The 230,686-nt window shown below is 74.0% G+C and carries 180 protein-coding genes and 3 pseudogenes (1 of these 183 only partly in view); 97 read left to right on the plus strand and 86 right to left on the minus strand.

Going from position 1 to position 230,686, the window contains the following annotated elements; genetic code table 11:
• Positions 1-88: 88 nt before the first annotated feature.
• The 5 genes from AC07GB_RS11065 to AC07GB_RS11085 form a co-directional block, all read right to left on the minus strand.
• Positions 89-1,402 carry a cation:proton antiporter gene (locus AC07GB_RS11065; protein ID WP_478843838.1) on the minus strand — a complete coding sequence of 438 codons (1,314 nt, stop codon included), beginning with the start codon at positions 1,400-1,402 and terminating at the stop codon, positions 89-91.
• A gap of 74 nt (positions 1,403-1,476) precedes the next feature.
• Positions 1,477-2,211, minus strand: coding sequence for a thioesterase II family protein (locus tag AC07GB_RS11070; RefSeq protein WP_478843839.1), 735 nt, complete (start codon positions 2,209-2,211; stop codon positions 1,477-1,479).
• A gap of 247 nt (positions 2,212-2,458) precedes the next feature.
• Positions 2,459-3,415, minus strand: a complete 957-nt coding sequence (locus tag AC07GB_RS11075; protein WP_478843841.1) for a chlorinating enzyme — start codon at positions 3,413-3,415, stop codon at positions 2,459-2,461.
• A 15-nt stretch (positions 3,416-3,430) separates the two neighbouring features.
• Positions 3,431-3,676, minus strand: coding sequence for an acyl carrier protein (locus AC07GB_RS11080; RefSeq protein ID WP_478843843.1), 246 nt, complete (start codon positions 3,674-3,676; stop codon positions 3,431-3,433).
• A gap of 550 nt (positions 3,677-4,226) precedes the next feature.
• Positions 4,227-4,820, minus strand: coding sequence for an MBL fold metallo-hydrolase (locus AC07GB_RS11085; protein WP_478843845.1), 594 nt, complete (start codon positions 4,818-4,820; stop codon positions 4,227-4,229).
• A 137-nt stretch (positions 4,821-4,957) separates the two neighbouring features.
• Here AC07GB_RS11085 and AC07GB_RS11090 point away from each other — a divergent pair, with 137 nt between their 5' ends.
• The gene (locus tag AC07GB_RS11090; RefSeq protein ID WP_478844288.1) at positions 4,958-5,866 is read left to right on the plus strand and encodes a GlxA family transcriptional regulator; all 909 of its coding nucleotides are present in this window, start codon (positions 4,958-4,960) and stop codon (positions 5,864-5,866) included.
• A 7-nt stretch (positions 5,867-5,873) separates the two neighbouring features.
• On the opposite strand, the gene AC07GB_RS11095 is transcribed toward AC07GB_RS11090, so the two are convergent.
• Both AC07GB_RS11095 and AC07GB_RS11100 read right to left on the minus strand, forming a co-directional pair.
• Positions 5,874-7,061, minus strand: coding sequence for a serine hydrolase domain-containing protein (locus AC07GB_RS11095; protein WP_478843847.1), 1,188 nt, complete (start codon positions 7,059-7,061; stop codon positions 5,874-5,876).
• Positions 7,062-7,985: 924 nt separating this feature from the next.
• Positions 7,986-8,636, minus strand: coding sequence for a helix-turn-helix domain-containing protein (locus AC07GB_RS11100; protein ID WP_478843849.1), 651 nt, complete (start codon positions 8,634-8,636; stop codon positions 7,986-7,988).
• Between the two features lie 571 nt (positions 8,637-9,207).
• Between AC07GB_RS11100 and AC07GB_RS11105 the strand changes: the two genes are divergently transcribed.
• Positions 9,208-9,996, plus strand: a complete 789-nt coding sequence (locus tag AC07GB_RS11105) for a polysaccharide deacetylase family protein (protein WP_478844290.1) — start codon at positions 9,208-9,210, stop codon at positions 9,994-9,996.
• A 9-nt stretch (positions 9,997-10,005) separates the two neighbouring features.
• Here the strand turns inward: AC07GB_RS11105 and AC07GB_RS11110 are convergent, their stop codons facing one another.
• From AC07GB_RS11110 to AC07GB_RS11135, 6 genes are all read right to left on the minus strand, one after another.
• Entirely contained in the window at positions 10,006-11,262 is a 1,257-nt protein-coding gene (locus AC07GB_RS11110; RefSeq protein WP_478843851.1) for a cytochrome P450, read from the minus strand.
• Between the two features lie 82 nt (positions 11,263-11,344).
• Positions 11,345-12,493 (minus strand): XdhC family protein, encoded by a 1,149-nt coding sequence (locus tag AC07GB_RS11115; RefSeq protein ID WP_478843853.1) that lies wholly within the window; start codon positions 12,491-12,493, stop codon positions 11,345-11,347.
• Between the two features lie 39 nt (positions 12,494-12,532).
• Positions 12,533-13,990, minus strand: coding sequence for an NCS2 family permease (locus tag AC07GB_RS11120; RefSeq protein WP_478843855.1), 1,458 nt, complete (start codon positions 13,988-13,990; stop codon positions 12,533-12,535).
• Between the two features lie 218 nt (positions 13,991-14,208).
• Positions 14,209-16,599, minus strand: coding sequence for a xanthine dehydrogenase family protein molybdopterin-binding subunit (locus tag AC07GB_RS11125; protein ID WP_478843857.1), 2,391 nt, complete (start codon positions 16,597-16,599; stop codon positions 14,209-14,211).
• A 4-nt stretch (positions 16,600-16,603) separates the two neighbouring features.
• The gene (locus AC07GB_RS11130) at positions 16,604-17,188 is read right to left on the minus strand and encodes a (2Fe-2S)-binding protein (protein WP_478843859.1); all 585 of its coding nucleotides are present in this window, start codon (positions 17,186-17,188) and stop codon (positions 16,604-16,606) included.
• A complete protein-coding gene (locus tag AC07GB_RS11135; RefSeq protein ID WP_478843861.1) occupies positions 17,188-18,078 on the minus strand; it encodes an FAD binding domain-containing protein in 891 nt (296 codons plus the stop codon). The genes AC07GB_RS11130 and AC07GB_RS11135 overlap by 1 nt, the downstream gene beginning before the upstream one ends.
• A 506-nt stretch (positions 18,079-18,584) precedes the next feature.
• Here AC07GB_RS11135 and AC07GB_RS11140 point away from each other — a divergent pair.
• On the plus strand, positions 18,585-20,303 hold the full coding sequence (locus tag AC07GB_RS11140) for a PucR family transcriptional regulator (protein ID WP_478843863.1): 1,719 nt from the start codon (positions 18,585-18,587) through the stop codon (positions 20,301-20,303).
• A gap of 163 nt (positions 20,304-20,466) precedes the next feature.
• Positions 20,467-21,243: a hypothetical protein gene (locus AC07GB_RS11145; protein ID WP_478843865.1), complete on the plus strand. Its 777-nt coding sequence runs from the start codon at positions 20,467-20,469 to the stop codon at positions 21,241-21,243.
• 226 nt (positions 21,244-21,469) lie between these two features.
• On the opposite strand, the gene AC07GB_RS11150 is transcribed toward AC07GB_RS11145, so the two are convergent.
• A complete protein-coding gene (locus AC07GB_RS11150; protein ID WP_478843867.1) occupies positions 21,470-24,532 on the minus strand; it encodes an alpha-mannosidase in 3,063 nt (1,020 codons plus the stop codon).
• Positions 24,533-24,696: 164 nt separating this feature from the next.
• On the opposite strand from AC07GB_RS11150, the gene AC07GB_RS11155 reads away from it, so the two are divergent.
• Positions 24,697-25,176: an ATP-binding protein gene (locus AC07GB_RS11155; protein WP_478844292.1), complete on the plus strand. Its 480-nt coding sequence runs from the start codon at positions 24,697-24,699 to the stop codon at positions 25,174-25,176.
• Positions 25,177-25,202: 26 nt separating this feature from the next.
• Here the strand turns inward: AC07GB_RS11155 and AC07GB_RS11160 are convergent, their stop codons facing one another.
• Both AC07GB_RS11160 and AC07GB_RS11165 read right to left on the minus strand, forming a co-directional pair.
• Positions 25,203-26,255, minus strand: a complete 1,053-nt coding sequence (locus tag AC07GB_RS11160; RefSeq protein WP_478843869.1) for a DUF2637 domain-containing protein — start codon at positions 26,253-26,255, stop codon at positions 25,203-25,205.
• A 216-nt stretch (positions 26,256-26,471) separates the two neighbouring features.
• A complete protein-coding gene (locus AC07GB_RS11165) occupies positions 26,472-27,341 on the minus strand; it encodes a (2Fe-2S)-binding protein (RefSeq protein ID WP_478843870.1) in 870 nt (289 codons plus the stop codon).
• Positions 27,342-27,523: 182 nt separating this feature from the next.
• Between AC07GB_RS11165 and AC07GB_RS11170 the strand changes: the two genes are divergently transcribed.
• Positions 27,524-28,240 carry a GntR family transcriptional regulator gene (locus AC07GB_RS11170; RefSeq protein ID WP_478843872.1) on the plus strand — a complete coding sequence of 239 codons (717 nt, stop codon included), beginning with the start codon at positions 27,524-27,526 and terminating at the stop codon, positions 28,238-28,240.
• Positions 28,241-28,383: 143 nt separating this feature from the next.
• Here the strand turns inward: AC07GB_RS11170 and AC07GB_RS11175 are convergent, their stop codons facing one another.
• The gene (locus AC07GB_RS11175; protein WP_478843874.1) at positions 28,384-29,355 is read right to left on the minus strand and encodes a helix-turn-helix transcriptional regulator; all 972 of its coding nucleotides are present in this window, start codon (positions 29,353-29,355) and stop codon (positions 28,384-28,386) included.
• 154 nt (positions 29,356-29,509) lie between these two features.
• Between AC07GB_RS11175 and AC07GB_RS11180 the strand changes: the two genes are divergently transcribed.
• Entirely contained in the window at positions 29,510-29,905 is a 396-nt protein-coding gene (locus AC07GB_RS11180) for a RidA family protein (protein WP_478844294.1), read from the plus strand.
• A 39-nt stretch (positions 29,906-29,944) separates the two neighbouring features.
• Here the strand turns inward: AC07GB_RS11180 and AC07GB_RS11185 are convergent, their stop codons facing one another.
• A complete protein-coding gene (locus tag AC07GB_RS11185) occupies positions 29,945-31,687 on the minus strand; it encodes a pyruvate dehydrogenase (RefSeq protein ID WP_478843876.1) in 1,743 nt (580 codons plus the stop codon).
• Positions 31,688-31,741: 54 nt separating this feature from the next.
• Positions 31,742-32,698: pseudogene (locus tag AC07GB_RS11190) on the minus strand (protein phosphatase 2C domain-containing protein); the annotation flags it as partial.
• A 1,180-nt stretch (positions 32,699-33,878) separates the two neighbouring features.
• Here AC07GB_RS11190 and AC07GB_RS11195 point away from each other — a divergent pair.
• From AC07GB_RS11195 to AC07GB_RS11210, 4 genes are all read left to right on the plus strand, one after another.
• Positions 33,879-34,328 carry a hypothetical protein gene (locus AC07GB_RS11195; protein ID WP_478843878.1) on the plus strand — a complete coding sequence of 150 codons (450 nt, stop codon included), beginning with the start codon at positions 33,879-33,881 and terminating at the stop codon, positions 34,326-34,328.
• Positions 34,329-34,611: 283 nt separating this feature from the next.
• Positions 34,612-35,619, plus strand: a complete 1,008-nt coding sequence (locus tag AC07GB_RS11200; RefSeq protein WP_478843880.1) for a helix-turn-helix domain-containing protein — start codon at positions 34,612-34,614, stop codon at positions 35,617-35,619.
• A gap of 75 nt (positions 35,620-35,694) precedes the next feature.
• Positions 35,695-36,180, plus strand: coding sequence for a DUF456 domain-containing protein (locus tag AC07GB_RS11205; RefSeq protein ID WP_478843882.1), 486 nt, complete (start codon positions 35,695-35,697; stop codon positions 36,178-36,180).
• A 108-nt stretch (positions 36,181-36,288) separates the two neighbouring features.
• Complete coding sequence (locus AC07GB_RS11210; RefSeq protein ID WP_478843884.1) at positions 36,289-36,666, plus strand: PPOX class F420-dependent oxidoreductase; 378 nt, start codon at positions 36,289-36,291, stop codon at positions 36,664-36,666.
• A 358-nt stretch (positions 36,667-37,024) separates the two neighbouring features.
• Here AC07GB_RS11210 and AC07GB_RS11215 read toward each other — a convergent pair whose 3' ends face one another.
• Both AC07GB_RS11215 and rsgA read right to left on the minus strand, forming a co-directional pair.
• On the minus strand, positions 37,025-38,416 hold the full coding sequence (locus AC07GB_RS11215) for a bifunctional transcriptional activator/DNA repair enzyme AdaA (RefSeq protein WP_478843886.1): 1,392 nt from the start codon (positions 38,414-38,416) through the stop codon (positions 37,025-37,027).
• A 163-nt stretch (positions 38,417-38,579) separates the two neighbouring features.
• A complete protein-coding gene (gene rsgA / locus AC07GB_RS11220; RefSeq protein ID WP_478843888.1) occupies positions 38,580-39,701 on the minus strand; it encodes a ribosome small subunit-dependent GTPase A in 1,122 nt (373 codons plus the stop codon).
• A 371-nt stretch (positions 39,702-40,072) separates the two neighbouring features.
• Between rsgA and AC07GB_RS11225 the strand changes: the two genes are divergently transcribed.
• Positions 40,073-41,353 carry a toll/interleukin-1 receptor domain-containing protein gene (locus tag AC07GB_RS11225; RefSeq protein WP_478843890.1) on the plus strand — a complete coding sequence of 427 codons (1,281 nt, stop codon included), beginning with the start codon at positions 40,073-40,075 and terminating at the stop codon, positions 41,351-41,353.
• Positions 41,354-41,369: 16 nt separating this feature from the next.
• On the opposite strand, the gene AC07GB_RS11230 is transcribed toward AC07GB_RS11225, so the two are convergent.
• From AC07GB_RS11230 to AC07GB_RS11245, 4 genes are read right to left on the minus strand one after another with little or no spacing between them, the layout of a single operon-like run.
• Positions 41,370-43,865, minus strand: coding sequence for an RNaseH domain-containing protein (locus AC07GB_RS11230; RefSeq protein ID WP_478843892.1), 2,496 nt, complete (start codon positions 43,863-43,865; stop codon positions 41,370-41,372).
• Positions 43,859-47,125, minus strand: coding sequence for a hypothetical protein (locus AC07GB_RS11235; protein WP_478843894.1), 3,267 nt, complete (start codon positions 47,123-47,125; stop codon positions 43,859-43,861). The genes AC07GB_RS11230 and AC07GB_RS11235 overlap by 7 nt, the downstream gene beginning before the upstream one ends.
• Positions 47,122-48,279: a restriction endonuclease-related protein gene (locus tag AC07GB_RS11240; protein ID WP_478843896.1), complete on the minus strand. Its 1,158-nt coding sequence runs from the start codon at positions 48,277-48,279 to the stop codon at positions 47,122-47,124. Before AC07GB_RS11240 ends, AC07GB_RS11235 begins: the two co-directional genes overlap by 4 nt.
• Positions 48,276-49,793, minus strand: a complete 1,518-nt coding sequence (locus AC07GB_RS11245; RefSeq protein ID WP_478843898.1) for a PD-(D/E)XK nuclease family protein — start codon at positions 49,791-49,793, stop codon at positions 48,276-48,278. The genes AC07GB_RS11240 and AC07GB_RS11245 overlap by 4 nt, the downstream gene beginning before the upstream one ends.
• A gap of 323 nt (positions 49,794-50,116) precedes the next feature.
• On the opposite strand from AC07GB_RS11245, the gene AC07GB_RS11250 reads away from it, so the two are divergent.
• Positions 50,117-53,230 carry a DEAD/DEAH box helicase gene (locus AC07GB_RS11250; protein ID WP_478843899.1) on the plus strand — a complete coding sequence of 1,038 codons (3,114 nt, stop codon included), beginning with the start codon at positions 50,117-50,119 and terminating at the stop codon, positions 53,228-53,230.
• A 562-nt stretch (positions 53,231-53,792) separates the two neighbouring features.
• Here AC07GB_RS11250 and AC07GB_RS11255 read toward each other — a convergent pair.
• Positions 53,793-56,396, minus strand: a complete 2,604-nt coding sequence (locus AC07GB_RS11255) for an ATP-binding protein (protein ID WP_478843901.1) — start codon at positions 56,394-56,396, stop codon at positions 53,793-53,795.
• 128 nt (positions 56,397-56,524) lie between these two features.
• Between AC07GB_RS11255 and AC07GB_RS11260 the strand changes: the two genes are divergently transcribed.
• Positions 56,525-59,425 carry a glycoside hydrolase family 2 TIM barrel-domain containing protein gene (locus AC07GB_RS11260; protein ID WP_478843903.1) on the plus strand — a complete coding sequence of 967 codons (2,901 nt, stop codon included), beginning with the start codon at positions 56,525-56,527 and terminating at the stop codon, positions 59,423-59,425.
• Positions 59,426-59,492: 67 nt separating this feature from the next.
• The gene (locus AC07GB_RS11265; protein WP_478843905.1) at positions 59,493-59,903 is read left to right on the plus strand and encodes a VOC family protein; all 411 of its coding nucleotides are present in this window, start codon (positions 59,493-59,495) and stop codon (positions 59,901-59,903) included.
• 77 nt (positions 59,904-59,980) lie between these two features.
• Here AC07GB_RS11265 and AC07GB_RS11270 read toward each other — a convergent pair whose 3' ends face one another.
• Positions 59,981-60,712 (minus strand): helix-turn-helix domain-containing protein, encoded by a 732-nt coding sequence (locus AC07GB_RS11270; RefSeq protein WP_478843907.1) that lies wholly within the window; start codon positions 60,710-60,712, stop codon positions 59,981-59,983.
• Positions 60,713-60,722: 10 nt separating this feature from the next.
• Positions 60,723-61,706, minus strand: coding sequence for an AraC family transcriptional regulator (locus AC07GB_RS11275; RefSeq protein ID WP_478843909.1), 984 nt, complete (start codon positions 61,704-61,706; stop codon positions 60,723-60,725).
• A gap of 80 nt (positions 61,707-61,786) precedes the next feature.
• Between AC07GB_RS11275 and AC07GB_RS11280 the strand changes: the two genes are divergently transcribed.
• Positions 61,787-62,659, plus strand: coding sequence for an NmrA family NAD(P)-binding protein (locus AC07GB_RS11280; RefSeq protein ID WP_478843911.1), 873 nt, complete (start codon positions 61,787-61,789; stop codon positions 62,657-62,659).
• A gap of 27 nt (positions 62,660-62,686) precedes the next feature.
• Here the strand turns inward: AC07GB_RS11280 and AC07GB_RS11285 are convergent, their stop codons facing one another.
• Complete coding sequence (locus AC07GB_RS11285; protein ID WP_478843913.1) at positions 62,687-63,817, minus strand: YihY/virulence factor BrkB family protein; 1,131 nt, start codon at positions 63,815-63,817, stop codon at positions 62,687-62,689.
• 17 nt (positions 63,818-63,834) lie between these two features.
• On the opposite strand from AC07GB_RS11285, the gene AC07GB_RS11290 reads away from it, so the two are divergent.
• From AC07GB_RS11290 to AC07GB_RS11360, 15 genes are all read left to right on the plus strand, one after another.
• Complete coding sequence (locus AC07GB_RS11290; RefSeq protein ID WP_478843915.1) at positions 63,835-65,469, plus strand: acyl-CoA dehydrogenase family protein; 1,635 nt, start codon at positions 63,835-63,837, stop codon at positions 65,467-65,469.
• A gap of 309 nt (positions 65,470-65,778) precedes the next feature.
• Complete coding sequence (locus AC07GB_RS11295) at positions 65,779-67,080, plus strand: GAF domain-containing protein (protein WP_478843917.1); 1,302 nt, start codon at positions 65,779-65,781, stop codon at positions 67,078-67,080.
• Between the two features lie 214 nt (positions 67,081-67,294).
• Complete coding sequence (locus AC07GB_RS11300) at positions 67,295-67,867, plus strand: GNAT family N-acetyltransferase (RefSeq protein ID WP_478843919.1); 573 nt, start codon at positions 67,295-67,297, stop codon at positions 67,865-67,867.
• Between the two features lie 76 nt (positions 67,868-67,943).
• On the plus strand, positions 67,944-68,027 hold the full coding sequence (locus AC07GB_RS11305; protein WP_318783855.1) for a putative leader peptide: 84 nt from the start codon (positions 67,944-67,946) through the stop codon (positions 68,025-68,027).
• Positions 68,028-68,139: 112 nt separating this feature from the next.
• Entirely contained in the window at positions 68,140-69,837 is a 1,698-nt protein-coding gene (locus AC07GB_RS11310; protein ID WP_478843921.1) for a nitrite/sulfite reductase, read from the plus strand.
• 28 nt (positions 69,838-69,865) lie between these two features.
• The gene (locus AC07GB_RS11315) at positions 69,866-70,045 is read left to right on the plus strand and encodes a hypothetical protein (protein ID WP_478843923.1); all 180 of its coding nucleotides are present in this window, start codon (positions 69,866-69,868) and stop codon (positions 70,043-70,045) included.
• Positions 70,042-70,761 carry a phosphoadenylyl-sulfate reductase gene (locus tag AC07GB_RS11320; protein ID WP_478843924.1) on the plus strand — a complete coding sequence of 240 codons (720 nt, stop codon included), beginning with the start codon at positions 70,042-70,044 and terminating at the stop codon, positions 70,759-70,761. Before AC07GB_RS11315 ends, AC07GB_RS11320 begins: the two co-directional genes overlap by 4 nt.
• Positions 70,743-71,324 (plus strand): adenylyl-sulfate kinase, encoded by a 582-nt coding sequence (gene cysC, locus AC07GB_RS11325; protein WP_478843926.1) that lies wholly within the window; start codon positions 70,743-70,745, stop codon positions 71,322-71,324. Before AC07GB_RS11320 ends, cysC begins: the two co-directional genes overlap by 19 nt.
• Complete coding sequence (gene cysD / locus AC07GB_RS11330) at positions 71,321-72,289, plus strand: sulfate adenylyltransferase subunit CysD (RefSeq protein ID WP_478843928.1); 969 nt, start codon at positions 71,321-71,323, stop codon at positions 72,287-72,289. Before cysC ends, cysD begins: the two co-directional genes overlap by 4 nt.
• Positions 72,290-72,291: 2 nt before the next feature.
• Entirely contained in the window at positions 72,292-73,638 is a 1,347-nt protein-coding gene (locus tag AC07GB_RS11335; RefSeq protein ID WP_478843930.1) for a sulfate adenylyltransferase subunit 1, read from the plus strand.
• A 233-nt stretch (positions 73,639-73,871) separates the two neighbouring features.
• Complete coding sequence (locus tag AC07GB_RS11340; RefSeq protein WP_478843932.1) at positions 73,872-75,011, plus strand: aliphatic sulfonate ABC transporter substrate-binding protein; 1,140 nt, start codon at positions 73,872-73,874, stop codon at positions 75,009-75,011.
• Positions 75,012-75,053: 42 nt separating this feature from the next.
• Entirely contained in the window at positions 75,054-75,854 is an 801-nt protein-coding gene (locus AC07GB_RS11345; protein ID WP_478843934.1) for an ABC transporter ATP-binding protein, read from the plus strand.
• Entirely contained in the window at positions 75,841-76,749 is a 909-nt protein-coding gene (locus tag AC07GB_RS11350) for an ABC transporter permease (RefSeq protein ID WP_478843936.1), read from the plus strand. Before AC07GB_RS11345 ends, AC07GB_RS11350 begins: the two co-directional genes overlap by 14 nt.
• Positions 76,750-76,754: 5 nt before the next feature.
• Positions 76,755-77,552 carry a sirohydrochlorin chelatase gene (locus AC07GB_RS11355; RefSeq protein WP_478843938.1) on the plus strand — a complete coding sequence of 266 codons (798 nt, stop codon included), beginning with the start codon at positions 76,755-76,757 and terminating at the stop codon, positions 77,550-77,552.
• Between the two features lie 65 nt (positions 77,553-77,617).
• Complete coding sequence (locus tag AC07GB_RS11360) at positions 77,618-78,520, plus strand: transglutaminase-like domain-containing protein (RefSeq protein WP_478843940.1); 903 nt, start codon at positions 77,618-77,620, stop codon at positions 78,518-78,520.
• 6 nt (positions 78,521-78,526) lie between these two features.
• On the opposite strand, the gene AC07GB_RS11365 is transcribed toward AC07GB_RS11360, so the two are convergent.
• From AC07GB_RS11365 to AC07GB_RS11390, 6 genes are all read right to left on the minus strand, one after another.
• Positions 78,527-78,913: a nuclear transport factor 2 family protein gene (locus AC07GB_RS11365; protein ID WP_478843942.1), complete on the minus strand. Its 387-nt coding sequence runs from the start codon at positions 78,911-78,913 to the stop codon at positions 78,527-78,529.
• The gene (locus AC07GB_RS11370) at positions 78,910-79,476 is read right to left on the minus strand and encodes a DUF1697 domain-containing protein (RefSeq protein WP_478843944.1); all 567 of its coding nucleotides are present in this window, start codon (positions 79,474-79,476) and stop codon (positions 78,910-78,912) included. Before AC07GB_RS11370 ends, AC07GB_RS11365 begins: the two co-directional genes overlap by 4 nt.
• 110 nt (positions 79,477-79,586) lie before the next feature.
• Positions 79,587-80,795, minus strand: a complete 1,209-nt coding sequence (locus tag AC07GB_RS11375) for a S8 family peptidase (protein ID WP_478843946.1) — start codon at positions 80,793-80,795, stop codon at positions 79,587-79,589.
• Positions 80,796-81,097: 302 nt separating this feature from the next.
• Complete coding sequence (locus tag AC07GB_RS11380; protein WP_478843948.1) at positions 81,098-82,162, minus strand: CDP-alcohol phosphatidyltransferase family protein; 1,065 nt, start codon at positions 82,160-82,162, stop codon at positions 81,098-81,100.
• Positions 82,163-82,439: 277 nt separating this feature from the next.
• On the minus strand, positions 82,440-83,690 hold the full coding sequence (mgt, locus tag AC07GB_RS11385; protein WP_478843950.1) for a macrolide-inactivating glycosyltransferase: 1,251 nt from the start codon (positions 83,688-83,690) through the stop codon (positions 82,440-82,442).
• Between the two features lie 97 nt (positions 83,691-83,787).
• On the minus strand, positions 83,788-84,243 hold the full coding sequence (locus AC07GB_RS11390) for a MarR family winged helix-turn-helix transcriptional regulator (RefSeq protein ID WP_478843952.1): 456 nt from the start codon (positions 84,241-84,243) through the stop codon (positions 83,788-83,790).
• A gap of 163 nt (positions 84,244-84,406) precedes the next feature.
• On the opposite strand from AC07GB_RS11390, the gene AC07GB_RS11395 reads away from it, so the two are divergent.
• Positions 84,407-85,444, plus strand: a complete 1,038-nt coding sequence (locus AC07GB_RS11395; RefSeq protein ID WP_478843954.1) for a hypothetical protein — start codon at positions 84,407-84,409, stop codon at positions 85,442-85,444.
• 30 nt (positions 85,445-85,474) lie between these two features.
• Here AC07GB_RS11395 and AC07GB_RS11400 read toward each other — a convergent pair whose 3' ends face one another.
• The 3 genes from AC07GB_RS11400 to AC07GB_RS11410 are packed head-to-tail and all read right to left on the minus strand — an operon-like array spanning position 85,475 to position 88,574.
• Entirely contained in the window at positions 85,475-86,764 is a 1,290-nt protein-coding gene (locus AC07GB_RS11400; RefSeq protein WP_478843956.1) for an ABC transporter substrate-binding protein, read from the minus strand.
• A complete protein-coding gene (locus AC07GB_RS11405) occupies positions 86,764-87,639 on the minus strand; it encodes a carbohydrate ABC transporter permease (RefSeq protein WP_478843958.1) in 876 nt (291 codons plus the stop codon). The genes AC07GB_RS11400 and AC07GB_RS11405 overlap by 1 nt, the downstream gene beginning before the upstream one ends.
• Positions 87,636-88,574 carry a carbohydrate ABC transporter permease gene (locus AC07GB_RS11410; RefSeq protein ID WP_478843960.1) on the minus strand — a complete coding sequence of 313 codons (939 nt, stop codon included), beginning with the start codon at positions 88,572-88,574 and terminating at the stop codon, positions 87,636-87,638. The genes AC07GB_RS11405 and AC07GB_RS11410 overlap by 4 nt, the downstream gene beginning before the upstream one ends.
• A gap of 201 nt (positions 88,575-88,775) precedes the next feature.
• Between AC07GB_RS11410 and AC07GB_RS11415 the strand changes: the two genes are divergently transcribed.
• Positions 88,776-89,642: a phosphotransferase gene (locus AC07GB_RS11415; RefSeq protein ID WP_478843962.1), complete on the plus strand. Its 867-nt coding sequence runs from the start codon at positions 88,776-88,778 to the stop codon at positions 89,640-89,642.
• Between the two features lie 8 nt (positions 89,643-89,650).
• On the opposite strand, the gene AC07GB_RS11420 is transcribed toward AC07GB_RS11415, so the two are convergent.
• From AC07GB_RS11420 to AC07GB_RS11435, 4 genes are all read right to left on the minus strand, one after another.
• Positions 89,651-90,376, minus strand: a complete 726-nt coding sequence (locus AC07GB_RS11420; RefSeq protein WP_478843964.1) for an exonuclease domain-containing protein — start codon at positions 90,374-90,376, stop codon at positions 89,651-89,653.
• A gap of 103 nt (positions 90,377-90,479) precedes the next feature.
• Entirely contained in the window at positions 90,480-91,721 is a 1,242-nt protein-coding gene (locus tag AC07GB_RS11425) for an SAV2148 family HEPN domain-containing protein (protein ID WP_478843966.1), read from the minus strand.
• Between the two features lie 109 nt (positions 91,722-91,830).
• Positions 91,831-93,147: a copper amine oxidase gene (locus AC07GB_RS11430; RefSeq protein ID WP_478843968.1), complete on the minus strand. Its 1,317-nt coding sequence runs from the start codon at positions 93,145-93,147 to the stop codon at positions 91,831-91,833.
• A 58-nt stretch (positions 93,148-93,205) separates the two neighbouring features.
• Positions 93,206-94,000, minus strand: a complete 795-nt coding sequence (locus AC07GB_RS11435) for a Tat pathway signal sequence domain protein (protein WP_478843970.1) — start codon at positions 93,998-94,000, stop codon at positions 93,206-93,208.
• Between the two features lie 160 nt (positions 94,001-94,160).
• Here AC07GB_RS11435 and glgX point away from each other — a divergent pair, with 160 nt between their 5' ends.
• Positions 94,161-96,269 carry a glycogen debranching protein GlgX gene (gene glgX / locus AC07GB_RS11440; protein ID WP_478843972.1) on the plus strand — a complete coding sequence of 703 codons (2,109 nt, stop codon included), beginning with the start codon at positions 94,161-94,163 and terminating at the stop codon, positions 96,267-96,269.
• Here the strand turns inward: glgX and AC07GB_RS11445 are convergent.
• Positions 96,244-97,554: an MFS transporter gene (locus tag AC07GB_RS11445; protein WP_478843974.1), complete on the minus strand. Its 1,311-nt coding sequence runs from the start codon at positions 97,552-97,554 to the stop codon at positions 96,244-96,246. The two genes, glgX and AC07GB_RS11445, sit on opposite strands and share 26 nt — an antisense overlap.
• A gap of 81 nt (positions 97,555-97,635) precedes the next feature.
• Here AC07GB_RS11445 and treY point away from each other — a divergent pair, with 81 nt between their 5' ends.
• Positions 97,636-100,074 carry a malto-oligosyltrehalose synthase gene (gene treY, locus AC07GB_RS11450; protein ID WP_478843976.1) on the plus strand — a complete coding sequence of 813 codons (2,439 nt, stop codon included), beginning with the start codon at positions 97,636-97,638 and terminating at the stop codon, positions 100,072-100,074.
• Positions 100,075-100,228: 154 nt separating this feature from the next.
• Entirely contained in the window at positions 100,229-101,503 is a 1,275-nt protein-coding gene (locus tag AC07GB_RS11455) for a M14 family zinc carboxypeptidase (RefSeq protein ID WP_478843978.1), read from the plus strand.
• A gap of 29 nt (positions 101,504-101,532) precedes the next feature.
• Here the strand turns inward: AC07GB_RS11455 and AC07GB_RS11460 are convergent, their stop codons facing one another.
• Positions 101,533-102,093, minus strand: a complete 561-nt coding sequence (locus AC07GB_RS11460) for an FHA domain-containing protein (RefSeq protein WP_478843980.1) — start codon at positions 102,091-102,093, stop codon at positions 101,533-101,535.
• A gap of 120 nt (positions 102,094-102,213) precedes the next feature.
• Here AC07GB_RS11460 and treZ point away from each other — a divergent pair, with 120 nt between their 5' ends.
• Together treZ and AC07GB_RS11470 are read left to right on the plus strand one after the other, a co-directional pair.
• On the plus strand, positions 102,214-103,983 hold the full coding sequence (treZ, locus tag AC07GB_RS11465; RefSeq protein WP_478843982.1) for a malto-oligosyltrehalose trehalohydrolase: 1,770 nt from the start codon (positions 102,214-102,216) through the stop codon (positions 103,981-103,983).
• Positions 103,984-104,041: 58 nt separating this feature from the next.
• Entirely contained in the window at positions 104,042-105,019 is a 978-nt protein-coding gene (locus tag AC07GB_RS11470) for an aldo/keto reductase (protein WP_478843984.1), read from the plus strand.
• Positions 105,020-105,145: 126 nt separating this feature from the next.
• Here the strand turns inward: AC07GB_RS11470 and AC07GB_RS11475 are convergent, their stop codons facing one another.
• Complete coding sequence (locus tag AC07GB_RS11475; protein ID WP_478843986.1) at positions 105,146-106,273, minus strand: M24 family metallopeptidase; 1,128 nt, start codon at positions 106,271-106,273, stop codon at positions 105,146-105,148.
• 285 nt (positions 106,274-106,558) lie between these two features.
• On the opposite strand from AC07GB_RS11475, the gene AC07GB_RS11480 reads away from it, so the two are divergent.
• Positions 106,559-107,341 (plus strand): metallophosphoesterase, encoded by a 783-nt coding sequence (locus AC07GB_RS11480; protein ID WP_478843988.1) that lies wholly within the window; start codon positions 106,559-106,561, stop codon positions 107,339-107,341.
• A 45-nt stretch (positions 107,342-107,386) separates the two neighbouring features.
• On the opposite strand, the gene AC07GB_RS11485 is transcribed toward AC07GB_RS11480, so the two are convergent.
• On the minus strand, positions 107,387-108,031 hold the full coding sequence (locus AC07GB_RS11485) for a PDZ domain-containing protein (RefSeq protein WP_478843990.1): 645 nt from the start codon (positions 108,029-108,031) through the stop codon (positions 107,387-107,389).
• A 48-nt stretch (positions 108,032-108,079) separates the two neighbouring features.
• Entirely contained in the window at positions 108,080-109,033 is a 954-nt protein-coding gene (locus AC07GB_RS11490; RefSeq protein WP_478844296.1) for a LysR family transcriptional regulator, read from the minus strand.
• Between the two features lie 95 nt (positions 109,034-109,128).
• Here AC07GB_RS11490 and AC07GB_RS11495 point away from each other — a divergent pair, with 95 nt between their 5' ends.
• Complete coding sequence (locus AC07GB_RS11495) at positions 109,129-109,926, plus strand: CTP synthase C-terminal region-related (seleno)protein (protein WP_478843992.1); 798 nt, start codon at positions 109,129-109,131, stop codon at positions 109,924-109,926.
• 119 nt (positions 109,927-110,045) lie between these two features.
• On the opposite strand, the gene phsA is transcribed toward AC07GB_RS11495, so the two are convergent.
• Positions 110,046-111,950 carry an O-aminophenol oxidase PhsA gene (gene phsA / locus AC07GB_RS11500; RefSeq protein WP_478843994.1) on the minus strand — a complete coding sequence of 635 codons (1,905 nt, stop codon included), beginning with the start codon at positions 111,948-111,950 and terminating at the stop codon, positions 110,046-110,048.
• 246 nt (positions 111,951-112,196) lie between these two features.
• Here phsA and AC07GB_RS11505 point away from each other — a divergent pair, with 246 nt between their 5' ends.
• The 10 genes from AC07GB_RS11505 (at position 112,197) to AC07GB_RS11550 (ending at position 129,400) form a co-directional block, all read left to right on the plus strand.
• On the plus strand, positions 112,197-112,730 hold the full coding sequence (locus AC07GB_RS11505; protein WP_478843996.1) for a hypothetical protein: 534 nt from the start codon (positions 112,197-112,199) through the stop codon (positions 112,728-112,730).
• 35 nt (positions 112,731-112,765) lie between these two features.
• A complete protein-coding gene (locus AC07GB_RS11510; RefSeq protein WP_478843998.1) occupies positions 112,766-114,799 on the plus strand; it encodes a hypothetical protein in 2,034 nt (677 codons plus the stop codon).
• Positions 114,800-114,808: 9 nt separating this feature from the next.
• On the plus strand, positions 114,809-120,259 hold the full coding sequence (locus AC07GB_RS11515) for a CHAT domain-containing protein (protein WP_478844000.1): 5,451 nt from the start codon (positions 114,809-114,811) through the stop codon (positions 120,257-120,259).
• Entirely contained in the window at positions 120,256-120,603 is a 348-nt protein-coding gene (locus AC07GB_RS11520) for a hypothetical protein (RefSeq protein WP_478844002.1), read from the plus strand. The genes AC07GB_RS11515 and AC07GB_RS11520 overlap by 4 nt, the downstream gene beginning before the upstream one ends.
• Positions 120,600-121,112: a nucleotide exchange factor GrpE gene (locus AC07GB_RS11525; RefSeq protein ID WP_478844004.1), complete on the plus strand. Its 513-nt coding sequence runs from the start codon at positions 120,600-120,602 to the stop codon at positions 121,110-121,112. Before AC07GB_RS11520 ends, AC07GB_RS11525 begins: the two co-directional genes overlap by 4 nt.
• A complete protein-coding gene (locus AC07GB_RS11530) occupies positions 121,109-123,250 on the plus strand; it encodes an Hsp70 family protein (protein WP_478844006.1) in 2,142 nt (713 codons plus the stop codon). The genes AC07GB_RS11525 and AC07GB_RS11530 overlap by 4 nt, the downstream gene beginning before the upstream one ends.
• Positions 123,247-125,247 carry an Hsp70 family protein gene (locus tag AC07GB_RS11535; protein WP_478844008.1) on the plus strand — a complete coding sequence of 667 codons (2,001 nt, stop codon included), beginning with the start codon at positions 123,247-123,249 and terminating at the stop codon, positions 125,245-125,247. Before AC07GB_RS11530 ends, AC07GB_RS11535 begins: the two co-directional genes overlap by 4 nt.
• 62 nt (positions 125,248-125,309) lie before the next feature.
• Positions 125,310-126,836 carry a hypothetical protein gene (locus AC07GB_RS11540; protein WP_478844010.1) on the plus strand — a complete coding sequence of 509 codons (1,527 nt, stop codon included), beginning with the start codon at positions 125,310-125,312 and terminating at the stop codon, positions 126,834-126,836.
• Complete coding sequence (locus AC07GB_RS11545; protein ID WP_478844012.1) at positions 126,833-127,315, plus strand: hypothetical protein; 483 nt, start codon at positions 126,833-126,835, stop codon at positions 127,313-127,315. Before AC07GB_RS11540 ends, AC07GB_RS11545 begins: the two co-directional genes overlap by 4 nt.
• Positions 127,316-127,318: 3 nt before the next feature.
• Positions 127,319-129,400, plus strand: a complete 2,082-nt coding sequence (locus AC07GB_RS11550; protein WP_478844014.1) for a hypothetical protein — start codon at positions 127,319-127,321, stop codon at positions 129,398-129,400.
• Here the strand turns inward: AC07GB_RS11550 and AC07GB_RS11555 are convergent.
• From AC07GB_RS11555 to AC07GB_RS11570, 4 genes are all read right to left on the minus strand, one after another.
• The gene (locus AC07GB_RS11555; RefSeq protein ID WP_478844016.1) at positions 129,397-130,749 is read right to left on the minus strand and encodes a protein kinase domain-containing protein; all 1,353 of its coding nucleotides are present in this window, start codon (positions 130,747-130,749) and stop codon (positions 129,397-129,399) included. The genes AC07GB_RS11550 and AC07GB_RS11555 overlap by 4 nt on opposite strands.
• An 18-nt stretch (positions 130,750-130,767) precedes the next feature.
• On the minus strand, positions 130,768-131,673 hold the full coding sequence (locus AC07GB_RS11560) for a protein phosphatase 2C domain-containing protein (RefSeq protein ID WP_478844018.1): 906 nt from the start codon (positions 131,671-131,673) through the stop codon (positions 130,768-130,770).
• Positions 131,670-132,329: a vWA domain-containing protein gene (locus tag AC07GB_RS11565; protein WP_478844298.1), complete on the minus strand. Its 660-nt coding sequence runs from the start codon at positions 132,327-132,329 to the stop codon at positions 131,670-131,672. The genes AC07GB_RS11560 and AC07GB_RS11565 overlap by 4 nt, the downstream gene beginning before the upstream one ends.
• 150 nt (positions 132,330-132,479) lie before the next feature.
• Positions 132,480-134,891, minus strand: a complete 2,412-nt coding sequence (locus AC07GB_RS11570) for a GTPase-associated protein 1-related protein (protein ID WP_478844020.1) — start codon at positions 134,889-134,891, stop codon at positions 132,480-132,482.
• 169 nt (positions 134,892-135,060) lie between these two features.
• Between AC07GB_RS11570 and AC07GB_RS11575 the strand changes: the two genes are divergently transcribed.
• From AC07GB_RS11575 to AC07GB_RS11590, 4 genes are all read left to right on the plus strand, one after another.
• On the plus strand, positions 135,061-136,230 hold the full coding sequence (locus AC07GB_RS11575; RefSeq protein ID WP_478844022.1) for an alpha/beta fold hydrolase: 1,170 nt from the start codon (positions 135,061-135,063) through the stop codon (positions 136,228-136,230).
• Positions 136,231-136,367: 137 nt separating this feature from the next.
• On the plus strand, positions 136,368-137,615 hold the full coding sequence (locus tag AC07GB_RS11580; RefSeq protein ID WP_478844024.1) for a cytochrome P450: 1,248 nt from the start codon (positions 136,368-136,370) through the stop codon (positions 137,613-137,615).
• An 81-nt stretch (positions 137,616-137,696) separates the two neighbouring features.
• The gene (locus AC07GB_RS11585) at positions 137,697-138,947 is read left to right on the plus strand and encodes a DUF1266 domain-containing protein (protein WP_478844026.1); all 1,251 of its coding nucleotides are present in this window, start codon (positions 137,697-137,699) and stop codon (positions 138,945-138,947) included.
• A gap of 133 nt (positions 138,948-139,080) precedes the next feature.
• Positions 139,081-141,243, plus strand: a complete 2,163-nt coding sequence (locus AC07GB_RS11590) for an ATP-binding protein (RefSeq protein WP_478844028.1) — start codon at positions 139,081-139,083, stop codon at positions 141,241-141,243.
• On the opposite strand, the gene AC07GB_RS11595 is transcribed toward AC07GB_RS11590, so the two are convergent.
• On the minus strand, positions 141,181-141,594 hold the full coding sequence (locus tag AC07GB_RS11595) for a hypothetical protein (protein ID WP_478844030.1): 414 nt from the start codon (positions 141,592-141,594) through the stop codon (positions 141,181-141,183). The two genes, AC07GB_RS11590 and AC07GB_RS11595, sit on opposite strands and share 63 nt — an antisense overlap.
• Positions 141,591-142,847 (minus strand): hypothetical protein, encoded by a 1,257-nt coding sequence (locus tag AC07GB_RS11600; RefSeq protein ID WP_478844032.1) that lies wholly within the window; start codon positions 142,845-142,847, stop codon positions 141,591-141,593. The genes AC07GB_RS11595 and AC07GB_RS11600 overlap by 4 nt, the downstream gene beginning before the upstream one ends.
• Positions 142,848-143,186: 339 nt before the next feature.
• On the opposite strand from AC07GB_RS11600, the gene AC07GB_RS11605 reads away from it, so the two are divergent.
• Positions 143,187-146,447, plus strand: coding sequence for an AfsR/SARP family transcriptional regulator (locus AC07GB_RS11605; protein WP_478844034.1), 3,261 nt, complete (start codon positions 143,187-143,189; stop codon positions 146,445-146,447).
• Between the two features lie 494 nt (positions 146,448-146,941).
• Here the strand turns inward: AC07GB_RS11605 and msrB are convergent, their stop codons facing one another.
• The 4 genes from msrB to AC07GB_RS11625 form a co-directional block, all read right to left on the minus strand.
• The gene (msrB, locus tag AC07GB_RS11610; RefSeq protein ID WP_478844036.1) at positions 146,942-147,349 is read right to left on the minus strand and encodes a peptide-methionine (R)-S-oxide reductase MsrB; all 408 of its coding nucleotides are present in this window, start codon (positions 147,347-147,349) and stop codon (positions 146,942-146,944) included.
• A 34-nt stretch (positions 147,350-147,383) separates the two neighbouring features.
• Positions 147,384-148,781 (minus strand): UDP-N-acetylmuramate--L-alanine ligase, encoded by a 1,398-nt coding sequence (gene murC / locus AC07GB_RS11615; protein ID WP_478844300.1) that lies wholly within the window; start codon positions 148,779-148,781, stop codon positions 147,384-147,386.
• Positions 148,782-148,886: 105 nt separating this feature from the next.
• The gene (locus tag AC07GB_RS11620) at positions 148,887-149,360 is read right to left on the minus strand and encodes an indole-3-glycerol phosphate synthase (protein WP_478844038.1); all 474 of its coding nucleotides are present in this window, start codon (positions 149,358-149,360) and stop codon (positions 148,887-148,889) included.
• A 133-nt stretch (positions 149,361-149,493) separates the two neighbouring features.
• Positions 149,494-150,279 (minus strand): pyrimidine reductase family protein, encoded by a 786-nt coding sequence (locus tag AC07GB_RS11625; RefSeq protein WP_478844040.1) that lies wholly within the window; start codon positions 150,277-150,279, stop codon positions 149,494-149,496.
• 47 nt (positions 150,280-150,326) lie between these two features.
• On the opposite strand from AC07GB_RS11625, the gene zapE reads away from it, so the two are divergent.
• Positions 150,327-151,421, plus strand: a complete 1,095-nt coding sequence (gene zapE, locus AC07GB_RS11630) for a cell division protein ZapE (protein WP_478844042.1) — start codon at positions 150,327-150,329, stop codon at positions 151,419-151,421.
• 56 nt (positions 151,422-151,477) lie between these two features.
• Positions 151,478-152,881, plus strand: a complete 1,404-nt coding sequence (locus AC07GB_RS11635; protein WP_478844044.1) for an alkaline phosphatase PhoX — start codon at positions 151,478-151,480, stop codon at positions 152,879-152,881.
• Positions 152,882-152,957: 76 nt separating this feature from the next.
• Here the strand turns inward: AC07GB_RS11635 and AC07GB_RS11640 are convergent, their stop codons facing one another.
• A complete protein-coding gene (locus AC07GB_RS11640; protein WP_478844046.1) occupies positions 152,958-154,103 on the minus strand; it encodes a methyltransferase in 1,146 nt (381 codons plus the stop codon).
• Between the two features lie 193 nt (positions 154,104-154,296).
• Here AC07GB_RS11640 and AC07GB_RS11645 point away from each other — a divergent pair, with 193 nt between their 5' ends.
• Positions 154,297-155,157: a polysaccharide deacetylase family protein gene (locus tag AC07GB_RS11645; protein ID WP_478844048.1), complete on the plus strand. Its 861-nt coding sequence runs from the start codon at positions 154,297-154,299 to the stop codon at positions 155,155-155,157.
• A 13-nt stretch (positions 155,158-155,170) separates the two neighbouring features.
• On the opposite strand, the gene AC07GB_RS11650 is transcribed toward AC07GB_RS11645, so the two are convergent.
• Positions 155,171-155,842, minus strand: a complete 672-nt coding sequence (locus AC07GB_RS11650) for an ABC transporter (RefSeq protein WP_478844050.1) — start codon at positions 155,840-155,842, stop codon at positions 155,171-155,173.
• On the minus strand, positions 155,839-156,729 hold the full coding sequence (locus tag AC07GB_RS11655; RefSeq protein ID WP_478844052.1) for an ABC transporter ATP-binding protein: 891 nt from the start codon (positions 156,727-156,729) through the stop codon (positions 155,839-155,841). Before AC07GB_RS11655 ends, AC07GB_RS11650 begins: the two co-directional genes overlap by 4 nt.
• A gap of 61 nt (positions 156,730-156,790) precedes the next feature.
• Between AC07GB_RS11655 and AC07GB_RS11660 the strand changes: the two genes are divergently transcribed.
• The 7 genes from AC07GB_RS11660 (at position 156,791) to AC07GB_RS11690 (ending at position 164,666) form a co-directional block, all read left to right on the plus strand.
• A complete protein-coding gene (locus AC07GB_RS11660) occupies positions 156,791-157,510 on the plus strand; it encodes a peptidyl-tRNA hydrolase (protein ID WP_478844054.1) in 720 nt (239 codons plus the stop codon).
• Between the two features lie 198 nt (positions 157,511-157,708).
• Positions 157,709-158,473, plus strand: a complete 765-nt coding sequence (locus AC07GB_RS11665) for a DUF4142 domain-containing protein (protein ID WP_478844302.1) — start codon at positions 157,709-157,711, stop codon at positions 158,471-158,473.
• Positions 158,474-158,589: 116 nt separating this feature from the next.
• Positions 158,590-159,933, plus strand: coding sequence for an MbnB/TglH/ChrH family RiPP precursor modification enzyme (locus tag AC07GB_RS11670; protein ID WP_478844056.1), 1,344 nt, complete (start codon positions 158,590-158,592; stop codon positions 159,931-159,933).
• Positions 159,934-159,978: 45 nt separating this feature from the next.
• A complete protein-coding gene (locus tag AC07GB_RS11675) occupies positions 159,979-161,001 on the plus strand; it encodes a TIGR04222 domain-containing membrane protein (RefSeq protein ID WP_478844058.1) in 1,023 nt (340 codons plus the stop codon).
• A gap of 192 nt (positions 161,002-161,193) precedes the next feature.
• On the plus strand, positions 161,194-162,039 hold the full coding sequence (locus AC07GB_RS11680) for a DUF4142 domain-containing protein (protein ID WP_478844060.1): 846 nt from the start codon (positions 161,194-161,196) through the stop codon (positions 162,037-162,039).
• Positions 162,040-162,111: 72 nt separating this feature from the next.
• Positions 162,112-162,903 carry a TIGR04222 domain-containing membrane protein gene (locus tag AC07GB_RS11685; protein ID WP_478844062.1) on the plus strand — a complete coding sequence of 264 codons (792 nt, stop codon included), beginning with the start codon at positions 162,112-162,114 and terminating at the stop codon, positions 162,901-162,903.
• A gap of 101 nt (positions 162,904-163,004) precedes the next feature.
• Positions 163,005-164,666, plus strand: coding sequence for an alpha/beta hydrolase (locus AC07GB_RS11690; protein WP_478844064.1), 1,662 nt, complete (start codon positions 163,005-163,007; stop codon positions 164,664-164,666).
• Here AC07GB_RS11690 and hemQ read toward each other — a convergent pair.
• Together hemQ and hemG are read right to left on the minus strand one after the other, a co-directional pair.
• Positions 164,615-165,334, minus strand: a complete 720-nt coding sequence (gene hemQ, locus AC07GB_RS11695; RefSeq protein WP_478844066.1) for a hydrogen peroxide-dependent heme synthase — start codon at positions 165,332-165,334, stop codon at positions 164,615-164,617. The two genes, AC07GB_RS11690 and hemQ, sit on opposite strands and share 52 nt — an antisense overlap.
• A gap of 4 nt (positions 165,335-165,338) precedes the next feature.
• A complete protein-coding gene (gene hemG / locus AC07GB_RS11700) occupies positions 165,339-166,829 on the minus strand; it encodes a protoporphyrinogen oxidase (protein ID WP_478844068.1) in 1,491 nt (496 codons plus the stop codon).
• Between the two features lie 191 nt (positions 166,830-167,020).
• Between hemG and AC07GB_RS11705 the strand changes: the two genes are divergently transcribed.
• The 9 genes from AC07GB_RS11705 (at position 167,021) to AC07GB_RS11745 (ending at position 178,697) form a co-directional block, all read left to right on the plus strand.
• On the plus strand, positions 167,021-167,995 hold the full coding sequence (locus tag AC07GB_RS11705; RefSeq protein WP_478844070.1) for a DUF4349 domain-containing protein: 975 nt from the start codon (positions 167,021-167,023) through the stop codon (positions 167,993-167,995).
• A 97-nt stretch (positions 167,996-168,092) separates the two neighbouring features.
• Positions 168,093-169,478: an FAD-dependent oxidoreductase gene (locus AC07GB_RS11710; protein ID WP_478844072.1), complete on the plus strand. Its 1,386-nt coding sequence runs from the start codon at positions 168,093-168,095 to the stop codon at positions 169,476-169,478.
• Positions 169,479-170,070: 592 nt separating this feature from the next.
• On the plus strand, positions 170,071-172,119 hold the full coding sequence (locus AC07GB_RS11715; RefSeq protein ID WP_478844074.1) for a hypothetical protein: 2,049 nt from the start codon (positions 170,071-170,073) through the stop codon (positions 172,117-172,119).
• 118 nt (positions 172,120-172,237) lie between these two features.
• Complete coding sequence (gene pelF, locus AC07GB_RS11720) at positions 172,238-173,782, plus strand: GT4 family glycosyltransferase PelF (RefSeq protein WP_478844076.1); 1,545 nt, start codon at positions 172,238-172,240, stop codon at positions 173,780-173,782.
• Positions 173,779-175,287: a hypothetical protein gene (locus AC07GB_RS11725; protein ID WP_478844078.1), complete on the plus strand. Its 1,509-nt coding sequence runs from the start codon at positions 173,779-173,781 to the stop codon at positions 175,285-175,287. Before pelF ends, AC07GB_RS11725 begins: the two co-directional genes overlap by 4 nt.
• 64 nt (positions 175,288-175,351) lie before the next feature.
• Positions 175,352-176,353, plus strand: a complete 1,002-nt coding sequence (locus AC07GB_RS11730) for an SDR family NAD(P)-dependent oxidoreductase (RefSeq protein ID WP_478844080.1) — start codon at positions 175,352-175,354, stop codon at positions 176,351-176,353.
• 38 nt (positions 176,354-176,391) lie between these two features.
• Positions 176,392-177,105: a nucleotidyltransferase family protein gene (locus AC07GB_RS11735; RefSeq protein WP_478844081.1), complete on the plus strand. Its 714-nt coding sequence runs from the start codon at positions 176,392-176,394 to the stop codon at positions 177,103-177,105.
• Positions 177,106-177,108: 3 nt separating this feature from the next.
• Entirely contained in the window at positions 177,109-178,029 is a 921-nt protein-coding gene (locus AC07GB_RS11740; RefSeq protein WP_478844083.1) for an NAD-dependent epimerase/dehydratase family protein, read from the plus strand.
• Positions 178,026-178,697: a spherulation-specific family 4 protein gene (locus AC07GB_RS11745; RefSeq protein ID WP_478844086.1), complete on the plus strand. Its 672-nt coding sequence runs from the start codon at positions 178,026-178,028 to the stop codon at positions 178,695-178,697. The genes AC07GB_RS11740 and AC07GB_RS11745 overlap by 4 nt, the downstream gene beginning before the upstream one ends.
• A gap of 3 nt (positions 178,698-178,700) precedes the next feature.
• On the opposite strand, the gene hemE is transcribed toward AC07GB_RS11745, so the two are convergent.
• Positions 178,701-179,768 carry a uroporphyrinogen decarboxylase gene (hemE, locus tag AC07GB_RS11750; RefSeq protein ID WP_478844088.1) on the minus strand — a complete coding sequence of 356 codons (1,068 nt, stop codon included), beginning with the start codon at positions 179,766-179,768 and terminating at the stop codon, positions 178,701-178,703.
• A 155-nt stretch (positions 179,769-179,923) separates the two neighbouring features.
• Here hemE and AC07GB_RS11755 point away from each other — a divergent pair, with 155 nt between their 5' ends.
• From AC07GB_RS11755 to AC07GB_RS11775, 5 genes are all read left to right on the plus strand, one after another.
• Positions 179,924-180,583 (plus strand): DUF3000 domain-containing protein, encoded by a 660-nt coding sequence (locus tag AC07GB_RS11755; RefSeq protein WP_478844090.1) that lies wholly within the window; start codon positions 179,924-179,926, stop codon positions 180,581-180,583.
• A 286-nt stretch (positions 180,584-180,869) separates the two neighbouring features.
• Positions 180,870-181,532, plus strand: a complete 663-nt coding sequence (locus AC07GB_RS11760; protein WP_030687574.1) for a response regulator transcription factor — start codon at positions 180,870-180,872, stop codon at positions 181,530-181,532.
• Positions 181,533-181,610: 78 nt separating this feature from the next.
• Positions 181,611-182,894, plus strand: coding sequence for an HRDC domain-containing protein (locus AC07GB_RS11765; RefSeq protein ID WP_478844091.1), 1,284 nt, complete (start codon positions 181,611-181,613; stop codon positions 182,892-182,894).
• A gap of 237 nt (positions 182,895-183,131) precedes the next feature.
• Entirely contained in the window at positions 183,132-184,358 is a 1,227-nt protein-coding gene (locus tag AC07GB_RS11770; protein WP_478844093.1) for a thiolase family protein, read from the plus strand.
• A complete protein-coding gene (locus AC07GB_RS11775; protein WP_478844095.1) occupies positions 184,355-186,487 on the plus strand; it encodes a 3-hydroxyacyl-CoA dehydrogenase NAD-binding domain-containing protein in 2,133 nt (710 codons plus the stop codon). The genes AC07GB_RS11770 and AC07GB_RS11775 overlap by 4 nt, the downstream gene beginning before the upstream one ends.
• 62 nt (positions 186,488-186,549) lie before the next feature.
• Here the strand turns inward: AC07GB_RS11775 and AC07GB_RS11780 are convergent, their stop codons facing one another.
• Positions 186,550-187,584 carry a PLL family lectin gene (locus AC07GB_RS11780; protein ID WP_478844304.1) on the minus strand — a complete coding sequence of 345 codons (1,035 nt, stop codon included), beginning with the start codon at positions 187,582-187,584 and terminating at the stop codon, positions 186,550-186,552.
• A gap of 117 nt (positions 187,585-187,701) precedes the next feature.
• Between AC07GB_RS11780 and AC07GB_RS11785 the strand changes: the two genes are divergently transcribed.
• Positions 187,702-188,076 carry an NTP pyrophosphohydrolase gene (locus tag AC07GB_RS11785; protein ID WP_478844097.1) on the plus strand — a complete coding sequence of 125 codons (375 nt, stop codon included), beginning with the start codon at positions 187,702-187,704 and terminating at the stop codon, positions 188,074-188,076.
• Between the two features lie 316 nt (positions 188,077-188,392).
• Here the strand turns inward: AC07GB_RS11785 and AC07GB_RS11790 are convergent, their stop codons facing one another.
• The 5 genes from AC07GB_RS11790 to AC07GB_RS11810 form a co-directional block, all read right to left on the minus strand.
• A complete protein-coding gene (locus AC07GB_RS11790; protein ID WP_478844099.1) occupies positions 188,393-189,466 on the minus strand; it encodes a C40 family peptidase in 1,074 nt (357 codons plus the stop codon).
• A 26-nt stretch (positions 189,467-189,492) separates the two neighbouring features.
• Positions 189,493-189,975 (minus strand): poly-gamma-glutamate biosynthesis protein PgsC/CapC, encoded by a 483-nt coding sequence (locus AC07GB_RS11795; protein WP_030682587.1) that lies wholly within the window; start codon positions 189,973-189,975, stop codon positions 189,493-189,495.
• Positions 189,972-191,774 (minus strand): poly-gamma-glutamate synthase PgsB, encoded by a 1,803-nt coding sequence (pgsB, locus tag AC07GB_RS11800; RefSeq protein WP_478844101.1) that lies wholly within the window; start codon positions 191,772-191,774, stop codon positions 189,972-189,974. The genes AC07GB_RS11795 and pgsB overlap by 4 nt, the downstream gene beginning before the upstream one ends.
• Before the next feature lie 6 nt (positions 191,775-191,780).
• On the minus strand, positions 191,781-194,018 hold the full coding sequence (locus AC07GB_RS11805) for a HAMP domain-containing protein (RefSeq protein WP_478844306.1): 2,238 nt from the start codon (positions 194,016-194,018) through the stop codon (positions 191,781-191,783).
• Between the two features lie 288 nt (positions 194,019-194,306).
• Positions 194,307-195,506, minus strand: coding sequence for a CapA family protein (locus AC07GB_RS11810; protein ID WP_478844103.1), 1,200 nt, complete (start codon positions 195,504-195,506; stop codon positions 194,307-194,309).
• A gap of 110 nt (positions 195,507-195,616) precedes the next feature.
• On the opposite strand from AC07GB_RS11810, the gene AC07GB_RS11815 reads away from it, so the two are divergent.
• Positions 195,617-196,594 carry a hypothetical protein gene (locus AC07GB_RS11815; RefSeq protein ID WP_478844105.1) on the plus strand — a complete coding sequence of 326 codons (978 nt, stop codon included), beginning with the start codon at positions 195,617-195,619 and terminating at the stop codon, positions 196,592-196,594.
• A 94-nt stretch (positions 196,595-196,688) separates the two neighbouring features.
• Here the strand turns inward: AC07GB_RS11815 and AC07GB_RS11820 are convergent, their stop codons facing one another.
• The 7 genes from AC07GB_RS11820 to AC07GB_RS11850 all read right to left on the minus strand — a co-directional run bounded on the left by AC07GB_RS11820 (position 196,689) and on the right by AC07GB_RS11850 (position 206,728).
• Positions 196,689-198,140 (minus strand): ArnT family glycosyltransferase, encoded by a 1,452-nt coding sequence (locus AC07GB_RS11820; RefSeq protein WP_478844107.1) that lies wholly within the window; start codon positions 198,138-198,140, stop codon positions 196,689-196,691.
• A gap of 73 nt (positions 198,141-198,213) precedes the next feature.
• Positions 198,214-199,737 carry an amino acid permease gene (locus tag AC07GB_RS11825; RefSeq protein WP_478844109.1) on the minus strand — a complete coding sequence of 508 codons (1,524 nt, stop codon included), beginning with the start codon at positions 199,735-199,737 and terminating at the stop codon, positions 198,214-198,216.
• Between the two features lie 177 nt (positions 199,738-199,914).
• Complete coding sequence (gene dxs / locus AC07GB_RS11830; protein ID WP_478844308.1) at positions 199,915-201,843, minus strand: 1-deoxy-D-xylulose-5-phosphate synthase; 1,929 nt, start codon at positions 201,841-201,843, stop codon at positions 199,915-199,917.
• 236 nt (positions 201,844-202,079) lie between these two features.
• Positions 202,080-203,381 (minus strand): sugar ABC transporter permease, encoded by a 1,302-nt coding sequence (locus AC07GB_RS11835; RefSeq protein WP_478844111.1) that lies wholly within the window; start codon positions 203,379-203,381, stop codon positions 202,080-202,082.
• Positions 203,378-204,172, minus strand: a complete 795-nt coding sequence (locus tag AC07GB_RS11840) for an ATP-binding cassette domain-containing protein (protein ID WP_478844310.1) — start codon at positions 204,170-204,172, stop codon at positions 203,378-203,380. Before AC07GB_RS11840 ends, AC07GB_RS11835 begins: the two co-directional genes overlap by 4 nt.
• Before the next feature lie 133 nt (positions 204,173-204,305).
• The gene (locus AC07GB_RS11845) at positions 204,306-205,406 is read right to left on the minus strand and encodes a substrate-binding domain-containing protein (protein ID WP_478844113.1); all 1,101 of its coding nucleotides are present in this window, start codon (positions 205,404-205,406) and stop codon (positions 204,306-204,308) included.
• A 122-nt stretch (positions 205,407-205,528) separates the two neighbouring features.
• On the minus strand, positions 205,529-206,728 hold the full coding sequence (locus AC07GB_RS11850; RefSeq protein WP_478844115.1) for an ROK family transcriptional regulator: 1,200 nt from the start codon (positions 206,726-206,728) through the stop codon (positions 205,529-205,531).
• Between the two features lie 316 nt (positions 206,729-207,044).
• On the opposite strand from AC07GB_RS11850, the pseudogene AC07GB_RS11855 reads away from it, so the two are divergent.
• From AC07GB_RS11855 to AC07GB_RS11875, 5 genes and pseudogenes are all read left to right on the plus strand, one after another.
• Positions 207,045-208,574, plus strand: a pseudogene (locus AC07GB_RS11855) (ABC transporter substrate-binding protein); the annotation flags it as partial.
• 50 nt (positions 208,575-208,624) lie between these two features.
• Positions 208,625-209,590: an ABC transporter permease gene (locus tag AC07GB_RS11860; RefSeq protein WP_478844117.1), complete on the plus strand. Its 966-nt coding sequence runs from the start codon at positions 208,625-208,627 to the stop codon at positions 209,588-209,590.
• Positions 209,583-210,464, plus strand: coding sequence for an ABC transporter permease (locus tag AC07GB_RS11865; RefSeq protein ID WP_478844119.1), 882 nt, complete (start codon positions 209,583-209,585; stop codon positions 210,462-210,464). The genes AC07GB_RS11860 and AC07GB_RS11865 overlap by 8 nt, the downstream gene beginning before the upstream one ends.
• Before the next feature lie 56 nt (positions 210,465-210,520).
• The gene (locus tag AC07GB_RS11870; protein WP_478844311.1) at positions 210,521-211,441 is read left to right on the plus strand and encodes an ABC transporter ATP-binding protein; all 921 of its coding nucleotides are present in this window, start codon (positions 210,521-210,523) and stop codon (positions 211,439-211,441) included.
• Positions 211,434-212,105 (plus strand): ABC transporter ATP-binding protein, encoded by a 672-nt coding sequence (locus AC07GB_RS11875; protein WP_478844121.1) that lies wholly within the window; start codon positions 211,434-211,436, stop codon positions 212,103-212,105. The genes AC07GB_RS11870 and AC07GB_RS11875 overlap by 8 nt, the downstream gene beginning before the upstream one ends.
• A 13-nt stretch (positions 212,106-212,118) precedes the next feature.
• On the opposite strand, the gene AC07GB_RS11880 is transcribed toward AC07GB_RS11875, so the two are convergent.
• From AC07GB_RS11880 to AC07GB_RS11895, 4 genes are all read right to left on the minus strand, one after another.
• Complete coding sequence (locus tag AC07GB_RS11880) at positions 212,119-214,065, minus strand: ABC transporter permease (RefSeq protein ID WP_478844123.1); 1,947 nt, start codon at positions 214,063-214,065, stop codon at positions 212,119-212,121.
• A 28-nt stretch (positions 214,066-214,093) separates the two neighbouring features.
• A complete protein-coding gene (gene modA / locus AC07GB_RS11885; RefSeq protein ID WP_478844125.1) occupies positions 214,094-214,915 on the minus strand; it encodes a molybdate ABC transporter substrate-binding protein in 822 nt (273 codons plus the stop codon).
• A gap of 96 nt (positions 214,916-215,011) precedes the next feature.
• Positions 215,012-215,407: a TOBE domain-containing protein gene (locus AC07GB_RS11890; protein ID WP_478844127.1), complete on the minus strand. Its 396-nt coding sequence runs from the start codon at positions 215,405-215,407 to the stop codon at positions 215,012-215,014.
• Positions 215,408-215,610: 203 nt separating this feature from the next.
• Complete coding sequence (locus tag AC07GB_RS11895) at positions 215,611-216,384, minus strand: DeoR/GlpR family DNA-binding transcription regulator (RefSeq protein ID WP_478844129.1); 774 nt, start codon at positions 216,382-216,384, stop codon at positions 215,611-215,613.
• A 220-nt stretch (positions 216,385-216,604) separates the two neighbouring features.
• Between AC07GB_RS11895 and AC07GB_RS11900 the strand changes: the two genes are divergently transcribed.
• From AC07GB_RS11900 to AC07GB_RS11935, 8 genes are all read left to right on the plus strand, one after another.
• The gene (locus tag AC07GB_RS11900; protein ID WP_478844131.1) at positions 216,605-217,975 is read left to right on the plus strand and encodes an MFS transporter; all 1,371 of its coding nucleotides are present in this window, start codon (positions 216,605-216,607) and stop codon (positions 217,973-217,975) included.
• Between the two features lie 5 nt (positions 217,976-217,980).
• On the plus strand, positions 217,981-219,474 hold the full coding sequence (locus AC07GB_RS11905) for an FGGY family carbohydrate kinase (protein WP_478844133.1): 1,494 nt from the start codon (positions 217,981-217,983) through the stop codon (positions 219,472-219,474).
• Positions 219,467-220,999 carry an FGGY-family carbohydrate kinase gene (locus AC07GB_RS11910; RefSeq protein ID WP_478844135.1) on the plus strand — a complete coding sequence of 511 codons (1,533 nt, stop codon included), beginning with the start codon at positions 219,467-219,469 and terminating at the stop codon, positions 220,997-220,999. Before AC07GB_RS11905 ends, AC07GB_RS11910 begins: the two co-directional genes overlap by 8 nt.
• On the plus strand, positions 220,996-221,616 hold the full coding sequence (locus AC07GB_RS11915) for a histidine phosphatase family protein (protein ID WP_478844137.1): 621 nt from the start codon (positions 220,996-220,998) through the stop codon (positions 221,614-221,616). The genes AC07GB_RS11910 and AC07GB_RS11915 overlap by 4 nt, the downstream gene beginning before the upstream one ends.
• 171 nt (positions 221,617-221,787) lie before the next feature.
• Positions 221,788-222,828 carry a 2-hydroxyacid dehydrogenase gene (locus tag AC07GB_RS11920; protein WP_478844139.1) on the plus strand — a complete coding sequence of 347 codons (1,041 nt, stop codon included), beginning with the start codon at positions 221,788-221,790 and terminating at the stop codon, positions 222,826-222,828.
• A gap of 155 nt (positions 222,829-222,983) precedes the next feature.
• A complete protein-coding gene (locus tag AC07GB_RS11925; protein WP_478844141.1) occupies positions 222,984-223,874 on the plus strand; it encodes a phosphatidylinositol-specific phospholipase C/glycerophosphodiester phosphodiesterase family protein in 891 nt (296 codons plus the stop codon).
• A gap of 128 nt (positions 223,875-224,002) precedes the next feature.
• A complete protein-coding gene (locus AC07GB_RS11930; RefSeq protein ID WP_478844143.1) occupies positions 224,003-224,197 on the plus strand; it encodes a hypothetical protein in 195 nt (64 codons plus the stop codon).
• A 95-nt stretch (positions 224,198-224,292) separates the two neighbouring features.
• A complete protein-coding gene (locus tag AC07GB_RS11935) occupies positions 224,293-225,864 on the plus strand; it encodes a hypothetical protein (protein WP_478844145.1) in 1,572 nt (523 codons plus the stop codon).
• Positions 225,865-225,885: 21 nt separating this feature from the next.
• Here the strand turns inward: AC07GB_RS11935 and AC07GB_RS11940 are convergent, their stop codons facing one another.
• From AC07GB_RS11940 to AC07GB_RS11955, 4 genes are all read right to left on the minus strand, one after another.
• Positions 225,886-227,145, minus strand: a complete 1,260-nt coding sequence (locus AC07GB_RS11940) for a phosphodiester glycosidase family protein (protein ID WP_478844147.1) — start codon at positions 227,143-227,145, stop codon at positions 225,886-225,888.
• A gap of 84 nt (positions 227,146-227,229) precedes the next feature.
• A complete protein-coding gene (locus AC07GB_RS11945) occupies positions 227,230-227,586 on the minus strand; it encodes a DUF779 domain-containing protein (RefSeq protein ID WP_478844149.1) in 357 nt (118 codons plus the stop codon).
• 146 nt (positions 227,587-227,732) lie between these two features.
• On the minus strand, positions 227,733-228,128 hold the full coding sequence (locus AC07GB_RS11950; RefSeq protein ID WP_478844151.1) for a DUF6479 family protein: 396 nt from the start codon (positions 228,126-228,128) through the stop codon (positions 227,733-227,735).
• Between the two features lie 78 nt (positions 228,129-228,206).
• A complete protein-coding gene (locus AC07GB_RS11955) occupies positions 228,207-228,602 on the minus strand; it encodes a VOC family protein (RefSeq protein WP_478844153.1) in 396 nt (131 codons plus the stop codon).
• A gap of 393 nt (positions 228,603-228,995) precedes the next feature.
• Here AC07GB_RS11955 and AC07GB_RS11960 point away from each other — a divergent pair, with 393 nt between their 5' ends.
• The 3 genes from AC07GB_RS11960 (at position 228,996) to crcB (ending at position 230,355) form a co-directional block, all read left to right on the plus strand.
• Positions 228,996-229,259, plus strand: coding sequence for a GlsB/YeaQ/YmgE family stress response membrane protein (locus AC07GB_RS11960; protein WP_478844155.1), 264 nt, complete (start codon positions 228,996-228,998; stop codon positions 229,257-229,259).
• A 206-nt stretch (positions 229,260-229,465) separates the two neighbouring features.
• Positions 229,466-229,984 (plus strand): fluoride efflux transporter FluC, encoded by a 519-nt coding sequence (locus AC07GB_RS11965; RefSeq protein WP_478844157.1) that lies wholly within the window; start codon positions 229,466-229,468, stop codon positions 229,982-229,984.
• Positions 229,981-230,355 carry a fluoride efflux transporter CrcB gene (gene crcB, locus AC07GB_RS11970; protein WP_478844159.1) on the plus strand — a complete coding sequence of 125 codons (375 nt, stop codon included), beginning with the start codon at positions 229,981-229,983 and terminating at the stop codon, positions 230,353-230,355. Before AC07GB_RS11965 ends, crcB begins: the two co-directional genes overlap by 4 nt.
• Before the next feature lie 71 nt (positions 230,356-230,426).
• Here crcB and AC07GB_RS11975 read toward each other — a convergent pair.
• Positions 230,427-230,686: pseudogene (locus AC07GB_RS11975) on the minus strand (transposase) (its annotated part continues 589 nt past the right edge of the window); the annotation flags it as partial.

The raw sequence follows: 230,686 nt of genomic DNA on the forward strand, positions 1-230,686 counted from the left end.
CACCCCCCCCCCCCCACCCCCCCCCCCCCCCCCCCCCCTCCCCCCCCCCCCCCCCGCCCCTATGGGGCCTTGTGCCGGGGGGCGTCGGTCAGGAGGCCTGTCCTGCCAGCTCCCGCTGCCGCTCGTGCTCGGCGGTGGTGGTCGGCATGCTCCGGGTGGCGTGGCGCAGGAAGGGCGGGGCCATCATCGAGGTGACCACGGCGATCAGCACCACGATGGTGTACGTGGCGGTGGTCAGGACGCCGAGGTTGAGCCCGACCGTGGCGATGACGATCTCCACGACACCGCGGGCGTTGAGGCCGGCGCCGATGGCGAGGCCCTCGCCGTGGTCGAGCCGGCCCATGCGGGCGCCGACGTACCCGCCGACGAACTTGGCCACGGTGGCGACGAGCAGCGTGACCACGGCGGCCAGCAGCACCGTCGGCCGGGTCAGCGCGGACAGGTCGACCTGGAGCCCGGCGGTGGCGAAGAACAACGGCGCGAGCGTCGACATCACGAAGGTACGCATGGAGTCGAGCGAGCGGCGGGCGGAGACGCCGAGGGAGCTGATCACGATGCCGCACAGGAAGGCGCCGAGGATCGGCTCCATGTCCAGGGCGAGCGTGCCGGCGGAGGACAGCAGGATCATCACGGCGATCGCGGCGACGCTGACGTCCGACTGCGGCGAGCGGTCGGTGTACTGGAGGACCTTGCGGGCCACCGGCCGGGCCACCAGGACCGTGCAGGCGAGGACGGCGATCAGATAGCCGACGGACTCCAGGACCAGGCCCGCGTGCAGCCCGCGGGTGGCCATCGCGGCGACGACCGACAGGAGCATCCAGCCGACGATGTCGCTGACCGCGGCAGCGCCGATGATGAGCTGGCCGACGTTGCGGTGCAGCAGGTTCATGTCGAGCAGCGTCTTGGCGATCACCGGGAGCGCGCTGACCGCGATCGCGACGCCCACGAACAGGGCGAAGGTGCCCCGGTCGGCGTCGGGCGCCATCAGCGACTGCGGCATGAGGAAGCCCAGGCCCACCCCCAGGGCCAGCGGCAGCAGCACGCTGCCCACGCTGACGTAGCCGATGACCCGGCTCTTGCGGCGGAGCAGCCCGACGTCGATGTGCGCGCCCGTGATGCCGACGAGCAGCAGTACGCCCAGTTGCGCGACCGCGGCGAGCAGGTGCATCTGTGCCGCGTCGTGCGGGAGCAGCCAGTCGCGCAGGCCGGGCAGGAGGTTCCCGAACACCGAAGGGCCGAGGAGCACGCCCGCGGACAGCTCACCGACCACGCGGGGCAGCCGGAGCCAGGTGGCGAGCCTGCCGAGCAGCACGGCGATGCCGAGGAGCAGTCCGACCTGGAGCAGGAAGACCAGCATCTGATGGTGGCTGATCGCGGGAAGAGGCGCTTGGGACAGCACCATCGTGATTCCTTTCGGATAAGGGCGCCCGTGGGGAGGGCAGGTGACGGCTGCCCCGCGGGGACGGCGGGGTGTCCTCAGTCGCGGGAGGCGCGAGAGCCGGTGAAGTCGCCACAGGCGCGGGCGAGGGCCTCCAGGACGTGCTCGGCGACGCCCGCGGCGTTCGTGGCGGACAGCAGGTGCCCGCCGGGCAGCGTCTTCAGCTCGCAGCGCCCGCGGGTGTGCGCCGACCACGCCTCCAGGCGCGTCAGCGCGGTGTCGCCGGTGCCCGCGAGCACGGTCAGGTCCCCGGCCGCGGCGCTCCCGCGGACCAGGTCGATGCAGGACTGGGAGAGGAAGAGGTCGGCGCGGATCAACGGCAAGGCGCCCTCGGCGAGTTCGGGGTCGCTGATCACTTCCGGGGGTATCTCGCCGCCCATCGCGCGCAGCGCGGCGACGGCGGCCTCGATGGTGTCGAACTCCTCGGTCCTGAGCGGGCCGCGCACCGAGGGCGGGGAGTTGGAGGCCGCGAGCAGCAGCGGCGGGCGCTCCTGTCGCAGGACGTCCGCGACGCCCAGGGCGAGGTAGGCGCCCAGGCTCTCGCCGTACAGGGCGTCGAGCGGCGTGTCGATGCGCGCGGTGAGGTCCGCGACGGCCTCGGCGGCGTCGGTGAGCGGGGCCTCCTGGTAGCGGCGGCCGTGGCCGGGAAGTTCGAGGGCGTGGAAGACGACCCGGTCGCCCAGCTCCCGCCGCAGTCGGCGGAAGTAGCCCGCTCCGCAGCAGGACGGGGGTATGAAGGCGATCGCGGGTCGGGGCGTGCTCGGTGTGGTCACGGTGCTGCTGTCCCCCGGAGATGGTGGTGGAAGGTGCGGCGCTCCGAAGGCGCGCGAGGCTGTGGCGTCGTACGTCGGTGCCGTGGCGGTCCCGCCACGGGCGCGGAACGGCCGCGACGGGCGCGCGGCCGGCCCGCGCACCCGCGCGGCGGTGCCGGCGAGGCGCTCAGGGTGACGACCCGCAGCCGGGCGGGCCGCGGGTCGTCACCAAGGCGTGGCGCGCCGCGGACCCGCGGCGCGGCCGGGCTTACGCGGGCAGGTACTTCGTGCCGCGCAGCGTCTCCGTGGCGATCTTGTTGTGGCCGAACTCGTCGCGGCCGCGGGCCAGGACGGCGGACCACTTCTCCAGCGAGATGTTCCCGCCGTACTCCTCGATGTGGTCGGTGCCGGGGTAGATCTGCACCGAGGTGGGCACGTAACGGGTCGCGAAGCCCATGCGGTAGTTCTTGCCGGTGGCGATGTTCGGCAGCGAGGCGTGCATCAGCGTGGACCAGAAGATGATGCACTGGCCCTTCTCCATCTCGAAGGCGACCGCGTCGTCCTCGTTGGGCTTCCAGTTCGGGTCCTTCTGGAGCTGCCGGTAGTCGTAACCGAAGAAGCCGCGCGGGACGCCGTCCTTGACCTCGGAGTTGATGCGCTCCTCGTTGTAGTCCATCTGCTTGGTCTCGTCGTAGTTCATCTGGTGGTGCGTGCCGGGGATGACCTGGAGGCAGCCGTTCTCGCGGTTGGAATCGGTGAACGCGGTCCACACGGTGAGCGTGCCGGCGCCGAACTCCTCCTCGGACTCACCGGGCCACAGGAGCTGCGGCTTGCCGCTGGCGTTGGCGAAGGTGTCCGCCTGGTGCCAGTCGGTGCCCTCGTCACCGGGGTACTTCGGGAAGAACTCCGAACGCCAGCACAGCAGGTCGGGGCCGAGGATCGAGGCGACCCGGTCGGTGATCCGCTGGTTCATGACGTGCCGCGCCAGCAGGTCGACGTCGAGGTGCCGGTCGTAGTTGAAGATGTTCGGGGCGCCGACGCCCTTGTCCACCTCCGGGTACGCGGCGTGCGACCGGTCCAGCGTCTCGCGCTGGACGGTCTTCCACATCTGGTCCATCTCTTCGGGCGTGTAGATGGTGATCGGACCGATGTAGCCGTTCTTCCCGAAGAACGCGAGTTCCTCGTCCGACAGCGAGAACTCCGTACGCACGGGGCTGCTGGTCATGTCTGGTGACTCCCTTTACTTGCTGGTCGGCTCGGTGGTGAGGGGCTGCGCGGCGACGAGCGCCGCGGCCAGGGTCCCGTCGTACGTCGTCTTCATGTCGAGGGAGATGCCGAACGTGTCCCCGAGGAAGACGTTCAGCTTCGAGAAGGTCAGCGAGTGGCCGCCGATGTCGAGGAAGTTGTCGGAACCGCTGATCTCCTGGTCGTCCAGCTCGTCACGCAGCCACTTCAGAGCCGATTGCTCCACATCCGCTGCACTCACTGCGCGAGCTTCCTTTTCGTTTGTTGCCGAACCCTGCATGGGAGCGCCCTTCTTTTGGTCTCTCTGTGCGGTGTGAGCGGTGCTGAGCCGACGCGCCCCTGCGCGAGGCGGGTGCCGGAAATCCGAATGACGGTGGAACGGCGTGCGACTGGAACCGGAAAGTACTGCTACTGTTCCGGCTCCTTTTCCTGGCCGAGCGTAATGCCATTTCCCGGCGGGCCTCCAGGGGCCGTCACCGGCAGGCGCAGACCACACCCGATGGAAACGCATTACTGCCGCCGGCATGGAAGTCGCCTGCGCGGAAATGATGTTCACCGACCACGGTTGTGCGTCACGTTAGACCGCCGTGCGGAATCCGTTCAAGGCTTTCCTGGTGATATCGCGACGGTGCCGACCTGCCGTTTACCCGGGTGCGGAATGTCCCGTTGACGGGACGGACGGGATGCGCGGGACGGCCCCGTGCCGGCGCCCCGCGAAACCTCCGGCGCCCCCTCGGACCCCGCGCCCCTGGCGCGGCCCTCGAAGCGTTGACAATCCCCTGCCGCAGCCGCTAGAGGGGGGTGGCCGCGCCGGGTGTGAACGGGGCCCCGTGACCGGGCACGATCAGGTCCGCGGCGGCCAACACCCGGCGCCGGGAGGCGCGCAGGACGTCGCGGTCCGGGGCGACGGGGTCGTCGGCGGGGCCCGCCGCGTGCCACCACAGGTCCCCGGCGAAGGCCACCACGCCCTCGGCCGTGCCCGCGAGGAGCGTGATGTCCTCCGGGCTGTGCCCCGGGGTGCGGATCAGCCGCAGCGACGGGGTGAGTTCGTGGCCCTCGGCGTCCCGGTTCCGCCACTGGTCGCCCAGGTACTCCACCTTGTGGTCGTGGACCCGGGCCCGCCGGAACAGGCCCGCGTTCAGGGTGTTGTCCGGGTGGTGGTGGCTGAGCACCACGTCGGTGATGTCGTCCGGGCCGAGCCCGAGGGCGGCGAGCGGCCCGAGGATGTCGTCGGTGCTCGCCACCATGCCCGGGTCGAAGACGACGTGGCGGCCCGCGTCGGCGACGTAGGAGACGGTGGCGGCGACGCCGGGGCCTGTGGAGCCCACGTAGCCGGTGGTCAGGATCGTGTGCACGGCGCTGCGGCCGATCGGTGCGTCTGTCATGCCCTTCATGCTTCCGCGCAGGTCAGCGACGCACGAGTGGCATTGATGCCTATGATCGCAGGATTCGTGCCACATGACAGACTGCCGCCGTGCCGCCCTTCACCGATGTCGCCGCCTATGCTCCGCCCGGGGTCGGCATGCTCGCCGTCGGCGTGGTCGCCGAGGTGTTCGCCCCGCGCGGCGCGGACCTGCCCGCGTTCGACTTCGCGCTGTGCGCCGACCGGCCGGGCCCCGTCGCCACGGACGTCGGCGTGCCGGTGACCGTGGCGCACGGCCTGGACCGGCTCGCCTCCGCCGAGTTGGTCATCGCCCTGCCGTCGGCGGGTTTCCGCACGCCACCGGGCCCCGCCGTCCTCGACGCGCTGACGGCCGCGCACGAGCGCGGCGCCCTGGTCGCGGCCCACTGCGTCGGTGCGTTCGCGCTCGCGGCGGCCGGACTGCTCGACGGGCTGCGGGCGACCACGCACTGGCGGTTCGCAGGCCTCCTCGCCCGCCGCCACCCGGACGTCACCGTCGACGCCGACGCCCTGTACGTCGACGAGGGGCGCGTCGTGACGGGCGCGGGCGCCGCCGCGGGCTTCGACATGTGCCTGCACCTGCTGCGGCGCGAGTACGGCGCGGCGACGGCCAACGCCGTCGCCCGCGACATGGTGCTGCCCTCCCACCGCGACGGCGGCCAGGCCCAGTACCTGACCGCGCCCGTCCCCGAGGACGCCCAGGACGAGCGGCTCGCCGACGTGCTCGCCTGGGCCCGGGCCCATCTCCACGAGCCGCTGCCCGTCGCCGAGTTGGCCCGGCGCGCCATGATGAGCAAGCGCTCCTTCGCCCGGCGCTTCACCGCCGCGACCGGCACCACCCCGCACGCCTGGCTGCGGAACCTGCGCCTGAGCGGCGCCGAGGAGCTTCTGGAGACCACCGACCTGCCGGTCGAGGAGATCGCCCGCCGCGTCGGCTACGGCAGCGCCGCCGTCCTGCGCGAGCAGTTCGTACGCCGCCGGGGGGTGCCGCCCCGGTCGTACCGCCGCTCCTTCACCAACGCGCCGTAGCGGCCCCTCACTTGCGGCACAGCGCGGCGTCCACCACGGCGTCGGCCTTCGCGAAGGCACCCCGGGTGGGCTCCCTGTTGGCGGTGACGGCGATCGTGGCGGCCCGGCCGTCGTCGGTGACGCCGGGGTAGGTGTAGGAGCCGGGGATGCTCCCGCCGTGCCCCCACATCACACCGCCGCAGCTCAGCGGGGTGCGCATCAGGCCGAGTCCGTACCGCACCCCCTTCACCTCGCTGAAGTCGTCGGACACCTTGACGGTGGTGCGCATCTGGGCGAGCTGCGCGGGCTTGAGGAGCCTGCCGCCGAGCAGCGCGGAGAAGAACCGGTTCAGGTCGCCGGGGGTCGAGACGAGCTGCCCCGCGGCCCAGCCCCACGAAGGGTCGAGCTTCGTGACGTCCTTCAGCGGCGCCCCGGGCCCGGCGGTGTCGTAGCCACGGGCGTGCGGCCCCCGGATGCCCTCCTCGCCGACGCCGGGGAAGTAGGTGTGGCGCAGCCCGGCGCGGTCGATGACCCGCTCGGTGAGCTGCTCGGCCAGCGGGCGCCCGGTGACCTTCTCGATGAGCAGACCGGCGACGACGTAGTTGGTGTTGCTGTACGACCAGCCCTTGCCGGGGGCGAATCGCGCCTTGCGCTCGAGCGCGATGTCGAGCAGGTCGCGGGGCTGGTAGTAGGTGTGCCGGGCCTCGCCGAAGACGTCCTTCAGTATGCGGTCGGTGTACTCGGGCAGCCCGCTGGTGTGCTGGAGGAGCTGGCGGACCTTGATGTCCCGGCCGTCAATACCGTCGCCGCGCAACAGGCCGGGCAGGTACGTCTCGACGGGGGCGTCCAGCTCGACCTTGCCCTCGCCGACCAGTTGGAGGACCGCGGTCGCGGTGAACGTCTTGGTGTTGCTGCCCGCCCGCACCCGCGCGTCGGCCGGCACCTTCGCCTCGGTCCGCAGGTCGGCGACCCCCGCGGCGTAGTCGCGCGTACGCCCGTCGCGGCCGGTCGTGGCGACCAGGGCGGCGGGGAACCCGGCTTCGCGCACCAGGCGCTCCGCCTTCGCGCGTACGGCGTCGCGGGGGCCGTGGGAGGGCGCCGCGGACGCGGGCAGCGTGCCCGTGGCGCCCAGGGCGGCGGCCAGCACCGCCGTCACCGTCATGCGCGTACGGAAGCCGGAACGGTGGCGGCGGGCGGAGGACGAACGGTCGGTCATGGTGAACTCCCCTGTGGGACACGGCGGATGGTGCCGGAACCCCGGCCCGTCCATCCTCAGCGCCCAAGATCAGCGGAGCCATCCGGGCAGCCCCCACCCTGCCCGTGGGACGCCGCTCCCTGCCTCTGGGAGCCCCCTCCCCCACACCGGGACCCTGCTCCTGCGGGCGGCGTGCCGGTGGCGAGGTCCATGAGCAGGCGGGGCCGGAGTCGAGCGGCCGCGGCCAGGGCGTCACCGTCGGCCGCTCGACCCGTCCCAGGAGCGCCGTGAGGGTCTCCTCCTCAAGCTCCTGGAGTTCGCTTGTGTGGGTCCTGGGGTCCACCTCCTCTCGGCCGTCCGGTCGTGCGGGCCGGCCACGGCTGGAGGTGCGGCAGGGCTTGGACACCTTCCAAGGCCGCGGCCAGGTCCATGGAGAGGCGGGGCGCCCGCAGGCCCGGGAAGGCGAGCGCGCCCCGCCAGGTGCGGGCGTGCGGACAGAGCAGCGTCGTGGTGGCATGCCGGAGCTGAACGCCGCCGCCGGGCGCGGTCACGCACCGGGCGAGGTCGTGAGGCCGCGCCCGGTGGCGGCGCGCCGAGGGGGCCGAGCGCCGCCGGGGCGCGGACGCGCAGACCGCGCCGTGTCAGCGGGCACGCGTACGCGAGGTCCCCGACGGTCACCTCCGGGCCTTCGGCACCGTCCATGGATTCCCCCAGGTTCGTTCCGCGGACGTCTCCGGCATTCGGCGGACGGCACGCGGCACGCGGCACGCGAAGGCGTCTCCGGCATCTGGCATTCGGCGGCGGGCCGCGGCTGCTGTCACCGGAATCCGGCGGGTCTTCCACCGGAGACCGGGTGACCTCACCTTGACGAATGCGCGGGGGGCCGCGCTACGGGTGTTCCGCTCACCGGAACACCCGCGCGGCCCCCCGCACGGGAGCGGGAATTCAGTAGAGGAGCTGCGCCGAGCGGGCCGCCGCCTCGCGTGGCGGCATCCGGGTCAGGCGCCCCTCTATGGCCGCGGAGGCGGCGGCCGTCTCGGCGGCGACCTGCGCGAGCTGCTGCCGCGCGGGCACCACGGCGGCGAGGGCCGCGACCGTGCGCCCGTCCGGCGCCCGCACGGGCACGGCGACGCAGGACACGCCCTCCTGGATCTGCTCGCGGTCCAGGACGGGGCCGCGCGGGCCGTCGGTGAACACCCGCCCCGCGGCCGTGTCCAGCGGAAAGCTCATGCCGTTGCGCACCGGCACCACGCCCTCGGCCCGGCCGGGCACCGAGGCCACCGTCAGGGCCAGCTCGTCGCGCAGCACGGTGAGCACGACGCTGGCGCCGGTCGAGGCGCGCAGCCGGTGCAGCGGGATGCGGGCGGCGGCGCGGAGCCCCGGGTAGGGCTGCCAGGCCTGGCCGAGCCGGAAGAGCTGTGGCCCGACGGCGTAGCGGTTGCCTCTGCGCTCCACGGCGCCGAGCAGTCCGAGCTGGTCGAGGAGGCGGTGCGCGCTGCCCTTGGGCAGGGCGCAGGCGAGGGCGAGTTCGGTGAGGCCGGCCTCGCCGCCGCGGCGGCGCAACGCGTCGAGCAGGGCGAAGGCTCCGACGAGCACCCCCCTGCCCTGCTGGAGGGGTGCTCCCCGATCTTCCGGCGGCGCCCCCTCCCCGTCGGCCCGAAGCTCGTCGCCGGCGCCCGTTCCGAGGTCCTTTCCCCGTTCCTTCCCGAGGTCCTGGCGGAGTTCTTGCCGGTGCTCCCTGCGGAGTTCCTGGCGGGGTGCCCCCCGTTGCGACGTGCCCCGCCCGCGTGCGGGCATGGCTGATGACAGTCCTGTCCCTTGCATGGTCGTTCCCCCGTTTCGCACACCCGTGACCCCCTGGCGAGATCGGCGGGCAACTCGCCATGCTGCGGTGCGACGCGGCCGTCCCGCCAGATGAGATTGCGCCGACTACCGGCCATCCACACCCGGCCCCTTCACCTCTGTGATCCCTCGCGTCACGGGCGGAACGGCACCGGGACCGGACCCGGGTCCGCACGGCGCGCGGCCCGCCGGGGAGCGTTCGACCTGCGCGGACGGCGTGCGGTGCGGGCAAGCCGCGCCCCGGGCCGCCGGGGCGCTATGAACGGCAGGTATACACGGCATGTATAGTGCGCGCATGCGTCCGATAGGCAATCCGCACAGCAAGATGACGAAGACAGGAAAGAAGTTGCTTCCGCACACCAGGCTCGCCGGTACCGCCCTCGTCGCGAGCGTGACGGCCGCCCTCGCCCTCACCGGCTGCACCAAGCTGGACACCGTCTCCCCGAGCGCCGTCCGCAAGGACGCTGCGGACGCGAAGGGCAAGGACCGGGGCGCGTTCGGCACCGTCGACTGCCGCAAGGCCAAGTGCATCGCGCTGACCTTCGACGCGGGCCCCAGCGAGAACACCCCCCGGCTGCTGAAGATCCTCAAGAAGGAGAAGGTGCCCGCGACCTTCTTCACGCTCGGCAAGAACCACATCGAGAAGTACCCCGAGCTGGTCAAGCGGATGGACGCCGAGGGCCACGAGGTCGCGAGCCACACCTGGTCGCACAAGATCCTCACCAAGATCAAGCCCGCCGAGGCCCGCGCGGAGCTGGAGCGCCCGAACAAGGCGATCGAGAAGCTCATCGGCAAGAAGCCGACGCTGATGCGGCCCCCGCAGGGCCGCACGAACGACACCGTCAACAAGATCTCCCGCGACCTTGGCCTGTCCGAGATCCTGTGGACGGTGACGGCGAAGGACTACACCACCGAGGACTCCGCGCTGATCCAGAAGCGGGTGCTCGACCAGTCGAGCCGCGACGGCATCATCCTGCTGCACGACATCTACAAGGGCACGGTCCCCGCGGTGCCCGGCATCATCACCGAGCTGAAGAAGCGCGGCTACGTCTTCGTCACCGTGCCCCAGCTCCTCGCGCCGGGCAAGGCGGAGCCGGGCAAGGTCTACCGCTGACGGGCCGCCTCACCAGGTGAGGTGCAGCGCCTCCGGGGCGCGGTGGATGAGCGTGGGCCGCATCGTGACCGCAGGCCCGTCCTCGGCGATCCGCAGCCCGGGGAAGCGGCGCGCGAACAGCTCCAGGGTCAGCCGCACCTGCTCCCGGGCCAGTTGGGCCCCGGGGCAGGCGTGGGCGCCGAGGCCGAAGGCGACGTGCCGGGCGGCGGCGGGCCGGGTGATGTCGAAGACGTCCGGCCGCGGATAGCGCGCGTCGTCGCGGCCCGCCGCGCCGAAGGCGACCAACAGCTCGGCGCCCACGGGAAGTTCGGTGCCCGCCAGCGTCGCGGGCCGCGTGGTGACGCGCCGGAACGCCTGCAACGCGGTGTCGAAGCGGGCCGTCTCCTCGATGGCGGCCGGGATCATCCGCTCCGGGTCCGCGCACACCATCCGCCACTGCTCGCGGTTGCTCAGCAGGTGCAGGAACGCCGTGCCGATGAGGGCGGTCGTGGTCAGGTGCCCGGCGAGCAGGAAGTTGTTCAGATGGGCGACCAGCTCGGTGCGCTGGGCGAGCGTGAGCAGGCCCGCCTCGCCCTCCTCCGCGTCGTCCGGCTGCACGAGCGAGGTGACCATCTCGCTGCACAGGTCGTCGCGCGGCGCGGCGTACCGGGCGCGGACGTAGCCGTCCAGGAGCCGCTTCAGCGCGACCATGTCGCGCGCCGCCGCCACCTGCTCGGCCTCGCTCAGCGGCCGGGAGAGCAGCGCCTCGGTGCGGTGCCCGGCGCGCACGACGAGCGGCACGTCCGCCGGGTCGAAGCCGAGGACGTGCCCGATCACCCGGCCCGGCAGGCGCATGGCGTACGCCTCCATCAGCTCCACGCGGCCGTCGCCCGCGAACGCGTCGACGAGCGCCTCGGCGCACTCGGCCGCGAACGGCAGCGCGGCGGCCACCCGGGCGGGGCCGAGACCGCGCACGATGGGCGCGCGCAGGCGCTGGTGCGCGAGGCCGTCCGACGTGACCACCACACGGCCGCGCGGGCTGCCGCCGTCGCCCTCGGCGAGGACCGCGAGCGCCGCGGGGGACGGCCTGATGCCGCCGCGCACCGCGTTCGCCGACGAGAACACGTCGGGCCGCCGCAGCACTTCCCGTACGTCGGCGTCCCTGGCCACCAGCCAGGCGCCGAACTCGGGCACGTACGTGAGTCCCTTCGCACCCCGGGCGCGCGCGTACAGCGGATACGGATCGCGCGTCAACTCGTCCACTCTGGCGTGCTGTTGGGGATCCATGTCTCCATGGTGACCCCCCGCACCGGCTCCGGAAACCCGCCGGAGCGGCACGGGCGGCACGAAGGGCGCGCGGGGCCGCGGCTCACGCCACCGAGGTGATGCCGCGGGGCGGTGGAGCGTCGTGATGGATGGGGGTGTGGGCGCCCGTCAGGGAGCGGCCGCCGCCGCCCCTGCGGTTCGCCACGATCTCCGCGGCGATGGACAGCGCCGTCTCCTCGGGCGTACGCGCGCCGAGGTCGAGGCCGATCGGGGAGCGGAGCCGGGCGAGGTCCAGGTCCGTGACGCCGACCTCGCGCAGCCGTGCCTCGCGGGCCAGGTGGGTGCGGCGCGAGCCCATCGCGCCGACGTACGCGACCGGGAGCCGCAGCGCGAGGCGCAGCAGGGGCACGTCGAACTTGGCGTCGTGGGTGAGCACGCACAGCACGGTGCGCCGGTCGACCTCGGTGTCCGCGAGGTACTCGTGCGGCCAGCGCACCACGATCTCGTCGGCCTCGGGGAAGCGGACGCGGGTCGCGAAGACGGGCCGCGCGTCGCACACGGTCACGTGGTAGCCGAGGAACTTGCCGACCCGCACGAGCGCCGACGCGAAGTCGATCGCACCGAAGACGATCATCCGGGGCGGGGGCACGGAGGACTCGACCAGGACGGTGAGGGGCCGGCCGCAGCGGGAGCCGTCGGCGCCGACCTCCACGGTGCCCGTGCGGCCCGCGTCGAGCAGGGCGCGGGCCTGCGCCGCCACGGTCCGGTCGAGTTCGGGGTGGCCCCCGAGCCCGCCCTCGTGGGGCCCCGCGTCGCCGCGGACCAGCAGCGCACGGCCGAGCAGCTCCTCGGGGCCCGAGGTGACCCGGGCGACGGCCGCGGCCTCGCCCCGGGCGGCGGCGGCGAGCGCGGCGGCGAACACCGGCCGCGCGGGGGTGTCCGCGCGGACCGGTGTGATCAGGATGTCGATGACGCCGCCGCAGGTCAGGCCCACGGCGAAGGCGTCGTCGTCGCTGTAGCCGAAGCGTTCGACGAGGGGCTCGCCGTCCTCCATGGCCTGCCGGCACAGCTCGTAGACGGCGCCCTCGACGCAGCCGCCGGAGACCGAGCCGATCGCCGTGCCGTCACGGTCGACGGCGAGCGCGGCGCCGGGCTGCCGGGGCGCGCTGCCGCTGATGGCCACCACGGTGGCGACCGCGAAGTCACGCCCCTGCTCGACCCACCGGTGCAGCTCTTCGGCGATGTCCAGCATGTCGGCCTCCTTGGGGTTGCGGAACGTCGAGCGGGGTGCCTAGTGGACGCCCAGCCAGCTCTCTATCGGGTTGAGGGCGAAGTACACGAGGAAGACCACGGTCAGGCCCCACATGAAGGCTCCGATCTCCCTCGCCCTGCCCTGGGCGATCTTGATGGCGACCCAGCTGATGACACCCGCGGCCACACCGGTGGTGATGGTGTAGGTGAAGGGCATCAGGACGACGGTCAGGAAGACCGGGATCGCGGTGGCCCGGTCGGCCCAGTCGACGTGCCGGGCGTTCATCATCATCATCGCCCCGATGACGACCAGCGCGGCGGACGCGACCTCCTGCGGGACGATCGCGGTCAGCGGGGTGAAGAACAGGCACGCGGCGAAGAACAGTCCGGTGACGACCGAGGCCAGTCCGGTACGGGCGCCCTCTCCGACGCCCGTCGCGGACTCCACGAAGACGGTCTGGCCCGAGCCGCCGGCGACGCCGCCGATCGCCCCGCCCGCGCCGTCGATGAACAGGGCCTTGGACAGGCCGGGCATGCGGCCCTTGTCGTCGGCGAGGTCGGCCTCGGTGCCGACGCCGATGATCGTGGCCATGGCGTCGAAGAAGCCCGCGAGGACCAGGGTGAAGACGATCATGCCGACCGTCATCGCGCCGACCTCGCCCCAGCCGCCGAACTCGACGTCGCCGAAGAGCGAGAAGTCGGGCGTGGAGAGCGCGCTGCCGTGCAGCTCGGGGGCGCCGTTCGCCCACTGTTTGGGCTCGATGACGTCCATCGCGTTCAGGGCGACGGCGACGACCGTGCCGGTCACGATGCCGATGAGGATCGCGCCGGGCGTCTCGCGGGCCTGGAGCATGAAGATCAGCAGCAGGGTGCCCGCGAAGAGCAGGACGGGCCAGCCCGCCAGCTCGCCGGTGGGGCCGAGGGTGAGCGGGGTCGCCTTGCCCTGGTGGACGAAGCCGCTCTTGACCAGGCCGATGATGGCGATGAACAGGCCGATGCCCATGGTGATGCCGTGCTTGAGGGCGAGCGGGATCGCGTTCATGATCAGCTCGCGCAGCCCGGTGACCACAAGGAGCATGATCACGGCGCCGTACATCACGCACATGCCCATGGCCTGCGGCCAGGTCATCTCGGGTGCCACCTGCGAGGCGATCACCCCGGACACCGAGAGCCCGGCCGCGAGGGCGAGCGGCACCTTGCCGACGAAGCCCATGAGCAGAGTGGTGGCGGCCGCGGCGAAGGCCGTCGCGGTGATGAGGGCCTTCTGCCCCATCGTGTCGCCCGCGGCGTCCTTGCCGGACAGGATCACGGGGTTGAGCAGGACGATGTACGCCATCGCCATGAAGGTCGTGATGCCGCCGCGCACCTCACGCGCGACCGTCGATCCCCGCTGGGATATGTGGAAGTACCGGTCGAGCCAGGACCGTCCCGCGGGGACGCGCGAGCCGTGGCCCGCGTCCTCCGCGGTGGTCTTGGGCTCCAGGGACTGCTGGGTCATGGTGCCTACTCCCAAGGTTCACAGGGGCACCCGCGGGAAGCCGCGGGATTTGGGATGGTGACTGGCTGCACGACCCGGGGGACGGCCCGAGACGAACGGGGGCTCACGAGGAGCACGAGGACCGCGAGCGGCGCGGCACCTGGGGCTCCGGGCGGTGCGGGGCCGGGGGAAGTGTGACGTTCCTGGGAGGCACGCACCGCCCGGAGGGCTGGGGGCGGTCAGGTTCCGGTGAGGTGCTCCGGGCGGACCGGCGTCCTGTTCAGTTCGAGGCCCGTCGCGGCGCGGACGGCGGCGAGGACCGCGGGTGTCGAGGACAGGGTCGGGGCCTCGCCGATGCCGCGCAGGCCGTACGGGGCGTGCTCGTCGGCGAGTTCGAGGACGTCGACCGGGATGGTCGGCGTGTCGAGGATGGTCGGGAGCAGGTAGTCCGTGAAGGACGGGTTCCTGACCTTCGCGGTCTTGGGGTCGACGACGATCTCCTCCATCACGGCGACGCCCATGCCCTGGATGGTGCCGCCCTGGATCTGGCCGATGACGGAGAGCGGGTTGAGCGCCTTGCCGACGTCCTGCGCGCAGGCCAGCTCGATCACCTTGACCAGGCCGAGTTCGGTGTCGACCTCGACGACCGCGCGGTGCGCGGCGAAGGAGTACTGGACGTGGCCGTTGCCCTGCCCGCTGCGCAGGTCGAAGGGCTCGGTGGGCCGGTGGCGCCACTCCAGCTCGACGTCGACGGCCTCGCCCTCCAGGACGTCCACGAGGTCGGCCAGGACCTCGCCGCCGTCGGTGACGACCTTGCCGCCCTCCAGGAGCAGCTCGGCGGTGGCCCACGCCGGGTGGTAGGTGCCGAACTTCTCCCGGCCGATCTGAAGGACCTTCTCGCGGACGGCCTCGCAGGAGTTCTTGACCGCGCCGCCCGTGACGTACGTCTGGCGCGAGGCGGACGTCGAGCCGGCGCTGCCGACCCGGGTGTCGGCCGGGTGGATGGTCACCCGCGTGACGCCCAGCTCGGTGCGGGCGATCTGCGCGTGCACGGTGATGCCGCCCTGGCCGACCTCGGCCATCGCGGTGTGCACGGTGACGACCGGCTCGCCCGCGACGACCTCCATACGGACCCGGGCGGTGGAGTAGTCGTCGAAGCCCTCGGAGAAGCCGACGTTCTTGATGCCGACGGCGTAGCCGACGCCCCGGACGACGCCCTCGCCGTGCGTGGTGTTGGACAGGCCGCCGGGCAGCTGGCGCACGTCCGAGCCCTCGGTGGTCTCCCACTGGCGCTCGGGCGGCAGCGGCATGGCCTTGACCCGGCGCAGGAGTTCGGCGACCGGGGCCGGGGAGTCCACCGGCTGCCCGGTCGGCATGATCGTGCCCTGCTCCATGGCGTTGAGCTGCCGGAACTCCACGGGGTCCATCCCGAGCCTCGCGGCCAGCTTGTCCATCTGCGCCTCGTAGGCGAAGCACGCCTGGACCGCGCCGAAGCCGCGCATGGCGCCGCAGGGCGGGTTGTTGGTGTACAGCGCGATGGCCTCGATGTCCACGTCGTCGATCACGTACGGGCCGACGCTGAGCGAGGAGGCGTTGCCGACCACGGCCGGGGAGGCGGAGGCGTAGGCGCCGCCGTCCAGGACGATCCGGCACTTCATGTGCGTGAGCTTGCCGTCCTTGGTGGCCCCGTGCTCGTAGTGGAGCTTGGCGGGGTGGCGGTGGACGTGCCCGAAGAAGGACTCGAAGCGGTTGTAGACGATCTTGACGGGCTTGCCGGTGCGCAGCGCCAGGAGGCAGGCGTGGATCTGCATCGACAGGTCCTCGCGGCCGCCGAAGGCGCCGCCGACGCCCGCGAGCGTCATCCGGACCTTGTCCTCGGGCAGGCCGAGGACGGGAGCGATCTGCTTGAGGTCCGAGTGCAGCCACTGGGTGGCCACGTACAGGTCGACGCCGCCGTCCTCGCCCGGCACGGCGAGGCCGGACTCGGGGCCGAGGAAGGCCTGGTCCTGCATGCCGAAGGTGTAGTCACCCGTGACGATCACGTCGGCCCGCTTCGCGGCCTCGTCCGCGTCGCCGCGCACGATCGGCTGGCGGTGCACGATGTTCGGGTGCGGGACGTGGCCCGCGTGGTGGTCGTCGCGGCCCTCGTGGACGAGGACCGCGCCCGGCGCCGTCGCGCTGGCCTCGTCGGTGATGACGGGCAGCTCGCGGTACTCGACCTTGATCTTGGCGGCGGCGCGGCGCGCGGTCTCCGGGTGGTCGGCGGCGACCAGGGCGACGGGCTCGCCGTGGTGGCGGACCTTGCCGTGCGCGAGGACCGGGGTGTCCTGGATCTCCAGGCCGTAGTTCTTCACGTCGGTCGGCAGGTCGTCGTAGGTGAGGACCGCGTGGACGCCGGCGGTGGCGAGGGCCTCGCCGGTGTCGATGGAGACGATCTCGGCGTGGGCGACCGGGGAGCGCAGGATCTGGCCCCACAGCATGTCCTCATGCCACATGTCGGAGGAGTACGCGAACTCACCGGTGACCTTGAGGGTGCCGTCCGGGCGCAGGGTGGACTCGCCGATGCCGCCCTTGGTCTGCGACCCCTGGGTGACCTTGGCGGGAATGCCCGTGGTGCGGGTGTCGGCCATGTCCTCAGACCCCCTCGCTCTGGCGCGCGGCGGCGAGGCGTACCGCGTCCAGGATCTTCTCGTAGCCCGTGCAGCGGCACAGGTTGCCGGAGAGCGCCTCGCGGATGTCGGCGTCCGACGGGTCGGGGTTGCGCTCCAGCATCTCGTCGGCGGCGACGAGCAGGCCCGGCGTGCAGAAGCCGCACTGCACGGCGCCGGCGTCGATGAACGCCTGCTGGACGGGCGAGAGTTCCGTGCCCTCGCCGGTCTGGGAGTCGGCGGGCCCGGCCTGCCAGCGCTTGGCCTGGTCCAGGGAGACCCCGCAGGTGTCACCGGCGCAGCCGGCGTGGTCCGCGCGCTGCTTGGCGAAGTCGGCGAGGCCCTCGACGGTGACGACCTCGCGGCCCTCCACCTGTCCGGCCGCGACCAGGCAGGCGCACACCGGCACGCCGTCGAGGCGGACCGTGCAGGAGCCGCACTCGCCCTGCTCGCAGGCGTTCTTCGAGCCGGGCAGGCCGAGCCGCTCGCGCAGCACGTACAGCAGGGACTCGCCCTCCCAGACGTCGTCGGCTTCCTGTGGACGGCCGTTGACCGTGAAGTTGACACGCATTACGCGACTCCCTCCGTGCCGCGGCCCTTGCCGCGGTAGGACTCCCAGGTCCAGCCGAGCGTGCGGCGGGCCATGATGCCGACGGCGTGGCGGCGGTAGCTCGCCGTGCCGCGGACGTCGTCGATCGGGTTGGCGGCGCCGGAGACCAGGTCCGCGAACTGCTTGGCGACCGACGGGGTGATGATCTTCCTGCTGTCCCAGAAGCCGCCCTCGTCGAGCGCCGCGTTCAGGAACTCCTCGGCGGCCTTCGCGCGGATCGGGGTGGGGGCGGCCGAGCCGATGCCGGTGCGCACGGTGCGGGTGTCGGGGTGCAGCGCGATGCCGAAGGCGCACACGGCGATGACCATCGCGTTGCGGGTGCCGACCTTCGAGTACTGCTGCGGTCCGTCCGCCTTCTTGACGTGCACGGCCCGGATCAGCTCGTCGGCGGCGAGCGCGTTGCGCTTCACGCCGGTGTAGAAGTCGTCGATCGGGATCATCCGGGTGCCGCGCACGGACTCCGCCTCGACCTCGGCGCCCGCGGCGAGGAGCGGCGGGTGGGCGTCGCCGGCGGGCGAGGCGGTGCCCAGGTTGCCGCCGACGCCGCCGCGGTTGCGGATCTGCGGCGATGCCACGGTGTGCGAGGCGAGCGCGAGGCCGGGCAGCTCGGCGCGCAGGTGCTCCATCACGTGGGTGTACGGGACGGAGGCGCCGAGCCGGACGGAGTCCTCGCCGACCTCCCACTCCCGCAGCTCACCGATGCGGCCCAGGTCCAGGAGGTACTCCGGACGCCGGTGGTCGAAGTTGATCTCGACCATGACATCGGTGCCACCCGCGATCGGCACAGCCGTGGGGTGCTCGGCCTTCGCGGCGAGCGCCTCCTCCCAGCTGGCGGGGCGAAGGAAGTCCATGAGTGGCTCTCTCTTCGTAATCGTGCGTCGTCATCGTGCTCGGTGTGCGTACGCGGTGCTCGTACGGCGCCCGTACGCGGTGCTCGTTCGTACGCGGTACTCGTGACCGCTGCGACCGGCGGCGGTGTTGCTGATCGTGAACGCCGGCCGCGGCCTTCGGGGGGAGGCGGGCGTCCGCCTTCCGGGTGGGAGGCGGCGGCACTGCTTCCGAGTGGAGGCGATCGATCCGGCCACGTGGGCCGCCGGCCTCTCGACTGCTCGTTCATGTGCTGTTAACGCGGAGTGGGGCAAGTACACCGCCCGCTCCTCCGATGGGGTCAGTCACCGAAACCATGAAGGAGTTGGCTGGCCAAGCCGTGAGTCTTGTAGATTCGTATGAAGAACGGGCCCCAGTAACCTCGCGGATTCCCCCGGGAAACCGCGCGGACGCCTGGGCCCGCGGTCCCCGGAACTCCCGGCGCGGCCGGGCACACACGAAATCGAGACAGATCGGCGGCGACGACACGATGCGGCTGCGCGCACTCCTTGACACCGACGCCCTTGGCCTCAGGCTGCTCGGCGGCGAGGACGAGCTGGACCGCACCGTGCGGGGCGTGATGACCACGGACCTGCGCGACCCCAGCCGCTATCTGGGCGGCGGCGAGCTGGTGCTGACCGGCCTGGCCTGGCGCAGGGACGCCGCCGACACGGAGCCGTTCGTGCGGATCCTGGCGACCGCCGGGGTCGCGGCGCTCGCGGCCGGCGAGGCGGAGCTGGGCGACATCCCCGACGACCTGGTGGAGGCCTGCGCCCGGCACCGGCTCCCGCTCTTCGCCGTCAACGAGTCGGTGGCGTTCGCGACGATCACCGAGCACGTCGTGCGCCAGGTCTCGGGCGAGCGCGCCGGTGACCTCGCGGCGGTCGTGGACCGGCACCGCCGCCTGATGACGTCGGGTCCCGCGGGCGGCGGCCCGGACGTGGTGCTCGACCTGCTCGGCTCCGACCTGGACCTGCGCGCCTGGGTGCTCTCCCCCGCCGGGCGCGCCATCGCGGGAGCCGCCGCGGGCGCGCCGGGCCTCTCGGCCCGGATCCGCGCGCGGCTCGCCGGGGAGCACCTGGCCGCCGCCCGCACGGGGCGGCGCGGGCCGCACCGGGTGGCCGTGGACGGCGTCACGTACTCGCTCTTCCCCATCCGCTCCAGCGGCCGGGGCAGCGCGAGCGCCTCCCGTGACGTGCGCGAGACCGTCCTGTCCGACTGGCTCCTCGCCGTCGAGGCCGACGCGGGCGACTGGCCCGAGGAGCGCATCGACCTGCTCCAGGGCGTCACCCAGCTGATCGCCGTCGAACGGGACCGCAGGGACGCGGCGCGCACGGTGCGCCGCCGCCTGGCCCAGGAGGTCCTCGAACTGGTCCAGACGGGTGCCGCGCCCGCCGAGATCGCCGCGCGTCTGCGGGTCGCGGCCCCCGTGCTGCTCCCCGGGCTCGGCGCGGCCCCGCACTGGCAGGTCGTGGTGGCCCGGGTGGAGTGGGACGACGTCCAGGGCGGGCCGTCGGGCGACGCCGCCGGCGGGCGCCGCGCGGGGATCGAGAGCGGCCCGGTCGCCCAGGCGCTCCTGGAGGAGATCCTCGTCGACCCGGCGACCGCGGGCCCCGACCCGTCCGACCGCATCGCCGTCGCGCACACCGGCGACGAGGCCATCGCGCTCGTGCCGCTGCCCGCGATGTCACCGGAGGCCGAGGGCGGCGACGCGGGCCTGCTCGCCGACGCGCTCCTCGCCGCCGTGCGCGAGCCCCTGACGGCGGGCCTCGCCGACGACGGGCGCCTCACCCTCGGCGTCAGCGCGGCCGTGCACTCCGCGGAGGGGCTGCGCGGCGCCCTGGAGGAGGCCCGGCACGCCCGCCGGGTCGCGGCCGCGCGGCCCGGCCGGGTCTGCGCCGCGGGCCACCAGGAACTGGCGTCCCACGTGCTGCTGCTGCCCTTCGTGCCCGACGACGTGCGCCGCGCGTTCACGGCCCGGCTCCTCGACCCGCTGCGGGAGTACGACCGCCGCCACCGGGCGGAGCTGATCCCCACCCTGGAGGCGTTCCTCGACTGCGACGGCTCGTGGACGCGCTGCGCGGCCCGCCTGCACCTGCACGTCAACACGCTGCGCTACCGCGTGGGCCGAATCGAGCAGTTGACGGGCCGTGACCTCGCGCGCCTGGAGGACAAGCTGGATTTCTTCTTGGCATTGCGGATGAGCTGAGCCGTGCGCGCGGGCGTGAGCCGGTCGGCGTAGCCCAGAACGACACCATCCGCCTCCCCCAACTTTGTGAAATCCTTCACCCACCCCCTTGGCCCCGTGCGCCGATCCGTGCTGAGATTCGCCCACGACTCAACAGCTCAATGGTGCGCTAGGGGAGGGCAACGTGGCGCATACCGCCATGTCTGGTACGGGAAATGGCTCAGGGCACGATCCACTCCAGACCGCGGTATGGCGGCTGCGCTCGCGCGGCTGCTGGACCGACGCCGCAGCACTGCTCGCGACCCGGGAGGGCGCGGCCGCCGCGCTCCAGAGAACCTCCCTGCTCGTCGAGCGCTGCCTGTTCACCGGGGAGGGGTGGGGCGAGGCCGAGGACGGTCTGCGCACGGCGGAGGCCGTCGCCGACGATGACGACGCGCGCGGGGCCGCCGCCTGCGAGCGAGGCCAACTCGCTTACGCGGCGACCGTGTTGGGGGTACGCGACCGCGCCGACGAGGCCCGTACCGCGCTCGGCAGGGCCGCCGCGCTGCTCGCCCCCGGGGCGGCCGGGCGGGCCCTGCTGGACTTCCGGCGCGGCCTGGTCGCCGAGCACCTCGCCGACTCGCCGCAGGCCGCGCGGGCCGCGTACCGGCGCGCCCACGCCGGGGCCACCGCGCACGAGGACCCCCTCCTGCTCTCCTTCACCTGGCGGCACCTCGCCGGACTCGCCCTGCGCGAGGGGGAGTTGGCGGAGGCCCGGCACGGCTTCGCCGAATCCCTGCGGCTGCGGGAGGAGTTGGGCTTCCTCGTGGGCACGGCCCCGGCGCTCGCCGCCCTCGCCGACGCCGAGCCCGAGCCCGAGGCGTCCCGCCTCCGCGCCGAGGCCACCCGCCTCTTCCGCCTCCTCGGCGGCGTCCCTTCCTGGCTGGCCCCCCAACTCACCCCACCGGCCCCGGCGGCGTAGCCCTCGCGGGGCGCCCCTGGCCCGCCCCTTCCCGATTCCTGGGGGCTCCGCCCCCCCAGACCCCCGCTCCTCAAACGCCGGAGAGGCTGAAAACACAGCCGCAACCGGCGACAGTTCCAGCCCGTCCGGCGTTTGAGGACGAGGCGCGCAGCGCCGAAAGGCGGGGGCACGGGGGCGGCAGCCCCCGGAGCGGGAAGGGGCGGGCCAGGGGCGCTCCCCGCGAGGGTCACGCAGGGCGCAGCCTCAGCGTCAGGATCTGGAACGGCCGCAAGGAGAGGGAGAGCCCCGCGCCGGTGGTGGTGGCGGGACCAAGGGGCCGCTCAAGGAGATCCGTGACCTCCACGCGGGCGACGGGGAACGCCGAGGTCAGCACCGCCCGGGCCCGCCCGCCCCGGGACTCGTAGAGACGCACCACCACATCGCCGCTCCGGTCCTCCGCCAGCTTCACCGACTCCACCGTCACCCCGGGGTGGTCGACCCGCACGAGGGGCGCGACGTCCCCCGCCTCGGCCACCCGCACCGGCAGGTTCAGCGCGAGCCCCTCGGCCACGGCGTCCCCCACCTCCGCCCCCGGGAGCAGCGCGTAGGTGAAGCGGTGCGTCCCCACGTCCGTGTCCGGGTCGGGGCTGTGGGGCGCGCGCAGGAGCGTGAGGCGCACGGTCGTGCCGAGCCCGTCGGCGTGCTCGGCGCGCGTCACGTCGTGCCCGTACGTCGAGTCGTTGAGCACCGCGACCCCGTACCCCTCCTCCCCCACCCGCAGCCACCGGTGCGCGCAGATCTCGAACCGGGCCGCGTCCCAGCCGGTGTTGGCGTGCGTCGGCCGGTGGACGTGCCCGAACTGGATCTCCGCCGTGGACCTCTCGGCGTGCACGTCGAGCGGGAACGCGGCCTTGAGCACCTTCTCCGACTCGCGCCAGTCCACGTCCGTGACCACGTCGAGGCGGCGGCTGCCCGCGGCGAGGCGCAGCTCCTGCGTGATCCGCGAGCCGTCGCCGAAGGCGCGCACGACCCGCACGGCGGCGCGCAGCGGACCGTCCTCGACCAGCTCCACGGACTCGGCGTCCGTCAGGTCGGCGTGCCGGTGCCGGTAGTGCTGGTCCAGGTCCCAGGCGTCGTAGCGCGTGGGGTGGTCCGGGTGGAGCTGGAGGAGGTTGCCGCGGGCCCCGGGGGCGAGGACCTCGCGGTCGTGGGCCAGGTCGTGCACGGAGGCGAGCAGGCCGTCGGCGTCGACGGTCACGCGCAGGTGCTCGTTCGTCAGGATGATCTCCGTGCCGGTGCGCGTCGCCGACGTCACCGCCTCCGGGGCACGCTCGTGACCCGCGGCGACCGCGAGGCTGCGGGTGCCGAACGGGCCCACGTGCACATGCGTGAGGGCGCCGCCGTGCTCGACGACCTCGCTGCGCGCGTACGGTGACGCGTTCAGGACCGAGACGTCGCCCGCGCCGAGGTGTCGTACCGCGTCCGCCGTGATGGCGTCCAGTTCGGCGAGTACGCGCGCGTAGGTGTCCCGCGCCTCCCGGTGCACCCACGCGATGGACGAGCCGGGCAGGATGTCGTGGAACTGGTGCAGCAGGACCGTCTTCCACAGCCGGTCGAGGGCGTCGTACGGGTAGGCGTACGCGGGGTCCTTGAGCGCGGCCGTCGCGCACCACAACTCGGCTTCCCTGAGGGCGTGTTCGCTGCGCCGGTTGCCGCGCTTGGTGGCCGCCTGCGTCGTGTACGTGGCCCGGTGCAGCTCCAGGTACAGCTCGCCGGACCAGATCGGAGCGCGCGTGCCGTACTCCTCCTCGGCCGCCGCGAAGAACGCCGACGGCTTCTCGATCTCGACCCGTGGCGAGCCCTCCAGGGAGCGCAGCCTGCGGGCCCGCTCCAGCATCTCGCGGGTCGGGCCGCCCCCGCCGTCGCCCCAGCCGAACGGCACCAGGGAGCGGGTCGCGCGGCCCTTCTCCGCGAAGTTCCGCTCGGCGTGGGCCAGTTCGGAGCCGAGGAACTGGGAGTTGTACGTGTCCACGGGCGGGAAGTGCGTGAAGACGCGCGTGCCGTCGATGCCCTCCCACCAGAAGGTGTGGTGCGGCATCTTGTTGGACTGGTTCCAGCTCAGCTTCTGGGTGAGGAACCAGCGCACGCCCGCGAGCCGCGCGAGCTGCGGGAAGGCGGCCGTGTACCCGAAGGAGTCCGGCAGCCAGATCTCCTCGGTCTCGACCCCGAACTCCTCCTGGAAGAACCGCTTGCCGTGCACGATCTGCCGGGCGAGCGCCTCCCCGCCCGGCATGTTCGCGTCCGACTCCACCCACATCGAGCCGACGGGGGCCCAGGTGCCGTCCGCCACCGCCTTCTTGATCCGCTCCCAGATGTGCGGCTGGTGCTCCTTCACCCACGCGTACTGCTGCGCCTGTGAGCAGGCGAAGACCAGCTCCGGGTAGTCACGCGCGAGCGCCGTCACATTGGCGAACGTCCGGGACGCCTTGCGCACCGTCTCGCGCAGCGGCCACAGCCACGCCGAGTCGATGTGCGCGTGCCCGACGGCCGACGCGCGGTGGGAGCTGGCGTGCGCGGGCCGCGCGAGCACACCGGCCAGCTCCGCGCGGGCCGCGGCGGCCGTCCCCGCCACGTCGTGCGGGTCGAGTGCGTCGAGCATGTCCTCCAGGGCCCGCAGGATCTCGTGGCGCCGCGGACGCGCCGCGTCCAGCTCACCCATCAGCTCCGACAGGACCTCGGTGTCCAGGAGCAGATGCCAGACGTCCTCGTCGAGTACGGCCAGGTCGGCAGCGGCGAATCGGTACATCGGCTGATCGCCCGCGGTCAGTACGTCGCCGAGCCGGGTCGGCATGAAGTCGTGCAGGACCGCCGGGTTGGCCGCCGCCTCCAGGAACAGGCGCACCGGCTCGCCGCCCCGGGCGCGGGCCGCCACCGGTACGTGACGGTTGCGCGGGTGAATGCCCTTCAGCGGGACCCCTGAGGCGTCGTGGACCAGGCCCTCGACCTGGAACCCGGGCCCCTCGCCGGTGAACCCCGGGTCCAGCACCACTTCCACGCGCCGCCCGCGCCACGCCTGCGGCACCTCCCCCTCCAGCCGGAACCAACTCGTCGACCAGGGCTTTCCCCAGGCCGTACCGATCGCGAAGGGTTCGTAGGCGGCTCCGAGCGCCTCGGCGACGGGCACCTGCTCGTCGGGCGCGTGCCACACGGAGAGGGTGAGCGGCACGCGGTCCGCGTACTGGGCGGGCCGGATGAACTGCCGCACCGCGCGCTCCAGGCGCTCCTCCACCAGCAGTCGGTCGTCGTGCACGGCGGCTCCTCCACATGGTCGACACCGAGTGGTACTCGGCTTCACTTCCCCTCAACCCATCGGCGCATCCGCTTCGTTGTTTGACGAATGGACATGAGTGGGGCCAAGTGGGGCGGGCATGCATCCCGTGAGCATGTTCGATGACGGACTTGTGGGCGGGGGTCATGGTCAGGTATGCGCGAGGAGGTGCCGCCATCGACAGGGGGGCGGCCTCGGTGAGACGAGAGGACCATCAAGTCGACGGTGTGACGAGTCAGAGCGGGCTCCAGCTGCGGCGCAGGCTGGGGCGCTCCGATCTGCGGGCGGTGTCCGAGGCCCGGGCCGCGCTGCGGGACCTGCTGCGGCGCTGGGGGCGCGCCGGGCCTTCGGACGTGGCCGAGCTGCTCACCAGCGAGCTGGTGACGAACGCCCTGGTGCACACCGACCGGGACGCGGTGCTGACGGCGACGGTGGGGCCGCGGCGGCTGCGGGTCGAGGTCCGGGACTTCACGGGACGGCGGCCGCGGGTGCGGGCGCCGTCGCCGGGCGACGCCACGCACGGCCGCGGCCTGATGCTCGTCCAGTCCCTCGCCGACGCGTGGGGCGTACGGGCGCACGGCGTGGGCAAGGCGGTGTGGTTCGAGCTGGACGCGGACGGTCTCTAGCCCGCACGGGGCGCCCCGCGCGGGGTTCAGCCGAACTGCTGTTCCAGGTCCTTCAGTTTACGTTCGAGCGAGTCGAGGCGCGGGATCGTCTGCGTGTCGTCCTCCGCCGTGAGGTCGACCGTCACGGTCTCAGGGCCGCCCTTGACGGCCTGGAGGGAGGGGCGGGACCGCACGGGCAACTGCTCCTGCTGCGGTGGAGCCGCTATGGCAGGGTCCGCGCCGACCTGCGCGGACCCCACCGACTGCGGCACGGCCTGGACGTCGACCTGCCGGCTCCCGCGCCCGTGGTAGCCGCGGCCCCGGCTGATGGCCTTCAGCTGGGCCCGCGACAACTTCTCCTGGTCGCGGCGGCGGGTCCTGGCCTGCTCCTTCTCGCGCCGGTCCTCGCGGACCTCCTCGACCGCCTCGTCGAGCGTGCGCACGCCTTCGAGGAGCATCAGCGACCATGCGCCGAACGTCTCCCGGGGCGCCCGCAGCCACCGTACGATCCGGATCTGCGGCAGCGGCCGCGGCACCAGGCCCTGCTCGCGCAGCGCGGCGCGGCGGGTCTGCTTGAGCGCCCGGTCGAAGAGGACGGCCGCGGACAGGGACATCCCGGCGAAGAACTGGGGAGCGCCCGCGTGGCCGAGTCCGCGCGGCGCGTGCACCCAGTTGAACCAGGCGGCGGCCCCCGCGAAGGTCCACACCAGGAGCCGCGAGCCGAGCGCGGCGTCGCCGTGGCTGGCCTCGCGCACCGCGAGGACGGAGCAGAACATCGCGGCTCCGTCGAGCCCGAACGGCACCAGGTACTCCCAGCCGCCGGACAGGTTCAGGTTCTGCCGGCCGAAGCCGACCAGGCCGTGGAAGGAGAGGGCCGCGGCGACGGCCGCGCAGCAGAAGAGGAGGACGTAGGAGGCGGTGCCGTAGACGACCTCCTTGCGCCTGCGGCGCTCCTCGTTGCGCTCCCACGAGTCTTCGGCGGCGGCCGTCTTCGTCTGGGCTTTCTTGCCCCGTGCGAGCACCGCCACCGCCACTGCCATGCCCAAGAGCAGGACGCCGCCGGGCAGCAGCCAGTCCAGCGATATGTCGGTCAGTCTCATCTGGGGTCCCTTGCGTCGCGGTAGGGCGTTTCGGGCGCCATAGTGACCCACGCCCGACGGCGCTCAAGGGGTTTTCCGGCAAGAGGACGCCAAGTGGGTGGCAAGGACCGCGCCACGCCGGGAATCGTTCGAACTACTGCCAGGCGTATGAGAGTTGAGTTCGATTAAGCGCGTGCGGAGGGGTGACGGGGGCCCGTTCGGGCGGGCCCGCGGGCGTCAGGCGGCGGCCGTGGCGGCCAGCTTGGCGGCGCGGTCCGCGTCGCACATGCGCGGGCAGGTGACGCATGTCTCCTCGGGCCGCAGCGTGTAGAACATGCAGCAGCTCGCGCGGTCGCGGGTGGGCAGCTTCTCGCCGTCGGGCCCGGTCAGCTCGCGGAAGGCCGCCGTGCCGACGTACGGCTTGGTGGCGCCGGGGAGCAGCCGCTCAAGCTCGGTGGTGGCGCGCTCCTCCTCGCCGAGGAGGTGGGCGACGTACCAGATGCCCTCGACGATCTCGTCCGTCGCCATGGCCCACAGCGCACGGCCGCGGCGCCGCATGCGCGGCCCGAAGCCGTCGAGGAGCGGGCCCAGGTGCTCGGCCACGGCGGCCCGCACCTCGGCGCGCAGCGCCTCCTCGTCGGGGACGACGGTGGCGCCGGGCAACGCGGCCGCCGGGTCGCCGGGCAGGCAGGCGAAGGCGGTGGGGCGCACGGCGATCCTGCCCTGCTCGCGCTGGAAGGAGACGTGCTCCACGGGGTAGCGCGGCACGCGGCGGTGCAGGAACCACGGCACGGTGAACAGCAGGACGGCGGGCCAGGCGTAGCGGTGCAGCGCGAAGCTGGCCACGACGTCGGGGCGGGCGCGCACGCCGTAGTCCTTGAGGACCTGCGCCTCGTCCCAGGCGAGGAACTCCTCGAACTCAGGCCCGGCCTCGGCGAGCCGCGCGACCGGGACCCAGCCGTCTCCCCTGGGCACCTGTTCGCCCGCGGCCAGCTCCTGGATCCGCAGCCCGGGGTACACCTCGGTGAGGCGGGCGTAGGCGCCCGTGACGGGGCTGTGGCGGGGCGCCGAGTGCCGGGCGCCGGGCTCCAGGGTGGGGAGGGACATGCGGGACCGCCGAATCACGATCGATTGCAGGTAAGCCTAACCTTACCCAACATGATCGAGGTTTCAACTGGGGAGCGGTCCGCCTAAGGTGCTTCTCGGGTGATCCGGGGCGTACGTTGCGCGTACGCCGCGACCCCTTACGTGACGGGTGGGACGCGGGAGCGCGGGAGCGGGAGGCAACAGTGGAGCGGGCCGGAGCGCGTGCGGCGGAGGCCTCCGCCCCCCGCGCCACCGCGAGGGTCCCGGAGCAGGCCGGGGCGGAGCCGGGGGCGCGCGCCGGGGTGCGGCGCAGCTCCGTGCGCGGGCAGGTCCTCGACGCCCTGCGGGCCGCGCTCGTCGACGGCGACCTGACGCCCGGCGAGGTGTATTCGGCGCCCGCCCTCGGGGAGCGCCTCGGCGTCTCCGCGACGCCCGTGCGCGAGGCCATGCAGCAGCTCGCCGTCGAAGGCGCGGTCGAGGTCGTGCCGAACCGGGGGTTCCGGGTCACGCGGCGCGGGGCGCGGGAGCTGGGGGAGCTGGCCGAGGTGCGGGCCCTGATAGAGGTCCCGGTGATGCTGCGGCTCGCCCGCAGCGTGCCCGCCGGGCGGTGGGAGGCGCTGCGGCCGCTCGCGGAGGCGACCGTGGTGGCCGCGGCGGCCGGTGACCGGGCCCGCTACGCGGACGCGGACCGGGCCTTCCACCGGGCGCTGCTCGGGCTCTCCGGCAACGGACAGCTCGTCCAGGTCGCGGACGACCTGCACCGGCGGTCCCAGTGGCCCCTCGTCACCGGCCCCGTCCACGCCCGCCACGCGGACCTGGTCGCGGACGCGGCCGAACACACGGCCCTCCTCGACGCCCTGATCGCGTCCGACCTGCCCGTGGTGCAAACCTTGGTACGAGAACACTTCGCAGGAAGCTGAACCTGCGGGCCGCAGACGAAGATCCAGCCGTGCCACGGATCTTCCAGCCCGTCCGGCGTTCGAGGACGAGGCGCGGAGCGCCGATCTGCGGGGGTCCCAGGGGGCGGAGCCCCCTCGTCCGGGAAGGGGATACCCGGCCAGGGTCAAGGGCCGGCGTAGCGGGAGGCGAGCGCCGCCGCGCGGGCGTGCAGCGATGTGCGGAGCCAACCCGGCGTCAAGACCTCCGCGTCGGCGGCGAGCTGCCACAGTGCCCACTCGGCGTGCCGCGCGTCCTGGAAGGTCACTTCGAGGCGCGGCCACCCATCCGCGTCGGCCCCTTCGGCGCGGACGGCGAGCGCGGTGCCCACCAGCTCCTCCCGCCGTGCGGGGTCCACTCGTGCCAGGACGGTGACCTGGTCGCCGGCGGTCAGGAAGCGCGCGCAGCGCTCCCGCCAGATCCGGTCCAGGTCGACCTGGTCCGGCCGCTGCGCCGGTTCGGGGAGTTCCTCGGCGGCCAGCATCCGCGACAGCCGGTAGGTGCGGTCCGCGCCGGCCCGCGTGGCCAGCAGGTAGGCCCGGTCCTGGGCCATGACGAGGCCGATCGGGTCCACCGTGCGCCACTGCGGCGCCCGGTCCGGGGCCGCGTAGTGGATGCGCAGCTTATGACCGGAGAGCACCGCACGCCGGACCTGGACCATGGCGGCGCCGGGCAGCTCCTCGGGGACCAGGCGGTGGGACAGCAGATCGGTCTCCGGGTCGATGAGCAGCCGCTGGGCGGCGTCACTCGCGGCGGCCCGATGGCTCTCGGGCAGCGCGTCCACCACCTTGCGCATGGCCGATGCGAGCGCCGCGCCCAGGCCGAACACCTGCTCGCCGCGCCCCGCCCCGGCGACCAGCAGGGCGAGGGCCTCGTCGCGGTTGAGCCCGGTGAGGTCGGTCTGGAAGTCGGGCAGCAGCGCGAACCCACCGCGCCGGCCGCGCTCGGCGTAGACGGGGACGCCCGCGGCGGACAGCGCCTCGATGTCGCGCAGCACCGTACGAGTGGACACCTCCAGCTCACGGGCCAGCGTGGCCGCGGTCAGCCGGCCGCGCTGGCGCAGCAGCAACACCAACGAGATCAGCCGGTCGGCACGCATGCGAGAACGGTAGCGAATACATGACGAAGGGTGTCGTGATTCGTGGAGAGGCTTGCCCCTGTGACCCCGAGGCCCTGGCTACGGGGCCTTCGGACGTACGTGATTCCAGTGAGACGTACGTGATTCCAGTGAGTCGAATGGAGCTGAAGTGACGATGGAGCGATCGACGGTCAACCCGTGGACGTGGTCGGTGGAACTGGGGTACAGCCAGGGGGAGATCGTCTCCGGACAGACCCGGACCCTGTACTGCTCCGGGCAGGCCGCGATGAGCGGGGACGGCAAGCCCCTGCACGCCGGTGACATGGCGGCACAGCTGGCGCTTGCCCTGGACAACCTGGAGGCCGTGCTCGGGGAGGCCCGCATGTCCCTCGCGAACCTGGTGCGGCTCAACGTCCACACCACCGACGTCGACCGGCTCTTCGAGCACTACGGCGTGCTGGCGTCGCGGTTGGGCGCGGCCGGGGTGGCGCCGACCACCACGATGCTCGGGGTGACGCGGCTCGCGATCCCCGACCTGATGGTCGAGCTGGAGGGGACCGCGGTCGCCTGAGGCGTACCGCCCGCTTCCCGGCCCGGGCGCCCGGAGCCGTCAAGGCCTGGGGATGTTGCGCAGGTTGGAGCGGGCCATCTGGAGCATGCGGCCCACGCCGCCGTCGAGGACGATCTTGCTGGCGGAGAGGGCGAAGCCGGTGACCATCTCGGAGCTGATCTTCGGCGGGATGGACAGGGCGTTGGGGTCGGTGACGATGTCGACGAGGGCGGGCCCCTTGTGGGCGAAGGCGTCCTTGAGGGCGCCCGCGAGCTGCTTGGGCTTCTCCACGCGCACGCCGTAGGCCCCGGCCGCCCGGGCCACGGCAGCGAAGTCGGGGTTGTGGTTGGCGGTGCCGTACGAGGGAAGCCCCGCGACGAGCATCTCCAACTCCACCATGCCCAGGGACGAGTTGTTGAAGAGGACCACCTTCACCGGCAGGTCGTGCTGGACGAGCGTGAGGAAGTCGCCCATCAGCATGGTGAAGCCGCCGTCACCCGACATGGAGATGACCTGCCGCCCGCGGTCGACGAACTGGGCGCCGATCGCCTGGGGCAGCGCGTTCGCCATGGAGCCGTGGCTGAAGGAGCCGATGATGCGGCGCTTGCCGTTCGGGGTGAGGTAGCGGGCGGCCCAGACGTTGCACATCCCGGTGTCGACGGTGAAGACCGCCGAGTCGTCGGCCAGGTCGTCGAGGACCGACGCCACGTACTCGGGGTGGATCGGGACGTGCTTCTCGACCTTGCGGGTGTAGGCCTTGACCACGCCTTCGAGCGCGTCGGCGTGTTTCTTGAGCATCTTGTCGAGGAACTTGCGGCTGCTCTTCGGCGAGACGCGCGGGGTCAGACAGCGCAGCGTCTCACGCACGTCGCCCCAGACGGCGAGGTCGAGGCGGGAGCGCCGCCCCAGGTTCTCGGGCCGCACGTCGACCTGGGCGATCTTCACGTCGTCGGGCAGGAAGGCGTTGTACGGGAAGTCGGTGCCGAGCAGGATCAGCAGGTCGCACTCGTGGGTCGCCTCGTACGCGGCGCCGTAGCCGAGCAGCCCGCTCATGCCCACGTCGTACGGGTTGTCGTACTGGATCCACTCCTTGCCGCGCAGGGCGTGCCCGACCGGGGCCTTGAGCTTTTCGGCGAAGGCCATGACCTCGGCGTGCGCGCCCGCGGTGCCGCTGCCGCAGAACAGCGTGACCTTGTCGGCCTCGTCGATCATCGCGGCGAGCTTGTCGATCTCGGTGTCGCCGGGGCGCACGGTGGGGCGCGAGGTCACGAGGGCGGTCTCGGCGGCCTTGTCCGGTGCGGGCTCGGAGGCGATGTCGCCGGGCAGCGAGACGACGCTGACGCCGGACCGGCCGACGGCGTGCTGGATGGCGGTCTGGAGCAGCCGGGGCATCTGCTTCGGGTTGGAGATCATCTCGCTGTAGTGGCTGCACTCGCGGAACAGCTGGTCGGGGTGGGTCTCCTGGAAGTAGCCGAGGCCGATCTCCGACGACGGGATGTGGGAGGCCAGGGCGAGCACCGGCGCCATGGAGCGGTGGGCGTCGTAGAGGCCGTTGATGAGGTGCAGGTTGCCCGGGCCGCAGGAGCCGGCGCAGGCGGCGAGGCCGCCGGTGATCTGGGCCTCCGCGCCGGCCGCGAAGGCGGCGGTCTCCTCGTGCCGGACCTGGATCCAGTCGATCCCCGAGGTGCGCCGGATCGAGTCGACGACGGGATTGAGGCTGTCACCGACGACTCCGTAGAGCCGCTTGACCCCGGCGCGGACGAGGATGTCGACGAACTGCTCGGCGACGGTCTGCTTGGCCATGTCTTCATGCACCCCTTCGGTCGCTATGGGTCCATGAATTCACAGGGCGCGCGCTCACGCCTCCCAAACGGCCGCGGCCGTTCGATCATCGGCGTATCCCTTGACCCGTACTTGGATGTCGGCGAGGAACGCGGCGAGGCCGGGGGGCCCGCCCTCGGCCCACCGGCGGGTGAGGTGACCGGACAGCTCGGGCTCGCCGCGCAGCGGTTCGGCGAGGCCGCCGGTGCACAGCAGCAGCGTGTCACCCGGGCGGGCGACGGAGGCGCGGAAGCGGAAGGGGTCGCGGGGCGGGGCGGGCGCGGGTTCGTACGGGCTCGGGGGCGTGGTGATGCCCAGGTCCATGGTGAGCCGGTCGCCCTCGGGGGTTTCGGCTGACGGCGAGCCGAAGCTGACGACGGCGGCGCCCGTGGTGGTGGCGACGCGCGGTTCGATGTCCTGCCACTCGCCGCCGCGCAGCCGGAACAGACCGCCCGAGCCGACGCCGAAGAACACCCGGGTGCGGCAGCGCGGGTCGGCGGGCAGCAGCAGGCAGCGCAGGGACGCCGCGTACTCCTCCGGTTCGAGCCCGAGGTCGGCGGCGCGGGCGCGCAGCTTGCCGAGGCTGCGGTCGGTGAGCCGGTGCAGGCCCGACTTCAGGTCGCCGCGCCGCGCGGCCCTGATGTCCTGCGCGAGCCGGGCGTGGCTGCGGCCCACGGCCCGGCCGATCCACGCGCAGGCGTCGGCCGCCGCGCGGTGGGCGCCCGCGGTGGCGCGGGCGCCGGTGGCCATGGCGACCAGGACGAGGGCGTCGTCGCCGGAGCCGAAGCGGGCGGTGAGCAGCGCGTCCCTGCGCGGCTCGGCCCGGTACCGGGCGGAGTCCCCGCGTACGGAGACCGCGCGCAGCGTGCTGACGCCGTACCGGGCGCCGTCGAGCACGGTGTCGGCGACGAGGCTGCCGAGGTCGTCCGGGTCGGCCGCGGGCAGGCCGGTCGGCTCGGCGTCGTAGGTCGGCGGCCCGTCCCCCACGTACGCCCTGGCCGGGAGCGCGAGGGCCGCATCGGCCTCTTCCGGTCCACGCGAGGCCGGAACGGTGGCGGAACTGCTCTCCGAGGAGACACGGCTCGGCGGCACCACGGGCCGCTCGGGCGCGGAGGGAAAGGTCACGGGCCCGGAGGGGGTGGTGGGAGTCCAGGGGGCGGGGGCGCGGTAGGTGGGGGGATCCGTGCGTGGTTCCGCGCCGGGGGGCTTGGCGGGGGCGCCTGGGGCGTGGGCTGGGGTGCCTGGGGCCTGGGGCTTGGCGTCTGGGGTCGGCCCCTCGGTGCCTGGGGCCTGGGGCTTGGCGTCTGGGGTCGGCCCCTCGGTGCCTGGAGCCTGGGGAGCGCTGCCCGGGGTCTGCCTCTCGGGCGCCGGGGCCTGGGGGTCGATCGCCGGGGCCTGGGGGTCGCTGTCCTGGGCCCGCCTCTCGGTGCCCGGGCCCTGGGGGTCGGTGCCTTGTGCTCGGGGCTTGGTGAGCGGCCCCGGGGGCCTGGCGGGACGGGCCGGGAACTCGGAGGCCGGGGCCCGGCGCTCGGGGTCCGGCTCGGCGCTACGGGCGCGGGGCGTGGAGCCCGGCGCCGCGGGCGGGGTGTCTCGTGTCGGCGGCTCGGTGCCTGGCACCGGGCGCTCGGTGCGCGGCCCCGGGGGCCTGGCGGGAGGGGCCGGGACGTCGGTGTCTGCGGCCCGCCGCCTGGCGCCCGGGGCATCGGGCTCGGTGCCGAGCGCCGGGAGCGTGGGGTCTTGTGTCGGCGGCTCGGTGCCCGGCGCCGAGCGCTCGGTGCGCGGCCCCGGGGGCCTGGCGGGACGGGCCGGGAACTCGGAGGCCGGGGCCCGGCGCTCGGGGTCCGGCTCGGTGCCACGGGCACCGGGCGTGGGGCCCGGCGCCGCGGGCGGGGTGTCTCGTGACGGCGGCTCGGTGCCCGGCGCCGGGCGCTCGGTGCGCGGCGCCGGGGGCCTGGCGGGACGGGCCGGGAACTCGGAGGCCGGGGCCCGGCGCTCGGGGTCCGGCTCGGCGCCACGGGCACCGGGCGTGGAGCCCGGCGCCGCGGGCGGGGTGTCTCGTGACGGCGGCTCGGCGCCCGGCGCCGGAGGTGGAGCACCTCGTGCCGGAGGCTCGGTGCCCGGTGCCGGGGGCCTGGCCGGTGGGGCCGGGAACTCGGGGGCCCGGGGAGATTCGGTGACCGGGGTGCGGGGGCCGGTGCTCGCCGGCGGGGGCTGGTCGCTCGGTGGTGCGGTCTCGGTGCCGGGAGGCGTGGGTGCCGGGCGCGGCCGCTCCGGGGCGTCGGGCGGCCTGGCGGGGGCGTCGGCGGGGCCCACCCGCGCGCTGCCCGCGGCGTACGCGGTGGCGTCCCTCGGCTCCCCGGCCGCGGCCGGGGCGGAGGAGCCGCCCCGGGAGCCCTGCGTGGGCTTCGCCGCGAGGGCGGCGTCCTGCGGGGGCCGGGCCGCCGGGCCCGCGCGGTCGTCCGGGGAGCCGCTCGCGCACCCCTCCGCCGGGCCGGGCGGCCCGGCCTCGCCCACCGTCCCCGCAGCGGAGGCGAACCGGTCGTCCAGGGAATCGGCCGCGGCCGCGGGCCCCGTGTCGTCCTTCGCCTCGTCGTACAACTGCGCCCACCAGTCGGCCTCCTGACCGGTGGGCCTCTCCCCCTGCTGGCTCATGCCCCTATTGTCCACCGCACAGGCCGTACGAAAACGGTGCATCCGGAAATTCCAGCTGGGCCGAACGGGGGTGGCGGACGGCACCGGGCCGCCCCACACCCCACGGGAGGGCGGCCCGGCGAGGAGGCCACCCTGGCAGACCGGCAGGTGGTGCGGTGATGATGTCCGCGGCGGGTTCACGCCGTGGCCGGTTTCCGCCAGCCACGGGAGGAACAGCAGGAACGCGCCGGAACGATCGGGGAGGGAGCCGCCGCATGCTGGCCGCTATAGGTCTGGACGAGACGCACGAGGCGGCGTACCGCGCGCTGGTGTCGGTCGGGGCGGCCGACGTGCCGGACCTGGCGCGCCGCCTCACGCTCGCCGAGCCGGACACGGAGCGGGCGCTGCGCCGGCTCGAACGGCACGGGCTCGCCGCGCAGGCCTCGGGACGGGCCGGCCGCTGGGTCGCCGCGCCGCCCGGCGTGGCCCTGGGCGCGCTGCTCACCCAGCGGCGGCACGAGCTGGAGCGGGCGGAGCTGGCGGCGACGCTGCTCGCCGAGGAGTACCGGGGCAGAGAGGCCGAGCCCACCGTGCACGACCTGGTCGAGGTGGTGACGGGCGCGGCCGCCGTCTCGCAGCGCTTCCTCCAGCTCCAGCTCGGCGCGAGCCGCGAGGTGTGCGCCCTGGTGACGGGCAGGCCGGTCGCGGTGACCGGCCTGGAGAACGACGCGGAGGACCGGGCGGCGAGCCGGGGCGTCGCCCACCGCGTGGTGGTGGAGCGCGCGGTGCTCGCCGCGCCGACGGGCCTGACCGAGATCGCGGAGGCGATGGGCCGGGCCGAGCGGGTGCGGGTCGTGGACAGCGTGCCGACGAAGCTGGTGATCGCGGACGGCTCGCTCGCGATGGTGCCGCTGACGTCGCGGACGGCGGAACCCGCGGCCCTCGTGGTGCACGCCAGCGGGCTCCTGGAGTCCCTCACGGGCCTGTTCGAGGCGGTGTGGCGGGGCGCGCTGCCGTTGCGGCTCGGCGAGGGCGGCGCGGTGCGCGAGGCCGCGGACGGGCCCGACGGCACGGACCTGGAGGTCCTGTCGCTGCTGCTCGCCGGGATGACGGACGCGAGCGTGGCGAAACAGCTCGACCTCGGCCTGCGCACGGTCCAGCGCCGGGTCAAGCGTCTGATGGAGCTGACGGGTGTGACGACCCGCCTTCAGCTGGGCTGGCACGCGTACGAACGGGGCTGGGTGGCCCGCGAGGCGGGCGGCCCGCGACCGGGGCGCGCCTAGCCGCCGGGCCCCGGGCCACGGGCACCGGGACTAACGCGACCTGCGGTTTCACGGCCGCTCCTGCACCCTGGGCAGATGGGAGCGTGGGAGCTCACGCTGGTCGGCGTGGTGATGCTGCTCGGCCTGTGCGGCGTGCTCGTGCCCGGCGTGCCCGGCTCGTGGCTGGTGTGGGCCGGGGTGTCGTGGTGGGCGCTCCAGGACCCGCACGGCCTGGCCTGGGGTGTCCTGGTGGGCGCGACCCTGGTGCTCCTGCTGTCCCGGGCGGTGCGCTGGCAGCTGCCGCCCCGGCGCCTCCAGGAGTCCGGCGCGAGCCACCGCCTGGCCGCGTACGCGGGGGCCGGGGCGCTGCTCGGGTTCTGCCTCCTGCCGGTGCTCGGCGCCGCGCCCGGCTTCGTGGGCGGGATGTACCTGGCGGAGCGGCTGCGGCTCGGCGGGCGCGGCGAGGCCGTGACGTCGGTGCGGGCCGCCCTGCGCGCGGGCGGCTGGAACGTGTTCGTGGAACTGTACGCGTGTCTGCTGATCGTGGGGGCGTGGGCGGGCGCGGTCCTCGCCAGGGGCTGACGACACCACGGCCCCCGCCCACGACCCGAGAGCCGGGCCCCCGCACCCGCCCGCGGCTCGCGCCCCCGCACCGGTGCGCGCGCCGGACCCGCGTGCCAGCCTCGCCCCATGACCGAATTCAGCGCGGCCGAGCGCGCGTACCTGAAGTCCCAGCGCCTTGGCAGGCTCGCCACCGTGGACCCGAACGGGCAGCCGCAGGCCAACCCCGTCGGCTTCTTCCCGCAGGACGACGGCACGATCCTCATCGGCGGCTACGCGATGGGCACCACCAAGAAGTGGCGCAACCTCCAGGCCAATCCGAAAGTGGCGCTCGTCGTGGACGACATCGTGAGCGAGCGGCCGTGGCGGGTCAGGGGCGTGGACGTGCGCGGCGATGCGGAGCTGCTCACCGGCCCGCACGAGCTGGGGCCGCACCTGAGCGAGGAGCTGATCCGCATCCATCCGAAGCGCATCCACAGCTGGGGCCTGGAGGAGGAGGCGGGGTGACGGCGGGCCAGTGGGCGGGAGGCCGGGGGCAGTTGGGGCGTAGGGCGCGGCACCACGTCCTCGGCGTGGATCTCCGACGACCCGCCGCCGCACGGCGGTGACCTCGCCCGGACCTACGGCGAGAACGGCTCCTTCCAGGTCGAGTTGACCCTCGACGCGAAGGACGCGGCCACCGCCTGCCGCACGACGCGGTGCGTGCTCGCAGGACGTACGGGTACCGGTGACGTTCGCGCAGGACGGCGACGACGGGGGCGGCGGAGACGGCCCCACTGGCGGCAGCCTCGCCTCCACCGGTCTGACGGTGACATCGGCCGCGGCCCTCGTCGCGACGGGCTGGTACGCGGCGGGCGCGGCCGGCTCAGCCGGTGACCGGCGGCCCCCACCGCTCCGCACGCGCCCGCGCGCGCAAGTGCCGTACCGCGTACGACCGCCAGGGCCGCCACGCGTCGTCCACCCGCTCGCCGGGCGGGGCCACGTCCGGGTCGCCCAGGGCCCGCATGCGGACGGCGGCGGCCGCCGCCGCGTCCACGCCGTCCACGGCGAGCAGCCGCCGTTCGGCGTCGTCCCGGTCGGCGCCCGCGTCCAGGCGTACGACGCCCTCGGCGAGCGCGGCCGCGAGCGGCACCCGGCCGGCGAGGGCCGCGGGCTCGGGGAAGACATGGGTGAGGGCGCCGCACGGGGACGGCAGCGGCGTGCCGTACTCCGCCACGAGCCGCGCGGCGGCCTCCCGGCCCACGGCCGCGCGGATCGCGAACTCCTCGGGGTCCGCGGCGCCCGGCGAGCGCAGGCCCGGCCGGGCGCGCACCAGCGGCGCGAGCCCGGGGTGCGCGCCGAGCCGGTCGTCGACGGCGTACGGGTCGGCGTCCAGGTCGAAGAGGCCGCGGAGCCGCTGCACGGCGGTGGTCAGATCCCGCAGGTCCATGAGGTGCAGCCGGGCCTCAAGCCAGCCGCTCTGCCCGGCTTCGCCGCGCCCGCGCGGGTCGCGCTCCTCGACGGCGACGATGCCCGAGGCGTGCGGCAGGCGCAGCGTGCGCCGGTAGGTGCGGGTGCCGCGCTCGCCGCGTACGTCCTCCACGCCGGGCAGCGCCTCCTCGGCGAGCAGGTCGAAGACGGCGCCGGCCTGGTAGGGCCCGCGGTAGGCGAGCCGCAGCGGGATGCCCGCGGCGGGCGTGGCCCGCCCTCCGCCCCGCTTGGGCGCGGCGGCGCGCAGCGCGGTGGGCGTCAGCGCGTACACGGCGCGGATGGTGTCGTTGAACTGCCGCACGCTCGCGAAGCCCGCCGCGAACGCGATCTCCGTGACCGGCAGGTCGGTGGTCTGGAGCAGCACGCGCGCGGTGTGCGCGCGCTGCGCCCGGGCGAGCGCGACGGGGCCCGCGCCGACCTCGGCGGTGAGCTGGCGCTGCACCTGCCGGGCGCTGTACCCGAGCCGCACCGCGAGCCCGCCGACACCCTCGCGGTCCACGACCCCGTCGCCGATCATCCGCATGGCGCGGCCCACGACGTCCGCGCGTACGTTCCACTCCGCGGACCCCGGCACGGCGTCCGGACGGCACCGCCGGCAGGCCCGGAAACCCTGGCTCTGCGCGGCGGCGGCCGTCGGGTAGAACTTCACGTTCTGCCGCTTGGGCGTCACGGCGGGGCAGCTCGGCCGGCAGTAGATCCCCGTCGTGGACACGGCGAAGAAGAACTCCCCGTCGAACCGGGCATCACGACTGCGGACGGCTTCGTACCTGGTGTCGAGATCGCTCACACGTCCCAGTGTGCGCGGCACGCCGAGCCCCGGCTAGCGGAAATCGGACACGTAGCTTCGATCTCCGCTGCGGACCTGGCGCGGCACCACGGCGCCGGGCAACCGAGGCCTGCCCCAGGGCACCCGGGGTACGGGGGCGCACCCCGGGGCTTGAACGGAGGCGCTACCGGAGCCGCCCCCGCTTGGCCTCCATCGCCGCCTTGCCCTCGGCCCCCCGCCGCCGCCACTCCCGCCGCAGCTCCGCCCGCGCCCGCGCGTCCGTCTTCGCGACGATCCGCTGGTTCTCGCGCAGCAGCTTCCGGTAGCTGTCGAGCCGCCGCTGGTGCAGCGAGCCGTCCTCCAGGGCGGCGAGCACCGCGCAGCCGGGCTCCGCGACGTGCGCGCAGTCCTGGAAGCGGCAGTCCTCGGCCAGCTCCTCGATCTCGGAGAAGACCTGCCCGACGCCGCTGCCGGCGTCCCACAGGCCGACGCCGCGCAGCCCCGGCGTGTCGATGAGGACACCGCCGCCGGGCAGCGGGATGAGGTTGCGGGTGGTGGTGGTGTGCCGCCCCTTGCCGTCGACGTCGCGGACGGCCTGGACGTCCATGACGTCCGCCCCCACAAGGGCGTTGGCCAGGGTCGACTTGCCCGCGCCGGACTGCCCGAGCAGGACGGAGGTGCCGCCGGACACGACGGCGGAGAGCACGTCGACGCCGTCGCCGTGCGCCGCGCTGACGGGGAGGACCGGCACGCCGGGCGCGGCGGTCTCCACGTCCTGCACGAGGTGGGCGAGGGTGGCCGCGTCGGGCACGAGGTCGGCCTTGGTGAGCACGACGACGGGTTGCGCACCGGACTCCCAGCCGAGCGCGAGGAACCGCTCGACGCGCCCGAGGTCCAGCTCGGCGGCCAGGGACACGGCGATGACCGCGTGGTCGACGTTGGCGGCGAGGATCTGCCCCTCGGACCGCTTGGACGAGGTGGACCGCACGAAGGAGGTGCGCCGCGGCAGATAGTCGCGTACGTACCGCGGGTCGCCGCCGGGCGCGTCCACGGCAGCCCAGTCCCCGGTGCAGATGACCCGCAGCGGGTCGTGCGGCGTGACGTACGTGGTGTCGGCCCGGATGACACCTTCCTCGGTGACGACCAGGTCGCAGCTGCCCCGGTCGACCCGGATCACCCGGCCGGGCAGCAGCCCGCGCTCCGCGTACGGGGCGAAGGCGGTCTCCCAGTCGGCGTCCCAGCCGTACGCGGCGAGCGCGTCGGTGTCCGCCGAGAACGCCGAGGAGGAAAAGGAAGAAGAAGACAAGGGGGGAACCCTTCACAAGGGTGGCCCCGGCCCGCGCACGACGGCGCGGCGAAAGACGCTGAGAGAGAGGTCAGCCGGAGACCACGGAGGTGGATGTGATGACGAACGTCCGAACACGGGCAGCACCCATCGCAACGACAGCCATTGACCACACCTCCACTCTCGACTCGGCCTACGGCGGCAACCGGTGGCCGCCGTAAGAAGCACCCTCAACATAAAGGCGCGCATGCTCCCGCGCCACCGAATTTCTCGCCCTACACCTCGCCGCGTCTCCCTATGCCCGGGGCCGGGCCCGCGCGTGGTGTCAGAAAGGTGCCAGAACTCTGCCAGCCGATCGGCGGCGCCCCGTAGAGGGCAAGGGCTTGCCTACTGTGACGCCACTACACAGCAAGACACCGAGAGGCACACCCGTGGAAGCTCAGAGCGACGTCCGCATCGATCTCACCGTCGTCGATGAGGGTGGCAAGAGGATGGAACCCGCGCCGTACGGCGCCCGGATCGGTGCGGTGTCCTTGGGCAGGTGGCAGATCGACCCCATCGACGTTCCCGCAGGCACGTTCGACGGGCACGACGCGCACCTCGTCAAGATCAATTACACCCTGGAGCTCGAGCCGGGCGCCGCACCGATGCCCTGGTTCGAGATCTCCTTCTCCTTCCCCTCGGCTCAGGAGGAGAAAGAGAACCACGTCTCCGTGGTCGATGCCCTTCCGCGCTCCGGGACCTTCGCCGACACCCCCAAGCCTTATGTGCTCAACCGGTTTCTGAACTACGTGCCGTGTGCGGACAACGCGTCCGCGGACGTCCTGCTCCCGACGTCCACCGATCGGATCGACGCCTTCGGCATCGGCGGCCACTGCATGCGCTGGCGGCACGTATCGCTCGACGGGACCGGCGTCCGAGGTGGCTCGCACGCCGCCTGGCTGGTCCTGCTCGTCCCGGCCGGACAGACCGCGCAGGACGTCCGGTTCAGCGCCCGATACGACCTCGAGACCGGCCCTGAGACCACGTACCGCCCCACACAGTTGCCGACTGAGTTCCGCATCGGCCTCGCCGCAGCCTCAGACCCTCCGGGTGTCGTCACCCCCTCGCTCTCCGCCCCGGTCGAGGACCGCGGCGCGGAGTACCACCCCTCAGCCTTCATCTGCTACGCACACGACACACTCCGGCACAAGAACTACGCCCGGCAGTTCGGCAGCCTTCTCGCTCGCAACGGCGTAGACGTACACATGGACCAGTGGTACAACGACTGGCGCAAGAACTGGGGCTCCTGGTCGCACCGGCTTATCAAGCGGGTGGACTTCGTCATCGTCCTTGCCTCCCCCATCTGTCGCATGGCGTTCGACGACCAGCTGACCGGCCCCACCAACCCCGGCGTCCGAAGCGAGGCCGTGCTCATCAACGAGATGCTCCACAGGCAACGCGACGTATGGACTCCCAAGATCCTCCCGGTCGTCCTCCCTCACGAATCGGTGGACAACGTCGCCGATGTTCTCCTGCCGTGGACGGTGGACCACTATGAGATCCCCGAGCTGACCGACGAAGGCATCGAGGAACTCCTCCGAGCGATGACCGGCGTCTGCGAACACGCGCGGCCACCGCTCGGAAAGCTGCCCCCCTCTGTCCTCAAGCCGCTGAGCGGCACCGAGTCCTGACCCGCAGCGGAGGGCGTCAGGCCTCGTCCTCCCCGGCGGCCCGGTAGTCGGGGTGGTCCTCGTCGATGACGGTTGCGATGTGCAGCGGTACGGGCATCTGGGTGCGGTCGTCCCAGGAAATGGCCTGCTCGCACAGGCTCGCCGTCAGTGCGGCCAGTTGCTCCGGGGCCCATGAACCCGGGCTCACCACCACGATCTCCTTGCCTGTGTACGAGTGCCACGCCGCGGTGACCTGGGAGCTAAGAGCGGGCGGTAGGGTCCAGCGCGTATAGGACGCTCCCCGGTCGCCGCCCTTTGCCTTGATCGTCACGGAGCGGCCCGCGAAGAGCCAGCAGTGCCGGTCGCCGCCCACGAGCCGGTACACCTTCCGGTCGGGAGCGGCGGGCTTTGCCGGATCGCTCGGCATGTTCGCCCTCTCCCGCCGGGTGACGGGGCGGCCGATCTCGCTGATCTCGGTGTTCAGACGGACGACGGCGACGTCGGCGCCCCCGTCCCGCAGGGCGCCCCCGGGGATCGGGCCAGTGCCGAGGTGCGCGTTCTGCAGTCCGGACCAGATGGTCCGGGTCTCCTGCGTGTCGACGAAGACCACCACGGGCGTGCCTTCGGGCTGCAGTGCAAGCAGGGCACCGAGCCGTGCCTCCACCACGTCGCGCGTGACCTCCGCCTTCTCGCCGGTACGCCCGAAGCGGGTGGTGCCGATGGCCCCGGCGTGGAAGTCCGCCGTTCCTTCGGCACCACGGACCCACGCCTGCTGCCGGTCGCTGTACACCGACAACCGGCAGTTCGCGAGGTCGTCGGGGTCCACGTACAGGGCGACCATGGTGAGGACCAGGGGGGTGCCCGCCTGGCCGGTCTGCTGACGGCGGGCGTGGATGCCTACCAGCAAGGTACTCCGGCTGAGCCCGGTGGGCCGTCCGCCCGCCGCTACGGCCTCCAGCAAGCGCTCGTCCATGACCCCCGCAGCCCGCAACAGGTCCCGCAGAGCGGCCCGTGCGGCGTGCTTCTTGGCCTCTGCGCTGCGTGCGGCGGCCTTCGGTGGGAGAACGGTGGGCTCGGTGGCGAGGAATTGGGTGGGCACCCCCAAGTGGCCCAACAGTCGCCGCAGATGAGGCTTGGCATCGAGCTCACGGCGCGGGGATTCGGGGTGGTGCTCGGTCTCCAGCCAGGCGGCGACCAGCCGGTCGGCGCCGGACGGCACGTCCAGCGAATCGAGGTGGGCCGCGCGGTTCACGGTGTCGTGGCAGAGCAGCTCCGGGCAGTAACGGGTCACCACGTCCAAGCGCGCGTTGAGGGATGTCGGCGGCTCCCCCGGCTCCGAGCTCACCGCACGCCCTGTCAGCTCCCGGAGTTCGGCGAGCATACGGTCGCGGCCCTCGGCCGTGCTGTAGACGCAAGCGAGCGTGACCCGTTGGAATCCGCTCGGGCCGACCGCGGCAACCGGGAGGCCGTCGGCGGCGTAACTCGTGACGCGGCGCGCCAGCCTGATGCGCTTGTCGGCTCCGTAGGGCAGGGGAACGAGCGCGGGCAACGTGGCCACGATGTGTTCGTGTAGCCGCAGCATGAACCGGGGCCCGGGGCCGTTGCCCAAGGCGTGGAACCGAGCGCTGGCCAGCTGCGGCCTGATGTCTGCGGGTACGTCCGGGAGTTCGTCGGGGATGGCCAGCGCCGACAGCTGGCACGCCTCGAGGATCCGTGCGATGGCGGGGTCCAGGTGGTGACGCCACGCTGCGGTCTCCTGGTCGTAGCGGTGCCGCAGCGGCAGCCGGAGGATGGGCGCGCCGTCCTCGCGCCGGTCGATCCAGACGTTCTTCGCCCAGTCCCCCCGTGGCGAGATGCGGGACAGGTGGGCGTCGAAGCAGAGCACCGGGTCCTGGACGCCGACGCGGGTGGTCAGCCGGGCGGTCACCTTGTGCATGCTGAAGGCGGTTCCGGTGCGGTTGACGATGAGGTCGTCCGGGTCCCAGGCGAGCAGGGACCCGTCGGTGTCCATCGTCAGGGCGACGGGGGGTCGCCCGTCCACGCGGAACGGTGCCGCGGCCAGTTGCCGCATCACCTGCCACTCCGCTGTGCGGAACACCCAGCCGGGCATGACCGGCACCTGGCCCGGCCGGAACCGCACGAAGTCCGAGAAGGGCCGTGCCGGTTCGGGCTCCGGCAGCAGCCTGGAGAGTGTGAGGGTGCCCTTGCCGTCGCGCACGTGCCGTTCCCAGGCGCGGACGGCGACCCTCAGCCGTTCGTCGAAGGCCGCGTCACTGGTGAGGAGCAGCATCCGGCTGCCGGTGTCCTTTTCCTGCTCGGCGAGTTCGTAGGTGCCGAACAGCCTGACGGGACGGCCGGTGGCGGCGACGAGGCCCGACGCCAACGCCGTGTAGCGCAGCTGCCGTTGGCCCTCGCGCTGCGGCAGACTCTCCCAGGCCTCCGCGAACTCCTCGGTGAGGGGGTAGGCCGTGACAGTGCCCAGCAGTGCGTCCAGGTCCGCACGCCGGACGCGGTAGGCGAGTGTGGTCAGCACGGGTGGCCTCCCTGGGCGTTCTCGTCGGCGTACTTGAGGAATGCCTCGAGCGTCGTGCCGTAGTACCTGTGCATGGCGGGCAGGACTCCGTCGCGCCGCCATGCGTCACGCAGCTTGTGGATGAGGGTGGCCAGGTCGGTGCCGCCCGCGGAGTCGAGCAGAGCACCGTCCACCAAGTGCAGGGTCGCCTTGGTGCCGCCGCGCCGCGCCCGGCCGAGGAGCTGGACCGCCCCGTTCATGATCTCGGCGACCACGCCCAGCTTCACGTCGAGGGGCTGCGCCTGGAAGTACGGCGGCCGGCGCACGATGTCGTCGAGGTACTGACCGGCCACTCGGCGGCGCCTGGCCAGCAGGGCCTGCGGGTCACCGGACGGACCGCGGTGCTCGGCCAGTGCGTGGGACTGGATGTGGGCGATGAGTTCGGCCGGTTCGTCGATCAGCGGGATCGGCCGGACGATCAGCCATACGGACCCCAGCGCGGACTTGTCGTCCTCGCCGATGATGTTCACCCCCCGCTGTACTCTGGCCAGCGGGGCGATCAGTATGTCGGCCTCGTCGAGGCCGGGGAACTCCTCCAGGCGGTCCGCCGGCAGTTCCCGCCAGTGTCCGGCCTCTACGGCCACCTCCTGGTCGTCGGCGTAGGTGCCGGGTCGCACCGCCAGACAGATGCGGGCCGGGGCGACACCGGCCGCGGAAAGGCCTTCCGCCACGTGCCGGGCGGCCACGTACGAGGTGGTGGCGAGGAGCACGCGGGCCCGGCCTGGGTCGTCCTTCTTCAACCGCGCAAGCTCGGGCCGCAGCCGCTCCTTCCACAGGTCCGTGGCGATCCGACGCGTCGCCGCGGCGCGCTCGGTCCCGTCGAGGCCGGAGACCCGGCGCGCCCGGCCCTGCTCGTCGTGGACCGGGGCGGGCAGGATCGTGACGGAGTCGGGGTTCTCGTCCGACACCGACCACTTCGGCGTGGTGTGGAGGTGGTGGTGAGGGGCGCCCGGGAAGTACGACGTGGCCGACATCCCGAGCACGATCCGGCGGACTCCGGCACGTGCCAGTGCGGTGGTGTCGCCGAGCCCCACGGTGTAGGTGTGGGGGTCTCCGCCGAACGCAGCCGTCGACAGGCGCGCCGGTTCGCCGCCGGTGTCGTCGTAGTACTCGGTGAACGCGAAGACGAGCCGCCCCAGCGGGCCGGTCGGGGTGACGCGCCAACGGCCGTACGTCCCCAGCGCGTCCGCAATCTCCTGGGCTGACTCGACCTCGATGTCGACGAGTTGGGCGTTGCTGGCCATGAGGTGGTGCAGGAACAGCCGAATGCGTTCGAGGATGGCCCGGCGCAGAATCCGGTTGACGGCCGTGGTCCGGTGCTTTTCCGGCACGTCCTTGACGAGGCGTTCGAGGGCAGCGCGCGCGAGCGGCAGGGACCCGCCGTCCGACCCGCCGGTCACCACGTCGGCGAGATGCTTGCGTGCGAACGCGAAGGACGCGGGCTCGTCGGCGGACGGCGAGCCCTCGCCGAGGAAGAGCGAGTGGAACTGCGCCAACTGCCCGGCCTCGACCTTCTCGTCGTCGAGGCCGAAGAGCCGGGCGGTCAGCCAGACGTCCCAGCGCTGGGGGACCATCCAGTAGCGGCCCGGGCCGCGCGGGCGGAGCCCCTTGGCGGGGGTGGTGGCGCCCAGCCGCTCGTAGGTCAGATGGCTCACATAGGTCTCGGACAGGTAGCGCAGGGCGAAGTAGGCATCGCGGACGCCGGCGTCCACCTCGTCCCGTAGACGGCCGAAGGCCGCCGCGAAGTCCTGGTCGAACTTCCGCAAGGGCGTATTGGTCCGCCCGGCCTCGTCGAGCACGAGATGGCGTCCGGCATGGTCGATCGCGGTGCTCTGGAAGACGTCCACCTCGTCGATGACGACGATCTGGCAGCGCCGCAGGAGGAGTTCCTCGACGGCCAATCGGTCGTCCCCGCCGAATCCGTCCTCCACCGGCGTCTGGAGGACGCCGAGCAGCAGGTTCGCGTGCGAGGTCACGATGATGTCCGCCGTGCACGCCTCGCGTGCCGCCCGGTAGCGACCGCAGGTCGTCCGCCAGGAGCAGGAGACCGTGGTGCTGACGCGCCCCCAGGTCGGCTTGCGCAGTTTCGCGCACGGTTCGCTGCCGGGCTGCCACCGGTCGACGGCGTCATCGGAACCGGCCACCGCGGCAAGCGCGCAACCGTACCCGAAACGCCGCCAGATCCAGTCGGCGTCCGGGCCGTCATCGGTGACCCGGGCCGCAGCCGTCTCCGCCACCTTGATCAGGGCCCGGGGGGACACCAGTGGCACGACGCCGCCCTCGGACTCCGTACCGCAGAGTGTCAGGGCGCGTTCGATGCCGTGGACGGACCGGACCACGTCCGCGTTGGTCGGCAGGACGAAGGCCACGGGGATGCCGTGGCGGACGGCCCAGCAGGCGAAGGTCTCGATGAGCACGACGGACTTCCCGAAGCCCGTGTAGGCGAGGAGTTCGTTGATGCTGCCCGCGGTCAGGTCCAGGCCTTCGACCCGCTCACCGCTGCGGGAGCGGATCTGTTCCTCGAAGCGCCGCACCGCCTTCTCCCGGTAGGCGCTCCCGCCCCGCTCCTGAACGGCCCGGTCGATCCGCGCCGCGATCTCCCTCAACTCGCCGAAGGGCACGAAGTGGTCGAGGAGAGCGGGGGCGTCCATGACCGTGGGGATCGGGTGCCCGGGATCGACGTGGTGCGGGTGGATGTCGTAGTGGAAGTCGACGAAGCTCTGCTGGCGGGTGCCCTGACGGAAGACCCTGGTGGTGGTCGTGTGCGGTCCGGCCTGCGCGGACGGCAGGACCCGGCTCTTCGCCGCGTACAGGCTGTCGAGCTCGGCCAGGAGGCCATCGACAAAGTCGGGCAGCGGCATGCCGGGGTCGACCACCACGAGGGCGGGGCCGTCTTCCGTGCCGTCGACCACGCGGCAGCCGGGGATCCCGCCGCCGCGGAGCAACCCGTCGAGCACGGCACCGGCGGCCTCTGCGTTGGCCAGCTGGTTCGGGCGCCTCCGCAGCAGCCGGGCGAACCGGCGGGCGTCCTTGTGGGAGAGCCGGGCCCATCCGGTCCAGTCCGCGATGTGCCCGTCCAGTACGTAAAGGACGTCGTCGCGGGTGGTCGTCCGACTGAATCCGCCGCCGTCCTCGACGTGGAAGAAAGAGGCCGCAAGCCCGGCTGCCGCGCCCATGAGGCGGGGGAAGACACGCTCGGCCGTCCGTACAGAAGTGTTCATGCCGTCCTCAGTGCTCGTCGTACCTCGGTGCAGAACTTCGTCTCGGTGGTGACCCGGAGAGCCGGCATGGCCGTCTGCAAGGTCCCCAACTGGTGCTCGTGGGTCTTCGGCAGCAGGACCCGGACGCCTGGTGGCTTCGCCCGGAGGTCGGCGATCAGCCGATGCGGGGAGCGGTACTCCTTGAGGTCGACCTCGAACTCCTTGCCGCCGGCCCGTACGCGCAGGTCGCAGCGGTCCCGGTCGGGCCAGAGCGCGACGGTCGCGCCGAGCGCCTCAAGGGTCTGCTTGACCCTCAGTTCGCTCGCCCCGGGCACCACAACGAACCGCCAGACGCCGAACTCCACGCATCCGGCGCCGTCCGCGGATCTGGCCGACGGCACACCCAGGCGCGGCCGCCCCTCATCGACCCGCCGCAGCGTCGGCCGGAAGGCCGGCTTCCTGCCCCTGGCCAGCTGGTACACCGCGGCGTGCGGACGGTACCGACAGCGCACGGTCGGGCCCGTCACACTCATCGGCCACTTGCAGACGGCACAGGGCCACCACCACTGCTCCCCACCCGGTGCGTGGTACAGCTGGTCGGCGGGGATGCCGGTGTACCCGTGGCGCGGGGGCCGCGCCCCGGTCTCACTGATCCGGTCGCGCAGTTCGGCCAGGGAACCCGCCGGGTGCTCCACGAGGAACTGCCGCGAGGCCACGTAGCTCTCCTGGCCGTCGCCCTTGATGAGTTCGGCGAAGGTCCGGCGCCGGATGTCCTCGGCCCGCATCCAGGTCCAGGTCGGCAACCACTGCTCGGACTCGGGCAGACCACCGACCGGCAGCGCGTACTCGCACGCCAGGTCGTACGCGTCCGCCGTGAGCCTGTCCTCTCCGTCGAGGAGCACGGCCTGCGCGATGTCCTCGTCCGCGCCCGCAGCGACCGCCGGGAGCCCGCCGAGCCCCCCGCGCAAGCTGGCGACGAGGCCGAGCGGAGTCGTCGGCCCGGAACCGGGCCCGTGGGCCTCCATGACAACGCCGGTCATCCGCGCCACCTCGCGCAGGGCGTCGTGCCGCTGCTGCCGAACCGTCCACGCGTAGGCGGCGCGCAGGGCGGCGGCCACCACGCGGTGAGCGCGCTCGCCCGGATCGTCCCGCGGCCCGGCCAGCCACTCTGTCATGCGCCTGCCTCCTTCTTCACTTCCTTCGTCTCCTTGGCAGCCGGGCACCACCGAGTGAATGGACAGTCGTCGCAGGCCTTGCCCGGCTTCGGCGGATGGTGGGCATCGGCGTACCACGGCGAGACGTACTCCTCGAGGACCCGTTGGGCCCGGGCGGCCACGTCCGGTGCGGTGACATCGAGTTCGGTCACGACCGGACCGCTGCCGGTGAGCCGCTCCAGCTCGACCCGGCAGTGCTCCACACCCGGCAGCACACCCGCGCCGGCGAGCCGCACGGCGAGGGCCAACTGCGGGTACCGCTCCAGCAGATCCCCCTCGCTCAGCGTCCTGACCGTCTTCGTCTCGCGCAGCGTCCAGCGGTCGGCCACGCGGTAGAGCAGGTCCGCCTTGGCGATGACGACGATGTCGGCCTCGGGGTCGTACACCACGACGGAACGCTCCGGGTGGGCCTCGGCACCGTCCGGCCGGTCCCGCAACGGGCAGACGAGGGCGTGGTCGCCGATCATCTGGATGCCGAGCCGGGCTTGCAGGCCGGTCACCGCCCACCTGCCGCACTGCCACGCCTCGTGTGAGGTCGGGATGTCGTCGGGAGCGCAGGCCCGCTGCGGGGTGCGGCGGTGCAGACGCTCGATCCACGCGTGGACGGCCTGGCCGCGCACCACCGCTTCGGTGTTCTCGATCGAGCCGCCCCGCGGCAGGAACAGGTCCTCCAGGTGGGCTCGGGCCGGACACGTGCGGTGCGTGCGTCCGGTCGTCATCGACCAGGAGCGGCGCGGCAGCCCCGCGTGGGCGACACCGAGGAGTCCGGGCCGGGACGGGACCTCGGGGCAGTCGGCCACGGCGGCACACCTGCCGCAGTCCTGCCCGGGTCGGTACGTGCCGCCCGCGATCACTGCGTCGATGCGGTCCTCGACGCTCGTGTCGTACCGGGCGAACGCCTCCTCGGGGGTGCCTTCGAAGAGCACGCGGTACGAGGCGTCGGCGCAGCCGATCTCCACGAGGCGAACCAAACGGGCCGGCTCGAACTGCCCGAGCCGCAGCGGTTTCCGCTCCCACTTGGAGCTCAGCACAGGCCTCCCACCGGCCAGGACGCCCACGGCAACCGCGATCTCCGCCGCGTCCCGGGGCCGGTCCGGTTCTCTTCCCGGACGCTCCGCCACCGACCCCGTGCGTACGAAGCGGAGTTCACGGACGCCGTGGCCGGCGTACCTGCGGTCACCCACCACTTCCTCGTACACGTCGGGGTGACCGGGCTTCAGCGGTCCCCGCTGGCGGGCCCACATGCGGGACACGGGTTCGAGCGGTTCGTCGAGCGGCACTCCGGGCAGGGACGGAATCTTCGCAACGGCGGTGAAGTAGCTCCGGACGGCGTGCTCAGTCCACCGGGCGAGCGCGTCATGGACGGGACGCCGGGTGTCGGCCAGTCGCCCGGCCAGGGCTTCCACCAGAGGCAGTTGACCGAACTCGATGCGGTCGACGACGTCGTGCAGCGGACCCAGCGACCATCCGGTCAAGGTGCGGACGCCCGCGGCGGCACGAGGCGACCTGGAATCAACAGGGCGTATCTTCAGCGCCAGCCCCTGCGGGCACCGCTTCTCGTTCTGCCGAATGTCAGCAGGACGGACACGTACGTGGACGTGAACCCCTTCACCGGGCACGTCGTCAACTCCACGCGAACTACCCAATGTCATGCCCCTCTTTTGATTCTGATCCGCGCCCGAACCGAGTTCTGGAGAATCGCCGACTCACCGCAACGGACTGGCGTACCATGCTGTCCACTCTGCCCCTTACGGGCCGCAAAAGAATGCCCCGACATCGAGCGATCTTAGGAATCGGGATGACGTTTCACGGGCTTTTCGTCGGCATCGATCATTACGAGACCCCTTTCAATCGTTTGCGATACGCGCAGCGCGATGCCATCGTGTTGCACGCTCTGTTCAGCGACAACCTCGACGGGCGAGCGACGCTCCTCCTCAACGGCGAGGCCACCAAGGAGCGATTCGTCGCGGAAATGCGTCACCTGGCCGAAACCAGCACGGACGCGGACTTCGTCGTGATCTCCTTTTCCGGGCACGGCATTCCTGGCGGCGCCCTGGCCACCTGCGACACCGCAGCAGACCGCCTCTCCGAAACCTCTTTTTCACTTGACGACTTCACCGAACTGACCCGCGGAATCCGGGCGAGCTCCCTGCTTCTGGTACTCGACTGCTGCTTCTCCGGGCACGCTGCGGACAAGGTCCTGCACGTGCCCCAGGACACCTGTACGAGCCGCGACGGCTCGGTCTCGGCGATGCGGAGGATAGACGAGCTGCGCAAGGCCGGACACGTCGTCATCGCCGCCTCCGGCCGGGATCAGGAGGCCTTCGAGGAGCAGAAGTTCCGTCACGGCCTGCTCAGCCACTATCTGATCCAGGGCCTGCTCGGCGCTCCCGGCGTCGCCGACGGTGGCAGGATCTATATCCTCAAGTTGGCTCATTACGTTTCCATGAGTGTCAGTGCCCACCGGAATGGACGGACCCAGGTCACACAGGAGCCCGTCCTGGGCGGCAGCATCTCGAACATTTCGTTCAACGTCTTCACCAAGGGTGAGCGCTACCACGACACAGCGGACGCTCATCGGCCGGATCCTGTCACCGCGCAACTCTCCTCACTCACGGCCTACAACATTCCCGCTCCCGTGGTGGAGGCCTGGGGCAACGGCCGGATCAAAAAGCTTAACCAACTGCAGATTGACGCCATCAACCAAGGCGCTCTCCTGGAAGGCATGAACGTCCTTGTCAGCTCGCCGACGTCGACGGGGAAAACGATGGTGGGCGAATTGGGTGCCATGCGCGCCGTGGCCCAGGGGAAGAAGGCGGTTTTTCTGCTCCCCACACGTGCGCTGGTCAACGAGCAGTACGAAAAGTTCCGGGATCTCTACGGGCCGCTCGGTTTCAGAGTGATCCGAGCCACGGGTGAACTGCGGGACCAGATGCCCGATTTGATCAGCGGTGACTTCGAACTCGCCGTGCTGACCTACGAGAAATTCATCGGGCTCTTGCCCAAACGCCCGGACCTGCTGAGCGCGGGGGTCCTGGTGCTCGACGAGATCCAGTCCCTCATGCTGCCCGAGCGTGGTCCGCTGCTGGAGACCCTGCTCACCTGGCTGCGGGTGCGCGACGGCATCATTGACACGCCGCAGCTCGTCGGGCTGTCCGCCGTCCTCGGGAAGCCAGATGAGTTCGCCCGCTGGCTGCGGGCCAACCTCATCACAACCACGCGCCGCAACGCCCCACTCCTCGAAGGCGTCATGGGTCCGGACGGCCGCTACCGGTACCGGGACCAACAGGGCAACGAGGCGGTCGAGCAGCTCCTGGAGCCCGCCCGGAGCACAGACACCGCGGAGACCGCCACGGCCGACCGGCTGGTGATACGCCTGGTGAGCAAGCTGGTCGGCATGGGGCAACAGGTCATCGTCTTCCGGTCCACGCGCAGGGAGGCCCGAACCCTTGCCCGTGACCTGTCCCGCACCCTCGGCCTGCCCGCCGCCGATGCGGCGCTGGAGGCCCTGGCCGGCAGCGACGGTGGCCGGGCGACGGAGCTGCTGTACACCTCTCTGGCGGGCGGGGTGGCCTTCCACATCGCGGACCTGACAGCCGAGGAGCGCCGCCTGCTGGAGCAGTCCTTCGCCGACTCGGAGAGCCAGGTACGGGTGCTCGTCGCCACGTCGACGCTGGCTCAGGGCGTCAACCTGCCTGCGGGCTCCGTCGTCGTCGACGAGTTGGAGCACCCCCCGCCGGACAGTCGGCCGTACTCCGTCTCGGAGTACAAGAACATGGCGGGCCGCGCCGGGCGACTCGCCCCGGGGAAGGACCGGCAGCGCGGACGCGCCATCATCCTGACCCGGGGCGCCGCCGATGCCGATCAGAAGTGGCAGCGGTACGTTCAGGGGGAGCCCGAGGACGTGCGGTCTGCGATGCTCACTCCCTCCACCGATGTGCGGGCCGTGGTCCTCTCGGCGCTCGCCGAGCCCGCGGCGCTCGTCCGCCGCCGCTCGGGGCCGGACGTCGAACGGTTCCTGGCCGCCACGTTCGCCGCGCACCAGGCCAGGGTGAACAGCTGGCCGGAGCCTTTCCCTGAGGCAGACGTCCGGCGCATGGTGCGCGAACTTGTCGCCACCGGCTTCCTGCGGGAAACGTCGCACGGACAGGACGAGTTGCTGCGCTCCGTCGCACTGACGGACCTGGGCGAGCTCGCGGTCCGCAGTGGCCTGGGCGTCGATTCCGTCGCAGCAGTGGCCGCGGCGCTGGGTGCCGTGCCGGCCGACCTGATCAACCGCGCCACGCTGGTATGCGCCGCACAGCTGACCTCCGAGCTGGACGACATCCGGTTCAACTGGCCGCCCCGTGCTGTGTACCAGGAGCACGCTCGCCTTGCCGCAAAGCTCAGGGACCGCGGTGCCGCCGAACCCGTGCTCGCCCATCTCCTGAGCACACCGCGCAGGAGCGGCGTCGGCATCGGCCGCGCGCGGCGGAGCATCGCCTGCCTGATGTGGGCCGACGGCGTCGCACTCGCCGACGTCGAGCGCGCGATGAGCGACCCGCAGAAGAAGACGCGGCCGGGGTTCCCCGGCCCGGTCAGGCACGCCGTGCAGCGGGCCGCCGACGTGATGGCGACGGTCATCGAGATCACCTTCCACGTCCACCCGGCTGCGGACCTGGGCAGCCTGCCCGACACGTTCCCCGTCCAGCTCGAACTCGGCATCCCTGAGGGCCTGGCGCCGATCGCCTGGCACGCGAAGGCCCCGCTCCTCCGGCCCGTGTACCTGGCTCTTGCCCGGTCCGGGCTCGCCTCGCCCGCGGATATCGTCGCGGCCGACCCCGCCCTCGTCCTCGACTGCGCCGGCGGTGACGGCGAGGTCAACCGCGTGGTGCTCGCCGCCGCGGCGACCGCCCTGGAGGATGCCCACTAGGGCGGCCTCCGGGGGCCCTTCCCGCTCTCGGACTGCTGACGCGTGGTGGACAGTAGGCCGGGCGCAGGGAAGGCGTCCGGCGATGCGCAAGGGGGCCCGTGGACCTGCGCAGTGTGGCCGACTGCCTCCTGGTAGGCGCCCACGGGGCCGGGACGCGTACTGCGGAGCAGTCACCACAGCCGCCTCCGCCAGGCACCCGAGGGCCGCGTCCACATAGCGACGGGCGGTTCGCGGTTCGCGGTCGAGCCGGGCCGCGATGCGCCCGAGCCGCTGCCCGAACCGCTCGCTTCCGGGACCGTCCAGGCCCAGGGCCGCACCGGCGAGGGCACCCGTGTCCGGTGGCAACCTGGCGATCAACGCCAGGAGGCACGCCCGGAGCTTGGCCCGCTGCGCCACCGGACCATCGCCGTCCGCGGCTCCGGCGATGTGGCGCAGGGCATGGCCGGCGCGGGCCGGCGCACCGGCGTCGTCGATGCCGAAGCCCTTGCGGAGGCCCTTGAGCCCTGCCAGCACCGCTGCCGCCAGCTGCTCCGGGTGTGCCCCTGGGAACGCGGTTACCGCGTCAGGAGGCCAGCCGGACACGCGCTTCTCCGAGCATCACGGGTTCGAGTCCGCCGTACCAGGTATCGGCCTGGGTCCAGAGCTCCAGCGCCCCCTGACGGTTGCCCGACGCCTGGTGGATGTTGCCGAGGCCCGTCAGGGCACGCGCTCGTTCGTAGCGGCTGCCGCAGCTCCTGGCCAACGTCAGGGCCTTCTCGTACGTGGCACCGGCGGCTTGATGGTCACCCGATCGGAATTGGGCCCACGCCTCGCAGTTCACCGACATCACGACGTCCAGTTCGAGTCCGAGGTCGTGGAACTCCCGACGCGCCTCCTGAGCATGCTCGACCGCGGCGGTGAAGAGTTCGAACTCCGCTTCCAGCAAGGCGATGCCGCGGAGCGCGATCGCCGCGTTGCGCTTGTTCCCCAGCAGCTGGTAGTGCGCCAGGGCCGTACGCAGGCCATCGAGGGACTTGCCGTACTCCCCCAAATACATCTCGGCCCAAGCCAAGTTGGAGATGGTGTTGACCACACCGTGCTCGTCGCCCAGCTGCCGGTACAGGGCCAAGGCCTGCTGGTAGCAGTCGACGGCGACGGTCAGATCGCCCCGGTCCGCATGAGCGACACCGAGGTTGCCCAGGCTGATGGCGAGCCATGCCCGGGTGCCCGCCGCCCTGGCGGATTCGACCGCCGTCCGATGCGTCTCGATCCACGGGCCCCACAACTTCGCCAGGAAGAAGAACTCCCTTAGAGCGAAGGCCAATTGCCAGCACAGGGAATGCAGGCCGTGTGCAGCGGCCGTGCGGCACAGCGCCACGAGGGACCTCCACTCCGCCTCGAGCCACGAGACGGCTGCCTGCCGGTCGTCGAACGGAGCCACTTGCGCGGGGAAGTCGTCGAGAAGGACCGGCGGTCGATACCGCTGTGGGGTGAGCAGCTTGTCGGCAGCAACGGCGAAGCGGAGCCCGTGGACAAGCAGGCGCTGGACGGCATCGTGCCGCTCTTCCGTCGTCACCTCCGGTAGGAGGACGTGCCGGCCGAACTGCCGCACGAGATCGTGTGTCGCGATGCGGCCGGACGGCTCGTACGCCACCAGATGCATGTCCGCGAGGCCGTCCATCAGCACAGCGGCACGCGTCGGCGACAGGCCCGTCAGCGCGACGACACCGCGCACGTCTGCGCTCGCTCCTGGATGCAACGTCAGGAGCGCGAGCATGCGGCGTTGCTCTGCGGTCAGCCCGTTGCAGCACACTGTGAGGGTGGCGATGACACTGCGATCCCCGTCGTCGAGGAGTTCGAGGCGATGGGCTTCGTGGGACAGCATTTCGTCGAACTCCGGCAGCGTCCACATCGGAGTGCTGCGGAAGCGGGCGGCTGCAATGCGCAGAGCCAGCGGCAGCCGGCCACAGTGTTCGATGACAGCGCGGACCGTGTGGTCCTCAGCGCTCTCCGCTCGTTCACCGCCGAGCGCACGGAACAGCCGTCCGGCCTCGGTGCCGCTCAGGAGCCCGACGGGCAAGTGCACCGCGACGTCGAGGGACCCCAGGCGCTTCCGGCTGGTGACGACGAACTTGCAGCCGGGCTCGTCCGAGAGCAGCGGAGTGATGTCCGCCGCGCTGCGGACGTTGTCGAGGACCAGCAACAGGCGCTTGCCGCGGATGCGGCTGCGCCAGAGATTGGCCAGTGCGTCCGGCCGGGAGGGCAGCTGCTCTCCGGGGACTCCGAGCAGCCTGAGCAAAGAGTCGAGGACGTCCCGCATGCCGCCTGACGATTCTTCCTCGAAGTCCAGGTAGAAGCATCCGTCGGAAAAGGAGGACACCGCGCTCCGGGACGCTCGCAGCGCCAAGGCTGTCTTGCCCACTCCGGCCATGCCACTGAGCACGCATACACCGCCCGTGTTTTCATCGGTTAGGTAGTCGGCAAGGCGAGCGAGTTCCTCGGAGCGCCCGACGAAGCGAGCGGGCGAAGCAGGTATCCCGACAAGGCCCTGTGCGCTATTTCCCCTCATTCTCTTCTCTCTTTCTCTTTCCATGAGGGCCAGCAGTTCGCCATTCGCCCGCAACGCGTCGTCGCACGCCTCGGCGAAAGGTCGACTCGCCACCGCCTCTTCCCTCTCCACCTTGCTGAGATGACCCCTGCTGTAGGAGATCAGACGGGAGAACTCGTTCAGTCCCAACCCCTGCTCACCCCGCCTCTTGCGGAGTTCACTACCAAAGGCACGAGCTTCTTCCTTCACGGGCCATATACCTCCACATCGAGATGCGCCGGCAGCGACCGAATCGACTTGACCAGTGCGACTGAGCACATCGAAGATCGCCTCGGCAAGAACTCTATGATGCTGCATGGAAATTTCGACCCCGCGCACGAGGAAGGACTCGGTGACACGGAAGCCGGGGCCCATGTGCGAAAGCAGCATGCCGCAGAAGCGGCCGAGATGTAAGGTGTTTCCTGTTTCCAATGAGAAGAGGAAACAGGAAACCAGCCAACGGCCTTTCCGTGCATCGAGCAACCACCAGGCAGCCCGGACGGGACCTTCCTCGTGCCGCGCCGGGGCCGTGGTGATCGCGGCCAGCGCCGCCGGTCGGTCAGCAGCCGCGCCGCCCCCTGGCCGCCACGCGCCCGCCACCCCTCCGCCCCCACCACGCCACCCACCCGTCACCGCCCCTTGGCCCGTCCAAGCGGCCCGGCAGAAATCCAACAACGCCCGGGGCGAAATGATTGAGTAGGCCCGGCTCGGCGCGTTCTGATGGAGCCATGGAGCTCCCTTACCACGAGGACGTGTCCCCCGGTTCCGGCGGTCTGCCGCCCCGTGCGTGGTACGCGGGGTCGGACGCCGCCGTGCTCTCGCTGAACGGAAGCTGGCGGTTCCGCCTGTCGCCCGGGGCCGCTGTCGAGGACGAGTCGTTCGCCGCCGACGGGTTCGACGCGGCGGCCTGGGACGAGGTCGTGGTGCCCGGGCACTGGGTGTTGCAGGGCCACGGCACGCCGATCTACACCAATCAGCTGTATCCGTTCCCCGTGGACCCGCCACGGGTGCCGACCGAGAATCCGACGGGTGACCACCTGCGCTGCTTCGACCTGCCCGGCGACTGGCCCGCAGGCGGCGAGGTGACGCTGCGGTTCGACGGGGTCGAGTCCTGCGCCCGGGTGTGGCTCAACGGCTCGCTCCTGGGCGAGTTCAAGGGGTCCCGCCTTCCGCACGAGTTCGCGGTGGGCGCCCTGCTGCGGCCCCGCGACAACGTGCTCGCGGTGCGGGTGCACCAGTGGTCGTCGGGGTCGTACCTGGAGGACCAGGACCAGTGGTGGCTGCCGGGCGTCTTCCGGGACGTGACGCTGCTGCACCGGCCCGAGGGCGCCGTGCGCGACCACTTCACGCACGCGTCGTACGACCATCGCGACGGGACGGGCACGCTCCGCGTGGAGTCCGACGTGGCGGGGCGCGTGACCGTGCCGGAGCTGGGCATCGACATCGCCACGGGCGAGAGCGTGACGGTGGCCGTACAGCCGTGGTCGGCGGAGCGGCCACGCCTGTACGACGGGGTCCTCACCACGCCCGGGGAACGGGTGCCGCTGCGCATCGGGTTCCGTACGGTCGCCCTCACGGACGGGCTGATCACCGTCAACGGACGCCCGGTCCTGTTCCGCGGCGTGAACCGGCACGAGTTCCACCCGGAGACCGGCCGCGCGGTCGACCTCGACACCATGCGCGCCGACGTCCGGCTGATGAAGCAGCACAACATCAACGCGGTCCGCACCGCCCACTACCCGCCGCACCCGGCCTTTCTGGATCTGTGCGACGAGCTGGGCCTGTGGGTCATCGACGAGTGCGACCTGGAGACGCACGGCTTCACGACGCGGCAGTGGCGCGGCAACCCGGTCGACGACGACCGCTGGACCCCGGCGCTCCTCGACCGCGCGGCCCGCACCGTCGAGCGGGACAAGAACCACCCCTCGGTCGTCATCTGGTCGCTCGGCAACGAGTGCGGCACCGGCCGCGGCCTGACCGCCATGGCCGAGTGGATCCGCGCCCGCGACCCGGGGCGGCTCCTGCACTACGAGGGCGACCCGTCGTGCGCGGACACCGACATGTACTCGCGCATGTACGCCGACCACGCCGAGGTCGAGCGGATCGGCCGCCGCGAGGACGGCGGCCCCGAGGCGCGCCGCGCGCTGCCCTTCATCCTGTGCGAGTACGCGCACGCGATGGGCAACGGCCCCGGCGGCCTGAGCGACTACCAGCGCCTCTTCGAGACGTACGAGCGGCTTCAGGGCGGTTTCGTGTGGGAGTGGGCCGACCACGGCCTGAAGCACCCGGCGCTCGGCTACGCGTACGGCGGTGACTTCGGCGAGGAGCTGCACGACGGGAACTTCGTCTGCGACGGCCTGTGCTTCCCGGACCGCAGGCCGTCGCCGGGCCTGACCGAGTACAAGCGGGTGATCCAGCCGGTGCGGTTCGCCTACGACGCGGACGCCCGCACGGTCCGGGTGACCAACCTGTACGACTTCGCCGATCTCTCGGAGCTGTCGTTCGAGTGGACGTACCACTCCGACGGCTTCGACGGTACGCCCGCCCGCGACGCCCTGTCGGTCTCCGGGCCCCTGGACGTGCCGCCCGACCTCGGGCCCGGCGAGAGTGTCGAGCTGAAGCTGCCCGAACCGCCCGCCACGGCGCGGGACGCCGAGACCTGGCTGCACCTGTCGGCCCTGGTCTGCGAGGAGACCAACTGGACGGCCCTGGACCACGCGGTGGCGTTCGCCGACTTCCCCGTCACCGCGCGCCCGCCCGTGCCTGTCGCCACGGGTGAGCGGCCGCGCCGCCGCGGTTACGACCTGACGCTCGGGCCCGGCCGCTTCGACGTCCGCACCGGCGAGCTGCGCGGCATCGGCGACCTCACGCTGATGTCCGCGCCCCGCCTGGACGTGTGGCGGGCCCCCACCGACAACGACGACGGCGCGCCCTGGCAGCCCGACACCCGCTACGGCCCGCTGTGGCGCGCGCTCGGCCTGCACCGCATGCGGCACCGGCTCGACGGCCTGGAGGTGGACGGGGACGCGCTGACCGTGCGCACCCGGGTGGCGCCCGCCGCCCGTGACCTGGCGCTGCGCACCGTCTACCGCTGGACGTCCGACGGCGCGGCCCTGCGCCTGGCCGTGTCGGTGACGCCGGAGGGCGACTGGGAGGTGCCGCTGCCCCGGCTCGGCGTGCGGCTCGGGCTGCCCGCGGCGTACCGCCGCGCGGACTGGTTCGGCAGCGCGGACGAGGCGTACCCGGACACGCGCACGGCCGCCCGGATGGGGCGGTGGTCGTCGTGGGTGGAGCAGATGCAGACGCCGTACCTGCGGCCGCAGGAGAACGGGGCCCGCGCGGACGTGCGCTGGGCGGAGCTGCGCCCGGGCTTCGACGGGCCGGGGCTGCGGATCGTGGGCGATCCGGCGTTCTGGTTCACGGCGCGCCCGTGGAGCACCGAGGAACTGGACGCCGCCACGCACCGCACCGACCTCGTGCCGGGCGACACGCTGTGGGTGCACCTGGACCACGGGCAGCGCGGCATCGGCTCCCAGTCGTGCGGCCCCGGTGTGCTGCCGCAGTACGAACTGCGGGCGGCGTTCGCAGAGTTCGCCCTCACTTTCTCGGTGGCCGGACCGGGCCGCTGAGAGAGGACCGACCGTGGTGTCCGTTTCCTTCAAGACCGCGCGCGGGGGCGCCGCCTACGCTCCCGGCATGAACAGCGAAAGCAACACACCCCAGGTCACGCCCCGGCTCGATCTGATCGGCGTCGTCACCTCCGACATGGCGGCCTCGCTCGCCTTCTACCGCCGCCTCGGCCTCGTCTTCGAGGCCGGCTCCGAGGAGTCGCCGCACGTGGAGACCACCTTGCCGGGCGGTCTGCGGGTGGCCTTCGACACGGAGGACACCATCCGGTCCTTCCACCCCGGCTGGCGGCCTCCCGCCGATTCCGGACGGCTCGGACTGGCCTTCCACTGCGGTACGTCCGAGGGGGTGGACGCGGTGTACGAGGAGGTGGTGGGCGCCGGGTACCGCTCGGAGCTGAAGCCGTTCGACGCGCCGTGGGGCCAGAGGTACGCGGTGGTGCTCGACCCGGACGGGAACGGGGTTGATCTGTTCGCGTGACCCGCGCGTTCGTCGTGGCTGGGCGCGCCCGCGCGGCGGAGCCGCACAGCAGCAGAGCCCCGCGCCCCTTCGGGGCGCTACCCCTCGGCGCGCAGGAGCGGACCCAGCGGGCTCCCCGTCAACTCCTTGACGTCGCGGGCCAGATGGGCCTGGTCCGCGTAGCCCGCTGCGGCGGCCGTCCCGGCCTGGCCGAGGCCGGAGCGGGCCAGCGCGAGTGCCCGCTGGAGGCGCAGTACGCGGGCCAGCGTCTTGGGGCCGTAGCCGAAGGCGGGCAGCGCGCGGCGGTGCAGCTGCCGGGCGCCGAGCCCGACGGCGGCGGCCGTGTCGGCGACCCCGTGGCCCGCGTTCAGGTGCGCCACGACGCGGGCGAGCAGCGGGTCGGGCGCGGGGCCCCGGGCCGCGCGCTCGTACGCGACGCGCTCCAGGGCGAGCAGCGGGTCGGCGGCGGCGTCCACGCGCGCGGTCAGGCGGCGGACCTCGGCGCCGCTCCACAGCTCTGCGAGGTCCACGCGCAGGTCCCGCAGTTCGTGCGCGGGGACGCCGAGGAGTGCGGGGGCCGTGCCCGGGGCGAAGCGGATGCCCGCGTACCGCCTGGGGGCCGTGGCGCCGGGCGCGTGGGCGCGCGTGTCCGGTCCCGCGACGAACAGCCTGCCCTCGGTCCACAGCAGGTCCATGCACCCGTCGGGCAGGACGGCGGGGCCGCCGCCCTCGGGGCCCGGGGCCTTGGTCCACACGACGGCGCCGGGCAGCAGCGGTGAAGGCCGCTCGGCGTACCCGGCGGCGCCCTCGCCTCGCTCCCCCGCGGTCATGGCCTCCAGGCTACGCCGCGCCCGTGCGGTGCTCCTGCGGGCTGACGCCGTACACCCGCTTGAAGGCGCTGGACAGCGCGAACGCGCTGCCGTAGCCGACCTTGCGGGCGATCGCCGCGATCGTCTGCTCGCTGTCGCGCAGCAGGTCCGCGGCGAGCGCGAGCCGCCAGCCCGTCAGGTACGTCATCGGGGGCTCGCCCACCAGGCCGGTGAAGCGGCGGGCGAGCGCGGCCCGGGACACGCCCGCCTTCGCGGCGAGCGAGGCCACCGTCCAGGCGTGCGCGGGCTCGTCCTGGAGCAGGCGCAGGACGGGGCCGACCACCGGGTCGCCGAGGGCCCGGTACCAGGCGGGGGCCGCCGCCTCCGGGCGGGAGAACCAGGCGCGGAGGGCCGCGATGAGCAACAGGTCGAGCAGGCGGTCGAGGACCACTTCCTGGCCCGGCTCGTCCTTGCCGATCTCCTCGGCGAGGAACGGCGTGAGCGGGCAGTCCCACACCTCGGTCGGCAGGACGAGCAGCGGCGGCAGCGCGTCCAGGAGCCGCGCGGTGATCTCGCCCTGCATCTGGTACGTGCCGATCAGCATCTGGACCGGGCCGCCGGGCTGCCCCCACTCGCGCGTCCCGAAGCGCGTGTAGTGGCCGTCCGGCGCGCCGTTGAGGGGCGTGCAGGCCTGGCCGGGCCGGATCTCCGCGAACGGCCGGGTGTCCCGCTCGCCGGCGACGAGGTAGTGGTCGGGGCCGCGCGCGATGGCCACGTCGCCGGGGCGGATGAGTTGCGGGAGGGCCGGGCCTCCGCCCTGGCCCGCCGGTCCTGCCGGTCCCGCCGGCCCCGCCGGTCCTTCGGGGACGATCCAGGCGTCGCCGCGCACCATGATCATGACCGACACCGGCGCCTCGTCCGCGATGCGCACGGCCCACGGCGGCTCGAAGCACGCCCTGATCATGAAGGCCCCCCGTGCGCGCGGGCCCTCCAACAAGCCTGCGAGTACGTCCATGGGGGCAGCGTAGACGCACGCGTATGGGGGTGAGTTCCTTGCGGATGTCCGCTCGGCGCGGGCGGCAGTTGACTGGGGGCATGACGACGAACTCGCAGCACACGACGGACGACCCGGCCACCGGCTCCGCCCTGACGGTCCTCGTGACCGGGGCCACCGGGCGCACCGGGAGCCGGGTCGCGCGGGCCGCGCGGGAGGCGGGTCTCACCGTGCGGGCCGCCTCCCGCTCCGGAGAGGTCCCCTTCGACTGGAACGAACGCTCTACTTGGGACGACGCTCTGCGCGGCGCCGACGCGGCCTACCTCACCTACCTGCCGGACGTCGGCGCGCCTGGCGCCGCGGACGCCGTGGGCGCGCTCGCCCGGCGGGCCGCGGACCTCGGCGTACGGCACCTGGTCCTGCTCTCCGCGCGCGGCGAGGAGCAGGCGCACGCCACGGAGCGGTCGCTCGCGGAGTCCGGGGTGGCCCGATGGACGGTCGTACGCGCCAGCTGGTTCGCGCAGAACTTCAGCGAGGGCCCGCTCGTCGACGGGCTGCGGGCCGGGGAGCTGGTCTTCCCCGCGGGGGAGGTCCTCGAACCGTTCGTCGACGTACGGGACATCGCGGACGTGGTGGTCGCGGTGCTCACCGCCGGGGAGCGGTACGCCGGGCGGATCGTCGAGGTGAGCGGGGCACGGCTGCTCTCCTTCCGGGACGCGGTGGGGGAGATCTCGGCGGCGACCGGGCGGACGCTCGGGTACGTGCCGGTGGGGGCGCGGGAATATGGTGCCGCGCTCGCCGAGTTCGGAGTTCCGGAAAGCGAAGTGGAATTCCTGGTCGAGCTTTTCGAGACGAATCTGGACGGGCGCAACGCGCACGTTTCGGAGGGTGTGCGCGAGGTGCTCGGGCGGGCGCCCCGTGAATTCTCCGCGTACGTACGCGAGGCGGCGGACGACGGCGCCTGGAAAGCGTGACGCCCGCCTCTGAGGCCCCCGCCCCGGTCATTGGTCGGGCGTGTCGTCCCGCTTGGCGTGGTGGGCCCTCAGGCGGCCCGAGACGTCGTCCGGCGGCAGGAAGCGGGACCAGCGCTCGGGGAACTCCGAGGGCATGTCGAGATCGTCGGGGTCCTCCTCGGCCCGCGCGGCGGCGGCCCGCGCGATGAGTTCGGCCGCCTTGGCCTCCTTCACCCGGTCCTGCGCGGCCCGCGCCGCCGCGGTCTGGAGCGACGGCCAGACGCGGTCGATCGCCGCGTTGACGGCGGCGCCGACGAGGACGGCGAAGGCGGACACGCCGATCCACAGCAGGACGGCGACCGGCGCCGCGAGGGAGCCGTAGATGGTGGGGCCCTCCACCGTGCTCGTCAGGTAGATGCGCAGCAGGAAGCTGCCGAGCACCCACATGCCGAGGGCGATGAGCGCGCCCGGCATGTCCTCCGCCCACGGCGAGCGCACCGGGACCGACACGTGGTAGAGCGTGGTCAGGAAGACGACGGAGAGCAGGATCACCACGGGCCAGTACAGGATCTGCACGACCGTCGTCGAGCCCGGCACCAGCTTCACCACCGCGTCCGGGCCCGCCACCATCAGCGGCAGCGCCACCGAGCCGATGACCAGCGCGACGAGGAAGAGCCCGAAGGCCAGCAGCCGGGTCTTGACGATGCCGCGGGCGCCGTCGAGCCCGTACATGACGGTGATGGTGTCGATGAAGACGTTGACGGCGCGGGATCCCGACCACAGGGCGAAGAGGAACCCTATGGAGACGACGTCCGGGCGGCCGACCTTGATGACGTCCTCGAGGATCGGCTGGGCGATCTCACGCACGCCTTTCTCGGACAGGATCGTCCGGGACGCCTCCAGGATGTTGTTCTCGACGCTCTCGATGGTGTCGGCGCCGGTCCAGCGGTCCACGTAGGCGAGGAAGCCGATGAGGCTGAGGAGCAGCGGGGGCACGGACAGCAACGTGAAGAACGCCGCCTCCGCCGCGAGCCCCAGGACGCGGTACTCGATGCAGGAGTTGACGGTGTCCTTCAGCAGCAGCCAGGCGGTCCTGCGCTTGGAGACGTCGCGGTAAAGAGCGCGGGCCCGGTTCCAGCGGCCCGGTGGCCGCCCGGGTGTTTCTTTTGCCTGGTGCACCTCCTTACCGTAGCGGCATGGCAGCCACCACCCACACAGTGACCAACCAGGCTCCGCCCCTGGTGGGATACGACGTCTTCACGTGCGACCGGGCCCTGGCCGAAGGCGTCGAACGTCATCTCGATCCGTCGCTCCTCGACGACGCCCGCGCGGAGCTGTCGTTGCTCGGCCGCACCGCGGGCTCCGCGCAGGCACAGGAGTGGGGGACGCTCGCCAACGAGAATCCGCCCGTTCTGCACACGCACGACCGTTACGGGAACCGTGTCGACGAGGTCACCTTCCACCCGGCGTGGCACCGGCTGCTCGGCAAGGCCGTCTCGGCGGGCCTCACCTCGGCCTGGACCAGGCCCGGCGGGCACGTGCGGCGCGCGGCCGCGTTCCTGGTGTGGACGCAGGTGGAGGCCGGGCACGGGTGCCCGGTGTCGATGACGCACGCGGCGGTCCCCGCGCTGCGCACCGACCCGGCCCTCGCCGCCGAGTGGGAGCCGCTCCTGACGTCCACCGTGTACGACGACGGGCTGCGGCCCGCCGCGCAGAAGGCGGGCGCGCTCTTCGGCATGGGAATGACGGAGAAGCAGGGCGGAAGTGACGTACGCGCGAATACGACGCGCGCGACAGCGCTTTCCGAAGAAGGGACGTACACGGTCGTCGGACACAAGTGGTTCTGTTCCGCTCCCATGTCCGACGGATTCCTGGTGCTCGCGCAAGCGGAGGCCGGGCTCACGTGTTTTCTCGTGCCCCGGGTCCTGGCCGACGGCTCGCGGAACGCGTTCGCGATCCAGCGTTTGAAGAACAAACTCGGAAACCGCTCCAACGCCTCCAGCGAGGTCGAGTTCGACGGGACGTGGGCGCGGCGGGTCGGGGACGAGGGGCGCGGGGTGCGCACCATCATCGAAATGGTGGCGGCCACCCGGCTCGACTGCGTGATCGGCTCGGCGGCGCTGATGCGCCAGGCCGTGGCGCAGGCCGTGCACCACGCCACGTACCGGGAGGCGTTCGGCGGCAAGCTCGTCGACAAGCCGCTCATGCGCAACGTGCTCGCGGACCTGGCCCTGGAGTCGGAGGCGGCGACGACGCTCGCGCTGCGGCTCGCGGCCGCGTACGACGACGGGAGCGAGCGCGAGCAGGCGTTCCTGCGGATCGCGGTGCCCGCGGCCAAGTACTGGGTGACCAAGCGGTCCGCGCCCCTGGCCGCGGAGGCCCTGGAGTGCCTGGGCGGCAACGGCTACGTGGAGGACTCGGGCATGCCGAGGCTGCTGCGCGAGGCGCCGCTGAACTCGATCTGGGAGGGCTCGGGGAACGTCCAGGCCCTCGACGTGCTGCGCGCGCTCCAGCGGGAGCCGCTGGCCCTGAACGCGTTCCTGGAGGAGGTGGGCGCGGCCCGCGGCGCCGACCACCGCCTGGACGCGGCGATCAAGGACCTGCTGACCGAGCTTGCCGACCTGGCGGGCATCGAGGGGCGGGCGCGCCGGCTCGTCGAGCGGATGGCGCTCGTGCTCCAGGGCGCGCTGCTCGTGCGGCACGCGCCGCCCGCCGTGGCGGACGCCTTCTGCGCCTCGCGGCTCGGCGGGGACTGGGGCGCGGCCTTCGGCACGCTGCCGCACAGCCTGGATCTGGGGGCGGTCGTCGACCGGGCGGCCGTCCACCTCTGACGGGGGGCCACGGGCTCCTGACGGGGGCCCGGGACGCTCGGCACGGGCTGCTGAGCGGCCCTGTCACGGGGGTGGTGCTGCGCCGACACGGCACCACCCCCGGTCTTCAGGTCCCCGTCGGGACGGGCGCCGCGCGAGGCGGCGTACTGCCAAGTTTTGGACACCGCACGACTGTTCGCCAGAGTTGCAGGGGGTTGCAACTCCGGTCTTCAACGACACCGCCGAAGCATGTCCTTCGGCATGCCCCAACGGGCACGATGAGTACGTGTCCCCGCTGTGGGCCTGCTCGGAGTGCGGGAGGAAACCGGTATGAACACCCACGCCACGTTCGACCTGGAGCGGCTCGCCGCCGCCAACGCGGCCCAGGCCACCCGGGCGGTCCTGGAGATGCGGGACGCCCGGATCACGGGGCAGCGCGCCAGGTTCGGGCCGCGGCCCGTCATCGGCGCGTCGTGGGACCGGATGCTGGCGACCGGCGTCGACCCCGAGCGGGACTTCCGCACGGGCGTCCTGAGCACCGACGAGGTGGAGCGGCGGCGGCAGTCCTCGCCGCTCAGGAGCGTCCTGCCGGTGCTGCGCGAGGGGCTGCTCTCCGTCGCGGACGTGGCGCAGCACATCATGGTGGTCGCGGACGCCGACGGGCGGCTGCTGTGGCGCGAGGGCAACAAGTCCGTGCTCAAGATGGCCGACGGGCACGGCTTCGACGTCGGCGCCGACTGGCGCGAGACCGTGGTCGGCACCAACGGCGTGGGCACCTCCATCGTCACGCGGCGCCCCGTCCAGGTCTTCGCCGCCGAGCACTTCGTGCGCTCGCACCACCCGTGGACGTGCACGGGCGCGCCCATCACGGACCCGCGCGACGGGCGGCTGCTCGGCGTCGTCGACATCAGCGGACCGCTGGACACCATGCACCCGGCCACTCTCGCCCTGGTCGGCTCGGTCGCCAAGCTCGCCGAGGCCCGGCTGCGCGAGGCCCATCTGACGGCCCTCGACCGGCTGCGCTCGGTGGCGGCGCCGCTCCTCGCCCGCCTGGACGGGCGCGCCGTGGCGGTGGACGCGCACGGCTGGACGGCGGCCGTCACCGGCATGCCGCCGGTGGACCGGATCACGCTGCCCAAGTCCCTCGTGGACGGCCGGGCGTGGCTGCCGTCGCTCGGCCGGTGCGCGGTGGCGCCGCTGCCCGGCGGCTGGCTGCTCCGCGTGGAGGACGACGAGGCCGCCGTGGCCGCCACCTCGGCCACGACCCGGGTGGTGGTGGACGTCAGCGGGGAGCGCCGCTGGTCGGTCACCGTCACCGGGAGCGCGGGCTGCTGGACGCACGAACTCTCGCCGCGCCACGCCGAGTTGCTCTACCTGCTCGCCACGCAGCGCGCGGGGCGCAGCGCGGCGGGCCTGGCCGCCGACCTGTTCGGCGACCCCGGCCGCACGGTGACGGTCCGCGCCGAGCTGTCCCGCGTCCGGCGCTATCTGGGCGGCCTCGTCGCGCACCGCCCGTACCGCTTCCACGAGGAGGCCGACGTCGACCTGGTGCTGCCCGCCGACGTGACGCGGCTGCTCCCGCACTCCATGGCGCCCGCGGTGGTACGGGCCCGGGCGGGCGCGGTGCCCTGACGCGGGGAGCGTGCCCGCAGCCGCGCCCCCCGCCCCGGTGACACGAGTCATGCCCGCGCGCGGGGCGCGTGCCCCGTGGGCGGGCCCTCGTGGCGGCCCCGGTCCGGCGCGGGCCCTCGTGGCGGCTCCGGCCCGGCGTGGCCCCTCGTGGCGGCCCCGGCCCGGCGTGGCCCCTCGTGGCGGCCCCGGTCCTGCCCGTGATTTTCTGGCCGCCATGAGCATCACTGTCACCACCTGGTCCCTGGAGCAGACCGCTCCCACCGATCTGCGGCCCGCCGCCGCACCCGACGGCGACGTGCGGATCGTGCGGGCCGAGGTGCCCTCGCCCGAGTTCAGCCGGTTCCTGTACTCCGCCGTCGGCGGCGACATCAAGTGGATCGACCGCCTCTCGCTCAGCTACGAGCAGTGGCGGGAGCATCTGACGCGACCGGGCGTGGAGACGTGGGTCGCGTACGAGAAGGGCACGCCGGCCGGGTACGTGGAGCTGGACGCGCAGGACGACGGGGTGGTGGAGATCGTCTACTTCGGTCTGATCCCGGCTTTCCGGGGCCGCCGCATCGGCGGCCACCTCCTGTCGTACGGCACGGCCCGGGCCTGGGACCTGGCCGACCGCTGGCCGGACCGGACGCCCACGAAGCGCGTGTGGCTGCACACGTGCAGCCTCGACGGCGAACACGCCATGGACAACTACACGCGGCGCGGCTTCAAGCTCTTCAGGACGGAGACCTCCGAGGAGCCCGAGCAGCCGACCCCGGGTCCCTGGCCCGGCGCCCACCCCGCCGTCTGACCAGTATTCGAGACAACTTCATCCGAGATGTGGACAGTGGTGGACGGTGCCGAAAGGCGCATGCCAGGCTTTCGCCATGTCTCGAGCTGGAATCGCCTTGGTGAGTCGACGTCACGTCGACCTCGTCCGCGTGTCCAGCGCCATGTGTCCGGCGAGCTGAGAGACCCAGCACCGCCGCTTTCCCTGAACTGACCCCTCCCCGCGCACCGCCGCGCCTTCTGCGCGAGTGCGCAGGTCAGAGCCGCTCTCAGTCTGCTGTGAAGGACGTACCCATGGCCACCGCCCCGGACCGATCCACGCCCGCCGCACCCCGCCGCAAGGCGGGCCGCCACCGTGGCGAGGGCCAGTGGGCCGCCGGCCACTTCACGCCGCTGAACGGCAACGAGCAGTTCAAGAAGGACGACGACGGTCTCAATGTGCGGACACGCATTGAGACGATCTACTCCAAGCGCGGCTTCGACTCCATCGACCCGAACGACCTGCGCGGCCGGATGCGCTGGTGGGGCCTCTACACCCAGCGCAAGCCCGGGATCGACGGCGGCAAGACCGCGATCCTGGAGCCCGAGGAGCTGGACGACGAGCACTTCATGCTGCGGGTGCGGATCGACGGCGGACGCCTGACCACCGAGCAGCTGCGCGTCATCGGCGAGGTCTCGCAGGAGTTCGCGCGCGGCACCGCCGACATCACCGACCGGCAGAACATCCAGTACCACTGGATCCGCATCGAGGACATGCCGGAGATCTGGCGCCGCCTGGAGTCCGTGGGCCTGTCCACGACCGAGGCCTGCGGCGACACCCCGCGCGTCATCCTGGGCTCGCCCGTCGCCGGGATCGCCGAGGACGAGATCATCGACGGCACGCCCGCGATCGACGAGATCCACCGCCGTATCGTCGGCAACCCGGCCTTCTCCAACCTGCCGCGCAAGTTCAAGTCCGCGATCTCCGGCTCGCCGCTGCTCGACGTGGCGCACGAGATCAACGACATCGCGTTCGTGGGCGTGCGCCACCCCGAGCACGGCCCCGGCTTCGACCTGTGGGTCGGCGGGGGCCTCTCCACCAACCCCAAGATCGGCCAGCGGCTCGGCGCCTGGGTGCCCCTGGAGGAGGTCGCGGACGTCTTCGAGGGCGTCATCTCGATCTTCCGCGACTACGGCTACCGCCGTCTGCGCACCCGCGCCCGCCTGAAGTTCCTCCTCGCGGACTGGGGCGCGGAGAAGTTCCGCCGCGTCCTGGAGGACGAGTACCTGCTGCGCAAGCTCCTCGACGGGCCCGCGCCCGAGCAGCCCCTGAAGCGCTGGCGCGACCACGTGGGCGTGCACCGGCAGCAGGACGGCAACTACTACGTGGGCTTCGCCCCGCGCGTCGGCCGCGTCGACGGCACCACCCTGACGAAGATCGCCGACCTCGCGGCCGGGCACGGCTCGGGCCGCCTGCGCACCACCGCCGAGCAGAAGATGCTCGTCCTGGACGTGGCCGAGGACCAGGTCGCTTCCTTGGTGGCGGGCCTGGAGTCGCTCGACCTCACCGTGCGCCCCTCCTCCTTCCGGCGGGGCACCATGGCGTGCACCGGCATCGAGTTCTGCAAGCTCGCCATCGTCGAGACGAAGGCGCGCGGCGCCTCGCTCATCGACGAACTGGAGCGCCGCATCCCGGACTTCGACGAGCCGCTCACCATCAACATCAACGGCTGCCCGAACGCCTGCGCCCGCATCCAGGTCGCCGACATCGGCCTCAAGGGCCAGCTCGTCCTGGACGAGAACGGCGAGCAGGTCGAGGGCTACCAGGTGCACCTGGGCGGCGCGCTCGGCCTGGAGGCCGGGTTCGGCCGCAAGGTGCGGGGCCTGAAGGTGACCTCCGCCGAGCTGCCGGACTACGTGGAGCGGGTGCTGAGGCGCTTCCAGGCGGAGCGCGCGGACGGCGAGCGGTTCGCCGCCTGGGTCGCGCGGGCCGACGAGGAGGCCCTGTCGTGAGCGCCACGAGCGGGACGAGGACCCCGGTATGAGCGAGCGGGCCGCACCCTTCTACTGCCCCTACTGCGGCGACGAGGACCTGCGTCCGAGCGAGCAGGCCCATGGCGCGTGGGAATGCGCGGCGTGCAACCGCGCCTTCCAGTTGAAGTTCCTCGGGTTGCTCACCCGTGGACTTCGACGCAACGACGGCGGAGAGACAGTGATATGACGACCATTCAGCAGGTACCGGCCGACACCCCGGCCGACGAGCTGAAGGCGCTCGCCGAGCAGGCCGGGCGCGACCTGGAGGACGCCTCCGCCCTGGAGGTCCTCACCTGGGCCGCCGGCACCTTCGGCGCCCGCTTCTGCGTGACCTCCTCGATGGAGGACGCGGTGGTGGCCCACCTCGCCTCCCGCGCCCGGCCCGGCGTGGACGTGGTGTTCCTCGACACCGGCTACCACTTCCCGGAGACCATCGGCACCCGGGACGCCGTCGAGGCCGTGATGGACGTCAACGTCCTCACCCTGACGCCGGCGCAGACCGTGGCCGAGCAGGACGCCGAGTACGGCCCGCGCCTGCACGACCGCGACCCCGACCTGTGCTGCGCCCTGCGCAAGGTCAAGCCCCTGGAGGACGGCCTCGCGCCCTACCTCGCCTGGGCCACGGGCCTGCGCCGCGACGAGTCCCCGACGCGCGCGCACACCCCCGTCGTCGGCTGGGACGACCGGCGCCGCAAGGTGAAGGTCTCCCCCATCGCCCGCTGGACACAGGCCGACGTGGACGCTTACGTCGCCGAGCACGGCGTGCTCACCAACCCGCTGCTCATGGACGGCTACGGCTCCGTGGGCTGCGCCCCGTGCACCCGGCGCCTCCTCGACGGCGAGGACGCGCGCGCGGGCCGCTGGGCCGGGCGCGCCAAGACCGAATGCGGGCTGCACGGATGAGCGCCCCACGACCCGTCGAGGAGACCGACGTGACCGGAGCCACCGTCTGGCTCACCGGCCTGCCGAGCGCGGGCAAGACCACCATCGCGCAGGAGCTGGCGCGCACCCTGCGCGAGCGGGGCCGCGCGGTCGAGGTGCTCGACGGCGACGAGATCCGTGAGTTCCTCTCGGCGGGCCTCGGCTTCAGCCGCGCGGACCGGGACACCAACGTCCAGCGCGTCGGCTTCGTCGCCGAGCTGCTCGCCCGCAACGGCGTGCTCGCGCTCGTCCCCGTGATCGCCCCGTTCGCGGACAGCCGCGAGGCGGTGCGCAAGCGCCACCAGGCGGGCGGCACCCCGTACGTGGAGGTGCACGTCGCCACGCCCGTGGAGGTGTGCTCCGTACGCGACGTGAAGGGTCTGTACGCCAAGCAGGCCGCGGGCGAGCTGTCCGGGCTCACCGGCGTCGACGACCCGTACGAGGAGCCCGAGTCGCCGGACCTGCGCGTCGAGTCGCAGGACCAGACCGTGCAGGAGTCCGCCGCAGCCGTGCACGCGCTGCTCACCGAGAGGGGTCTGGCATGACGACCGCCGCGACCACCGGGAACGCCGGGGACGCCGCGAGCCCCGCGGGGGACCACGCGGACGACAGCCCGTACGCGCTCAGCCACCTGGACGCCCTGGAGTCCGAGGCCGTCCACATCTTCCGTGAGGTGGCGGGCGAGTTCGAGCGGCCGGTGATCCTGTTCTCCGGCGGCAAGGACTCCATCGTCATGCTGCACCTGGCGCTGAAGGCCTTCGCCCCGGCCCCGGTCCCCTTCTCGCTGCTCCACGTCGACACCGGGCACAACTTCCCCGAGGTCATCGAGTACCGCGACCGCGTGGTGGCCGAGCACCGGCTCCGCCTGCACGTGGCGTCCGTACAGGACTACATCGACCGCGGTGTGCTTAAGGAGCGCCCCGACGGCACCCGCAACCCGCTCCAGACGCTGCCGCTGACGGAGAAGATCGCCGCCGAGCGCTTCGACGCGGTCTTCGGCGGCGGGCGCCGCGACGAGGAGAAGGCGCGCGCCAAGGAGCGGGTGTTCTCGCTGCGGGACGAGTTCTCGCAGTGGGACCCGCGCCGCCAGCGGCCCGAGCTGTGGCAGCTGTACAACGGCCGGCACGCCCCGGGCGAGCACGTGCGCGTGTTCCCGCTGTCCAACTGGACCGAGCTGGACGTGTGGCAGTACATCGCCCGCGAGGGCATCGAGCTGCCCGGGATCTACTTCGCCCACGAGCGCGCGGTCTTCAAGCGCCACGGCATGTGGCTGACAGCGGGTGACTGGGGCGGTCCCAAGGACGGCGAGGACGTCGTCCGGCGTGTGGTTCGCTACCGCACCGTCGGCGACATGTCCTGCACCGGGGCCGTCGACTCGGACGCGACCACCCTCGACGCCGTCATCGCCGAGATCGCGGCGTCCCGGCTGACCGAGCGCGGCGCGACCCGGGCGGACGACAAGCTCTCCGAGGCCGCGATGGAAGACCGCAAGCGCGAAGGGTACTTCTAACCATGACCAGCACCACCGCGGGCCAACTTGCCGGGCCCTTCGCCACCACGCTGCTGCGCTTCGCCACCGCGGGCTCCGTCGACGACGGCAAGTCCACCCTGGTCGGCCGCCTCCTGCACGACTCCAAGTCGGTCCTCACCGACCAGCTGGAGGCCGTCGAGCACGCCTCGCGCAGCCGCGGCGCCGAGGGCCCCGACCTGGCGCTGCTCACCGACGGCCTGCGGGCCGAGCGCGAGCAGGGCATCACCATCGACGTGGCGTACCGCTACTTCGCGACCCCGCGCCGCCGGTTCATCCTGGCCGACACGCCGGGCCACGTGCAGTACACCCGCAACATGGTCACCGGCGCCTCCACCGCCGACCTCGCCGTGGTCCTGGTCGACGCGCGCAACGGCGTGATCGAGCAGACCCGCCGCCACGCCGCGGTGGCCGCGCTCCTGCGCGTGCCGCACGTGGTGCTCGCGGTGAACAAGATGGACCTCGTCGCGTACGCGGAGCCCGTCTTCGCGAAGATCGCCGAGGAGTTCACCGCGTACGCCACCGAGCTGGGCGTCCCGGAGGTCACCGCGATCCCGATCTCGGCGCTCGCCGGGGACAACGTGGTGGAGCCGTCGGCGAACATGGACTGGTACGGCGGCCCGACCGTCCTGGAGCACCTGGAGACCGTGCCGGTCAGCCACGACCTGACCAGCTGCCACGCGCGCCTTCCGGTGCAGTACGTGATCCGGCCGCAGACCGCCGAGCACCCCGACTACCGGGGGTACGCGGGGCAGATCGCCGCGGGGACGTTCCGCGTCGGCGACGAGGTGACGGTCCTGCCGTCGGGGCGCACCACGAAGGTGGCGGGCATCGACCTGCTGGGCAGGCCGGTGGACGTGGCGTGGACGCCGCAGTCCGTGACCGTGCTCCTGGAGGACGACCTCGACATCTCACGTGGTGACATGATCGTCCCGAGCAGTGATACGCCGACGTCCACCCAGGACATCGCCGCCACCGTCTGCCACGTGGCCGACACGCCGTTGCGCGTGGGCCAGCGGGTGCTGCTCAAGCACACCACCCGCACGGTCAAGGCGATCGTGAAGCAGATCCCGTCCCGGCTCACCCTGGACGACCTGTCCCAGCACCCCAACCCGGGGCTGCTCTCGGCCAACGACATCGGCCGGGTCCTGGTGCGCACCGCGGAGCCGCTCGCGCTCGACGCGTACGCGGACTCGCGCCGCACCGGCTCCTTCCTCCTCATCGACCCGGCGGACGGCACGACGCTCGCCGCCGGGATGGCGGGCGAGGCCTTCGCCAGGGCCGAGGCGCCCGCGCCGGCCGCGGCCGACGAGGAAGGGTGGGACTTCTGACCATGGGTTCCCCCGATGTCTTCTCGACCTTCGCCAAGGAGGGCGGCCGCGTGGGCAGCGGCGCCCTCGGCGCGGGGTCCGGCGGCGTGACGCGATGTGTGTCATGACGTACGCGCACCGCTCGCGCGCCCTCACCCCCCGCCGTCCCTTCGTACGCAGACGAAGATCCGCCGACATCCACCCGGCCGCACCCTGACCGTGCGCCCGCCGGGCCAACGAGAGGAACCCCTCCCGTGCCAGCCATCCGCACCTCCGGCCGCCGCTCTCCCCGCGCGCGCTCGGCCCGCCTGACCGCCGTCGCCGCCCTGCCCCTGCTCGCGCTCGCGCTCTCCGCCTGCGGATACGGCTCGGACGCCGACAAGGACGACAACGGCAAGGCGAAGATCGCCGCCGACGCGAAGAAGATCGACGGCCTGGACGAGGTGAAGATCGGCTACTTCCCGAACCTCACCCACGGCACGGCGCTCGTCGGCGACCACGAGGGCCTGTTCCAGAAGGAACTGGGCGCCACCAAGGCGTCGTACGCGCAGTTCAACGCGGGCCCCTCGGAGATCGAGGCGCTGAACTCCAAGTCGATCGACATCGGCTGGATCGGCCCGTCGCCCGCCATCAACGGCTACACCAAGTCCGACGGCGAGAACCTGCGCATCATCGGCGGTTCGGCGTCCGGCGGCGTGAAGCTCGTGGTGAACCCGGACAAGATCAAGTCCCTGGACGACGTCAGGGGCAAGAAGATCGCCACCCCGCAGCTCGGCAACACCCAGGACGTGGCCTTCCTCAACTGGATCAAGGAGAAGGGCTGGAAGGTCGACGCCCAGAGCGGCAAGGGCGACGTCTCCGTGGTCCGCACCGACAACAAGATCACGCCGGACGCCTACAAGTCCGGCTCGATCGACGGCGCCTGGGTGCCGGAGCCGACCGCCTCCAAGCTGGTGTCCGAGGGCGCGAAGGTGCTCCTGGACGAGTCCGACCTGTGGCCCGGCAAGAAGTTCGTGATCACGAACATCATCGTGCGGCAGCAGTTCCTGAAGGACCACCCGAAGGTGGTCGAGGCCGTCCTGCGGGGCGCGGTGAAGGCGAACCAGTTCATCAAGGACAACCCGGACAAGGCCAAGGCCGCCGCCAACGCCGTGCTGAAGCAGCACTCCGGCAAGGAGCTGCCCGCGAAGGTCATCGACCCGGCCTGGAAGTCGATCCAGTTCACCAACGACCCGCTGGCGGCGACGCTCGACACCGAGGCCGAGCACGCCGTGAAGGCGGGCCTCCTGGAGCGGCCCGACCTCAAGGGCATCTACGACCTGAGGCCGCTCAACAAGGTCCTGAAGGCGGCGGGCGAGCCCGCGGTGGACGACGCCGGCCTCGGCGTCAAGTAACCCGACCACGCCCACAGTTCAGGTTCTCAGGAGGTGACGACCATGGGCACGACGCTCGCCAAGGCCCCCGAAGGCGCCGCACACACCGTGGACGCGGCCGGGGTCGCCGCGCGCATCGAGCACGTCTCGAAGTCCTTCGCCACACCGGCGGGGCAGCAGCTCGTCCTGGACGACATCACCCTCGACGTCGGCCAGGGGGAGTTCGTCACCCTCCTGGGGGCCTCGGGCTGCGGAAAGTCGACGCTGCTCAACCTCGTGGCCGGGCTCGACCGGCCGAGCGCGGGCAGCATCGGCACCGACGGGCGCCCGGCCCTGATGTTCCAGGAGCACGCCCTGTTCCCGTGGCTGACCGCGGGCAAGAACATCGAGCTTGCCCTGAGGCTGCGGGGCCTGCCCAAGGCCGAACGGCGCCCCAGGGCCGAGGAGTTGCTGGCCCTCGTCCGTCTTGAGGGCGCGTACGGCAAGCGCGTGCACGAGCTGTCCGGCGGCATGCGCCAGCGGGTCGCCCTGGCCCGCGCGCTCGCCCAGGACAGCAAGCTGCTGCTCATGGACGAGCCGTTCGCGGCGCTCGACGCGATCACCCGGGACGTGCTGCACGACGAGCTGACCCGGATCTGGCGCGAGACCGGCGTCTCGGTCCTGTTCGTCACGCACAACGTCCGCGAGGCGGTACGGCTCGCCCAGCGCGTGGTCCTGCTGTCCTCGCGGCCCGGCCGGGTGGCGCGCGAGTGGACCGTCGACATCGAGCAGCCGCGCCGCATCGAGGACACGGCCGTGGCCGAGCTGTCCGTCGAGATCACCGAAGAACTGCGTGGGGAGATCCGCCGCCATGGGCAGCACTGAGACGAAGACCCCCGCGGCGCGCGAGGGTGAGCGGCGGGACAGCCACGACCTGGCGGGCCTCGAGGCGGGCCTGGACGCCCTGGACACCGTGCAGACGCGGCGCGTCCCGCTGCGCGAGACGCTGGTCCAGAAGGTCCTGCCGCCGGTGACGGCGGTCCTGCTCGTCCTGGTGGTCTGGCAGGTCCTCGTCTGGGCCGAGGTGACCGACAGCTACAAGCTGCCCGCCCCGGGCGCGGTGTGGGACGAGGTCGAGACCGCCTGGCGGCAGGGCACCCTGCTCGACTACATCTGGACGTCCGTCTCGCGCGGCATGTTCGGCTTCCTCATGGCCCTCGTCATCGGCACGCCGCTCGGCCTCGTCGTGGCGCGCGTCCGCTTCGTGCGGGCGGCCATCGGCCCGGTCCTGTCGGGGCTCCAGTCGCTGCCGTCGGTGGCGTGGGTGCCCCCCGCGGTGATCTGGCTCGGCCTCAACGACAAGATGATGTACGCGGTGATCCTGCTCGGCGCCGTGCCGTCGATCGCCAACGGCCTGGTCGCGGGCGTGGACCAGGTGCCGCCGCTGTTCCTGCGGGCGGGCCGCACGCTCGGCGCCACCGGGCTCCGCGGCACCTGGCACATCGTCATGCCCGCCGCCCTGCCCGGATATCTGGCGGGCCTGAAGCAGGGCTGGGCGTTCTCCTGGCGGTCGCTGATGGCCGCCGAGATCATCGCGCAGTCGCCGGACCTCGGCATGGGGCTCGGCCAGCTCCTGGAGGCGGGCCGCACCAACAGCAGCATGTCGCAGGTCTTCCTCGCCATCCTGCTGATCCTGGTCGTCGGCATCGCCATCGACCTGCTGATCTTCAGCCCCCTTGAGCGGTGGGTGTTGCGCAGCCGCGGCCTCCTTGTGAAGTGATCACGATGCACACCTCCCCCTCCCCCGCGCTCCTGGTCATCGCCCACGGCAGCCGCGATCCGCGGCACGCCGTGACGGTGCGCGCCCTCGTGCGCCGCGTGCGGACGCTGCGCCCGGGCCTTCGGGTGCAGGTCGGGTTCCTCGACTTCGACGCCCCGGCGGTCCCGGACGCCCTCGCGTCCCTGGCCGCCGACGGCGTGCGCGACGTCGTCGCCCAGCCGCTGCTGCTGACCCGCGCCTTCCACGCGAAGGCCGACATCCCCGCCGTGCTCCGAGCGGCCCCCGCCGGGATGCGGGTGCGCCAGGCGGGGGTGCTCGGCCCGTCGCCGCTGCTGCTCGCCGCGCTCGAACAGCGGCTGTACGAGGCGGGGCTCGACCCCGCCGACAAGGCCGCGACCGGGGTGGTCCTCGCCTCGGCCGGCTCCACGGACCCGGAGGCGATCGCAGTGATCGCTGACATCGCGCGGGAGTGGCGGCGTACCGGTTGGTGCGCCGTGCGGCCTGCGTTCGCCTCCGCGGCACTGCCCCCCACCGAGCGGGCCGTCCAGTCGCTGCGCCGGACACCCGGAGTGCGGCGGGTGGCGGTGGCCCCGTACGTCCTGGCTCCGGGGTTCCTGCCCGACCGGATCGCCCGGGGGGCCGCCGACGCCGACGTCCTCGGGGGCGTGCTCGGGGACTCGCCGCTGGTCGCGCGGGTGCTGCTCGATCGGTTCGACGCGTGCCGCCGCTTCGGGGCGGACGCCGCCCGCCCGCCCGCTGTCGCGCACGGTCCCGGCTGGGGCGCCCTGCCTGCCGCGGGGTAGCCGCCCAACATCTCCCCGGCGACGGTCTGGACCTTGCCCCTGGGGCAGACCCCAGCCTGGGGCGCATGGACAGCGACTACCTGACCCACAGCCCGTACAGCACGCCGGGACCCCGGCTCGACGCCCTGCTCGGCCCCGACCCGCTGCCCCGCGCGCCCGCCGCGCTCGCCGCCCTGGTGCGCGGCGTGCTGCTGCACCGCGAGGAGCGGGAGACCTTCGACTACGTGATCCCCGCCGCACGGCTGCACGAGGACGCCGAGTCCCGGTACACCAGCGAGATCCTGCGCATCCTCGGCGAGCGCGGGGACACCCCGCTCACCGAGGAGCGCGAGCCGGCGGCGCGGTTCGTCGCCACCTGCCGTGACTTCGCGCTGCTGCTGTGCTCGCTGCTGCGCGAGACCGGCACCCCCGCTCGGCTGAGGGGCGGCTACGGTACGTACTTCGAGCCGGACTTCCACGACAACCACTGGGTGACGGAGTACTGGTACGAGGGGCGCTGGCTCCTCGCGGACCCGCAGCTGTACGGCGACCTGCACGAGACGGCGTTCGACCCGATGGACGTGCCGCGCGACGCGTTCCTGGTCGCCGGTGACGCCTGGCAGGCGTGCCGGGAGGGGCGCGTGGACCCGGAGACCTTCGGCGTGTTCACCGTGCCCGACATCAAGGGCATGGGGCTCGTACGCGCCGACGTGGTGGCCGACCTCGCCGCGCTCGGCGGCGTGGAGCCGCTGCCGTGGGACGGCTGGGGCCTGATCGAGAAGGACGAGGCGGAGGTCACCGCGGAGGACCTCGCGCTGCTCGACGCGGTCGCCGTCGTCACCTCGGCCGCCGGGCACGCGCCGGATCCCGGCCGACCCGAGGCCGTGCGCCGGCTCCTGGCCGACCCGCGGCTCGCGGTGCCCGCCGAGATCGTCTCGCGTACGACCTACTGCGGCGTCCGCACCGTCACGCTGCCGCAGGCGGCGTGAGCGCCCTCACTGCCGGCCGCTCTCGTCGGGAGGGGTGAACGGCGTGCCCTGATGGAACCAGAGGCGCCAGCCGTCGGCCGTGCGCCGCCACAGCGAACTGCGGTGCACCAGACGGCCGTTGCTGTCGGTGTCGAACGTCAGGTGCACCACGTCGTCGGCCAGCTGCACGCCCCGCATGCCGGAGGTCGTGACGGGGCGGGCGCCGGGCTCGGGGCTCGCGGTGAGGACCCGTACGATCGACGCCCGGTCCCAGCGCGCGCCCGAGGCGCCGAACTCGGTGAACTCGGGGTGGAGCAGATCGCCGAACAGCTCGGGCGAGGCGCGCACCTCGGGGTCGAGCAGCCGCAGCTCGTTCTCGATGGCCGCCTCCACGGCGGGCGAGCGGTCGGTCATCGGCCGGCTCCCGGCGCCTCGGTCAGCTCCACGAGCTTGGTGACGGTGTTCCAGTTGCGGCTCGTGGCGACGAGGCCCTTGGAGAGGGCGGGGCGCCCCAAGGCCTCAGCGAGCTTGGACCGGCCGAGGCCGTCGGGCGCGTACAGATACAGGGCGCGGTCGCCGAGCCGGAACTCCTCCGGCAGGAAGCCCGCTTGGTCGAGCCCGGCGAAGCGGGCGGCGTCCACGGGCGCGGAGAAGTACGTGACGTGCAGTTGCCTGGCCTCAAGGCCGGCGGCGGGGAAGGGGCAGGCGTCGGCCACCGCCCGCAGATACGCGTGGTCGCGCACCAGAAGCTCCACGCCGAAGCCGAACTCCTGCTCCAGGGCGGCCGCGAGTTCGGCCGCGAGGGCGTCCTCGTCGCCGTGGTCCGCCCCGAACACCACGTTCCCGCTTTGCAGGTACGTCCGTACGCCGGTGAGGCCGAGCCCTTCGAGGAGCGCGCGCAGCCGGGCCATCGGCACTTTCCTGCTGCCGCCCACGTTCACGCCGCGCAGGAGCGCCGCGTAGATCTTCGTCGCCATGCGCCCACGATAAGGCGGCCGCCGTGCCCCGTGGGGGTGGGCACGACGGCCGCCGGTCCCAAGAGGGCCGCCGCCCCGCCCGAGCGGCGGCGCGGCGGCCTTTTCGGAAACTACTCGCCGATCTTCAGGAGCTTGTTGGGCGTGCCCTCGCTCGGGTTGGAGATCTTGTCCGGGGTCGCGCCGTCGGTCAGCGCCTTGGCGACGTCCGCGGGCTTGGCGTCCGGGTGCGCGGCCACGTACAGGGCGGCGGCGCCGACCACGTGCGGGGTCGCCATGGACGTACCGGAGATCGTCTTGGTGGCGTCGTCACCGGTGTTCCAGGCGGACGTGATGTCCGAGCCCGGGGCGTAGAGGTCCACGGCGGCACCGAAGTTGGAGAAGTCCGACTGCTGGTCGTCCTTGGTGGAGGAGGCGACCGTGATGGCCTCCTTGACGCGCGCGGGGGAGCCCTTGCTCGCGTCGGCCGACTCGTTGCCCGCGGCCACCGCGTAGGTGACGCCGGCGGCGATGGACTTGCGGACGGCCTCGTCCAGGGCCTCGTCGGCGCCGCCGCCGAGGCTCATGTTGGCGACGGACGGGCCCTTGTGGTTCTTGGTGACCCAGTCGATGCCCGCGACGACCTGCTCGGTGGTGCCGGAGCCCTGGTCGTCCAGGACGCGCACGGCGACGATCTTCGCCTTCTTGGCGATGCCGTGCGCCGAGCCCGCGATGGTGCCCGCGACGTGGGTGCCGTGGCCGTTGCCGTCGTCCGCGTTGTCGTCGTTGTCGACCGCGTCGAAGCCGGAGACGGCACGGCCGCCGAAGTCCTTGTGGCTGACGCGGACGCCGGTGTCGATGACGTAAGCGGTCGCGCCCTCACCGGCCTTGTCCGGGTAGGTGTACTTCTTGTCGCCCGCCGTGTCGGCCTGGTCGACCCGGTCCAGGCCCCACGACGGCGGGTTGTCCTGGGTGGCGTCGATGGAGAACTTCTTGTTCTGGACGACCTTGCCGACGGCCGGGTCGGCGGCCAGGCGCTTGGCTTCGGTCTCGCTCAGGCCCGTGGCGGAGAAGCCGTTGACGGCCGAGGAGTAGGTGCGGCCGAGGTCGCCGCCGTACTGCTCGGCGAGGTCCGCCTTGGCGTCCTTGGTGGCCTTGTCGTCGAGCAGCACGATGTAGCTGCCGGCCACGGCGCCCTTGGCGTCGGTTCCGTACACCTTGCCCTCGGCGGGGGTCGAGGCTCCGGCGAACGTACCGGCGAAGACGGTCACGCCCACCGCGGTGGCGGCGGTGGCTATCCCTGCGGTGAGCTTCATCGTGCGAGCGCGCTTGTGAGCTGCCATGAAGAGGGGGCTCCTCGTGGGGTGTTGTGGGGGGATGTGGAGCTATGTGGGGTTGTCAAGCTTTCACTGCGGCGCCCGGCTCGCTCCGAAAGAACTGAAGATCTCCGGGCGTTGGGACGAAACCCTGTCTGAATGACGCGCGCAGATCAATACCTTCATGCGGCTGTGACTTGTTCAACAAGGTTCTGTAATAACAAATCGACCCACCCATGACACTTCGGGCACCCCCGCCCCCCGGCCCCCCTCTGCGCCCTGCCCCTCCCCCGAGCGGGCAGGGCGCAGAAGACCTTCGGTGGCGCCGGCTAGGCCGCCGTGGTGACCGGCTGCTCGAAGGAGTCGATCGTCCGCGTGAAGTCGCGCGTCGACAGGAGCAGCTTGTAGATGATGGCGAGTTCGAAGACCAGCAGCAGCGCGCCGGAGATGATGGTCGCCAAAATCACCGCGTCGAAGAGCGGCCCGAGGATGAAGACGCCCATCTGGAACTCGACCCCGCTCACGAGGTGCGTGCGGATGCGGTGCCGCAGCAGGAAGGACCGGGCCCGCAGATAGGCGGGGAACCGGTGGCGGAACTCCTGGTGCAGGTCGATGACTTGCTTGGCGGGGCGGGCCGGGGCGGGCGCGCCGGGGTCCGCGGACAGCCCCGCCTCCGCCGGCCCGGCCGCCCGGCCCACGAGCGCGTCCGGCGCCGCGGGCTCGGGACCGGCCACCCCGGCGGCCTGGTCCCGCTCGACGTCCGCCTCGGGGTTCTCCCGCAGCAGGTCCTCCATGAAGGCCAGCTCGGCCTGGTTCTCCGCCCGCCGCGCGGCCCGCACCCGGGACTTGATCTGCTTGCGCATGGTGTAGCGGACCTTGAAGATCTCAAGGGAGTTGATGTATCGCAGCGTGTCGAGCCCGACCACCGCGAGGGCGAGCCACACGTACACCACGTCACCGGTGCGCTCGTACTGCCCGCCCATCAGGGCGACCCCGCACACCATCACCCGGATGCGGTCGAAGACGAAGTCGAGCCACGCGCCGAAGACCGACCCCTGGCCGGTCAGGCGCGCGACCTTGCCGTCCATGCAGTCCAGGACGAAGCTCAGGTGGTAGATCACGGCGCCGAGGCACAGCCACCGCCAGTCACCGAAGGCGAAGCACACTGCGGAGCCGAGCCCGAGCAGGAACGCGCCCCAGGTGATCTGGTTCGGCGTGATCCGGGTGCGCAGCGCGGTCTGGCGGACGAGCGGCGTGGCGACGGGGTCGACGAGCAGCACGGTCCACCAGGCGTCGCGCTTCTTCTCGGTGACGCGGCGCACCTCGGCGAGGGGCGGTATCTCCCGTGGCTCCCGTCGCCCGGCCGTGTCTCGTCGCAGGGACTGTTGTGACATGGGTCAACTTCCTGGCGTTCGAATGAAGTTCACCTCACGCTAGAAAGCCCTTCCCCCAAGGAACAAGAAGGGGCCCATGCAACCTTTGGCCGGGGGTATGGGTCGAACCAGTGGGTCGGGTCCATGGGCTCTCCAGCGCACGCGCGCGTTATCCGAGCGTTACCGAATCACCCGACCGTTACCAAATGGCCTCACAGAGCGTTATGTCACGCCGTGCCGGGCCATCCCGGACCAAGGCCCAATCCCGTCCAACCGACCCGGAAGCACCACCAAACGGTCACGCGTCCGCGTCTTCGGCGCCTTCGGCCTTCACGCCACCGTCACGCCGGCCACGCACGATCTCCGCCTCGATGAGGTCGGCCGCCTGCCGCGTGCCGCCCTCCGCCTGCATCCCCGCGCGCACCTCACTCAGCCTGCGCGCCACCTCCGGGTCGTCCACGAGCGCGAGCACCGCCTCGCGCAGCGTCCGCGCGTCGGCCTCCTCCTTCGGCAGATGACGGGCGACGCCGAGGCCCTGGAGCATGTCGGCGTTGCCGAACTGGTCGACGGCCTGCGGCACGGCGACCATCGGCGTCCCGGTCGCGAGACCCTCCTGGCTGCCGCCCGCGCCCGCGTGCGTGATGAACGCGTCCGCCTTCCGCAGGACCGCGAGCTGCGGCACCCACCGGCACACCTCGATGTTGGCCGGCACGTCACCCAGTTCGCCCACCTCGACGTGGCGGCCTATCTGGAGCACCACGTGCCACCCGGGCAGATCGCCGAAGGCCTTGACGCACTCGCGGTAGAAGTCCGGCTGCTTGGTGAAGGACGACCCGAGCGAGACGAGGAGCACCTTCTCCGCGTGCGCCGGACGCTCCCAGTCGCCCTGCGCCGCACGGTCCCCCTGGCAGGCGCCGACGAAAGTGTGCACGCTCTCGTCGACCCGGTCGGCGTGCGGCTGGAGCGCCTTGGGGATGAGGACGAGCGAACGGGGCGGGCGGCCGACGAAAGGATCGGGGTGCTCGGCGATCCCGTTCTCCGCCAGCCAGTTCTCGAAGCGCTCGAAGTAGGCCCGGCCGCGCTCGGTCCGCCGGGGCTCCGCCCACATGGGCTCGGAGACCTCCTCCTCGTACCCCTCCCAGGCCACCAGGTTCGGCGAGAGCGAGACCTCGGGCACGCCCCAGCGGCGGGCGAGGACCCGGGCCGGGTACGAGGTGATGTCGTACAGGACGAGGTCCGGCTCGTCGCCCTCGTACGCCGCCGCCAGCTGCGGCAGGGCCTGGACGGCGTCGGCCAGGAACGGCTCCACGTTGTCCAGCAGGGTCTCGCCCCAGGCCTCCGGGTCGTCGTCCGCGCCGGGCAGGGTGGTGCGGTAGAGCACGGGCTCGGCGCCGGTCTCGGCGACCTTCTCCTCGAAGGCGTGCGGGATCGCGTACGTGACGCGGTGGCCGCGGGCGACCAGCTCCCGGATCACTTCCAGGCTCGGGTTCACGTGCCCGTGGGCGGCGATGGAGAACATGGCGATGTGGGCACGCTTGCGTGGGGTCATGCGCCGACCATAAGCGAGACGATACGTCTCGTGCAATACATGCCCGGCACTTTCGCGATACTTCCGCGGCCGCCCGCCCCGCGCCCCGGGCCGGGAGCTACTCGGCGAGCCCCCCGGACCCCGGGCCGCCCTCCGCGCCCGCGTTGTACCGCAGCAGATACTCCGCGAAGCGCTCCAGGTCCGGCCCGCTCCAGTCGGCGAGCCGCTCACGGAAGGCGATCCGGCGGCTGTCCGTGACCTGCGCGAGCACCCCCACCCCCCGCTCGGTCAGGTGCAGCACGTGCACGCGGTGGTCGGCCGGGTCCTGGCGGCGCTCCACCAGGCCCGCCTTCTCCAGGGCCGCGACCTGTCGGCTGATCGTCGACTTGTCCAGCGTGTAGTGCGCGGCCAGGTCCGTGGCGCGACAGCCCTGCTGGTACTCCAGATGACTCAGGAGGGTGAAGGAGACGAGCGACAGCTCGGGGTGCATCCGGGCGGCGGTGGCGCGCGCACGCCGCGCGAACGCCGTCATCTCCCGCTGGATCGTCTCGATCGCGTCGTCCCGGTCGGCCACGACCCCTCCGCCTCCTCGCGTCCACCTCGCCGGGCCCCGGCCACACCCGCGTCACGTCCCGCGTTTCCGTCCCGGCGCCAATGGTTGTACAGTACAACATGACGTAAGAGTTGTATATGCCAACTATCTCGACCATCTCTGTCGACCCCCTGGAGAGATCCGCATGCAGGCGCCTGCTCGTGGCCCCCTGCGCCACGTCCTCGTCCATCTCCTGACCCCGCTCCTGATGTGCCTGGGCATGGGCCTGGCCTACATGAGCGCGTTCGTCACGCCCGAGCCGCACGACATGCCCGTCGCCGTCGTCGGCACGGACGCCCACGCCCAGGCCTTCGCCCGGTCCGTCGCGGACAAGGCGGGCGACGCCCTCGACGTCCGGACGCTGCCCTCGCGCGCCCGGGCCGTGGACGAGCTGAAGTCCCTCGACATATCCGGCGCCTACCTCCCGGACGCCAAGGCCCCCGAACTGCTCGTCGCCTCCGCCGGGTCCGACATGAGCGCGCTGGCCACCGAGAAGGTCTTCACGCCCATCGCCGCCGCCCAGGGCACCCCCCTGAAGGTCACCGACGTGGCGCCGCCCGTCTCCGACGACCCGACGGGCCAGGGCCTGTTCTTCCTGCTCGTCGCGGTGAGCATCGGCTCGTACGCCTCCGTCGCCGCGCTCGGCGCCGCCGGTGGCGGTCTGCGGATGCGGGTGCGCGCGGGCCTCGCCGTCGGCGTCGCCTTCGCCGTCAGCCTGATCGGCACGGCGCTCGCCGGACCGGTGTTCCACCTCGCGCACCACGGGCTGTGGGGGGTGTGGGCCATGTCCTGGCTGTACTCGGCGGGCATCCTGCTGATCGGCGTCGGCCTGCACACGTTCCTCAAGCGCTGGACGACGCTCGCGATGATGGTCCTCTTCGTGATGCTCAACTTCACCAGCTCCGGCGGGCTCTTCCGGCCCGAGCTGCAAAGCGGCTTCTACGGCTCCCTGCACGCCTTCTGGAACGGCGCGGGCTTCGTCGAGGGCGTCCGCGCCCACCTGTACTTCGGCGGCCACGGCCTCGGCGGGCACGTGGGCACGCTGGTGGCCTGGCTCGCCGTGGGCGCGCTGCTCACGGCGGTGGCGGGACTCGTCGAGCGGCGGCGGGCCGCGGTGGCGGCCGCCCCCACCCCCACGGCCGCCGCCCAGGAGGAGGAGATGGAGGAGTCGGTCGGCGTCTGAGGACCCGGGCGGGCTCCCCGGGCCCCGCGCTCAGCGCTGATAGCGGCGCAGGACCAGGTTCCCGTCCTCGACCAGGCGCTTCCTCAGCTCGTCCAGGCCGATCGCGCCGCTGTAGTACTCCTGGAGCGCGGGCGTGGCGACCTTGTCCGACCACTCGGGGTAGCCGCGCACCGACTGCGCGGGGGCGGGGCGCAGGTGCCGGGCGAGTGCCGTGCCCGTCGCCCAGTCGTCCTTCCGGGTGCGCAGCGCCGGGTCCTTGAGGGCCTCGCGCCCGGTGGGGAGCATCCAGTCGCCGCGCGCGAGCCGCACCATGTTGGCCGGGCGCAGGAAGAAGTCGATGAACGCGGCCGCCTCCTTCTTGTGCGGGCTGTCCTCGGCGACCGACAGGGTCTGCGGGCTCACGCCCTGCGCGAGCCCGTCCGCCCCCGCGGGCGCGGGCAGGACCCGCCAGTCGAAGCCCTTCGGCGCCTGCTGGGCGATCTGCTGGCGGTAGGAGAACCCGAGCGGCACCATCGCGTACTTGCCGCCGAAGAAGCCCGGCAGCGTGTCCGAGCCGCCCATGCCGAGGGTGGCCCCGGACGCGCTGCCGTCCACGTTGACCTGGTCGTGGACGGTGCGCGGCACCACCGCGTCGGCGTCCTCGAAGCGGATCTCGGCCTTTCCGTCCGGGCGCCGGTGGAACAGCCTTCCGCCCGCCGAGAGCGACAGGTTGAGCGTGGCCGACACCGGCTCCTTCAAGGGCCACGCCACCCCGTACTTGTCCTTGCCGTCGGCCAGTTCGCCGGTGACCGCGCGGAACTCGGCCCAGCTCCACGGCTTGTCGGGGGTCGGGATCCGGACGCCGGACTCCTTCAGCCAGGTGGCGTTGGCGATGAGCACGCGCGGCTCCTGGAGGAAGGGCACGCCGTACACCTTGCCGCCGAAGGTCGTCGTGTCCCAGCTCGCCCGGGGGATGTCGGAACGCAGGCGGCGCGGCAGCAGCTTCCTGAGGTCGGCGAGGTAGCCGCCGTACGCGAAGTCCGCGAGGTCGTCGGACGCGTCGTGGATGACGTCCGGGGCCTCGCCGCCCTCGAAGGAGGTCAGGAGCTGGTCGTGGACGCTCGTCCAACTGCCCTGGACGTACTCGACCTTGACGTCGGGGTGGCGCGCGTTCCACTCCGCCACGAGTTCCTTGTTCGCCGCGACGGACTCCTGCTGCCAGGCAAGCGACTGGAAGCGCAGCGTGATCCGGCCGCCGGAGTCCCCGCCGTCGCCGGAGCACCCGGCGAGCAGCAGGACGAGCGCGGCGGCCGCGGCGGCGAGAGCGCGTGCGCGCCGCATCAGCTCTTCACCGCCCCGGCGAGCATGCCGCTCGTGATCCGCTTCTGGATGAGCGCGAAGACGACGAGCGAGGGCAGCGTCGCGAGGAACGCGGCGGCGGCGAGCGGGCCGAGGTCGGCCACGCCCTCCGCGCCGATGAAGTGCGTGAGGACGACCGGCAGCGTCTGTTTCTCCGGGGTCTTGAGCAGGACGAGCGCGAAGAAGAACTCGTTCCACGCCGTGATGAAGGCGAACAGGGCCGTCGCCACGATGCCCGGCGCGAGCAGCGGCGCGGTGACGGAGACGAGCGTGCGCAGGCGCCCCGCCCCGTCGACCGCCGCGGCCTCCTCAAGCTCCACCGGCACGGCGCGGACGTACCCGACGAGCATCCACAGCGCGAACGGCAGCGCCCACACCACATAGACCATGATCAGGCCCGGCAGCGAGTTGATCAGGCGCAGGTTCTTCAGGACGAGGAACAGCGGGATGATCACGAGCACGAAGGGGAAGGCCTGGCTGACCACGACCCAGCCGGTCGCCGCCCGGGCGAGCAGCGTGCGGTGGCGCGCCATCACGTACGCCATCGGGGTGGCGATGACGACGGCGATCACGGCGGCGCCGAGGGCGGCGAGCAGCGAGTTGCCCGCGGCCCGCAGGAGCGGCTGCTCGTCGAAGGCCTGGCGGTAGTTGGCGAGGGTCGGGTCCTTCGGGATCCAGGTGGGGTGCAGACTGCCGAGTTCCCCGGCCGGCTTGAAGGACGTGGAGATCAGCCAGAGGAACGGGAACACGAGGAAGACGAGGTAGGCGAGGAGCGCGAGGTACTGCCCGGCCCGCGCGGCCCCCGTCCCGCGCGCGCCTCTCCTCGTGCGCGCCGCCCCCTTCGTACGAACGGTCATCGCTCGTCCGCCCCCCTCAGCCGGCCCGCGAGGTACACGGCGAGCAGCACCGAGATCACCGCGACCATCACACAGCCCATCGCCGCCGCGTAGCCGAACTGGCCGTAGCGGAAGGCCTCCTCGTACGCGAACAGCATCGGCAGCCGGGTGCGTCCGCCGGGGCCGCCGTTGGTGAGCACGTAGACCAGGGCGAAGGAGTTGAAGTTCCAGATGAAATTGAGCGCGGTGATGGCGAGCGCGATCGGCTTGAGGGCGGGCCAGGTGACGGTCGTGAAGCGGCGCCAGGCGCCGGCGCCGTCCATCGCGGCCGCCTCGTGCAGTTCGCGGGGCACGTTCTGGAGCCCGGCGAGGAGGGCCACCGTGGTCTGCGGCATGCCCGCCCAGACGCCGACGACGATGACGGCGGGCAGCGCGGTGCCGAGGCCGGTGAGCCAGTCCCTGCCGTCGCCGAGGCCGAGGTCGCGCAGCGACTCGTTGAGGATGCCCGCGTCCGGGTGGTAGACGAGCCGCCACATGATGCCGACGACGACCTCGGGCATCGCCCACGGGACGATCGCGAGCGCCCGGGCCAGCCAGCGGAACCGCAGGTTCTGGCTGAGCAGGAGGGCGAGGCCGAGCGCGAGCAGGAACTGCGGCACCGTCACCCCGACCGCCCAGAGCAGGCCGATCCGGAAGGAGTCCCAGAACAGGGTGTCCTGCCACAGGTCCCGGAAGTTGAGGAGCCCGATCCACTCGGTGGGCTCGGTGCGGCCCGACTGGGAGTCGGTGAAGGCGAGCGCGATGCCGTAGAGCAGCGGGCCGACGCTCAGCACCAGGATCGGGAGCAGCGCGGGCAGGACCAGGAACCAGGCGCCGTGGTCCACGGCTCTGCCGGAGCGGCGGCCGGGGCCTTTCGAGCCTCTGCCGGACCGCGCCCGCGCGGTCGCCAACGTCACGGAATCTGCTCCTTTGGGCGGATGATGACGGTTTGGCCGACCTGACGGCCTCCGTCATCGTGCTGACGCGACCGGGATACGTCAAGCGACCGCGCACGCGAGAAGTCCGGCTGGCCTGTACGAATGCGACACTTGCGCGGCGGCGGGTCCGGCTGTGACCACCGCGGAGCACGGTGAGGCACAGGCTGCGGGAGGCAAGGGATGGACGAGGCACGGGCACGGGAAGTGCTGAGCACCGCGGGGCTCGACGCGCGCCCCGGCGCGGGCGCCGAGCTGCTCGCCCTCGGGGAGAACGCGGTGTTCGCCGTGGGCGACCTGGTGGTCAAGGTCGGCCGTGACGCGCCGGAGCTGCTCGACCGGGCGCGGCGCGAGCTGGCCGTCGCCGCCTGGCTGCGGGACGCCGGGGTGCCCGCCGTGCGGCCCGCCGAGGACGAGCCCCGGCTGGTCCAGGGGCATCCCGTGACGGTCTGGCACCGGCTGCCCGCGGCCGTGCGCCCTGCGCGCCCCGGCGACCTGGCCGTACTCCTGCGGCTCGTGCACGCCCTGCCCGCGCCGCCGTTCGAGCTGCCGCGGCGTGAGCTGCTCGGGGGTGTGGAGCGGTGGCTGCGGCTCGCCGGGGACGCGATCGACCCCGCCGACGCGGACTACCTCCGGGAGCGCAGGGACGGCTTCGCGGCGGCGGCCGCCGCGCTCGTGCCCCGGCTCGCGCCGGGGCCGATCCACGGCGACGCCCTGCCGCGCAACGTCCTCGCGGGCCCGGACGGGCCCGTCCTGGTGGACCTGGAGACCTTCTCGTCGGACGTCCGTGAGCACGACCTGGTCGTGATGGCCCTGTCCCGTGACCGCTACGGGCTCGGGGACGACGCCTACGACGAGTTCACCCGGGTGTACGGGTGGGACGTGCGGGAGTGGGAGGGGTGCGGGGTGCTGCGCGGGGCGCGGGAGACCGCGAGCTGCGCGTGGGTGGCCCAGCACGCGCCCGCCAACGAGCGGGCGTTGGCCGAATTCCGCCGCCGCGTGGCCTCGCTCCGCGAGGGCGACACGACGGTCCGCTGGCACCCCTTCTGACACCTCGGCTAGGGCGCCACGGCCTCCGCCGGCTCCCGCAGGGGCCAGGTGCCGTCGACCACCGCCGTGGGGTCGCCCTTGCGGCGCAGGAAGGACTGGAAGTCCGCGGCCCAGTCCGCGTACCACTCCACCTGGCTCCGGTGCAGGTCCGCCGGGCCGAGGTCGGCGACCTTGGCGTGGCGGTCGGCTATCGCGCGGGCGAGCCGCGCCGCGGCGAGGGCGTCGGACGACGCGTCGTGGGCGGACTCCAGGACCACGCCGTACTCCCGGCAGACCGCTTCGAGATTGCGCTTGCCGCGGCGGTAGCGGTCCACCGAGCGGTCGATGGTGTACGGATCGATCACGGGCGCGGGGTCGGCCCCGCCGAGCCGGTCCCGCAGCGAGGCGAGCCCGTGCCGGCGCAGCTCGGCGGCCAGCAGGGTCAGGTCGAACGCCGCGTTGTACGCGACGACCGGGACGCCCGACTGCCAGGCGGAGACCAGGACGCCGGCGATCGCGTCGGCGACCTCGGCGCCGGGCCGTCCCTCGGCGGCGGCCCGCTCGTCGGTGATGCCGTGCACGGCCACCGCGTCCGGCGGGATCGGCACGCCCGGATCGGCGAGCCACTCGCGGCGGCCCAGCTCCTGTCCGCCCCTGACCTCGACCACCGCCCCCGTGACGATGCGCGCCTCGTGCGGATCGGTGCCCGTCGTCTCCAGGTCGAAGCCGATCAGCAGCTCTCGGTGCCAGCCCATGGCCGCCCCCTTCATCGTGGTGCGTTCCCCCAGTGGCCTCCACGATCCCATGCGCCACTGACAATCGACTGGCCGGATTCCGCTGCCGCGCGAGGGGGCCGTCCTACGAGACCGGGCGCGAGTCCGCCCAGGCCGTCTCGAACTCCTCCCGGTATGTCGCGAAAAGGCCGTACTCGCCGACGTCGTCCGACGTGACCACGCGGCCACCGCCCCGCAGCACCAGGACCGGCGCCTCCATGCCTCGCGTGCGCCGCAGATAGGACTGGACGACCGCGATGCCGTCCGAGCCGTCGCCGTCGACGAGGTAGGCCGTGAACCGCGGAGTCTCGTCGAAGACCTGGATCTCGAAGGCGCCGGGGTCCCGCAGGCGCGACCGCACCCGCCGCATGTGCAGGATGTTCGACTCGACGGCCCGGCTCAGCTCGCCCCGCTTCAGACCCAGTTCGCGCTCCCGGCGCTTGACCGCGCTGCTCGCCGGGTTCAGGAAGAGCAGCCGGACCCGGCAGCCGGACTCGGCGAGCCGCACCAGGCGGCGGCCCGAGAAGTTCTGCACCAGCAGGTTCAGGCCTATGCCGATCGCGTCGACGCGCCGGGCATCGCCGAAGAGGTCCTCCGCGGGGAACTGCCTCAGCAGCCGCACCCGGTCCGCGTGCACGCCCACGACGTCCGCGTACCGGTCGCCGACGAGCTGCTCCACGGCGTCCACCGGCAGACGCCGCGCGGACGGCGCGTCCGAGCCGGCGCCGAGGATCTCCAGGAGCCGCGCGGAGGCGCGCTCGGCCTGGGCGAGGACCGTGGGGGACAGGGCGCGGTTGCGTGAGACCACGTTGCGCGTGACCTCCAGCTCGTCCAGGGCCAGTTCGACCTCGCGCCGGTCGTCGAGGTAGGGCTCGAAGCACGGCCAGTGCTGGACGACCAGCTCGCGCAGCTGCGGCAGCGTGAGGAAGCTGAGGACGTTGTCGTCGGCCGGGTCGAGGAGGTAGCCCTTGCGGCGGCTCACTTCGCGCACGGCGACGGCCCGCTGCACCCACTCCTGCCCGGCGGGGCCCGCGGCGGCGACCACCCAGTCGTCGGCGTGGACGGGTTCGTAGACGGGACGCAGAACAGCGGCCACGACCGCGCGCAGCCGCTGTTCCACGAGGTTCAGCCAGATGTAGGCCCGCCCGGCCCGCTGGGCGCGCGTACGCACCTCGCGCCAGGCGTCGGCGTCCCAGTCCAGTTCGGGTCCGATCTGGGACACCGGTTCCATCGGCCGCGCCAACGACACCGCCGAGGACGGGACGTCCGCGGAGTTCCCCTCGTGACCCTCGTCACCAGGGGGCAGCTCGCGCCCCTCCGAGCTCACCCGTGCACCGCCTTCCGCTCCCCCGGACTCTCCCCCGGTCAACGATCAAGGAAGAGTACTCCGGGACCGGCGGGCGGTGCAGCCGGATGGGCAGGGTCGTGCGGCGACTTCAGGTCCGCGGCCGTCCGTTCACACCGGAGAGGTCCTGCGGAGTGAGCGGGTTCATGGCCGTCACGTCGCGCGGGGCGAGCGAGAAGCCCTGCCAGTGGACCGGCATGGGCTGCTGGTCCTCGTCCCGGGCGATGTGGTGGAAGCCGATGTTGACCCAGCTGATGGGGTGCTTCAGGGTCTCGCCGTTCGACCACTTGTCGACGCTGGTCGGGTAGCCGTTGGGGCACCCGATGTTGTTGCTCGCGTACTGCTCGCACTTCTTGTACTCGGTGAAGAACATGTCGTGCTTGGTGAACGGCCTGCCCGCGTGCTTCTGGCTGGCCCCGGGCACGAACTCGTAGCTGCGGGGGTGGCCGTCCTTGTTCTTGCCCGCCGTGCTCACCATGCGCCACCAGCGCATGTCCTGGCGGTCGCCGGTCAGCTCCTTGGTGATGGGCGTGCGGGTGGTCTTCGTGGTGGGGCTGCCCTGGCCGCCCGGCGGGGTGACCTTGGAGTCGTACTGCTCGACCTTGGACTTGGGCGAGCCGTCGAGGCCGAAGTTGAGCCGCCAGAAGACATTGTGCGAGTGGCTCTCGGCCTTGGCCTGGTCGCCCTTGCCGATGGGCCAGCCGCGGTCGTCGCCGCCGTCGAAGTCGTACGGCGAGAGGCTGCCGGTGGCGCCCACGTTGGAGTGGATGGTGCCGTCCGACGAGAAGCGCCACTCGGTGATGTACTCGTACCAGGAGGCCTTGTTGACGGTGTAGACGAGCAGGTCCTTGCCCTGGGACGCGTAGACCTTGCCGGTGCCGCCGGTGCTCGCGTCGTTGTTGAGGCGGTAGGCGTGCCCCCGCGCGCGGGTGGTGGTGCACAGGCCCGGGACGTTCCCCCCGTCCGGGACCTTCACCGTCTTGATGGTGCCGCCGGGGCATTCGCTCGTCTTGAGCTTCTGCAGCTTCCTGCCGAAGTCCGTGCCGGTGACGTCGTCGAACTCGGCCTCGCCGTCGTCGTAGGGCACGTGGATCTGGGCGAGGCGGGCGCTGGTGAGCACCGGGATGGGCTTGGGCTCGCCCTTGGGCTGGTAGCTGATCTTGTCGAGGATGAGCCCGGAGTACGTGTTGTAGTGCCAGCACATGCGCCAGGTCGTGCCGCCGTCGAGGGTCTGCTCGATGCGGTAGGAGGCGCTGCAGTCGGCCGCGGGCGCCTGCGGGGCGGCCTTGGGGGCCGCGGTGGCCGGGCCCGCGGTGGTTATCGCGGCACCCAGGAGCGCGGAGACCGCAAGGGCCGTGCCGGCCGCCTTGCGGGCGCGCGGAAGTCTGTTGCCGTGCGAGACGTGCATACGAAGGAGGCTCCTTCAGTGAGGAGGGCGGACGGGTGTGGATGCCCTGCGCGGGCGGTCAGCGGACCCGGCCCACGTGGCGGTCGCTGAGGTCGACGATGAAGGCCCGGGTGTCGATCCACGGCCCGTTCTTCACCTTGGCCACGACCTGGATGCAGCGGTGCTTGCCGCACTCCTGGAGGTCGGAGGGGACGCTGGCGAGGGTCTCCTTGCGGAAGACGAAGCCGCTCAGGTCCAGGTCCCGCGGGCCTTCGAGCTTCTTGCCCGTGGCCTTCTCGTAGTCCTCCCTCAGGCCCTTGCCGTGCTCGTCGGCGATCAGCAGCCGCGCGGCTTCGCCCAGCTCCTCCTCGCTGGGCGGCGGCTGGACGTTCTGAGCCGTGTTGGTCGTCTCGACCTTGCCGGTCTTCAGGTTCACCGTCTTGGCGACGACGGCGTCCTTCTTGTAGTCGTAGTAGACGATCTCGGCGCGTCGCGCGGCGTCGTCGCCGGAGTCACCCGGCTCGTTCTCCGCGAGGTTCGTGGACAGGCGCTGCGGTCCCCGGTCGCCTTCCACGTCCCGTGCGGCGGAGCGCAGGCCGTTGCTGTTCAGCGCTATCTTCTGGGCCCGCTCGGTCTCGGCGTCGGTCAGCGGATCGCTGCCGACCCCCTCGGAACCCTCGTCCGGCGCGGCTTCCACCCTGCCGTCGGGCGCTACGGCGTCGCGGCCCGCGGCGCCCGCCGCCGTGCTGCGGCCGGTCTCCCCCGCCCCCGCCTGGTCGGGCAGCGCTACGGCCACGAGCGCGGCGGTGGCCAGCGCGGCGAGCGCGCCCCCCGCCACGACCTTCCCGAGGTGGCGTCTGACTAGCTTGCGCACATCCTCCCCCAATCTCCCCTCATGGGCCCAATTCATGGGCATGTCGAGTATGTGGTCAGTCGGTTAGACGGACTCAACTCCTTTGTGGTTGCCCCACTTTCGAGCACACTCTGGCCAAGGCAGCCCCCGCGGGAGTGACGAGCGTGGAAGAGTCGACAACATGCAGGTCTGGCCTGGGCAGGCGTATCCCCTCGGTGCCGCGTACGACGGCGCCGGTACGAACTTCGCGGTCTTCTCCGAGGCCGCAGATCGCGTCGAACTGTGCTTGTTGCACGACGACGGGTCGGAGACGGCGGTGGAGCTGCGCGAGTCCGACGGCTTCGTGCGGCACGCGTACCTGCCCGGCGTCATGCCGGGCCAGCGGTACGGCTTCCGCGTGCACGGCCCGTACGAGCCCGCGCGCGGGCAGCGCTGCAATTCGGCGAAGCTCCTCCTTGACCCGTACGCCCACGCGGTGGGCGGCGCGGTCGACTGGGGCGAGGAGGTGTACGGCTACCGCTTCGGCGCCCCGGACAAGCGCAACGACCTGGACTCGGCGCCGCACATGATGACCTCGGTGGTGGTCAACCCGTACTTCGACTGGGGCGACGACCGCCCGCCGCGCACGCCGTACAACGAGACCGTGATCTACGAGGCCCATGTGAAGGGCCTGACGATGCTGCACCCGGAGCTGCCGGACGAGCTGCGCGGCACCTACGCGGCCCTCGCGCACCCGGCGGTCATCGAGCATCTGACCCGGCTCGGCGTGACCACCCTGGAGCTGATGCCGGTCCACCAGTTCGTGAACGACCACCGGCTCGTCGACATGGGCCTGAACAACTACTGGGGCTACAACACGATCGGCTTCTTCGCCCCGCACAACGCGTACGCCTCCTGGGGCGACCGCGGCGAGCAGGTCCTGGAGTTCAAGTCGGCGGTCCGCGCCCTGCACGAGGCGGGCATCGAGGTCATCCTGGACGTGGTCTACAACCACACGGCGGAGGGCAACCACCTCGGCCCGACGCTGTCCTTCCGCGGCCTGGACAACGCCTCGTACTACCGCCTGACGGACGACCCGCGCTACTACATGGACACCACGGGCACGGGCAACTCCCTGCTCATGCGCAATCCGCACGTGCTCCAGCTGATCATGGACTCGCTGCGGTACTGGGTCACCGAGATGCACGTGGACGGCTTCCGCTTCGACCTCGCGGCGACCCTCGCGCGGCAGTTCCACGAGGTGGACCGGCTCTCCTCGTTCTTCGACCTGGTGCAGCAGGACCCGGTGGTGAGCCAGGTGAAGCTGATCGCCGAGCCGTGGGACGTCGGCGAGGGCGGCTATCAGGTGGGCAACTTCCCGCCGCTGTGGACGGAGTGGAACGGCAAGTACCGCGACACCGTGCGGGACCTGTGGCGGGGCGAGCCGCGCACCCTCGCGGAGTTCGCCTCGCGGCTCACCGGCTCGTCGGACCTCTACCAGGGCGACGGCCGCCGCCCGCTCGCCTCGATCAACTTCGTGACCTGCCACGACGGCTTCACCCTGCACGACCTGGTGGCGTACAACGAGAAGCACAACGAGGCCAACGGCGAGGACAACCAGGACGGGGAGAGCCACAACCGCTCCTGGAACTGCGGCGTCGAGGGCCCCACGGACGACCCGGGCGTGCTCGCACTCCGGAACCGGCAGCTGCGGAATTTCATCGCCACGCTGATGCTGTCCCAGGGCGTGCCGATGCTCAGCCACGGCGACGAGTTCGCCCGCACCCAGGGCGGCAACAACAACGCCTACTGCCAGGACAACGAGGTCGCCTGGGTGCGCTGGCCCGATGGCGAGAGCACCCTCCTGGAGTTCACGCGCGCGATGGCGTGGCTGCGGCGCGACCACCCGGTCTTCCGCAGGCGCCGGTTCTTCCACGGCCGCCCGGTCGAGGGCACCCACGACGAGCTGTCGGACATCTCCTGGTTCACGCCGGAGGGCGAGGAGATGACCCAGGAGGACTGGGACGCGGCGCAGGCGCGGGCCCTGACGGTGTTCCTCAACGGCAACGCGATCTCGGAGCCGGGCCCGCGCGGCGAGCGGATCACCGACGACTCGTTCCTGCTGATGTTCAACGCGTCCCCTGACCCGCTGGAGTTCGTGGTGCCGGTGAATCAGGGCCAGCAGTGGCAGGTGGTGGTCGACACGGCGCGTGAGGACGGGGTGCCGCCGGGGACGGGGGCCAAGGTGCGGGCGGGCGAGCGCGTGACGCTGACCCACCGGAGCCTCACGGTGTTGCAGCGTCCGGCGTAGGCGCGTCGGCGGCGCCGCCCCCGCGCCCGGAGGCGCTCCCGCCCGGGGGCGCCTCCGGGCGCGCGGCCAGGGCGACGGCGAAGGCCACCGCCGCGGCCGCGCTGCCGAGCGCGAACGCGGCGCCCGCGCCGTGGGATTCCGCGAGCCGCCCGGCCACGGCGAGCGTGACCGCCTGGCCGCCGACGAAGGCGCTCGCCGCCCACGTCATGCCCTCGGCGAGGCGCTGTGGGGGCACGGCCCGCTCGGTCAGGGCGAAGCCGGTGACGAGGTTCGGGGCGTAGACGGCGCCGAAGACCGTCACGACGGCGTACAGGCCCGGCAGGCTGTCCGTCCACACCAGCGGCAGCGACAGGAGCGCGGCGGCCGCCGTGGCGGCGCGCCAGCGGCCGCGCAGCCCGAAGCGGTCCGGCAGCGCGGCCATGGACAGACCCGCGACGGCGCTCATGACGCCCATCGCCGCGTAGACGAGGCCCGCCTGTCCCGGCGCCCCCAGCTCCTCGGTGAGCGCGGCGATCCCGGCCCCGCAGGCGCCGAGCAGCACGCCAAGGAAGACGAGCCCGACGCGGACGACGTACGCCGCGCGCGGGAGCGCGGAGCGGGCCTCCCGCGCGCGTGGGGCGGCGGCCGGGGCCACCGCCCGTGCCGTGGGGTGCAGCGCGAAGCCCGTGCCGCAGACGGCCACCAGGAGGGCCGCGGCGGCGAAGGCGTACGCCGGGTGGCCCGCGACGGCGGCGAGGCCGACCAGGGCGGGCCCGAGCACGAAGGACAGCTCGTCCATCGTGGACTCCAGGGACAGCGCGGCGCCGACGAGGCCGGGCGGGGCGTCGCGGCCGCGCAGCAGCGCCACGACGCGGGCGCGGGCCAGCGGGCCGATCCCCGGCACGCTCGCGCCCGCCAGGACCGCGAGGGCAAGCAGGACGGGGGTGGGCGGCCGCAGCAGGGCGCCGAGCGCGCAGGCGGCGACGGCGAGCGCGTTGAGCGCGGCGAGGACCAGGACGACAGGGCGCTGCCCGCGCCGGTCGGCGAGCCGCCCGGCGAACGGCCCCGCGGTGACCTGCCCGAGGGCGAGGGCGCACGCGACGGCTCCCCCGGTCGCGAGCGAGCCGCTGGTCTCCGCCACCAGGAGCACGCTGCCGAACTGGATCACGGCCACGGGCAGCCGCCCCAGGAACGACATCATCGGCAGCGCCGCCCCGGTGACGGCGAGCACCTCCCGGTAGGTGCCGGCGGTGCGCCGGAGCAGGGCGCCCCGCGCCCCTCGCGGGCACCGTGCCTTCTCGGTCATCGTCGGACGCTATCGACGCTTCCCCGGGCCCGCGCATGCGCCGAAGGCACGAAAGCCGCCGAGGGGGGTACGTAGGTTCGCATGACGTCTCCGCGCCCCGCGCCCGATGTCCCGCGGCCGCCCACCGCCACGTACCGGTTGCAGCTGTGTCCGCGGTTCCCGTTCGCGGCGGCCGAGGCGGCGGTGCCCTACCTGGCCGCGCTCGGGGTCTCGCACCTGCATCTGTCGCCGGTCCTGGAGGCGGTGCCCGGCTCCGCGCACGGCTACGACGTCGTGGACCACGCGCGCGTGCGGGGCGAGCTGGGCGGCGAGGCGGGACTTCGGGCGCTCGCGCGCACGGCCCGGGCGGCCGGGCTCGGCCTGGTGGTGGACATCGTGCCGAACCACATGGCGGCCGACCCGCGGCACAACCGCGCGCTGTGGGAGGTCCTCCGCGACGGGCCCGCGTCGCCGTACGCGCGCTGGTTCGACGTCGACTGGGCGGCGGGCGGCGGCAAGCTGCTGCTGCCCGTCCTCGGCCGGCGGCTCGGCGCGGACCTTGCGCGGCTGCGTGTCGACGGGGAGGTGCTGCGCTACCACGACCGGGTGTTCCCGCTGCGCGCCGGCTCCGAGGGGCTGCCGCTGCCGAGGCTGCTCGACGCGCAGTGGTACCGGCTCGGCTGGTGGCGCCTGGCCCGCACCGAGCTGAACTACCGGCGCTTCTTCACCATCTCGGACCTGATCGGCGTACGGGTGGAGGACCCCGAGGTGTTCGACGCGACGCACGCCACGGTCCTCGGGCTGCTGGACGAGGGCGTGGTCGACGGCCTGCGCGTCGACCACCCGGACGGGCTCGCGGACCCGGGGGCGTACCTGGAGCGCCTTCACGAGGCGACCGGCGGGCGCTGGACGGTCGTCGAGAAGATCCTGGCCGACGGCGAGCGCCTGCCCGCGGCCTGGCCGGTGGCGGGCACCACGGGGTACGACGCGCTGCGGCACGTCGACGGGGTGCTCACGGACGCGGCGGGCGCGCGGGAACTGCGCAGCCGCTACCGCAGGTTCGCGGCGCCGGCCGCCGACCGGGGCGGCGACTGGCCCGCGACCGTGCGGCGCGCCGCGTACAAGGTCGTCACGCGGGAGCTGGCCGCCGAGGTGGAGCGGCTCACGCGCGAGGCGGACGCGCTGTGCGCGGCGGACCCCGGCCTGCGCGACCACGCCCCGTGGGCCCTTCGGACGGCCCTGCGGGAGCTGCTGGTGCGCCTGGAGGTCTACCGGCCCTACGCGCGCGGGGGCGCCGACCCCGCGACGGTCCTGACGGCGGGCGCGGCCGCCGAGGCCAGGCGGGTGTTCACGGTGCCCGAGGAGGCCGAAGCCGTCGACGCGGTACGGGACCTGGCGCTCGGCAGGCGCGGGGAGGGTGAGCGGGGCGCGGCGTTCCGGGCGCGGTTCGCGCAGACGGCGGCGGCGCTGCGGGCCAAGTCGGTGGAGGACACGGCGTTCTACCGGCACGTGCCGCTCCTGTCGGCGGCCGAGGTGGGCGGCGAGCCGGGGCGGCCCGCGCTCGACGTGGCGGAGTTCCACGCGTACTGCGCGCGCGTACGGCGCGACTGGCCGTACTCGGGCACGGCCCTGACGACGCACGACACCAAGCGCAGCGCCGAGGTGCGGGCGGGCATCAGCGTCCTCACGCAGGCCCCCGAGCGGTGGGAGGCGCTGCTCGCCGAGGTGACGCGGCAGACCACGCGCGCGGGCGGCACCCGGGCGCCCGACCCCCAACTGGCCTGGTCGGCCTGGCAGACGGCGGTGGGTTTCGCCCCGGCCGCCCGAGCCGGGCGGAACGAGCACGGGGGCTACGGCCCCAGGCTCCAGGAGGCCCTCCTGAAGCACGTGCGGGAGGCGGGCCTGCACACGAGCTGGACGGAGCGCGACGAGGGCTACGAGCGGGCCGTGACGGCGTTCCTCGCGGCGGGCCCGTGCGGCCCTCCGATGGACGCGGTCGCCGGCCTCGCGGCCGAACTCGCCCCGCACGCGCGCGTGAACGTCCTCAGCGGCGCGCTGCTGCACCTGACGATGCCGGGGGTGCCCGATCTGTACCAGGGCACGGAGCGCGCCTTTTACGCCCTGGTCGACCCCGACAACCGCCGCCCCGCCACCTTCGACCGGCACGTGCTGGAGGGGCTCGGCGCGCGCCGGGACTCCTGGGACCTGTCGGACGAGAAGCTCGCGGTCACCGCGGCGGCGCTGCGGCTGCGCGCGCGGCGGCCCGGCCTGTTCGGCGGCGAGAGCACGTACGAGCCGCTGGCGGCGACCGGGCCGCGCGCGGAGCACTGCGTGGCCTACTGCCGCTCCGGGGGCGTGGTGGTGGCGGTGACGCGGCTCTCGCTGCGCCTCGCGGAGGCGGGCGGCTGGCGCGACACGGCCCTCGCGCTGCCGCGGGGGGCGTGGAACGATCTGCTCACGCCGGGGCGCGAGTTCAACGGGGAGACGCGCGTGGACGAACTGCTCGCGCCGCTTCCGGTGGCTCTTCTGGAGCGCGTCTGACGGTGGGCGCCGGGAGCGCGCAGCGCGCGGAGCGCGGCATACCGGCCCGGGGTGGGACGGATGGCGCGAGCGGAGCCGTGTGCACCGGGGGCGGGCTCTGTGGAGCCCGCCTTCGGGGACCTTGACACCCGTACCGGCGCGTGGCGTACTGCGGATGGCGTCAGCGGACCAGTCGGGGGTGAGTCAACTGGCGGCGAACCGCTATCCCAGTGTTCCCGAACTCGTCGTGTCCGCGCGGGAGCTGGCGGATCACCGTCCCGATCTGTGTGCGCTGCGCCAGGTCGGCGCCTCGCGCGCGGGCCGCCCCCTGCACCTGCTGTCCGTCGGGCACCGCCCGCGCGCGGTGCTCGTGGTGGCGGGCGCGCACGCCAACGAGCCCACGGGCGGCTCGACCCTCCTGGCCCTCGCCGAGTGGGCGGTGCGCGACGCCGCGCTGCGGGCCGACTCGTCCTGGCACTTCCTGTTGTGCGCGGACCCGGACGGCGCGAGCCTGCACCGCACCCCGGCGCCGCGCACCCTCCTGGACTACCACCGGCACTTCTTCCGCCCCGCGGGCCCGGAGCAGCCCGAGTGGTCGCCCTCGGTGCTCCCGCCGGACCGCCTGCCGCCCGAGACCCGCGCCCTCAAGGGCGTCATCGACGAACTCCGGCCGTACTTGCAGGTGTCGCTGCACTGCACCGACCTCGGCGGCAGCTGGGTGCAGCTGACCCGGGACATCCCCGGGCTCGCCGCGCCGTTCGCCGCGTCGGCGGCGCGGCTCGACATCCCGGTGGAGACGGGCGCGTCGGACGCGGCGGGCTGGCCGGTCTCGGGGCCCGGGGTCCACGTGCTGCCGGGGCCGGGCTCGGCGGCGGCCTACCCGAGCCTGCCGGAGGACGCCCGGCACACCACCTGGCACCACGCGCACCGCTACGGCGGCGTGACGGCCATCGTGGAGGTGCCGATGTGGGCGAGCGACATGGTGGGCGACATGGCCGCGCACCCGGCGCCCCGGGCGGCCCTGCGCGGCTTCGCGCGGCGCCTGCGGCACGACGCGGGCCTGGTGGAGGACGTCCTCGGCGACGCGCTGCCCCGGCTCCCGGGCACGGACGGGCCGCTGTTGCGGGCGGCCCGGTGGGCGCTCGGCCTGGTGCCGGGGCTCGCCGACGACTGGGGCCGCCTGCCGCCCGCGGGGACGTCGATGGCGTACATCGGCAGCGTGGACGCCTTCGGGCGGCGGCTTCCGCTGCGGGCCGCCGCGATGCTCCTGCGGGTCCTCCGGGAGGCGGACGACCGGGCGGCGCCCCGCCTGGAGCATCTGGTGACGCGGTGGAGCGAGGCCTTCGCCGACCGGTTCGAGGCCCGCTGGGTGCCCCTTGAGCGCCAGGTCGAGCACCAGGCGCGGACGACGGTGGAGGCGGCCCGGCACGCGCGTGTGCGCGGCACGTGACGCGGCGGGCGCCGGGGGCGCGGCCGGGCTCAGGCCGCCGCGAGGCAGAACGACATATGGCCGAAGGAGACCTGGTCCCCCGCCTGCACGACGGCGGCGCCGATCACCCGGCGGCCGTTGACGGACGTGCCGTTCGTGGAGCCGAGGTCGCGCAGGACCCACAGGCCGCCCTGGTGGATCAGCTCGGCGTGGACGCGCGAGACCGTGTCGTGGCTCAGCCGCAGGCCGTTGGCCGGGTCCCTGCCGATGCGCAGCGGATACGCGCCCGGCGCCGGCAGCAGCAGCTTGGGCAGCTTCTCCGCCTGCCAGGCCCGGCGCAGCTTCACACCGAAGCCGGAGACCGCGCCGACGGTGGAGAGCACGAGCCGCGTCCAGCGGTTCTCCGTACTCAGATCGGCGGTGAGCACGGCCAGTTCCTGCCGCTTGCGGGCGGTCAGCGCCAGCTCCATGCGGCGGACGAACGTGTCGTGCGAGAGGCGGCCGAGCGCCGCGCCCTCCCTGAGCACCTCCAGGGCCCGCTCCCGCTCGGCGTCGGTCACCCGCCCCGCCTGCGTGTCGTACTCGGGGGAAGCCGCGGAAGAAAGGGTCACGCCGACGATTGTCGGCCAGGTCAGGCCGGGTGTCCAGAATCGGCCGAACTCCTCCGCCGCGATCACTTCTGGCGCACCATGGAGGAACGGCGACACAGGGGCCAACGAGGGGGGCTGCCGGTGAGGTTCGAGGTGTGGGCACCGCGCGCGGAGCGGGTCGACCTGGTCCTGGAGCACGCGGGTCCGGACGGGGCCGGGGGCACCGCGCGGGCGATGGCGCGCGACCCGGAGCGCCCCGGGTGGTGGGCCGCGGAGGCGGCGGCGGAGGACGGCACGCGGTACGGCTTCGCGCTCGACGGCGGCCCCGCGCTGCCCGACCCCCGTTCGGCCCGGCAGCCGGACGGGCCCGACGGCCTGAGCGCCGTCGTCGACCACGGGCGGTTCGCGTGGCGCGCGCCGTGGCCGGGACGCGGCCTGCGGGAGGCGGTCCTGTACGAGCTGCACGTGGGCACGTACACGCGCGAGGGCACCCTGGACGCGGCGGCCGGGCGCCTCGGCCACCTGGTGGACCTGGGCGTCACGCACGTCGAGTTGATGCCGGTGTGCCCCTTCCCGGGGCGGCACGGGTGGGGTTACGAGGGGGTGTCGCTGTGGGCCGTGCACGAGCCGTACGGCGGGCCCGACGCGCTGAAGCGGTTCGTCGACGCGGCCCACGCCGCGGGCCTCGGCGTGGTCCTGGACGTGGTCCACAACCACCTGGGCCCGTCGGGGAACCACCTGCCGGCCTTCGGGCCGTACTTCACGGACACCCACCACACCCCGTGGGGCGCCGCCGTGAACCTGGACGCGCCGGGCTCGGACGAGGTGCGGGCCTACCTCGTCGGCAGCGCCCTCGCCTGGCTGCGGGAGTACCGCCTGGACGCGCTGCGCCTGGACGCCGTGCACGCGCTGTGCGACACCCGGGCGCGGCCCTTCCTGGAGGAGCTGGCGGAGGCCGTCGACGCGCTCGCCGAGCGGCTCGGCAGGCCGCTCGGGCTCATCGCGGAGTCGGACCTGAACGACCCGCGGCTCATCACCCCGCGCGCGGGCGGCGGTCTGGGCCTCCACGCCCAGTGGAACGACGACTTCCATCACGCCCTGCACACCGCGCTCACCGGGGAGTCCCAGGGCTACTACGCCGACTTCGCCGAGGCCCCGTTCGGGGCCCTGGAGAAGACGCTGACGCACGGCTACTTCCACGACGGGACGTACTCCAGCTTCCGGGGGCGGACGCACGGGCGCCCGCTGGACCGCGTGCGCACCCCCGCGTACCGGCTGCTCGGCTACGCGCAGACGCACGACCAGGTCGGCAACCGAGCGCAGGGCGACCGGCTTTCCGCGGCGCTCTCCCCCGGCCGGCTCGCGTGCGCGGCCGCGCTGACGCTCACGAGCCCGTTCACGCCGATGCTGTTCATGGGCGAGGAATGGGCGGCCTCGACGCCGTGGCAGTTCTTCACCGACCACACCGACCCCGGCCTCGCGCAGGCCGTACGGCAGGGCAGACGGCGGGAGTTCGCCGCGCACGGCTGGGCGGAGGAAGATATTCCGGATCCGCAGGACCCGGCGACGCGTGAGCGCTCCTGCCTCGACTGGGCGGAGCGCGAGAAGGGCCACCACGCGCGCGTGCTGGCCTGGTACCGCGAGCTGATCGCGCTGCGCCGGGAGCGGGGCGACCTCACCGACTCCGATCTGGCCGCGGTGCGCGTCGCGCATGACGCGGGCGCGGGCTGGTTGGCCGTGCGGCGCGGGGACCTGCGAATCGTGGTGAACCTCGCGGAGCGGGCCGTCGAGGTCCCCTCCGGCGTGCCCCACGCGCGCGTGCTCGCGGCGTGGGAGCCCGTCGAGCGCCCGGGCGCGGACGGGGTCGTCCGGCTGCCCGCCGAGTCCTGCGCGGTGCTCGCCGCGGAGTAGCCGGGGGCGGTGTCGGTGCCACGGCTTAGCCTGGTGGCGACTTCGAGGAGGCCACACGATGGAACAGCGGCGGCTGGGGAGCACCGGACTCCAGGTCAGTGAACTGTGCTTCGGCGCCATGACGTTCGGTGGCGGGGCGGACGAGCGGGTCGCGCACGCGATGCTGGACGCGTTCACGGAGGCGGGCGGCACGTTCGTCGACACCGCCGATGTCTACGGGCAGGGCATGTCGGAGGAGGTGCTCGGCCGCTGGCTCAAGGGCCGCGTGCGGGACGACCTGGTGATCGCCACCAAGGTGTTCCTGCCCATGGGCGAGGGGCCGAACGCGCGCGGGCTGAGCCGCAAGCACGTCCTGGCGGCCGTGGACGCGAGCCTGCGCCGCCTGGGCACCGACTATGTGGATCTGTACCAGACGCACGTGTGGGACGCGCACACGCCGATCGAGGAGACCCTGTCCACGCTCGACGCCCTGGTGCGCGCGGGCAAGGTCCGCTACCTCGGCGCGAGCAACCACAGCCCGGGGCAGCTCCAGAAGGTCCGCGACGTGGCCCGCGCGCGCGGCTGGGAGCCGTACGTGTGCCTCCAGCCGATCTACAACCTGCTGGCGCGCGAGGCCGAGTGGGAGCTGCTGCCGCTGTGCCGCGCGGAGGGCGTGGGCGTCATCCCGTACAGCCCTCTGCACGCCGGCTGGCTCTCCGGTAAGTACCGGCGCGGCATGGAGGCGCCGCCCGAGGGCGCGCGCGGCAGCGGGGCGTGGGACGAGCGCGCCACGGAGGGGACCTGGCGGGTCGTGGACGCGCTGCTCGGCGTCGCGGAGGAGGCGGGGCGCACGCCCGCGCAGGTGGCGCTGCGGTGGCTGCTCCAGCGGCCGGGGGTGACCGCGCCGATCGTCGGCGCGCGGTCCGTGGAGCAGCTCACCGACAACCTGGGCGCGGTGGGGTGGGAGTTGACGGAGGATCAGGTGCGGCGACTGGACAAGGCGAGTGAGCGGCCGCTGCCGCCGCCGTACGATGTGCTGGCACACTTCAAGGGGTGATGTCGGTGCGTGGGATCTGCGGGCCGCCTGTGGCTGGTCGCGCCCACGCGGCGGAGCCGCATCCATGGGCCCAGCCCCGCGCCCCTTCGGGGCGCCTCCGTGCCGCAGCGCCCGAAGGTGCCCTCCTCAGTTCACCATCACCATGTCACGTGCCGTGTTGTTGAGGCGACGGCCACCCTCCTCCGTAACCGTCACGATGTCCTCGATGCGCACGCCGAAGCGGCCCGGCAGATAGACGCCGGGCTCCACGGAGAAGCACATGCCGGGCACGAGCAGCTGCTCCTCGCCCTCGATCATGTACGGCGGCTCGTGGGTGGTGACGCCGATGCCGTGCCCGGTGCGGTGGATGAAGTACTCGCCGTACCCGGCGTCGGTGATGACGGCGCGCGCCACGCGGTCGACCTCCTGGCAGGCGATGCCGGGGCGCACCGCGCGGCACGCGGCGTCCTGGGCCTCGCGCACCACGTCGTGCACGCGCCGCTCCTCGGCGGTCGGCTCCCCGACGTGCACGGTGCGCGAGGTGTCGGAGCCGTAGCCGTGCCTCAGGCCGCCGAAGTCGAGGACGACCATGTCGCCGTGCTCGATGACGCGGTCGCCCGCCTCGTGGTGCGGGCTCGCGCCGTTCGGCCCCGAGCCGACGACGGTGAAGTCCACCTGCTCGTGCCCGAACCGCCGCAGCAGGTCCGCGAGGTCACCGGCGACGTCGGTCTCCTTGCGGCCCGCGAACGGCACCTTCTGGATCTCCTCGTACGTGGCATCGGCGGCGGCCCCCGCCGCCGCGAGGCGCTCCAGCTCCGCCGCGTCCTTGACGGCCCGCAGCATCGGCAGGGCCTCGGTGAGCGCGACGTACGAACTGCCGGGCAACTGCCGCTGCATGCCGAGCAGATGCATCGCCCAGGCGTTGTCGCTCACGCCGAAGCGGCCCTCCTTCGCGAGCAGCGGCGCGGCCACCCCGTACGGGTCGACGCCGTCGGTCCAGTCGCGCAGGGTCAGCGCGGGCGCGCCGGCGGCGCGCGCGGCGTCCGGGGCCTCCAGGGTGGGCACCACCAGCACGGGGTCCTGGCCGGGGGCGAGGACGAGCAGGGTGAGCCGCTCGGTGTCGGCGGGCACGCGGTAGCCGGTCAGCCACACCAGGTCGGGTCCGGGCGCGACGAGGACGCCCGCGAGACCCGCTTCGGCCGCGGCGCGCGCGGCGCGGTCCATCCGGGCGCGGTAGTCGTCGGCGGTGAACGGCACGGGCGTGGCCGGGGTCATCGGGCCTCCTGAGGCGTCTGCGGCAACTGCCCGCGGCCGTCCGGCCGCGGGCTGGGATCTTCAGCAGCATCCTGCCCCCGTGCCCCGCACGGCGCGAGCGGGTATTCGGGCCCGGCGGCCCCGTCCGGGGCGCGCCGCGCCCCGGGCAGGCCACCGGTTCCCGGGTGGCTGTTCCCCGCGCGCCGGACTAATGCTTAGATTCCTTTCATCCATTAGTTCGAGGCCGGGGCCCGGGTGCGGACAGGGGCACGTGGACGGGGCCCGGGTGCGGGAAGGGCGTACGACATGCTGGTACTTGCGCAGATCAGTGACCTCCATCTGGACGGCGGCGCCCGGGCGACCGAGCGCGCCGAGCGCGTCATGGAGCGGTTGCGCGGGCTGCCCCGGCCCGTGGACGCGCTGCTCGTGACCGGCGACATCGCCGACCACGGCGAGGAGGCCGAGTACAAGGAGGCCGCGCGCGTCCTTTTCACCGGCGCGCCCTGGCCCGTCCTCACCTGCCCCGGCAACCACGACCGGCGCACGCCCTTCCGCACGGCCCTGCTCGGCGAGCCCGCGGCGAGCGCGTCACAGGCGCCGGTGAACAGCGCCCACCGCGTCGGCGACGTCGAGGTCCTCCTGCTCGACTCCAGCGTGCCGGGCCACGACCACGGGCTGATCGAGGAGGCCACGTACGCCTGGCTGGAGGACCGGCTCGACGGACTCGGCGGAGAGACGCCGGTGCTCCTCGCCCTCCACCACCACCCCGTGCCCGTGCACCACCCGCGTCTGGACACCGCGTGGCCGCTGCGCGCGCCGCACCGCCTGAAGGCGCTGGTGGAGGGGCATCCGGAGATCGTGGGCCTGATCATCGGGCACGCGCACACGCCCGCCGCGACCACGTTCGCGGGGCGGCCGCTGATCGTCGGGCCGGGGGTGGTCTCGACGCTGCGGCTTCCGTGGGAGGGCGAGGGCCTGGTCGACCTGGACGCCCCGGCGGGGTTCGCCCTGCATATTCTCGACGGCCCCGACGGCCCCGACGGCCCCGCCAGCGAGTGGCGGTTGACGTCGCACTTCCGGGTGGTGTGACGGCTTCCTCGCGGCCGGCGGGCCCTGGCGGGTCCGCCGCGCGCCTCAGAGGGTGAAGCCCGGCGTGATGGTCAGGATCCGGCGCTCGCCGGTGGGGTGACGCACCGTCAGAGTGACGTTCCTGCCGGGCCGGGCCGCCGCCACCGCGCGGGCGAGGTCCGCCGCCGTGCGCACCCGGGTGCCGCCGAAGGCCACGACGACGTCCCGCCGCAGGAGGCCGGCCGCGTGGCCGGGGCCCGGCACGTGCACGCCGACGAGCAGCGCGCCGCCCGCCGCCGGGGCGTCCGCCGCCTCGACGCCGAGGGCCGGGCGCGGGCCCGGGGGCCGGAGCGCCCGCGGCTTCGGGCCCGCGGGCGCGGAGGCCGTCCTGTTGACGGGCTTCCCGGGAGGCTTCTCGTCCGCGGGGCGCGCGCCGGGGGGCGCCTGTCCGGGTGCGCCGGGGGGTGCGCCCGCGCCCGCCTGCCGCTGCATCTTCGCGAGGCTGCTCATGCCGATGACGGTGGCCCCGACCGTGCCGAGCCCCACGCCCGTGAGCACCAGGACCGTCGCGCACAGCAGGCCGAGCAGCAGTGTGCCGAGGCGCTTGCCGCGGCGGCGCGCGGCGTGCGGGTGTGGGCCCTCGGCGGGTGGGGCGCCGCCGCCGGACTCCCGTCCTGGCATGGGCTTGGGACGCAACGCGGTCTGTTTCATGGCTCGCCTCCGGCCACAGCCCTACCCGGCGTGACACCGCGCGACGATTCACGAACGGGTGACGTCCAGGCGTGCGGCGAAAGCGGCCGCGGCGCCGCGCAGGGCCCCGGTGTGCAGCAGCTCGGTGCGGTGCACGACGCGGGGCGCGGTGAGGGGCACGGCGACGGTGCCGCCCCCGCCGCCGGCCTCGTCGGTGCCGCCCTCGCCACCCGTGCCGCCAGTGCCGCCCGCGCCGATCGTGCCACCCGCGCCGCCCGCGCCGTCGATCGCTGCCGAGCGGGGCAGCAGGGCGAGCCCGTGCCCGGCCGCCGCGAGCGCGATCAGTGTCCGTACGTCCGTGCCGTCGTAGCGCAGGGCCGGGCGGAAGCCGGTGCTGCCCGTGGCGGCGCGCAGTTGGCCGAGGGGCAGGCCCGCGCCGGGCGCGTCCAGCCAGCGGGCGTCCGCGAGGTCGCCCAGGCGCAGGCCGGTGCGGCGGGCCAGCGGGTGTCCGGCGGGCAGCAGGACGCACACCGGTTCCTCCCCGGCGCCCCGGGTGGTGAGCGGGGCCACGTCGGCGACGCGCAGCGGGTCGGTGGGTGCGGCGAGCCCGTCGACGAGCCCGAGCTGGGCGGCGCCGGTCGCGACGGCCTCCGCGACCGCGGTCCGCTCGACGACCCGCAGCGTGACGCCCGTCGGCGGCAGCGCGCGCAGCGTACGAGGCGTCAGGGCGGTGGGCGCGGCGGCAAGGGTCAGGCCCTCGTCCGGGGCGCCCGCGAGGGCGAGGACCTCCGCGCGGGCCGCGTCGAGCCGCAGCAGCAGCGGCCCCGCGTGTTCGATGAGCCGCTCGCCCGCGCGCGTGGGCGCGACGGGGCGGCGGGTCAGGAGCGGGGTGCCGAGGTCCTGCTCCAGAGCGGCGATGTGCTGCGAGACGGCGGACTGGGTGTAGCCGAGGTCCCGGGCGGCCGCGGAGAAGGAGGCGAGGCGGGCGACGGTGACGAAGGTGCGGAGCAGGTGCGGGTCCATGGCGTACAGGATCGCGCGGCCCATCAGCATCGCTTATCGGAGGTGCAGGCTTCGTCGTTGGACGTGAACGGGGCCCGGTGCTGAGGATGGCCGTCATGAACGAGAACCTCACCGGTCCCGCCGGGGGCCGCCCCGCGCACTCCGCCGTGCCCGGCCTCGCGGCGGCGGCCCCGCCGCCCGCCCGGCTCGCCCTCGTCGGGGACCGCTCCCCCAACGTCGCCTCGCACACCCGCCTCCCGCTGCTCCTCGACGCGCTCGCCGCCCGGGACGGGCTCGTCCTCGACGCGTACTGGATCCCGACCGAGGACGCCGCCGAGCCGGACGCGGTACGCGGGTTCGACGCGGTGTGGGTGTTGCCCGGCAGCCCTTACCGGAGTGAGGCGGGGGCCCTCGCCGCGATCCGTACCGCGCGCGAGGAGGGCATTCCCTTCCTCGGTACCTGCGGCGGCTTCCAGCACGCGCTCCTGGAGTACGCCCGGCATGTGTGCGGCCTCGCCGATGTCGCGCACGCCGAGAACGACCCCGGCGCCGAAACCCCGCTCATCGCGCCGCTCGCCTGCTCGCTCGTCGGGCACGAGGGGGCGGTGGCCCTCGCGCCCGGGTCGCTCGCCGAGGCCGTGCTCGGCACCGACCGGACGGTCGAGCGCTACCACTGCTCGTACGGTCCGAGCGACGAGCGGCTGCTCGCCGTGCTGCGGGCGCACGGGCTGCGGTTCTCCGGGCGGGACGAGGAGGGGCAGGTGCGGGTGGTCGAGCTGCCCGGGCATCCCTTCTTCCTCGCCACGCTGTTCCAGCCGGAGTTGAGCGGGGACGGGGCGCGGCCGCATCCGCTGGTGCGGGCCCTCGCCCGGGCGGCGGTGGCCCGGGCGAAGGGGCGGTCCGGGGTGCTCTGACGGGCCCCCGGACCGGCCCTCGCCGACACCGGAGCCGCAGCCGGAGCCGCAGCCGGAGCCGGAGCCGGAGCCGCGGCGAGCCTTCCCCCGCGGAGGCCGGGGCTCCGGCCGGGGCGGGGTCAGTGGTCGCCGTGACCGCCGCCATGGCCTCCGTGGCCGCCGTGGTCGAACTTCAGCGCCTCCTTCGGCATCACGACGAAGGGCCGCATCATGCCCATGTCCTCGTGCTCCAGGAGGTGGCAGTGGTACATGAAGCGGCCGTACGCCCCGTCGAATTTGCCGATGACGCGCAGCATCTGGCCGCCGGGGACGAGGAACACGTCCTTCCAGCCGCGTTCGTTGGGAGCGATCGGGATCGGCCGGGCCGGGTCGTGCGCGATCGGCGTGCGCGTGCCGCCGAGGGCCGGGTCGAAGCCCGAGGCGTCGTACGTGTCGCGGCCGAGGAGCTGGAAGTCGGCCAGGTGGATGTGCATGGGATGGGTCACGTTCGGCCGGACCGCGAGGTTCAGGAAGCTCCACTGCTCGTACGCACCCTCGGCGATGGTGAAGCCCAGGCCGTCGTTGAACGTACGGGCGGTCCTGCGGTAGGTCTTCAGGACGCCGTCGGGTCCGCGGAGCTGGATGACGCCGTCGGCGGGGAGCTGGATGCTCCCCGGGTCCTTCACCTCCGCCATCTCCCACATCTCCGGGTGCCCGCCCGCGCCCTTCGTGGCGGGCGGCGTGAGCACGATGAGGCGGTGGCCGTGCGGCACGCCGTGACCGATGGGGCGGAAGGAGCCGGAGAGGACCTCGGGGAGCCGGAAGGTCTCCGGCGCGCCGCCGCCCCTGCCCACGCGGAACTCCATGACGTGGGGATAGCGCACGTTCCCCGCGACGTCGGGGGCTCCTGGTGCCGCGTTCGGCCCCTTGTTGACCAGGCGGAGGCGCTTGCCCGCGAGGGCGCGGAAGTCGACGAGGAGGTCGAAGCGCTCGGCGGGCGCGACGGTCAGCGTGGGCGCCGACCCTTCGGTGCCGCCGAAGTCCAGGGGCACCGGGCGCGGCAGCAGGCCGCCGTCGCTGCCGATCTGGTGGACCGCGCCCGGCACGGGGCGGCCGCCCTCGTCGATGAGGACGAGGTCGTACACGCGCGCGTTCGACGCGTTGACCAGGCGGAAGCGGTACCAGCCCGGGGCCACTTCCGCGTAGGGCCAGATGCGGCCGTTGACCGTGGTGTACGGGCCCGTGAAGGGCAGTGTGACCGGCTTGCCCGTCTCCGGGTTTTTGGGGTCGATGATCGTGGTCTTGTGGAGGAGGCGGCCCGTGAGGCGGCCGTCTTCGTCCGTGTCCAGATTCCGGTCGGCGATGAGGAGGGGGATCTCCCGCTTTCCGGAGGGGAGTTGGAGCGCGTCCTCCTCCTCGTCGCGGACCAGGTAGGTGCCGTACAGGCCCGCGAAGACGTTCCACCTGGTGATGTTCATCGCGTGGTCGTGGTACCACCACTGGACCGCCTGGTGGTCGTTCGGGTACTCGGAGAGCTGGGCGTCGCCGTATCCCACGGCGTTGTCCGCCCAGCCGTCGTTGCCCCCGCCGGTCTGGGCGCCGTGCACGTGCGTGACGGTCCAGGCGGGGAGGGCGGCCACGTCCTTGTTCGGCTCGACGCGCTCGCGGCCCGGGAGGGTGCTGGGCGGCTCGCCCGTGCGCTGCACCTCCACCGCGGTGACGGGGAACTCGGTCTCCTTGGGCACGCGGTTGGTCCACGCGATGCGGACGCGCTCGCCGCGGCGCACTTCGATGGTGGGGCCGGGCACCGAGCCCTCGTACCCCCACATGAGGGTGGGCGGGAGCTGCGGGTGCAGGCGCACCCAGGACGGGCGGATCGCGATCTCCGTCTCTTCGCGGACGTCGCCTCCGGCGGGGCGCAGGACGGGTGGGACGGTCAGCGGCGCCACGTAAGGAACCAGCTCGCGGCCGTCCGCGTGCTGGTGGGCCTGGCCGGACTGGTCCGTCTCGAACCGGTCGCTTAAGTCGAGGTCGATGTCGGTCAAGGTCGAACACCCCCGTGTTCAGCTGTGTTTCAGCGTTCACCTGAGAGGACTCCCGGCACAGCACGAAAGTTCCATGAATTCCTCATTCCGGAAAAATCTCGCAAGAGTGCCTGTTCAGGGCCTTGACTGAGGAATCGGCCGGACGAGAGATCCGGTTTCGCCCGCGCGGGAGGGCGCGCGGGCTTTAGGCTGCGGGCCCGTGCACCGTCGCACGCCCCGCACCCCCGGCGGAAGGAAGACCGCCCCATGCCCGACGCCCCGCCCCTGCCCGACGCGCCCCGCCCGCCCGGTACACCCGGTACACCCGGTGCTTCCGGCGCCCCGCTGCACGCCGAGCTGCTCCTGGACCAGGACGTCGCCGACGGCCTCGGTGACGACTTGGTCGCCGCGTTCGACGGGCTCGGAGTCCGCACCGCGCGGGTGCGCCGCGCCGTCGGCCACCGCGGCGCGGGCGACGTGCCCTGGCTGGTCCTCGCCGCGCTGCCGTTGCAGGCGTTCCTCAGCGGTCTGGGCGCGGAGGCGGTGCGGGACGCGTACGGGGCGTTCAAGGCGGCGGTGGGCCGCCTGGCCCGGCGCGACGGAGCCGCCGCGGCGCCGCCGCGCCCCCTCGTGCTGCGGGACGACCGCAGCGGCCTGAGCGTCGTCCTGGAACCGGACCTTCCCCCCGAGGCGTATGAACGGTTGCTGGGGCTCGACTTGACGGCGTTCCGCGTGGGGCCCCTGCACTACGACCGACAGCAGTCCCGCTGGCGCTCCGAGCTGGACGAGGCCGCGGACTGACCCGGCACCGGCCGCTGAACGGGGGCTTGTGAGACGTGGGGGCGCGAACGGAGACGGCGTACGCCGAGGCGCGAACGGCATGCGCCGAGGGCGAGGCCCAGCGGGCGCGCGGCGACGCGCCGGGCGCGGAGGCGTCGTTCCACCGGGCCGTGGACCTCGTGCGCCCGGCGCACGCCGGTGAAAACCCCCCGCCCGGCGCGCCCCCGGCCGCCGACACCCCTGACGTCGCCGCTCTCCTAGCCCGCGCCCACGTCGGTCTCGGGCGCCTACGACTCGCCGCGGGAGACGTCGAACAGGCCCTCGGGGAGTTCCGGCGGGCGCGGGACGCGGATCCCGAAGGTGCCGCGGCCCCCTTCTGGGCGGGGTGCGCGCTCGCGCGGCGCGGGGACCTCGCGGCGGCCGAGGCGAGCTTCACCGAGGCCCTCGACCGGCCGGAGCCGCACCCCCGTGCCGCCGTCCAGCGTGCGTACGTACGCGCCAAGTCGGGGCGCGCGGCGGACGCCCTGGACGACCTGCGGACGGCGGCGCGGCACGGGGTGTTCGACGACGAGGCGCGGTGGGTCGCGGCCGCGCTCGGCGGGGGCGCCCGGGAGGTCGCGCTGCGGCTGCGGCGGGCCGCGCTCACCGCGCTCGGCGGGGACGTGCCCGACCGGGAGCGGGCCGCCGCGCTCACCGCCGCGTCCTGGGGCCTCTCGCGCGAGCACGGCGCGTTCGCCCCCCTGTACGCGACCACGCTCGTCGCGGGCGGCCGCCGCGAGGTGGCCGTCGACCTCCTCGACGACGCCGCGCGGCACGACCCGGCCGCTCACCGGGTCACCCACGCCCTCGCGGTGGCACTGGTCAACTCCCCTACCGGCGCGGATAGTTCCGTGCTCGACCGGTGCGTCGGCGCCTGGGGCGCGCTGCTGCACGACACCGCCTTCTGGGAGCGGGTCCGCCGCGGCGCCGCGCGCCGGTACGGCGTCGACGTGCCGGACGCCCTCGTGCCGGACCTGCGTACCGCGCTGTGCGAGCACCTCGCGCGGCGGCTCACCGGCAGGGGCGGCGCGGACACCGCCGCCAGGGTGCCGCCCGACCTGCTGCTCCAGCGCGAGGCCGAGGCCGCGCGGCTGCTCGCCGCGGCCGACGGGGCGCCGGGGGTGCGCGGCGGGCCGCTGCGGATCGCGGCGCTCGGCGCGGCGCGGGAGCTGGGCGCGTTCGCCGCCGCCCAGGCGGACGACACACTCGTGCACGCCTTCTCCGAACTCGGCTTCGCCCGGCTCCAGTTGCGGCAGGGAGCGCCCGGCGAGGCGCTCGCCGCGCTCGGCGAGCTGCGCTGCCGTGCCTGCCGCGCGCGGGCCCGAGCGGCGAGCCCCGGCGCCGCGCCCGTGTGCGAGCCGGACTGTACGCGCTTCGACGAGCTGAACCCGGGCTACGCGGGCCTCGCCGACCGCCGCGAGCGGCTCGCCCGCGACGCGAGGGACCTCGCCCTGCACGCCCGCGTCACCCTCGCCCACGCTCAACTCGGCGCGGAACCACCGGACTTCGAGGCCGCCACCGCGTCCTTGCGGCGCGCCCTCGTGCACGCGCGGGAACTCGGCCGCTACCGCCGGACCCAGACGGAGATCGTCGGCCTCGCCCTCGCCACCGCCAAGGACGCCCACCGCGCCGGCCTCCTCAGCCGCGCCGTCGCCGTCCTGGAGGCCGCCCGCACCGTCATCGGCGCCAACGAACGCCCGCGCATCGACGGCCAGTTGGCACGTGCACTCGCCGACCGGGGCATCGTCGAGGCCAACCGCGAGGGCTCCGTGCTCGACGCGCCCGCCGCGGACCTGCGGCGCTCGGTGGCCCTGAGCCCGCACGGGCGGCGGGCGCAGCTCAGCCTCGGTATCGTGCTGCGCGGCCTGGCCCTCCAGCGGTGGGGCTCGGGCAGCCTGTCCGGCGCGCGCACCGTCCTGGAGGAGGCGGTCGAGGCGCTCACGGCGGCCCTCGCCCACTTCCCCGACGACCCCGAGATCGCCGAGGAGCGGCGCCGGGCACAGGACGAACTCGACTTCGTCCGCGAGCAGTTCGACGAGAGCGGGAGGTGACCCGCGCCGGTGCATGAGTACGAGGAACTGCGCATCCGCGTCCGCCCGTTCGGCCCGTCCCACTTCCTCGTGGCCGTCAGCGGCCCTTCCTGCGCCGCGGACGTCATCACCGTGGGCGGCGAGCCCGCGGCGCTGCGCGCCCGCTGGGACCGCCTGGTCGAGGCCGACCTCGGCCACGCCCCGATGGGCGAGCGGCACACGGCCGAGCAGCTGCGCGAGCTGGGGCGCGCGGTGTACGGGCTGCTGTTCGGGGCCGCGGGCCCGGGCGGGGCACCGGCGGGGGCCTACGGCGGGTCACCGGCCGTAGGTCCCCACGGCAACGTGGCGGCCGGGCCACCGGCCGGTCCCCACGGCATCGCCGGGGCCGGGCCGCCGGCCGCGGGGCCCGGCGGCCCCCGCTCCTCCCCCACCGCCGCCTGCCTGGCCTCCGCGCTCGACCTCGCCCAGCGCACGGCCCCCGGCCGCCGCCTGCGGCTCCGCTTCGACCTGCCGCCGCGCCTGCGCGAGCTGCCCCTCGAAGCGCTGTGCGCCCCTGCCGACCTGCCGCACCAGTCCCTCGCCCTCAACCCCGGCTACTCGCTGGCGCGTTCCCTGCCCGGCGGCCCGCTCGGCCGGCGGCTGCCCACGCCCGCGGACGAGCCGAGCCTGATCCGGCTGCTCGTCGCCTGCGCGTCACCGCCCGGCGTGGGCCCGGCCCTGCGCCTGGACGCGGAGGTCGCCGCGCTGCGCCAGGAGCTGCCCGAGGTGGCCGTGCGCACCACCGTCGTCGAGGCGGCCACGCGCGAGCGCCTGGAGTCGGCCCTCGCCGCGCACGGCGACCTGCCCACGGCCGTGCTGCTCATCGCCCACGGCCGCTACGACGAGGACCTCGGCAAGGGCGTCGTCCACCTGGAGACCGAGTCGGGCGGCGCCGACAGCGTCCCCGCCGACCTGCTCAGCGGCATCCTGCTCAAGGCCCCGCGGCTGCGCCTGGCCGTGCTCAACCTCTGTTCGGGGGCGGACAGTTCGGGGCCCGACGGGGCGCACGCCGAGCCGTTCTCGGGGCTCGCGCAGGCGCTGATCGCCGGGGGCCTGCCGGCCGTGGTGGCGATGCGCGGGCGGGTCAGCGACGAGTCGGCGGGCCGCTTCAGCCCCGAGCTGTTCAAGGAGCTGGCGGCCAACCGCACCGTCGACGAGGCGGTGTCCACGGCGCGCCGCCGCATCTCGCACCTGCCGCGGCACACCGCCGTCGAGTGGGCGACGCCCGCGCTGTTCCTGCACGAGGACTGCCGGCACGGATGGCTGTTCAAGGCGCGTGAGGTACGCGACGACGGCGGCGCCGTGGCCGACCCGCTGCGTGAGGGCGCGGACGCGCTGCGCGTCTTCCAGAACCCGGTCGGGCACGTGGACGCCACCACGCTGATCAGCGCCGCCCGCTTCGAGCGCGACCAGGGCCGCTGGCCCCAGGTGCAGCGCATCCTGCGGACGCCGACGCGGCAGTACGAGGACGAGCAGCGCCGCCTGCGCACCGAGGCCGCGTGCGAACTGGCCTGGCCCGACCTGGAGAAGCTCTGCGAACTGCTCGCCCACGAGGGTGAGGGCGCCGCCGCGGCCGCGCGCCTCGCCGCGGTCCGCACGGCGCTGCCGGTCCCGCTGCCGGGGGCGCTGACCGCCCGCGCGGAGCGGCTGCGGCTCGCCGCCGAGCTGCTCGACCGCGCGCGGGCCGCGGAGGCCGCCGCCGACTGGGACGCGGCGATCTCCCTGTACGAGGAGGTGGCCGCCGCGCGCCTCGGCTTCCCCGAGGTCCCGGCGCGCCTGGCCGCCGCGCGCACGGCCCTGCGGGCCGCCACGGCCCGCGCGGCCGCCGACCGGGCCCGCCAGGAGGGCGACTGGGACACCGCGGCGCGGGCCTACGCCGAAGCCCTGGCCCTGTGCCCCGCCGACCCGGCCACGGCGGCCCGCGCCGCGTACGCCCAGGGCCGGGCGGCGGAGTCGGCGGGCCGGTGGCGCGAGGCCGCGACGGCGTACGCGCGCTGCGGAAGCGCCACCGGCCCACTCGACGCCACTAGTCCCCTCGATACCACCGGCCCGCTCGACGCCACCGGCCCCCTCGACGCCCCCAGGCCTCTCGACACCACCGGCCTCCCCGACGCCGCCGTCCGCCAGGCCTACGCGCGCGGGCGCGCCGCCGCCGACGAAGGGGACTGGGCCGCGGCCGTCGCGGCCTTCGAGGAGTGCCGCTCCCCCGAGGCCCCCGGCCCGCACGACCCCCCGGCCCCGGCCCACCTGGACGCCGACGGCCGCTGCGCCTACGCCCGGGCGCGGCTCTGTCGCGAGCGGGACGACTGGGACGGGGCCCTTGCCTGGCTCGGCGGGCTCTCGGACTCCTTCGACGACGTGGCGGACCAGGTCCTGTACGCGCGCGGCAGGGCCGCCGACGCCCGGGGCGCGTGGGCCGACGTCATCGACGGCTTCGGGCGCCTCCCGGACGCCTACGCGGACGGCGAGGTGGGGGTGCGCCGCCGCTACGCCCGCGCCCGCGTGGCCGCCGACGTCCACCACGACTGGGCGGCGGCGTGCGCGCTGCTCGCGGGCGTGCCCGACACGGCGCGCGAGGGCACCGTCGCCCCGCTGCGCCGCAAGGCTGAGGGCCGCCGCGCGGAAGCCCGGCGGGACTGGGCGGCGGCCCGCGCCGTCTACGCGCGCGCCTTCCAGAACGGCTCCGCCGCCCCGCACTCCCCTGCCGCTCCCGAGCCCCTGCACCTCTACCTCTACGCCCTCGCCCGCACCCACGAGGCCGACGCCCGCTGGCAGGACGCGCTGCGGGTCTACCGTGTGCTGCCGGACGCCTGGGCGGACGTGTCGGCGCGGCGCCGCTACGCCGGTGCGCGCGTCGGCGAGGAGCGGGCCTCGGGAGCGGCGGACTGGCTGGCCGTCGCGGCGGCGTACGACGGGATCGGCGGCGGGCTCGACGGCGCGGACTGCGCGGCGCGCTGCCGGCTCGCGCGCCTGCGGGCCGCCGAGGCCGAGGGCGAATGGGCGGCCGTCGTCGCGGCGGCCCAGGCGCTGCGGGGGTGGCACACCACCGACGGGGCCGACGCGGCGGCCGTGGCCGCCGTCGACGCCTACGCGCGCGGCCGCATCGCCGACGCCCACCAGGAGTGGGAGAAGGCCGCCGAGGCGTTCGCCACGTGCCCGGGGCACCGGGACGCCGACGCCCATCTCGCGTACGCGCGGGGCCGGTTGCTGGAGGGCGACGGCCGCTGGAGCGACGCCGTGGCCGCGTACGAGCGGGCCGCGGGGCGGCTCGACCGGGCCGAGGTGCGGCGACGGCGCCTGCGGCGGCTGCTCGACCTGCTGCCCTGGGCCGACGGCCTGACCCGGGCGCCGCTGACCGCCGACCCGTTCGCGCTGCGCGACGCCACGTATCCCTATCTCGCGCTGCGGGAGGCGGGCGTGCACCCCGGCGTGTCGATGGCCGCCGTCAGCGACGCGCCGTACACGCTCCTGGAGCGCGGCGGCATGTCCTGGTCGGAGCGGGTAGCCCTGGACCGGCTGCAACTGCCGTGCCGCAGACTCCAGTTGGATGCCCTGCTGTACCGCTGGCACGGGCCCGACGCCGTGCGGGACGCGCTGGCCACCCTCTCGCCCGACGACGAGCACGCCGGGCCCGGGCTCGTGGACATGCTGTGCGAGCGCTTCCCCGAGGACGCGCCGCTGCTGCTGCTCCTCGCGCGCGGCCGGGACGCGGCCACCGCCGAGTGGGAGCGGCGCCTGGCCGCGGCCCCCGGCGACATGGCCGTGGCGCACGGCCTCGCCGTGGCCCGCCTGTGGCAGGCGCAGGAGCTGGAGCAGAGCGGCGCCTGGGAGCACGCCACGCGCACCTGGAAGCAGGCGCTCGCGTACTGGGCGACGCTGCTGAGCGACGACGCGTACTGGGACGGCTGGCGGGCCGAGCGCGCCGCCTGCTACGCGCGCGAGCTGACGGCCGAGGACATGAACCGCCTCCGCTGGGAGCTGAGCCGTCACCTGTCCGCGCAGCTGGCGGCTTCCGAGCAGCGGCACACCGAGGAAGGCCGCCCCCAACAGGCCGAGGAGTACGGGGAGTTGGCGGCTTTCCTGGAGGCGGAGCTGGGCGGGGCGCGGGTCCTGAAGGAGGTGGGCGGGCTCCCGGGGGTGCCCGGGGCGCGCGGCGCCCTCGCCTGCGGGCCGCACTACGCGCGGCTGCTCGACCTGCAACTGCCGCTGGCCGCGCTCGCCGCGCAGCTGGACGCCGCCGCCAAGGACGGCAGGGACCCGGGCGAGTACGCGGCCCGCGAGCTGCGCTGGGCGTTCTCCGGCCTCGCCCGGTCGCTCGCGCTGTGCGCGGTCCACAAGTTCACGGCGGCCCTGAGCGCCCTGCCCGCCTTCCCCACCCTCACCACGCTGCCCGACGACTGCGCGGGCCCCGCCGCCGCGGCCGACCCGCGCCGCCACCTCGAGGACTGCCCGCACTGCCAGGACTTCCTGTGCCGGGACCCCGCGTACGTCCAGCTGGCGCACCGGCACGCGCGGCTGCTCCAGGACGGTGTCGAACTCGCCGTCCGCGCCCGCCTGGAGCTGTCCCGCTCGGCCCTCGCCGACGGCGAGGACGGTCTGAGCCGCGCCCTCGAACAGTGGGAGCGCCTGGTGGGGGTCGCGCGCCGCGCCGGGATGTCGGCCCGGGCGAAGAAGGCCGTCGTGCGCACCGCGCTCGGCCGCGTGGAGGCCCTCGTCCACGAGCCCGCCGGGCCGAAGGCGCGCCGCGGCGAGGGGCTCGACGAGGCCATCGCGCTCGTCGAGGCCGTGCCGCCGCTGCTGCACCCGCTGGACCGCGAGGAGCGCGACCAGCTCGACGGCAGGCTCTCCTCGCTGTACTCGATGCGCGGCGTGTGGCGCGGCTACACCCGCACCAAGCACGGCATGCGCTCGGACGTGTACGGCGCCGAGGCCGATCTGCGCCGCGCCCTCGACCTCAACCCGGCCTCCAACCACGCGCGGGACAACCTGGCCCGCGCCCTGGTCTTCACCCTCGACGAGCGCGGCGACGCCCTGCCCGGCCGGCTGCGGCTCCTGCACGAGGCCCTCGGCCTGCTCGACGTCGGCCTCGGCCAGGCCCTCACGCACAACTACCGCGAGACCCTCGGCGAGGCCCTGGAGGAGCTGGACCGGCTGCTCGCCACCGACCTGGGCGTCGCGGGCATGGGCGAGCTGATCCGCAGCGACGGCGCGGAGCCGCCGCCGGACGAGGACGACCTGGCCTCCTGGGCCGCCGAGCTGACCGACCGCGCGGAGACCGAACTGGCCAGGGGCGACGTGCGCAAGGCCCTGCACCACCTGATCCGCGCGACCCGCGCGGACGCGATGGACCCACGGGTGCGCCGCGCGCTCCTGGACGCGGTGCGCAGCTGGCGCACCGCCCTGACCGCCGACGCGCCCGCCGAGGGAGGCACCCCGCCGTGATGCAGGACCCCGACAGGCCCCCGAGCCCCTACGACGCGCTTGCGGGGGCCTCGGTCACGCCGTGGACCTCGCAGGCCGAGCTGCGGGACGCGCCGTTCGAGCTGCTCGCCCGGCGCCTGATGACCCCGGCCGCGCAGGCGGCGCTCGAGGAACTGCGCACGGTGCCGGGGCGGCTGCTCGTCGACCTCTTCCTGTACGACGTGGACGTGGCGGCCGAACTGCCGGGCGCCGTCGAGGAGACCGACCGGCTGCTCGCCGGGGCGACGGGGCCGGGCGCGGGGGAGCCGCTGTCCGGCGAGACGGTCGCCGGGCTGCTCGACAAGCTGATCCGGTTCGACGTATGAGCACGATTGAAGGGCGGCCGGAGGCCGATGAGGAGGGCACCGTGACCGAGCAGGAGTCCACCGCGGCGGCGGCGCGCGTGGCGTACGACGGGGCGCGGGCGCTCGCCGAGCGCGATGCCGTGCACCGCGCGCACACCGAGCGGCTGCTCCTGGCGTGCGCCGACGCGCTGGACGCGTGCGACCGGCTGCTCGCCGCCGGGCCGCAGCCGGACCCGGCCGCGGTGCAGCACAGCGTCCGGCTCATCGCGCGGCAGCTGGAGGCGGCCGCGGCCGGCGCGGGCCTGGAGGTGCTCGGCGCGGTCGGCGAGCGCGCGGACCCGGCCACGCACCACGTCGTGGCCGTGCGCCCGGCGCCCGCCGGGGCGGCCGACGACGAGGTCCTTGAGGTCGCGCGGCGCGGGTATCGATACCGGGGGCACGTGCTGCGCGCCGCCCGGGTCGTGGTCGCCGCGGGCGACGCCACCGGGGACAGGACCCGGGCAGCACAGGAAGGGACAGCACAGGGATGAAGGCCATCGGGATCGACCTCGGCACGACGAACAGCGCCGTCGCCGCCCACGATCCGCACCGCGACGACATCGCGGTCCTCACCAACAGCAAGGGCGACCGGCTGACCCCGTCGGTGGTCGGCCTCGCCCGGCGCGACGGCAAGGACCAGACCCTCGTCGGCGAGGACGCCCTCAGATGGGCGGTGCGGCAGCCGGAGGAGACCATCGTGTCCGTGAAGCGGCTGATGGGCCGCGACTTCGCGGACCGCTCGGTGGCACAGGCCCGCGAGCGCCTCTCGTACGAGATCGTGTCGGGCCCCGACGACGACCCGCGCGCCCATGTGCTGCTCGGCGGCCGCAGCCGTACCCCGTCCGAGATCTCCAGCGTGATCCTCGACAAGCTGGTGCGGGACGCGGCCCGCACCCTCGGCGAGCAGGTGACGCACGCGGTGATCACCGTGCCCGCGTACTTCCGGGACGCGCAGCGCGCCGCGACCCGGGAAGCGGCGGAGCGCGCGGGCCTGGTGGTCAAGAAGATCATCGACGAGCCGACCGCGGCGGCGGTCGCGTTCGGCCTGCACAAGCCGGGCGGGGCGCGCAGCCGGGTCCTTGTCTACGACCTGGGCGGCGGCACGTTCGACATCTCCGTCCTGAACACCGTCAAGGACCACGAGGGCAACAGCCAGTTCCAGGTGCTGCGCTCCGCCGGGGACATCTGGCTCGGGGGTGACGACTTCGACCTGGCGATCGTGGAACGGATCATCACCTGGATGCGGGACGAGCGGGGCGTCGACCCGTCCGGCGACAAGGAGTTCCTGTTCCAGGCGAAGAAGGCCGCCGAGGCCGCCAAGCGGGAGCTGAACGAGCTGTCGGAGACGTACATCGTGATCCCGGCGGCGTACCACGGCCCGGAGGGCATCGTCGATGTCGAGATGGCCCTCACCCGCGACGAGTTCCAGCAGATGATCGCGCCCCTGGTGACCCGCACCATGGACCTGGTCAAGGAGACCCTGACGGGCTACGAGCTGACGCCCGACGCCATCTCGGACGTCCTCCTGGTCGGCGGCGGCACTTTGACCCGGCCGGTGTACGAGGCGGTAGAGGCGTACTTCGGCGGCGACAAGGTGCGCCGGAACATCAACCCCATGGAGTGCGTGGCCTACGGCGCGGGCGTGCTCGCCGAGACCCTCAACGGCGTGGAGTGTCCGGCGCCGCAGTGCCTGAAGACCAACGAGTACGCCGCCGAGGTGTGCGCGGACTGCGGCCAGAGCCTGGTCAACGCCCGCCCGGTGGGCTCCACAGGGCTTTTCGAGTCGACGCCGATGGCGATGGGCATCGCCGCGGTCAAGGGCGCGCGGCGCGACGTGTTCGTGCCGATCATCCCGGCGGGCTCGCCCTTCCCGCTGCCGGAGCCGCGCACGCGCACGTTCCACGCGACGGACAGCCGGCTGATCCGGGTGCCGGTGTACGAGGGCGACAGCCACGTGGCGAGCGAGAACCACGAACAGGGCGTGGTCGAGTTCGAGCTGCCGCAGGAGATCGAGATCAACCGGCACGTCGACGTGTCGTTCAACTACTCGGCGGACCGCATCATCACCGTCCGCGTCAGCGTGCGCGGCACCGACATGGCCCTGGAGGCGACGCCGCGGCGCGACAAGCCGCGCACCCCGCCGCCCGAGACCGAGCGGGAGGTCGACAGCGCGGTGCTCCGCGAGGAGCTGGGCCTGGCCGAGCGGGAGGCCCGGCACTTCCTGAAGCGGTACGGGCCCTACATCGAGCACACCCAGGAGCTGAAGGTGCGCCGCGACATCACGCAGGCGCAGCGGGCCGTGGAGATGGGCGACAGCGGCGAGTACCAGCGCCTCACCGAGCTGCTGCTCGACGACATGTACCACCAGTGCGGGCTCGCCAGTCAGTTCCGCCAGGCCGAGCTGGCGTCGGACGGGGCGCCCCTGGAGACCGTCAAGGCGATCAGCGAGGCCGTGGAGCAGGTCAAGGCGGCCCACCGCAACGGCAACCGCATCCAGACCGCCGAGCAGGCCAAGAACCTGCGCAGCATGATCGCGGTGGCCTACTCGGAGCGCGCGGTGCCGTCGCTGCCGAGCAAGCGGGACCACGACGGCATCCTCCAAGTCCCTGACGACATGGCCGGCGGATGACGGCAGCGGGGGGCACGGGGGTGGCGGCACGGGGCGCCGACGGCCGGGTCAGCCTCGGCGTGGACTTCGGCGCGACGGGGGTGCGGGCGCTCTTCGCGGCGGCGGGGCAGCCGGTGCGCCGCCTCGACCTGCCGGAGGCCGACTGGCCGTGGCTGGTGTGCGCGCCGGCCGCGGCAGGGGTCCTGCCGGTGGTGTTCCCGAGCGTGAAGTCGCTGCTCGGCAGCGGGAGTCCGGTGCCGTGGCGGGACCGTGCGGAGGACGCGGACGCGGTCGTGGCGCGCATGCTGCGGACGCTGCGCGAGCGCGTCGAGGCGCGGGCCGGAGCGGTCGCGCAGACGGTGATCAGCGTGCCCGCCGCCTTCCAGTCGCGGCAGCGCCAGGCGCTGCGCGACGCGGCGGCCGCCGCGGGGCTCGCTCCGGTGCGCCTCATCAGCGACTCGCTGGCCGCCGTGATGGGGCACACGACGGACCGGGACAGCGGCACCTTCCTCGTCTACGGCATGGGCTACGACGGCTTCGAACTCGGCCTGGTGCGCGGTGTGCGCGGCCACTACCGCGCGCTCGGCTACGACGGCGCGGCCACCTCCGGCGGCCGGGCCTTCGACGAGGCCGCGCTCGCCTCCGCCGTGCGGCTCCTTCGGGCTCACCGGGGTCCCGCGTCCGTGTCCGGCGGCAGCGCGCGGCTGTGGCTCGGCCACCGGGCGCGGGCCCAGGAGGCGCGCGAGGAGCTGGGCACCGCCGACGGCTCGGCCACCGACTCCGCCGCGCTCACCCTCGACCTGGGCAACGGGCCGCCGCTGCGCATGCGGATCACCCGGCCGCACCTCGACGCCTTCCTGGAGCCGCACGTGCGCCGCACCGTGCGGCGCGCCCACGACCTGCTCGGCGAGTCGGCCCTGACCCGCCCCGACGTGGACACACTGCTGCTCGTCGGGGGCGCGACGCGACTCGCGCAGGTGCGCTCGGGCGTGGCGGAGCTGGGGCGGAGCACGGCCCACGGGCCCCGCGAGCTGCTCGCGCTCGGCGCCCTCAAGCACGCGGTGCGGCTCGCGGGCGGCGGCGCCTCCGCGTCCGGCGCGGCGTCCCTGGAGGAGGGCCCGCTCGACCCCCCGGACCCGGGCCGCGACACCCTCGCGGAGGCACCGGCCCTCACCGCGACGCTGCTCGCCTTGGACGACGCCCCGGCCCCGGCGCGCCGCGACGTGGCGCAGGCCCGCGAACTGGCCGGACAGGGACGCAGGAGCGAGGCAGTGGCGCTGCTCCGGGACATCGTGGCGGAGGCACGGGAACTCCTCGAAGGGCTGACGGGGGCGGCGTCGGAAGCGGAGGCGGCAGGACGGCAGGAGCGTACGGCGCAGACGCGGGCGGCGGCGGAAGCACGGACAGCGGCGGAAGCACGGACGGCGGCGGAAGCGGTCGACTCCGAACACCCGCCCGAGCACCCGTCCGGGCAGCTGTCCGGGCACCCGTCCGCTCAGCCTCACGAGCAGCAGCCGGACCCCCAGGACCCCCGCGCGGCGCCGGCGGACACCGGCACCGCTCCCCTCCCCCTCGGCCACGCCGCGCGGCGCCAGCTCGCCCGGGCCCGTGCGCTGCTCGACCTCGGCCGCCACGAGCACGCCGTGCAGGCCTCGCACCTGGCCTGGCAGGAGGCCACCGCGCACCCGGCCCGCGCCGACGTGCTCGACGCGATGATCGACGTGCACTGCGCGGCCGCCATGGCCGACGTGGCGCCCGACCACTTCCCGGACGCCGAACGCTGGCTGCGCTGCGCGTACGGCCACGACCCGACGAACGAGCGGGTACGGTCCCTGCTGGCCCACCGCACCTACCGGCACGCGCGCGAGCTGCACCGCCGCGGCGCGCGCGATGAGGCGATTGAGGCCCTCGGCAAGTGCCTCACGTGGGACCCTGAACACCCCGAAGCCGAGGCGCTGTTGGCCCGGCTGACCCGTGACGGCAGGAACCGGCGCGGCAGGGGCGACGTCCTCGACTGACGAGGCCTCATGGGCGAGGCATTCGCCGGTCACGCACCGGTCCCGAGACAGGGAGTACGCGCTTGACGCCCGCACAGCTGCTGGACAAGCAGGAGCTCATCAAGCAACTTCAGGACCTGGCGGGCGAAACGGCGCTCGGCCCGCGTGCCGCCGAACTCCGCGCCTTGGCCCACGACGTGCAGCACGACAAGCGCCTCGACCGCTGGTCAGAGCTGGACCTCGTGCACGCCTACGTCCGCCCGGAGAGCGTCATCGCGCGCGGCAGAAGACCGTCGGCGCGGCGCGACGGGCTCCTGGAGGCCGCGCTCGGCGCGCTGGTCTTCGTGCCGCTCCTGGTGACCTGGTTCGGCCTGCGCGAGGCGGTGCACGCGTACGGCGAACTGAGCAAGGTCGACCGCAAGGAGGCCACGCGGCCCTTCCTCCAGCTGTGGCAGTCGGGCTTCGGCGGCCATCTGTCGCCGCTCGGCCGGTTCGAGAACGTGGCCCTGATGGCGGTCGTCCTGATCGCCCTGCTCGTCCTGCTGTCCGTGGTGCACGCGCGCGTGCGGACGCGCGCCGAGCGGGAGGAGGAGGCCCAGGAGGCGGAGCGCGAGCGGCTCCTCGCGGAGCTGGCGTCCGTCCTGACCCGCCTCCAGATGCTGCTCGCCCCGCACCGCAGCGCCTCGCCGAAGCAGTTCACCTCCGAACTCACCAAGGCGGCCCAGGAGATGCGCGCGCTCGCCGCCGAGGCCGACAGGAACCACAAGGCGCTCGTCACCGCCACCGGCTCGGTGACCGGCGCGACGGTCTCCCTCCAGGAGGCGGCGGGCAAGCTCACCGCCGAGGTGCCGAAGCTGGGCGCCGCCGCCGACCGCATCGAGACGGCGGTGCGCGAGGGCCAGCAGGCCGCGGCCCAGGCGGGCAGCGCCAACGCCGCCGCGGCACGCCAGCTCGGCGACCAGGTCAAGACGGTGGGCGCGAACGTCGAGACCTCGCTGCGCTCGCTCGTCACCGCCCAGCAGGCCCTCGTCACCAAGACGGAGTCGGTGGCCCGGGCCACCGAGCAGGCCTGCGAGGCCCTGGTGACCAGCACGGGCCGCACGAACGACGCGGTCGACGGCATGCGCGAGGCCACCGAGCGCTGGGACGCGGCGGCGGCGCACTGGCAGGACGCGGCGGCCCGGGTGGAGTCGGGCGTGCGCTCCCTGGCCGCGCCGCCCTCGCGGAACGGCTCGGAGCGGTACACCGGCGGAACGGACCGGTACCGCGCCGGGACGGAGGCACACCGCGCCGGGGCAGAGGCGCACCCCGCCGGAGCGGAGTCCTCCAGGGCCGCGCCCGGTCCCTACGGGGCGACGGTGCCGTCGCCCTCCCCCTGGGCGGCCGCACCCTGGGCGACCGCGAACGGCACCCCCGCTCCGCACGCGCCGAGCGAGCCCGACATCCAGGACGACCCGGCCCTGAGCGGCGACCACTACCGCGACCCGGGCGGGGCCGCCGAGGCCGACGAAAACGCCGAGGACCCCGAGGACGCCGTGCGTTCTGACCGCACCACCGCCTTGCGCCCGCCGCCCCGGCGCCCGTCAGCACGCCCCGGAGGTGACACGTGACCCCGCGCAGGCGGCGGCGCGGGAACCGGATCGCCGGGGTCGTCCTCGCGGGCTGGCTCTTCGCCGACCTGCTGCTCGTGCTCGCCCTGGTGTCGATGGCCGACCGGCCCGACCCGCTGGCCGCGCGCGCCCGCCCGTCCCACGGCGCGGGTCCGTCGGCGAAGCCGGAGCCCACGGGACCGCCGTCGGTGGCGCGCGAGCCGGAGGAGTTCAAGGTCAAGGGCGCCGACAAAGCGTCCCTCGTACGGCAGATCGGGCGTGAGACCCGCAAGTGGGAGGGGCGCAGGGCCGCGCTCGTGCTGACCTTCGGCGGCGGCCGCGGCGGCACGGAGTACGCCCACCTCGTCAACTCCCAGCTCCGCAAGGGCCGTCCGGAGATGTTCAGCGGGCAGACCGCCACCGACGACTTCCACGACCTGAGCGCCTCCGTGTCGACGGCCGTGGTCCGCGTGTACTTCTTCACGGCGCCCGGAGGCTGACGCGTGGCGAAGAGCTGGCGGCCCGGTGTCCGGGCCACGGGCACCGACACGCTGCCACCGCTGCCCGCGCTCCCCGAGTTCCCCGGCATGCGCGGCTATGCCGCGCTGCGCGCCGCCGTCCGCGACCTGGGGTTCCAGCACGCCGCGGGACTGCTGCGCGAACCCGCCCGGCGGCGCGCGGCCGCCGGTGTCTTCGGCACCCTGCCGCAGGCGGAGACCGACGACGGCTTCCGCGTCCTGGACGGCCTGTGGTTCCCCGCCCGCGGCGGCCTGTGGCAGCGCGTGGACGTGCCGTACGTCCGGCAGGCCCGGCTCGCCTGGGAGACGTCCGCCGACTCGCGCGCCCTCACCGCGGCGGCCGTCGTGGACACCCTGGAGACCCTCGCCCGCGACGACCCGATGGGCCTGCGCCGGGTGGTGCTGTGGGAGCTGTGCTGCCTGCTCAAGGACCGCGAGCCGGAGCACGGACGCGCCCGGGGCGCGAGCCCCGCGACCACCGCCGACGACGTGGCCGCGCTCGGCGTGCACCGCAGCGAGGCCCGGCTGCTCGCCGCCGCCGTCGACGCCGGCTTCCCGGCCGACGGGCCGGTGCGCCGGGCCGCCGAGACCGTCAACGACGTCTGGCCGGGGCTCCGCCTCCGCGCCGCCGAGCGCGTGGCCGCCCCGCTCCCGGCGCAGCCGCGCGACCACGTCCTCGCGCGTCTGCTCGGCTCGCTGCGGGCCCGCTCCGCCGCCGTGGCCCGGCTCGCGGCGCGGGCGCGCGCCCTGGAGGAGCGCGGCGACTGGCGCGCCGCCGCCCTCGCGTGGCTCGACGCGCTGCGGCAGGCCGAGGACGCCCCGGAGACCCGCACGGGCCTGCTGCGCGCCGCCACCGCCCTGGCCGACGCCACCGCCGTGCCCGGCCGCGCCCCCACCACGGTGGCCGTCGACGACCTGCGCGTCCGTCTGACCTGGCGGCCACCCCGGGTCAGCACCACCGTGACGTACCAGGTGCTGCGCTTCCCGGACGGCGCGCCGGAGCGTGCCACCGAACTCCCCGGCCCTGCGACGGGGTTGACCGCCGAGGACGCCCGGGCGCCGCTGGGCCTCTCCCTGCGCTACGCGGTCGTCCCGCTGCGCGGCGGCCGGGTGATCGGGGTGCCGCTCGTCACCGCCCCGGTCCTCGTCGCCCCGGACGTCTCCGACCTGTCGGCCGTGCCCGTGCCCGACGGCGTACGCCTGCGCTGGCGCCCCCACCCGGCGGCGACCGCCGTCCGCGTGCGGCGCTCGGCGGACGGCGGCGCCCCGCACACCCTCGTGCCGGGCGAGCCCGATCGCCTCCTGGACGTGCCGCTACCGGTGGGGACGTACGTGTACGAGGTCAGCTGCGGCTATCCGGGCGGCGGCACCGTCTGGTCGCCGGGGGTGCGCGTCACCGCCCGGGTCGAGGAGTGGCCCGCGCCGGTCACGGAGCTGACCGCCCACCGCGCGGGCGACCGGGTGCGGCTCGCCTGGAGCGCCCCGGAGCGGGGCGACAGCGTGCTGGTGCCGTGGTCCGCGGGCCCGGTGGCGCCGGGCGCGGACGTGTCGGCCCGGTTCGCGGCGCTCGGCCCCGCACCGGCCCCCGCACGGGAACTGGACGTGGCGGCGGAGCCCGGGCGGCGCCTGCGTCTCACCGCGGTGAGCACCCTCGGCGAGCGCGCGGTGGCCGGGCCGAGCGTCGTCGTCGAACACCCGCGCCACATCAGCGATGTGACGGTACGACGGCTCGGCGCGGGCCGGGCCGAGGTGCGCTTCACCTGGCCGGAGCCCGCCGTGCTCGCGCGGGTGGCCTGGGACGACGGGGTGCGCCGCGAGGAGCGGAGCGTGGCCCGCAGCACGCACCTGGCCGGGGGCGGGCAGGTCACCGTCTCCGTGCCCGAGACCGCGTGCGCCGTGACGGTCACGCCGCTGCCGCGCCCGGACGCCGTGGCCGTCCCGGCACCGCCCGCCCGGGTCACCCTGCCCGCCGCGCCACCGCCACCACCGCCCCCGCCGCCCGCGCGCAGGCCGTGGTGGCACCGCTTCCTGCGGCGCCGTACGGCCGGTGCGGCGGGCGGGCCCTAGTCCTTGACCTCGGCCTCCGCGCCGCCCCCGAACTCCAGGAGCAGCCCCGGCTGGAGGCCGATGGTGCGGCCCGGCTCCACGTCCAGGACGGCGCCGTCCCGCTTGCGGGCCGTCCAGGTGCTCCGGGTGCGGTTGGTCAGGCCGAACCGGCCGCGCTGCTGCGGGTGTTCGGTGACCTCGCCGACGACCGCCCGGAAGTCGTGGCGCTCCGGGTCGCCGTCCAGGTGGTGGGCGTAGAGGCGGGCACTCGGGTCCAGGCGGATGCCGCGCCGGGTGCGCAGTGTGGTGCCGGTGGCGGTGACCAGCTCCAGGCGGGGCGGCAGCTGGAGCGGCTTGCCGCACTTCCAGCAGTCCGGCGGCGCCCCGTCGGGCTGGGTGAGGTTCTGCTTGCCGCAGCCGCGGCACTGCGTGATGGCGTCGAGGACCTGGCTGAGCGCGTCCCGCCACTGCGTCTCGCGCACGCGCCGCGCCGGGCTGCGCAGCCCGTCCGTGAAGGTCTGCACGAACAGGTCCCGCAGGATCCGCGGCAGGGCCGCCCAGGTGGCGATGACGGTCGGCTGTTCCCCCACCACCGGGCGGTTGCGGGTGTCCTCGGGGTCGTACACGAAGACCGGGTCGGTGCCGTACAGCTTGCGCTTGGCGGACTCGCCCATGCAGTGGATGCGCATGGCGAGGGCGCCGTTGAAGGGGTGGTCGTTCATCAGGAGCAGGAACAGGAGCACCGCGAGCGAGTGCAGGTCGGTCTGGGTGCCGGGCTGCGCGCCCTTGTCGCCGCGCACCAGCTCCGGCGCCATGAAGTCCATGGTCCCCGCGACTCCGGCGAGGGCGCCCTCCACGACGGCGTTGTCGTTGTCGCACACCAGGACGTCACCGGTGCGCGGGTCGAAGAAGATGTTGCCCCAGTTGATGTCGCGGTAGGCGATGCCCTTGGAGTGCAGCGCGCGGTAGGCCTCGACGGTGTGCAGGGCCACCGTCACCAGGGTGCGCATGGTGGCGTCCTTGACGGACGGGTCGCGGCGGAACAGCGCGGGCAGGTCCTGGAAGCGCGCCGGGCGCACGTCCATGAGGTAGCCGAAGCCGGGCTCCTTGCCGTCCGGGTCCATCACGATGGACCGCGGCCACAGGAAGCGGTCGTCGTCCCACCCCTTCTCGATGAGCCCTTCCAGGATGTGCCGCTGGCGGGCGTCGGCGAGCTGCGGGTAGTACCACTTCACGGCGCGGTCCCCGGAGGCCGTCGTGACGCGGTAGACCTCGCCCTGGCCGCCGGAGCCGAACAGCTCCGCGACCGTGACGCGCTCCCCCGACTCGGCCACCAGTTTCTTCCCGCGGGCGAGCATGCCGTTGCTCATGCTGGGGTCCCCGTTCCTTCACTCATGCGGTTCGTGTCCTCCTGTGGCGTCACTCGTGTCGTACCGGCCGCCGAACGCCCCGACGAGGGTCGTGTCGTCACCCGAGTACTTCGCCGCCCGTGCCAGCCAGTCCGCCAGCTGGCCCTGCACCGCCGCCACGCCGTGCTCGGCGGCCCGCTCGCGCACCCCGGTGGCGAAGTCCAGGAAGCCCTGGTGGTCGGCGAAGCTCTTCGACAGGCCGTCGGTGGAGAGCAGCACGGCGGGCGGCGGGCCGCCGGTGATGGGCTGCCAGTGCGTACGGGTCTTGCGCCACGGCTCCGGCTCGCACAGCGAGTCGGTCTCGTCGCCGAGGTCGGGGCCGCTGGACAGCGGGGTGTGCGGCACGCCGCCGTCGTCCACGAGGACTATGTCCCCGTCGCCCAACTGCCAGCACACCAGGGTGTGTTCGGTCAGGACGGCGCCGAGCAGCGTACTGCCGTACGCGGCCAGGTCCGGCGTTCCCCGGCCGCGCGCCCGCCGGCGGGCGGCGGCTCGCTGGGCGGGGGCGGCCCCCCGCGCGGGCGTGTTGCTGTCGTGGAACAGCGCGCGCCGGTGCCAGCGGTGCCCGACCGCCTGCGGCAGGAGCCGGGCCTCGGCCCGCAGCCCGGGCCAGGCGGCGGCGTCCGCGCCGACCCGCACGGCCTCGTGCGCGAAGGCCTCCGCGCACGCCGTGAACTCCTCGACGGCCCAGCGGGCCCCCAGGTCGCTGCGGAAGTGCGCGGCCGAGCCGTGGCCGTCGGCGACCGTGAGGACGACGGCGCGTCCGTCCGCGGTGGCCCGCGCGGCCCGGCGGTCCTGGCTGTACTTCTTGCCCACGCCCTTGACCCCGCCGCTGAGGAGCGCCCAGCGGACGTCCGTGGCAGGGCTCGTCCCCTCGGCGGTCACCAGATGTCGGCTTCGCCCTCGCCCTTGGTCAGCGGCGGGCCGAGGGGCGTCGCGGGCTTGGCGTCCTCGACCTTGGGCGTCGAGGCGTCCTTGACGACCGCCGTGGACATCCAGCGGATGGCGGCGGCGAGCTGGCGCGGGTTCTTGGCCTGGAGCGGCTCCAGCTCGGGGTTGGCGAGGAACTCCTTGAGCATGCTCTTGTCCGCGTCGTCGCCGATGGCCACGGCGACGCGCACGGCCCGCTTGCCCCAGGGCGTGCTGTCGATGGCGCGCAGGCCCGCCCGCCAGTCGTCGGTGGGCTGCCCGTCCGAGGCGAGCGCGAGCACGGGCGGCAGCGCGCGCTGCGGCATCGGCGGCGTCTGGAGCGCCCCCGCGGCGAGCTTGAAGGCGGCGCCCATGTCCGTACCGCCGTACGTGTGGACGTCCTCCCAGGAGAAGCTGTTCACCGGGGTCGGCTCGCTGACGTGCCAGCTGGCGCCGCTGGCGAAGGAGATGGCGCGGACGAGGAGCGAGGCGGCGGGGTTGGAGTCGGCGGCCTGCTGCATCTCCGGGATGGCCTCGCGGATGGCGAAGTTCAGCTGGCCGATCTTGCCGTTGACGCTCATGGAGCCCGAGCAGTCGAGCATCCAGATGAAGTGGACGGGGCGGCTGGCCATGGAGCCGCCCGGGAAGTTGTCGACGATCTCGGTGGTGCTGTCACTGCTGTGGTCGGCTTGTTTCACGCTGGCCCTCTCCAGGGGGATCGGTCGGTACGTAGGGACGCCGGGGCGCCGGTCGCCGGTTTCGCCCCGGGGTGCGCCCGGCGGTCAGCGGGCGCGGAAGCTGTTGCGCCAGGCGGTCCACTCGCGGACGCGGTCCATGCCCTGGCGGTCGAGCATGGCGTCGGCCACGTCGGAGAGCTGCCGGTCGTCCAGGCGGACCGTGACGGGCCCGAGGATCTCGTCGAGCAGCTCGGCGGCGACGCGCTGCCAGTCGTGGCTGATGCCGCGGCGCTCGCGGTGGCGCCACAGGTAGTAGTAGGCGGCGACCTCGGTGGGCCGCAGCGGGAGTTCGCGCTCCAGCTGGCTCCTTCTGTCCTCGTCGAGCATGTACGCCCGGTAGGGGCCGAGGAGTTCGGGCCCGGCGCCGGTCAGCCGTGCGAACACGGGCGAGCGGGCGAGCTGGTCGGCGTCCGCGCGGGCCAGGGCGCGGGCGAGGAGCCGGAACGCGCCGCGCCGCACGGTGACGCCGAGGTCGCCCGCGTCCGCGCACAGCGCGTCGAAGCGGCCGAGGCCCTGCCGCAGCGCCTTGGTGCCGTCGGCGAGGTCCTGGGCGAGCACGAGCAGCTCGGCGGTGGCCCGGTCCCGCCGGGGCAGATGCGTCTCGTGCAGCAGGTCGGCGGCGAAGGAGACAAGTTCCCTGTCCACCCCGTCCGGGGCGGCGAGCAGGCCCGTCATCCGCATGCCGTACCCGGCGGTGACGAGCAGCCGCATCGTGCAGGTGCGGGCCACCCACGACAGCTCGCCCGGGGCGGGGCAGGAGCTGCCCCAGACCAGCCACCACATCTGCCGCAGCGTCTCGGCGTCGGTGACCCGGCGGCGCGGCAGGACCTCGGTCAGCTTCGCGAACAGCTCCATGCCGCGAAGGCCGGCGCCGCCCGCCCGCCAGCGGGCGGCGGCCTCGGCGAGGCGCAGGGGCAGCGGCGCGTCCTCGTCGAGGGCCCGCCGCAGCCAGTCGCCGTACGGCGAGTCGGCGAGTTCCGCGATCAGGTCGAGGCGGCGCGGGTGCGGGTCGTCGGCGAGCCGGCGCAGGACGCGGCGGGTCAGCGGCTCGCTGCCGACGGCGTCGAGGACCCGCACGGCGGGCGCCCGGTCGACTCCCGAGGGGTCGCGCAGGGCGCGGGCGAGCTTGTCGGCGGCCTCGCCGACGCCGCGCCCGTCGTCGGCGCCGACGGCGAGGGCCAGGCGCAGTGGCTCGGCCCAGGTGTCGACGGGGTCGCGCAGGGCGCGCCGCAGCGCCTTGTCGGCGTCGCCTCCGTACTCGCCGCGCAGGGCCCGCTCGGCCGCGGCGTCGAGCGGCAACTCGGCGCAGACGGCGGCGAGTTCGCCCGGTAGATCTGCGGGGCGTGCGGTGCCGAGCCGGTGCCGGGCGAGGGCGAGCGCGAGGGGGGCCGCGGCGGCGGGGTCGTGGGCGTGCAGGTCGCGGCAGAGGGCGAGGAGTTCGGCGGGGCCGGCGCCGTCGTCGGCCGCGTCCGCGTCCGCGTCCGCGTCCGTGACGAGGGTGACGAGGCTCTTCACGGTCTCGCGCAGGCTCTCGCCGTCGAGCCCGGCAAGCTCACGGCCGGTGAGGAGTCCGGCGCGCAGCATGCGCGGCACGAGCGGGCCGGTCGCGAAGGGGTCGGCGGCGCCGGTCCGGGGCAGCGGTTCCCCGGCGAGCCAGAGGCGGGCCGTCCAGGTGGCCCAGGTGTCCGCGCGGGGCGGGCTGCCGGGCCCGCCGAGGCCGTCGTGGACGCGGTAGAGGTGGTCGAGCGTGGTGGGGTCGCAGCGGTCGAAGTCGGCGTCGGGTCCGATGCCGACGATGTGCTGCGGGGCGCGGCCCGGGTCGGCGGCGCCGGTGGTGAACGTCAGCGAGGGCACGTAGGCGGCGGGCAGCGAGGCGCAGGCCAGCGCGATCCAGCGGGCGACGGCCTCGGGTCTCTCCTCGGCCACGACCAGCTGCCGTCCCGCGGGGTCGTCGAAGAGGCGGCGTACGTCGGCGAGGAAGGGGGCGACGCGGGGTTCGTGGGCGCGGGCGAAGGCGACCAGCTCGTCGTGGCCGAGGGCGCCGGGCCCGTCCCGGCCGGGCCCGGCGGGCCCGTCGCGCGCGGGGTCGTGGTCCTTCTCCGCCTCCCACCAGGTGATCGGCCACGCCGCGGAGAACCGGGCCGTCGTGTCGGCCTCGGTCAGGTGGTAGGCCGCCACGCCGCCTTCCGGAGCCGTGGCGCACAGCAGGCTGCCGCCGTCCGGCAGCCTGCTGTAACTGAGGCCGTGTCCGTCGCCCGAGGGGCCGTGGCTCCGGGTGTGCCCGGTGCCGATGGCCAGTTCGGCCCACTCCTGGAGCTGCCGCTGTTCCTCGTGCGCGGCCTCGCCGGCGTGCGCCGACAGCGCTGACGGGGGCGCGGACACGGGGACGGGGATCAACCGGACGGCTCCGGTGACCGGCTCCTCGGCGAGCCGGTAGCTGAGGCGGCGGATGGCCATGCCACATTCTGACCACCCGGGGACGCCCCTCGCAGGCGGTCGGGCAACTTCGCGCCACCAGGGGTGAATCCGGCCGCCCCGGCACCGCCGCGCGGGCCCCGCGGGACGCCGTGCGGGGCGGGCGGCGGCACCCTTGCGCGGCCCGGGTTTCGCGGCCATGGTGACGGGCGTGACCTCCTTCACGCTGCCTCATGACCTGGTGGGCGAAGGCCCGCACAAAGTGATCGCCGTGCACGGGTGGTTCGCCGACCGGTCGGCGTACGCGCCGCTCCTCGCCGACCTGGACACGGGGGCCTTCGAGTTCGCCGTGGTGGACCTGCGCGGCTACGGCGAGGCGCGGGACACGCCCGGGGCGTTCACGACCGCCGAGGCCGCCGCCGACGTCGTGGCCCTCGCGGACCGCCTCGGCTGGGAGCGGTTCTCGCTGGTCGGGCACTCGATGGGCGGCGGCGTGGCGCAGCACGTCCTGGCCGACGCGCCGGACCGGGTGCGCAGGATCGTCGGGGTCTCGCCGGTGCCCGCCTCGGGCGTCCCGATGCCGCCTCAGGCACGGGAGCTGTTCGAGTCGGCCGGGCACGCGGCGGACAGCCGGCGGGCGATCGTCGACCTCACGACGGGTGGCCGGCGCCCGGCGGCGTGGGTACGCCGCGTGGTGGACCGGTCCTTCGCGCGCAGCGACGCCAAGGCGTTCCGGGTCTGGCTCGACTCCTGGTCGGGCCACGACTTCCAGGACCGCGTGACGGGTTCGCCGGTGCCCGCGCTCGCCGTGGTCGGGGCCCTCGACCCGGCCCTCTCGGCGGACGTCATGCGGCAGACCTGGCTGCCCGCCTTCCCGCACGGCACGCTCGTTGAGCTGACGGGCGTGGGGCACTACGCCATGGACGAGGCACCGCTCGACCTGATCCGCGTCATGGAGGACTTCCTGCGGGCGGACGACGACACGGCGGAGACGGGCGGCACGGGCGTGGACGCGGCGGGCCCGGGCGCGGCGAGCCCGGGCACGGCGGAGGCGGGCCGCACGAGCGCGGACGCGGCGGACGCGGGCACGGCGGAGGCGGGCCGCACGGGCGTGGACGCGGCGGACGCGGGCACGGCGGAGGCGGGCCGCACGAGCGCGGACGCGGCGGACGCGGGCACGGCGAGCCCGGGCACGGCGGAGACGGGCCGCACGAGCGCGGACGCGGCGGACGCGGGCACGGCGAGCCCGGGCACGGCGGAGACGGGCCGCACGGGCATGGACGCGGCGGACGCGGGCACGGCGGACGCGGGCCGTACGAGCGCGGGCACGGCGGAGACGGGCCGTACGAGCGCGGGCACGGCGGACGCCAGCGGCGCGTGACCCCTGATCCGCCTGCGGCCCCCGAGTGGCCCACGGCTCCCGATCCGCCCGCGGCTCCCGAGCGGGCCCGCGCGCCGGAAGGCCCCGCGCCTGCGGGCCACGGACCAGCAAGGCCCGCGCCGCGCGGCCGCGGAGCCGTGCAGGTCCCGGACGTCTTCGACCCGCGCCTGTACGCGCGCGCGGTGCCGTACGACCGCTACCGCGTCCTGCGCGACCACCACCCGGTGGCCTGGCAGGAGGAGCCGCCGGTGCTCGGCTGGCCCGCGGGCCCCGGCTTCTGGGCGGTCACGCGGCACGCGGACGTGACGACGGTGCTCAAGGACGCGGCGGCGTACTCCTCCCGCCTGGGCGCCACGCAGATCCGCGACCCGGACCCGGACGACCTGCCGTTCATCCGCCGCATGATGCTCAATCAGGACCCTCCGGACCACGGCGGGCCGCGCCGTCTGGTCAGCCGGGCGTTCACGCCGCGCCGGGTGGCCCGGTTCGAGGCGCTGGCCCGGCGGCGGGCGCGCTCGCTGCTCGCCGGGGCCGTCGCCGAAGCCCGCGCCGGGGACGGCGGGTGCGACGTCGTCGCGGCGGTCACCGACGACTACGCGGTCCTCAACCTCGCCGACCTGCTCGGCGTGCCCGCCTCCGACCGGCACCTGCTCCTGGACTGGACGCGGCGCGTCATCGGCTACCAGGACCCGGACGAGGCGGGCGAGCCGGTCGTCGGCGCGGACGGGCGGCCGGTGAACCCGCGCTCCCCCGCCATGCTCCGCGACATGTTCGCGTACGCCACCGAACTCGCGGCGTACAAGCGGCGCCACCCGGGCGACGACGTCCTCACCACCCTCGCCACGACCCCCGAAGTGAGCGCGCCCGAGCTGGAGATGTGCTTCTTCCTGCTCACGGTCGCGGGCAACGACACCGTGCGCGCCGCCGCGCCCGGCGGGCTGCTCGCCCTCGCCGAACACCCGGACGAACAGCGCCGTCTGCGCACGGGCGAGGCCCCGGTGGCCGGGGCGGTGGAGGAGCTGCTGCGCTGGCACCCGCCGGTGCTGAGCTTCCGCCGCACCGCCGCGCGCGACACCGAGCTGTCCGGCACACCGATCCGGCGCGGCGACAAGGTGGTCGTCCTCCACGCCGCGGCCCACCGCGACGAGCGCGCCTTCACCGACCCCGACCGGCTCGACCTGACCCGGTCCCCGAACCCGCACGTGGCGTTCGGCGACGGCCCGCACGTCTGCCTGGGCGCGCACTTCGCCCGGCTGCAACTTTCGGTCCTGTACGAGGAGTTGCTCACGGCCACCTCGGCCGTCGCACTCGCCGCGCCGCCCGCGCGCCTGGTCTCGCACTTCATCAACGGCCTCAAGTCGCTGCGCCTGACGCTCACCGGCTGACAAGGCCCCCATGGGCCGGCTCACCAGGGCCGGGATACCGTGCGACGAAGATCATCCCGAACACGGAAGCGAGAGCCGGGCATGCACGCGGCAGCCGAAGACGAGTACCACGACGAGGTGTTCCCCGCCGTCCCGGCCCCGGCGGACGGCTCGCCCTGGCAGGCGCCCGCCGACCTGGAGGAGCACCTGTACGAGCTGGCCCTCGCGGACGACGGCTACACCTACCTGCGGGCCCTCGCCGTCGAGGGCGTCTACCGGCCCGTGCCGCTCACCGACCTCGCCGCGCGGCCCGACGCGCCGCCCCTGTTCAGCGTCGAGGTGCCCGACGGCCGCCGGGTCGCGCAGGTCTACACGGCGGGCCTGCTGCCGCGCCCGCACCCCGACCTCGTCTACGAGTACGTGACGCTCGGCACCCTCGCCGCCGCCTGGCCCGACGACGCCGACGTCCTGGTGGTCAACGCCCGGACTCCGTGCGAGCAGTACTTCCTGACCACGGACGAGGAGCGGCAGGTGTGGGCCGACCTGCACGAGGCGCACCACCGCCCGGGCCGTACCGGCGACCGCGTCGAGACCCGGCGCACCGGCGCCCCCGGGCCCGGCCCGCTCCTGCACGGCCTGGCCTGCGGCGCCCACCTCTGCTACGCCAACGGCGACGCCTGGAACACCCTCGACTGGCACGGCGCGGGGTACAGCAACGAGGTGGCGCGCCTTGAGGAGTGGTGGGGCGTGCGCGACCGCGAGGAGTGGCAGGCCGTGCAGCGGCGCCTGCTCGACCGCGAAGTGAGCCCCTGGTACTGGGACTTCGTCCTGGACGCCCGCACCGCCCTCGGCACGCCGGTGGACCCGGACCTGTGGCGCCAGTGCGTGGAGGTGACCCTGCGGGACCGCGTGGTGGCGACGAGCGGGCCCGGCACGCCGCACCGCCCCGGCGACGACCCGGACCTCGACCAGTTCGTGGCCGCCCTGCGCGCGCTCGTCGGCAAGGTCCTGCGGTACGAGGCCCGCTTCCGCGCCGACGGTCTGCTGCCCGCCGACGGCCAGGTGCGCACCGTCGCCGCCTGGGACATCGGCCGCGCCTCCAAGATGGCCCGCTGGGGCCGCGGCGCCCGCTACGCCACCCAGGCCGAACTCGCATCGGCCCTGACGGAGGCCTCCCGCGCGGCGCGGTCGGCGTACGCCTCCTGGGAGGAGTTCTCCGCGGGCTATGTCCTCGGCCGCTGTCTGCACTTCGACGAGGAGGAGTTCGGCAGCTGGTACACCACGGTCCTGCGGGCCCACCGCGCCCTGACGACGGACCCGGACAGCCCGTGGCTGACGGTGGCGTTCTCCTGATCGTGCCGGGCGTCGTCTTTCGGCCGCGTCGAAGAGACGTGCGCCTCACTCACGGGTACCGGGCACGCGTACGGAAAGCATGTTCCCCAGAGGTCGGCTCAGGCAGAGCGCAAGCGCGGCCGGAGGGGGTTCGGTGCGGGGGCAGGAGCAGGGCGGCCACAACGAGTTGAGCGGGACGGTGCACGGACCCGTGCTCCAGGCGGGGACCGTATACGGCGGCATCCACGTCCAGGCCGCTCCCCAGGCGCCGCTGCCGCGCACGCCGTGGCAGCTGCCGCCGACGGGCCGGATCACCGACCGCGCGGCCGAACTCGACCTCCTGGAGGGCCGGCGGCTGCGGGCCGGGCGCGCGGGCCACCGCACGCTCGTCGCGGTCAGCGGCCTCGGCGGCGTCGGCAAGACGGCCCTCACCCTGGCGTGGCTGCACACCCTGCGCGCGTCCTGCCCCGACGGGCAGCTGTACGCCGACCTCGGAGCCCAGGCCCCGGGCGGGCCCGCGGACCCGGCCGAGGTCATCGGCCACTTCGTGCGCGCGCTCGGGGTGCCCGCCGCGCAGGTGCCCGCCGCGCTCGCCGAGCGGGCCGCGCTGTACCGCTCGCTGACCGCGGGCCTGCGCCTCGCGGTGCTCCTGGACGACGCCGTGTCGGCCGCGCAGGTGCGGCCGCTGCTGCCCGGTGGGCAGAGCGTGACGGCGGTGACCAGCCGCTGGCGCATGCCAGGCCTGACCGTCGACGGCTGCCACACCGTGCAGTTGGAGCCGCTCGGCCTGGACGCCGGGGTCGAGCTGCTCGCCGAGACGCTCGCCGACGACCGGGTGGACGCGCAGCCGGAGCAGGCCCGTGCGCTGGTCGAGCTGTGCGCGGGCCTGCCGCTCGCGGTGCGGGTGGCGGGGGCGCGGCTCGCGGCCCGGCCCCGGCGCGGGATCACCACGATGGTGCGGGCGCTGGCCGAGGAGCACGACCGTCTGGAGGAGCTGGCCATCGAGGGCGACCACAACGTACGCGCGACGCTCGACGTCACCTACCAGGAGCTGCCGCCGGGCGCCGCGCGGCTCTACCGCCTGCTCGGGCTGCACCCGGGCACCGAGTTCGGCGACGCGGTGGCGGTCGCCGCGCTCGCCCGGGACGGGGAGGCCGAGGCGGCGGGCCGGGCGCGGGCGCTCGCCCTGCTCGACCTGCTCCACGAGGCGAACCTCCTCATCGACGCCGACGAGGACCGCCACCGCTTCCACGACCTCGTACGCCTGCACGCGGCCCGGAAGGCCGCGCTCGACGAGCCGCCCGGCGAGCGCGCGGCGGCGCTGCGCCGGATCGCCGACCACTACCTGGCCACCGCGACCCGGGCCGAGGAGGCCGTCGACCCGCAGCACCGGACGATGGCCCGCGACCACGGTCCGGGCCCGGTGGTCACGGCGGACTTCGGCGAGGGCCCGGAGGCGGCCCTGGACTGGCAGGAGCGCGAACTGCCGAACCTGATGGCGGTGATCCGGCTGGGCCGCACGCACTTCCCGACGGTCAGCTGGCAGCTCGCGGACGCGCTCTGGCCGCTGTTCCTGCGCCGGAAGTTCTACGAGCAGTGGCACACCGCCCACGAGGAGGGCCTCGCCGCGGCCGAGGAGCTGGGCGACACGGCGGCGCAGTGCCGGATGCTGACCTCCGGCGGCGTGGGCGAGCTGGGCAGGGGCCGGCACGAGCGGGCCCTGGAGATGTTCGAGCGGGCGGCACGGCAGTTCCAGGCCGACGACGACGCCCTCGGCCACGCCCGCACGCTCAACTACCGCGGCCTGGCCCACCAGCGCATCGGCCGCCTGGACGAGGCGACCCGCTATTTCACGCGCGCGGCCCGCGAGCTGCCCCGGTGCGGCGACGTCCGGGCGGGCGGCCTGGCCCGGCTCAACCTCGCCGACGTGGCCCTCGCCCGGGGCCACCACCGCGAGGCCGCGGACCAGGCGGGGGCCGCGCACGCCACGCTGAGCGCGGCCGGCGACACGTACAACGCGGCCCGCGCGGCCATCCTCCTCGGCCGCGCCCACCTCGGCCTGGGGGAGACCGGACCCGCCGAGCGCCACTTGACGGCGGCCCTGGCGAGCCTGCGGGCCATGGCGGCCGCGTACGAGACCGCGCGGGCCCTGCACGCGCTCGGCGCGCTCGCCGAGCACCGCCACGACACCGCCCGGGCCCGCGAGCGCTACGGCGAGGCCCTCGCCCTGTACGGCACCGCGGGCCGCGCCGGCTCAGCCGACGCGCAGCTCGCACGCGCGCGCCTGGACCGGCTCTCCGCCCCGGCCGACGAGTGACCCCGCCACCGGGGCGGGCAGCCCGCCCGCGAGACACGCGTGGGCGAGGGACGCCCGCGCACGCCAGTCCGCCGCCTCCGCGCGCCGCTCCCCCAGGCTCAGGGCGTATCCGCCCCGCCCCAGCCGGAGGTGGCAGGCGCGAGCGTCGCGCACGGCCACGACGAGGGCTCCCGGGTAGCGCGCCGCGAGGTCGGCCGCGTACCGGGGGGAGGCCGCTCGCGCGCACAGGACGTCGGCGAGCCGCGCCCACCGGTCCGGGGCAGGCAGCGTCACCCGCAGGTGCTCGTCCACGAAACCCCCCTCGGCGGGCGACAGATGAGGGAGCGTCACCCGCACCCTTTCCACCGTCATGAGACGACGCTGCCCGGCTCGTCGTACGTCAGGACACGCGGCAGCCGTGCCGGTTCCGTCGCCGGGAGCACGCACGGTGGCCGCAGCCGCAGCTTCCGGTAGAGCAGCGCCCGCATCCTCCGGGCGAACCGGCCCGGCTCGGAGGTGATGCGGGCGGCCACGCGCGCGTACGGCTCCGCGCGGTAGGCCGCCGCGGCCTGGCCCAGCTGGCGGCGCACCGAGCGGCCCGGGCGCAGCCGCGGCGCGAACGAGCCGAGTTCGGCCATCGGCGAGCCCGGGGCCACGTCGGCGTCCGGCAGGCAGGCGAGCAGCACGGGCGCTCCGGTCATGGCGCCGTACAGCGACACGGACCCGTGGTCGCCCACGACGAAGTCGGCGGCGACGAGGGCGCCGACCCAGTCGGCGCGGTGGCTGACGACGGTGAGTCCGCGGCGGGCGAGGTCGGCGAGCCAGCAGCGGAGCTGCCACTCGCCGTGGGTGTGCCACACGTGCGGGTGCAGGAGCACCGCCACCCGGTACTCCGGGCCCGGCAGTTCGGACACCAGCGCCCCGAGCAGCTCCTGACCGCGGGCGCCGAGCAGCGAGGCCGGGCCCCAGGTGGAGCAGACCAGGACGAGCCGCTGGCAGGGCCGGGTGCGCAGGGCCTCCCGGTACAGGGCGCGGGCGGGGCCGCTCGCGACGATCCGGTCGAAGCAGGGGTCGCCGACGACCTCGGCGACGGGCAGCGCCTCGGGGCACTCGCGGCGCAGGCGGTCCAGTTCGTCGCGGTGGGCGAGCACGATCGCCTCGGGGACCACCGCGCCGTCGCGGACGAGCCGCTGTCTGCTCAGCCCGTACACGCCGCGCGCGGCGACGGCCCGGCCGCGCGGGCCGCTGGGCACGACCTTGTTGTGCCCGGCGCCGTGCGGCAGGACGACCACGGGCGCGTGCAGTTCGTGCAGGCCCCCGTGGCCCGCCGCCACCGCCAGGTCGAAGGCGGTCTGCACGGCCTGGCCCCACGGCAGGACGACGCCTCGGAGTTCGGCGAGGAAGTCCGCCACGCCCGCGCTGAAGACGTCGGGCGCGGCGGTGAAGAACACCTGCACCCGCCAGTCGCCCTCGAAGAGGCGGACCGTGTCGAGGAGCCGGCGCCCGGACGTCACCGTGTGCACCACGGCGAGTACGCGTCTGCGCACCCGGCGCGTGGCCCAGCGGTCGACGTCCAGGCGCACCGGCACCGGTAGTCCGTGTGCTTCCAGCATGGTCACACTCATCGCTGTGGATCCCCCGGCTTCTGTCTTTCCCGGCGGGCGGGCAGCGCCGCCCGCCGGAACGGGTCTTCTCGGACGCCGACAGCGTTCCCGGGGGCCTGGACGGTCGGCTTGCAGGAATCCTGCACTCCGTGGGCCGGGGCCGGTGCGCCCTGCCGGGGCCGGCTCCGGGGCCCCGGCACTGGGTTCCGGCCAGGCTCCGCGCCCCATGCGCCCGCCGCGCAACCGTGCGCCTCTAGCCGCTCCCCCTGACACCGCGACAACAGTGAGCGGAGTGCCGCACACATGTGCGGGACGGCTCGCGGCGGCGCCCGCGCCGCTCGCCCGCCCACGGGGGTGACGGTGGATCTACTGGCTCTGGGACCTCTCGAACTCTGGCACGAGGGGCGGCAGTACGGGCTCGGTTCGCCGAAGGAGCGCTGCGTCCTCGCCGTTCTGGTGCACGCCTGCGGCGACCCGGTCTCCGTCGAGGTGCTGATGGACCGCGTCTGGGACGACGAGCCGCCGCGTACGGCACAGGACACGCTCCAGAGCTATCTGTCCCGGCTGCGCTCCCGCCTCGCCAGGGCGGCGGGCGACCAGGCCCGCCTGGAGCGGTACGCCCCGCGCCACTACCGCCTGCGCGTCGCCCCCGACACCGTGGACCTGCAACGCCACCGGCGGCTGCGGGCCGAGGCCGCGGCGGCCGCCGGGCAGGGCCGCAGGGAGCTGGCGATCGGGCTGCTCAGGACCGCCGAGTCGCTGTGGCGGGGCGAGCCGTTGACGGAGTTCACCGGGGCGTGGGCGCGCTCGGCGCGGGCCCGGCTCCTGGAGGACCACCGCCGGGTGCGCGAGGAGCGCATCCGTTTGGAGCTGGAACTGGGGCGGCACGCCGACCTGATCGGCGAGCTGCACGAGCTGGCCACGCAGAACCCGCTGGCCCAGCAGGTGATCTCGGCGCTGATGCTGGCGCTGTACCGCTCGGGGCGGCACGACGAGGCGCTCGCCCTGTACCGCTCCACACGCGCCCGGCTCCACGAGGGCCAGGGCATCGAGCCGGGCGCGGAGCTGCGCGAGCTGCACCGGCGCATCCTCGAACAGGACCGCGCGCTGATGGAGACGGCGGCTCCCCCGCGGCCCCCGGCCACCGCCGCGCCGACCGCGGGGCCCGCGAAGGAGCACCCGCCGGGCGACGAGGCGCCACGCACCAACCTGCCCCGCGACCTCAGGGACTTCACCGGCCGCGCGAGCGAACTGCGCGTCCTGCTCGGCGACCCGGCCGCGGGCGACACGCCGCCCGCGGGGGCCGCGACCCCGCCGGTCACCGTCGTGCACGGCATGCCGGGCGTCGGCAAGACGTCCCTCGCCGTCCACGCCGCGCACCGCCTCGCGGACACGTACCCGGACGGCCGGCTCTACGTCGACCTGCGCGGATACGGCACCCTTCCGCCGTACGAGCCCGCCGAGGCCCTCGTCGTCCTGCTGCACGCGGCGGGCGCGACGGACGAGGCGGACGACTCCGGCGGCAAGCGGGAGACGTCGCTCGACGAGCGGGTGACGCGCTGGCGCGCGTGGACGGCGCGGCGCCGCGTCCTCGTGGTCCTCGACAACGCCCGCGACGCCGGCCAGGTCGCGCCCCTGCTGCCCGCCACCGCGTCCTGCCGGGCCATCGTCACCAGCCGCAACCGGCTCACCGGCCTGGAAGGCGCGACACCCCTGTACCTGGAGGTGCTGTCCACGGCGGAGGCCGCCACGCTGTTCCGGCGCGTCGCCGGTGCCGCCCGGGTGCCCGCCGACCCCGCGGCGCTCGCGCGCACGGTCGGCGCGTGCGGCTGCCACCCCCTCGCGCTCCAGCTCCTGGCGAGCCAGTTCCGCCACCGGGACTCCTGGAGCCTGGACCACCTCACCGACCGGCTGGTCCAGGCGGCCGACCCGCTGGACGCGTTCGACGGCGACACGGTGGCGTCCGCCTTCTCGCTGTCGTACGCCGATCTGGCCCCGGAGGCGGCACGGATGCTCCGCCGCCTCGCTCTGCACCCCGGCCCTGACCTCACCCCGCACTCGGCCGCGGCGCTCACCGCGTACGCGGGCACCCCCGGGGAGCCCCGGGCCCCGATGGCCCGCACGCGCAAGCTCCTCGACCACCTGCTCGACCGCAACCTCCTCGAGGAGCCGGTGTCCGACCGCTACCGCCTGCACGACCTGACCCGGGCCTTCGGCCTGCGGATGGCCACCCGCGACGAGCCCCTGTCCGATCGGCGCGCGGCCCTCGCCCGGCTGCTCGACTGCTATCTGACCGCCGCGCACCGGGCCGCCGTGCGCACCGAGCCGCACCGCCGCGTCCTGGCGCCGGAGCCGCGCCTGGCCTCTTTGTACGCACCGGAGTTCGCGGGCGCGGACGAGGCCGCCGCGTGGCTGAGCGTGGAGCGGGGCAATCTGCTCGCCGTCGCGCGCACCGCCGCCGCCGAGTCACCGGAGCACGCGGTGCCCTTCCCCCACGTGCTCGCCACGCCCCTGCGGCGCTGGGGCGCGTGGGACACGGCCGCTCAGCTCTTCGAGGCGGCGGTGTCCGCGGCGCGGGCCCGGGCGGACACCGCCGCCCTCGCCCGGAGCCTGACGGAGCAGGCCGACGTACTGACCCAGAAGGACCACGGCAAGGCGCTGCACCGCGCGACCGAGGCGCTGTTCCTCTTCCATGACCTGGGCGACACCCAGGGCCAGGCCGACGCCCTCCTCCAGTCGGCCCGCGCCCACTTCGCCGCGGGCCGCAGAGAGGCGTGCACCCGGCTCCTTGACGCGGCACTGCCGCTGTATGCGGGAGTCCAGGACCGGTTCGGGGAGGCCCAGGTGGCGAACATGCGGGGCGTGGCCCTGCACGCGGCGGGCCACCACGAGGAGGCCCTGGAGCAGTTCCGCACGGTGCTGCGCATCCACGAGTCCACGGGGCACCTCCACGGCCAGCTGCGCGCGCTCAACAACATCGGCGAGGTGCACCGCATCGACGGCCGCCACGAGGAGGCCCGCGCCCACTACGAGCGCTCCTTGCGGCTCGCCCGGCGCGTCGGCGGCCGTCAGGAGCACGCGAACCTGCTCACCAACCTCGGCAGCGTCTGCCAGGCCACGGGCCAGTCGGAGGAGGCGCTCGGCTACTTCCGTCGCGCGCTGACCAGTTACCGCGCCGCGGGTGACTCCCGGGGCGAGTCGGACACGCTCATCAGTCTGGGCTCGGCGTACGCGGCCGACCGGCGGCCGGGCGAGGCGCTGTGGCACTTCACGGAGGCCGAACGCGTCGCTCGCGGCATCGGCAGCCCCCTGGACCTCCAGTCCGCGCTCCTGGGCAGGGGCACGGCGCTGCGGCTCCTCGGCCGCCACGAGGCCGCGCTCGACGCCCACCACGAGGCCCTGCGCCTGGCCCGCGAGTTCAACAGCCCCCTGGGCGCGGCCCGCGCCCTGGACGGCCTGGCCCGTACGACGCTGCACACGCACGGCGCGCCCTCCGCACGGGGGTTCGCGGAGGACGCGCTGGAGTTGTACGAGCGGCTCGGCTGCACGGGGCGGGCGCGGGATCTCCGGCGGGCCCTGGGTGAGCCGGAGCCGGCTAGAACCCGGGCCACCTCCACATGAAGATCCCCGTCTCGTCGGGACGGAGTGCGGGGGTGTGGCGGTCGGCGGCTCGTGGTGCAGTTATCAAGAGTTACTCCGGTTTATGTACTCAACTGGCCTTTACGTTCCCGGGATTGGTGTCCACGTTAGCGGTCGACGATCGTCCGGATGAGCGATACTCGGCAGTATGGTCGAGGGACAGGAGCGCGCCCGTGTCACGCGCGCCCCTCCTCTCCCGGTGGCAACAGATGCGCGTACCGGCCCTTTCGTCCACACCAGCCTCCTGAACTGCTCGGGGGCCAGGAGGCCCGGCCAGGGCGCACCGGAGGGGCAGAACACCGCGTCGCAGCGGTGGCAGTAGCGGGCGGGCCGCCAGAGGCGCTCAGCGCGTGCCGCCGCGCGGCCCAGGAGCGGCGCCTTGCCCAGGCGGTGGCGCAGGTCCTTGCGGCCCGCGGCCTCGGGCACCGGCACGGCCCCGGGTCCGCCGCACCCGGGGCCGTGCACGCCGGCCCTGGTCAGTCCTCGTCGGGCGTCAGCCGCAGCGAGATGGAGTTGATGCAGTAGCGCTGGTCCGTCGGGGTCGGGTAGCCCTCGCCCTCGAAGACGTGGCCCAGGTGGGAGCCGCAGCGGGCGCAGCGGACCTCCGTGCGGACCATGCCGTGGGAGGTGTCCGACAGGAGCTGGACGGCGTCGCTGTCCTTGGGGTCGTAGAAGCTCGGCCAGCCGCAGTGGGACTCGAACTTCTCACCGGACGTGAACAGTTCGGCGCCGCAGGCGCGGCAGGAGTAGACGCCCTTGGTCTTCGTGTCGGTGTACTCGCCCCGGAAGGCGGGCTCCGTGCCCGCCTGGCGCAGGACGGTGTACTCCTCGGGGGTCAGCTCCGCACGCCACTGCTCGTCGGGCTTCTCGACGTCGTACGCCATGGAACACATCCCCTTACGTGAAGTGCGCGCCGGCCTACTTGGCCAGCTGGTCCAGGATCCGCGGGCCGAGGTCGGTGACGTCGCCCGCTCCCATGGTGAGAACGAGGTCGCCGGGGCGCGCCATTCCCGCGATCAGCTCCGGCGCGCTCTCCTTGTCCTGCGCGGCCCGCGCGTCGGCGCCCGCCGCACGGGCGGCGTCGAGGATGAGTGCGCTGGTCACGCCGGGGATCGGATCCTCGCGCGCGGGGTAGATGTCGAGCACCACGGAGGCGTCGGCGAGCGCCAGGGCCGCACCCATCTCGCGGCCCAGCTCCTGGGTGCGCGAGAACAGGTGCGGCTGGAAGAGGACGAGGAGGCGGGCGTCCGCCGCGGCGCCGCGCATCGCCTCCAGGTCGGCGGTCATCTCCGTCGGGTGGTGCGCGTAGCTGTCGACGACCTGGACGCCGCGTGCCTCGCCCTTGAGCTGGAGGCGGCGCTTGACGCCGGTGTACGCGGCCAGGGCGGGGGCCAGCTCCGCGGCCGGGATGCCGAGGGCGACGCCCGCGGCGAGCGCGGCGACCGCGTTGTGCGCGTAGTGGCGGCCGGGCACGGACACGGCGAAGCGCAGCTCGGTGCCGTCCAGGACGACGGTGACCTCGCTCTTGAGGCCCTGGGGGGTGACGTCCGTGATCCGCACGTCGGCGTCGGCGGACTCGCCGTAGGTGACGACCCGCAGGCCGGTGCCGCGCTTGGCGATCCGCCGGGTCAGCTCGCGGGCGCCCTCGTGGTCGGCGGCGATGACCAGCGTGCCCCCGGGGACGATCCGGTCGGCGAACGTCTCGAAGGACTCGTAGATCTCGTCCATGGAGGCGTAGTTGGCGTGGTGGTCCAGCTCCACGTTCAGGACGATGGCGACCTCGGGGGCGTACTTGTGGAAGCTGCGGTCGCTTTCATCCGCCTCGGCGACGAAGATCTCGCCGGTGCCGTGGTCGGCGTTGGAGCCCGGGGCGTCGAGGTCGCCGCCGATGGCGTACGAGGGGTGCAGGCCGAGCGCGGACAGGCTCACGGCGAGCATGGACGTGGTCGTGGTCTTGCCGTGCGTGCCCGCGACGGCGAGCGGGCGCAGGCCGTCCATCAGCGCGGCGAGCGCGTCCGAGCGGTGCACGACCGGGATGCCGAGGTCCGCGGCGCGGGCCAGCTCCGGGTTGTCGGCGCGGATCGCCGAGGACACGACGACACAGCTGGCGTCGTCGGCCAGGTGCTCCGCGGCGTGCCCGATGTGCACCGTCACGCCCAGGTCGCGCAGGGCCGCGGCGGTCGCGGAGTCCCGGGCGTCGCTGCCCGCGACCCGGGCGCCGCGCTGGGCGAGGATCTTGGCGATGCCCGACATTCCGGCGCCGCCGATGCCGATGAAGTGCGGTCGGGGCATGGCGGAGGGGAGGCCGGGTGCCATCTTCTCTCCCGAGAGGTGTGACGGTGACATGAGCGCCTCCACCCTATCCGCCCCACCAGGGCCGCGCCGGGCCCGGCCGCGGCGCGGCCCTGGTGGGGCGGGCGGCTACTTCTCGCTGTGGGAGAAGAGCTTGAGCACCGGCACCCCGACCTTGTGCCGCGCCCGGGACGCCCAGTCGCGGTGGAAGAACTCCTCCACGTAGTGCGGGTCGGTGAGCACGATGACCTCGTCCGCCCCGCAGTCGTCCACCAGCTCGCGCAGCGCGTCGAGGGGGTGGTTCTCGATGAGCTTGCCCTCGGCCGCGGCGCCCGCCGCCCGCAGGGCGGCCAGGGACACCTGGAGGGCCTGCTCGCCGGGCCCGACGGCTTCGTCTCCCTCGGGGACGCTCCCCTCGCGCACGGCGTCGTCCAGCTCGCCGAGTGCCACGTCGTCGATCGCCCGCAGCAGCCGGTCCGCCTGGTCCCCGCGCGGCTGGAGGAGCACGTGGAAGGTGACCGGCTCGTCGCCGTGCAAGGTCGTGACGAACTCCACGTCGGCGGACGTCAGGGCCTTCTCGATCATCAATACGCTTGTGAACACGACAGGCGCCCTTCTCCTCCGTGGGCCGTGGACAAGGCCCCTGCGGAAACCATCCTGCCCCGCTCCGAGGCGGGGGCTGCGCACTTTAGTGTGCCCCGCCGAAGCCAAACGGAACGGGGGATTCCGCTGATTCTCAGGACCGACGGTATCGGGTGAAGAGGAACCCGGCCTCTTCCAGCACGGACGCCAGTACGAACCGCTCGGGCGCAGGCGCCCCGGGCCCGACCGTGATCCGCTGCGCCCCGCCCCCGGTGAGCATCGGGGACACCGTCAGGCACAGCTCGTCGAGCACGCCCGCCGCCACGAACTGGTCGAGCAGGCGCGGCCCGCCCTCGGTCAGCAGCCGCGCGAGCCCGCGCTCGGCCAGCTCCGCGACCACCCGCGCGGGCTCGGCCCCCGCTCCCTCGCCCGCGAGCACGACCTCGGCGCCCGCCTTGCGCGCGGCCTCCACCCGGTCCGCGGGCGCCGCCGCGCCGGTCACCAGGAGGGTCGGCGTCAGCGGAGCGGTGAACAGCGGCAGGGTGAAGTCCAGGTCGAGGCTCGCGCTGAGCACGACGACGGCGGGCGCGGGCGTCTGCCCGGCGGCGGCGCGGCGGGCGGCGAAGGCCTCCCGCGCCTTGGCCGGCCGGTAGCCCTCCAGGCGTACCGTCTCGGCCCCCACCACGACCGCGTCCGCGAGGCCCCGCAGGGCGCCGAAGATCCGCATGTCGGTGGCGCCGGAGATGGGCTGGGAGCGGCCTTCGTGCTGGGCGGCCCCGTCGAGGGTGGAGACCATGTTGGCGCGCAGCCAGGGCCCCTCCCGGTCCGGGTAGGCGTAGGCCTCGGCCAGCTCGTCGAGCGTCCACTCACGATCGACGGCAGAACCCGGCATTCCGGCGTTTTCGGATGTCTGATCGGTCACAGGGAACAGGCGTCGCATGCCCGGCAGTCTTACACGGTCCCGGGCCGGGCCTAGAGTGGATAGACGTGTCAGCCTCCACCGCCGCCTCCGGGCAGAGCCCCATAGCCGAAGCGGGCCCCCTCGCCCTGTGCGCCCGCGAGCCGCACGTGCCCGCGGACCGCCTCGTCGCCGAGATGGTGCCGCCGCCGCGCTTCGACTCGGTCCGCTTCGATACGTACATCCCGGACCCGAAGCAGCCGAGCCAGACCGAGGCCGTCGGGGTCCTGAGCGCCTTCGCGGCCGGGCTCGGCGGGGCGCACGCGAGCGGCTCGGGCAAGCGCCGCTGGTTCGGCCGGGCCAAGCAGGCCGCGCCCGCCGGCCCGCGCGGGGTCTATCTGGACGGTGGCTACGGCGTCGGCAAGACCCATCTGCTCGCCTCCCTGTGGCACGCCACCCCGGCCGAGCCCTCGCTGAAGGCGTTCGGCACGTTCGTGGAGCTGACGAACCTGGTCGGCGCGCTCGGCTTCCAGCAGACGGTCGCGACCCTCAGCGGCCACCGGCTGCTGTGCATCGACGAGTTCGAGCTGGACGACCCGGGCGACACGGTCCTGGTGTCCTCGCTGCTCCGCAAGCTCGTCGAGGCGGGCGTCGCGCTCGCCGCGACCTCCAACACGCTGCCGGGCAAGCTCGGCGAGGGCCGGTTCGCCGCCGCCGACTTCCTGCGCGAGATCCAGGGCCTGTCCGCGCACTTCAAGACGCTGCGCATCGACGGCGACGACTACCGCCACCGCGGTCTGCCCGAGGCCCCGGCCCCGTACACGGACGAGCAGGTCACCAAGGCCGCGTACGCGACCGCGGGCGCGAGCCTCGACGACTTCCCGCAGCTCCTGGCGCACTTGGCGCGCGTCCACCCGAGCCGGTACGGCGCCCTCACCGACGGTCTCGCGGCGGTCTGCCTCACCGATGTCGCACCGGTGCCCGACCAGTCGACCGCGCTGCGCCTTGTGGTGCTCGCCGACCGGCTCTACGACCGCGAGGTGCCGGTGCTCGCCTCCGGCGTCCCCTTCGACCGGCTGTTCGGCGACGACATGCTCAACGGCGGCTACCGGAAGAAGTACTTCCGGGCGATTTCCCGGCTGACGGCGCTGGCCCGCGACGCCAAGGGGCTCGTGCGCGGCTGAGACGCGTGGTACACACAAGCGGGTCATGTCCTGTCCGCCAGCAGGAGGTTGCCCGCATGTCCGGAAATCGACCCAGCGCGACCAGACGACACGTACTCGCCCGCACCGGCGCGCTGGGGGCGTCCATCGCCTTCACCGGCGCCCTGTCCGAGCTGTTCGCGGGCACGGCCACCGCGGCCGCCCAGGGCAGGGCGGGCTACGGCCCGCTCGTGCCCGACCCGCGCGGGCTCCTCGACCTGCCGAAAGGGTTCTCCTACAAGGTCCTGTCCCGCGAGGGCGACCCGCTGCGCTCCGGCGAGGGCAGGGTGCCGAGCAACCACGACGGCATGGCCGCCTTCCGGGGCCGGCGCGGCGGCGTCCACCTGGTGCGCAACCACGAGAACCGCGTCACCGCGAAGATCGGCGTACCGACCGTCAAGGGCCTGACCTACGACCCGGCCGCCAAGGGCGGCTGCACGGCGCTCGCCCTCGACCGCGACGACGACGTGGTCGGCGAGCGCGTCGCCATCGCGGGCACCGCCGTCAACTGCGCGGGCGGCCCGACCCCCTGGGGCACCTGGCTGACCTGCGAGGAGACCGAGGACAAGGCCGGGACGAACGGCTACACCAAGGACCACGGCTTCGTCTTCGAGGTCGACCCCGTCGACCCGCGCCGCACCGGGGCCGTGCCGCTGACGGCCATGGGCCGCTTCCAGCACGAGGCGGTCGCGGTCGACCCGTGGCGCGGTGTGGTGTACGAGACCGAGGACGCCTTCCAGAAGCCGTTCGGCCTGTTCTACCGCTTCCTGCCGAAGCGGCCAGGGGGCGGCAGGGGCTCCCTGCGCGCGGGCGGCCGGCTCCAGGCGATGCGCGTACCGGGCCTGCCCGACCTGTCGGCGGTCCAGGAGACCGGCGCGTCCTTCGGCGGGGTCGAGTGGGTCGACGTACCGGATCCGCTGGCGGTGTCCACGCCCATCCGCCACCAGGACTTCGGCCCGGAGGGCATCACGCACGCGCAGAAGCTGGAGGGCTGCTACTGGGGCGGGCGCTGCGTCTACTTCGTGTCCAGCTACGCGCGCAGAACGGAGGGCTCGGCGGGCGACCACTACGGCCAGGTCTGGCGCTACGACCCCGCGCGGCGCTGTCTGACCCTCGTGATCGTCTTCGGCCCGGACACGGACGTCCAGCTGCCCGGCGAGTCCCCCGACAACATCTGCCTGGCCCCGAGCGGCGGCCTGATGGTGTGCGAGGACGGCGGCGGCACACAGCACGTGTACGGCGTGACGCGCGGCGGCCGCGTGTACGCGATGGCCCGCAACGCGCAGACCATCGGCACCCCGCAGGACCCCGAGTGGGGCGAGTTCGCGGGCGTCGCCTTCTCACCCGACCACCGCACGATGTACGTGAACTGCTACACCCCCGGGACGACGTTCGCGGTGAGGGGCCCCTGGCACGGTGGCGCTTCGCTGGGATCGCCGTGACGGGTCGTCGCTCGACTGCGGCTTCGTCGTGGCTGGTCGCGCAGTTCCCCGCGCCCCTTCGGGGCGCTGCCGAACTCTAGGCGGGGGCGAGCCGCCACAGGGATGTGATCTCGGCGGCCCGGGCCGTGTGGAGGGGGTCGCCCGGGTCCGACGCGCGCGGGTGCCGGGGCTTCGCGTCGTGCCGGTCGACGACGCGGAGTCCCGCCGCCGCGACGGCGTCCAGGAGGTCGTCCCGGGTGCGCAGGCCCAGGTGCTCGGCCAGGTCGGAGATGATCAGCCAGCCCTCTCCCGAGGGCTCCAGGTGCTCGGCGAGGCCCGCCAGGAACGCCTTGAGCATCGCGCTGTCCGGGTCGTACACGCCCTGCTCCACCGCGGAGGTCGGACGGGCCGGGAGCCAGGGCGGATTGCACACGACGAGCGCGGCGCGGCCGGGCGGGTACAGCGCGCCGCCGTCGACGACCTCGACGCGGTCGGCCAGGCCGAGCCGGTCCACGTTGTCCCGGGCGCAGGCGAGGGCGCGGGGGCTGCTGTCGGTGGCGACGACCCGGCCGACGCCGCGGCGGGCGAGGACGGCGGCGAGCACGCCGGTGCCGGTGCCGAGGTCGAAGGCGGTGCCGGCGGGAAGGCGGGCGAGCGCGGGCAGCGGGGCCGCGGCCACCAGGTCCACGTACTCCCCGCGGACCGGTGAGAAGACGCCGTAGTGCGGGTGGACGCGGCCGCCGGTGGCCGGGATCTCCACGCCCTTCTTGCGCCACTCGTGGGCGCCGATCACACCGAGCAGCTCGCGCAGCGAGACGGCCGTACGCGCCTGGGGCGGGCCGTAGGCCTCCGTGCAGGCCTGGCGCACGTCCGGGGCGCGGCGCAAGTCGAGCGTGTGGTCGTCCTCCAGGACCACGAGGAGCATGCCGAGCACGCGGGCGCGGTGGCCGCGGGACTGGCGGTGGCGGTGGAAGGTCTCCGCGGGGGTCGAGCCCGGCTTCGGGGCGAGGCGGTCCAGGCGCCGCCCCAGCGCCTTCAGGAGCTGGCGCGCGCCTTGGTAGTCGCCGCGCCACAGCAGCGCGGTGCCCTCGCAGGCCAGGCGGTAGGCCTGGTCGGCCTTCGTGCGGTCGTCCGCGACGGCCACCCTCTTGGGGGCGGCCATCCCGCTCTCGGAATGCCAGCGGGCGCCGCGGGTGGCCTCGGCCCCGGGCCCGGCGGGCTCGGTCCAGCTGATGTCGGGCATCTCGGGAGTCCCAGAGATCCCAGAACTCCCAGAACTCTCAGCCATCAACGACTCGTCAACTCCTCGGGGTCCCCTCGGCGCCGATGGGCGCCACCAGGACGATGCCACAGCGAGCCCACCTGGCCAAACGGGCCCCGCGAGGACACCCCGTCACTTAACCGATTTACCGCTTGTATGCGGATACTGTCCCTGTGTGATCACTCGTCTCCAGAAGTGGACCGCTGTCCTCACCCTCGCCGGGGCCGCCCTCACGGCCTGCGGCACCGCCCCCGGCACCCCCGCGGCCCCGCCCGGCCGGTCCGCCGCGCCCGCCCGCCCGCACACCGCGCCGCCCACCCTCGCGCCGGGCCCGCAGGGCCTGACCCCGGTGTTCAGCAGGGCGCCCGGCAGGGCGGAGCGGCCCGCAGTGGCCCTCACCTTCGACGCCGACATGACCGCCGACCAGGGCCCCCGGGCCGCCGCGGGCGAACGCTTCGACGATCCCGCCCTGGTGGCGACGCTGCGCCGCCTCAAGGTCCCCGCGACGTTCTTCATGACGGGCCGCTGGGCCGAGGAGTACCCGGCCCAGGCCCGGGACATCGGCCGCGACCCGCTCTTCGAGGTGGCCAACCACTCCTACAGCCACTACGCCTTCACCGCGGACTGCTACGGCCTGCCCACGCTGCCCCGTGAGCGCATGCGCGCCGACGTGGAGCGCGCCTTCGCCGCCTTCCGGCGGGCGGGCGTCACCCGGACCGTGCCGTACTTCCGCTTCCCCGGGGGCTGCTACGACCGCGCCGCGCTGCGCGCCCTGGCCCCGGGCGGGGTCACGGCGGTGCAGTGGGACGTGGTGAGCGGCGACGCGTTCGCGACGGACCCGGAAGCGGTGGCCCGGCAGGTCCTGCGGGACGTGCGCCCCGGCTCGGTCGTGGTGATGCACTGCACGCGCAGCGCGGCCCCCGCCACCGAGCGCGCGCTGCGCCGCATCGTGCCGGAGCTGCGCGAGCGGGGCTTCCGCCTGGTCCGCGTGTCGGAGCAGATCGGGGCCGCCCGTGCCCGGCACCAGGACGGCTGAGGGCCTCTCCGGCTCACTCCCGGCGCGCGCAGGCCCCGCAGGCGAGGGCCACCGCCGCCGCGGTCACCGCGAGGGCCGCCGCGACCGCTCCCACCGGCAGCGGCACCACACCGTCGCGTGAACCCCGCGTGAGGTCGGTGAGGACCGACTTCGCGGGCGAGCCGGTGGTGACGAGCGCCAGGAGCGCGACGAGCAGCAGCGCCGGGACGGCCCGCCCCGGCGAGCGCAGCAGCGGCCGGCTGGTGAGGGCGCCGACGGCCGTCCCGAGCAGGGCGCTGACCAGCATCGCGAGCAGCCCCGTCGCGGCGGCGGGGCCACGCGCCACGGCGGTCTGGTGGTCGGTGCTCGCCGCGTCGCTGATGGCGGCCACCGTCACGGCGGCGGCCGTCCCGAGGGCGCTCGCGGCCAGGAAGGCGGCGAGCAGCGCGGCGAGGTGCGCGCGGCCGGGTCCCGCGGCGGCGGCGGTGCAGCCGCGCGCGGCGGGCGGCTCGTTGGTGACGCAGATCCGTACGAGCCAGGCCGTCACGGGCAGCAGGGCCGCCGCCGCGTACGCGAGCGAGTCGAGCACGGGCTGCCCGCCCTGGACGCCGACGGCGAGGAAGACCGCGTAGAGGATGACCGGCGCGAGCCAGCGCTGGGAGCGAAGGAGCAGGGCCGTCTGGTACCGCAGCAGGGCCGTCGTCATCGCTCCTCCCGCGCCGCGTGTACGCCGATGACGTGCCAGGGCGGGCTCGCCGTCAGGAGTTCCCGCAAGGCCAGGTCCGAGTGCGGCCGCGCGACGATCAGGCGCCGGGTGTCCGGCTCCGGGCCCGGCTCGGCCGTCCCCGGCAGGCCGGGCGGCAGCCGGGCGCCGCGCGGGCCGCGCACCTCGATGACCACGGCGGGGCCCGCGGCGGCCAGGGCCCGGGCGGGCTGCTCCGCGCGGCGCTCCACCCCCGTACCGGAGATCTCGTACGTCTCGTCGGCGAGCCCGGCGAGCCGTCGCGGGTCGTGGTCGACGAAGACGGCGGCGCCGCCGGTGGCCGCGTGCTCGGCGACGGCGCGGTCCAGGACGTCGCGGGCGGCGGCGTCCAGGCCCGTCCACGCCTCGTCGAGCACGAGCAGGCCGGGTTCGGCGAGCAGGGCCTGGGCGACGGCGACCTTCTGGCTGCTGCCCTTGGACAGTTCGGACAGGGGGGTGTGCGCGTGGCCCGCGGCGCCGAAGCGTTCGAGCCACGCGTGGGCGCGCCGGGCCGCCGCCGCGCGGGTCAGGCCGTGCACGCGGCCCAGGTGCGTGAGGTAGCCGGCCGCGGTGAACGGCAGGGCGGCCGGGAAGCGTTCGGGGACGTAGGCGGTGCGGGGGCGGCCGTGGACGCGGCCCTCGGTCGGGGCGTCGATGCGGGCGAGGAGCCGCAGGAGCGTGGACTTGCCGGTGCCGTTCGCGCCCTGGACGCGGGTCAGGGTCCCGGCGCGCACGCCGAGGGTGACGCCGCGCAGCACCCAGGGGCCGCGCAGGCCGTAGCGGCGGCCCGCGCCGTCGAGCCGTATCGCGAGGTCCGTTGGTCCACTGCCGATGCCCCCCGTGCTTCCCATGCGTCCCATCCTCGCGCACCGGGCCCGGGGCGCTGTCGGGCGTCCCTGGCAGACTGTTGCGGTGAGTGCTTACGAACCCCAGGCCGACAGTCCCTTCCGTGCCGAGCCGAGCGAGCGTGACGAGGCGCCGCAGTTCGTGCTGCCGCTCGTGGCGCGCATCGAGCGGGCGGCTCCCCCGGCGCGTACGGACGCCCTGGAGACGGCGGCGCGCGCGGTCCTGACGATCCTCAGCGACGAGCGTTCCCTCGGCGACGGGCCGTGGGCGCGGGCGATGACGGACTGGCAGGACGCCCGGATCCGCAAGGTGGTGCGCAGGGCGAAGGGCGCGGAGTGGCGCCGCGCGGAGGCCCTCGACGGCCTCACGGTCGCGGGCAAGTCGGCGGAGGTCCGCGTCTATCCGCCGGTGCCGCTGGACGGCTGGCCCAAGGACCTGGCCCGCCTCCAGGTGTCGGGCACGGACCTGGACGACCCGGAGCCGCCGCTCGACCCGGAGCCGGGCACGCCGGTGCTCTGGCTGAGCCCCGAGGTGACGATGTCGGCGGGCAAGGCGATGGCCCAGGCGGGCCACGGCGCGCAGCTGGCCTGGTGGGACCTGACGGCCGCGGACCGGGCGGCGTGGCGGGACGCGGGCTTCCCCCTGGCGGTGCGCACGGCCCCGCCCGCCCGCTGGCGCGAACTGACCGCGAGCGGCCTCCCCGTGGTCCGCGACGCGGGCTACACGGAAATCGCCCCCGGCTCCTGCACGGTGGTCGCCGACCACCCCGCACTCCGGACCACCTGACCCCACCGACGACTCCCCTGCCCGCGGGGGCGGAGCGACGGGGCTCCCTCGGTCGCAGCGGGCGGCGCGTGACTCCCGTCACAGCGGGGCCCAGGGGTGAACACCTTCCCCACCCCTCCCGTACCTTCGCGTACCACCAAGTGGCGTGGTCAGCGGTTCTGTTGCGGCCCGGGAGGCACCTTGCGGCGCACTATGCCCATCAGGCACATCAACGGCACGGCCCTGATCATCGCGGCCCTCGTCGTCACCGTGGGGGCGCTCGCGTTCCCCGTGTGGTCGTACGCCGACCGCTCCGGCACCGGCGAGGCGAACCTCAGCGCCGGGAGCGTATCGACGCGTTGGGGCCCGCTGTCGGCCACGGACCGGGACTTCCTCGTGCGGGTGCGGCTCGCCGGCCTGTGGGAGCTGCCCGCCGGGCAGCAGGCCGTGGAGCGCGCGCCCACCAAGGCCATCAAGGAGGCGGGCGACCACCTGATCGTCGGGCACACCGACCTCGACGAGCGGGTGCGCGGGGTCGCCGCGCAGCTGAACGTGGAGCTGCCCAACCAGCCCAACGAGCAACAGCAGGGCTGGCTGAAGGAGTTGACGGAGGCGAGCGGCGAGACGTACCAGCGCAAGTTCGCCAACCTGCTGCGCGTCGCGCACGGCAAGGTGTTCAGCCTGATCGCGCAGGTGCGGGACAGCACCCGCAACTCGCTGGTGCGCCAGCTCGCCTCGGACGCCAACCAGACCGTCCTCGACCACATCACCATGCTGGAGGGCACCGGCTTCGTCGACTTCGACGCGATCGCCAACGGCAACGCCTCGACGGCCACGGCCAGCCCCACCGGCCCCCCGCCGCCCGGCGGCCCGCCCCCGGAGCCCGCCCCCGCGGGACCGAGCGGTGACGTCTCCGGCACCTCGCGGCCCTCGCCCGCGCCCCCGGGCACGGTCAACACCGACCGGCCCGAACCTCAAATATAGCTCTGAACCCGCTGATCAGAAGGTTCGGGCCGCCCTGTCGCGGTCATGACTCCGGCGTCGAAGGAGGATGCGAAGGCGCGTCACGGGACGAGGAAAGACGACACGGGGGGGCAACGATGGTGCGGTTGGGTACGGGGATCGGCTGGCGGCCGGAGATCGCGGACGCGGTGGAGCGCATGCCGGGCATCGACTGGGTCGAGGTCGTGGCGGAGAACGTCTGCCCGGGGCATCTGCCCGCGTCCCTGACGCGGTTGCGCGAGCGCGGCGTCACGGTCGTGCCGCACGGCGTCTCGCTGGGGCTCGGCGGCGCCGACCGGCCGGACGAGGGGCGCCTCGCCGCGCTCGCGGAGCGCGCCGGAGCCCTTGGCGCGCCGCTCGTCACCGAGCACATCGCCTTCGTACGGGCCGGGGGGCCGCTCACCGCCTCGCAGCCGCTCGAAGCGGGGCATCTGCTTCCGGTGCCGCGCACCCGGGACGCGCTCGCCGTGCTGTGCGAGCACGTCCGGATCGCGCAGGACGCCCTGCCCGTGCCGCTCGCCGTGGAGAACATCGCGGCCCTGATCTCCTGGCCCGGCGAGGAGATGACGGAGGGCCAGTTCCTCTACGAACTGGTGGAGCGGACCGGCGTACGGCTGCTCATCGACGTCGCGAACCTGCACACCAACCACGTGAACCGCGGCGAGGACCCCGCCAAGGCGCTCGCCGAACTGCCCGTGGAGGCCCTCGCGTACGTGCACGTGGCGGGCGGCTTCGAGCGGGACGGCGTCTGGCACGACAGCCACGCGCACCCGGTGCCGCGGCCGGTCCTCGACATCCTCGCGGATCTGGCCGCGCGCGCGGAGCCGCCGGGCGTGCTCCTGGAGCGGGACGAGAACTTCCCCGCGCCCGGCGAGCTGGAGCGCGAACTCGACGCGATCCGCGCCACGGTGGCCACGGCCAGGGCCGCCGCGGGCCCCGACGCCCCGGCGGCCCCCGCCCGGGCCGCCGCCGCCCGGGCCGCCGCCGCGCGGGCCACGGACGCCGAGGCCCTCGCCACCGCCCGCGAGCGCGTGGCCCTCGCGCAGGCGTCCCTCCTGTCCGCGCTCGTCGCCGGCACGCCCGCGCCGGAGGGCTTCGACCGGGCGCGGCTCGGGGTGCAGGGCCGGGCGCTCGCCGCCAAGCGGGCGGACGTGGTGGCGAAGGTCGCCCCGGAGCTGCCGGAGATCCTCGGGGACGCGTACCGCGGCGAGTTCCGCGCCTACGCCGCCGGGCGGCCGATGACGGCGGGCTACCGCCGCGACGCGCTGTCCTTCGCCGAGCACCTGCTGCTCGCGGGCCGCCCCGAGGACGCCGCGGCGCGCGGCCGCCTCACCCACTGGTGGCTCGACCGCTCGGGCCCGCGCCCGCTGACGGGCCGCCCGGTGACGCGCTGGCTGCGCACGGCGCGGCTCGCGCTGCGCCGCGGCCGGGCACTCCGCTGACCCGTCGCCCCGCGCCGACGCCGCACCGCTCTCGGGGGACCAGCCATGCACCGCACCCACCTGACGCAGACCGCCCTGTCCGACCCGGCCGCCGAGGCCCTGGCCGTCTGCTACTTCCTGCTCGTCGCCGCCTCGTGCGCCGCCGTCGTGGCCGGGGTCCTCGTGACCCGGCGGCGCCATCCGCGGCAGGCCCGCGCGGGCCTGCCGCGGGGCGCCCTCAAGGACGCGTACGAGGCCGCCTTCCTCGCGGGCGGGCCCGGCCGCGCCGCCGACGCCGCGCTCGCCGCCCTGCACGCGGACGGGCGGCTCACCGTCGCGCACCCCGGCGTCGTCGGCGCCGCGCCGGGAGCCGTGGCCCGCCATCCGGTGGAGGCCGCGGTGCTCGCCGCGTACGCCGCCGCGCCCACCGGCGCCCTGCACGGGCTGCGCGCCGCGGTGATGCGCGCCCCGGCCGTGCAGGCGCTCGGGGACGGGCTCGCCGCCCGCGGCCTGATGGTGCCGCCGGGCCCGCTGCGGCCCTGGCGGCGCCGGATCACCGCGTATCTGTATCTGTGCGTCGCGGGCGTGCCGTTCGGTCTCGTCCTGGCCTTGACGTCCTCGGTCGGGAGGTCCAACTCCGCGTACTCGGACCTCCAGGTGGCCCTCGCGGTGCTGCTCGGCGGCGCCGTCGGCGTGCTCTGCTTCCGGGTGGCGGGGGACCGGGCGACCTCCAGGGGCCGCTTCGCCCTCCACCTGCTGCGCAGCCGTACCCGCGACGACGAGCGGGGCGCCGCGCACGCGGTCGCCGTGCGCGGACTGCGCGGCGTCGAGGACGCCGAGCTGCGCGAGCAGCTCGCGCGGGCACGGCACCTGCGCGCCGGCCATGCCCCGGCCGTGCCCGCCGCCCCCGTCGCCTGGTGCGCGGGCGGCACCGGCTGCGGCGGGTCGAGCTGCGGCACCGCGCGCCGCGACGGCGACAGCGACTCCCGCGGCTCCGGCTCCGGCTGCGGCAGCGGCGGGAGCGGCTGCAACGGCGGAGGCGGCTGCGGGTCGAGCTGCGGGGGCGGCTGCGGCGGAGGCGGCGACTGACCCCCGTGCCCCCGGCACCGGCCGCCCGGGCCGCGACGGTGTGCCCCGTCGCGGCCCGCCCTGCCGCATCCCTCGGGCGTGCGCGACCGCCTCACGTGCACGCCCCCGTACGGACGTTGACGTACCTCGCCCGGTAACGCGGCCCCTGGCCTCCGGCACGCATTAGCGTGCACAGGCGTTACAGGAGGCTTCATGCGATCCCGATTCATCCGCGGCGGCGGGCTCACCCGCGGCGGACTCACCCCCGGCGGACCCGGCCGCGGCAGCGGGCTCATCCGTGGCGGCGGGCTCATCAGCGGCAGCGGACTCGTGCTCGTGGGGCTCGTCGTCACCCTGGCCGCGCTGGTCTATCCCGTGTGGTCCTACGAGGACCGGTCCGGCACCGGCCTCGACACGCTCAACGCGCAGACCGAGTCGACCGCGTTCGGGCCGCTGTCCGCGCTCGACCGGGACTTCGTCACCAAGGTGCGGCTCGCGGGCCTGTGGGAGCTGCCCGCCGGGCAGCAGGCCGGGGAGCGCGGCACCACCCAGGCCGTGCACACCGCGGGCGAGCACCTCGTGGAGGGGCACACCTTCCTCGACGCCCGCGTCCGCGAGGTCGCGTCCCAGCTGCGCCTCGAACTGCCCAGCCAGCCCACGGCCCAGCAGCGGCGCTGGCTGGCCGAGCTGAGCGCGGCGCGCGGCGCGGCGTACGACGAGAAGTTCGCGAACGTCCTTCGGCTCGCGCACGGCAAGGTCTTCGCCGTCGTCGCCCAGGTCCGCGCCACCACCCGCAACTCGCTGGTGCGGGCCCTGGCCGACGACGCGAACACCACGGTCCTCGACCACATCAAGGTTTTGGAGGCCACCGGGCTCGTCGACTTCGACGGGATCGCCCGGGACGCGGCGACCTCGGGCCCGCAGCCCGCGACCCGCTCCCCGGCGCCGCCGGGCCCCGTCGAAGGGCCGGGCGGCTCGCCGCCCGCCGCCGCGCCGGTGACGCCGACGCCGAGCTTCACGCTGCCGCCCGCCGTGTCCCGGCCCCGGCCCCGGCCCTGAGGCGTGTGATCCTCGTCCGCATCGTGGAATTCCGCTGGCGCCGTCACCGGAGGTTCACATAGAAACACCGGCATGTTCTGGGTTCCGCTGCTGCTCCTCGCCTGTGCCGTCGCCGCCCTGTCCTGCGGGCGCCTGTGCCTGGCCGCCGTGCACGCCGCGGCCGCCGAGGCCAGGAGCCCCCGGCCGGAGCGCAGCCTCACGCTCTACGAGGCGGCGTTCCTGTCCGGCGGGCCCGGGCGCGTGGCCGACGTGGCGCTGGTGTCGATGGCGCGCCGGCGGCGGCTGCTGCTCGCGCACACCGGCTGGGCCACGGTGGTGGAACCGGCCGGCGGCGAGGCCGGGGACGACCCGATGGAGCGGTCGGTGCTCGGCGCGATCGGCCCCGGCGGACAGTCGCGGATCCCGCCGGTGCGCCGGGCCACGGCCACCGCGGACGCGGTGCGGGCGCTCGCCGACCGGCTCGTCGCGGCGGGGCTCGCCGTGCCGGACGGCTCCCGGTCCGGCATCGCGGGCGCGCTGCGGCAGGTGCGGGCCGCCGCGGCCGCGATCGCCGTGCTCGGGGCGTGCGCGACGCTGCTCCCCGGCCAGGGGCAGGGCGACGAGCTGCCGGTCGCGGTGTGGTTCGCGCTGCCGCTGCTGCTCACCCTGAGCTGTCTGGCCATCGCCCGCTTCGAGGTGCCCGCCTCGCGCTGGGCCTCGCCCGCGGGGCAGCTGCTCCTCGGCGCGCTGCCGTCGCGTGACGACCTCACGGCGCTCGCCGTGCGCGGGGTGCGCGCCCTGAACGACCCGGGCCTGCGCGCCGCGCTCTCGCACCGGGACCCGAACCTCGACGGCTATCGCTCCACGCGCCAAGAGTGTCATTGAGCCGACACCGGCGGACCGGTCCTTTACTTCGTCGACCGCCGAGCGAAATATCCCTTTCGTCACATTTCACGCTTTGCTGTGCGAAAGGGTCAAGAACCGCGATGAGAGCAACCACAGCCGCCCTGTACGGGACCGCAGGATCCCTGGTCCTGTCCGCCCTCGTCGCCGCCCCCGCGCACTCCTTCCCCCAGCCGGCCGCGGAGGAGCGGGGCACCGCCGTCGCCGCCGAGCGCGCCCGCGCCACGGGCATCCGCTTCGGGGCCTGCCCCGCGGCGGAGGGCCTGCCCCCGTCCGTGCGCTGCGGCACCGTCACGGTCCCGCTCGACTACGCAGACCCCGGCGGCAAGCAGATCAAGCTGACCGTCAGCCGCGTGGAGGCCAGTGGCAGGGCGGGACGCCACCGGGTGGCGCGGCAGGGCGCGCTCGTGTTCAACCCGGGCGGGCCCGGCGCGTCCGGCATGTACTTCCCGCTGGTCCGCGCCCTGCCGGAGTTCCGCCGCCTGGCGGCCGCGTACGACCTCGTCGGCTACGCCCCGCGCGGCGTCGGCCGCTCCGCGCCGCTGTCCTGCCAGGACCCGAAGGAGTTCACGAAGGCGCCCACGCATTCGCCGGTCCACCCGGGCCCGGCGGACAAGGCGGAGCGGATCGAGCGGGCCCGGGCGTACGCGCGCGGCTGCGCCGAGCGGGCCGGCGACGCCCTTCCGCACTACACCACGCTCAACAACGCCCGGGACCTGGACGTGCTGCGCGCCGCGCTCGGCGAGGAGAAGCTGACCTTCATGGGCGCCTCGTACGGCACGTACTTCGGCGCCGTGTACGCGACGCTGTTCCCCACGCACGTGCGCCGCATGGTGTTCGACTCGGCGGTGAACCCGGACCCGGAGCAGATCTGGTACGCCAACAACCTCGACCAGTCCGCCGCGTTCGAGCGGCGCTGGGCCGACTTCCGGGCGTGGGTGGCCAAGCATCACAGGACGTACGGCCTCGGCACGACATCGGAGGCCGTGCGGCGCGCGTACGAGAAGGTGCGGGCGGCGGTGACCCGCGAGCCCGCGGGCGGCACGGTCGGCTCCGACCAGCTGCACTCGGCGTTCTTGCAGGCCGGGTACTACGACGACTACTGGCCGATGCGGGCGAGCGCCCTGTCGCAGTACCTCAAGGGCAACCCCCGGCCGCTGGTCGAGCAGGCGGGGCCGAGGCCGGGGGCCGCGGCCGAGGACGAGAACGGCAACGCCGTGTACACCGCGGTGCTGTGCAACGACGCCTCCTGGCCCACCGACTTCGCGGTGTGGGACCGCGACAACACGGACCTCGCGCGCACGGCCCCCTTCGAGACCTGGGACAACGCCTGGATGAACCTGCCGTGCGCCTCCTGGCCCGCGCCCCGGCAGCGGCCGGTGGACGTGTGGGCCCCGGCGGGCACGCTGCCGCCGACGCTGATCCTGGCCGCCGAGCGGGACGCGGCGACGCCGTACGGGGGCGCACGGGAGCTGCACGAGCGGCTCTTCGGCTCGGTCCTGGTGACCGAGCGCGGCGCGGGCACGCACGGCATCGCGGGCGGCGCGAACGCCTGCGTCAACGGCTACCTCGACGCGTACCTGCTGGAGGGCCGCCTCCCGGACCGGCACGCGGAGTGCGGCCCCCACCCGGAGCCGCGGCCCGCGGCCCGGGCGAAGACGCCAGGCCCGCGGGCCGTCTGGCAGCGCGGCGCTCAGGCGAGCCCCTCCACCAGGTCCGCCACGGACTTGCGGCGGCCGGTGTAGAACGGCACTTCCTCGCGGACGTGCATCCGGGCCTCGGAGGCCCGCAGGTGACGCATGAGGTCGACGATGCGGTACAGCTCGTCGGCCTCGAAGGCCAGCAGCCACTCGTAGTCGCCGAGGGAGAACGAGGCGACCGTGTTGGCGCGCACGTCGGGGTAGCCACGGGCCATCTTGCCGTGGTCGGCGAGCATGCGGCGGCGGTCCTCGTCGGGCAGCAGGTACCAGTCGTAGGAGCGCACGAAGGGGTAGACGCTCACGTAGTTCCGCGGCGTCTCGTCGGCGAGGAACGCCGGGATGTGCGACTTGTTGAACTCGGCCGGGCGGTGCAGCGCCATGTTCGACCAGACCGGCTCCAGGGCGCGGCCGAGCTTGGTACGGCGGAAGAGGTTGTACGCGGTCTGCAGCTCGTCGCTGGTCTCCGCGTGCCACCAGATCATGACGTCGGCGTCGGCGCGGAGCCCGGACACGTCGTAGACGCCTCGGACGGTGACGTCCTGGGCGGCCAGCTTGTCGAACAGGTCCTGGACCTCGTCCGCGTACCCGAGGCGGCTCTCGGGCAGGACGTCGCGCAGCTTGAAGACGGACCACAGGGTGTAGCGGATGACCTCGTTGAGGTCCTTGGCCTTCTTGCCGGCGTTGGGGATCTTGGCGGGGGCGTCGTCACTCATGAGGCTATTCTCCCGCGCCGCCGTGGAGGCTCTGCACCGGGTTGGCCGTCAGCTCCTCGGCCCCGGAGGAGTCGCCGCCGAGCTGGTCGACGGCGGCGTACGCACTGGCGATGCACGCCGGGATGCCGACCCCGTCGTACGCCGCCCCGCACAGGGCGAGGCCGGGGAGGCGGCCCACGTGCGCGCGGACGCGGGCCACGCGCGCGTGGTGGCCGACGGGGTACTGCGGCAGGCCGTCGTGCCAGCGCGTGACGCGGGTGGCGACGGGGCGCGCGGTCAGGCCGACCGCGGCGAGCAGATCGCCGCGGGAGACGTCGACCAGCTCGTCGTCGTCGCGCCGGAGGTCCTTCTCCTCGCCGTGGCGGCCCACCGAGGTGCGCAGGACGACCAGGTCCGGGTCCTCGTCGGCGATCCAGCCCCACTTCTGCGAGGCGAACGTGGACGCCTTGATGGTCCGGCCGTCCACGGGCGGCACGAGGAAGCCGCTGCCCTCGGGCAGGGACACGTCGGCGCGCCGGTAGGCGAGGGTCATCAGGGCCATGGAGGCGTACTCGACGGCCCGCAGCTCGGCGGCGGCGCCCGGGGACACCGGGTCGAGGAGCCGCGCGGCGTGCGGGGCGGGGACGGCGAGCACCACGGCGTCCGCCGCGAGCACCCGGCCCGCCGCGCGGACCTCCCACCCCTCGGGCGTCCTGCGCACCGCCTCCGCCGGGGCAGAGAGCAGGATCTCGCCGCCCCGCGCGCGCACCGCGTCGGCGACGGCGAGGGGCAGCCGGCCCACGCCGCCCGCGATGCCCATGAACACCGGCCCGTCCTGCTGCCGCGCGGCGGCCCGGCCCTGGATGTCCCGGACGCCGTCGAGCAGAGAGGTGTGGGTGCGCGCGGCCTCGTAGAGCTGCGGCACGGCCAGGCGCAGCGACAGGCGGTACGCGTCTCCCGCGTACACCCCGCCGAGCAGGGGCTCCACGAGGCGGTCCACGACCTCGCGGCCGACGCGGGCCGCCACGTACGCGCCGACGGCGACGTCCTCGCCGACCTCGGTGGGCGGCAGCTCCGCGTCCTGGGCGACGCGCCGCAGCCCGTCGCCCGACAGCACCCCGGCGAGCACCGACGGGTCGCCGGGCACGCCCATCACGTGCCCCTTGGGCATGGGCACGAGGGCGCCCCGCGTCCACAGCGAGGCGCTCGCGGTGGCGGGCGCCTGGAGCGCGTCCGCGAGCCCGGCCTCGCGGGCGAGCGCGACCGCCTCGGGGCGGCGGGCCAGCATCGACTCGGCGCCGAGGTCGACCCGTACCCCCTCGATCTCGCCGGGGAGCAGCTTGCCGCCGACCCGCTCGGAGGCCTCGACGACGGTCACCCGGGACCCGGTCGCGAGCGCCCGGTGCGCGGCGGCGAGCCCGGCGATGCCGCCGCCCACCACCACGACGTGGGCCGCGCGTCCCGCACGGTCCTGACCTGCGTGTCCCTGCTCTGTAGCTGTGTCCGCTGCGCGCATGCCCCCACTGTCTCAGACCGCCCGGCGGCGCCCGCCGGGCGTCTCCCGCCGGGGCGAGTCCCGTTCGTGACCGCGCCGGGACCTCTTCGGGACCGTACGGGCCGAACGCGCCGCGCGCCCGGCGCGTCGTAGGGGCACAGTCACGACTAGCTCGGGGGTACGACATGTCGAGGGCCAGGACATGCAGGGGCGTGCCGGCGCCGGCCGTCGCGCTGCTCGCGGGGGCGCTCGCGCTCACGGGGTGCGAGACGGGCGGCGACGAGGCGGGCGGCGACGGGAAGGCCGCGGGCGCCGGCGCGGCCCGGTCCGAGCAGCGGGGCGGGGACGGCGCCGCGGAGTTCCCCGACGAGGCGGCGAGTGCCGGCGGGAAGGGCAGGGCGGCGGAGCCAGGCGGCAAGGGCCCTGGGCGGGCGGGGAAGCCGGGCGAGCGCCCGCGGCTCGACGGGCCGCACATCATCCGCACCGCGTCGCTGACCGTGCGCGTACGGGACGTGCCGAAGGCCCTTGAGCGGGCCCGCGCGGCGGCCGAGGGGGCGGGCGGCCTGGTCGGCGACGAGACCACGGACCGCGACCGGCACGGCAGGGAGCGCTCGCGGGTCGTCCTGCGCGTGCCGCAGGAGGGGTACGCGCGGCTCCTGTCCGACCTGACGGGCACGGGAAGGCTCGTCTCGCGCACCGCCAAGGCCGAGGACGTCACCGAGGAGGTCGTCGACGTCGCAAGCCGCGTCAGGACGCAGCGCGCGAGCGTGGCGCGGGTGCGGGAGCTGATGGACAAGGCCACGAAGATCAGCGACATCGTGTCGCTCGAAGGCGAGCTGAGCACGCGTCAGGCGGACCTGGAGGCGCTGCTCGCGCGGCAGGCCTCGCTCAAGGACCGCACGGCGCTCGCCACCGTCACGCTGACGCTCACCGAGTCCCCCGCGGGGCGGCCCGACGGCGATGACGACGACGATCCGACCGTCGTGGACGCCCTCGCGGGCGGCTGGGGCGCGTTCGTGACGATGCTGCGCTGGGCGGCGGTCGCCCTGGGCGCGGCGCTGCCGTTCGTGGCGGGCGCGGCGCTCCTTGGCGCGGCGTGGCTGCGGTGGGGCCGGGGGCGCACGGTGCGGCCGACGGGCACGCCCCGGGCGCCGGAGGTCACGCCTCCGGCGCCGGACGGTTCCTGAGGCGGCCCGGTCCGGGCCGGGTACTGCCGCCCGGCCCGGACCCGGCGGCAACGCGGGCGTGCGACGCGTGCGTTGACCGGCGACGTAGCGTGGACACATGAGCGAAAGACTGGTGGTCATCGGTGGTGACGCGGCGGGCATGTCCGCGGCGTCCCAGGCACGCAGACTCAAGGCGCCCGAGGAGCTGGAGATCGTCGCGTTCGAGCGCGGCTCCTTCACCTCCTACTCCGCCTGCGGCATCCCGTACTGGGTCGGCGGCGCGGTCTCCGAGCGCGAAGACCTGATCGCGCGCACGCCCGAGGAGCACCGGGAGCGCGCGATCGATCTGCGGATGCGAACGGAGGTCACGGAGATCGACCCGGCCCGGCGGCGGGTGCGCTCGCGCGACCTCGGCTCGGGCGCCGAGGAGTGGACGGCGTACGACAAGCTCGTGATCGCCACCGGCGCGCGGCCCCAGCGGCCACGCCTGCCCGGCATCGACGCGCCGGGCGTGCACGGGGTGCAGACCCTGGGCGACGGCCAGGCGCTCCTCGACCGGCTCGGCGCGACGCGGGGGCGCAGGGCGGTGGTGGTCGGCGGGGGCTACATCGGCGTGGAGATGGCCGAGGCACTGCTCCACCGGGGCTACGAGGTGACGGTCGTCAACCGCGGCGAGCAGCCGATGTCGACCCTGGACGCGGACATGGGCCGTCTGGTGAACGACGCGATGTCCGGCATGGGCATCACGATGGTGAACGACGCGGCCGTCACGAAGATCCTCACCGGTGCGGACGGCGCGGTGCGGGCCGTCGCGACGGAGGACGCCGAGTACCCCGCGGACGTGGTGGTGCTCGGGATCGGCGTCCGGCCCGAGACGGACCTGGCGCGGGCGGCGGGGCTGCCGCTCGGCGAGCACGGCGGGCTGCTCACGGACCTCTCGATGCGCGTGCGGGGGCCCGTCGCGGACGGGGCCGTCTGGGCGGGCGGCGACTGCGTGGAGGTCCTCGACCTGGTCTCCGGGCAGCAGCGGCACATCGCGCTCGGCACGCACGCGAACAAGCACGGGCAGGTCATCGGCTCGAACGTGGGCGGCGGCTACGCCACCTTCCCCGGCGTCGTCGGCACGGCCGTGAGCAAGGTGTGCGACCTGGAGATCGCGCGCACGGGCCTGCGCGAGAAGGACGCGCGGGCGGTGGGCCTGCGCTACGAGGCGGTGACGATCGAGTCGACGAGCCGGGCCGGCTACTACCCCGGCGCGGCCCCGATGACGGTGAAGATGCTGGCGGAGCGCAGGACCGGGCGGCTGCTCGGGACGCAGATCGTGGGGCGCGAGGGGGCGGCCAAGCGAGTCGACGTCGCGGCGGTGGCGCTGACGGCCCGGATGACCGTCGAGGAGATGACGGCCCTGGACCTCGGCTACGCACCCCCCTTCTCCCCGGTCTGGGACCCCGTCCTGGTGGCCGCCCGCAAGGCGGTGACGGCGGTGCGCAAGACCAGCGCCTGACAGAGCGGGGCGGGGCGGCGGCACCAATGGTCCGCACCAATTTCCGCCGCCCGCCCGGCACGGGAACCACGGGACGCCGGCGCGCAATGGGGCGCCCCCGCAAGGCCGCGCCGTGAGGCCGGAGGCGCTCTTCCCGCATCCCGGAACCCCCGCAGGTCAGCAGGCACTTTCCGGGATTCCGCCCGGCCTGCCGCGACCGTCCGGACGTGGCCGGTTCCCGCGCGAGCCACGGGAGCGCGGCCAACGCTGAACGCGCCCCGCGCACGCCCCTTACCTGCGGACGCCAACCACTTCGGCGGCGAGGCAGACCCGACCCCCGTGAGCGGCCACGGGCCCCCGGCGACCGGGCAGAGGCCACCACTCCGTCGAACCCCATCCTCCCCACGCGCTCCTTCACACACCACACGGTGGTTGCCCGCTCTTTTCCGCCAGATCTCACAGAATCGGCACACCACCCACAGCGGAGTCGCACCATGTGACGCGTCAGAGTGGCACGGACACGTACCGCGATCGGTGTGTGCGTGCCGTTGGGGGGCGGATCGCGCGGTCACCACACCGGCGCGAGCCGACCGCGGAGGGGACCACAACCAGAATGAATCGCACCGCACGGGCGGCGGCACTCGGGGCCGGCGCTCTGCTCATCGCGCTCTCGCTGCCCGCCCGGCCCGTGGCGGCCGCGGAGCAGCCCCGCATCGACCTACGCGTCCTGGTGGTGACCGACGGCGGCCCCGCGACCGCCGCGCTCGCCGCCGAACTCGACGCCCAGGGAACGCCGTTCACCGCCGTCGACCTGCGCGAGAGCGGTCGGCCGACGATCGACGCGGCCTTCCTCGCGGACACCGTGGACGGCAGGCCGCGCGCCAGGTTCCAGGCCGTCGTGCTGCCCGACGACAACCCGTTCGGCGCCGGCTCGGCCGAGTCGGCCGCGCTCGCCGCGTACGAGCGGACGTACGACATCCCGCAGGTGGACGCCTACACCTACGCCCGCCCTCAAGTGGGCCTGCGGACACCGGAGTACAGCGGTTCGCTCGACGGCGTCCGCGCCGAGGTCACCGCGGCGGGCAGGACGGGCCCGTTCGGCTATCTGGCGGGGGCCGTGCCGTTCGAGGACAACTCGCCCTCTGTGAGCGAGAGTTACGGCTACCTGGCGCGTCCTGCGCCGGGGGCCGACTTCACCCCGTACGTGGACGCGGCGGTCCCGGGCGGCTCGGGGCGCGGCTCGCTCGTCGGGGAGTACCGGCGCGACGGGCGGCGCGAGCTGGTGGTGACGTTCATCTACAACCAGCACCAGCGGCAGTTCAAGCTGCTCGCCCGGGGCGTGGTCGACTGGATGACGCGGGGCGTGCGCGTCGGCGCGTCCCGGAACTACTTCGCGGTGCACGTCGACGACGTCTTCGGCTCCGACGACCGCTGGGACCCGGACCTGAACTGCACCCCGGGCGACGTCGACTGCGAGCCCGGCCAGGGCCGGCAGGACGGCATCCGGATGACCCCCGAGGACGCCGAGTACGCGGCCGAGTGGTCCGAGCGGCGGGGCCTGCCGCTGGACATGGCCTACAACGGCGGCGGCAGCGAGCTGTACCGCGAGGAGAACGACGGCGAGGACCCGCTCGCCGACCACCTCGTCGAGGACAGCGGCTCCTTCCGCTGGGTCAACCACACCTACGACCACCCGTTCCTCGGCTGCCAGCAGGACGTCTCCAAGGTGCCCTGGAGCTGCGCGAAGAACGGGGACGGCAGTACGAAGTACGTGTCGCGGACCGAGATCGACGACCAGATATCCCGCAACCGCGCCTGGGGCGGGCGCGCCCGGCTTCCGCTGGACGACGGCGAGCTGGTGACCGGCGAGCACTCGGGCCTGCGCGTCCTGCCGCAACAGCCCGACGACAACCCGAACCTGGCCCCCGCGCTGCGCGACAACGACGTGCGCTGGCTCGGCTCGGACAACTCCCGCGAGCCCGCCCAGCGCCAGGCAGGGCCCGCCCTGACGGTGCCGCGCCACCCCATGAACGTCTTCTACAACGCGGGCCGCGTCGAGGAGCAGGTGGACGAGTACAACTGGATCTACACCCGCACGTCCGACGGCGGCAGCGGCCTGTGCGAGAACTCACCGGTCATGACCTGTCTGGACGAGCCGCTCGACACCGAGACCGGGTACGAGGACCACATCGTGCCGGTGGAGTCCGCCACCGCGCTCGGCCACGCCCTGTCGGGTGATCCGCGGCCGCACTTCATCCACCAGTCCAACCTCGCCGAGGACCGCATCGCCTACCCCGTCCTCGACCAGGTGCTCGACACCTACGACGCGCTGTACGCGAAGTCCGCGCCGCTGGTGAACCCGCGCATGGCCGACATCGGGGCCGAGCTGCGCTCCCGCGCGGCCTGGGACGCGGCCCTGGACGCCGGGCACGTCACGGCGTACCGCATCGGTGACACGGTGACCGTCCAGGCGCCCGAGGGGGTCGCCGCGACCGCCACCATGCCCACCGGGACGCGGCGGCAACTCGGCGGCGGCAGCGACACGTTCGGCACGCCGTACGCGGGCAGATCCTCCGGCTGGGTCTCCCCCGGGCCGCTCCAGGACAAGGTGACCCTGACGCTGCCGACCACGCCTCCCGCGGGCCGGGCGGCCGGCCGCTGAGCACCACGGGGCTCAGCGGGGCCCCGCCCCTCACGCACCAAGGCGACACGGCGCGCCCCCCACCCGCCCCGGCGCGCCGCCGCCCGCCACCCGCGACATCACTCGGGGAGCCGCACCCATGCCCACACCGTCCGCGACGGTGCCGTTACCCGCACCCCCGCCCGGCACGCCCGGGCGCACCCGCGTCACGCTGCTGACCGAGGGCACCTACCCCCACAGCCACGGCGGCGTCAGCGTCTGGTGCGACCAGCTGGTGCGGGGGATGCCCGATGTCGACTTCGGCGTGCTCGCGGTGACCGGCACCGGGCGCGAGCCCCTCGCCTGGGAGCTGCCGCCGCACGTGGCCCAGCCGGTCTGTCTGCCCATGTGGGGCCCCGCCCCGGCCGGGCGCGCCCCGCGGGGCCGGGCGCGGCGTGACCTCCTCGCCCACTACGAGGCCCTCCTCACCGCCCTGCTCGACCCCACCGCCGGGAGCGCCTTCGCCCCGGCTCTGTACGCCCTGGCCGGGTACGCCCGGGACGGCGCCCTCTCCCCGGCGCTGCGCGGCGACGGCGCGGTCGGCGTGCTCGCCGCGGTGTGGCGCGCGCCGGGCCTCGCGGTGGCCGCGGCGCGGCCCACCCTGCACGACGCCGTCACCGCGACCCACCTGCTCGAACACGCCCTGCGGCCGCTCGCTGCGCGCCCGCCGGAGCACGGCGTGGCACACGCGGTGAGCGGCGGCATCGCGGTGCTGCCCGGCCTGATGGCCCGTCACCTGCACGGCGTGCCCCTGCTGTTGACCGAGCACGGCGTGTATCTGCGCGAGCGCTACCTGGGCTACCGCACGGGCCCCTACCGCTGGCCGGTGAAGGCGGTCCTGCTCGGCTTCTTCCGGCTGCTCGCCGAGGAGTCGTACCGCGGCGCGTCCCTGATCACGCCCGGCAACCGCTACAACCGGCTCTGGGAGGAGCGCGGCGGCGCCGACCCGGCGCTGATCCGCACCGTCTACAACGGCGTGGACCCCGAGGCGTTCCCGCCCGCCGGCCCCGAGCCGCCCACGCCCACCCTCAGCTGGGCCGGGCGGGTGGACCCGATCAAGGACCTGGAGACGCTGATCCGCTCCTTCGCCCTGGTCAAGGAGCGGGTACCGGACGCCCGGCTGCGCCTGTTCGGCGGCACCCCGCGCGGCGGCGAGGCCTACCGGGAGCGCTGCGCGGCCCTGGCGGCCGCGCTCGGCCACGCGGACTCGGTGGCCTTCGAGGGCCGTGTGGAGTACATCAGGGACGCCTACGCCGCGGGCAACGTGGTGATGCTGTCCAGCATCAGCGAGGGCTTCCCCTTCACCCTCATCGAGGCCATGTCGTGCGGCCGCGCCACGGTCTCCACCGACGTCGGCGGCGTCCGCGAGGCCGTGGGCCCGGCAGGGCTCGTGGTGCCGCCGCGCGCCCCGGAGGCCATGGCGGACGCGGCCGTGGAGCTGCTCTCGGACCCGGGGCGCCGTGCCGCGATGGGCGCGGCGGCCCGGCTCCGCGTCATCGAGCAGTTCACGCTGCGGCAGACCGTGGAGGCGTTCCGGGAGATCTACCACGAGCTGGCGGCGGGCCCCGCGCCCCGTGCCGGTGGACCGCCCGGCGCGGCGGGCCCCGCCGCCTACGGCCTCGCCGGAAGCGAGGCGGCCGGATGAGCGGACCCCTGGCCCTGCCACCCCACCAGGACGGCGTCGACGGGCTCGCCCTGCGCCGCCGCCCGTCCTGGGCGCTGCCCGACCACGCCCCCGGCGCCGCGCCCGGCCGCCCGCGCCCCTCCTGGGCCAGGGCCGACCCCGCGCCCGCGCCCGCGGCACGGCGGCGCCTGACGTCCTGCCCCGCCGCCACGGGCGGCCCCTCCGGGTCCCCGCCCCGCCCCGCGGGCCTGCGCCCCGCGCGCCCCGACGACCCCGTCGACGCGCTCGCGGCCGAGCTGGCCGACGACATCGGGGCCGCCGTGCACGCCGACGAGGTCGCCGCGGTCCTGGAGTCGCAGGGCATGACCGGCGAGCGGGTCCAGCAGGAGTACGGCCACCGCGACCTGTTCGCGCTCGCCGACGCCCTGTACCTGCGGGTGCCGCGCCGCCACCCCGACCCGCCGCCGCCACCCGACCCGTGGCGGCCCGACCACGCGAAGTGCGCCCTGCGCGCCCTGCTCTTCGCGCTGCCCGGCGCGGCCTACCTCCTCGCGTCCGGCGCCTGGGGCGACGCGGGCCCGCACGGCCTGATCGCCGCCGCCCTCGTGTCCTGGGCCTGGTCGCAGGCGCTCAGCCACCGGGCGTACGTACGCCTCGTGACGGGGCGTCATGAGGCGGCGCGCACCCTGCTGCGGGGCGCTCCGCCCGGGGTCGGGGGCGCGGCCCTCGCCGGGCTCGCCGTGGCCGGGCCCGGGCCCGCCGCCGTGTTCGCCGCCGGGCAGTCCTGCTATCTGGCGGCGGCGGGCGTGCTCCTCGTGCTCGGCCACGAACGCCGGCTCGCCGTCGCGCTGCTGCCCGTCGTGGCGGGCGCGGCCGTGCTGCCCTGGGGGCACCCGCCGCCGGCCGTCGGCCTGGGCCTGCCGGTGCTCACCGTGCTGCTCTCGACGGGCGCGGCCGGGCTCGCCCTGCGGACCGCCCTGGCCACCGCCCCGGCGCCCGGGGCCCCGCCGCCCCTGGTCCGCTCGCTGCCCTACGGCCTGTTCGGGCTCGCCGCCGGGACCCTCACGACGGCCGCGGGCCTTGAGGACCCGTACGCCGTCATCGTGCTCACCCTCAGCATGGGCCCCGCCGAGTGGCTGCTCTACCGCTTCCGGGGGCTCGCGGCAGGCGCGCTGCGGGCCTCCACCACCCCGCTCGGCTTCCGGCTGCGCGCCGCCCGCGCGCTCGGCCTGTGCGTCGCCGCCTATCTGGCGTCCCTCGGCGCGGGCCTCCCGCTGACCGACACCCCGCCGGGCCCGCTGCTCGCCCTGGGCGCGGCCCTGTGGACGGCGCTGCTGCTCCAGGCCTTCGGCGTGGCCTGGCCGTCCGCCGCGCTCTGCCTGGGCGCGGCAGCCGCGGCCACGGCGCTCCCCCGTCTGTCGGACCTGCCCGCGGACACGGCCCAGCTCGCGGGCTGTACGGCGGCGGCGCTCGCCCTGTTCGCCGCCGCCGTACGCCTCCTGGGCAGCCCCACCGCCCACGGCTGAACAGCGCATCGCGTACCGCACACCCCGCACGCCCCGTCACGTCCACGACCGCCAGGAGACCCGCATGACGTCCGCACCGCTCGCCGTCGTCACCGGAGCCGAGGGTTTCATCGGCTCCCACCTCACGGAGGCGCTCGTCGCCTCGGGCCACCGCGTGCGCGCGCTGGTCCAGTACAACTCCTTCTCGTCGTACGGCTGGCTGGAGACGCTGCCCGCCGACGTGCTCGCCGACGTCGAGACCGTCCTGGGCGACGTGCGCGACCCCGGCTCGGTCCACGCCCTGGTCACCGACGCCGAGATCGTCTACCACCTGGCCGCGCTGATCGCGATCCCGTACTCGTACCGGGCCCCGCACTCGTACGTCGACACGAACGTCACCGGCACCCTCAACGTCCTGGAGGCCGTCCGGCACGCCGAGGTCCCGCGCCTGGTGCACACCTCCACCAGCGAGACGTACGGCACCGCGCTGACCGTGCCGATCACCGAGGACCACCCCATCAACACCCAGTCGCCGTACGCCGCTTCGAAGGCGGGCGGCGACCGGCTCGCCGACAGCTACTACGCGAGCTTCGCCACGCCCGTGGTGACGCTCAGGCCGTTCAACACCTACGGCCCGCGCCAGTCCATGCGCGCCGTCATCCCCACGGTGATCGGCCAGGTCGCGGCCGGGGAGCGCGCCGTCACGCTCGGCGATCTGCGGCCCACCCGGGACTTCACGTTCGTCGAGGACACCGTCCGCGCCTTCCTCGCCGTCGGCACCGCGCCCGCCGACGCCGTGCTCGGCCGCACCTTCAACTCCGGCACCGGCGGCGAGATCTCCGTCGGCGACCTGGTGCGGCTCATCGGCAAGGTGATGGACACCGCCCTCGACGTGCGGGAGGACGAACAGCGCGTGCGCCCCGCCGCGTCGGAGGTGATGCGCCTGGTCGCGGACGCCACCCGGCTGCGTGAGGCCACCGGCTGGAGCCCGCGGTACGGCCTGGAGGAAGGCCTCGCCCGGACCGTCGCGTTCTTCCTCGACCCCGCCAACCTGGCCCGCTACAAGACGGACACGTACAACATCTGACGCTCCATCATCGCCGACTCACAGACAGGAGCACCCCCATGCACGCAGTCATCCTCGCCGGAGGCAAGGGCGTCAGGCTCCGGCCGTACACCACCGCGCTGCCCAAGCCGCTGGTCCCCATCGGCGACCAGCACGCGATCCTGGAGATCGTCCTGCGCCAGCTCGCCGCGGCCGGCTTCACCAGCTGCACCCTCGCCATCGGCCACCTCGGCCACATCATCCGCGCCTACGTCGGCGACGGCTCGCGCTGGAACCTGCGCGTCGGCTACTCCACCGAGGAGAGCCCGCTCGGCACCATGGGCCCGCTGCTCACCATGAAGGACCGCCTCCCCGAGCACTTCCTGGTCATGAACGGCGACATCCTCACCGACCTCGACTTCGCGGACGTCCTGCGCGGACACCAGGACGCGCGGGCCCCGCTGACCATCGCGACCTACCCGCGCGAGGTGCACATCGACTTCGGCGTCCTGACCACCGAGGAGCGGCGCGTGGTCGCGTTCACCGAGAAGCCGAGCGTGGACTACCGCGTCTCCATGGGCGTGTACGGCGTCTGCCGGGACACGCTCGCGCCGTACACGCCGGGCCTGCCGCTCGGCTTCGACGAGCTGGTCCTGGACCTGCTGAAGTCCGGGAACCCGCCGCACGCCTACGAGTTCGAAGGGTACTGGCTGGACATCGGCCGCCCCGACGACTACGACCGCGCCAACGCCGAGTTCACCACGCACCGCTCCCTGCTGCTCAAGGGGGCCTGAGCGATGCGGATCCTCGTCCTGGGCGCGACCGGCTACCTGGGCGCGCACCTCACCGCGCGGCTGCGCGCGCTGCCCGGCGCGCGGCTGCGCACCGCGGGCCGCGGCCGGGCCGCGGACCTGCGCTGCGACCTGGCCACGGCCGCCCCCGGCGACCTCGTGGAGCTGCTCGCGCGGGCCGCGCCCGACGCGGTCGTGAACTGCGCGGGCGCGGTCGGCGGCACCGCCCTGACCCTCGCGGAGGTCAACGCCCGCGGCCCGGCGGCGCTGTGCGAGGCGCTGCGCGCGGCGGCGCCCGGGGCCCGCCTGGTCCACCTGGGCTCCGCCGCCGAGTACGGGCCCCAGCCGCGCGGCGCGCGCACCGCCGAGGACGACCCGGCCCACCCGGTCGCGCCCTACGGCGCCACCAAGCTGGCGGGCACCCTCGCGGTGACGTCGTCGGGGCTCGACGCGGTGGTCCTGCGTGTGACGAACCCGGTCGGCCCCGGCGCGCCCGCGGCGGGCCTGCCGGGCCGGCTCACCGCCGAACTGCGGCGCGCCGTCGGCGAGTCGCCGCACGGCACCGTCCGCGTGGGGGACCTGTCCGCGTTCCGGGACTTCGTCGACGTCCGGGACGTCGCGCGGGCGGTGGACCTTGCGGTGACCGCGCCGGGCCCGGTGCCCCGCCTGCTCAACGTCGGCAGCGGCCGGGCCGCGCCGGTGCGCGACCTGGTGCACGGACTGGTGCGGGCGGCGGGCTTCCAGGGCCGCGTCGAGGAGTCGCTGCCCGCCGTGGGCCGCTCCGCGGCGGTGCCCTGGCAGTGCGCGGACGTCACAGCCGCCGGCCGGGAGCTGGGCTGGGGCCCTCGGTACTCCCTCGCCGCCGCGCTCGCCGCGCTGTGGGCGGCCGACGGCGCCGGGGCACGCGTCCCCGCGGACCGCCGATGAGCCCGCTGCTCGTCCCGCTGTACGTCCATCCGGCCGTGGCCCCCGCGGCCTGGCGGGCGCTCGTGGCGGCCGCGCCCCACCTGTACGGCGTCGTGCTCAACGCCGCCGACGGGCCGGGCGCGGCCCCCGACCCGGCGTTCGCCGTCGCCGCGCACGCGCTGCGGTCGGCGGGGGTGCCGGTGCTCGGGTACGTCGACGCGGCCTACGGCGAGCGCCCGGCCGCCGCGGTCGCCGCCGATCTGGACCGGCACCTCGACTTCTACCGGGTCGACGGCTGCTTCCTCGACCGGATCGCGGCGGGGCGCCGCGAGCTGCGCCCCTGCCGGCGCCTGGTCCGGCGTGCGCGCGAGCGCGGGCTCGGCCCCGTGGTCCTGAACCCGGGCACGCATCCGGAGACCCCGGGCTATGCGCGGGCCGCGGACCTGCTGGTCACCTTCGAGGGGCACTGGACGACGTACCTGCGCTCGTTCAGCGCCCCGCCGTGGACGGCGCGGCACTCCCCCGACCGGTTCTGCCACCTCGTGTACGGGGTGCCGCCCGCCCTGGCCCGCCTCGCGGCGCGCACGGCGGCGCGGCGCGGGGCGGGGGTGCACTGCGCGGTGCCGGGCGCGGGCTCCAACCCCTGGAGGGAACCGCCGCTGCCGCAGGTCCCCGGCCGCCGGATGTGAGGGTCAGACGGCCGTGCGCGTGTGCACGTACTCCACGAGGCGGGTCAGCGCGTCCGGGTCGGTGGTCGGCAGCACGCCGTGGCCCAGGTTGAAGACGTGGCCCTCGAGCCCGGCCGCCGCCGCGAGCACCTCGTCGGTCTTGGTCTCGACGGCCTCGCGGGGGGCGAAGAGCACGGCGGGGTCGAGGTTGCCCTGGAGCGCCTTGCCGGGGCCCACGCGGCGGGCGGCCTCGTCGAGCGGCACGCGCCAGTCGACGCCGACGACATCGGCCCCGGCCTCGCCGAGCAGGCCGAGGAGTTCGCCGGTGCCGACGCCGAAGTGGATGCGCGGCACGCCGTACGACGCCACGGCGTCGAAGACCTTCCGCGACGCGGGCATGACCGAGCGGCGGTAGTCGGCGGGCGCGAGGGCGCCCACCCAGGAGTCGAAGAGCTGCACGGCGGAGGCGCCCGCCTCGATCTGCACCTTGAGGAAGGCGCTGGTGATCTCCGCGAGCCGGTCGAGCAGGTCGGCCCACAGCTGCGGGTCGCCGTACATGAGCGCCTTGGTGTGCTCGTGGTTACGGCTCGGTCCGCCCTCCACGAGGTAGCTCGCGAGGGTGAACGGCGCACCGGCGAACCCGATGAGCGGGGTGCCACCCAGCTCGCCGGTGAGCAGGCCGATGGCCTCGGTCACGTACGAGACGTCGTCCGGGGTGAGGTCGCGCAGCTGTGCGAGATCGGCGCGCGAGCGGATCGGCCGCTCCACGACGGGCCCGACGCCCGGCTTGATGTCGAGGTCGACGCCGATGGCCTTCAGCGGGACGACGATGTCGCTGAAGTAGATGGCGGCGTCGACGCCGTGGCGGCGCACCGGCTGCAAGGTGATCTCGGTGACGAGGTCGGGCCGCATGCAGGACTCCAGCATGGCCGTGCCCTCACGGACCTTGCGGTACTCGGGCAGGGAGCGCCCGGCCTGCCGCATGAACCACACGGGCGTGTGCGGCACCGCCTCGCGCCGGCACGCCTTGAGGAAGGCGGAGTCGTACGTCGCTGCGGGCTGCTGGCCGGTGGCCTCGTCGTTGACAGTCACCGGGAAAGTCTCGCACGGCCCCGGCCGCGGCGAGAAAGCCCGTCGGTGTTCGACGGCGGGCGCGGGCCGCGGGGCGGCCCGGCGCGGGCGGGACACCTCGCCGCGCGTCGGCGGGGTGACTGCGCGAAGCCGCCGTTCCCCTTAATCTTCCCCGCATGGCTGCGGCTCAGGGACAACGGTCGGACGGCGCTGGCGAGATGGACGGAGCGCAGGGGGTGGTGGCGGACACGGCGCCGCCGCCGTTTCGCGCGGCGGTCGACGCCCTGCGGGAGGCACGGCTGCGGCCGCAGGTCGAGATCGACCCGACACGGCCACCGCGGCGGCTCGCGCCGTTCGCGTACGCCTTGGAGGCGGCGGTCGTCGAGGAGGACGAGGACCTGGCGGACGGGCGCCTGGTGCTGCTGCACGACCCGGCGGGGCACGAGGCCTGGAAGGGCACCTTCCGCCTGGTGACCCTGGTGCGGGCGGAGCTGGAGCCGGAGATGGCCGCCGATCCGCTGCTTCCCGAGGTGTGCTGGTCGTGGCTGACCGGGGCGCTCCAGGCGCGCGGGCTCTCCTGCGGGGAGCCGAGCGGGACGGTCACGCGTGCGGGGTCGCACTACTTCGGCGGGCTCGCGGAGCGGCCGCCCGCCTCGCAGATCGAGATCCGCGCCTCGTGGACGCCGCGGGAGGGCGCGGGGGGCGTGCCGGACGCGGGGGCGCATCTCGCGGCGTGGTGCGATCTGCTGTGCCAGATCGCGGGGCTGCCCCCTGCGGGGCCCGCGGACGGCTCGGTGGTCACGCTGCCGCAGCGCCGGGGCCCGCGCCCGAGCTGAGCCCGCGCGGGCGGCGGCGGGGCGTCACTCGCGACGACGGCCGGTCCGTCGCACGGGTTGGGGGCGCGTGCGCCCGCTTGACGCGCCGGGCGCGCCATACGCCCAGGTGAATCGTCGGATGATCGATCGCATGTCCGAATCGCCCCGAATTGTTACTCACCAAATCGTGATCATCCCCTAAAGGCCGGGACAGGAGGTGCCGAAGAGGTCTGTGACCTTGAAACATACGGTTCGCCCCGGCTTCTTCCCCGAGCAGGGCCGTCCCGCCGCCACCCCAGGAGGCCTGGTGTCCGTTCTCCTCGAGCAGCCCGCAAGCCTGGTCGCCTACCGCCCGAACAAGCCGACCGCCATGGTCGTCGTGGCCGACCCCCGTGTCCGCTCCACCGTGACCCGCCACCTGTGGGCCCTCGGGGTACGGGACGTCATCGAGGCCTCGTCGATCGCGGAGGCTCGTCCCCGCATCGGCAACCCCCGTGACATCTGTGTCGCGGACGTCCACCTTCCCGACGGCTCCGGCCTGACCCTCCTGTCCGAGACCCGCGCCGCGGGCTGGCCCAACGGGCTCGCCCTGTCCGCCGCCGACGACATCGGCGCCGTACGCAACGCCCTCGCGGGCGGCGTGAAGGGGTACGTCGTCACCGGCACCCGCACCAACGTCGGGCTCCCCACCCGTCCCGGTGCCGCCCCCATCGGCTCCGCCGCCGCCCGCATGCACCGCCGCCCCCCGGGCGCCCCGAGCCACCCGGGCGGCTACCGCGAGCTGTCGGGCCGTGAGGTCGAGGTCCTGCGGCTCGTCGCCGAGGGCCAGTCGAACAAGGCCATCGGCGTCTCCATGGGCCTGTCCGCCCTGACCGTGAAGAGCCATCTCGCCCGCATCGCCCGCAAGCTCGGCACCGGAGACCGGGCCGGAATGGTAGCGGTGGCCCTTCGCACCGGAATCATCCACTGACTGATTTACACCCCCTGCGCGCCCGTCGACGTAACGTTCCGTCGACGGGCGCCGTCCGTTCACAGATACCCTTGACAGGTGACCGACGCCCAAGAGACCGCAGCAGACAGCTCACTGCGAACCACCGGAGGCGCTCCTCCGGACGAAGGCGTCACAGGCGTCTTTGTCGACGGGACTCCCACACCCCTGCTCGAACCACGCGACGGCATCCCGCCCGTGGTGGCGGACCCGGACGCGCTCGCGCAGGTCATCGCGGCATTTGCCGCTGGTACGGGACCGGTGGCCGTGGACGCCGAGCGCGCCTCCGGCTACCGCTACGGCCAGCGCGCCTACCTCGTCCAGATGCGCCGCGAAGGCGCGGGCACCGCGCTGATCGACCCCGTCGCCTGCCCCGATCTGTCCGCACTCGGCGACGCCCTCGCCGACACCGAATGGGTGCTCCACGCAGCCACCCAGGACCTCCCGTGCCTGCGGGAAATAGGCATGATCCCGTCGCTCATCTTCGACACGGAGCTGGCGGGCCGTCTCGCCGGATTCCCGCGCGTCGGACTCGGCGCGATGGTGGAGAGCGTCCTCGGCTACGTCCTGGAGAAGGGCCACTCCGCCGTGGACTGGTCGACGCGCCCGCTGCCCGAGCCCTGGCTGCGGTACGCCGCCCTGGACGTGGAGCTGCTCGTCGACCTGCGCGACGCCCTGGAGAAGGAGCTGGACCGCCAGGGCAAGCTCGACTGGGCCCGCGAGGAGTTCGACGCCATCGCCGCCGCGCCGCCCGCGCCGCCCCGCAAGGACCCCTGGCGGCGCACCTCCGGCATGCACAAGGTGCGGCGCCGCCGTCAGATGGCCGTCGTACGGGAGCTGTGGACGGCCCGCGACCGGATCGCGCAGCGCCGTGACGTCTCGCCCGGCAAGGTGCTCAGCGACGGCGCCATCGTCGAGGCCGCCCTCGCCCTGCCGTCGGGCGTACACGCCCTGACCGCGCTGCCCGGCTTCGGGCACCGCATGGGGCGCCGCCAGCTCGAACAGTGGCAGGCCGCGGTGGAGCGGGCCAAGGCGCTGCCCGAGGCGGAGCTGCCGCAGCCCGGTCAGGCCGTGACCGGGCCGCCGCCGCCCCGCTCCTGGGCGGACCGGGACCCCGCCGCCGCGGCACGGCTGTCCGCCGCGCGGGCCGCCGTCTCGGAGCTGGCGGAGCGGCTGGCCATGCCGCAGGAGAATCTGATCACTCCGGACACGGTGCGGCGCGTGTGCTGGGAGCCGCCCGCGCAGGTGACCGTCGAGACCGTCTCCGCGGCCCTCGCCGCCCACGGCGCCCGCCCCTGGCAGATCGCCCAGGTGGCCCCGGCCCTGGCCGCCGCGCTGGCCTAGCCGCCTCTCCTCCCACCCGCCCGCCCGCCCGCCGTGGGCCGTCGTCCCGCGGGGCGGGCGGGCCCGGCCAGAGGCCCCGCCCGGACGGTGCGCGGGGCCCGGGCGCAAGGTTCAGGCCAGGGGGGCCACATGTGACATGGGCCTCCCCGGGACCACCCTTGGCCTACTAGTTACCGGTAAGTAGCATGACCCCAGGAAGCGCGCCGCAGGCGCACCGCACCCTGGAGGAGAGCCATCGTGCCTCGTACCGTCAGGGACGTCGTCTTCGTCGACGGCGTCCGCACCCCGTTCGGCAAGGCGGGCCCGAAGGGCATCTACCACGAGACCCGCGCCGATGACATGATCGTCAAGGCGATCCGGGAGCTGCTTCGCCGCAACCCGGCTCTCGACCCGGCCAAGATCGACGAGGTCGCCGTCGCCGCGACCACGCAGATCGGCGACCAGGGCCTCACCATCGGCCGCACCGCCGGAATCCTCGCCGGCCTGCCGCAGTCCGTGCCGGGCTACTCGGTCGACCGCATGTGCGCGGGCGCCCTGACGGCCGTCACCACGACCGCGGGCTCCATCGCCTTCGGCGCGTACGACGCGGTGATCGCCGGTGGTGTCGAGCACATGGGCCGCCACCCGATGGGCGAGGGCGTCGACCCGAACCCGCGGTTCGTGAGCGAGAAGCTGGTCGACGAGTCCGCCCTGTTCATGGGCATGACCGCCGAGAACCTGCACGACCGCTACCCCTCCATCACCAAGCTGCGCGCCGACGAATACGCCGTGCGCTCGCAGGAGAAGGCCGCCAAGGCCTACGCCAACGGCAAGATCCAGCAGGACCTGGTGCCGATCTCCGTCCGGAACACCAACGCCGAGGTGGGCGAGACCGGCTGGGGCCTGGCCACCCAGGACGAGCCGATGCGGCCCGGCACCACCCTGGAGAACCTCGCCGGGCTGAAGACGCCGTTCCGTACGCACGGCCGCGTCACCGCGGGCAACGCCGCGGGGCTCAACGACGGTGCCACCGCCGCGATCATCGCCTCCGAGGACTTCGCCCGCGAGAACGGCCTGCCGGTCAAGATGCGGCTCGTGTCCTACGCGTTCGCCGGCGTGGAGCCCGAGGTCATGGGCTACGGTCCGATCCCGGCCACCGAGAAGGCCCTCGCCCAGGCCGGGCTCGGCATCGGTGACATCGGCCTGTTCGAGATCAACGAGGCCTTCGCCGTCCAGGTGCTCGCCTTCCTTGAGCACTACGGCATCGCCGACGACGACGCGCGCGTCAACCAGTACGGCGGCGCCATCGCCTTCGGCCACCCGCTGGCCTCCTCCGGTGTCCGGCTGATGACACAGCTCGCGCGGCAGTTCGAGGAGCAGCCGGAGGTCCGCTACGGCCTCACCACCATGTGCGTCGGCTTCGGCATGGGCGCGACGGTCATCTGGGAGAACCCGCACCACAAGGACGCCGGAGGCGACAAGTGAGCACCACCACCGCTGAGCTGTTGAAGGGTGCCGCCGAGCTGTTCCCGGACGAGGTCGTCACGCAGGCGCACGTACGCCATCTCGACCTGCCGTCCGGCGCCGGGCGCTTCGCGCTGATCACCCTCGACAACGGCTTCGACCACACCAAGCCGACCACCTTCGGCCCGCAGTCGCTCGCGCACCTGAACGCCGCGATCGACCAGGTCGAGAAGGAGGCCGCCGAGGGCACGATCGTCGGCGTCGGTATCACCGGCAAGCCGTTCATCTTCGCCGTCGGCGCCGACCTCAAGGGCGTCGAGCTGCTCAAGCGGCACGAGGACGCGCTGGCCATCGGCAAGGGCGGCCACGACGTCTTCAAGCGCCTGTCCGCGCTCGCCGTACCGACGTTCGCGTACTACAACGGCGCCGCCATGGGCGGTGGCGTCGAGGTCGGCCTGCACTGCACCTACCGCACGGTGTCGAAGGCGCTGCCCGCCTTCTCGCTGCCCGAGGTCTTCCTCGGTCTCGTGCCGGGCTGGGGCGGCTGCACGCTCCTTCCGAACCTGATCGGTGCGGACCGGGCGGTTTCGGTCATCATCGAGAACTCGTTGAACCAGAACAAGCAGCTCAAGGGCCAGCAGGTCTTCGACCTCGGCATCGCCGACGCGCTGTTCGAGGGCGCCGACTTCCTGGAGCAGTCCCTGCTGTGGACGGCCTCCGTCCTCAAGGGCGACGTCGAGGTGGCCCGCGGCGAGGTCGAGCGCGGCGAGGCCTGGGACGCGGCGGTCGCGCGCGGCCGCGCCATCGCCGACTCCAAGGTGCACGGCGCGGCCCCGGCCGCCTACCGCGCCCTGGAGATCATCGCCGCCGCGAAGGGCGGCGACGCCCAGAAGGGCTTCGACGCCGAGGACACCGCGCTCGCCGACCTCATCATGGGCGGCGAACTGCGCTCCGGCATCTACGCCTTCAACCTGGTGCAGAAGCGCGCCAAGCGCCCCGCGGGCGCGCCGGACAAGAACCTGGCCCGCCCGGTCACCAAGGTGGGCGTCGTCGGCGCCGGCCTGATGGCCTCGCAGCTGGCCCTGCTCTTCCTGCGCCGCCTGGAGGTGCCGGTCGTCCTGACCGACATCGACCAGGAGCGCGTCGACAAGGGCGTCGGATACGTCCACGCCGAGATCGACAAGCTGCTCGGCAAGGGCCGCATCAACCAGGACAAGGCCAACCGCCTCAAGGCCCTGGTGACCGGTGTCCTGGACAAGGCCGAGGGCTTCTCGGACGCCGACTTCGTCATCGAGGCCGTCTTCGAGGAGATCGGCGTCAAGCAGCAGGTGTTCGCGGAGGTCGAGGCGGTCGCCCCGGCGCACGCGATCCTCGCCACCAACACCTCCTCGCTCTCGGTGACCGAGATGGCGTCGAAGTTGAAGCACCCCGAGCGGGTCGTCGGCTTCCACTTCTTCAACCCGGTCGCGATCCTGCCGCTCCTGGAGATCGTGCGCGGCGAGCGGACCGACGACGCATCGCTGGCCACGGCCTTCGGTGTCGCCAAGAAGCTGAAGAAGACCGCGGTCCTGGTGAAGGACGCCCCGGCGTTCGTCGTGAACCGCATCCTCACCCGCTTCATGGGCGAGATCCAGAACGTCATCGACGAGGGCACCCCGGTCGAGGTCGCCGAGAAGGCCGTGGAGCCCCTCGGTCTGCCGATGTCCCCGCTCGTGCTCCTGGAGCTGGTCGGCCCGGCCATCGGCCTGCACGTCTCCGAGACGCTGAACCGCGCCTTCCCGGACCGCTTCACGGTCTCCCCGAACCTGAAGGCGGTCGTGGAGGCGGGCAAGCGCGGCTTCTACGTCTACGACAGCGGGAAGCCGGAGCTGGACCCGGAGGTCGCGGCGCTGTTGAAGCAGGGCGACACGGTCCTCACCGAGGAGCAGGTCCGCGACCGCGTCCTGGCCGCGGTCGCCCAGGAGATCGGCCTCATGCTGGACGAGGGCGTCGTCGCCGAGGCGCAGGACATCGACCTGTGCCTGATCACCGGCGCGGGCTGGCCCTTCCACCTGGGCGGCGTCACGCCGTACCTGGACCGCGAGGGCGTCAGCGAGCGCGTGAACGGCAAGCGGTTCCTGGAGCAGGGGATCGCGAGCGTCCCCGCGTAACGAGGACACCGGAAAGGGGCCCGGTCCGCCAGTCGGCGGGCCGGGCCCCTTTCCGTACTCCTTCAGCGGCCGGAGAGCGGCTGCTCCCACGCCTTGAGGGCGAGGCCCGGCTCGTCCTTGCGGTAGGTCAGGCGCAGGTCGTCGGTGCCCGGGACGAAGGTCGCGGCGAGCACGCGGCCCGTGGCGTCCGCGCCGAGCGCGAGCCGCGCGTCCACCGGAAGGGCGGGGCCCGACTCGGCCCACCAGGCGCCCGCCGACTCCAGCTCGGTCGGGTACGCGGCGAAGGCGACGCGGCCGCTGTCCGCGCGCTGGGCGAGCAACGTGCAGTCGTAGCCGTCGAGTTCGCACCGCGCGGCGACGACCGGGCCGGGGCCCGCGGCGGGCAGCAGCCGCGCGGGCTCCTCGTCCCCGCGCCAGGCGCACACGTGGCCCTCCTGGTCCGTGAAGAAGAGGGTGGTGTGCTCGGCGGAGGTGGCGAGCGCGCGCAAGGTGCCCGGGCGGGCACGGACTGCGAGCGGCTCGTCCATGACGGGCACCTTGCCCGGGCCGCTCTGGCGCCAGCGCAGGATCGTGTCCGGCGTGCTCGCGTACGCCACGACGCGTCCCGACTCGGCGGTCACGACGGCGAGTTCGCCCTGGACGCCCTGGCCCTTGAGGTCGCGCCAGGGCCCCCAGCCGCCCGCCTGCTTCTGTCCGCGCATGCTCACTCCGCCGCCCCTGTTGGGTACGAAGACGTGGGCGCGGCCCTCGGCGTCGACGGTGACGGCGGGGGTGCCGGTGCGGTCGCCCTTCTTGTTCGGGTGGCCGAGGGGGTTCCAGTCCAGGGCGGCGAGGTGCGGCTGGAAGTGCGTGGAGTGCACCAGGCCGGACTCGCCCGGGACGGTGGGGCGCCACGCGACCAGGTGGGCGTAGGCGTCGGCGCCCTGGGAGACGGCGAGCACCGGGTGCACGCGCTGGTCGCCGCCGACGACGCGGGGGGCCGTCCAGGGGCCGCCGGGGACGCGCTCGGTGCGGCACACGACGGTGGTGCCGTCCGGGCCGAAGGCGTACACGCAGAGCCGGCCGTCGCGTCCGCGGACGAGCCAGTCGCCGTTCACGGCCGATGAGGTGGGGGCTGGGGGCATGCGGCTTCCGGGGCGAGGGGCGGGTGCGGTGAAACCCACTCTAATGGGCGGGGGCCCTGGTGCCGCACCCGGGCGTGCGACCCTTGCCGCATGGAGAGAGTGACCCTGGTGGTCGACGCCGCGAACGTGGTCGGGTCCGTGCCGGACGGCTGGTGGCGGGACCGCAAGGGGGCGGCGGAGCGGTTGCGGGACCGGCTCGTGCCCTGTGCCGAGGGCGGCGTGGACGGGGTGCCCGGGCCTCTCGACGTGGTGCTCGTGGTGGAGGGGCAGGCCCGTGGGGTCGCCTCCGTGCCCGGGGTGCGGGTCGACTCCGCGCCCGCGAGCGGGGACGACCGCATCGTGGAGCTGGTCGCCGAGGCGGCGGGCCCCTGCGTCGTCGTCACCGCCGACCGGGGCCTGCGCGCCCGCGTCCACGCCCACGGCGCCACCTGCGTCGGGCCCCGCACGGTCCGCCCGGCCTCTTAGGCCCGCCACGCGGCTGCCCCGGCACCTGGCGCTGTGCCCACCCGTCCCGCCCAGCGGGACGATTGCCCACAGCGGGGGGCGGCGGCTGCCGCCGTCGACGCGGGCCGCACTGCGCGCCGCCGGGGCAGTCCCGCCCACCCGCCCCCACCTGGGACCGGGGTGCAGGGGAAGGGCACCACCCGCAAGCGCTCCGCGTCGGGGCCCGGCCCGCGAAGCCGGGGAGTTCCGGGTGGGCGGGTGGGAAAGACCGCCGCGGTAGCGGCGGGGCGGGCACGGCGCGGTAGCGCCCCGGTCCATGCCCGGTCCAGCGCCGCCGCTACAGCCGCTTCGCGCTGCGCAGGGTCGAGGCGTAGTACCCGTTGCCGTCCAGGCGCGACGTGCCGCCCTTGTCGCCGATCGTCGGGCCGTTGACCTCTTCCCGGCTGGAGATGAAGATCTTGTGGCCGTCCGCGTCGTGGCCGAGGAAGATCCCGACGTGGTCGAGCCGCTGCTTCGTACGGGCGTCGAGCTTGAAGAAGACCAGGTCGCCGGGCTGGATGACGTCGATGGTCTTGGGGCGGTCGGCCGCGGAGACCCCCTTGAGCTTGATGACCTCCGTGCCGATCTTCCCGCGGGCCATGCCGTTGGCCGTGCGGGGCAGGCCGTCGCCCGCGGTGTCGGAGGACATCAGCGGGTAGCGCGCGCGGTAGCCGAAGACGGTGCGGATGAAGCCGGAGCAGTCCATGGCGCGGGCCCGCTTGGCCTCGGGCTGGATGGTGGTGCCGTCCCGGAAGGTGTAGGGGATGCCGAGGTAGTCGTAGAAGTCGGACTGCTCCTCGCGCAGGTCGTTGCCCTCGCTGCCGTTGGGGTTCAGCGGCCCGAAGTTGGCGTCACCGCGGTAGGCGATGCCCTCGTCGTCCTTCTTGACGGGGGCGCCCTCGACGTACTGGAAGGCCATGGCGAAGATGTCGTCCTCTTCGCTGCCCGCGTACTGTTTGTACCAGTCCTTGAACCACTTCTCCTTCTCCGCGCCCTTGCGCCACACCTCCGGCATCAGCCGGACCCAGTCGTCGGTGACGACCCGGGACTTGGTGTTGGCGGGCTCGGTGAAGGTGCGGCTCGGCCCGGTGAGCGTGGCGGAGCGGGCCCCGTCGGTGAAGGTGGCGAGCACCTTGCCGCCCTCGGTGCGCAGCACGGAGCGGTCGGGGTTGCGCAGCCGCTCCCAGGTCTGCTTGCCGCCCTGCGCCGAGGCGCCGTTGCTGAGACGGCCGGGCGTGTCGGTGACGGCCTGGACCTCGGGCGCCTTGTCCTGTTCGTCCTTGCGCAGTTCGACGGTCAGGAAGGCACTGCCCGCGAGCAGGGCGAGCACGGTCGCGGCGTGGAGGGCGGGACGCTTCTTCTTGGGCGGCATGTGTGGCTCCGGAAGTCAGGCCGAGGTCAGGCGGACGGCATGAAGCCGAGGAGAATCCCGGCGGTGAGGACGACGTAGGCCATGAGCGTCACCGAGCCCGTGGCGAGCAGGGTGGGGCCCTTGGGCTGGCGCACGAGCTGGTAGGCGATCAGGCCCGGCACGATGAAGCCGAGGGTCTGGTTGCTGTACATCAGCGGGAACTCGATCGAGAGCACGATCATCACGGTGGCCTGGAGCACCACACCGGTCAGGACGACCGCGGCGAACAGACGCTTGCCGTACAGGATGATGAAGCGCTGCATGAGCAGGGTGCAGACGTACGTGAGGACGGTGACGCCCACCACCATGGCGGCGCGCTGAAGGTCCTCGACGAGGGTCAGGGCGAGCCAGCCCGGGGTGATCATGCCGCCGGGCGAGAGGTTGGTCGTCAGATAGCAGACCAGGGAGAAGAGCAGCCCGAGCGCGATCCCGATCGCGGCGATCTCGGGGGTGAGGACGGAGGGGATCAACGGGGCTCTCCTGGGCTGTGCCACTGCTGCGTGTCGTCGGCGGCGGGGGAAACGGGCGGGACGCGCGGCTCGAACAGGCCGCGGGGCTCAGAGGGCTGAGGGGGCTCGGGCGCGTGCGGCACCTGCTGGTGCGGATACGCCTCGTACGGGGCGGGCTCGTAGGAAGCGGGCTCGTACGCGGCCTCCTGGCCGTAGCGCTCCTGCGGCGCGTAGGCGTCCTGCGGCGCATGGCCCTGGTGGCCCTGCGCCGCGTACGCGTCGTACTGCTGGTGCTGGTGCTGGTGCTGGTCGTAGCTCTGCTGCCCGTACTGCGCCTGCTGTCCGTGCTGGGCGTACTGCTGCTGGTCGTAGCCCTGGTGCTGCTCGTACTGCTGCTCGTACTGCTGCTCGTACTGCTGCTGGTACGCCCCGTACGGCTGCTGCTCCGCGGTGCGCTGGGCGGGCACGTGCACGGGCACGGCCGGCGTGAGCTGCTGGTGGGCGTAGCGGTTCTCGTACGCCTCCGGGTAGTGCTGGTACGGGTCGATGTGCGGCTCGTACATCGGGGTCGGCTGGGTCCGCTCCACGACGCCCTCGGCGGTCTTCGCCGCGGCCGGGGCGGGCGCGGGGTCCTCGCTCTCGTCGGCGGGGAGTTCGGCGAGGTGCTCCAGGAGCACCTCGCCCTGGCCGTGGATGTTGCCGATGGCGACGAGCGAGGAGTCCTGGCCGAGCTGGCCGAGCAGCTGGCCCATGAACTCCTCGGGGTCGCGCCGGTCGCCGCCGAGGTCGACGGCGCGCGAGCGCCACTCGGCGGGGATGGCGTCGATGGCGCTCTTGGCGGGGTGGCCGATGACGAAGACCTTCTCCGGCTGGAGGTCGGGGATGATCTCGCCCATCTGGCCGTTGCGCTCGACGCGGTCGGGGCGGCAGTTGATGACGACGTTCAGCGGGCGGTGGATCGCGCCGAGGTCGAGCAGCTGGTTGATGTTCATCAGCGTCGACTCGGGGTCGTTGGCCGCGAAGACGTTGGCGAAGCGGAGCTTCTTGGCGTCCTCGGTGACGTACCGCTCGACGGAGAGGACACCGGGGTCCGGCGGGGCGTCGTACATGCCCTGGAGGGCGACCTCGCGGCCGACGCCGAGGAGTTCGGCGACCTTGAGCGCGATCGCCACGTTCTCCTTGAAGGTGAACCAGCTGAAGCCGCGCAGCTCGTCGTCGGTGACCGTCTCGGGGTCGGCGTAGATCAGCTCGCAGTTCCGGGCGTCGGCCTCCTCCTTGAGGATGTCGAAGCGGTCCTTCTCCGCGGTGACGCAGATGCCGTTCTCCGGCATCGAGCGGGACAGGGAGCGCGCCACGTCGTCGAGGGTGGGGCCCATCTCGGCGAGGTGGTCCTCACGGACGTTGCAGAGCACGCCGATGGTGGAGCGGATCAGCTTGGACTGGTTGATCTCCTGGAGCGCGGGCATGACCGCCATGCACTCGATGACCAGGGCGTCCGGGTTGTACGCCGCCGCGCGGCGCACGATGCCGATCTGCTCCACGACGTTGGCGATGCCGAACTTGCGGTAGACCGGCTCCTCGGTGGCGTCCGGGTGGATGAACCGGGCGGCCGTACCGGTGGTCTTCGCGACGGTGGTCAGGTCGCCGCCGCGCAGCGCGCCCGCGCACAGGCGGGTGATGGAACTCTTGCCGCGGATGCCGTTGACCAGCACCCGCGTCGGTATGTGCTCCAGGTTCGTGAAGTGCCGCCGCTGCTCGATCACCCCGGCGACCAGCAGGACGGCGCAGCACACCACGAGGACGGTGAAGAGGAAGTACACGGCGGTTCAGTTCCTTCCGGCGAGCGGCGCCGACACGCCGTCCCGCTTGCGCTGCGCGCCCGTGGGCAGCTGCTGCCTGATGAGTTCCAGGCTGCGGGTGACGGCGCCGACCTCGTCGTGGTGGACCGGGTACAGGACGGTCTTGCGGTCGCCGTCGGCCAGTGCCTCCGCCTGGTCAGCGAGCTTGCGCAGCGGCCGTACGACGACGATGTGCAGCCAGCCGAGGCAGGCCGCGGCCGCGGTGACGCCGAGCATGCCCGCGAGGACCGTGCGGTTCTGCAACGTGTACGCGGGGATGGGCAGCTTGGACGCGGGCTGCCAGCTGACCACGGTCCAGCCGAGCGACTTGGCGGCGCCGCCGCCGACGAACGGGGCCGCGGCCGCGATCTGGATGTCGCCGCCGTCGCGGTAGAGCACACCGCTGGGCCGGGGGCTGAGGCCGACCTTCTGGCTGGTGCCCTCGACGAGCGCGTCGAGGCGCCCGCTGGGCAGGCCCTCGAACTCGAAGTAGCCGGTGTTGCCGCCGATGACCTTGCGGTCCTTGTCGACGACGCGGACCGCGCCGAGGCCGGGGCGCTTGAGCAGCGAGTTGAGGAAGTCGATGCGGAACTCGCCCACGACGGCGGCGCCGTCGCGGCCGGGCACCTCGGCGGTGCCGATGATCACCGGCTCCTTGCCGCCGTCGTCGAGCACCCGGATGGCCTCGTCGGACGGCTCCTTGCCGGAGGGGCTGCGCGGGTCCTGGCCGGCCTTCGACAGGACCTTGCCGTCCTTGTCGAGGACGTACAGGGAGCGGTAGCGGCTGTGCTGGTTCAGGGTGCTCTCGAGGACCCTGCCCATGTCGTCGGGCTCGGTGCGGGCGCCGATGAGGGAGGCCACCGAGGTGAGGTCGGCGTGGCCCTCGTTGAGGGCGCGGCGGACCCGGTCGGTGAGGGTGTCGGTGCGCTCGCGCTGGTCGTTGACGAGCTGCTGCGGCACCTGGACGTCGTCCCCGGCGCGGTTGAGCAGGAGCAGCAGGGGCGCCGACCAGACGAGCAGGAGCACGCCGCAGACCGCGATGAGGGTGCGGCTGCCGAACTTGCGGCGGCGCGTGGGGGTCTCGCTCGCCGCCGCGGGCTCGCCGAGCAGCTGGCGCCGCAGCCGTTCGAGGGCGGCGCCGATGCGGGCGGCCTCGCCGGACTTGGGCACGGTCACCGGGCGGTTCAGGTCGCCGCGGGTCAGGCGGCGGCTCTCCAGGAAGAGCCGGATCAGCGGGCGCTGCACGGTGCGCAGGAGCAGGAAGACCGTGACGCCGCCGATGAGCAGCAGGGCGCCCGCGGCGATCAGGCCGAAAGCGGAGCTGTCGGCCCGGTCCTCGTCCTCGGCGACGGGCTGCATGGCGACGACGCTGAGGCCGAGCCGGGTCGCCACGGTCTGCTCGCCCGGCTCGGGGGCGGCGAGGGTGGCGTAGCCGGCGACGGACCGCTCGCTGAGGAAGCTGTCGCCGATCAGATAGCCGCTGACTCCCTTGTAGCCGCCGGAGCCGGGCTCCTTGACCGACAGGGGGTGCAGGCGCGACTTCTTCGCGGCGGCCTTGGCGAAGGCCTTGAGCTGCTTGTTGGACTGCTTGACCTCCTTGCGCTGGAGGTCGGTGAGCACCTGCTCGGGCTCCGGGATGCCGTCGGTGCTCAGGACGTTGCCGTCCTGGCCGACGACGGCGATGGCGCGGAAGTTGCCGAGGCTGATGCCGGGGAAGCGCAGGCTGGTGGAGGCCACGAGCAGCTGCTGCGGCTGGCCCTTCCAGCTGAGCACCGCGAAGGCGAGGAGGCGGGTCTCGCCGTTCTCCAGGCGGACCATGCGCGGCTGGAGGCCGTCGTCGTCCTTGAGCTTGGAGCGGTCGATGGCGGCCAGCGGCACGTTCTCGCCGCGGGCGGCGAGCAGCTTGCCGGACCGGATCTCGACGACGGCGGTGCCCATCCACTTCTGGTAGACGCTGCCGATCTTGTCGAGGACGGCGTCGGCGGGCACCGGGTCGCCGGCGCTGAACAGGCCCGCGGTGCGGGTCAGGTCGGTGACGGACTCGTCGATGGAGGCGCGCAGGGCGATGGCGCCGTCCTCGGCGAAGTGCTGCTGGGACTGCTTGACGGCCTTCGGCACCGCGTCCTGACCCACGCGGCCGAGGGTCAGGGCGGTGACACCCGCCAGGGCGAGGAGCAGGACCGACAGCACGGCGATCGGCGGGCGTATGCCGCCGATGAGTGACATGTCGGTCCTTCGGCGGACCTTGTGCCGCCGCTTCGTGGGCGAAGCGGCCAAGGGGGTGCTCCTCTCCTGGAGTGACACGTTCGTGACACTGAGTACGGAATCAACGCGGTGGGCGCACGGCGGCGCTCGGGCGCACGCGAGTGCGATCGGAAGGTCTTGACCCGTCAGGGACGGGAATGGATGTACGGGGATGGCGAGATGTGACCTACGTCAAAGATCACTTCATCACCGCCCCGCGGGCAACCGTGCCGTTGTGACCTGGAGTTACTCCGGGCTTCACGGAATGTTTCAGTCCGGCAGGTCCTCCAGGGCCGACAGGCCGTCCTGGCCGGCTCCGCGGTTGAGAAGCGTGCCCTGGGTGCGCTCGAAGGCGAGTCGGTAGCGCGAGCGCCGCTCCTTGCTGAGGTCCTTACCGTCACGCAGCGTGGCGGCGACGTCGAGCAGGCGGTGGTCCTTCACGGCGCCCTTGGGCAGTTCCCCGGTCTCGTCCGGGTCCGGCGGGATCTCCGTGAAGGTGGGCACGTACTTCGCGTCGACGTTCCACTTGTCGCCGCGCTTGCTGAAGGTGAACCAGCCGATGGCGCCCTCCTCGGTCAGTCCGCTGGGCACGTCGTGCCGGGCGACCTGGTTGCCGAGTCCGTACGCGATCCAGGTGTCGCCGATCTTCTCCATCGGCTGGACCACGTGCGCGTGGTGGCCGATGACCAGGTTGATCCCGGTCTCCTCCGCGATGCGGCGGGCGAGCTTGATCTGCGGGGTGCTGGCGTTGGGCTGGTTCTCGCGGCCCCAGTGGATGCTGAGGATCACCACGTCGGCGCCGGCGGCGCGGGTGGCCTTCTCGGCCGCCGCGATCTTGTCGAAGTCGTTCTGGTTGACGATCCAGGGCTTGTCCTTGGGCACCTCGCGGCCGTTGAAGCCGAAGGCGAAGGCGATCTGGCCGACCTTGACGCCCTTGACCGTGGTGATCAGCGGCTTCTTCGCCTCGGCCGCGCTGCGCGCCGAGCCGGTGTGCTTCAGGCCCGCCTTGTCGAGCGCGTTCAGGGTGCGCGTGACGCCCTTGGGGCCGTGGTCGAGGGTGTGGTTGGACACACTGGAGCACTGGTCGTAGCCGACGCCCTTGACCGCCGTGGTGATCTGCGGCGGCACCAGGAAGTCCGGGTAGCTCTGGAAGGGCCCCTCCGGCTTGCTCACGACCGGCTCGAAATGGCAGATCCCGAGGTCGGCCTTGCTGATGACGGGCTTGATCCCGGCGAGCATCGGCCCGAAGTCGATGCCCTTCTCCCCCTTGCCGGTCACCTTGGCGTCCTTGCGGGCCTGCTCGGTGAGTTGAGGGTGGATGAGGATGTCGCCCGCGGCCGCGACGGTGAACGAGGGGCCGCCGTCGGAGGCCTTGTCGTCATCGCCGCCGAAGGGGCCGCACGCGGTGCCCGCCAGAAGGGCGAGCGAGGCTGCGCAGGTCGTTATTAGCCTGCGGGAGGGACGTGTCATCACGAGGATATCTTTATACAACCATGACTCACCCTCCAATTCGGTCGATAACAAACGCAAAGCGGCGTCGAGTTCGTCCCCTGGTCGGGGTCGCTGTCGCGCTCGCCGCGGTGGCGAGCCTCACGCAGTGCGGCTCGCCGTCCGGCTCCGACGGGGAGCGGCGCCCCGCCGCGTCGGACGGGGCGCGGTCGCCGGAGCGCGAGCCCTCGTCGTCCGCGCCCTCGACACCGGGGAGCCGCCCCACCGACGCCGACGGCAGCGACGAGGAGAACCTGGAGCGCCTGGTCACCGACTACACCTCGGACTTCGCCGCGGACACCGGCTACCGGCGTCCCACGGTCGTCGAGCGCCGCAAGGTCGCCCAGGGCGTCGCCCTGCTCGTCGACCGGAAGCGGGAGCGGGCCGAGCGCCGCCTCTCCGACGTGGACTTCACCGTGCGGACGATCACCGACGCGGCCACCGGGCGGCGCTACGCGGAGGTCACCGACCGCTCCGACCACGCGCCCGCGCCCCGCGGCTGGGGCCGGGTGTACGTGGACCTCGACTCCCCCGTGCGATGGTCCGCGCAGGTCCCGCACCCGGTGGCCGACAAGAACACCGAGCGGCTCGGCGTCCAGCTCATGCGGCGCTCACCAGGTGGCGTACTGATCATCGCTGGCGCACATCGCAAAGCGGGCCGCGGCAACGAGGCGGACGTGGCGCACCGGCGGAAGAGCGTATTCCACGCCATCTGCGACGAGCTGGCGCGGCGCGGACTGCCCGGCATCCAGATCCACGGCATGGCCGACGACTCGGCGCCGGACCACGACGTGGTCGCCTCCACCGGCAAGGGCCGCGTGGCCGTCGCCGCGGGCCGCGACCTCGCGGACGGGCTGCGCCGCCGGGGCTACGAGGTCTGCCGCGCCTGGGCCCGCTCCTGCCCCCTGGAGGGCCGCACCAATATGCAGGGCCGTGACGCCGCCGAGCAGGAGACCGAGTTCCTGCACGTCGAGTTCGCCCCGAAGCTGCGCAAGGAGGGCAAGCACCGGCGGGCCGCCGTCGCGGCGATGGCGGAGGTGACGCGGGGCTGGCGGCGGGCGGGCTCGTAGCCGCCCGGCCGCGGTGACCCGGGGCCGGACGGCAGGCCGGAGCGCCGCCGTCCCCCGGGTCACCCCCGCTCGTACAGCACCGCCCTCTCCCGGGTCACCCCCGCTCGTACAGCACCGCCCCGCCCACGTCCCCCACCGGCTCGTACCCCTCGCGCAGCACCCGGTCGAAGCCCGGCACCCGGTCCGGGCCGTACGGCTTGCCGCGGGAGTCGTCGACGATCACGGCGGGCGGCCGGGCGGCCAGCTCGGCGCGGAAGGTCTCCCAGGCCCCGGCCACCGCGTACGCCTCGCCCACCTGGGAGCCGTCGCGGCCGCCGCTGTAGTTCGTCAGGAGCCCGGCCGTCAGATAGCGGCTGACGGGGGCGCGCCCCGCGAACCAGTACGTCTCGGGGTGCATGCCCCAGACCAGGACCCGGTCGCCGGGCGCCGTGCGGGCCCGCACCTCCCGCGCGAGGCGCTCCGCGTGGGCCAGCTCCGGTCGGGGCGCGAGCAGCCCCCAGGCGAGGAACAGCGAGCACGCGCACGCGGCCGTCAGGATCGCCCGCGCCGTCCGCTCGCCGGGCAGGACCTGGAGCGCGGCCGTGCCCAGGAGGGCGAGCGGGGGCGTCAGTTGCAGGAAGTAGTGGCCGAAGAAGTGGAAGCCGAGCGCGACGGCCGCCGCCGAGGCGCAAAGCCACAGCCACAGGTCGGCCGCGCCGGTCCGCGCGATGCGCAGCGCCCGGAGGACCGGCGGCCAAAGGCCCGCGCAGGCGACGCCGAGGAGCAGCGCGTTGGCCGTCCCGCGCAGCAGGACGTGGAGTTCGGAGCCGGTCAGGGAGGCGTACGCGCCCGAGCCCGTGACCGTCCAGAAGACAAAGCCCGCGGGGGTCGTCAGGAGGGCCACCGCCAGCACCGGCGCGCCGAGCCCTCCGGCCAGGCGCAGCGCGTCCCGGCGCCGCCCGCCCCGCCGCCACAGCAGCCACAGCACGGGCACGAGGACCGCTCCCCCCGTCTGCTTGGCCAGGAACGCGCACGCCACCGCGGCCCCCGCAGGCCCCCAGCGGCACCGGTCCGCGCACCACATGGCGGCGGCCGTGCCCGGCAGCATGAAGACCTCGAAGGTAGCGGCCTGGGCGTCCTCGGGGTTGAGCCCCACGGAGGCGAGCAGATACAGCACCGGGGCGGTGCGGCCCGCGCCGTCGCCCCAGCGGCGGCGGGCGAGCGAGGCGAGCAGGACCGCAGTGAGCAGGTGGGCGCCGATCGCGAGGACGCGTACGGACGTCAGGGACGCGTCGCCGCCCACCGCGAAGGCGGCCCGGTACAGCCAGGGCACCAGCGGCGGCTTGCGGTCGACCACTGTCTCGTACAGTTCGCCGCCGTCGGCCAGGAGCCCGGCCTGGACGGCGAGGAAGCCCTCGTCGGGGTTCCACAGCGGCCGGGCGAAGGACGGGATCCGGGTGGCGCAGGCGAGCAGCGCGAGGGCGGGGACGAGGCGGGCCCAGTAGCCGGACGCGGGAGGGGCGGCGGCGGATACGGAGCGTGGTGGAGCGAGCGGCTCGGCGCGCATGGCCCGCACGCTATCCGGCCCCGCACTTCCCGTCGAAACGGGATGTACGGGGCCGGAGTGCGGCGCGCATCGGTCACTCCGTGTCGCGACCCGGCGGACGGAGCACCTCGCCCACGCTGGTCTCCTCGTGCTTCCCGAGGCGGCTGTGCGAGCGCCCGTAGAGGAAGTAGACGACGACGCCGAGGAGCATCCAGCCGGCGAAGCGGACCCAGGTCTCGGCGGGCAGGTTGAGCATCAGCCACAGCGAGGCGGCGACCGAGAGGATCGGCAGCACGGGCACCCACGGGGTGCGGAAGGAGCGGTGCAGGTCGGGGCGGGTGCGCCGGAGGATGATCACACTGATCGCGACGATGACGAAGGCGAAGAGGGTGCCGATGTTCACCAGCTCGGCGAGTTCGCTCAGGGGGGTGAACCCGGCCACGACCGCGATGATCACCCCGAGGAGGATGGTCGGCCGGTGCGGGGTCTTGAAGCGCGGGTGGACGCGCGAGAAGAACCGCGGGAGCAGCCCGTCGCGGCTCATCGCGAAGAACACCCGGGTCTGGCCCAGGAGCAGGATCATGCAGACCGTGGTCAGGCCGACGGCGGCGCCGAAGCTGATGAAGCCCGCGTACCAGGGGTGCCCGGTGGCCTTGAACGCGTCGGCGAGCGGGGCGTCCACGGACAGCTCGCTGTAGTGCTGCATGCCGGTGACGACGATCGACACGGCCACGTACAGGGTCGTGCAGATGAGCAGCGAGCCCAGGATGCCGCGGGGCATGTCCCGCTGCGGGTTCTTGGTCTCCTCCGCGGCGGTGGCGACGATGTCGAAGCCGATGAAGGCGAAGAAGACGACCGAGGCGGCGGTGAAGACACCCATGACACCGAAGTTGGCCGGCGCCCAGCCGAACATGAGCTGGATCAGCGGGGAGTGCAGGCCGTTGCCCGCCTCCACGGCCTGCGACTCGGGGATGAACGGGTCGTAGTTCTCGCCCTTGACGAAGAAGGCGCCCGCGACGATCACCACGAGGACGACCACCAGCTTGACGGCCACGACGAGCGAGGTGATCCGCGCGGAGAGCTTCATGCCGAGTACGAGGATGCCGGTGAGCGCCAGGACCAGGACCGCGGCGAGGATGTCGAAGCCGAAGCCGTCGGCGCCGTCCCTGCCGCTGAGGGCCTCGGGCAGCTGCCAGCCCGCGTTGTCGAGCAGCGAGGCGATGTACCCCGACCAGCCGACGGCGACCACCGCCGTGCCGAGCGCGAACTCGAGGACCAGGTCCCAGCCGATGATCCAGGCGGGCAGTTCGCCGAGTGAGGCGTACGAGAACGTGTACGCGGACCCGGCCACGGGGAGCGTCGACGCGAACTCGGCGTAGCAGAGCGCGGCGAGGGCACAGACCACGCCGGCCACGACGAAGGCCAGGGCGACGGAGGGACCCGCGTTGTTCTTGGCGACGGTGCCGGTGAGCACGAAGATGCCGGTGCCGATGATCACGCCGACGCCGAAGACGGTCAGGTCGAGCGCGGACAGGGATTTCTTGAGCGCGTGCTCTGGCTCCTCGGTGTCGAGGATGGACTGCTCGACCTTCTTCGTCCGGAAGAGGGTGCTGCTCACTGGCGTACCTCCCACGCGAGTCGTGTTCGACATGATCGAGAGGGGAGGTACTCCGAGTGCCCCGGCACGGGCCGATTCACGCGAAGGGACCCGAAACCTACGCCTGTCCGGGTGGTCCGCCCGCGCGCGGCGGTGACGACGGGCGGGCGGGGGCTCGGCCCCGCCCGCCCGGGCGGGTCAGTCGCGGACCGGCTCGACGGAGTCGACGGCCGCGCGGCCGCGCTCGACGCGGCCGTCCAGCTTGGCGACGAGCCCCGTGACCTGGCGGGCGATGTCCGGCGCTGTCAGGCCGATCTCGGCCATGACCTCCTTGCGCGAGGCGTGGTCGAGGAACCGCGGCGGAATGCCGAAGTCGCGCAGCGGCACGTCCACGCCCGCGTCCCGCAGCGCCTGCGCGATCGCCGAGCCGACACCTCCGGCGCGGGAGTTGTCCTCGACGGTGACGACGACCCGGTGCTGCTCCGCGAGCGGCGCCATCGCCTCGTCGACCGGCTTGACCCAGCGCGGGTCGACCACGGTCGTGGAGATGCCCTGCTTGTCGAGGAGGTCCGCGATCTCCAGGCACATCGGGGCGAGGGCCCCGACGGAGACGAGGAGCACGTCGGGCCTGGGCACGTCCGGGCGGCGCAGCACGTCCATGCCGCCGACGCGGGCGACGGCCTTGACGGCCGGGCCGACGGCGCCCTTGGAGTAGCGCACGACGGTCGGGGCGTCGTCGACCTCGACGGCCTCGCGCAGCTGGAGGCGGACCTGGTCGGCGTCGCGCGGCGCGGCGATGCGCAGCGTGGGCACGCACTGGAGGATCGACATGTCCCACATGCCGTTGTGGGACGCGCCGTCCGTGCCGGTGACGCCCGCGCGGTCCAGGACGAAGGTGACGCCGCACTTGTGCAGCGCCACGTCCATCAGGAGCTGGTCGAAGGCGCGGTTGAGGAACGTGGCGTAGACCGCGAAGACGGGGTGGAGCCCGCCGGTGGCGAGGCCCGCGGCGGACACGGCCGCATGCTGCTCGGCGATGCCGACGTCGTACACCCGGTCGGGGAATTCCTCGGCGAACTTCTTCAGGCCGACGGGCTGGAGCATGGCGGCGGTGATCGCCACGATGTCCTCGCGCTCGCGGCCGAGCTTGACCATCTCCTCGCCGAAGACGGACGTCCAGTCCATGCCGCCGGCGGCGATGGGCAGCCCGGTGTCGGGGTGGATGGGGCCGATGCCGTGGAAGTGGTCGGCCTCGTCCTGCTCGGCGGGCTTGTAGCCGCGGCCCTTCTCGGTGATGCAGTGCACGATCACCGGGCCGTTGAAGCGCTTGGCGCGGGCGAGCGCGGACTCCAGGGCCTCGATGTCGTGCCCGTCAATGGGGCCGACGTACTTCAGGCCGAGGTCCTCGAACATGCCCTGCGGGGCGATGAAGTCCTTCAGGCCCTTCTTCGCGCCGTGCAGCGTCTCGTACAGCGGCTTGCCGACGACGGGCGTGCGCTCCAGGAGGTCCTTGCCGCGGGCCAGGAAGCGCTCGTAGCCGTCGGTGGTGCGCAGGGTGGCCAGGTGGTTGGCGAGGCCGCCGATGGTGGGGGCGTAGGAGCGCTCGTTGTCGTTGACGACGATGACCAGGGGGCGGTCCTTGGCGGCGGCGATGTTGTTCAGCGCCTCCCAGGCCATGCCGCCGGTGAGCGCGCCGTCGCCGATGACGGCGACGACGTGGTCGTCCTTCTTCAGGACCTCGTTGGCCTTGGCGATGCCGTCGGCCCAGCCGAGGACGGTGGAGGCGTGACTGTTCTCGATCACGTCGTGGTCGGACTCGGCGCGCGAGGGGTAGCCGGACAGGCCGCCCTTGCCGCGCAGCCCGTCGAAGTCCTGGCGGCCGGTGAGCAGCTTGTGGACGTAGGCCTGGTGGCCGGTGTCCCACAGGACCTTGTCCCTGGGCGACTCGAAGACGCGGTGCAGGGCGATGGTCAGCTCGACGACACCGAGGTTGGGGCCGAGGTGGCCGCCGGTCTTGGAGACTGCGTCGACGAGGAAGCCGCGGATCTCGGTGGCCAGCTGGTTCAGCTGCTCCGGGCTGAGCCGGTCCAGATCGCGCGGTCCCGTGATGCGGGTCAGCAGCGGCACCCGTGCCTCCTTGCAGTAGAGCGTGTAGCGCTGTTCGAGCATTGCCGGGCCAGTCGAGTCTAATGTTCCGCCGTTGACGGCGGAGTCCGGGCCGGGAGTCGTCCGTCACGCGATCGGCCGTAAATCGCCGGGAACACCGACTCCCGACTGAAACGAACGTTCTATTCAGCAAGTAGTTCACCGACAGCCGTGTGCCCGGTACCGGAGGGGCCGGTACCGGGCACGGGAGCGCTTGATCAGGCGCGGCCTGCGGACTTCTGGGTGCGCCGGGAGACCGAGTCGATCACGACGGCGGCGAGCAGCACCGCACCGGTGATCATGTACTGGATCTCACTCGCCATGCCCTCCAGGTTCAGGCCCTGCTGGATCGACTGGATCACGAGCATGCCGAGCAGGGCGGACCAGATCTTGCCGCGGCCGCCGAAGAGGCTGGTGCCGCCGATGACGGCTGCCGCGATGACGATCATCAGGGTGTTGCCGCTGCCGAGGCTCTTGGTGGCGCCGCCGGACAGGCTCGCGATGAACAGGCCGCCGAAGGCGGCGAGCATGCCGGAGATCGCGAAGACGGTGATCCGTACGCGGTCGACGTTGATGCCCGCGCGGCGCGCGGCCTCCGCGTTGCCGCCGACCGCGAAGACCTGGCGGCCGAAGGTGGTGCGGCGGACCACGAAGTCCGCGAGGACGAGCACGCCCAGGAAGAGCACCAGGGCCAGCGGCAGGCCGCGGGCGCCGTCCGGCTCGTTCAGGAAGTACGCGACGACGAAGCACAGGACCGCGAGCACGCCGGTGCGCAGGAGGATCTCGCTGAGCGGGCGCGAGGGCAGGCCCGCTCCCTTGCGGCGCTTGGCGTCGAGCAGCTGCGAGCCCGCGTACAGCAGGACGGCGACGAGCGCGAGGCCGTACGCGGCGGCCTTGTCGGCGAAGTAGTGGGTGGTGAGGTCCTCGACGACGGAGCCGCTCGGGGTGTTGATGCTGCCCTCCTTGCCCATCAGCCAGATCTGGAGGCCGCTCCAGCCGAGGAAGCCCGCGAGGGTGACGACGAAGGCCGGGACGCCGACCTTGGCGAAGAAGATCCCGTGCACGACGCCGATGACCAGGCCGCAGACGACGGCGCTGATCACGGAGAGCCAGTCGCCCCAGCCGTGGTTGACGCTCAGCACCGCCCACACGGCGGCGCCCACACCGGCGACGGAGCCGACGGACAGGTCGATCTCGCCGAGGAGCAGCACGAAGACGATGCCGACGGACATGATGCCGACGCCGGAGGTGAACACGGCGATGTTGGCGAGGCTGGAGGCCGACAGGAACTTGTCGTTCTGCATCTGGAAGACCAGGGCGATGACGATGAGGCCCACGACGACCGGCAGCGAGCCCAGCTCACCGCCGCGCACCTTGCGCAGGAACTCCGTCCAGTACCCGGCGAAGCCCTGCTCGCGCACGAGCAGCCGGGGGTCGACGGCCGCGGCGGGGGTCGCCGAGGGCTCGGCGTCGACGGCCGCCCCGGACTTGTCCACAGGGGTCTTGGCGAGGTCGCTCACTTCGCGTCCTCCTTCGTGGCGGTACGCGCCCGGCGGCGGGTCACGGCGTTGTCCGTGGCGCCGGTGATGGCGGCGATGATCTCTTCGGGGGAGGTGTCGGCGACGGTGAAGACGCCGTTGTTGCGGCCGAGCCTGAGCACCGCGACGCGGTCGGCGACGGCCCGCACGTCGGCCATGTTGTGGCTGATGAGGATGACGCCGTGGCCGCGCTCGCGCAGGCGCTCCACGAGGTCGAGGACCTGCGCGGTCTGCTCGACGCCGAGGGCGGCGGTGGGCTCGTCGAGGATGACCACCTTGGGGTCGCCGACGAGGGCGCGGGCGATGGCGACGACCTGCCGCTGGCCGCCGGAGAGGGCGGCGATGGGGATGCGGACGCTGGGGATGCGGATGGACAGCGTCTCCAGGAGTTCCCGGGCGCGCTTCTCCATCCTGATCTCGTCGAGGACGGAGGCGGTCTTCAGCTCGCTGCCGAGGAACAGGTTGGCGACGACGTCGAGGTTGTCGCAGAGCGCGAGGTCCTGGTAGACGGTGGCGACGCCGAGGTTCTGGGCGTCGTGGGGGCGGCCGACGCGGACCTCGCGGCCCTCCCACTCGATGGCGCCCTCGTCGATGGGGTGGACGCCTGAGATGGTCTTGACGAGGGTGGACTTTCCGGCGCCGTTGTCGCCGACGAGGGCGACCACCTCACCGGTGTGGATCTCGAGGTCTACGTCCGTGAGCGCCTGGACGGCGCCGAACCGCTTGGAGACCCCGCGCAACGCCAGCACGGGCGTAGCGGACACGTGAATCAGCTCCTTCGCCGCCTGACCGGCGGGGATGGGGAATCGCTTGAAGGACGAGGGGGTACCGGTGCCCGCCCTCCGGCTGCGGGGCGGGAGGTGCCGGGAGACAACGTGCGGGCACCGGACGCTGAGGGGGCGGGCCCTACTTGATCCCGGCCTCTTCGCAGGCGGCCTTGAACTGCTTGGTGCAGATCTCGCTCGCCTTGTAGACCTTGTCCTTGACGATCGTGCCGGCCACGTCGTCCTTGGTGATCGCCTGGGCGTCGTAGAGCTTGGCGGGGATGCCCTTGTAGTCGCCGCTCAGGGAGTTGACCTTGCGGTCGATGAGGTCGTCGATCTTCTTGCCCTTGAGCAGGCGGACCGCGATCTCGGCGGTGGTCTCGGCCTCGGGCTTGATCTGCTTGTAGATCGTGAAGTCCTGCTCGCCGCTCAGCAGCCGCTGGATGCCCGCGAGTTCGGCGTCCTGGCCGCCGACGGGGACCTTGATGCCGCGCTGCTTGAGGGCGGTGATGATGCCGCCGGCCATGCCGTCGTTGGCGGAGTAGACGCCGTCGAAGCCGTCCTTGCCCAGCTTGTCGATGGCGGTGGCCATCTTCTTGTTGGCCTCGTCGGGCGACCAGTCGGGGATGTCCTGCTCGTAGACGACGTCCTTCACGTTCTTGTCGAGCACCGAGTGGGCGCCCTTCTTGAAGAACGGGGCGTTCGGGTCGGTCGGCGAGCCGTTGATCATGACGACGTTCGAGTTCTTGGCCTTGGACCCGAGGGCCTTGACCAGGGCACCGCCCTGGAGGCGGCCGATCTTCTCGTTGTCGTAGCTGACGTACGCGGCAAGCGGGCCCTCGGCCAGTCGGTCGTACGCGACGACCTTGACGCCCTCCTTGTCGGCGCGCTCGATCCAGCCCTTGGTGGACTTGTAGTCCACCGAGTCGAGAATGATCACCTTGACGCCCTGCGTGATGAGCGCGTCGAATTGCTTCTTCTGGGTCTCGATGTCCTGTGCGGCGTTGTTGTACTTGATCTCGCAGTCGCCGCACAGCGACTTGATCTTCGACTCCATGATCGGGCGGTCGAAGGTCTCATAACGCGTGGTCTTGTTCTCCGGAAGGAGCAGACCAATGGTCTTTCCGTCGCCGCCGCTTCCCTTGTCGTCGTCGCCGCCTCCGGCCTCGCCACAGGCGGCGAGGGTGACGGCCATGGAAAGGGTCGCGGTGCCTATGACGACGCGGCGCGTCCATGCATTCATTTGGGGGTGCCTCCCTGACGTGGCCGCGTCGTTGCGGCCGAGGTGGCTCGAAGTCAACTCGGCCGCCCGACACGCGTCAAGGAGTAAATCCTTAACGAGATGACAACGGTGCCATGCGTTATCTAAGTGAAGGCAGGTGCCGCCGTCGGGATTGACCCGTCCAAAAGCGTCGAATCCCCCATCTCGCTGAGGGCGAGGGCGAGGGCGCCGAGGACTTCCGCGCGCGAGCCAAGTGCCCCGGGGAGCACGGACAGTTGACGGGCCGCGCTCGGGATGGCGTACCGCCCGACCGATTCGCGGATCGGGCCGAGCACCAGCTCGCCCGCGTCGGCGAGGGCGCCGCCGAGGACCACCCTGCTGGGGTTCAGGAGGTTGCAGAGGTTCGCGACACCGCTGCCGATGTGCCGCCCGACGTCGGCGATCACCCGGCGGCAGCCCGGGTCGCCCTCGCGGGCGAGGGCGACGACGCCCTCCATGGTCAGATCGGTGCCGTGGCTGGACTGGAGCAGCGGGAGCACATAGCGCGCGGCGGCGAAGGTCTCCAGGCAGCCGCGGTTGCCGCAGCGGCAGACGGGCCCGGACTCGTCCAGGGTGATGTGCCCGATCTCTCCCGCCGTGCCGCCGGGGCCGCGGTAGATCCGCCCGCTGATCACGAGCCCGGCGCCGACACCGCTCGCGACCTTGATGTACGCGAGGTCCTTGACGCCCTTGCCGCTGCCCCAGACCAGCTCGCCCAGGGCGCCCAGGTTCGCGTCGTTGTCCACGTGCACGGGCACGCCGAGGCGCTCCTTCAGCTCCTCGGCGGGCCTGGTGCCCGCCCAGCCCGGCAGGATCGAGGTGGAGCCGAGGGTGCCGGACTCCACGTCGATGGGCCCGGGCACGCCGAGCCCGACGCCCGCGACCTTGCCCCGGTCCACGCCCGCCTGCTCGATCAGCCGCCCGACCAGGCGCTCGGCCCGGTCGAAGCCCTGCGCGGCGGAGGCGTCCACGTCGAGCGGCTCGGCCTGCTCGGCGAGCACCTTGTGCGCCAGGTTGCCGAGCGCCACGCGCAGGTGGGTGTGGCCGAAGTCCACGCCGATGACCATGCCCGCGTCGCCGCTGAGCGAGACGCTGCGGGCCCGGCGGCCGCCCGCGGAGGTGGGCGTGACCTCGACGGTGCCGGCGTCCTTCAGCTCCCGGACGATGTTCGACACGGTCGCGGCGGACAGGCCCGTCGTCCTGGCGATCTCCGCCTGCGTGAGTGATCCCGCGAGCCGTACCGCGCGCACGACCCGCTCGAGGTTTGCTCGGTGCAGTGACGACTGCGACCCCGGAGTCTCCATCGACTCATCCACTCCCGCCTATGGCGGACGGCGCCCTCGCCGCCCGTACAAGTTGTGAACTCCAAGCTCTGCTGAAGGTGTTACCTCAGTCAAGTCCTTGACGGAAATCCAGGGGCGCCCGGCGCGCCGGTCGCGGGTGTGCGCGCGGGGGGGGGGGGGGGGGGGGGGGGGGGGGGGGAGGGGGCGCCCCCCCCCCCCCCCCCCCCCCCGCCCCACCCTCCCCCCCTCCCCCCCCCCCCCCCCCCCCCCCCCCCCCCCCCCCCCCCCCTCCCCCCCCCCCCCGCCCCCCCCCCCCCCCCCCCCCCCCCCCCCCCCGGCGGCCTGTTCGTCGCCGGACGACGGCAAGGGCTCGGGCGGCGCCAAGGATTCCGCCGTCGTCGGCATCGCCTACGAGCCCGAGACCCTCAGCCCGCTCCTCGGCTACGGCAAGGACGGCAACTCCAAGATCTTCGACGGTCTGCTCACGCACGACGCCGGCATGAAGCTGAAGCCCGCGCTCGCCGCGAAGCTCCCGAAGGTCAGCGACGACGGCAAGACCTACACCTACGAGCTGCGCAAGGGCGTCAAGTTCAGCGACGGCAAGCCCTTCTCGGCCAAGGACGTCGTCTTCACGTACGAGACCATCCTCGACAAGAAGACGAACAACGCCTCCAAGACCGAGCTGGACGCCGTCAAGAGCGTCGAGGCCAAGGGGGACGACAGCGTCGTCTTCCACCTCAAGTACCCCTACGCGCCCTTCGCCGAGCGCACCGTCCTGCCCATCGCGCCCGAGCACATCGCGGGCAAGCAGGACGTGAACAAGGGCGACTTCTCCACCAAGCCCGTCGGCACCGGACCGTACGAGCTGGTGAAGTGGTCCAAGGGCGAGAAGATCGTCTTCAAGGCCAACCCCGGCTACTGGGGCGGCGCACCGAAGATCAAGAACTTCACCATGGCGATCATCAAGGACGACGACGTGCGCGCCACCCGGCTGCGCACCGGCGACCTCGACGGCGCCATCCTGCCGCCGAACCTCGCCGAGACCTTCGCGTCCGACGGCGCCAAGAAGACGTACGCCGCCAAGACCTTCGACTACCGCGTCGTGACCCTGCCGACCGGCAACAAGGTCGCGGGCAGCGCCGCCGTGCGACGCGCCCTCGACATCGGCGTCGACCGCAAGGCCATGGTCGACTCCATCCTCGAAGGCGCGGGCAAGGAGGCCTACGGCCCCGTCCCCACGGACAGCCCCTGGTTCACCAAGGGCACCGAGCGGAAGTTCGACGCCGCCAAGGCCAAGAAGATCCTCGACGACGCGGGCTGGAAGCCCGGCAAGGGCGGCATCCGCGAGAAGGACGGCGTCCAGGCCTCCTTCCCGCTCTGGTACCTCACCGGCGACAAGCTCCGCCAGGACCACGCCCTCGCCTACGCCTCCGACGCAAAGAAGCTCGGCATCAAGGTCGAGGTGCAGTCCGGCACCTGGGAGGTCATCGAGCCGCGCATGGCCAAGGACGCCGTCCTCGCGGGCGGCGGCTCCCCGGCCGACCCGGACTTCGACCAGTACACCCTCCTGAAGTCCTCCCTCGCCGGTGACGGCTTCAACAACATGGCGCACTACGACAACGCCACGGTCGACAAGGCCCTGGAGGACGCCCGCAAGAGCGGCGACCGCGCCAAGCGCGGAGCCGCGTACGACACCATCCAGCGCGAGCTGGTGAAGAACCCCGGCTACACCTTCCTCACCCACATCGACCACCTGTACGTCGTGAACAAGTCCTTCGGCGACCTCACCACCCAGGTCGAGCCGCACGACCACGGCCTGGCCTCCGGCCCGTGGTGGAACGTCGAGGACTGGCAGCCGAAGAAGTGACGTACGCGCCACCTGGCACGCCACAGCGGCGGGGGCTTCCCTGGGGGCCCATGGCACGGCTCGTCGCGCGACGGGCCGTGTTCGCCGTCCCGGTCCTGCTCGTCGTGACCTTCGGCGTCTTCGCCGTCGCCGAGGCCTCGCCGTTCGACCCCGTCAAGGCCTACGCGGGCACGGCCGGGCTCACCGCGTCCCAGGAGAACCTCGACCAGCTGCGCGCCAACCTCGGCGTCGACAAGCCCCTCGTCGGCCGCTGGTGGGACTGGCTCACCTCGGCCCTGACGGGCGACCTCGGCGACTCCAGCACGCTGCGCCAGCCCGTCGCCGACGCCATCGGCGAACGCGTCGGCTGGTCGGTCCTGCTCGCCGCCACCGCCTTCGTCCTCGCGATCCTCATCGGCTCGGCCCTCGGCGTGCTCGCCGCGCGCCGCCCCGGCGGCTGGCTCGACCGGGGCATCACCTCGCTCGCCTACACCCTGGAAGCCGCCCCGCCGTTCTGGCTGGGCCTCCTCGCGATGTGGCTCTTCGCCCTCAAGCTGGACGTGCTCCCCGCGGGCGGGCTCACCGACACCGCCAGTACGACGGTGACGTTCGACCAGGTCGCCGACCATCTGGTCCTGCCCGCCGCCGTCCTCGCGATCTCCCAGCTGCCGTGGTTCGTGCTGTACGTGCGCCAGGGCGTCGGCGACGCGCTCGGCGACGACCCCGTGCGCGGCGCCCGCGCCCGCGGCCTCGCCGAGCGCACCGTGCTGCTGAAGCACGCCTTCCGCTCCGGTCTGCTCCCGGTGCTCACCCTCGTCGGCTCCCGCGTGCCCGAACTCATCACCGGGGCGCTGCTCGTGGAGACCGTCTTCAGCTGGCCCGGCATCGCGGCCGCCACCGTGGGCGCCGCCACCTCCGTGGACTTCCCGCTGCTCGCCGCGCTCACCGCGCTCGCGACGGCCGCCGTCCTGCTCGGCAACCTCCTCGCGGACCTGCTGTACGGGCTCGCCGACCCCAGGGTGGGATTCGATGGCTGACACCACCTGGCGCCCGGCCGCCTCACGTGAGGGGAGGCAGCAGGGGTCCGCCACGCGCGCGTGGCGGGTGTGGGGCTCCGCCGCGATCGTCGCGGCCGTCGTGCTCGCCGTCCTGATCGTGCCGCCGCTCGTCGACCTCGACGAGCAGGCCGTACACCTCGCGGACAAGCTGCTTCCGCCCTCCCTCGCCCACCCCTTCGGCACCGACGACGTGGGCCGCGACCTGCTGGTGCGCTGCGTGTACGGGCTGCGCGTCTCGTTGCTCGTCGGCGTCGTCGCCGCCGTGGTGGCCACCGTCGTCGGCACCGCGGTGGGCGCGCTCGCCGCCGCCTGCGGCGGCTGGGTGGACCGGATCGTGATGCGCGTCGTCGACGTCTTCGCATCCGTCCCGCACCTGCTGCTCGGCATCTTCATCGTCGCGATGTTCCGGCCCGGCGTCTGGCCCGTGGTGATCTCCGTAGGGCTCACGCACTGGCTGTCCACCGCCCGGATCGTGCGCGCCGAGGTCCTCTCGCTCCGCTCCCGCCCTTACGTCGACGCGGCGATCTCAGGCGGCGCCTCGCGCTGGCGCGTGACCGTGCGCCACCTGCTGCCCGGCGTCCTGCCGCAGGCCGGCCTCGCCGCCGTCCTGATGGTGCCGCACGCCATCTGGCACGAGTCCGCGCTCTCCTTCCTCGGCCTCGGCCTGCCCACGCACCAGGCGAGCCTCGGCACGCTCGTGCAGGGCGCCCGCGGCTCCCTGCTCGCGGGCGACTGGTGGCCCACGCTCTTCCCCGGCCTGTTCATCATCGTGCCCACCCTGGCGATCGCGGGCCTCGCGGGCGCCTGGCGCGAGCGGATCAACCCGCGCCGCCGATCGGAGCTGATGCTGTGACCGCCACGCCCCAGGAACCGGTCCTCTCCGTACGAGGGCTCTCCGTGCGCTTCCGCATGCGCGGCGGCGCCCATGTGGCGGCCGTCACCGACGCCCGCTTCGACCTCGCGGCGGGCGAGTGCCTCGCCCTGGTCGGCGAGAGCGGCTGCGGCAAGTCCGTCCTCGCCTCCGCGCTGCTCGGCCTCCTGCCCGGGAACGCCGAGACCGCCGGGTCCGCGCTGCTCGGCGGGCCCGGCGGGCTCGACCTGCTCACCGCCGACGAGCGCACCCTGGCCCGCACCGTGCGCGGCCGGCGCGTCGGCCTCGTGCCGCAGAGCCCCGCCGCGCACCTGACGCCCGTCCGCACCGTGCGCTCCCAGCTGGAGGAGACCCTGCGGGAGCTGACGGGGGTGCGCCGCCCCGCGCTGCGCGAGGCCGCGGAGGCGGCGGCCGAGCGCGCCTCCTTCCCCGTCGGCCACCTCGACCGCTACCCGCACGAACTGTCCGGCGGCCTCGCCCAGCGCGCCGCCACCGCGCTCGCCCTGATCGGCGACGCGCCGCTGCTCCTGGCCGACGAACCCACCACGGGCCTGGACCGCGCACTGGTGGACCGCACCGTCGACGAGCTGCGCCGCCACGTCGGCGACGACCGCGCGCTCCTCCTGATCACCCACGACCTGGCCGCGGCCAGGCGCGTCGCCGACCGCGTCGCCGTCATGTACGCGAGCCGCGTCGTCGAGATCGCCGACGCCGAGGCCTTCTTCGGCGGGCCGGGGCCGCGCCACCCGTACGCGCGCGGCCTCTTGGACGCCCTGCCCGAGCGGGAGTTCACCCCGATCCCCGGGATGCCGCCCGAGCTGTCCGCGCTCCCGGACGGCTGTGCCTTCGCGCCGCGCTGCGCGAGGGCGGACGAGACCTGCGCGACGGGGCCCGCGCTGACGTCCGGCGTCGCCTGCCACCACCCGGTCACCGCAGCGCTGGAGGCGCCCCGTGCTTGAACTGCGCTCCCTGACCGCCGGATACGACCGCCGCGACCCCGTCGTACGGGACGTCAGCCTCACCCTCGCGCCCGGCGAGTCCGTGGGCCTGCTCGGCCCCAGCGGCTGCGGCAAGTCGACGCTGGCCCGGGTCGCCGCCCTGCTGCACGAGCCGGACGCGGGCCAGGTCGTCATCGACGGCGAGGCGGCGCGCGGCTGGCGCCACCGGGCACCGCGCGCCCAGCGCACCGCGTTCGGCGTGGTCTTCCAGCAGCCCCGGCTCTCCGCCGACCCGCGCCTGACCCTCTCCCAGCTGATCGCGGAGCCCCTGCGGGCCACCGGACGCGCCGCAGAGGCCGCCGACCGCGTCGCGGACCTGGCCCGCACCGTCGGCCTGGGCTCCGACCTGCTCGGCCGCCGCCCGCACGAGGTCAGCGACGGCCAGCTCCAGCGGGCCTGCCTGGCCCGCGCCCTGGCCCTGGGGCCGCGCTGGCTCATCTGCGACGAGATGACGGCGATGCTCGACGCGTCCACGACGGCCGCCCTGGTCGCCGCCGTGGAGGAGTACCGGGCCGCATCCGGTGCCGGACTGCTCGCTGTGGGGCACGACAAGGTGCTCCTGGAACGCTGGTGCGACCGGACGGTGCACTGGGACGAACTGACCGGCGGACCCGCCGCCCCTTAGGCCTGTCCGGGCGTCAGACCGTGACCAGCGTGACCTCGGTCGCCTTCACGCTCGTGTAGACGGCCGTGCCGTCGGTCAGGCCCAGTTCGGCCGCCGCCTGCGGGGTGATCTCGGCGACGAGGTCCGGTGCCTTCTCCCCGGTGACCAGGACCCGCAGCCGGCTGCCGACGGCGGTGATCTCCCGGACCGTGCCGTGCCAGACGTTGCGCGGGCTGCCCTCGGGGTGCTCCAGGTGCAGCGACACCGCCTCGGGCGCGATGATCGCGAGCGCCCGCGCGCCCTCGCCGAGCGGATCGGCGGCCACCAGGCGCCCGCCGTCGGCGAGCAGCAGCGTGCCGTCCCCGGTGCCCGTGCCCGCGAGGGCGTTGCGGCCCAGCATGCGGGCCACCCAGGGGGAGCGGGGGCGCCGGGTGACCTCGGCGGGCGGGGCGTCCTGCACGGCCCGGCCGTCCTCCAGGACAAGGACCCGGTCGGCCAGCGACACGGCCTCGACCGGATCGTGGGTGACGATCAGACAGACCCCGCCGAAGTCCGCCAGATGGGTGCGCAGAGTGTGGCGCACGTGCGCCCGGGTCGTCTGGTCCAGGGCGGCCAGCGGCTCGTCGAGCAGCAGCAGCCGGGGGTGCGGCGCCAGGGCCCGGGCGAGGGCGACGCGCTGGGCCTGGCCTCCGGAGAGCTGCGCGGGCCTGCGGTGCGCGAGGTGCCCGACGCCGAGCCGGTCGAGCCAGAGCCGGGCCCCGTGGCGGGCCTCGGCGCGCGGTACCCCTTGGGCGCGCAGCCCGTACGCGGTGTTGGACAGGGCGCTCAGGTGCGGGAAGAGCGCGCCGTCCTGGGGCACCCAGGCGACGCCGCGCCGGTGCGGCGGCAGCGCGGTGACGTCCTTCGCGCCGAGGCGCAGCCGGGCGTGGGCGCGCGGGGTGAGCCCGAGGAGGGCGCGCAGCAGGGTGGTCTTGCCCGCGCCGTTCGGCCCGACGACGGCGATGGTGGTGCCGGGGCCGGCCTCCAGCGCGAGCCGGGTGAAACCGGTGACGTCCGCGTGCAGCGGCCAGCGCTCCCGCGCGGCCTCGGCCGGGACGGCGGCCTCGGGCGCGTGCGGGGGTCCGTCGGCCGGCGGCTCGGCGCGGTCCTCGGCACCGCCGCGGGGGCGCGCCGCGCGGTCGGTCGTCCCGCCGGTCCAGCGTCCGCGCAGCGCGATGAGGACGGCCATCGCGATGACGAGCAGCAGCAGGGACACCGAGGTCGCGGCCTCGGGCTGGTCCTGGAGCAGCAGATACACCTGGAGCGGCAGCGTCTGCGTGGTGCCCGGCAGGTTCCCGGCGAAGGTGATGGTCGCGCCGAACTCGCCGAGGGCCCGCGCCCAGGTGAGGGCGGCTCCCGCGGCGAGCCCGGGCGCGACCATCGGCAGCGTGACGGTGAAGAACACCCGGACCGGTGAGGCGCCGAGCGAGGCCGCGGTCTCCTCGTACGACAGGCGCATGCCCGCGAGGGTGCCTTCGAGGCTGATGATCAGGAACGGCATGGCCACGAACGTGGCGGCCACGACGGCCCCGGACGTGTGGAACGGCAGGACGATCCCGAAGGTGTCCTCGAGCCACGGCCCGAGCAGCCCGCGCCGCCCGAAGCCGAGCAGCAGCGCGACCCCGCCGACGGTGGGCGGAAGCACCATGGGCAGCAGCACGAGCGAGCGCACCAGCGCCTTGCCGGGGAACGGCACCCGGGCGAGCAGCCAGGCCAGCGGCACCCCGAGGACCAGGGACAGGCCGAGCGCCCACAAGGACACGTACAGCGAGAGCTTGAGCGCCTCGGTCACTCCGGGGCTCGTCAGATGCGTCCCGAGGTCGCCCCAGGCCGTGCGGCTGAGGATGCCGACGAGCGGGAGCAGCAGGAACGCGACGGCGAGGAGGGCGGGCACGGCCAGGGTCAGCGGCGGCCGTGCGCCGGCTCCGCGGAGTGGTCTCATCGGGACTTCCCAGGTCGGGGCGGAGGAGCTACGGCTTCTGGAAGCCCGCGTCCCGCAGGATCTTCTGCGCCTCGGCCGAGTTCAGCCACCTCACGAACGCGGCCGCGGCGCCGGCGTGCTTCGACGTCTTGAGGGTGGCCGCCGGGTACTCGGCGATGGCGTTCTGGCCGTCGGGGATGTCGACGCCCTCGGCCTTGCCGTCCGCGGCCTGGACGTCGGTCTTGTAGACGAGACCGGCGTCGGCCTCGCCCAGCTCGACCTTGGACAGGACGGCACGGACGTTGGGCTCCTGGGAGACCGGCTTCACGTCGATGTCCTGCTGGTCGAGGATCTGCTCGCTGTAGCGGCCGACGGGCACCTCGGGCGCGGCGAGGACCACCTTCAGCTCGCCCTTGGCGAGGTCCTTCAGCTGCTTGACCTTCTTCGGGTTGCCCTTTCCGGTGGCGATGACCAGCCGGTTCTTGGCGATCACGGTCGGGGTGCCGGTGTCGGACCGCAGCCCGTCCATCGTCTTGGTGTCGGCGGTGACCAGCGCGTCGGCCGGGGCGCCCTGACGGACCTTGGCGGCCAGTTCCTGCGAGCCCTCGAAGGAGAACGTGACCTTCGTGCCCGGGTGCGCCTTCTCGTACGCGGCGCCCGCGGCCTTGAACACGTCGGTGAGGGAGGCGGCGGCGAGCACGGTGAGGTCGGCCTTCTGCCGCGAACCGCTGTCCTTGTCGCCCTTGCCGCCCTTGGCTGTGTTGTCTGTCTTGTCAGCTTTGTCGTTGTTGCCGCATGCCGTCAGCGGCAGGAGCAGGGCGGCGGTGACGAGCGCGGCGGCGGCACGCCGCTTGGTGATCACGGTGGACATGCGGGGGACTCCTCGGGCTGCGGGCGGCGCGGGGCCGTCCGGGAGGGCGGGACGACGCGGTGACCGGGGACGGGCGGTGCCGCCGGGGGCGGGCGCTCAGGCGCGGTCGATGTGCACGCTGGTCGACTTCACGCGGGCGGTGGCCTGCATGCCGACTTCGAGGCCCAGCTCCTCGACGGCTTCGCGGGTGAGCAGGGACACGAGCCGGTGCGGCCCCGCCTGGATCTCGACCTGGGCGGCGACGTCGCCGAGGGTGACGGCGGTGACGATGCCGGGGAAGGCGTTGCGGGCCGAGGTGTACGAGCCTTCCTCCTCGCCGATGCCGCCCTGGGCGACCTCGACGGAGAAGGCGGCCAGGTCCCGGCCGTCGATGAGGCGGCGCCCGCTCTGGTCGCGGTGGGTGGCGACCCGGCCGGCGTCCGCCCAGCGGCGCGCGGTGTCCGGGCTGACGCCGAGCAGGCGCGCCGCCTGGCCGATTGTGTAGGACTGCATGTGCGACAACATAGCCGCCTTCATCTCGCATTTACAGACCTTGAGGCGATTCCACATGGCAGATGCCAGGGTGATGGAGGAAGGGCCAAAGCCGTCGGGGGCGGCGGCTGCGGGCTGAATCCAGACGGGATGGGCCCGGCTGGTCACCGTGCCCCGGCGGTGATCCCCGGCTCCCCGACGGTCCCCCTCGGTCCGGGCGAGGCTCAGCCCTTCTCCACCACCAGCACCTCGACCCCCTTGGCCCGCATCGCCCGCACCTCCTCGCGCGCCACCCCCTCGTCGACCACCACCACGTCGAAGTCCGTGAGCGGCGCGAGCGCGTACAGGCCGTCGCGGGTGAACTTCGTGTGGTCCGCGAGCAGCACGCGTCGCGTGGCCGCCGTCATCATCGCCCGCTTGACCTGCACCGTCTCGGGCGAGGTGTGATAGCAGCGGCCGCGCGTCACGGCGGTCGTCGACATGAAGAGCAGGTCCGCGCGGAACGCCGCCACGCTGTCGGCGGTGTGCAGACCCATGAACGCGTCGTACGCGGGGAAGTAGCTGCCGCCGAGCGCGATCAGGGAGACGCCCGGCTCCTTGGCGAGCGCCGTGATCGCGGGCAGGGAGTTCGTGAGGACGGTCAGCGGCGTGCGCCCGGCGAACTCGCGCGTCAGATGCAGACACGTCGTGCTGTCGTCGAGCAGCACGGTCTGGCCCGGCACCAGGAGGCCCGCCGCCGCGCGGGCGAGGCGCTGCTTCGTCGCGGCCATCGTCGACATGCGCTCGGCGACGCTGCCGTGGAACTGCGCCGAGGGCAGCGCGGTCGCCCCGCCGCGCACCTTGCGCAGCCAGCCCTGTGCCTGGAGGAAGTCCAGGTCGCGGTGGATCGTCATCAGGCTCACGCCGAAGGCGTCGGCCAGGTCCGCGGCCCGCACGAAGCCGCCCGCGACCACCCGCTCCCTGAGCTGTCGCCGCCGCTCGTCGCGTGTGAAGTCCATGAGTGATGTTCTCACGCACTTCACATGACCTGGACCCCTCAGGCCCAGCTCGGGCCGGGCGGCGGGGCGTCCGCGTCACACGGCGCGGGGCCGGCCCCGCGTGAGGATGCCCCGGACGTTTGACGTGCCTTTTCAGCCAGTTGTTTGCTCACTCCAGCGCCCAGCCCACCCCCCCGCAGCCCCTTTCCTTTCCCTTCCGCCGTCCCCCCGGGGAGCTTCGATGACGAACACCCCCGTGCCGCCCGCCCCGGGCGGCACCGCCGAGCCGCGTTCGCTCTTCACACGCCTCGGCATCCCGCGGCCCCTCTCCTGGGGCTATCTCGGCCTGCTGGTCTTCATGACCGGAGTCGGCGTCGAGGCCGGGTTCCTGGCCCCGTACCTGGAGGACCTCGGCATCCCCGAGGCACAGGTCGCGATGGTCTTCACCGTGTACGGCGTCACCGGCGCCGTCGCGGCCTGGCTGTCCGGGGCGCTGTCCGACCTGTGGGGGCCGCGCCGCGTGATGTGGCTCGGCCTGCTCTCGTTCGTGGTCACGCACGTGTTCTTCCTCGCCGTCGCCGTGCCGAGCGAGTCCTTCGTGCTGCTGCTCGTCGGCTACGGCCTGCGCGGGCTCGCGTATCCGCTGTTCGCGTACGCCTTCCTGGTGTGGATCGCCGCCGTCGCGCCGCCGCGGCAGATGGGCAGCGCCATGGGCTGGTTCTGGTCGGCGTTCTCCGCGGGCCTGCCGACGCTCGGCTCGCTCACCGCCAGCCTGTTGATCCCGCGCGTCGGCGACCGGGGCACGCTGTGGGTGGCGCTCGGCGTCGTCGCGGCCGGCGGGCTGCTCGCGCTGCTCCTGGTCCGCGAGCGCACCGGCTCCGCCCGGCTCGCGCCCGCCGGGGAGAGCCCGCTCGCGGGGCTCGCCGGCAGCCTGACGATCCTGGTGCGCGAGCCCAGGGTGGGCGCGGGCGCCGTCGTGCGGATGCTCAACACGGCTTCGCAGTTCGGCTTTCTGGTGATGCTACCGGCGTGGTTCACGGACGAGGTCGGGCTTTCCGACGCCCAGTGGCTCAGACTGCTCGCCATCATGTTCGCCACGAACATCGTCACGAACCTGCTGTTCGGCGTCATCGGGGACAAGGCCGGCTGGCGCGCGACGGTCGCGTGGTGCGGCGGCGCGGGCTGCACCGCCTCGACCCTGCTCCTGTACTACGTCCCGGCGGGCGCGGGGGACAGCTACGGCCTGTGCGTCCTCGTCGCCGTCCTGTACGGCGCCACGCTCTCCGGGTACGTCCCGCTGTCCGCCCTGATGACCGCGATCGCACCCGCCCACAAGGGCCGGGCCATGGCCGCCCTGAACCTCGGCGCCGGGGCGTCCACGTTCGTCGGGCCGCTGATCGTCAGCCTGTTCCGTGGACCGCTCGGCGTGGTGGGCGTCGTCTGGATCTTCGCCGGACTGCACGCCGTGAGCGCGCTCCTCACACTCGCCCTGAGGACCGCCGCCGACAGCGATTCCACGGCGGAGGGCCCCGGGAACCACGGAGATCCCGGGGGCCCGGGTGCCTCCGGGACGCCCCGCACCGTCGCCGCACCCGCCACGAAGGGACTGTGAAGGCCATGTCCGTCCTCGCGATCGACGTCGGCACCACCATGATCAAGTCGGTGGTCTTCGACGACCAGGGCGGCGAACTCGCCGTGTCGCGGCTCGCGACCGAGGTCCTGCGCCGCCACCCGGGCTGGGCCGAGCAGGACATGGACACCGTGTGGAACGCGGTCGTCTACACCGTCCGCACCGCCCTCTCCGAAGTCGCCGACCCCGTCTGGCTGGTGACGTTCACCGCGCAGGGCGACGGCGCCTGGCTCATCGACGCCGCGGGGCGGCCCACCGGGCCCGCGATCCTGTGGTCCGACGGCCGCGCGGGCGACCTCCTCACCCGCTGGCAGCGCGAGGGCGTCCTGGAGGAGGCGTTCCGCCGCAACGGCTCCCTCACGTGCAGCGGCATGCCCAACGCCGTGTTCGGCTGGCTCGCCGCCCACGACCCCGAGCGCCTGGCGCGCTCCAGCGCGTCCCTGACCGCGGCGGGCTGGCTGTTCCACAAGCTCACCGGCGTCACGGCCGTCGACGAGTCCGACGCGTCCGCGCCGTTCCTCGACCACGCCACCGGCGACTACGACCCGGCCGTCGTGGAGCTGTTCGGCCTCACGCCGTACGCGCGACTGCTGCCCCGCGTCCTCGGCGAGCACGAGAGGATCGCCGAGATGACGGGCGGCGCCGCGGCCCAACTGGGCCTGCCGCCCGGCCTGCCCGTGGTGATGGCCCCGTACGACATCGCGTCCACCGCGCGCGGTGTCGGCGTCGTCGACCCCGGCCAGGCGTGCAGCATCCTCGGCACGACGCTGTGCACGGAGATCGTCCGCGAGGACGTCGACACCAGCGGCGAGCCGTCCGGCATCACCATCGCCTACCGGGGCCGCGAGCGGGTCCTGCGCGCCTTCCCGACCCTCAACGGCGCCGAGGTGCTCGGCTGGGCCGCCCGCACGCTGGGCCTCGACGGGCCGCCCGAGCTGGCCGACGCCGCGTTCGGCGCGCCGCCGGGCGCCAACGGCGTGCTGTTCCTGCCGTACTTGTCACCGGCGGGGGAGCGGGCGCCGTTCCTCGACCCGCGCGCCCGGGGCTCGTTCTGGGGCCTCTCCCTGGAGCACACCCCCGCCGACCTGGCCCGCTCCGTCTTCGACGGACTCTCGCTCGTCCTGCGCGACTCACTCGTGGCCGCGCGCACCACGGTCACCGAGCTGCGCCTGTGCGGCGGCGGCGCCAACAGCGACGCCTGGTGCCGGCTCATCGCGGACGCCACCGGCGTGCCCACCGCCCGCTCCGGCGACACGGAACTCGGCGCCAAGGGCGCCTTCCTCACCGGCCTCGTCCTGACCGGAGCCGAGTCGAGCATGCACAGCGCCGCCGCCAAGTACGTCCGGATGCGCACCAGATGGGAGCCGGACGCGGAGCGCGCGCGGTTCTACGCGGGCCTGTACGAGGAATTCCTGCGCTGGCGCGGGCTCGCGCGGGACGCCGGCTGGGCCGCGCGCACCGAAGGAGGCACCGGTGTCTGAGCCCGTCCCGCAGGCGGCCGCGCTGCCGCCCGACGCCGTCTGGCTGGGCCTCGACCTCGGCACACAGAGCGCCCGCTGCGTCGCCGTCGACTCCGCCGGCACCGTCCTCGCCGCCGCGTCCCGGCCGCTGACCGGCCACCGCGAGGGCGCGCGGCACGAACAGGACCCCGAGCAGTGGTGGTCGGCCCTCGCCGCGGCCTGCCGCGAGGCGACGGGCGCCCTCGACGACCCGGCGCGCGTCCGGGGCCTCGCCCTCGACGCCACCTCCGGCACCATTCTGCTCGCCGACGCGACGGGCACCCCGCTCACGCCGGGCCTGATGTACGACGACGGACGCGCCGCCGAACAGGCCGCGCGCGTGAACGCGGCGGGCGCCGGCCTCTGGCGCGAGCTGGGCTACCGGTCCATGCAGCCGTCGTGGGCGCTGCCCAAGCTGCTCTGGCTCCTGGAGCACGCCGCGTACCCGGCCGGCGCGCGGCTGCTGCACCAGGCCGACCTCGTCACCTGGCGCCTCGCCGGACACCAGGTCGCGAGCGACGCCAGCCACGCCCTGAAGAGCGGCTACCACCTCCTGGAGGAGCGCTGGCCCACGCCGGTGCTCGCCGCGCTCGACGTGCCCGAGCGGCTGTTGCCCGACGTCGTACGGCCCGGGACCGTCATCGGCGCCGTGTGCGCCGAAGCGGCCGCCGCCACGGGCATCCCGGAGGGCACCGCGATCGTCGCCGGGATGACCGACGGCTGCGCCGCGCAGCTCGGCGCGGGCGCCCTCACCCCCGGCGCCTGGAACTCCGTCCTCGGCACGACCCTCGTCCTCAAGGGCGTCAGCCCGCACCTGATCCGCGACCCGGGCGGCGTCGTGTACTGCCACCGGGGGCCCGACGACACCTGGCTGCCGGGCGGCGCCTCCAGCAGCGGCGCGGGCGTGCTCGCGCGGGAGTTCCCCGGCGCGGACCTGGACCGCCTCACCGAGGCGGCGGCGGCCCGCGCCGGCGACGCCGTCACCTACCCGCTGGTGGGGCGCGGCGAACGCTTCCCCTTCCGGGCGGCGGACGCCGAGCCCTTCACGCTGGGCGAGCCGCGCGGCGAGGCCGAGCGCTTCCACGCGTACCTCCTGGGCGTCGCCTGCGTCGAGCGGCTCTGCCTCGACTACCTCGACCTGCTCGGCGCGCCCGTCGACGGCCCTCTCACGCTCACCGGCGGCGGCGCGCGCAACCGCTACTGGAGCGCGCTGCGGGCCGACGTCCTCGGCCGCCCCGTCCGCGTGCCCGCACAGGCCGAGGGCGCCGTCGGCATGGCCGTGCTCGCCGCGACGGCCAGTGGCGTACCCGTACGCGCCGCGGCCGCGGCCATGGTCGGGCCCGGCGCGGAGATCCTCCCCGACCCCGCCCGCACCGCCCGCCTGCTCCCCGTCTACCTGAGGTTCGCCGACGAACTGCGCGCGCGTGGCTGGCTGCCGCCCGAGGCCGCCGCCCACGCGCGGGCCAGGACCGCCCCGCACGCACCACCGATGAGGAAAGACCAGTGACCGACGTCATTCTCGTACGCCACGGCGAAACCGTCTGGCACGAAGGCAACCGCTACGCGGGACGCACCGACGTGGCCCTCACGCCGCGCGGCCGGCTCCAGGCCGCCGAACTCGCCGCCTGGGCGGCACGTGAACACATCGACGCCGTCTACAGCTCGACCCTGTCCCGCGCCCGCCTCACCGCGGCACCGGCCGCCGAGGCGCTCGGCGTCACCGCGCGCGAGGACGCGCGCCTGCGCGAGGTGGACTTCGGCCGCGGCGAGGGCCTGACCCGCGCCGAGATGCGCGAGCGCTTCCCCGAGCAGCTCGACGCCTTCCTCGACGACCCCGTGGCCCATCACCTGCCGGACGGCGAGGACCCGGCCGCGGCGGTCGCCCGCGCCGGGGAGAGCCTCGCGGACATCACCGCCGAGTTCCCCGAGGGACGCGTCCTGATCGTGGCGCACTCCACGCTGCTGCGTCTGGTCCTGTGCGACCTGCTGGGCATCCCGCTGCGCGCGTACCGCAGTGTCTTCCCGCACGTCGCCAACGGTGCCCTGACCGAACTGCGGCTGCGCGAGGGCCGGGCGGCGCTGCTGCGGTTCAACGCGCCGACGGTGGGCGCCCCGGCCACCTGACCCGGCCCCCGGCCGCCCCTCCCGGCCCCCGGCCGCCCCTCCCGGGGCCCGGCCGCCCCTCCCGGGGCCCGGCCGCCCCTCCCGGGGCCCGGCCGCCCCTCCCGGGGCCCGGCCGCCCCTCCGGGGGCCCGAACTCCTCGCACACATCGAACCCTTCGAAAGAAGCCTCCCATGAGCACCACCGTCCTCGCCGCGGGCGACCACTTCGTGCTGCCCCGCCTGCTCACCGAAGAACTGCGCAAGGCCACCGGCGCCGCCGTCGACGTGCGCGAACTCACCCTGCCCTGGCCGCACACCCCCTTCGGCCCCGTCGGCGAGGTCGTCGAGGCCTCCGGCACCGAGGACGAGCTGATCGACGCCCTCCAGGGCGTCGAGGTGTGCGTGACGCAGATGGCACCGTTCACCGAGCGGGTCCTCGCCGCCTGCCCGGACCTGAAGCTGGTGTGCGTCAGCCGCGGCGGGCCCGTCAACGCCAACCTCGAAGCGGCCACCCGGCACGGCGTCGCCGTCTGCTACGCGCCCGGCCGCAACGCCGTCGCCACGGCCGAGCACACCCTGACCCTGCTCCTGGCCGCCGCGCGCGGCGTCGGCGACACGCACGCCGACCTGCGCCGGGGCGTGTGGCGCGGCGACTACTACGACTACGACACCTGCGGCATCGAGATCGAGGGCGCCACCGTCGGCCTCGTCGGCTACGGGGCGATCGGCAGCCGCGTCGCGCGCATCCTCGCCGCCATGGGCGCACACGTCCTGGTCCACGACCCGTACGTGGCCGCGGATGCGCTCACCGGCGTCGCCGAACCGGTCGGCCTGGACGAGCTGTTGACCCGCTCGCGCATCGTGTCGCTGCACGCCCGCGTCACCGAGGAGACCACCGGCATGATCGGCGCCGCGCAGCTCGCGCGGATGCCGTACGGCTCCGTCCTCGTCAACTGCGCCCGCGGCGCCCTCCTCGACTACGACGCGGTCTGCGACGCCCTGGACAGCGGCCGGCTCGCCGGGGCCGGGTTCGACGTCTACCCCGAGGAGCCGGTGCCCGCCGACTCGCGGCTCCTGCGCACCCCCGGCATCGTCATGACCCCGCACATCGCGGGCGGCAGCCAGGAAGTGGCCCACAAGGCCGCCCGGATCGTCGCCGCCGAGGTGGGCCGCTACCTGCGCGGCGAACCGCTGGCGCACCGCGCGAACCCGGAGGCCCCGGCCGACCGCTGAACGCCGCGGCCGAGCCGGAGGGCGAGGGCCTGCGCACGCGGTGAACCGCAGGCGTCGATCACGCCAACTCCCAGGCCGAGCGGGTTTTCCGAAGGGGCCGGAGGCCATACTCACTGAGGCTCCGGCCCCTTCCCGCCCTCCTGAGAGGTACCCCCATGGCCCTTGTCACCCGTCGCAGAGCCCTGACCACCCTCGGCGCGGCCGTCGCGGCCACCGTCGCCGCGCCCGGACTCGCCCACGCCACCGACGCCGCGCCGGGCACCCGCCCGCCCGCGCACGGGCGGCACCCCCGTCCGCGCCCCCTCGCCCAGGCCCACGCGCACAACGACTACGAGCACGCCCGGCCCCTCCTCGACGCCCTCGACCACCGCTTCACGAGCGTCGAGGCCGACATCTTCCTCGTCGGCGGGCAGCTCCTCGTCGCCCACGACCCGGCGGACCTCGATCCGCGCCGCACCCTGGAGTCGCTGTACCTGGAGCCGCTCGCGGCCCGCGTCCGCGCCCACCACGGCTCGGTGTACCGCCGCTGGCACGGTCAGTTCCAGCTCCTGATCGACCTCAAGACCGAGGGCGCGTCGACGTACCGCGAGCTGGACCGCCATCTGCGGCCCTACCGGCACCTGTTCACCACGTACGCGCACGGCAAGGTCCGCCGCTCCGCGATCACCGCCGTGATATCCGGCGACCGCGCGGCCCGCCCGGTGATGGAGGCACAGCCGGTGCGCCGCGCCTTCTACGACGGCCGCCTCGCCGACCTCGGTGGCCCGGCGCCCGCCTCCTTCGCCCCGCTCATCAGCGACAACTGGTCCCTGAACTTCACCTGGAACGGCGTCGGCCCGGTCCCGCCCGCCGAGCGCGCCAAGCTGCGCGGCATCGTCGCCACCGCCCACAAGCGCGGGCAGCGCGTCCGCTTCTGGGCCACCCCCGACCTGCCGGGCCCGGCCCGCGACGCCGTCTGGGCCGAACTCCTCGACGCCGGCGTCGACCACCTCAACACCGACGACCTCGCGGGCCTCCAGGCCTTCCTGGACGCGCGCCGGAGGTAACGGCCCCGTACGGCTCTTCCCCCGCACACCACTCGTCCGGCGGACACGCCGCTCACCCGGACAAACCCTCCGCTACGCCACACTTGCCGCCGAAAGCCACGGTGCGGTCGTGGCGGAGGAGGCCCGTGATGTCCCTTTCGATCTCTGTGGGGCTGCTGCTCTTGATCATTGCGGTGGTCCTGCTGCGCAGCGGGGGCATGAAGGTCTCGCACGCCGTGGTGTGCGGCCTGCTCGGCTTCTACCTCGCGGGCACGAGCGTGGCGCCGACCATCCACGACGGCCTGACGGCCACGGCGGACATCGTCAGCGGCATCCGCCCGTGACCGCGCGGGGCCCCGCGCCGGATGGTTGCTCCGGTCCCGTGAACAACTCCCGCATTCGCATGGACACTTCAAGGGGCTGGCCCTAGCTTCGGCGCATGCCCCGTCCGACCCGCGTCCTCGCCCTGGCCCTGGCCCTCGGGGCCACGGTCCTCACCCCGCCCGCCGCGCACGCGGACGAGATCCCCCGGGCGCCGGGGCACCGGCTCGTCGCCCCGTACACGGGGGAGCCCGCCACCGCCAAGCCCGTCCCGGGGGACCCACCGCCCCAGCACCCCCACCTCGCCCCGAACGGGCGCAGCGGCATGCACGCCGACGCGGCCGGCAGCGGCACCTACCCGTGGCACGGCCCGCTCGGCCGCGCGCCCCGGGTCAGCAGCGAGAAGATGGCCGCGCTCGGCGGGGAGTGCGCCACCGTCACCTTCGACCGCGACGGCCGGATCGTCACCGTGTGCGGCACCTTCACCGGCTTCCTGGTCAAGCTGCTCGACCCGCGCACGCTGCGGACGCTCGCCGAGTACAAGCTGCCGCAGCGCCCCTCCACCGTCGAGGCGATCACCCGGCTCGACTTCTCCAAGATCTTCAAGGACACGTCCGGCGGCGCCTACTCCTACCTCGACGACCAGGACCGCCTCGTGCTCGCCGACTCGCGCCAGCACGTCGTGCGGCTCGCCCACGAGCGCACCGCGGACGGCACCTGGCGCTTCGTCGTCGACAAGGACTGGGACCTGACGGCGCACGTCCCGCACGACTGCGTGAGCTGGACGAACCTCTACCCCAGCGGCACGTGCGACCCGGTCACCTCCGTGATGCCCGACTGGGAAGGTCGCATCTGGTGGGTGACCCGCCAGGGCCGCGTCGGCACCGTCGACCCGCGGACCGGCGACATACGGTCCATGAGGCTGCGCGGAGAGGAGATCCAGAACTCGTTCTCGGTCGCCGAGGACGAGGTGTCGATCGTCTCCGACCACGCCCTGTACGGCTTCGACGCCGCGGCCGACGGCACCCCGAAGGTCACCTGGCGGCAGACCTACGACCGGGGCACGGGCACCAAGCCCGGCTCCGTGAACCAGGGTTCGGGCACCACCCCCGACGTGTTCGGCACCGACGAGAAGTACGTCGCCATCACCGACAACGCCGACGACCGCATGCACGTCCTCGTCTACCGGCGCGGCGCCGGCGTCCCCGCGAGCCGCCGCCTGGTCTGCGCGGTCCCCGTCTTCGGAGCGGGCGCGTCCACCACCGACAACTCCCTCGTCAGCCACGGCAACAGCCTCGTCGTCGAGAACAACTACGGCTACGAGACCATCACCTCGCTCACCTTCGGCCGCAGCGTCGTCGGCGGCGTCACCCGCGTCGACGTACGCGCCGACGGCAGCGGCTGCGACACGGTGTGGCAGAGCGAGGAGCGCTCCCCGTCCACCGTGCCGAAGCTGTCCACCACCAACGGGCTGCTCTACCTCTACACGAAGGAACCCCACCCCCTGGGAATCGACGCCTGGTACCTGACGGCCGTCGACTTCCGCACCGGCCAGACCCGTTGGAAGAAGCTCACCGGGACCGGCGTCGCCTACGACAACAACTGGGCGCCCGTGACGCTCGGCCCCGACGGCACCGCGTACGTGGGCGTCTTCAACGGCCTGGTGGCCGTCCGCGACACGGGGGAGTGAGAGACCCGCGTACGAAGGCCCCTACGCGCGGGAGAAGACCCCGATGCCGTTGGGCACCGGGCGCTCCGCGCCGCCGCTCGGGTGGTTGCGCACCGAGACGGCGGGCGCGCCCGGCTCCCGGGCGGCCAGTGTGCTGGAGCCCCCGCCGTCCAGGCTGAAGCCGTCCTCGGAGCCCAACTTCCGCAAGGCGTCCGCCACCTCGGCGATCGTCAGACCGGCGCGGAACTCGGGGGAGCCGTCGAGCGCGAGCAGGATCAGACGGCGGCCCCCGTCGTCGATCCCGGCGGCGGTCCGCACGGCGGCCGTCCGGTCGTCCAGGCCCGGCAGCGGCGCCCCGCCGCGAAGCAGCGGATAGCCGCCGAGGACGAAGCGGTACGGAGTGCTCGACGCCGAGGGCACGAGCCGGTGGCGGACGCGCACCGGGTCCCCGGGCGCCAGCTCGCGCAGCTGCCGCGCGCCCGCCTCACGGCCCACGAGGACCGTCGTCCCCGGGGCGATGGCGCCGCGCCCGGGGGTGCCGGCCACGGCCGTGACCCGCCCGTGCCGCACCGTCACCTCATAGGTGTCCGTGCTGCACGGCGCGCCCCGGTCGGTGTCGGTGCCGCAGGTCGCCCGCACCCGCGAGGTGACGCCCCAGTCGCTGGTGAAGGCGCCCACCGAGCCCACCGGCAGCGCGTACTGGTTGAGCCCGCCGAGCGGAAGGCGTGCCGCGCGGGTGCGCACGCTGCCGCGCAGGGCCATGCGGTCCAGCCGGGCCCTGCGGTCGGCGCCCACGCCGATGACGTCCTCGGTGGTGGTGCCGGGCGGCAGGGCAGGGCCGAAGCGCTGGCCGTTCGGGACGGCCGCCTTGAGCGGGTGCCCGGCGGCCACGGCCGGGCCCACGGGCGCGCCGGTCGCCTCCACGCCGGGGTGCTGGGTCTCGGTGATGTTGAAGAAGTCGCCGTTGACCCCGGCGACCGCGCCCTCCTGGTCCGCCATCGCGGACACGGCCTTGCGGGCGCCGACCGCGCCCGGGTACAGCAGTGCGACGCGCACCCGCGGATGGCGCAGGTCGACGTCCAGGACGTGCGCGTGCGCGGTGCCGCGCGGCGTCGCGATGTCGTAGTCCCGGTACTCCACGCCCGGCGCGATCTCGGTGACCGCCGGCGCGGCCCCCGGCACACCACTGGCCGGTGCCGCCCCGAGGAGGGCGGCGCCGGCCAGGGTGCCGAGGGCCGTGAGCGCGGCGAACGCGCCGCGCACCGCTCTGAACCGTCCGCTGCCTCGCCCGCGTCGTGTCACGGATGTCCCCCTCGGGTCGGCTGGGCCGTCCAACTGTCCCAGCGGCGGGGGTAGTTCACCAGACGGCGGTGACGGAGTGAACGGCTACGTGCCCACGAGCCGCGAACGGATGAGGAAACGGACGCCCTCGGGGGCCTCCAGCGAGAAGCCGCTGCCGCGCCCCTCGACGACGTCGACGATGAGACGGGTGTGGCTCCACACCTGGTACTGGCTCTTGGACATCCAGAACCGTACCGGCTCCGCCACGCCGTCCACGGCGAGCGACGCGAGCAGCACGTCGGAGTCACCCGTGCGGAACTCCCCCTCCGGGTAACACATGGGCGCGCTGCCGTCGCAGCAGCCGCCGGACTGATGGAACATCAGCGGGCCGTGGGCCGACCGCAGCCGCCGCAGCAGGTCTGCGGCGGCGGGGGTCAGCTCCACGCGCGGGGTGTCGGCCATGACCGGTCGGCCTCCTCGGGGTCGCGGGCGCCGGGCCGTGGTGGCACGGCCCGGCCAGTCAACACCGCCGGAGGTTGCGAGGAGGTTGCGGAGCGGCGGCGGCCCGCCGGGCCTCACCGTGTGCGGCACACCGGGGCCGCACCGTGTCACGACGTGCCCGGGCCGCCGCTGCCGAAGGCGCCGCTGGAGCCCGGTGTCCAGCGCTTCGGCTCCTGGTCGTCACTGGGTTTGCTGCCGACCGTGCCCCCGCCCTTGAGCTGGTGGGGCGTCAGCCGCTCCTCGCCCTGCGGAATCTCCTCGGGCTCGCGCCGCTCCTGGACCTCGCGCACGGGCCCCTCCTCCGGCAGCCGGGGCTGCTCATCGGGGCGCGGCCGGTCCGGCTCCCTCCTGCGCACGCGGATGCCCAGCCAGACGGCCCACGTCAGTGCCCCGGCGATGAGCAGCCCGACCCCGAAGGCGATGAAGGCGCTCGCGGAGGGCGAGGCCGCGAGCGGGGCGCCGTCCGGCGCGGCCAGCGCGATCAGTCCGTTCTGTGTGGTCATGGGCGCCGGGTACCCGGGAACGCGCCGCCTACCCGGCGCACGCGCCGACCGCGCTCCCCGGCGCCCTCCCGGAGCGCGTCAGTGGGTGCGCAGCGTGAACGTGTGCCCGGCGGGGTCGGAATAGAGCCGCACCTCACGGGTGCCGTGGCGCTGGGTGTCCACCGGCCGGGCGCCGCCCGTGATGGCCGCCCGCTCCGCCGCGTCCAGCTCGCCCTCGGCGACGAGCAGTTCCAGATGCGTCTGGTGGGCGTCGTCGGGCCGCGGCCAGCTGGGCGGCGCGAACCCGGTGTCGCGCCGGAAGCCGAGGCGCGTGCCGGACGCTCCCGTGGTCTCGAACCGGTCGGCCTGGGGGTTGTACGTCACTTCGTCGCCCAGGAGCCCGGCGTAGAACTCGGCCAGTTGCTCGGGCTCGGCGCTGTCGAGCACAAGGATCGCCGTTTCGACTGTGGCCCGGGTGTCCTCGTGGATGGCCATGGTGCCCTCGTTTCGCCGTGGGTGATCGGTAGCCGGTGCCCGGCGGATCCGGGTTTGCCGGTGGCCCGCCGGGGGACTCGCAGCCGCGGCTGGGAAGCCACGGGGAGTGAGGAGCCTCGGGCGCGGGGTACGGGCCCGCGCCCGGGGTCCCGGTGGGCCTCCGCCGTACGGCCCGCACGGCTGTCCCACTCCGCGAACAGCCGGACCCGCATGCTCGCGGGTGCCCTGACAACCGGATGGGAAACGTCCACGGGCCCGCGCGCGGCCAGGTCCGACCACCGCCCGGCCAGGTCCGGTTACTGCCCCACCGCCGTCACGACTGCCGGGCGCGTTCCCGGGAACCCGGTGACGCGGAAGAGACTTCTGCCGAGGGAAGCCGAGGGAAACGGAGCTATGGAGATCTCAGGGCTCATCAGTGCGATCGTGATCGGCGCCGTCATCGGGATTCTGGGGCGGCTCGTCATCCCGGGGCGGCAGCGCATCGGCGTCCTGTGGACCATCGTCGTCGGCATCGTCGCGGCCCTCGTCGGCACCGCCATCGCCTCGGGCCTGGACGTCGCCGACACCAAGGGCTTCGACTGGACGGAGGTGCTCATCCAGATCGGGCTCGCCGCGCTGGGCGTGGCGGCGCTCTCGCGGCTCAAGCTGCGGCGCTGACCGGCGCGCGCACGGCCGCCGAGCGGCCGCTCCGCCCGGTGCCGACTATCCTGGGCGGTGCGGCCGCCGCCTTGGTGCGGGGCGGCCGTGCGGCGGTGGGGCCCGCCGGACCCCAACCGCGGTGACGCCGCCGCCAACGGTCCCTGCTTGTGAGGACGCGCGCCCGCACACCCCCGGGCGGCGCACGAGTGGGAGACGTACACCCGATGACACCGCCAACACCGCCAGCGCCGCGCGACCGGGCCGCCGAGCCAGGGCCCATCGCCCCGGAACCCGTCGACCCGGACATCGACGTCCCGGCCCCCGCCGGGAGCCGGACACGGACACCCGGACAGGCGCCGGTGCTCGCCGCGGTGGCGGCGGGCGGCGCGGCGGGCGCGGCCGCACGCTACGGCGCCGCGCTGCTGTGGCCCACCGCCACGGGCGCCTTCCCCTGGACCACGCTGGCGGTGAACGCGCTCGGCTGCGCGGTGATCGGCGTGTTCATGGTGCTCGTCTCGGAGGTGTGGGACGCCCACCGCCTGGTGCGGCCCTTCTTCGGCACGGGCGTACTGGGCGGCTTCACCACGTTCTCCACGTACGCCGTCGACGTACAGGGACTGCTCGGGGACGGCCACGCCCGCACCGCGCTCGCCGCGCTGGCCCTGACGCCGCTCGTGGCCCTCGCGGCGGTGTGGACGACGGCGGCCACCACCCGCCGGGCGCTCCGCCGGAGGCGGCGATGAACTGGCTGCTCGTGCTCACCGGCGCCGCCGTCGGCGCGCCCCTGCGCTATCTGACGGACCGGGCCGTCCAGGCCCGCCACGACTCCGCCTTCCCCTGGGGCACCTTCACGGTCAACGTCGTGGGCTGTCTCGTCCTGGGCGTCCTCACCGGCGCCGTCACCTACGGGGCCGCCTCGCACTCCGCCCAGCTGCTCGTCGGCACCGGCCTGTGCGGGGCGCTGACCACGTACTCCACCTTCTCGTACGAGACGCTGCGCCTGGCGGAGACCGGCGCGCGGTTCCTCGCCGCGGCCAACGCGGTGGCGAGCGTGGTGGCGGGGCTCGGCGCCGCGGCCACCGGCGCGGCGCTCGCGCGGACGCTCTGGGGCTGACGCCCGCCCCGCCGCTTGTAGCGAGTGTGGATGCTCTTCCACAGGCCGAACCGCTCCTGGAGGTTCTCCCACAGGACGCCCGTGCGCGCCTTGTAAAGGATGCCGTTCACCATGTCGCGGTGATCGTTGAAGCGGTGGTTCGGGGGCTCCCACGCCTTGATGACCGGCTCAATCAGCGCGCATGCCTCCTCGGTCAGCTCGTCCGGTACCAACTGGTCCTCGTCCTTGAACCACCGCTCCAGCGAGCACGGCTTGCCAAGCCGAGGCTTCGGGATCGGACCGGTGATGGTGCCCTTAACCTCCAGCAGCCCCGGCACCTCGCCCTGCTCGG

This window comes from Streptomyces sp. NPDC045778 (genome assembly GCF_056431945.1).

Coding starts and splice junctions, on each gene's coding strand:
- AC07GB_RS11535 (WP_478844008.1), top strand. CDS start 123,247: ATGACGGCAGCGGGGGGCACGGGGGTGGCGGCACGGGGCGCCGACGGC.
- AC07GB_RS11690 (WP_478844064.1), top strand. CDS start 163,005: ATGAGAGCAACCACAGCCGCCCTGTACGGGACCGCAGGATCCCTGGTC.
- AC07GB_RS11730 (WP_478844080.1), top strand. CDS start 175,352: ATGACGTCCGCACCGCTCGCCGTCGTCACCGGAGCCGAGGGTTTCATC.
- AC07GB_RS11300 (WP_478843919.1), top strand. CDS start 67,295: ATGAGCATCACTGTCACCACCTGGTCCCTGGAGCAGACCGCTCCCACC.
- msrB (WP_478844036.1), bottom strand. CDS start 147,349: ATGGCGTACGACGTCGAGAAGCCCGACGAGCAGTGGCGTGCGGAGCTG.
- AC07GB_RS11240 (WP_478843896.1), bottom strand. CDS start 48,279: ATGACAGAGTGGCTGGCCGGGCCGCGGGACGATCCGGGCGAGCGCGCT.
- murC (WP_478844300.1), bottom strand. CDS start 148,781: ATGGCACCCGGCCTCCCCTCCGCCATGCCCCGACCGCACTTCATCGGC.
- AC07GB_RS11430 (WP_478843968.1), bottom strand. CDS start 93,147: ATGCACGTCTCGCACGGCAACAGACTTCCGCGCGCCCGCAAGGCGGCC.
- AC07GB_RS11950 (WP_478844151.1), bottom strand. CDS start 228,128: ATGACCACACAGAACGGACTGATCGCGCTGGCCGCGCCGGACGGCGCC.
- AC07GB_RS11320 (WP_478843924.1), top strand. CDS start 70,042: ATGACGACCATTCAGCAGGTACCGGCCGACACCCCGGCCGACGAGCTG.
- AC07GB_RS11475 (WP_478843986.1), bottom strand. CDS start 106,273: ATGACCCCGGCCACGCCCGTGCCGTTCACCGCCGACGACTACCGCGCC.
- AC07GB_RS11115 (WP_478843853.1), bottom strand. CDS start 12,493: ATGCTGGACATCGCCGAAGAGCTGCACCGGTGGGTCGAGCAGGGGCGT.
- AC07GB_RS11710 (WP_478844072.1), top strand. CDS start 168,093: ATGAGCGAAAGACTGGTGGTCATCGGTGGTGACGCGGCGGGCATGTCC.
- AC07GB_RS11740 (WP_478844083.1), top strand. CDS start 177,109: ATGCGGATCCTCGTCCTGGGCGCGACCGGCTACCTGGGCGCGCACCTC.
- AC07GB_RS11670 (WP_478844056.1), top strand. CDS start 158,590: ATGGTGCGGTTGGGTACGGGGATCGGCTGGCGGCCGGAGATCGCGGAC.
- AC07GB_RS11210 (WP_478843884.1), top strand. CDS start 36,289: ATGACCGAATTCAGCGCGGCCGAGCGCGCGTACCTGAAGTCCCAGCGC.
- AC07GB_RS11820 (WP_478844107.1), bottom strand. CDS start 198,140: ATGCGCGCCGAGCCGCTCGCTCCACCACGCTCCGTATCCGCCGCCGCC.
- AC07GB_RS11965 (WP_478844157.1), top strand. CDS start 229,466: ATGACACCGCCAACACCGCCAGCGCCGCGCGACCGGGCCGCCGAGCCA.
- AC07GB_RS11420 (WP_478843964.1), bottom strand. CDS start 90,376: ATGGGCTGGCACCGAGAGCTGCTGATCGGCTTCGACCTGGAGACGACG.
- AC07GB_RS11185 (WP_478843876.1), bottom strand. CDS start 31,687: ATGGCCAAGCAGACCGTCGCCGAGCAGTTCGTCGACATCCTCGTCCGC.
- AC07GB_RS11295 (WP_478843917.1), top strand. CDS start 65,779: ATGAACACCCACGCCACGTTCGACCTGGAGCGGCTCGCCGCCGCCAAC.
- AC07GB_RS11470 (WP_478843984.1), top strand. CDS start 104,042: ATGGAACAGCGGCGGCTGGGGAGCACCGGACTCCAGGTCAGTGAACTG.
- AC07GB_RS11415 (WP_478843962.1), top strand. CDS start 88,776: ATGGACGAGGCACGGGCACGGGAAGTGCTGAGCACCGCGGGGCTCGAC.
- AC07GB_RS11525 (WP_478844004.1), top strand. CDS start 120,600: ATGAGCACGATTGAAGGGCGGCCGGAGGCCGATGAGGAGGGCACCGTG.
- AC07GB_RS11275 (WP_478843909.1), bottom strand. CDS start 61,706: ATGGACGTACTCGCAGGCTTGTTGGAGGGCCCGCGCGCACGGGGGGCC.
- AC07GB_RS11850 (WP_478844115.1), bottom strand. CDS start 206,728: ATGGAGACTCCGGGGTCGCAGTCGTCACTGCACCGAGCAAACCTCGAG.
- AC07GB_RS11715 (WP_478844074.1), top strand. CDS start 170,071: ATGAATCGCACCGCACGGGCGGCGGCACTCGGGGCCGGCGCTCTGCTC.
- AC07GB_RS11595 (WP_478844030.1), bottom strand. CDS start 141,594: ATGACGGTGGAAAGGGTGCGGGTGACGCTCCCTCATCTGTCGCCCGCC.
- AC07GB_RS11125 (WP_478843857.1), bottom strand. CDS start 16,599: ATGGCCGACACCCGCACCACGGGCATTCCCGCCAAGGTCACCCAGGGG.
- AC07GB_RS11310 (WP_478843921.1), top strand. CDS start 68,140: ATGGCCACCGCCCCGGACCGATCCACGCCCGCCGCACCCCGCCGCAAG.
- AC07GB_RS11140 (WP_478843863.1), top strand. CDS start 18,585: ATGCGGCTGCGCGCACTCCTTGACACCGACGCCCTTGGCCTCAGGCTG.
- AC07GB_RS11365 (WP_478843942.1), bottom strand. CDS start 78,913: ATGACCGACCGCTCGCCCGCCGTGGAGGCGGCCATCGAGAACGAGCTG.
- glgX (WP_478843972.1), top strand. CDS start 94,161: ATGCAGGTCTGGCCTGGGCAGGCGTATCCCCTCGGTGCCGCGTACGAC.
- AC07GB_RS11205 (WP_478843882.1), top strand. CDS start 35,695: ATGGGAGCGTGGGAGCTCACGCTGGTCGGCGTGGTGATGCTGCTCGGC.
- AC07GB_RS11305 (WP_318783855.1), top strand. CDS start 67,944: ATGTCTCGAGCTGGAATCGCCTTGGTGAGTCGACGTCACGTCGACCTC.
- AC07GB_RS11105 (WP_478844290.1), top strand. CDS start 9,208: ATGACGAAGACAGGAAAGAAGTTGCTTCCGCACACCAGGCTCGCCGGT.
- AC07GB_RS11585 (WP_478844026.1), top strand. CDS start 137,697: ATGCACGCGGCAGCCGAAGACGAGTACCACGACGAGGTGTTCCCCGCC.
- AC07GB_RS11565 (WP_478844298.1), bottom strand. CDS start 132,329: ATGGCCAGCCGCCCCGTCCACTTCATCTGGATGCTCGACTGCTCGGGC.
- AC07GB_RS11135 (WP_478843861.1), bottom strand. CDS start 18,078: ATGGACTTCCTTCGCCCCGCCAGCTGGGAGGAGGCGCTCGCCGCGAAG.
- AC07GB_RS11350 (WP_478843936.1), top strand. CDS start 75,841: ATGGGCAGCACTGAGACGAAGACCCCCGCGGCGCGCGAGGGTGAGCGG.
- AC07GB_RS11930 (WP_478844143.1), top strand. CDS start 224,003: ATGTCCCTTTCGATCTCTGTGGGGCTGCTGCTCTTGATCATTGCGGTG.
- AC07GB_RS11655 (WP_478844052.1), bottom strand. CDS start 156,729: ATGGGAAGCACGGGGGGCATCGGCAGTGGACCAACGGACCTCGCGATA.
- AC07GB_RS11160 (WP_478843869.1), bottom strand. CDS start 26,255: ATGAGACTGACCGACATATCGCTGGACTGGCTGCTGCCCGGCGGCGTC.
- AC07GB_RS11570 (WP_478844020.1), bottom strand. CDS start 134,891: ATGGCCATCCGCCGCCTCAGCTACCGGCTCGCCGAGGAGCCGGTCACC.
- AC07GB_RS11260 (WP_478843903.1), top strand. CDS start 56,525: ATGGAGCTCCCTTACCACGAGGACGTGTCCCCCGGTTCCGGCGGTCTG.
- AC07GB_RS11745 (WP_478844086.1), top strand. CDS start 178,026: ATGAGCCCGCTGCTCGTCCCGCTGTACGTCCATCCGGCCGTGGCCCCC.
- AC07GB_RS11960 (WP_478844155.1), top strand. CDS start 228,996: ATGGAGATCTCAGGGCTCATCAGTGCGATCGTGATCGGCGCCGTCATC.
- AC07GB_RS11625 (WP_478844040.1), bottom strand. CDS start 150,279: ATGCGACGCCTGTTCCCTGTGACCGATCAGACATCCGAAAACGCCGGA.
- pelF (WP_478844076.1), top strand. CDS start 172,238: ATGCCCACACCGTCCGCGACGGTGCCGTTACCCGCACCCCCGCCCGGC.
- AC07GB_RS11640 (WP_478844046.1), bottom strand. CDS start 154,103: ATGCCCGACATCAGCTGGACCGAGCCCGCCGGGCCCGGGGCCGAGGCC.
- AC07GB_RS11505 (WP_478843996.1), top strand. CDS start 112,197: ATGCCCGACGCCCCGCCCCTGCCCGACGCGCCCCGCCCGCCCGGTACA.
- crcB (WP_478844159.1), top strand. CDS start 229,981: ATGAACTGGCTGCTCGTGCTCACCGGCGCCGCCGTCGGCGCGCCCCTG.
- AC07GB_RS11400 (WP_478843956.1), bottom strand. CDS start 86,764: ATGCGGCGCGCACGCGCTCTCGCCGCCGCGGCCGCCGCGCTCGTCCTG.
- AC07GB_RS11165 (WP_478843870.1), bottom strand. CDS start 27,341: ATGTCCCTCCCCACCCTGGAGCCCGGCGCCCGGCACTCGGCGCCCCGC.
- AC07GB_RS11785 (WP_478844097.1), top strand. CDS start 187,702: ATGGAGAGAGTGACCCTGGTGGTCGACGCCGCGAACGTGGTCGGGTCC.
- AC07GB_RS11480 (WP_478843988.1), top strand. CDS start 106,559: ATGCTGGTACTTGCGCAGATCAGTGACCTCCATCTGGACGGCGGCGCC.
- AC07GB_RS11380 (WP_478843948.1), bottom strand. CDS start 82,162: ATGTCACAACAGTCCCTGCGACGAGACACGGCCGGGCGACGGGAGCCA.
- AC07GB_RS11935 (WP_478844145.1), top strand. CDS start 224,293: ATGCCCCGTCCGACCCGCGTCCTCGCCCTGGCCCTGGCCCTCGGGGCC.
- AC07GB_RS11250 (WP_478843899.1), top strand. CDS start 50,117: ATGACGTTTCACGGGCTTTTCGTCGGCATCGATCATTACGAGACCCCT.
- AC07GB_RS11735 (WP_478844081.1), top strand. CDS start 176,392: ATGCACGCAGTCATCCTCGCCGGAGGCAAGGGCGTCAGGCTCCGGCCG.
- AC07GB_RS11860 (WP_478844117.1), top strand. CDS start 208,625: ATGGCACGGCTCGTCGCGCGACGGGCCGTGTTCGCCGTCCCGGTCCTG.
- AC07GB_RS11360 (WP_478843940.1), top strand. CDS start 77,618: ATGGACAGCGACTACCTGACCCACAGCCCGTACAGCACGCCGGGACCC.
- AC07GB_RS11845 (WP_478844113.1), bottom strand. CDS start 205,406: ATGAATGCATGGACGCGCCGCGTCGTCATAGGCACCGCGACCCTTTCC.
- cysC (WP_478843926.1), top strand. CDS start 70,743: ATGCGGGCTGCACGGATGAGCGCCCCACGACCCGTCGAGGAGACCGAC.
- modA (WP_478844125.1), bottom strand. CDS start 214,915: ATGTCCACCGTGATCACCAAGCGGCGTGCCGCCGCCGCGCTCGTCACC.
- AC07GB_RS11110 (WP_478843851.1), bottom strand. CDS start 11,262: ATGGATCCCCAACAGCACGCCAGAGTGGACGAGTTGACGCGCGATCCG.
- AC07GB_RS11945 (WP_478844149.1), bottom strand. CDS start 227,586: ATGGCCGACACCCCGCGCGTGGAGCTGACCCCCGCCGCCGCAGACCTG.
- AC07GB_RS11530 (WP_478844006.1), top strand. CDS start 121,109: ATGAAGGCCATCGGGATCGACCTCGGCACGACGAACAGCGCCGTCGCC.
- AC07GB_RS11345 (WP_478843934.1), top strand. CDS start 75,054: ATGGGCACGACGCTCGCCAAGGCCCCCGAAGGCGCCGCACACACCGTG.
- AC07GB_RS11905 (WP_478844133.1), top strand. CDS start 217,981: ATGTCCGTCCTCGCGATCGACGTCGGCACCACCATGATCAAGTCGGTG.
- AC07GB_RS11895 (WP_478844129.1), bottom strand. CDS start 216,384: ATGGACTTCACACGCGACGAGCGGCGGCGACAGCTCAGGGAGCGGGTG.
- AC07GB_RS11865 (WP_478844119.1), top strand. CDS start 209,583: ATGGCTGACACCACCTGGCGCCCGGCCGCCTCACGTGAGGGGAGGCAG.
- AC07GB_RS11265 (WP_478843905.1), top strand. CDS start 59,493: ATGAACAGCGAAAGCAACACACCCCAGGTCACGCCCCGGCTCGATCTG.
- AC07GB_RS11075 (WP_478843841.1), bottom strand. CDS start 3,415: ATGACCAGCAGCCCCGTGCGTACGGAGTTCTCGCTGTCGGACGAGGAA.
- AC07GB_RS11090 (WP_478844288.1), top strand. CDS start 4,958: ATGCTCGCCGTCGGCGTGGTCGCCGAGGTGTTCGCCCCGCGCGGCGCG.
- AC07GB_RS11085 (WP_478843845.1), bottom strand. CDS start 4,820: ATGACAGACGCACCGATCGGCCGCAGCGCCGTGCACACGATCCTGACC.
- AC07GB_RS11095 (WP_478843847.1), bottom strand. CDS start 7,061: ATGACCGACCGTTCGTCCTCCGCCCGCCGCCACCGTTCCGGCTTCCGT.
- AC07GB_RS11555 (WP_478844016.1), bottom strand. CDS start 130,749: ATGAGCAACGGCATGCTCGCCCGCGGGAAGAAACTGGTGGCCGAGTCG.
- AC07GB_RS11335 (WP_478843930.1), top strand. CDS start 72,292: ATGACCAGCACCACCGCGGGCCAACTTGCCGGGCCCTTCGCCACCACG.
- AC07GB_RS11315 (WP_478843923.1), top strand. CDS start 69,866: ATGAGCGAGCGGGCCGCACCCTTCTACTGCCCCTACTGCGGCGACGAG.
- AC07GB_RS11120 (WP_478843855.1), bottom strand. CDS start 13,990: ATGACCCAGCAGTCCCTGGAGCCCAAGACCACCGCGGAGGACGCGGGC.
- AC07GB_RS11200 (WP_478843880.1), top strand. CDS start 34,612: ATGCTGGCCGCTATAGGTCTGGACGAGACGCACGAGGCGGCGTACCGC.
- AC07GB_RS11600 (WP_478844032.1), bottom strand. CDS start 142,847: ATGAGTGTGACCATGCTGGAAGCACACGGACTACCGGTGCCGGTGCGC.
- AC07GB_RS11805 (WP_478844306.1), bottom strand. CDS start 194,018: ATGTCACTCATCGGCGGCATACGCCCGCCGATCGCCGTGCTGTCGGTC.
- treY (WP_478843976.1), top strand. CDS start 97,636: ATGACGTCTCCGCGCCCCGCGCCCGATGTCCCGCGGCCGCCCACCGCC.
- AC07GB_RS11725 (WP_478844078.1), top strand. CDS start 173,779: ATGAGCGGACCCCTGGCCCTGCCACCCCACCAGGACGGCGTCGACGGG.
- AC07GB_RS11490 (WP_478844296.1), bottom strand. CDS start 109,033: ATGGACCCGCACCTGCTCCGCACCTTCGTCACCGTCGCCCGCCTCGCC.
- AC07GB_RS11870 (WP_478844311.1), top strand. CDS start 210,521: ATGCGCGGCGGCGCCCATGTGGCGGCCGTCACCGACGCCCGCTTCGAC.
- AC07GB_RS11675 (WP_478844058.1), top strand. CDS start 159,979: ATGCACCGCACCCACCTGACGCAGACCGCCCTGTCCGACCCGGCCGCC.
- AC07GB_RS11790 (WP_478844099.1), bottom strand. CDS start 189,466: ATGCCGCCCAAGAAGAAGCGTCCCGCCCTCCACGCCGCGACCGTGCTC.
- AC07GB_RS11355 (WP_478843938.1), top strand. CDS start 76,755: ATGCACACCTCCCCCTCCCCCGCGCTCCTGGTCATCGCCCACGGCAGC.
- AC07GB_RS11395 (WP_478843954.1), top strand. CDS start 84,407: ATGCAGGCGCCTGCTCGTGGCCCCCTGCGCCACGTCCTCGTCCATCTC.
- AC07GB_RS11635 (WP_478844044.1), top strand. CDS start 151,478: ATGTCCGGAAATCGACCCAGCGCGACCAGACGACACGTACTCGCCCGC.
- AC07GB_RS11680 (WP_478844060.1), top strand. CDS start 161,194: ATGCGATCCCGATTCATCCGCGGCGGCGGGCTCACCCGCGGCGGACTC.
- cysD (WP_478843928.1), top strand. CDS start 71,321: ATGACGACCGCCGCGACCACCGGGAACGCCGGGGACGCCGCGAGCCCC.
- AC07GB_RS11130 (WP_478843859.1), bottom strand. CDS start 17,188: ATGCGTGTCAACTTCACGGTCAACGGCCGTCCACAGGAAGCCGACGAC.
- AC07GB_RS11180 (WP_478844294.1), top strand. CDS start 29,510: ATGGAGCGATCGACGGTCAACCCGTGGACGTGGTCGGTGGAACTGGGG.
- mgt (WP_478843950.1), bottom strand. CDS start 83,690: ATGACCCCACGCAAGCGTGCCCACATCGCCATGTTCTCCATCGCCGCC.
- hemQ (WP_478844066.1), bottom strand. CDS start 165,334: ATGAGTGACGACGCCCCCGCCAAGATCCCCAACGCCGGCAAGAAGGCC.
- AC07GB_RS11685 (WP_478844062.1), top strand. CDS start 162,112: ATGTTCTGGGTTCCGCTGCTGCTCCTCGCCTGTGCCGTCGCCGCCCTG.
- AC07GB_RS11155 (WP_478844292.1), top strand. CDS start 24,697: ATGGTCAGGTATGCGCGAGGAGGTGCCGCCATCGACAGGGGGGCGGCC.
- AC07GB_RS11485 (WP_478843990.1), bottom strand. CDS start 108,031: ATGAAACAGACCGCGTTGCGTCCCAAGCCCATGCCAGGACGGGAGTCC.
- AC07GB_RS11650 (WP_478844050.1), bottom strand. CDS start 155,842: ATGACGACGGCCCTGCTGCGGTACCAGACGGCCCTGCTCCTTCGCTCC.
- AC07GB_RS11810 (WP_478844103.1), bottom strand. CDS start 195,506: ATGACACGTCCCTCCCGCAGGCTAATAACGACCTGCGCAGCCTCGCTC.
- AC07GB_RS11405 (WP_478843958.1), bottom strand. CDS start 87,639: ATGACCGTTCGTACGAAGGGGGCGGCGCGCACGAGGAGAGGCGCGCGC.
- AC07GB_RS11445 (WP_478843974.1), bottom strand. CDS start 97,554: ATGACCGAGAAGGCACGGTGCCCGCGAGGGGCGCGGGGCGCCCTGCTC.
- AC07GB_RS11235 (WP_478843894.1), bottom strand. CDS start 47,125: ATGAACACTTCTGTACGGACGGCCGAGCGTGTCTTCCCCCGCCTCATG.
- AC07GB_RS11900 (WP_478844131.1), top strand. CDS start 216,605: ATGACGAACACCCCCGTGCCGCCCGCCCCGGGCGGCACCGCCGAGCCG.
- AC07GB_RS11280 (WP_478843911.1), top strand. CDS start 61,787: ATGACGACGAACTCGCAGCACACGACGGACGACCCGGCCACCGGCTCC.
- AC07GB_RS11375 (WP_478843946.1), bottom strand. CDS start 80,795: ATGGCAGCTCACAAGCGCGCTCGCACGATGAAGCTCACCGCAGGGATA.
- AC07GB_RS11955 (WP_478844153.1), bottom strand. CDS start 228,602: ATGGCCATCCACGAGGACACCCGGGCCACAGTCGAAACGGCGATCCTT.
- AC07GB_RS11175 (WP_478843874.1), bottom strand. CDS start 29,355: ATGCGTGCCGACCGGCTGATCTCGTTGGTGTTGCTGCTGCGCCAGCGC.
- AC07GB_RS11890 (WP_478844127.1), bottom strand. CDS start 215,407: ATGCAGTCCTACACAATCGGCCAGGCGGCGCGCCTGCTCGGCGTCAGC.
- AC07GB_RS11925 (WP_478844141.1), top strand. CDS start 222,984: ATGGCCCTTGTCACCCGTCGCAGAGCCCTGACCACCCTCGGCGCGGCC.
- AC07GB_RS11370 (WP_478843944.1), bottom strand. CDS start 79,476: ATGGCGACGAAGATCTACGCGGCGCTCCTGCGCGGCGTGAACGTGGGC.
- hemG (WP_478844068.1), bottom strand. CDS start 166,829: ATGCGCGCAGCGGACACAGCTACAGAGCAGGGACACGCAGGTCAGGAC.
- AC07GB_RS11920 (WP_478844139.1), top strand. CDS start 221,788: ATGAGCACCACCGTCCTCGCCGCGGGCGACCACTTCGTGCTGCCCCGC.
- AC07GB_RS11880 (WP_478844123.1), bottom strand. CDS start 214,065: ATGAGACCACTCCGCGGAGCCGGCGCACGGCCGCCGCTGACCCTGGCC.
- AC07GB_RS11495 (WP_478843992.1), top strand. CDS start 109,129: ATGAACGAGAACCTCACCGGTCCCGCCGGGGGCCGCCCCGCGCACTCC.
- AC07GB_RS11455 (WP_478843978.1), top strand. CDS start 100,229: ATGGCGTCAGCGGACCAGTCGGGGGTGAGTCAACTGGCGGCGAACCGC.
- AC07GB_RS11755 (WP_478844090.1), top strand. CDS start 179,924: ATGGCTGCGGCTCAGGGACAACGGTCGGACGGCGCTGGCGAGATGGAC.
- AC07GB_RS11290 (WP_478843915.1), top strand. CDS start 63,835: ATGGCAGCCACCACCCACACAGTGACCAACCAGGCTCCGCCCCTGGTG.
- AC07GB_RS11270 (WP_478843907.1), bottom strand. CDS start 60,712: ATGACCGCGGGGGAGCGAGGCGAGGGCGCCGCCGGGTACGCCGAGCGG.
- AC07GB_RS11065 (WP_478843838.1), bottom strand. CDS start 1,402: ATGGTGCTGTCCCAAGCGCCTCTTCCCGCGATCAGCCACCATCAGATG.